Source organism: Nocardia crassostreae (assembly GCF_001613405.1).
Classification (GTDB): Bacteria; Actinomycetota; Actinomycetes; order Mycobacteriales; family Mycobacteriaceae; genus Nocardia; species Nocardia crassostreae.
Map to the genome: position 1 here is coordinate 1 of NZ_BDCH01000013.1, position 230,686 is coordinate 230,686.

Annotated in this window: 196 protein-coding genes and 15 pseudogenes (1 of these 211 cut by a window edge); 120 read left to right on the plus strand and 91 right to left on the minus strand. The window is 67.9% G+C overall.

Annotated features, from left to right (window positions below; translation table 11 throughout):
• Positions 1-641, minus strand: a 641-nt coding sequence (locus tag NC4_RS11160) for an AMP-binding protein (RefSeq protein WP_157554559.1), incomplete at its 3' end; no start/stop codon positions are given.
• Positions 642-699: 58 nt separating this feature from the next.
• Positions 700-1,593: a PAC2 family protein gene (locus NC4_RS11165; RefSeq protein WP_067536202.1), complete on the minus strand. Its 894-nt coding sequence runs from the start codon at positions 1,591-1,593 to the stop codon at positions 700-702.
• Between the two features lie 116 nt (positions 1,594-1,709).
• On the opposite strand from NC4_RS11165, the gene metH reads away from it, so the two are divergent.
• The 5 genes from metH (at position 1,710) to NC4_RS11190 (ending at position 9,268) form a co-directional block, all read left to right on the plus strand.
• Complete coding sequence (metH, locus tag NC4_RS11170; RefSeq protein WP_067536205.1) at positions 1,710-5,288, plus strand: methionine synthase; 3,579 nt, start codon at positions 1,710-1,712, stop codon at positions 5,286-5,288.
• 78 nt (positions 5,289-5,366) lie between these two features.
• Positions 5,367-7,034, plus strand: a complete 1,668-nt coding sequence (locus NC4_RS11175) for a serine/threonine-protein kinase (protein ID WP_067536208.1) — start codon at positions 5,367-5,369, stop codon at positions 7,032-7,034.
• Between the two features lie 130 nt (positions 7,035-7,164).
• On the plus strand, positions 7,165-7,839 hold the full coding sequence (locus NC4_RS11180) for an HAD family hydrolase (protein ID WP_281186273.1): 675 nt from the start codon (positions 7,165-7,167) through the stop codon (positions 7,837-7,839).
• Between the two features lie 194 nt (positions 7,840-8,033).
• A complete protein-coding gene (locus NC4_RS11185; protein ID WP_157554561.1) occupies positions 8,034-8,996 on the plus strand; it encodes an alpha/beta hydrolase in 963 nt (320 codons plus the stop codon).
• A gap of 80 nt (positions 8,997-9,076) precedes the next feature.
• A complete protein-coding gene (locus NC4_RS11190) occupies positions 9,077-9,268 on the plus strand; it encodes a hypothetical protein (RefSeq protein WP_067536213.1) in 192 nt (63 codons plus the stop codon).
• Here the strand turns inward: NC4_RS11190 and NC4_RS11195 are convergent.
• Positions 9,258-9,878 (minus strand): TetR/AcrR family transcriptional regulator, encoded by a 621-nt coding sequence (locus NC4_RS11195; protein WP_084528939.1) that lies wholly within the window; start codon positions 9,876-9,878, stop codon positions 9,258-9,260. The genes NC4_RS11190 and NC4_RS11195 overlap by 11 nt on opposite strands.
• Positions 9,879-9,952: 74 nt before the next feature.
• Here NC4_RS11195 and NC4_RS11200 point away from each other — a divergent pair, with 74 nt between their 5' ends.
• From NC4_RS11200 to NC4_RS11210, 3 genes are read left to right on the plus strand one after another with little or no spacing between them, the layout of a single operon-like run.
• Complete coding sequence (locus tag NC4_RS11200) at positions 9,953-11,065, plus strand: GlxA family transcriptional regulator (RefSeq protein WP_084528894.1); 1,113 nt, start codon at positions 9,953-9,955, stop codon at positions 11,063-11,065.
• A 1-nt stretch (position 11,066) separates the two neighbouring features.
• Complete coding sequence (locus tag NC4_RS11205; protein ID WP_067536215.1) at positions 11,067-12,032, plus strand: alpha/beta hydrolase; 966 nt, start codon at positions 11,067-11,069, stop codon at positions 12,030-12,032.
• 30 nt (positions 12,033-12,062) lie between these two features.
• A complete protein-coding gene (locus NC4_RS11210; protein WP_067536218.1) occupies positions 12,063-12,776 on the plus strand; it encodes an alpha/beta fold hydrolase in 714 nt (237 codons plus the stop codon).
• 63 nt (positions 12,777-12,839) lie between these two features.
• Here NC4_RS11210 and NC4_RS11215 read toward each other — a convergent pair whose 3' ends face one another.
• Positions 12,840-13,352 carry a mycothiol transferase gene (locus NC4_RS11215; RefSeq protein ID WP_067536221.1) on the minus strand — a complete coding sequence of 171 codons (513 nt, stop codon included), beginning with the start codon at positions 13,350-13,352 and terminating at the stop codon, positions 12,840-12,842.
• Positions 13,353-13,453: 101 nt separating this feature from the next.
• Between NC4_RS11215 and NC4_RS11220 the strand changes: the two genes are divergently transcribed.
• Positions 13,454-13,843, plus strand: a complete 390-nt coding sequence (locus NC4_RS11220) for an MmcQ/YjbR family DNA-binding protein (RefSeq protein ID WP_067536224.1) — start codon at positions 13,454-13,456, stop codon at positions 13,841-13,843.
• On the opposite strand, the gene NC4_RS42415 is transcribed toward NC4_RS11220, so the two are convergent.
• Positions 13,830-14,381 carry a hypothetical protein gene (locus NC4_RS42415; protein ID WP_245721650.1) on the minus strand — a complete coding sequence of 184 codons (552 nt, stop codon included), beginning with the start codon at positions 14,379-14,381 and terminating at the stop codon, positions 13,830-13,832. The genes NC4_RS11220 and NC4_RS42415 overlap by 14 nt on opposite strands.
• Positions 14,382-14,560: 179 nt before the next feature.
• Positions 14,561-14,980, minus strand: a pseudogene (locus NC4_RS42420) (TerD family protein); the annotation flags it as partial.
• A 214-nt stretch (positions 14,981-15,194) separates the two neighbouring features.
• Between NC4_RS42420 and NC4_RS45085 the strand changes: the two are divergent.
• Positions 15,195-15,764, plus strand: a complete 570-nt coding sequence (locus NC4_RS45085) for a hypothetical protein (protein WP_067536227.1) — start codon at positions 15,195-15,197, stop codon at positions 15,762-15,764.
• 453 nt (positions 15,765-16,217) lie between these two features.
• Here NC4_RS45085 and NC4_RS11240 read toward each other — a convergent pair whose 3' ends face one another.
• A complete protein-coding gene (locus NC4_RS11240) occupies positions 16,218-17,603 on the minus strand; it encodes an NAD(P)/FAD-dependent oxidoreductase (RefSeq protein ID WP_218021027.1) in 1,386 nt (461 codons plus the stop codon).
• Between the two features lie 202 nt (positions 17,604-17,805).
• Between NC4_RS11240 and NC4_RS11245 the strand changes: the two genes are divergently transcribed.
• The 8 genes and pseudogenes from NC4_RS11245 to NC4_RS11275 all read left to right on the plus strand — a co-directional run bounded on the left by NC4_RS11245 (position 17,806) and on the right by NC4_RS11275 (position 25,117).
• Positions 17,806-18,699, plus strand: coding sequence for a HalD/BesD family halogenase (locus NC4_RS11245; RefSeq protein WP_245721625.1), 894 nt, complete (start codon positions 17,806-17,808; stop codon positions 18,697-18,699).
• Between the two features lie 12 nt (positions 18,700-18,711).
• Positions 18,712-19,386, plus strand: coding sequence for a class I SAM-dependent methyltransferase (locus NC4_RS11250; RefSeq protein ID WP_245721626.1), 675 nt, complete (start codon positions 18,712-18,714; stop codon positions 19,384-19,386).
• Positions 19,387-19,557: 171 nt separating this feature from the next.
• Positions 19,558-20,220: pseudogene (locus tag NC4_RS43890) on the plus strand (choline/carnitine O-acyltransferase); the annotation flags it as partial.
• A gap of 110 nt (positions 20,221-20,330) precedes the next feature.
• Positions 20,331-21,317, plus strand: a complete 987-nt coding sequence (locus NC4_RS43895; RefSeq protein ID WP_281186278.1) for a choline/carnitine O-acyltransferase — start codon at positions 20,331-20,333, stop codon at positions 21,315-21,317.
• A 118-nt stretch (positions 21,318-21,435) separates the two neighbouring features.
• Positions 21,436-21,963: a TerD family protein gene (locus NC4_RS11260; RefSeq protein ID WP_245721627.1), complete on the plus strand. Its 528-nt coding sequence runs from the start codon at positions 21,436-21,438 to the stop codon at positions 21,961-21,963.
• Positions 21,964-22,170: 207 nt separating this feature from the next.
• On the plus strand, positions 22,171-22,434 hold the full coding sequence (locus NC4_RS11265) for a phosphoribosyl-ATP diphosphatase (RefSeq protein WP_029923562.1): 264 nt from the start codon (positions 22,171-22,173) through the stop codon (positions 22,432-22,434).
• A gap of 108 nt (positions 22,435-22,542) precedes the next feature.
• Positions 22,543-23,394 (plus strand): ATP phosphoribosyltransferase, encoded by an 852-nt coding sequence (hisG, locus tag NC4_RS11270; protein WP_067536240.1) that lies wholly within the window; start codon positions 22,543-22,545, stop codon positions 23,392-23,394.
• A 226-nt stretch (positions 23,395-23,620) separates the two neighbouring features.
• A complete protein-coding gene (locus NC4_RS11275; protein WP_067536243.1) occupies positions 23,621-25,117 on the plus strand; it encodes a helix-turn-helix domain-containing protein in 1,497 nt (498 codons plus the stop codon).
• A 3-nt stretch (positions 25,118-25,120) separates the two neighbouring features.
• Here the strand turns inward: NC4_RS11275 and NC4_RS11280 are convergent, their stop codons facing one another.
• Positions 25,121-25,999 (minus strand): RecB family exonuclease, encoded by an 879-nt coding sequence (locus NC4_RS11280; protein WP_084528898.1) that lies wholly within the window; start codon positions 25,997-25,999, stop codon positions 25,121-25,123.
• 84 nt (positions 26,000-26,083) lie between these two features.
• On the opposite strand from NC4_RS11280, the gene NC4_RS11285 reads away from it, so the two are divergent.
• Together NC4_RS11285 and NC4_RS11290 are read left to right on the plus strand one after the other, a co-directional pair.
• Entirely contained in the window at positions 26,084-26,917 is an 834-nt protein-coding gene (locus NC4_RS11285; protein WP_067536246.1) for a tRNA (adenine-N1)-methyltransferase, read from the plus strand.
• Between the two features lie 52 nt (positions 26,918-26,969).
• Positions 26,970-27,737: a Gfo/Idh/MocA family protein gene (locus tag NC4_RS11290; protein WP_218021033.1), complete on the plus strand. Its 768-nt coding sequence runs from the start codon at positions 26,970-26,972 to the stop codon at positions 27,735-27,737.
• 355 nt (positions 27,738-28,092) lie between these two features.
• On the opposite strand, the gene NC4_RS11295 is transcribed toward NC4_RS11290, so the two are convergent.
• The 6 genes from NC4_RS11295 to NC4_RS11320 all read right to left on the minus strand — a co-directional run bounded on the left by NC4_RS11295 (position 28,093) and on the right by NC4_RS11320 (position 31,548).
• A complete protein-coding gene (locus NC4_RS11295; protein WP_067536248.1) occupies positions 28,093-29,463 on the minus strand; it encodes a serine hydrolase domain-containing protein in 1,371 nt (456 codons plus the stop codon).
• A gap of 7 nt (positions 29,464-29,470) precedes the next feature.
• The gene (locus NC4_RS43900; protein ID WP_281186274.1) at positions 29,471-29,596 is read right to left on the minus strand and encodes a hypothetical protein; all 126 of its coding nucleotides are present in this window, start codon (positions 29,594-29,596) and stop codon (positions 29,471-29,473) included.
• Positions 29,597-29,766: 170 nt separating this feature from the next.
• On the minus strand, positions 29,767-30,255 hold the full coding sequence (locus NC4_RS11305; RefSeq protein ID WP_067536251.1) for a Clp protease N-terminal domain-containing protein: 489 nt from the start codon (positions 30,253-30,255) through the stop codon (positions 29,767-29,769).
• 1 nt (position 30,256) lies between these two features.
• The gene (locus NC4_RS11310; protein WP_067536253.1) at positions 30,257-30,487 is read right to left on the minus strand and encodes a hypothetical protein; all 231 of its coding nucleotides are present in this window, start codon (positions 30,485-30,487) and stop codon (positions 30,257-30,259) included.
• Positions 30,488-30,613: 126 nt separating this feature from the next.
• Positions 30,614-31,036: an MTB12 C-terminal domain-containing protein gene (locus NC4_RS11315; protein ID WP_245721628.1), complete on the minus strand. Its 423-nt coding sequence runs from the start codon at positions 31,034-31,036 to the stop codon at positions 30,614-30,616.
• A gap of 50 nt (positions 31,037-31,086) precedes the next feature.
• Complete coding sequence (locus NC4_RS11320; RefSeq protein WP_245721629.1) at positions 31,087-31,548, minus strand: WKL family lipoprotein; 462 nt, start codon at positions 31,546-31,548, stop codon at positions 31,087-31,089.
• Between the two features lie 243 nt (positions 31,549-31,791).
• On the opposite strand from NC4_RS11320, the gene arc reads away from it, so the two are divergent.
• From arc to NC4_RS11345, 5 genes are all read left to right on the plus strand, one after another.
• Positions 31,792-33,552: a proteasome ATPase gene (arc, locus tag NC4_RS11325; protein WP_067536262.1), complete on the plus strand. Its 1,761-nt coding sequence runs from the start codon at positions 31,792-31,794 to the stop codon at positions 33,550-33,552.
• A gap of 195 nt (positions 33,553-33,747) precedes the next feature.
• Positions 33,748-34,881, plus strand: coding sequence for an FAD-dependent oxidoreductase (locus NC4_RS11330; RefSeq protein WP_067536264.1), 1,134 nt, complete (start codon positions 33,748-33,750; stop codon positions 34,879-34,881).
• 159 nt (positions 34,882-35,040) lie between these two features.
• Positions 35,041-36,531, plus strand: a complete 1,491-nt coding sequence (locus tag NC4_RS11335; protein ID WP_067536267.1) for a serine/threonine-protein kinase — start codon at positions 35,041-35,043, stop codon at positions 36,529-36,531.
• Positions 36,532-36,547: 16 nt separating this feature from the next.
• The gene (locus NC4_RS11340) at positions 36,548-37,762 is read left to right on the plus strand and encodes a DUF7373 family lipoprotein (protein ID WP_067536270.1); all 1,215 of its coding nucleotides are present in this window, start codon (positions 36,548-36,550) and stop codon (positions 37,760-37,762) included.
• Between the two features lie 2 nt (positions 37,763-37,764).
• On the plus strand, positions 37,765-39,237 hold the full coding sequence (locus tag NC4_RS11345; protein WP_067536273.1) for a serine/threonine-protein kinase: 1,473 nt from the start codon (positions 37,765-37,767) through the stop codon (positions 39,235-39,237).
• On the opposite strand, the gene NC4_RS11350 is transcribed toward NC4_RS11345, so the two are convergent.
• Entirely contained in the window at positions 39,234-39,686 is a 453-nt protein-coding gene (locus tag NC4_RS11350) for a MarR family winged helix-turn-helix transcriptional regulator (protein ID WP_067536276.1), read from the minus strand. The two genes, NC4_RS11345 and NC4_RS11350, sit on opposite strands and share 4 nt — an antisense overlap.
• Positions 39,687-39,771: 85 nt before the next feature.
• Between NC4_RS11350 and NC4_RS11355 the strand changes: the two genes are divergently transcribed.
• Entirely contained in the window at positions 39,772-41,532 is a 1,761-nt protein-coding gene (locus tag NC4_RS11355; RefSeq protein ID WP_067536279.1) for an ABC transporter ATP-binding protein, read from the plus strand.
• Positions 41,533-41,724: 192 nt separating this feature from the next.
• Here the strand turns inward: NC4_RS11355 and NC4_RS11360 are convergent, their stop codons facing one another.
• The 3 genes and pseudogenes from NC4_RS11360 to NC4_RS43910 all read right to left on the minus strand — a co-directional run.
• Positions 41,725-41,904 carry a hypothetical protein gene (locus NC4_RS11360; protein WP_067536282.1) on the minus strand — a complete coding sequence of 60 codons (180 nt, stop codon included), beginning with the start codon at positions 41,902-41,904 and terminating at the stop codon, positions 41,725-41,727.
• Positions 41,901-42,305 (minus strand): aminotransferase class I/II-fold pyridoxal phosphate-dependent enzyme, encoded by a 405-nt coding sequence (locus NC4_RS43905; protein WP_369690726.1) that lies wholly within the window; start codon positions 42,303-42,305, stop codon positions 41,901-41,903. Before NC4_RS43905 ends, NC4_RS11360 begins: the two co-directional genes overlap by 4 nt.
• 119 nt (positions 42,306-42,424) lie before the next feature.
• Positions 42,425-43,375, minus strand: a pseudogene (locus tag NC4_RS43910) (aminotransferase class I/II-fold pyridoxal phosphate-dependent enzyme); the annotation flags it as partial.
• A 114-nt stretch (positions 43,376-43,489) separates the two neighbouring features.
• Here NC4_RS43910 and NC4_RS11370 point away from each other — a divergent pair.
• The 10 genes from NC4_RS11370 (at position 43,490) to NC4_RS11410 (ending at position 52,724) form a co-directional block, all read left to right on the plus strand.
• Positions 43,490-44,326, plus strand: coding sequence for a nitrilase-related carbon-nitrogen hydrolase (locus tag NC4_RS11370; protein WP_067536285.1), 837 nt, complete (start codon positions 43,490-43,492; stop codon positions 44,324-44,326).
• Positions 44,323-45,744 carry a dihydropyrimidinase gene (hydA, locus tag NC4_RS11375; RefSeq protein WP_067536288.1) on the plus strand — a complete coding sequence of 474 codons (1,422 nt, stop codon included), beginning with the start codon at positions 44,323-44,325 and terminating at the stop codon, positions 45,742-45,744. The genes NC4_RS11370 and hydA overlap by 4 nt, the downstream gene beginning before the upstream one ends.
• Before the next feature lie 31 nt (positions 45,745-45,775).
• Positions 45,776-46,813 carry a TIGR03842 family LLM class F420-dependent oxidoreductase gene (locus tag NC4_RS11380; RefSeq protein WP_067536291.1) on the plus strand — a complete coding sequence of 346 codons (1,038 nt, stop codon included), beginning with the start codon at positions 45,776-45,778 and terminating at the stop codon, positions 46,811-46,813.
• 53 nt (positions 46,814-46,866) lie between these two features.
• A complete protein-coding gene (locus tag NC4_RS11385) occupies positions 46,867-47,778 on the plus strand; it encodes an ABC transporter permease (protein ID WP_084528904.1) in 912 nt (303 codons plus the stop codon).
• The gene (locus NC4_RS11390; RefSeq protein ID WP_245721630.1) at positions 47,775-48,515 is read left to right on the plus strand and encodes an ABC transporter ATP-binding protein; all 741 of its coding nucleotides are present in this window, start codon (positions 47,775-47,777) and stop codon (positions 48,513-48,515) included. Before NC4_RS11385 ends, NC4_RS11390 begins: the two co-directional genes overlap by 4 nt.
• Before the next feature lie 116 nt (positions 48,516-48,631).
• Positions 48,632-49,414 carry an ABC transporter permease gene (locus NC4_RS11395; RefSeq protein ID WP_245721631.1) on the plus strand — a complete coding sequence of 261 codons (783 nt, stop codon included), beginning with the start codon at positions 48,632-48,634 and terminating at the stop codon, positions 49,412-49,414.
• A complete protein-coding gene (locus tag NC4_RS42425; RefSeq protein ID WP_245721632.1) occupies positions 49,411-50,112 on the plus strand; it encodes an ABC transporter substrate-binding protein in 702 nt (233 codons plus the stop codon). The genes NC4_RS11395 and NC4_RS42425 overlap by 4 nt, the downstream gene beginning before the upstream one ends.
• Positions 50,113-50,139: 27 nt before the next feature.
• A complete protein-coding gene (locus NC4_RS42430) occupies positions 50,140-50,553 on the plus strand; it encodes a hypothetical protein (RefSeq protein ID WP_245721633.1) in 414 nt (137 codons plus the stop codon).
• 33 nt (positions 50,554-50,586) lie between these two features.
• Complete coding sequence (locus tag NC4_RS11405; protein ID WP_067536746.1) at positions 50,587-51,213, plus strand: TetR/AcrR family transcriptional regulator; 627 nt, start codon at positions 50,587-50,589, stop codon at positions 51,211-51,213.
• On the plus strand, positions 51,213-52,724 hold the full coding sequence (locus NC4_RS11410; protein WP_067536293.1) for an ArnT family glycosyltransferase: 1,512 nt from the start codon (positions 51,213-51,215) through the stop codon (positions 52,722-52,724). Before NC4_RS11405 ends, NC4_RS11410 begins: the two co-directional genes overlap by 1 nt.
• On the opposite strand, the gene NC4_RS11415 is transcribed toward NC4_RS11410, so the two are convergent.
• Entirely contained in the window at positions 52,721-53,458 is a 738-nt protein-coding gene (locus tag NC4_RS11415; protein WP_067536296.1) for a peptidylprolyl isomerase, read from the minus strand. The genes NC4_RS11410 and NC4_RS11415 overlap by 4 nt on opposite strands.
• 261 nt (positions 53,459-53,719) lie before the next feature.
• Between NC4_RS11415 and NC4_RS43915 the strand changes: the two are divergent.
• Both NC4_RS43915 and NC4_RS11420 read left to right on the plus strand, forming a co-directional pair.
• Positions 53,720-53,827 (plus strand): annotated as a pseudogene (locus NC4_RS43915) (TIGR00266 family protein); the annotation flags it as partial.
• Positions 53,828-53,879: 52 nt separating this feature from the next.
• Complete coding sequence (locus tag NC4_RS11420) at positions 53,880-54,332, plus strand: AIM24 family protein (RefSeq protein WP_281186276.1); 453 nt, start codon at positions 53,880-53,882, stop codon at positions 54,330-54,332.
• A gap of 331 nt (positions 54,333-54,663) precedes the next feature.
• On the opposite strand, the gene NC4_RS11425 is transcribed toward NC4_RS11420, so the two are convergent.
• A complete protein-coding gene (locus NC4_RS11425; protein WP_067536748.1) occupies positions 54,664-55,182 on the minus strand; it encodes an NUDIX hydrolase in 519 nt (172 codons plus the stop codon).
• Between the two features lie 170 nt (positions 55,183-55,352).
• Here NC4_RS11425 and NC4_RS11430 point away from each other — a divergent pair, with 170 nt between their 5' ends.
• A complete protein-coding gene (locus tag NC4_RS11430; RefSeq protein WP_067536299.1) occupies positions 55,353-55,730 on the plus strand; it encodes a PNPOx family protein in 378 nt (125 codons plus the stop codon).
• A gap of 4 nt (positions 55,731-55,734) precedes the next feature.
• Here the strand turns inward: NC4_RS11430 and NC4_RS11435 are convergent, their stop codons facing one another.
• From NC4_RS11435 to NC4_RS11450, 4 genes are all read right to left on the minus strand, one after another.
• A complete protein-coding gene (locus NC4_RS11435) occupies positions 55,735-56,238 on the minus strand; it encodes a nitroreductase family deazaflavin-dependent oxidoreductase (RefSeq protein WP_169814775.1) in 504 nt (167 codons plus the stop codon).
• A 123-nt stretch (positions 56,239-56,361) separates the two neighbouring features.
• A complete protein-coding gene (locus NC4_RS11440) occupies positions 56,362-58,419 on the minus strand; it encodes a CocE/NonD family hydrolase (RefSeq protein ID WP_169814776.1) in 2,058 nt (685 codons plus the stop codon).
• 155 nt (positions 58,420-58,574) lie between these two features.
• Positions 58,575-59,759, minus strand: a complete 1,185-nt coding sequence (locus tag NC4_RS11445; protein ID WP_067536305.1) for a PucR family transcriptional regulator — start codon at positions 59,757-59,759, stop codon at positions 58,575-58,577.
• Positions 59,760-59,769: 10 nt separating this feature from the next.
• Positions 59,770-61,578 carry an AMP-dependent synthetase/ligase gene (locus tag NC4_RS11450; protein ID WP_067536307.1) on the minus strand — a complete coding sequence of 603 codons (1,809 nt, stop codon included), beginning with the start codon at positions 61,576-61,578 and terminating at the stop codon, positions 59,770-59,772.
• A 300-nt stretch (positions 61,579-61,878) separates the two neighbouring features.
• On the opposite strand from NC4_RS11450, the gene glnA reads away from it, so the two are divergent.
• Together glnA and NC4_RS11460 are read left to right on the plus strand one after the other, a co-directional pair.
• The gene (gene glnA / locus NC4_RS11455) at positions 61,879-63,315 is read left to right on the plus strand and encodes a type I glutamate--ammonia ligase (protein WP_067536310.1); all 1,437 of its coding nucleotides are present in this window, start codon (positions 61,879-61,881) and stop codon (positions 63,313-63,315) included.
• A gap of 197 nt (positions 63,316-63,512) precedes the next feature.
• Positions 63,513-64,370, plus strand: a complete 858-nt coding sequence (locus NC4_RS11460) for a hypothetical protein (protein ID WP_067536313.1) — start codon at positions 63,513-63,515, stop codon at positions 64,368-64,370.
• A 9-nt stretch (positions 64,371-64,379) separates the two neighbouring features.
• On the opposite strand, the gene NC4_RS11465 is transcribed toward NC4_RS11460, so the two are convergent.
• Both NC4_RS11465 and NC4_RS11470 read right to left on the minus strand, forming a co-directional pair.
• A complete protein-coding gene (locus tag NC4_RS11465) occupies positions 64,380-65,081 on the minus strand; it encodes a nucleotidyltransferase domain-containing protein (RefSeq protein WP_067536316.1) in 702 nt (233 codons plus the stop codon).
• A gap of 71 nt (positions 65,082-65,152) precedes the next feature.
• Positions 65,153-66,076, minus strand: a complete 924-nt coding sequence (locus NC4_RS11470; protein ID WP_067536319.1) for a cyclase family protein — start codon at positions 66,074-66,076, stop codon at positions 65,153-65,155.
• Between the two features lie 59 nt (positions 66,077-66,135).
• Between NC4_RS11470 and NC4_RS11475 the strand changes: the two genes are divergently transcribed.
• The 3 genes from NC4_RS11475 to NC4_RS11485 all read left to right on the plus strand — a co-directional run bounded on the left by NC4_RS11475 (position 66,136) and on the right by NC4_RS11485 (position 68,876).
• Positions 66,136-66,486, plus strand: a complete 351-nt coding sequence (locus NC4_RS11475; protein ID WP_067536322.1) for a nuclear transport factor 2 family protein — start codon at positions 66,136-66,138, stop codon at positions 66,484-66,486.
• Positions 66,487-66,819: 333 nt separating this feature from the next.
• Positions 66,820-68,499: a hypothetical protein gene (locus NC4_RS11480; protein ID WP_067536325.1), complete on the plus strand. Its 1,680-nt coding sequence runs from the start codon at positions 66,820-66,822 to the stop codon at positions 68,497-68,499.
• Between the two features lie 17 nt (positions 68,500-68,516).
• Complete coding sequence (locus NC4_RS11485) at positions 68,517-68,876, plus strand: arsenate reductase family protein (RefSeq protein ID WP_067536327.1); 360 nt, start codon at positions 68,517-68,519, stop codon at positions 68,874-68,876.
• A gap of 48 nt (positions 68,877-68,924) precedes the next feature.
• On the opposite strand, the gene NC4_RS11490 is transcribed toward NC4_RS11485, so the two are convergent.
• Positions 68,925-69,323, minus strand: a complete 399-nt coding sequence (locus NC4_RS11490; RefSeq protein WP_245721634.1) for a nitroreductase family deazaflavin-dependent oxidoreductase — start codon at positions 69,321-69,323, stop codon at positions 68,925-68,927.
• Between the two features lie 188 nt (positions 69,324-69,511).
• On the opposite strand from NC4_RS11490, the gene NC4_RS11495 reads away from it, so the two are divergent.
• The gene (locus NC4_RS11495; protein WP_067536333.1) at positions 69,512-70,201 is read left to right on the plus strand and encodes a TetR/AcrR family transcriptional regulator; all 690 of its coding nucleotides are present in this window, start codon (positions 69,512-69,514) and stop codon (positions 70,199-70,201) included.
• A 31-nt stretch (positions 70,202-70,232) separates the two neighbouring features.
• Here the strand turns inward: NC4_RS11495 and NC4_RS11500 are convergent, their stop codons facing one another.
• Both NC4_RS11500 and NC4_RS11505 read right to left on the minus strand, forming a co-directional pair.
• Positions 70,233-70,577, minus strand: a complete 345-nt coding sequence (locus tag NC4_RS11500; protein WP_084528910.1) for a DUF4873 domain-containing protein — start codon at positions 70,575-70,577, stop codon at positions 70,233-70,235.
• A pseudogene (locus tag NC4_RS11505) lies at positions 70,574-71,463 on the minus strand (AurF N-oxygenase family protein). The gene NC4_RS11500 and the pseudogene NC4_RS11505 overlap by 4 nt, the downstream one beginning before the upstream one ends.
• Positions 71,464-71,580: 117 nt before the next feature.
• Here NC4_RS11505 and NC4_RS11510 point away from each other — a divergent pair.
• The 4 genes from NC4_RS11510 to NC4_RS11525 all read left to right on the plus strand — a co-directional run bounded on the left by NC4_RS11510 (position 71,581) and on the right by NC4_RS11525 (position 75,002).
• The gene (locus NC4_RS11510; protein WP_067536755.1) at positions 71,581-72,288 is read left to right on the plus strand and encodes a TetR/AcrR family transcriptional regulator; all 708 of its coding nucleotides are present in this window, start codon (positions 71,581-71,583) and stop codon (positions 72,286-72,288) included.
• Positions 72,289-72,342: 54 nt separating this feature from the next.
• The gene (locus NC4_RS11515; protein ID WP_067536336.1) at positions 72,343-72,987 is read left to right on the plus strand and encodes a TetR/AcrR family transcriptional regulator; all 645 of its coding nucleotides are present in this window, start codon (positions 72,343-72,345) and stop codon (positions 72,985-72,987) included.
• Positions 72,984-74,573, plus strand: coding sequence for an FAD-dependent monooxygenase (locus NC4_RS11520; RefSeq protein ID WP_067536339.1), 1,590 nt, complete (start codon positions 72,984-72,986; stop codon positions 74,571-74,573). The genes NC4_RS11515 and NC4_RS11520 overlap by 4 nt, the downstream gene beginning before the upstream one ends.
• Positions 74,574-74,642: 69 nt before the next feature.
• Positions 74,643-75,002: a hypothetical protein gene (locus NC4_RS11525; RefSeq protein WP_067536341.1), complete on the plus strand. Its 360-nt coding sequence runs from the start codon at positions 74,643-74,645 to the stop codon at positions 75,000-75,002.
• A 58-nt stretch (positions 75,003-75,060) separates the two neighbouring features.
• On the opposite strand, the gene NC4_RS11530 is transcribed toward NC4_RS11525, so the two are convergent.
• Positions 75,061-76,290 (minus strand): DUF418 domain-containing protein, encoded by a 1,230-nt coding sequence (locus NC4_RS11530; RefSeq protein WP_084528947.1) that lies wholly within the window; start codon positions 76,288-76,290, stop codon positions 75,061-75,063.
• 143 nt (positions 76,291-76,433) lie between these two features.
• Between NC4_RS11530 and dop the strand changes: the two genes are divergently transcribed.
• The 13 genes from dop to NC4_RS11595 all read left to right on the plus strand — a co-directional run bounded on the left by dop (position 76,434) and on the right by NC4_RS11595 (position 90,501).
• Positions 76,434-77,936 (plus strand): depupylase/deamidase Dop, encoded by a 1,503-nt coding sequence (gene dop / locus NC4_RS11535; protein ID WP_067536344.1) that lies wholly within the window; start codon positions 76,434-76,436, stop codon positions 77,934-77,936.
• A 158-nt stretch (positions 77,937-78,094) separates the two neighbouring features.
• Positions 78,095-78,289, plus strand: a complete 195-nt coding sequence (locus NC4_RS11540; protein ID WP_067536347.1) for a ubiquitin-like protein Pup — start codon at positions 78,095-78,097, stop codon at positions 78,287-78,289.
• On the plus strand, positions 78,286-79,146 hold the full coding sequence (gene prcB, locus NC4_RS11545; RefSeq protein WP_067536350.1) for a proteasome subunit beta: 861 nt from the start codon (positions 78,286-78,288) through the stop codon (positions 79,144-79,146). The genes NC4_RS11540 and prcB overlap by 4 nt, the downstream gene beginning before the upstream one ends.
• Positions 79,143-79,913 carry a proteasome subunit alpha gene (gene prcA / locus NC4_RS11550; RefSeq protein ID WP_067536352.1) on the plus strand — a complete coding sequence of 257 codons (771 nt, stop codon included), beginning with the start codon at positions 79,143-79,145 and terminating at the stop codon, positions 79,911-79,913. Before prcB ends, prcA begins: the two co-directional genes overlap by 4 nt.
• Before the next feature lie 261 nt (positions 79,914-80,174).
• Positions 80,175-81,533, plus strand: coding sequence for a Pup--protein ligase (gene pafA / locus NC4_RS11555; RefSeq protein ID WP_218021039.1), 1,359 nt, complete (start codon positions 80,175-80,177; stop codon positions 81,531-81,533).
• A gap of 125 nt (positions 81,534-81,658) precedes the next feature.
• Complete coding sequence (locus tag NC4_RS11560; RefSeq protein ID WP_067536357.1) at positions 81,659-82,654, plus strand: helix-turn-helix transcriptional regulator; 996 nt, start codon at positions 81,659-81,661, stop codon at positions 82,652-82,654.
• A 172-nt stretch (positions 82,655-82,826) separates the two neighbouring features.
• Entirely contained in the window at positions 82,827-83,864 is a 1,038-nt protein-coding gene (locus NC4_RS11565) for a helix-turn-helix transcriptional regulator (RefSeq protein WP_281186279.1), read from the plus strand.
• 29 nt (positions 83,865-83,893) lie between these two features.
• Positions 83,894-84,904: a 2-dehydropantoate 2-reductase gene (locus tag NC4_RS11570; protein ID WP_067536359.1), complete on the plus strand. Its 1,011-nt coding sequence runs from the start codon at positions 83,894-83,896 to the stop codon at positions 84,902-84,904.
• Positions 84,905-85,050: 146 nt separating this feature from the next.
• Entirely contained in the window at positions 85,051-85,323 is a 273-nt protein-coding gene (tatA, locus tag NC4_RS11575) for a Sec-independent protein translocase subunit TatA (RefSeq protein WP_067536362.1), read from the plus strand.
• A gap of 89 nt (positions 85,324-85,412) precedes the next feature.
• Entirely contained in the window at positions 85,413-86,387 is a 975-nt protein-coding gene (gene tatC / locus NC4_RS11580; protein ID WP_067536365.1) for a twin-arginine translocase subunit TatC, read from the plus strand.
• A gap of 2 nt (positions 86,388-86,389) precedes the next feature.
• Entirely contained in the window at positions 86,390-89,083 is a 2,694-nt protein-coding gene (locus NC4_RS11585; RefSeq protein WP_067536368.1) for a DEAD/DEAH box helicase, read from the plus strand.
• Between the two features lie 114 nt (positions 89,084-89,197).
• Positions 89,198-89,971 (plus strand): DUF4333 domain-containing protein, encoded by a 774-nt coding sequence (locus NC4_RS11590; RefSeq protein WP_067536371.1) that lies wholly within the window; start codon positions 89,198-89,200, stop codon positions 89,969-89,971.
• A gap of 170 nt (positions 89,972-90,141) precedes the next feature.
• On the plus strand, positions 90,142-90,501 hold the full coding sequence (locus NC4_RS11595; RefSeq protein WP_157554565.1) for a hypothetical protein: 360 nt from the start codon (positions 90,142-90,144) through the stop codon (positions 90,499-90,501).
• 16 nt (positions 90,502-90,517) lie between these two features.
• Here the strand turns inward: NC4_RS11595 and NC4_RS11600 are convergent, their stop codons facing one another.
• Positions 90,518-91,489: a 5'-3' exonuclease gene (locus NC4_RS11600; RefSeq protein ID WP_067536377.1), complete on the minus strand. Its 972-nt coding sequence runs from the start codon at positions 91,487-91,489 to the stop codon at positions 90,518-90,520.
• A gap of 199 nt (positions 91,490-91,688) precedes the next feature.
• Between NC4_RS11600 and NC4_RS11605 the strand changes: the two genes are divergently transcribed.
• Positions 91,689-92,816 (plus strand): M24 family metallopeptidase, encoded by a 1,128-nt coding sequence (locus NC4_RS11605; RefSeq protein ID WP_067536380.1) that lies wholly within the window; start codon positions 91,689-91,691, stop codon positions 92,814-92,816.
• A 3-nt stretch (positions 92,817-92,819) separates the two neighbouring features.
• On the opposite strand, the gene NC4_RS11610 is transcribed toward NC4_RS11605, so the two are convergent.
• Positions 92,820-93,341: a hemerythrin domain-containing protein gene (locus NC4_RS11610; RefSeq protein ID WP_245721635.1), complete on the minus strand. Its 522-nt coding sequence runs from the start codon at positions 93,339-93,341 to the stop codon at positions 92,820-92,822.
• An 89-nt stretch (positions 93,342-93,430) separates the two neighbouring features.
• Positions 93,431-93,859 carry a PPOX class F420-dependent oxidoreductase gene (locus NC4_RS11615; RefSeq protein WP_067536385.1) on the minus strand — a complete coding sequence of 143 codons (429 nt, stop codon included), beginning with the start codon at positions 93,857-93,859 and terminating at the stop codon, positions 93,431-93,433.
• Between the two features lie 39 nt (positions 93,860-93,898).
• On the opposite strand from NC4_RS11615, the gene dprE2 reads away from it, so the two are divergent.
• Together dprE2 and NC4_RS11625 are read left to right on the plus strand one after the other, a co-directional pair.
• Complete coding sequence (gene dprE2 / locus NC4_RS11620; protein WP_067536388.1) at positions 93,899-94,660, plus strand: decaprenylphospho-beta-D-erythro-pentofuranosid-2-ulose 2-reductase; 762 nt, start codon at positions 93,899-93,901, stop codon at positions 94,658-94,660.
• Positions 94,657-95,886, plus strand: coding sequence for a bifunctional cobalt-precorrin-7 (C(5))-methyltransferase/cobalt-precorrin-6B (C(15))-methyltransferase (locus NC4_RS11625; RefSeq protein ID WP_067536390.1), 1,230 nt, complete (start codon positions 94,657-94,659; stop codon positions 95,884-95,886). The genes dprE2 and NC4_RS11625 overlap by 4 nt, the downstream gene beginning before the upstream one ends.
• Before the next feature lie 21 nt (positions 95,887-95,907).
• Here NC4_RS11625 and NC4_RS44495 read toward each other — a convergent pair whose 3' ends face one another.
• Positions 95,908-96,321, minus strand: a complete 414-nt coding sequence (locus NC4_RS44495; RefSeq protein ID WP_369690727.1) for a cytochrome P450 — start codon at positions 96,319-96,321, stop codon at positions 95,908-95,910.
• Positions 96,322-96,404: 83 nt separating this feature from the next.
• Between NC4_RS44495 and NC4_RS44500 the strand changes: the two genes are divergently transcribed.
• A complete protein-coding gene (locus NC4_RS44500) occupies positions 96,405-97,040 on the plus strand; it encodes a hypothetical protein (RefSeq protein ID WP_369690728.1) in 636 nt (211 codons plus the stop codon).
• Positions 97,041-97,147: 107 nt separating this feature from the next.
• Here NC4_RS44500 and NC4_RS44505 read toward each other — a convergent pair whose 3' ends face one another.
• Both NC4_RS44505 and NC4_RS44510 read right to left on the minus strand, forming a co-directional pair.
• Positions 97,148-97,681 (minus strand): cytochrome P450 family protein, encoded by a 534-nt coding sequence (locus NC4_RS44505; RefSeq protein WP_369690729.1) that lies wholly within the window; start codon positions 97,679-97,681, stop codon positions 97,148-97,150.
• Positions 97,656-98,372: a cytochrome P450 family protein gene (locus tag NC4_RS44510; RefSeq protein WP_369690730.1), complete on the minus strand. Its 717-nt coding sequence runs from the start codon at positions 98,370-98,372 to the stop codon at positions 97,656-97,658. Before NC4_RS44510 ends, NC4_RS44505 begins: the two co-directional genes overlap by 26 nt.
• 248 nt (positions 98,373-98,620) lie before the next feature.
• On the opposite strand from NC4_RS44510, the gene NC4_RS11640 reads away from it, so the two are divergent.
• Complete coding sequence (locus tag NC4_RS11640) at positions 98,621-99,244, plus strand: carbonic anhydrase (RefSeq protein WP_067536392.1); 624 nt, start codon at positions 98,621-98,623, stop codon at positions 99,242-99,244.
• 213 nt (positions 99,245-99,457) lie between these two features.
• Entirely contained in the window at positions 99,458-100,579 is a 1,122-nt protein-coding gene (srmL, locus tag NC4_RS11645) for a PheS-related mystery ligase SrmL (RefSeq protein ID WP_067536395.1), read from the plus strand.
• A gap of 5 nt (positions 100,580-100,584) precedes the next feature.
• On the opposite strand, the gene NC4_RS11650 is transcribed toward srmL, so the two are convergent.
• The 8 genes and pseudogenes from NC4_RS11650 to NC4_RS11685 form a co-directional block, all read right to left on the minus strand.
• The gene (locus NC4_RS11650; protein WP_067536763.1) at positions 100,585-101,484 is read right to left on the minus strand and encodes a ribokinase; all 900 of its coding nucleotides are present in this window, start codon (positions 101,482-101,484) and stop codon (positions 100,585-100,587) included.
• A 32-nt stretch (positions 101,485-101,516) separates the two neighbouring features.
• Positions 101,517-103,469, minus strand: coding sequence for an ABC transporter permease/substrate-binding protein (locus NC4_RS11655; protein ID WP_067536398.1), 1,953 nt, complete (start codon positions 103,467-103,469; stop codon positions 101,517-101,519).
• Positions 103,468-105,018, minus strand: a pseudogene (locus NC4_RS11660) (sugar ABC transporter ATP-binding protein); the annotation flags it as partial. The gene NC4_RS11655 and the pseudogene NC4_RS11660, both read right to left, overlap by 2 nt.
• Positions 105,015-106,031 (minus strand): LacI family DNA-binding transcriptional regulator, encoded by a 1,017-nt coding sequence (locus NC4_RS11665; protein ID WP_067536401.1) that lies wholly within the window; start codon positions 106,029-106,031, stop codon positions 105,015-105,017. The gene NC4_RS11665 and the pseudogene NC4_RS11660, both read right to left, overlap by 4 nt.
• Before the next feature lie 79 nt (positions 106,032-106,110).
• Entirely contained in the window at positions 106,111-106,797 is a 687-nt protein-coding gene (locus NC4_RS11670; protein WP_067536403.1) for a hypothetical protein, read from the minus strand.
• 54 nt (positions 106,798-106,851) lie between these two features.
• A pseudogene (locus tag NC4_RS44515) lies at positions 106,852-108,124 on the minus strand (cytochrome P450).
• 124 nt (positions 108,125-108,248) lie between these two features.
• Positions 108,249-110,396, minus strand: a complete 2,148-nt coding sequence (locus tag NC4_RS11680) for a hypothetical protein (protein WP_157554571.1) — start codon at positions 110,394-110,396, stop codon at positions 108,249-108,251.
• 96 nt (positions 110,397-110,492) lie between these two features.
• Positions 110,493-110,957, minus strand: coding sequence for a DUF6194 family protein (locus NC4_RS11685; protein WP_067536408.1), 465 nt, complete (start codon positions 110,955-110,957; stop codon positions 110,493-110,495).
• Between the two features lie 62 nt (positions 110,958-111,019).
• Here NC4_RS11685 and NC4_RS42435 point away from each other — a divergent pair.
• The 3 pseudogenes from NC4_RS42435 to NC4_RS11695 all read left to right on the plus strand — a co-directional run.
• A pseudogene (locus NC4_RS42435) lies at positions 111,020-111,658 on the plus strand (polyketide synthase dehydratase domain-containing protein); the annotation flags it as partial.
• 66 nt (positions 111,659-111,724) lie between these two features.
• A pseudogene (locus NC4_RS45090) lies at positions 111,725-112,699 on the plus strand (SpnB-like Rossmann fold domain-containing protein); the annotation flags it as partial.
• Positions 112,700-112,757: 58 nt separating this feature from the next.
• A pseudogene (locus NC4_RS11695) lies at positions 112,758-118,217 on the plus strand (type I polyketide synthase).
• A gap of 48 nt (positions 118,218-118,265) precedes the next feature.
• Here the strand turns inward: NC4_RS11695 and NC4_RS11705 are convergent.
• Positions 118,266-119,024, minus strand: coding sequence for a thioesterase II family protein (locus NC4_RS11705; protein ID WP_067536416.1), 759 nt, complete (start codon positions 119,022-119,024; stop codon positions 118,266-118,268).
• A 70-nt stretch (positions 119,025-119,094) separates the two neighbouring features.
• Complete coding sequence (locus NC4_RS11710) at positions 119,095-119,991, minus strand: LysR family transcriptional regulator (protein ID WP_067536765.1); 897 nt, start codon at positions 119,989-119,991, stop codon at positions 119,095-119,097.
• Positions 119,992-120,074: 83 nt separating this feature from the next.
• Here NC4_RS11710 and NC4_RS11715 point away from each other — a divergent pair, with 83 nt between their 5' ends.
• Entirely contained in the window at positions 120,075-121,310 is a 1,236-nt protein-coding gene (locus NC4_RS11715) for an MFS transporter (protein ID WP_067536418.1), read from the plus strand.
• 52 nt (positions 121,311-121,362) lie between these two features.
• On the opposite strand, the gene NC4_RS11720 is transcribed toward NC4_RS11715, so the two are convergent.
• Positions 121,363-121,797 carry a tautomerase family protein gene (locus NC4_RS11720; protein ID WP_067536420.1) on the minus strand — a complete coding sequence of 145 codons (435 nt, stop codon included), beginning with the start codon at positions 121,795-121,797 and terminating at the stop codon, positions 121,363-121,365.
• Between the two features lie 79 nt (positions 121,798-121,876).
• Between NC4_RS11720 and NC4_RS11725 the strand changes: the two genes are divergently transcribed.
• Both NC4_RS11725 and NC4_RS11730 read left to right on the plus strand, forming a co-directional pair.
• Positions 121,877-122,422, plus strand: a complete 546-nt coding sequence (locus NC4_RS11725) for a winged helix-turn-helix transcriptional regulator (protein ID WP_067536422.1) — start codon at positions 121,877-121,879, stop codon at positions 122,420-122,422.
• A 63-nt stretch (positions 122,423-122,485) separates the two neighbouring features.
• Positions 122,486-124,126, plus strand: coding sequence for an SEL1-like repeat protein (locus tag NC4_RS11730; RefSeq protein WP_218021043.1), 1,641 nt, complete (start codon positions 122,486-122,488; stop codon positions 124,124-124,126).
• 54 nt (positions 124,127-124,180) lie between these two features.
• Here NC4_RS11730 and NC4_RS11735 read toward each other — a convergent pair whose 3' ends face one another.
• Positions 124,181-125,725: a hypothetical protein gene (locus NC4_RS11735; RefSeq protein WP_067536425.1), complete on the minus strand. Its 1,545-nt coding sequence runs from the start codon at positions 125,723-125,725 to the stop codon at positions 124,181-124,183.
• Positions 125,726-125,912: 187 nt separating this feature from the next.
• On the opposite strand from NC4_RS11735, the gene NC4_RS11740 reads away from it, so the two are divergent.
• The gene (locus tag NC4_RS11740; protein ID WP_169814779.1) at positions 125,913-126,788 is read left to right on the plus strand and encodes an alpha/beta fold hydrolase; all 876 of its coding nucleotides are present in this window, start codon (positions 125,913-125,915) and stop codon (positions 126,786-126,788) included.
• A 15-nt stretch (positions 126,789-126,803) separates the two neighbouring features.
• Here the strand turns inward: NC4_RS11740 and NC4_RS11745 are convergent, their stop codons facing one another.
• The 3 genes from NC4_RS11745 to NC4_RS11755 form a co-directional block, all read right to left on the minus strand.
• A complete protein-coding gene (locus tag NC4_RS11745) occupies positions 126,804-128,882 on the minus strand; it encodes an AMP-binding protein (protein WP_067536430.1) in 2,079 nt (692 codons plus the stop codon).
• A 130-nt stretch (positions 128,883-129,012) separates the two neighbouring features.
• Positions 129,013-129,495 carry a pyridoxamine 5'-phosphate oxidase family protein gene (locus NC4_RS11750; protein WP_218021044.1) on the minus strand — a complete coding sequence of 161 codons (483 nt, stop codon included), beginning with the start codon at positions 129,493-129,495 and terminating at the stop codon, positions 129,013-129,015.
• A gap of 115 nt (positions 129,496-129,610) precedes the next feature.
• Complete coding sequence (locus tag NC4_RS11755; protein ID WP_157554577.1) at positions 129,611-130,582, minus strand: GlxA family transcriptional regulator; 972 nt, start codon at positions 130,580-130,582, stop codon at positions 129,611-129,613.
• Positions 130,583-130,713: 131 nt separating this feature from the next.
• On the opposite strand from NC4_RS11755, the gene NC4_RS11760 reads away from it, so the two are divergent.
• Genes NC4_RS11760 through NC4_RS11770 form a run of 3 tightly spaced genes read left to right on the plus strand, consistent with a single transcriptional unit; the run spans position 130,714 to position 134,774 of the window.
• Complete coding sequence (locus tag NC4_RS11760; protein ID WP_084528914.1) at positions 130,714-131,184, plus strand: cupin domain-containing protein; 471 nt, start codon at positions 130,714-130,716, stop codon at positions 131,182-131,184.
• 60 nt (positions 131,185-131,244) lie between these two features.
• Positions 131,245-133,065: an ABC transporter ATP-binding protein gene (locus NC4_RS11765; RefSeq protein ID WP_067536438.1), complete on the plus strand. Its 1,821-nt coding sequence runs from the start codon at positions 131,245-131,247 to the stop codon at positions 133,063-133,065.
• Positions 133,062-134,774 carry an ABC transporter ATP-binding protein gene (locus NC4_RS11770; protein WP_067536440.1) on the plus strand — a complete coding sequence of 571 codons (1,713 nt, stop codon included), beginning with the start codon at positions 133,062-133,064 and terminating at the stop codon, positions 134,772-134,774. Before NC4_RS11765 ends, NC4_RS11770 begins: the two co-directional genes overlap by 4 nt.
• On the opposite strand, the gene NC4_RS11775 is transcribed toward NC4_RS11770, so the two are convergent.
• Genes NC4_RS11775 through NC4_RS11790 form a run of 4 tightly spaced genes read right to left on the minus strand, consistent with a single transcriptional unit; the run spans position 134,771 to position 138,632 of the window.
• Positions 134,771-135,445, minus strand: a complete 675-nt coding sequence (locus tag NC4_RS11775; protein WP_067536442.1) for a TetR/AcrR family transcriptional regulator — start codon at positions 135,443-135,445, stop codon at positions 134,771-134,773. The genes NC4_RS11770 and NC4_RS11775 overlap by 4 nt on opposite strands.
• 36 nt (positions 135,446-135,481) lie before the next feature.
• Positions 135,482-136,084, minus strand: a complete 603-nt coding sequence (locus tag NC4_RS11780; RefSeq protein WP_067536445.1) for a TetR/AcrR family transcriptional regulator — start codon at positions 136,082-136,084, stop codon at positions 135,482-135,484.
• A 47-nt stretch (positions 136,085-136,131) separates the two neighbouring features.
• The gene (locus tag NC4_RS11785; RefSeq protein ID WP_067536448.1) at positions 136,132-137,754 is read right to left on the minus strand and encodes an AMP-binding protein; all 1,623 of its coding nucleotides are present in this window, start codon (positions 137,752-137,754) and stop codon (positions 136,132-136,134) included.
• The gene (locus NC4_RS11790) at positions 137,751-138,632 is read right to left on the minus strand and encodes an SDR family NAD(P)-dependent oxidoreductase (protein ID WP_067536450.1); all 882 of its coding nucleotides are present in this window, start codon (positions 138,630-138,632) and stop codon (positions 137,751-137,753) included. The genes NC4_RS11785 and NC4_RS11790 overlap by 4 nt, the downstream gene beginning before the upstream one ends.
• A gap of 289 nt (positions 138,633-138,921) precedes the next feature.
• On the opposite strand from NC4_RS11790, the gene NC4_RS11795 reads away from it, so the two are divergent.
• Together NC4_RS11795 and NC4_RS11800 are read left to right on the plus strand one after the other, a co-directional pair.
• Entirely contained in the window at positions 138,922-139,251 is a 330-nt protein-coding gene (locus NC4_RS11795) for a hypothetical protein (protein ID WP_067536772.1), read from the plus strand.
• On the plus strand, positions 139,248-139,688 hold the full coding sequence (locus NC4_RS11800; protein WP_067536453.1) for a MerR family transcriptional regulator: 441 nt from the start codon (positions 139,248-139,250) through the stop codon (positions 139,686-139,688). Before NC4_RS11795 ends, NC4_RS11800 begins: the two co-directional genes overlap by 4 nt.
• On the opposite strand, the gene NC4_RS11805 is transcribed toward NC4_RS11800, so the two are convergent.
• Positions 139,648-140,271, minus strand: a complete 624-nt coding sequence (locus tag NC4_RS11805; RefSeq protein ID WP_067536455.1) for a dienelactone hydrolase family protein — start codon at positions 140,269-140,271, stop codon at positions 139,648-139,650. The two genes, NC4_RS11800 and NC4_RS11805, sit on opposite strands and share 41 nt — an antisense overlap.
• A 54-nt stretch (positions 140,272-140,325) precedes the next feature.
• Here NC4_RS11805 and NC4_RS11810 point away from each other — a divergent pair, with 54 nt between their 5' ends.
• The 7 genes and pseudogenes from NC4_RS11810 to NC4_RS42450 all read left to right on the plus strand — a co-directional run bounded on the left by NC4_RS11810 (position 140,326) and on the right by NC4_RS42450 (position 165,221).
• A complete protein-coding gene (locus NC4_RS11810; protein ID WP_067536458.1) occupies positions 140,326-140,769 on the plus strand; it encodes an MFS transporter in 444 nt (147 codons plus the stop codon).
• A 115-nt stretch (positions 140,770-140,884) separates the two neighbouring features.
• Complete coding sequence (locus tag NC4_RS11815) at positions 140,885-142,564, plus strand: fatty acyl-AMP ligase (protein ID WP_157554579.1); 1,680 nt, start codon at positions 140,885-140,887, stop codon at positions 142,562-142,564.
• A gap of 11 nt (positions 142,565-142,575) precedes the next feature.
• Positions 142,576-142,758 carry an acyl carrier protein gene (locus NC4_RS41015; protein WP_067536464.1) on the plus strand — a complete coding sequence of 61 codons (183 nt, stop codon included), beginning with the start codon at positions 142,576-142,578 and terminating at the stop codon, positions 142,756-142,758.
• 63 nt (positions 142,759-142,821) lie between these two features.
• The gene (locus NC4_RS11825; protein ID WP_067536468.1) at positions 142,822-143,892 is read left to right on the plus strand and encodes a MupA/Atu3671 family FMN-dependent luciferase-like monooxygenase; all 1,071 of its coding nucleotides are present in this window, start codon (positions 142,822-142,824) and stop codon (positions 143,890-143,892) included.
• A gap of 33 nt (positions 143,893-143,925) precedes the next feature.
• On the plus strand, positions 143,926-151,230 hold the full coding sequence (locus NC4_RS11830) for a non-ribosomal peptide synthetase (protein WP_084528916.1): 7,305 nt from the start codon (positions 143,926-143,928) through the stop codon (positions 151,228-151,230).
• Between the two features lie 134 nt (positions 151,231-151,364).
• The gene (locus NC4_RS11835) at positions 151,365-158,291 is read left to right on the plus strand and encodes a non-ribosomal peptide synthetase (protein ID WP_067536473.1); all 6,927 of its coding nucleotides are present in this window, start codon (positions 151,365-151,367) and stop codon (positions 158,289-158,291) included.
• A 153-nt stretch (positions 158,292-158,444) separates the two neighbouring features.
• A pseudogene (locus NC4_RS42450) lies at positions 158,445-165,221 on the plus strand (amino acid adenylation domain-containing protein).
• Between the two features lie 425 nt (positions 165,222-165,646).
• On the opposite strand, the pseudogene NC4_RS44520 reads toward NC4_RS42450, so the two are convergent.
• A pseudogene (locus NC4_RS44520) lies at positions 165,647-166,021 on the minus strand (FAS1-like dehydratase domain-containing protein); the annotation flags it as partial.
• 243 nt (positions 166,022-166,264) lie between these two features.
• On the opposite strand from NC4_RS44520, the gene NC4_RS11855 reads away from it, so the two are divergent.
• Complete coding sequence (locus NC4_RS11855) at positions 166,265-167,452, plus strand: esterase/lipase family protein (RefSeq protein WP_067536483.1); 1,188 nt, start codon at positions 166,265-166,267, stop codon at positions 167,450-167,452.
• Here the strand turns inward: NC4_RS11855 and NC4_RS11860 are convergent.
• Positions 167,415-168,107: a TetR/AcrR family transcriptional regulator gene (locus NC4_RS11860; protein ID WP_067536486.1), complete on the minus strand. Its 693-nt coding sequence runs from the start codon at positions 168,105-168,107 to the stop codon at positions 167,415-167,417. The genes NC4_RS11855 and NC4_RS11860 overlap by 38 nt on opposite strands.
• A 101-nt stretch (positions 168,108-168,208) precedes the next feature.
• Between NC4_RS11860 and NC4_RS11865 the strand changes: the two genes are divergently transcribed.
• Positions 168,209-169,588 carry an ABC1 kinase family protein gene (locus NC4_RS11865; protein WP_067536775.1) on the plus strand — a complete coding sequence of 460 codons (1,380 nt, stop codon included), beginning with the start codon at positions 168,209-168,211 and terminating at the stop codon, positions 169,586-169,588.
• A gap of 609 nt (positions 169,589-170,197) precedes the next feature.
• Positions 170,198-171,055 carry an MFS transporter gene (locus tag NC4_RS11870; RefSeq protein ID WP_245721637.1) on the plus strand — a complete coding sequence of 286 codons (858 nt, stop codon included), beginning with the start codon at positions 170,198-170,200 and terminating at the stop codon, positions 171,053-171,055.
• Between the two features lie 64 nt (positions 171,056-171,119).
• Here NC4_RS11870 and NC4_RS11875 read toward each other — a convergent pair whose 3' ends face one another.
• On the minus strand, positions 171,120-172,259 hold the full coding sequence (locus NC4_RS11875; protein ID WP_067536488.1) for a S1 family peptidase: 1,140 nt from the start codon (positions 172,257-172,259) through the stop codon (positions 171,120-171,122).
• 127 nt (positions 172,260-172,386) lie between these two features.
• A complete protein-coding gene (locus tag NC4_RS11880; protein ID WP_067536491.1) occupies positions 172,387-173,406 on the minus strand; it encodes an aldo/keto reductase in 1,020 nt (339 codons plus the stop codon).
• Between the two features lie 149 nt (positions 173,407-173,555).
• Here NC4_RS11880 and NC4_RS11885 point away from each other — a divergent pair, with 149 nt between their 5' ends.
• Positions 173,556-174,167 (plus strand): TetR/AcrR family transcriptional regulator, encoded by a 612-nt coding sequence (locus tag NC4_RS11885; RefSeq protein WP_067536494.1) that lies wholly within the window; start codon positions 173,556-173,558, stop codon positions 174,165-174,167.
• Here NC4_RS11885 and NC4_RS11890 read toward each other — a convergent pair.
• Positions 174,162-175,151, minus strand: coding sequence for a glycoside hydrolase family 113 protein (locus tag NC4_RS11890; RefSeq protein ID WP_067536496.1), 990 nt, complete (start codon positions 175,149-175,151; stop codon positions 174,162-174,164). The genes NC4_RS11885 and NC4_RS11890 overlap by 6 nt on opposite strands.
• A gap of 200 nt (positions 175,152-175,351) precedes the next feature.
• Here NC4_RS11890 and NC4_RS41525 point away from each other — a divergent pair, with 200 nt between their 5' ends.
• Both NC4_RS41525 and NC4_RS11900 read left to right on the plus strand, forming a co-directional pair.
• Positions 175,352-175,789: a helix-turn-helix domain-containing protein gene (locus NC4_RS41525; protein ID WP_218021046.1), complete on the plus strand. Its 438-nt coding sequence runs from the start codon at positions 175,352-175,354 to the stop codon at positions 175,787-175,789.
• Between the two features lie 365 nt (positions 175,790-176,154).
• Positions 176,155-176,442 (plus strand): putative quinol monooxygenase, encoded by a 288-nt coding sequence (locus NC4_RS11900; RefSeq protein WP_067536501.1) that lies wholly within the window; start codon positions 176,155-176,157, stop codon positions 176,440-176,442.
• A 108-nt stretch (positions 176,443-176,550) separates the two neighbouring features.
• Here NC4_RS11900 and NC4_RS11905 read toward each other — a convergent pair whose 3' ends face one another.
• From NC4_RS11905 to NC4_RS44525, 3 genes are all read right to left on the minus strand, one after another.
• Complete coding sequence (locus NC4_RS11905; RefSeq protein ID WP_157554585.1) at positions 176,551-177,027, minus strand: hypothetical protein; 477 nt, start codon at positions 177,025-177,027, stop codon at positions 176,551-176,553.
• 305 nt (positions 177,028-177,332) lie between these two features.
• On the minus strand, positions 177,333-178,034 hold the full coding sequence (locus tag NC4_RS42460; protein ID WP_369690731.1) for a helix-turn-helix transcriptional regulator: 702 nt from the start codon (positions 178,032-178,034) through the stop codon (positions 177,333-177,335).
• Positions 178,035-178,181: a hypothetical protein gene (locus tag NC4_RS44525; RefSeq protein ID WP_369690732.1), complete on the minus strand. Its 147-nt coding sequence runs from the start codon at positions 178,179-178,181 to the stop codon at positions 178,035-178,037.
• A gap of 138 nt (positions 178,182-178,319) precedes the next feature.
• Here NC4_RS44525 and NC4_RS11915 point away from each other — a divergent pair, with 138 nt between their 5' ends.
• Both NC4_RS11915 and ligA read left to right on the plus strand, forming a co-directional pair.
• The gene (locus NC4_RS11915; protein ID WP_067536506.1) at positions 178,320-179,099 is read left to right on the plus strand and encodes an NAD(P)H-dependent oxidoreductase; all 780 of its coding nucleotides are present in this window, start codon (positions 178,320-178,322) and stop codon (positions 179,097-179,099) included.
• 88 nt (positions 179,100-179,187) lie between these two features.
• Complete coding sequence (gene ligA, locus NC4_RS11920; RefSeq protein ID WP_067536508.1) at positions 179,188-181,179, plus strand: NAD-dependent DNA ligase LigA; 1,992 nt, start codon at positions 179,188-179,190, stop codon at positions 181,177-181,179.
• A 60-nt stretch (positions 181,180-181,239) separates the two neighbouring features.
• On the opposite strand, the gene NC4_RS11925 is transcribed toward ligA, so the two are convergent.
• A complete protein-coding gene (locus NC4_RS11925) occupies positions 181,240-181,782 on the minus strand; it encodes a GNAT family N-acetyltransferase (RefSeq protein ID WP_067536511.1) in 543 nt (180 codons plus the stop codon).
• 106 nt (positions 181,783-181,888) lie between these two features.
• Complete coding sequence (locus NC4_RS11930) at positions 181,889-182,278, minus strand: nuclear transport factor 2 family protein (protein ID WP_067536513.1); 390 nt, start codon at positions 182,276-182,278, stop codon at positions 181,889-181,891.
• A gap of 126 nt (positions 182,279-182,404) precedes the next feature.
• On the opposite strand from NC4_RS11930, the gene NC4_RS11935 reads away from it, so the two are divergent.
• The 3 genes from NC4_RS11935 to NC4_RS38875 all read left to right on the plus strand — a co-directional run bounded on the left by NC4_RS11935 (position 182,405) and on the right by NC4_RS38875 (position 184,070).
• Complete coding sequence (locus NC4_RS11935) at positions 182,405-183,019, plus strand: TetR/AcrR family transcriptional regulator (RefSeq protein WP_067536515.1); 615 nt, start codon at positions 182,405-182,407, stop codon at positions 183,017-183,019.
• Between the two features lie 70 nt (positions 183,020-183,089).
• Positions 183,090-183,761 carry a CPBP family intramembrane glutamic endopeptidase gene (locus NC4_RS11940; protein ID WP_067536778.1) on the plus strand — a complete coding sequence of 224 codons (672 nt, stop codon included), beginning with the start codon at positions 183,090-183,092 and terminating at the stop codon, positions 183,759-183,761.
• Between the two features lie 117 nt (positions 183,762-183,878).
• Positions 183,879-184,070: a DUF1059 domain-containing protein gene (locus tag NC4_RS38875; RefSeq protein ID WP_084528918.1), complete on the plus strand. Its 192-nt coding sequence runs from the start codon at positions 183,879-183,881 to the stop codon at positions 184,068-184,070.
• 96 nt (positions 184,071-184,166) lie between these two features.
• Here NC4_RS38875 and NC4_RS11945 read toward each other — a convergent pair whose 3' ends face one another.
• A complete protein-coding gene (locus NC4_RS11945; RefSeq protein WP_067536781.1) occupies positions 184,167-184,793 on the minus strand; it encodes a VOC family protein in 627 nt (208 codons plus the stop codon).
• A 99-nt stretch (positions 184,794-184,892) separates the two neighbouring features.
• Positions 184,893-185,312 (minus strand): HIT domain-containing protein, encoded by a 420-nt coding sequence (locus NC4_RS11950; protein WP_067536518.1) that lies wholly within the window; start codon positions 185,310-185,312, stop codon positions 184,893-184,895.
• A 102-nt stretch (positions 185,313-185,414) separates the two neighbouring features.
• Here NC4_RS11950 and NC4_RS11955 point away from each other — a divergent pair, with 102 nt between their 5' ends.
• Positions 185,415-186,347 (plus strand): NAD(P)H-binding protein, encoded by a 933-nt coding sequence (locus NC4_RS11955; protein WP_218021048.1) that lies wholly within the window; start codon positions 185,415-185,417, stop codon positions 186,345-186,347.
• A 50-nt stretch (positions 186,348-186,397) separates the two neighbouring features.
• Here NC4_RS11955 and NC4_RS38880 read toward each other — a convergent pair whose 3' ends face one another.
• The gene (locus NC4_RS38880; protein ID WP_369690733.1) at positions 186,398-186,688 is read right to left on the minus strand and encodes a winged helix-turn-helix transcriptional regulator; all 291 of its coding nucleotides are present in this window, start codon (positions 186,686-186,688) and stop codon (positions 186,398-186,400) included.
• Positions 186,689-186,855: 167 nt separating this feature from the next.
• Between NC4_RS38880 and NC4_RS11965 the strand changes: the two genes are divergently transcribed.
• Entirely contained in the window at positions 186,856-187,509 is a 654-nt protein-coding gene (locus tag NC4_RS11965) for a DsbA family oxidoreductase (protein WP_067536525.1), read from the plus strand.
• A 28-nt stretch (positions 187,510-187,537) separates the two neighbouring features.
• Here the strand turns inward: NC4_RS11965 and xylA are convergent, their stop codons facing one another.
• From xylA to NC4_RS41530, 4 genes are all read right to left on the minus strand, one after another.
• Positions 187,538-188,719, minus strand: a complete 1,182-nt coding sequence (gene xylA, locus NC4_RS11970; protein ID WP_067536528.1) for a xylose isomerase — start codon at positions 188,717-188,719, stop codon at positions 187,538-187,540.
• Positions 188,720-188,734: 15 nt separating this feature from the next.
• Positions 188,735-189,640, minus strand: coding sequence for a CPBP family intramembrane glutamic endopeptidase (locus NC4_RS11975; protein ID WP_067536530.1), 906 nt, complete (start codon positions 189,638-189,640; stop codon positions 188,735-188,737).
• A gap of 81 nt (positions 189,641-189,721) precedes the next feature.
• Complete coding sequence (locus tag NC4_RS11980) at positions 189,722-190,348, minus strand: PadR family transcriptional regulator (protein WP_067536784.1); 627 nt, start codon at positions 190,346-190,348, stop codon at positions 189,722-189,724.
• Between the two features lie 21 nt (positions 190,349-190,369).
• The gene (locus NC4_RS41530; protein WP_218021050.1) at positions 190,370-192,160 is read right to left on the minus strand and encodes a PDR/VanB family oxidoreductase; all 1,791 of its coding nucleotides are present in this window, start codon (positions 192,158-192,160) and stop codon (positions 190,370-190,372) included.
• Positions 192,161-192,428: 268 nt separating this feature from the next.
• Here NC4_RS41530 and NC4_RS11990 point away from each other — a divergent pair, with 268 nt between their 5' ends.
• The 7 genes and pseudogenes from NC4_RS11990 to NC4_RS12020 all read left to right on the plus strand — a co-directional run bounded on the left by NC4_RS11990 (position 192,429) and on the right by NC4_RS12020 (position 199,906).
• A complete protein-coding gene (locus tag NC4_RS11990; RefSeq protein ID WP_157554587.1) occupies positions 192,429-193,574 on the plus strand; it encodes a sensor histidine kinase in 1,146 nt (381 codons plus the stop codon).
• Positions 193,574-194,236 (plus strand): response regulator, encoded by a 663-nt coding sequence (locus tag NC4_RS11995; protein ID WP_218021066.1) that lies wholly within the window; start codon positions 193,574-193,576, stop codon positions 194,234-194,236. The genes NC4_RS11990 and NC4_RS11995 overlap by 1 nt, the downstream gene beginning before the upstream one ends.
• Before the next feature lie 272 nt (positions 194,237-194,508).
• Positions 194,509-194,997: a cation:proton antiporter regulatory subunit gene (locus NC4_RS12000; protein WP_067536537.1), complete on the plus strand. Its 489-nt coding sequence runs from the start codon at positions 194,509-194,511 to the stop codon at positions 194,995-194,997.
• A complete protein-coding gene (locus NC4_RS12005) occupies positions 194,998-196,179 on the plus strand; it encodes a cation:proton antiporter (RefSeq protein ID WP_067536540.1) in 1,182 nt (393 codons plus the stop codon). It begins immediately after the preceding gene.
• A 93-nt stretch (positions 196,180-196,272) separates the two neighbouring features.
• Positions 196,273-197,187 (plus strand): ABC transporter ATP-binding protein, encoded by a 915-nt coding sequence (locus tag NC4_RS12010; RefSeq protein WP_067536543.1) that lies wholly within the window; start codon positions 196,273-196,275, stop codon positions 197,185-197,187.
• Between the two features lie 413 nt (positions 197,188-197,600).
• Positions 197,601-198,793: pseudogene (locus NC4_RS45285) on the plus strand (ABC transporter permease).
• Positions 198,794-198,796: 3 nt separating this feature from the next.
• Positions 198,797-199,906, plus strand: a complete 1,110-nt coding sequence (locus tag NC4_RS12020; RefSeq protein WP_157554589.1) for an FAD-dependent monooxygenase — start codon at positions 198,797-198,799, stop codon at positions 199,904-199,906.
• A 111-nt stretch (positions 199,907-200,017) separates the two neighbouring features.
• Here NC4_RS12020 and NC4_RS12025 read toward each other — a convergent pair whose 3' ends face one another.
• The 4 genes from NC4_RS12025 to NC4_RS12040 all read right to left on the minus strand — a co-directional run bounded on the left by NC4_RS12025 (position 200,018) and on the right by NC4_RS12040 (position 202,584).
• The gene (locus NC4_RS12025) at positions 200,018-200,743 is read right to left on the minus strand and encodes a 2OG-Fe(II) oxygenase family protein (RefSeq protein WP_218021052.1); all 726 of its coding nucleotides are present in this window, start codon (positions 200,741-200,743) and stop codon (positions 200,018-200,020) included.
• Complete coding sequence (locus tag NC4_RS12030; protein ID WP_218021053.1) at positions 200,727-201,398, minus strand: hypothetical protein; 672 nt, start codon at positions 201,396-201,398, stop codon at positions 200,727-200,729. Before NC4_RS12030 ends, NC4_RS12025 begins: the two co-directional genes overlap by 17 nt.
• Positions 201,399-201,737: 339 nt before the next feature.
• A complete protein-coding gene (locus NC4_RS12035; RefSeq protein ID WP_067536549.1) occupies positions 201,738-202,223 on the minus strand; it encodes a DUF488 domain-containing protein in 486 nt (161 codons plus the stop codon).
• A 7-nt stretch (positions 202,224-202,230) separates the two neighbouring features.
• The gene (locus NC4_RS12040) at positions 202,231-202,584 is read right to left on the minus strand and encodes a YybH family protein (RefSeq protein WP_067536550.1); all 354 of its coding nucleotides are present in this window, start codon (positions 202,582-202,584) and stop codon (positions 202,231-202,233) included.
• A gap of 60 nt (positions 202,585-202,644) precedes the next feature.
• On the opposite strand from NC4_RS12040, the gene NC4_RS12045 reads away from it, so the two are divergent.
• Entirely contained in the window at positions 202,645-203,640 is a 996-nt protein-coding gene (locus NC4_RS12045) for a helix-turn-helix transcriptional regulator (protein WP_067536553.1), read from the plus strand.
• 37 nt (positions 203,641-203,677) lie between these two features.
• Here the strand turns inward: NC4_RS12045 and NC4_RS12050 are convergent.
• The 6 genes and pseudogenes from NC4_RS12050 to NC4_RS12075 form a co-directional block, all read right to left on the minus strand.
• Positions 203,678-204,475, minus strand: a pseudogene (locus tag NC4_RS12050) (imine reductase family protein).
• A gap of 99 nt (positions 204,476-204,574) precedes the next feature.
• Positions 204,575-205,620: pseudogene (locus NC4_RS12055) on the minus strand (serine hydrolase domain-containing protein).
• A gap of 85 nt (positions 205,621-205,705) precedes the next feature.
• Positions 205,706-206,521, minus strand: a complete 816-nt coding sequence (locus tag NC4_RS12060; RefSeq protein WP_245721640.1) for an AraC family transcriptional regulator — start codon at positions 206,519-206,521, stop codon at positions 205,706-205,708.
• 44 nt (positions 206,522-206,565) lie between these two features.
• Positions 206,566-206,955 (minus strand): VOC family protein, encoded by a 390-nt coding sequence (locus NC4_RS12065; RefSeq protein ID WP_067536558.1) that lies wholly within the window; start codon positions 206,953-206,955, stop codon positions 206,566-206,568.
• Between the two features lie 20 nt (positions 206,956-206,975).
• Entirely contained in the window at positions 206,976-207,653 is a 678-nt protein-coding gene (locus NC4_RS12070) for a response regulator transcription factor (protein ID WP_067536561.1), read from the minus strand.
• On the minus strand, positions 207,650-208,897 hold the full coding sequence (locus tag NC4_RS12075; RefSeq protein ID WP_218021055.1) for a sensor histidine kinase: 1,248 nt from the start codon (positions 208,895-208,897) through the stop codon (positions 207,650-207,652). Before NC4_RS12075 ends, NC4_RS12070 begins: the two co-directional genes overlap by 4 nt.
• Before the next feature lie 466 nt (positions 208,898-209,363).
• Between NC4_RS12075 and NC4_RS12080 the strand changes: the two genes are divergently transcribed.
• Positions 209,364-211,664 carry an MMPL family transporter gene (locus NC4_RS12080; protein ID WP_067536564.1) on the plus strand — a complete coding sequence of 767 codons (2,301 nt, stop codon included), beginning with the start codon at positions 209,364-209,366 and terminating at the stop codon, positions 211,662-211,664.
• Here the strand turns inward: NC4_RS12080 and NC4_RS12085 are convergent.
• Positions 211,610-216,334, minus strand: coding sequence for a non-ribosomal peptide synthetase (locus tag NC4_RS12085; RefSeq protein WP_067536566.1), 4,725 nt, complete (start codon positions 216,332-216,334; stop codon positions 211,610-211,612). The genes NC4_RS12080 and NC4_RS12085 overlap by 55 nt on opposite strands.
• Positions 216,277-216,588: a hypothetical protein gene (locus tag NC4_RS12090; protein WP_157554595.1), complete on the minus strand. Its 312-nt coding sequence runs from the start codon at positions 216,586-216,588 to the stop codon at positions 216,277-216,279. Before NC4_RS12090 ends, NC4_RS12085 begins: the two co-directional genes overlap by 58 nt.
• A 191-nt stretch (positions 216,589-216,779) precedes the next feature.
• On the opposite strand from NC4_RS12090, the gene NC4_RS12095 reads away from it, so the two are divergent.
• Positions 216,780-217,295: an Lrp/AsnC family transcriptional regulator gene (locus NC4_RS12095; protein ID WP_067536571.1), complete on the plus strand. Its 516-nt coding sequence runs from the start codon at positions 216,780-216,782 to the stop codon at positions 217,293-217,295.
• Positions 217,296-217,313: 18 nt separating this feature from the next.
• Here NC4_RS12095 and ald read toward each other — a convergent pair whose 3' ends face one another.
• Positions 217,314-218,420 carry an alanine dehydrogenase gene (gene ald / locus NC4_RS12100; protein WP_067536573.1) on the minus strand — a complete coding sequence of 369 codons (1,107 nt, stop codon included), beginning with the start codon at positions 218,418-218,420 and terminating at the stop codon, positions 217,314-217,316.
• A 277-nt stretch (positions 218,421-218,697) separates the two neighbouring features.
• Between ald and NC4_RS12105 the strand changes: the two genes are divergently transcribed.
• Positions 218,698-219,231: a TerD family protein gene (locus NC4_RS12105; protein ID WP_245721641.1), complete on the plus strand. Its 534-nt coding sequence runs from the start codon at positions 218,698-218,700 to the stop codon at positions 219,229-219,231.
• Here the strand turns inward: NC4_RS12105 and NC4_RS12110 are convergent.
• Entirely contained in the window at positions 219,219-219,926 is a 708-nt protein-coding gene (locus NC4_RS12110; protein ID WP_067536576.1) for a hypothetical protein, read from the minus strand. The two genes, NC4_RS12105 and NC4_RS12110, sit on opposite strands and share 13 nt — an antisense overlap.
• 39 nt (positions 219,927-219,965) lie before the next feature.
• Here NC4_RS12110 and NC4_RS12115 point away from each other — a divergent pair, with 39 nt between their 5' ends.
• Complete coding sequence (locus tag NC4_RS12115) at positions 219,966-220,592, plus strand: TetR/AcrR family transcriptional regulator (RefSeq protein WP_067536579.1); 627 nt, start codon at positions 219,966-219,968, stop codon at positions 220,590-220,592.
• A 9-nt stretch (positions 220,593-220,601) separates the two neighbouring features.
• Here NC4_RS12115 and NC4_RS12120 read toward each other — a convergent pair whose 3' ends face one another.
• Together NC4_RS12120 and NC4_RS12125 are read right to left on the minus strand one after the other, a co-directional pair.
• Positions 220,602-221,612, minus strand: coding sequence for an LLM class flavin-dependent oxidoreductase (locus NC4_RS12120; protein ID WP_067536582.1), 1,011 nt, complete (start codon positions 221,610-221,612; stop codon positions 220,602-220,604).
• Between the two features lie 20 nt (positions 221,613-221,632).
• The gene (locus NC4_RS12125) at positions 221,633-221,926 is read right to left on the minus strand and encodes an ArsR/SmtB family transcription factor (RefSeq protein WP_067536583.1); all 294 of its coding nucleotides are present in this window, start codon (positions 221,924-221,926) and stop codon (positions 221,633-221,635) included.
• Positions 221,927-222,717: 791 nt separating this feature from the next.
• On the opposite strand from NC4_RS12125, the gene NC4_RS12130 reads away from it, so the two are divergent.
• From NC4_RS12130 to NC4_RS12165, 8 genes are all read left to right on the plus strand, one after another.
• On the plus strand, positions 222,718-223,488 hold the full coding sequence (locus NC4_RS12130; RefSeq protein WP_067536586.1) for a response regulator transcription factor: 771 nt from the start codon (positions 222,718-222,720) through the stop codon (positions 223,486-223,488).
• Between the two features lie 26 nt (positions 223,489-223,514).
• Positions 223,515-224,078, plus strand: coding sequence for a diaminobutyrate acetyltransferase (gene ectA / locus NC4_RS12135; protein ID WP_084528923.1), 564 nt, complete (start codon positions 223,515-223,517; stop codon positions 224,076-224,078).
• Positions 224,075-225,349, plus strand: a complete 1,275-nt coding sequence (gene ectB / locus NC4_RS12140) for a diaminobutyrate--2-oxoglutarate transaminase (protein ID WP_067536591.1) — start codon at positions 224,075-224,077, stop codon at positions 225,347-225,349. The genes ectA and ectB overlap by 4 nt, the downstream gene beginning before the upstream one ends.
• A gap of 1 nt (position 225,350) precedes the next feature.
• Positions 225,351-225,746: an ectoine synthase gene (locus tag NC4_RS12145; protein WP_067536593.1), complete on the plus strand. Its 396-nt coding sequence runs from the start codon at positions 225,351-225,353 to the stop codon at positions 225,744-225,746.
• Positions 225,747-225,769: 23 nt separating this feature from the next.
• Positions 225,770-226,651 (plus strand): ectoine hydroxylase, encoded by an 882-nt coding sequence (gene thpD / locus NC4_RS12150; protein ID WP_067536596.1) that lies wholly within the window; start codon positions 225,770-225,772, stop codon positions 226,649-226,651.
• 121 nt (positions 226,652-226,772) lie between these two features.
• Positions 226,773-227,363 (plus strand): DinB family protein, encoded by a 591-nt coding sequence (locus tag NC4_RS12155; protein ID WP_067536599.1) that lies wholly within the window; start codon positions 226,773-226,775, stop codon positions 227,361-227,363.
• Between the two features lie 246 nt (positions 227,364-227,609).
• Positions 227,610-229,154, plus strand: a complete 1,545-nt coding sequence (locus tag NC4_RS12160; RefSeq protein WP_067536602.1) for a DUF11 domain-containing protein — start codon at positions 227,610-227,612, stop codon at positions 229,152-229,154.
• A 63-nt stretch (positions 229,155-229,217) separates the two neighbouring features.
• On the plus strand, positions 229,218-229,928 hold the full coding sequence (locus tag NC4_RS12165; protein WP_067536605.1) for a helix-turn-helix domain-containing protein: 711 nt from the start codon (positions 229,218-229,220) through the stop codon (positions 229,926-229,928).
• Here the strand turns inward: NC4_RS12165 and NC4_RS12170 are convergent.
• Positions 229,910-230,485 carry a dihydrofolate reductase family protein gene (locus NC4_RS12170; RefSeq protein WP_084528925.1) on the minus strand — a complete coding sequence of 192 codons (576 nt, stop codon included), beginning with the start codon at positions 230,483-230,485 and terminating at the stop codon, positions 229,910-229,912. The two genes, NC4_RS12165 and NC4_RS12170, sit on opposite strands and share 19 nt — an antisense overlap.
• Before the next feature lie 105 nt (positions 230,486-230,590).
• Positions 230,591-230,686, minus strand: partial view of a 4-hydroxybenzoate 3-monooxygenase gene (locus tag NC4_RS12175; RefSeq protein WP_067536606.1) — the final stretch only. It continues 1,083 nt past the right edge of the window; 96 of the gene's 1,179 nt are visible here — the last part of the coding sequence; the start codon falls outside the window, past its right edge; the stop codon is at positions 230,591-230,593.

A 230,686-nucleotide genomic window follows, 5' to 3' on the forward strand; every position in this document is an offset into this window, starting at 1 on the left:
AACCCATAGCAGTAATAGAAGGGAAGCGTGGTGGCCGCGCACTCGTTTTCACCGAGTCGCAGATATTCGGCAATGGCCCGAGCATTGGCCAGCAAGTTCGCATACGACAGCCGCACCACCTTCGGCGACCCGGTCGAGCCCGAAGTGCTCAACAACAGAGCCAGTTCCGGATGCAGCGCATGCGCCGCACCAGCCCGCCGCCACATCCGGAGAAGTCCGCCGCCGGTTCCCGACTCGACGACATCGCTGGTTCCCAGCTCGAGTCCGCCGCGGCTCCCCGGTTCGACGGCGCTGCCGGTTTCCGGTTCGATGACGATATCCGGGTCGTAGGTGGCCACCAGTTCGGTCGTGACTGTGGCGGTGAGCAGCACGACGCATCCGGCTTCCAGCGCGTCGAGGTATGCCACCAGGGATCCGAGGTCGTTGCGGACCGCGAGGGCGACCAGTCGCCGTGCCGGGTTGGATGCCGCGGATTCGCTCGATGGGTCGGGCTCGGGAATCCGTTCGGGCCGAAGCTGTTCCGCGAAACGGGTGACTAGAGCCGCGAGCTGCGCGTAGGTGAGGGCGCCGGGCTCATCGCCGACGACCGCCGTCCGGTCGCCGAAGGTGTTCAGATGCGCGGCAATCCGGGGCGAAACCATTGAGGTAATGCTAACTTCTGCTGCTTTCGCGCCCGATCACAATGGGCGGACGGGTCGGCTACAACCCGAATCCGCCGCGACCGCGGCGGCGGAGGTACTTCTCGAATTCCGCGGCGATGGCATCGCCGTCGATCTTGGCCATGGCCTCGTTGAGATCCACCTCGGCATCGCCGCGCTCCTCGAGGGAGCGCACGTACTCGGCGATCTCCTCGTCGCCGGTGGTCATCTCATTGACCGCGGACTCCCACTCCTCGGCCTGCTCGGGCAGACCGCCGAGGGGCACCTCGACATCGAGGACGTCCTCGACGCGGTGCAGGAGCGCGATGACCGCCTTCGGGTTGGGCGGCTGCGAGACGTAGTGCGGGACCGCGGCCCAGAAAGAGATGGCGGGCACACCCGCGCGCACGCAGGCGTCCTGGAGGACGCCGGTGATACCGGTCGGTCCCTCGTAGCGGGTCTGCTCCAGGTTGAAGCGTTCGGCGGCTTCCTTGCTGTATGCGGTGCCGGTGACCGGAACGGGACGCGTATGCGGGGTATCGGCCAGCAGCGCGCCGAGGATGACCACCGTCGTCACATCCAGTTGCTCCAGGAACTCCAGCAGGTCATTGCAGAAGCTGCGCCACCGCATATTCGGTTCCACACCGCGCAGCAGCACCACATCGCGATCGCTGCCGGGCGGCGAGCACACCGACAGCATGGTCGAAGGCCAGTGGATCTCGCGCGTCACTCCGTCCACCTGACGGACGGTGGGCCGGTTCACCTGATAGTCGTAGTAGTCCTCGGAATCGAGTTCCGCCAGCGGCTGCGCGTCCCAGATCAGCTCCAGATGCTCGACCGCTCCACTGGCGGCATCGGCGGCGTCGTTCCAGCCTTCGAAGGCGGCAACGAGTATCGGATCCCGCAATGTGGGAAGGGCCGATTCGGGTGGCACCGGGGGTTCACTGGCGTTCACCCGGTAAGCCTACGGTGTGCTGTTCACCTATGTACCACCGACGCGCAATAGGGGTCGGTGGCCGCCGCGCGACACCGAAGCCGGGATTGTCCGCGCTTCCCTTTACTCTTGAGTACATGTCTGTGCCCTCCCACGCCGAGTTCGACACCACTCTTCTCGACACGCTCAAGCGGCGTGTCGTTATCGGCGATGGCGCGATGGGCACCATGCTCCAGGCCGCGGATCTGACGCTGGACGATTTCCTGGGGCTCGAGGGCTGTAATGAGATCCTCAATGAAACCCGTCCTGACGTGCTGCGGAGCATTCACCGCGCGTACTTCGAGGCGGGTGCGGACGCGGTCGAGACGAATACCTTCGGGTGCAATCTGCCCAACCTGGCCGACTACGACATCGCGGACCGGATTCGCGATCTCTCCGAGCGCGGCACCCGGCTGGCCCGCGAGGTCGCCGATGAGATGGGTCTCTCGGCAGATGGGACGCCCCGCTACGTCCTGGGCTCCATGGGACCCGGCACCAAACTGCCGACCCTGGGCCATGCGCCGTACGCCACACTGCGCGACGCCTACGCCGAGGCGGCGCTGGGCATGCTCGACGGCGGCGCGGACGCCATACTCATCGAGACCTGCCAGGATCTGCTGCAGGTGAAGGCCGCGGTCACCGGCAGCCACCGGGCCATGGCGCGCGCGGGCCGCCGGATTCCGATCATCACCCACGTGACCATGGAGACCACCGGCACCATGCTGGTCGGGTCCGAGATCGGCGCGGCGCTCACCGCCCTCGAAAAGCTCGGCATCGACATGATCGGCCTGAACTGCGCGACCGGTCCGGACGAGATGAGCGAGCATCTGCGCCATCTGTCCAAGCACGCGCAGCTGCCGGTCTCGGTCATGCCGAATGCCGGTCTGCCCATTCTCGGGGCCAAGGGCGCGGAATACCCGCTCACGCCCGAGGAATTGGCGATCGCCATGCGGCAGTTCGTCTCCGAGTTCGGGCTGGCCCTGGTCGGCGGTTGCTGCGGCACCACGCCCGAGCACATCCGGCAGGTCACCGAGGCGGTACGCGAGGTGGAACCGGCCAAGCGCGCGCCGGTGCACGAGCCGAGCGTCTCCTCCATCTACTCCGCCGTGCCGTTCGAGCAGGACGCCTCCATCCTCATGATCGGCGAGCGCACGAATGCCAATGGCTCCAAGGCTTTCCGTGACGCCATGCTGGCCGAGGATTGGCAGAAGTGCCTGGATATCGCCAAGGATCAGATCCGCGACGGTGCGCACATGCTCGATCTCTGCGTCGACTACGTCGGCCGCGACGGCGTGCGCGATATGGAGGCGCTGGCCTCGCGGCTGGCGACAGCGTCCACGCTGCCCATCATGCTCGACTCCACCGAAACCCCGGTGCTGCAAGCCGGTCTGGAGCATCTCGGCGGGCGCTGCGCCATCAACTCGGTGAACTTCGAGGACGGCGACGGGCCGGACTCGCGGTATCAGCAGACCATGCGCCTGGTGGCCGAACACGGTGCGGCCGTGGTGGCTTTGACCATCGACGAGGAGGGGCAGGCGCGCACGGCCGAGAAGAAGGTCGAGATCGCCGAGCGGCTGATCGCCGATATCACCGGCAATTTCGGGCTCGACGAGTCCGACATCATTGTCGACACGCTGACCTTCACCCTGGGCACCGGCCAGGAGGAGTCGCGCAAGGACGGCATCGAAACCATCGAGACCATCCGGGAACTCAAGCGCCGTCATCCGAATGTGCAGACGACACTGGGTCTTTCGAATATCTCCTTCGGCCTGAACGCCGCCGCGCGGCAGGTGCTGAACTCGGTGTTCATGAACGAGTGCGTGGAGGCCGGGCTTGATTCGGCCATCGTGCACGCCTCCAAGATCCTGCCCATGAGCCGGATTCCGGAGGAGCATCGCGACACCGCCCTGGATCTGGTCTACGACCGGCGCACCGAGGACTACGACCCGCTGCAGAAGCTCATGTCGCTGTTCGAAGGCGTGTCCGCGGCCTCGTCCAAGGCCTCGCGCGCCGAGGAGCTGGCCGCGCTGCCGATGTTCGAGCGCCTGGAGCGCCGCATTGTCGACGGTGACCGTAACGGCCTCGATGTGGACCTCGATGAAGCCATGAAAGAGGTTCCGCCCCTTCGGATCATCAATGAAACGCTGCTGTCCGGTATGAAGACTGTCGGTGAGCTGTTCGGCTCGGGTCAGATGCAGCTGCCCTTCGTGCTGCAGTCCGCGGAGGTCATGAAGACCGCCGTGGCGCATCTGGAACCGCATATGGAATCCACCGACGACTCCGGCAAGGGCCGCATCGTGCTGGCCACCGTCAAGGGCGACGTGCACGATATCGGCAAGAACCTGGTGGACATCATTCTGTCCAATAATGGCTACGAGGTCGTGAATCTCGGTATCAAGCAACCGATTTCGGCCATCCTGGATGCCGCGGTGGACAAGAAGGCCGATGTCATCGGCATGTCCGGGCTGCTGGTGAAGTCCACCGTGGTCATGAAGGAGAACCTCGAGGAGATGAACACGCGCGGCGTCGCCGAGCAGTTCCCCGTCCTCCTCGGCGGTGCGGCGCTGACCCGCGCCTATGTGGAGCAGGATCTCACCGAGGTCTACGAGGGCGATGTGCGCTATGCCCGCGACGCCTTCGAGGGTCTGCGGCTCATGGACGAGCTCATGACCGTCAAGCGCGGCGGCGGTATCGATCCGAATTCTCCCGAGGCCGTGGCCGAACGCGAGAAGGCCGCCGAACGTAAGGCCAGGCATGAGCGCTCCAAGCGGATCGCCGAGGAGCGGCGCGCCAAGGAGGTGCCCGTCGAGGTGCCCGCGCGCTCGGATGTGGCCGCGGAGCTGCCGGTGCCGGTGCCGCCGTTCTGGGGCACCCGCATCGTGAAGGGTCTGTCGGTCACCGAGTACTCCGGGCTGCTGGACGAGCGCGCCCTGTTCCTGGGTCAGTGGGGTCTGCGCGGCCAGCGCGGCGGCGAGGGGCCCAGCTATGAGGAGCTTGTCGAGACCGAAGGGCGTCCGCGCCTGCGATACTGGTTGGACCGGCTCATTGCCGAGGGTGTGCTCCAGCATGCCGCGGTGGTGTACGGCTACTTCCCGGCGGTCTCCGAGGGCGACGATGTGATTGTTCTCACCGAGCCGAAACCCGATGCGGCAGAGCGCTATCGGTTCACTTTCCCGCGCCAGCAGCGCGATCGGTTCCTGTGCATCGCCGATTTCATTCGCTCTCGCGAACGCGCAGTCGAAACCGGTCAGGTGGATGTGCTGCCATTCCAACTGGTCACCATGGGCCAGCCCATTGCCGATTTCGCCAATGTGCTGTTCGCGGAGAACAATTACCGCGACTACCTCGAGGTGCACGGCATCGGCGTCCAGCTCACCGAGGCGCTGGCCGAGTTCTGGCATCGCCGGATCCGCGAAGAGCTTGTGCTGGAAGGGCATTCGGTCGCCGACGACGATCCGGCCGATGTGCTGGATTACTTCAAACTGGGCTACCGTGGCGCTCGGTACTCCTTCGGTTACGGCGCCTGCCCCGACCTCGAGGATCGCGCGAAACTTGTTGACCTGCTGGAGGCGGGTCGGATCGGAGTCGTTCTGTCGGAGGAGCTGCAGCTGCATCCGGAGCAGTCCACGGATGCGTTCGTACTCTTGCATCCGGAAGTAAAGTACTTCAACGCTTAAGATTTTCACGAGGTTTCCGGGCTTTCGCGCAGAGCTGCAGGGTGGCTCGGCGTAAGCCAGCAGGAGGGGCACAACCACATGACTTCAGACCGGCTGATTGCGGGGCGGTACCGACTCACGGATCCGATCGGCACGGGGGCGATGGGGGTCGTGTGGCGCGCGACCGATGTTCGACTGCGGCGCACGGTCGCGGTGAAACAGTTGCTGCTCGCACCCGGGCTGTCGCGGTCGGCGGCCATCGCGGCCAAGCTGCGCGCGATGCGGGAGGGGCGCATCGCGGCCCGGCTGCATCATCCCAATGCCGTCACCGTCTTCGATGTGGCGGAGGAGGACGGCCAGCCGTGGCTGGTCATGGAATTCGTTGACGCCGTGAGCCTGGCGGCGCTCATGCGGGAGAAGGGGCATCTCGATCCCGCACAGGTGGCGCGGATCGGGGCCAAGGTGGCGGCGGCGCTGGCCGCGGCGCACAAGGCCGGGATCGTGCACCGGGATGTGAAGCCCGCCAATATCCTTGTGGCCGATGACGGGACGGTGAAGATCACCGATTTCGGCATTTCGCGGGCGGTGGGCGATGTGACCGTCACCTCGACCGGATTCCTGGCGGGCACACCGGCGTATCTGTCGCCGGAGGTGGCGCGCGGGGAGAACCCGGAATCGCCGTCGGACGTCTTCGCGCTGGGGTCCACGCTGTACGCGGCGGTGGAGGGCATGCCGCCGTTCGGTGAGGGCGACAATCCCTTGGCCGTACTGCATTCCGTGGCGCGGGCGCAGGTGCCCGAACCCCGGCACGCGGGGGCGCTGGGGCCGGTGCTGAAGGAGCTGCTGGCCGCCGAGGCGGGGGACCGGCCCACCATGGTGCAGGCGGCCGAGCGGCTCGAGGCGGTGGCGGACGGGCGGGTGCTCGCACCGCATCAGCCGACCAAGATCCTGCCGGTGAATGCCGAAGCGGCGGTGGACAGTTCGTCGGCCACCACGGTGCTGCCGAGCGGGCGCGGCGCGGGGCCGAACAATGCCACCGATCCGACGGTGCACATTCCGCCGAACAGCGGGCGGCCCGATGCGCGGGCGACCACGCCCGGGCGGCCCACGCCGATGGTGCCGTTCACCACGAATACCGTTGGGTTGGAACGCAATCCGCGTCAGCTGGCGCTGGTGGCGGTGGGCATCGTGGGTGCGCTGCTGCTGGCGGCCGTCATCGCCACGGCCGTGAACCGGGGCGGCGGGGGCGGGGACAACCCGCCGGTCGCCACGGGGACCAGCGCCGTCGCGCCGCCGGTGGACACCGGTGCCGATGGCACGTCGCCGCAGGCGATTCCGCCCATGGACGGCGGCCAGCCCACCAAGACCAACCCGCCCACCCAGGCGCCGACCACCACCACGAGCGCGGCGCCGTCGACCACGACCACCACCACGACGACCACCGCTCCGCCAACCACGACACCGCCGCCCGCCTCGGTGGCCTCGTTCATTCAGGGCTACTACGGCATGCTGCCGGGCAATGTGAACGGCGCGTGGAGCATGCTGTCGCCGTCGTATCAGGCGTCGACCGGCGGGTTCAATTCCTACTCGCAGTTCTGGAGCAGTATCTCCTCGGTGAGCGTCGGCAGCGTCACACAGACCGGTGACAACCGGGCGGTCGTGAACCTGACCTACACGCTGAAGAACGGCCAGGTCTCCAGCGAAAGCCGCTGGATCCAGGTGGATTCGTCCACCGGGCGGCTGCTCATCACCGCGTCCGGGCTGTAGCCGGAGGACATGGAAGGGCGCTCGGAGTCATCCGGGCGCCCTTCGCGCATGATCATCGCGTCCGCCGGACCGATACCCTGGATCGGTCGGCCGCGTGCGCGGCACGGATGTGGAAGGGAGCCGTGGCCCGGTGACGCGCTTGCAAGCGGTGTTGTGGGATATGGACGGGACACTGCTCGACTCGGAGAAGATCTGGGACATAGCGGTTCGCGAACTCGCCGTCGAACTCGGGCGGCCCATGAGCGATGCCATCCGGCACGCGCTGATCGGCGCGTCGGGGCCGAATGCGCTGCGGATCATGTTCGACGGGCTCGGGATCGATCCCACGGCGGAGGCGCTGGCCGAGGCGGGGGCGTGGCTCGAGAACCGGGTGACCGAGCTGTTCCACGGCCCGATTCCGTGGCGGCCGGGTGCGAAGGACGCGCTGGCGGCGGTGCGCGAGGCCGGAATTCCCATGGCGCTGGTCACTAATACGAAACGGTCCCTCACCGAATACGGGCTCGATACGCTGGGGCGCGAATTCTTCGACGCCTCGGTCTGCGGTGACGAGGTCGAGCACGGCAAACCCGATCCCGCCGTCTATCTGCGTGCCGCCGAACTGCTCGGCGTCCGACCGGAAAATGCTGTGGCCATTGAGGATTCGCCGACAGGTGCGGTGGCCGCGCAGGCCGCCGGGTGCGCGCTGCTGGTCGTCCCGTGCGAGATTCCGGTCCCGGCCGCGCCCGGTCGTGTGTTCCGGGAATCGCTGGTGGGGCTGACCCCTCGTGAACTGCACACGCTGCTGCGGGAACGCCACGCGTCCTGATCGGGAACATTCGGACCTCGGGCGGAGTTTCTCCCAAAGGATGACGCGTCCTCGGTGTTACGCTCGGCAGCCAATCGGGTGTGAACTCCGCAGGTGGAGAAGGGAAGTCAGCTGATGCTCGGCGGAGGCCGGTGGCGTATCCGAGGACGGGCGGCTGTGCTGGTCGCCAGCATGGCGCTGGTCGGCGTGTGGCGGTGACCAGCGCGGCGGTTCCGGCGCGGGCGCAGGCGCGCCCGATCGATGTGGTGATCGAGTCCGAGATGGGACCGGTCACCAGCCGGGTCTACCTGGCCGCGGACGGCAGCACCGGACGGGTGGTGTACGCGCTGCACGGTATGGAGTCCATCGACAATGGCCTGGGCTGGGATACCGACACCGATCTGGTGCGCATACTCACCAGCGCGAATGTGAATGTCGTTGTGCCGCAGAACGGCCGGACCAGTTTCTTCACCGATTGGAAGGCGCCGAGCAGTCCCGGCCTGGGCTGCTTCTCCCAGTTCCTGCCGGAGGCCGGTTCGGCCGAGGGCGCGCAATCGCTGTCCGCGGACACCCAGTCCGCCGTGCAGGAGCGGCCCTACCGATGGGAGACGGTCCTTACCCGTGACCTGCCCAACGCGCTGCAGCAGCGCTTCGGCCTGAGCCCGGTCGGCAATGCCGTCGTCGGAGTCTCCATGGGCGGCCTCGCGGCCTTGAACCTCGCCGCACACCATCCGCGCCAATTCTCCTACGCCGCATCGCTGTCCGGATTCCCGCACATCTCCAGTATTTTCCTGCCGGAGGCCATGCGCCTCGCCGTGGCGTGGAAGGGTTCGCTCAATATCGACTGCATGTGGGGCCCACCCTGGAATGCCCTGTGGCGGCGCAACGACCCCTACGAGATGGTGGACTCCTACGTCGCCGCCAATACGCGCCTGTACCTCGGCTCCTGCACCGGTGAACTCGGCCCCGCGGACCGACCGGCCACCGGCGACATCATCTTCGGCGGCGCGCTGGAGGCCACCGCCGACGCCAACACCAGGCTGTTCCAAGAGAAGCTGACCGCGATCGGCTACACCAATGTCGCCTACGACTTCTGGAGCCCCGGCATCCACTCCTGGCCGTACTGGCGAGACCACACCCAGGCCATGACCGACGACCTGCTCGCCCACTTCGGCTGACCCGGCGTGGCCGATTTCCTCCCGAATCCCCCCGTTGTCGTCCCCACCCCGTAGGGTGACGGCAACGGAAGGGCCATTTCATGACCGGCTTGATGCACGAGTACAGCGAATTCGAAGAGGCCCGCGCGGCGGAAAAAGCCGCCTGCGCCAGGCAGAACGCCCTGGCCGCCCGCACGGTCGCGGGTCACTCCCTCGATGCCGCCGACTGCGACTTCCTCCTGCGCATGCTCGGCCTCGACGCGGCCGCGGGCATGGACGCCATCACGGACTGACCGGTTCCACGACGCGATCGGCCCAGTCGGCCGGGAGTGCGGCGCAGGAAACCTCGGCGATGTCCCGGAGCCGTTGCGCCGGAATATCGAGACGGCTCAGCTGGATCAGGCCCTGGGCCACGACCACGATATTGGCGCTGAGCGCGGCGAGCGTGGATTCGTCGACGTCGGCGTCCCGCGCGGCGGGGCGCAGTCGTTCGGCCACACCGTATTCCATGGCCCCGGTGCAGCGATTGGCCAGGATGGCGACCTCGGGGATGCGGGCGCTCAGCTCGGCAATGCTATTGATCATGAGGCAGCCGCGGCGGCCGGGCTGGGCCGCGCAATCATCGATCACCGCCTGGAAGAGCGTGCGCACGGCCGAGCGCGCGGAGCCGGGCGCGGCCAGCGCCGTATCGCGCACGAAGCGTGCGCGGCGGTCGCAATAGCGCTCGAAGGCCGCCAGGAACAGTCCGCGCTTATTGCCGTAGGCGGCATAGATGCTGCCATTGCCGACGCCGCTGGCCTGCGAGACATCCTCGACCGAGGTGTTGTCGAAACCCTTGGACCAGAACATTTCCGTCGCGACATCGAGAAGTCCCGATTCGTCGAACCGCCGCGGCCGTGCCATGCGCATACCGTACCAACCTGCGAGTTCGGCCACAGCGCTTGTTCTGGAGGCGTGCCTCCAGAATACTGGTTGGCATGTCCCCCAATTCTTCGGCTGCGCCGCGACGGCGCGTGGGAATCCTCGTTTTCGACGGCGTCAAGGCGCTTGATTTCGTCGGTCCCGCGGAGGTGTTCGTGGAAGCCAATCAGCGGGTGTCGGACTACGAGGTGGTGCTGCTCTCCTGGGACGGCAAGAGTGTGCAGACCTCGATCGGCGCCCGGGTGGAGGTCGCGGGCCGGGCGGCGGATGCGGGCCGGTTCGACACCGTGCTGATTCCTGGCAGTGAATTGCCGCCCGCGCGGTTCGTGACACCGGAGTTGCTGGCAGCCGCACGGCACCTGTCCTGGAATACCCGGCGGCTGGCGGCGATCTGCAGCGGCGCTTTCGTACTGGCGCAGCTCGGCCTGTTGGACGGACGGCGGGTCACGACGCATTGGAAGGTCGCCGCCGACCTGGCGCGCGGATTTCCGGAGACCACGGTGGAATCGGATGCGATCTTCGTGCGGGACGGAAACCTCTACAGCTCGGCCGGGGTGGCGGCGGGCGTCGATCTGGCGCTGGCACTGGTGGAGGAGGACCACGGCGCGGATGTGGCGCGGCTGGTGGCGCAGTTGCTGGTGGTGTACATGCAGCGGTCGGGCGGGCAGTCGCAGTTCTCGGCCTCGCTGACCGGACCGGTGCCGCGCAGTCCGCTGCTGAAGCCGGTGGTGGATCTGATCTGCGCCGATCCGGCGTATCCGCATACGGTGCAGTCACTGGCGGCGCACGCGCGGGTCAGTGCGCGGCATCTGACGCGGCTGTTCCGGGCGGAATTGGAACGATCGCCTGCGGAGTATGTGGCATTCATTCGATTCGGCCGGGCGCGGGACATGTTGCACGCGGGCTGCGGCGTGACCGAGGCGGCCATGACGTCGGGTTACGGGAGCAGTGAGGCGCTGCGGCGGGCATTCGTTGCGCGGCTGGGGATTTCGCCGCGCAAGTATCAGCAGCGATTTCGGTCGACCGGATCGGTCGAGGAACCCGTGTGGCAGGCGGCCGTGTCCTGCACCGAGGTTTTCCCGGCCGCTGAGGCGGGGCGGGGCGGCGGGGCCGCGGTCGAGACTGGAGTCGGCCGGGAGGCCATTCGCAATGTCGCAGAAAGGGTATGACATGACCGGAAATCCGCTGGGAATCTCGCTCGAACCTGCCGCGCAGGCTTTCGTGGACGCGACATCGGAACCGCCGTTCCTGTATCAGCTCGCGCCGGAGGAGGGACGCAAGGCGGTCGACGGGGTGCAGGACGCACCGATCTTCAAGCCGGAGATCGACGAAACGTGGATCACCGTCGACGGCGGGCCGACCGGTTCGGTGCGCGTTCGTATCGTCAAGCCGCAGGGTGCGGTCGGCGCGCTGCCGGTGATCGTCTACACCCACGGCGCGGGTTGGGTTTTCGGTGACGCGCACACCCACGACCGGCTGGTGCGGGATCTGGCGGTCGGCGTACACGCGGCCGTCGTGTTTCCCGAGTACGACCGGTCGCCGGAGGTGCGCTACCCGGTCGCCAACGAGCAGTCCTACCGAGTCGCGCAGTGGGTGACCACCCACGGCGCGGAGCAGGGGCTCGACGCCACACGCATTGCGGTGGCGGGTGATTCGGTCGGCGGGAATATGGCGATCGCCTTGACGCTCATGGCCAAGGAGCGCGGCGATGTGTCCTTCGTGCAGCAGGTGCTGTTCTATCCGGTGACCGACGCGAACTTCTACACCGGCAGCTACCAGCAGTTCGCCGAGGGCTACTTCCTGAGCCGCGACGGCATGAAGTGGTTCTGGGATCAGTACACCACCAGCGCCGAAGAGCGTGCGCTGATCACGGTTTCACCGCTGCGCGCCACCACCGACGAGCTGACCGGACTGCCGCCCGCGCTGGTCATCACCGCCGAGGCCGATGTGCTGCGCGACGAGGGCGAGGCGTATGCGACCAAGCTGCGTGCGGCGGGCGTGCCCGTGGCGCAGGTGCGCTACCAGGGCATCGTGCACGACTTCGTGATGGTCAATGCCCTGCACGACAACAATTCCGCCAAAGCCGCTGTCGCCCATGCGGTCTCGACGCTGCCCTCGGCGCTGTACCCGGCCTGATCCGTTCCTTTCGACCACGAAGGATTCTTCATGACCTCCGCATCACCAACCATCGTCCTGGTCCACGGCGCCTTCGCCGACTCCTCCAGCTGGAACGGCGTCATCGGAAATCTGCGCGCCCGCGGCTATTCCGTCCTCGCCGCCGCGAACCCGCTGCGCGGCTTGGACTCCGACGCCGCGTATGTGGCCTCGGTCCTGGACAGCGTCGAAGGTCCCAGCGTGCTGGTCGGCCACTCCTATGGCGGTAGCGTCATCACCGTCGCCGCCGACGCTCGCACCGATGTCACCGCCCTGGTCTACATCGCCGCCTTCATCCCCGACATCGGGGAGAGCGCGCTCCAGTTGACCGACCAGTTCCCCGGTTCCACCCTGGGTCCCACCACCCGCCCCGCCGCCTACCCGGTCCCCGGAGCCGAGCCCGGCACGGAACTGTATATCCGCCAAGAACTCTTCCACCAGCAGTTCGCCGCCGACGTCCCCGCCGACACCGCCGCCGCCATGGCCGCGACGCAGCGCCCGGTAGCCCTGCCCGCTCTCCAAGAGGGCGCCGCTGCCACGGCCTGGCGCACCATCCCCGCCTACGCCCTGCTCACCACCGATGACAAGAACATCCCCGTCGAAGCGCAGCGCTTCATGGTGACCCGCGCCAATGCGCACACCGTCGAAATCACCGCCTCGCACGCCGTCTCGGTCTCCGAACCGGACGCGGTCGCCGACTTCATCGCCCTGGCGGCCTCGAAGTAGTTCGTCCCGATCGTGGCCGCGCGGTTCCGTCACCGAATCCGCGCGGCCCCCGGAAGGCGGGCCCTACCGTCGCCGCAGCAGGACTCCGCGGATGAACGCCGCCTGCCCAGAATGCTGAATACCGTCGTCGACCACGCTGATCAGCCGAACCCCGAGTGTGACAGGCGGATCCCACCGCGTATCCACGATCCGCGGCAGATCCGCGTCCACCAGACCCGCCACGTATTCAACGGTCTGTTCGTGCACGGCATCGAAGTACCCGAGCAGTAGCTCCACCGGGACTGCGGCCAAATGATCCACGTCCGAATCGCTCTGCGCATACCCGGTAGCCGACTCCTCGAACGGCAACTCGAACCGCTTGGCCCATCCCTGCGCCGTCCACACCTGCTCGACCCCGGCCACCTCCGCCACATGATCGTCCTGCACCCGACTCAAATGCCAGATCAACCAGGCAATCGAATTGGCCCCCGGCTCCACCCGCGTCCCCAACTCCACCGCACCGAGCCCCGCAACCGCCCCGTGAACGTTCTCCCGCACCCGCCCGAACGCATCGATCAACAACTCAGCACTGGTCATACCCCGATGCAATCACCTTTCCCCGCCCGCTATTCCACCAACACCCGCCCCCGTTCCCATTCCTCCAAGCCCCACCCACCCCGCCCGGCTACCCTCCGATCATGCCCACCCCCGTGGAGTCCGTCCGCACCCTCTGCACCGCACTCCCCGAGGTGACCGAACGCCTCAGCCACGGCGAACCCACCTGGTTCATCCGAGGCAAGAAGACCTTCGTCATGTACGCCGACCACCACCACGACACCCGAGTAGCCCTCTGGTGCGCCGCCCCACCCGGCGTCCAGGAAGAACTGGTCACCGAAGCCCCCGACCACTACTTCCGCCCACCCTACGTAGGCCACCGCGGCTGGCTCGGCATCTACCTCGACGTCCCCGTCGACTGGTCGGAGATCGCCGAAATCATCGAAGACGCCTACCGAACCGTCGCGCCCAAGACGCTGATCGCGGAATTGGACGCGAATCGCTCCGGATCCGACCGGATCACGCGCCGGTGACGAGTGCGGCGTCGTCGGCTGACGGTTCGGGTTGCTTCGGGGCGGCCGGGACCCAGCCGCGCAATGGCTGGACAACGGATCCGTAGAACGCGTCGGTCGCCTCCGTCACGCTGGTGATGAAGCTGGTGGCGGTGCCGGATCTGCGACTGCCCATGGGGAAGGCTTGCTCCAGGGTGAACGAGACGATCGATCCGGTTCGGCCCTCGGTCAGGACCTTCGAGTCCGCGCGCACCGCGGCGAGGAGTTCACACGTCTCATTTCCCTTCTCGGAGAACGCCACTCCGATCTGCAATTCGCCCGGCGCCTCGGGGAGCTGCTTGAGCAGCCAGGACAGTCGGCGCCCCGAAGTTCCCTCGTTCGGCGCTTCGAGCGTGATGCGGCAGCGGATCTCGTTCGTTCGCACATCGGCGACAACAATGAGATCGCCCGCGGTGTCGGGGATGTGCAGGGTGGCCTCGAATGCTCCGTCACCCGCGAGCTGCTCGGCAACAGCGGCATTGCGAGCCTCTCGGTCGGTGTGATGGCGACGAGGGAGCACGTGCTGACCTCCACGGCGGCGGGCGTCGGCGCATCGACGGGCTCGGCCGCGATCGCCGGGGTGACCGGTTCCGGCCGATCGGTCGATTCGGTATCGGCATCGCCGTCGACCTCGACGCCGAAATCCGTTGCCATTCCCGCCAATCCGGAATCCCAGACCTGCCCCACGGCCCGGATCTTCCACACGCCGTTGCGGCGGTACACCTCGCCGAACACGAATGCCGATTCGGTCGTGGCGTCGGCTGTCAGATATTCCGCCAGCGAGTGCCCGGCGCCGTCGACGACGCGCATCGCGATCTTGCCGAGCTGCCCGAACGTCCCGGTGAGCACGCTGCCCGCGAGCGCGATCATGTGGACGTCCGCTGGAACCGCGGCCAGCTCGATCGAGATCCGGGCCTGCGCCCCCTCTTCGATCGCGCTCGTGCCCAGGAATCGCACCGAACCATCGGAGGACTCCGGCTGGTTGTAGAAGACGAGATCGCCGTCGCTGCGAACCTTCCGATCGGCGCCCAGCAGGAGCGCCTCGGCGTCGACCTCGATCTCCGTTTCCGTCCAGCCGATCACCACATCGACACGGTCCAGATCGTCCGGCAGGGGCATGGTCTGGCCTTTGGACAGGATCGGAGATGTCACGGCATTCACCCTTCGACGGTTCGCGCATTCGCACGCGGACCGGGTGCAGCCCTCCGCATGCTGACCCCCACTGCATATGCACAGTGCTGCAGTGCGTTTCGGGTCGATGCGGACGCGCGTTACAGGCTGTCCGTTTCGATCGGCGTGGCGAGTTCGGATAGCTGCCGACGGGGGAGCGGTAGTGGGCGTCGAGGATCGGGACCGGGTCGAGGTCGGAGATGAGGTGGCCCGCGTTGCAGTGGTCGGTGAGGTCTTTGCCGTCGCGGGGTTGGAGGATGCGGAGGTCGGGGACGAGGGAGTGGAGGGAATCGGCTACTCGGGCGGCGTGGCGGTAGCCGGGGGCGTCTCGGTCGGCGATGACGATGACGCGGGGTGCGCCTTCGAGCCAGGTGGCGTGGTGGGGGTGCCAGGATTGGGCGCCGCCTGCGTTGCAGGTGGCGGGGAGACCGGCGTGGGTGGCGGTGTGGACGTCGGCTTCGCCTTCGCAGATGTAGATGGTGTGGCGGGAGTGGAGGGCGGACCGGAGTTGGGGGAGGCGGTAGGGGAGGTGGGGGAAGCCGCCGGGGCGCCAGCCGGAGGGGGTGGGGTGTTCTTGCCAGAAGGATTTCTTGCGGCCGTGGCGGTGGGGGGTATGGACGCGGATTACGCGGCCTGCGGGGCGGCCGTCGGGCCAGTGGTAGGTGTAGACGGCTACGCGGCGGGGGCGGCCCATGCGGTGGCCGAGGTCCGGTTTGTGCACCTCGAGGGATAGACCGGCGGCGAGGATCGCCTGGTCGGCCAGGGTCGGTTCCGGGGCGGGACGGGGATGCCGGGGGAGCGTCGGGACCTGAGGGTGGTCGAAGAGGTCGCGGATGGTCAGGCCGAGGCGGTGCAGGACCGCTTCGTCGGGGCAGCCCGCGAAGCATTTGACGACGGTGCGGTGGCGGTGGTGGTTGTAGACGACGCCCAGGGAGGGGTGGTGGCGGCGGCCGTCGGCTTCGTGGACGGGGCAGAAGTAGGTGGTCCAGGCGGCGCCGCGGCGGCCGGGGCCGGAGATGCGGTCGAGGGCGCCGGTAATGGTGTCGAAAGAGCGGTTCGAATCCATGGTGCTGTCCTCTCCATACCGGTGTACCCGGACCGACGAGGCTTGGAAACGGGATGAACCGCCCTGGGGGACAACGAAAGTGACACGGTTTTCGAGTGTGCTTGCAGGTGTGGCGGCGGGTCAGCGGCCGGAGACCGAATCGGCCAGGCGGGCGATCCGCGAAGTGCGGCCGAGGGTGGCGTCGCGGTGGTCGGCGGCGCGGTAGAGGGAGTACATGAGGCGGACGCCCAGCCAGCGCAGGGGTTCGGGCTCCCAGCGGCGGACGTGCCGGTCGACCCAGGGGAGGGCGGTGAGCTCGGTGTCGCGGCGCAACAGCAGATCGCGCAGGGTGCGACCGGCGAGATTGGCGGCGGCCACGCCGTGACCGGTGTAGCCGCCCGCGTAGCCGAGGCCGCCGGTGTGGTCGACCACGGCGGTCGAGCACCAGTCGCGCGGCACGGCCAGCACGCCGGACCAGGCGTGGGCCAGGGGGATTTCGGCGGTGGCGGGGAAGAAGTCGGCGAGCATGGACCGCAGGACGTCGACGGTCCACCGCGGGGTGCGGCCGTCGGAGTCGATGCGGCTGCCGAAGCGATACGGTTTGCCGCGCCCGCCGAAGGCGATGCGGCCGTCGGCGGTGCGCTGGGCGTACATGTAGTAGTGGGCGAAGTCGCCGAGGAGTTCGGCTCCGGCCCAGCCGATTTCGCGCCAGACGTGATCGGGGAGGGGCTCGGTGACCACCATGGAACTGTTCATGGGCAGCCAGTCGCGATGGTGGGCCGGGAAGGCGGCGGTGAAACCCTCGGTGGCGCGCAGCACGTAGTCGGCGGTGACGGTGCCGCGGGCGGTGACGGCGGCCGCGGAGTGGAAGGCCGTGCGCGGGCGGATGCTGTCCACGGTGGTGTTCTCGTAAATGGGCACGCCCAGTGCGCGCACCGTATCCGCCAGTCCGCGTACGAGTTTCGCGGGTTGCAAGCGTGCGCAGTGCGGTGTGAACAAGGCGCCGGTGGTCCCCGCGATGTGGATCCGCTCCTCGGGTTCGACCTCCCGCAGATCCGCCTCGCCCCAGCCCCACGCGCGCGCACGGTCGATCGCTTCGCCCAGCCGCCGCTGCTGTGCCGCATTGCGCGCGACGGTGAGTTGCCCGCTCTTCACCAGATCGGCGTCGATCCCCTCCGCGCCCGCGACACGCACGATCTCGTCGACGGTGTCGAACATGGCCCGCTGCAACCGCACCGCCGCATCCCGGCCGTGCGTGCGCGCATACGCCTGCGCCGAGCCCGCTATTTCCCCGACAACCCAGCCGCCATTGCGCCCGGACGCCCCGTACCCCGCGAATTCCTGCTCCAGGATCACGATCCGCAGATCCGGTTGCGCCCGCTTCAGGTAGTAGGCCGTCCACAGTCCGGTGTATCCGGCTCCGACAATGCACACATCGGCTTGGGCGTGCCCGGACAGCGGCGCACCGGGTTCGACCGTGCCCGTCTCCCGGAACCAATACGACACCGAACCATTGACGAACGACATGTAGAGCATCCTGAGCTATCGCGGAGCAGTCGGCATCTTGGGGTATATGCCCGGTTCAAGCCAAGCGGTTCGGCGCTCGCGACGCAAGACTGCGCGCGCCCATTGTGTCACATCAAATCTCTTGGCACACAGGAGAAGTGAGTATCCACAATCGCGCATCATCCCGGGCGTGTCGCCGGAATTTATGGCCAGAATGGTCGGCATGGTTACGACAGGGGGTCGGGCAAACGCGTGCGATACCGGGGGCGCGAGCACTCCGGTGCCCGGCGTGGACACCGCGCGCTATCCGCTGCACGCCCCCGGGAGCGAACCGTGGGCGGCGGCCGTCGCCGCGGCGCGCGCGGAACTGGCCGCCGACGGCTGTTGCGTCCTGCGCGGCTTCATTCGCGCCGACGACATCGCCACCCTGCGCACCGAAGGGGTGACCCTCGCGCCGCACGCCTATTACACGGTCGAACAGGTCAATGCCTATAACATCCCCCTCGACGCCGACCTGCCCGCCGACCATCCGGCCCGCATTGTCCTGAACCGCGGAAACGCCTTCGTGGCAAGGGATTTGATCCCCCGCGCGGCACTCATCCACCGCCTCTACACCGACCCGCGCTTCCAGCGTTTCGTCGCCGACTGCTTCGGCCTCGACGACCTGCACGAATACACCGACCCCCTGGCCGGGCTGTGCTTGAATGTGGTCGCCCCCGGCATGTCCCACCCCTGGCATTTCGATACCAACGAGTTCACCGTCAGCATGCTCACCCAGGAACCCGAATCCGGCGGGGTCTTCGAGTACTGCCCGAATATCCGCTCCCGCACCGCCGAGAATCTCGCGGATGTGCGCGCGGTCCTGACCGGCGCCGGTGAGCCGCTGATCCGCCGCCTCAAGCTACGCCCCGGCGATCTGCAACTGTTCCAGGGCCGTTTCTCCCTGCACCGCGTCGCCCCCGTCGACGGCGCGGTACAACGCCACTCGGCCATCTTCGCCTACAGCGATACCCCCGGCGTGGTCGGCACCGCCGAGCGCACCCGCCAACTGTTCGGCCGGGTCCTGCCCGACCACCTCGCCGCGAGCGGTGTGCGCGGCGACCGTCTGCTCGACTGAAAGAGGACCAGCGTGCCGGTTTCCTTGCACAGCGGCGGAAAAGCGTCATTCGACGACATCTACGATCGGCCCGACCCGCGCGAGTACTACGCGCGCATGTCCGAACTCGACTACCGGATTCCGGAGCTGGCCAAACCGCACTTCGAAAAGCTCATCGCCGACCACCGCGCCGCCAGCGGCATTGCCGCGCCCACCGTCCTGGACCTCGGCTGCTCCTACGGCGTGAACGCGGCCCTGCTGCGCCTGGACATGACCATGGCCGAACTCGCCGAGCACTACCGCGATTGCGGCACAGGCGATCTCGTCGATCACGACCGCACCCTGCTGGCGGGCCGCGACCGCCTGCCCGGCGTCCGCTTCATCGGCATGGACGCCCCCGCCCTGGACTACGCCCGCGGCGCGGGCTTCCTGCACGCCACCGTGCACGCCGATCTGGAGACCGCCGACCCCACCGAATCGCAGCGCCGGGTGCTGGCCACCGCCGATCTGGTCGTCTCCACCGGCTGCGTCGGCTACATCACCGACCGCACCCTGCTGCGAGTGGCGCGGGCGCACGGCGGAAAACTGCCGTGGATGGCGCATTTCGTGCTGCGCATGTTCCATTGCCGCGCGCCTGGCCGTTCTCGGCTACCGTACCGAACGCGCTCCCGGCGCATTCCGGCAGCGCCGCTTCGCCTCTCCCGATGAACAGGCCCAGGTCCTGCAAACCCTGGAAGCGGGCGGTATCGACCCCGCCGGACTCGAATCCGACGGCTGGCTCTACGCCCAGCTCTATCTGTCCCGGCCGAATCTATCCACTGACCACGAGGACCACCCTTGAGCGAACGGACCTTCGCCCACGACGAGCAGCTGCCGCGGGTGCCGCTGCCCACCCTGGAGGAGAGCTGCACGCGTTTCCTGCACTGGTGCGCACCGCTGTTGACCGACGCCGAGTACGCCGCGACCGCGGCGACCGTCGCGGATCTGCTGCGCCCCGACAGCCCGGCGCGCACCCTGCACGCCGATCTGCAGCGCTTCGACGCCGAGCCCGGCGTGGGCAGCTGGCTCGACGAGTTCTGGCCGTCGCGCTATCCGGGGCGGCGTGATCGAATCGCGTTGAACGCCAACTTCTTCTTCCTGTTCCGCGACGACACCGTGCTGGCGGCCTCCACGAGCGCCGACCAGGCCGAGCGCGCCGCGGCCATCGCGACCGCGGCGGTGAACTACAAGCTGCGGCTGGACAAGGAAGAGATTCCGCCGGTCATGCAGCGCGGTCAGCGACTGAACATGGCGCAGAACAAGTTCCTGTTCTCCGAGACCCGCATTCCGGGCGACCCGCAGGACAGCGTCCGCGTGCCCTACAGCGCCGAGTCGCCCGGGCCGTCGCAGGCGCGGCACATTGTCGTCTTCTACCGCGGCAATATGTTCCGCATGGACGCCATCGGGCCGAACGGCGTCCCGCACACCCACGAGGACCTCACCGACGGCTTGCGCGCGGTCATGAAGGCCGGTGCCAGACGCGCCGCCACCAACTCCGCGCCCGGGCACCTCACCACCCTGGCCCGCGTGGACTGGGCCCCGGTCTACGCCGACCTGCGCACCGCCAATGCGCCGCCCTCGACACCGTCGAGACCGCGCTGTTCTGTATCTGCCTGGAGGACTTCGCACCCCGCGACACCCTGCACGCCTGCGATCAACTCCTGCACGGCGACAGCGGCAACCGCTGGTTCGACAAGGCCGTCTCGTTCATCGTCTTCGCCGACGGCGGCGCGGGCATCAATGTCGAACACTGCGGACTGGACGGCGCCACCATCCTGTCCTTCGTGGACGCGCTGCTGGAATCCCCGGTCACCGAGCACGCGGCGCAATCCGGCGCGCAGCCGCAGGGTCTGCCCGCCACCGAGCCCATCGAATTCACCCTCGACGCCGAGCAGAAATCCGTGGTCGCCTCGGCCGCGGCGTCCTTCGCCCAGTACGCGGCCGAGAACGCCACCAGCTGTGTCTCTTTCGATTTCGGCACCGGCCGCATCAAGAAGCTGGGCATCTCACCGGATGCCTTCGCTCAGCTCAGCTATCAGCTCGCCCACAAGCGCAGCAAGGGGCTGACCGGCGCGACCTACGAATCCATCGCCACCCGCCAATTCCGCAACGGCCGCACCGAGGCCATGCGCGTGGTGACCCCGGAGATCCTGGACTTCGTCGCCACCATGGCCGATCCGGACGCCGACGACGACCGCAAACGCGCCGCGGTGCAGGCGGCCGCCGCCGCGCATGTGCAGCGCGCCCAGGAGTGCCAGCGCGGCGAAGCGCCCGAACAGCATTTGTGGGAACTGCAACTCATTCAGCGCCGCCGCGGCGCGCAACTGCATGCCGAGGGCCCGATGGCCTTCTACGACAGCCCCGGCTGGCAGATCGCCCGCGACGACTATCTGAGCACCAGTTCCGCCCCCTCGGTGAACATCTCCTACTTCGGTTTCGGCTCGACCAGTCAGCGATGCATCGGCGTCGCCTACGTCCTCCTGCCCGACCGGTGGAACCTCTACCTCGCCACCCCGAAATCGGTTGCCGAGCAAATGCACAGCTTCGCCGCGCAGCTGCGCGGCGCGGTGGCCGAACTGGCGGAACTGCTGGCAGTGTGATCGAAACCATTCGTTAAAGCTGTGCACCCCACCGCGATCCGCAAACGCCGGTAGTCTGGCAACCGTGATTACGCTTCGGAAAGAAGATGGCGCAGCGGATCTCGGTGGGATCACCAAGATGAGTGTGGGCGTCAGCTGGGACCCGTCCTCCGGTGCGAGCGGTGGGGTGCTCGGCCTCGCCCGCCGCAAGAAGGGCGTCGACCTGGATCTGGTCGCCATCCTCATGCAGGGCGCCGAACCCGTGCGCTTCGCCGGACTCGACTCGCTCGATCCCCTCGGCAATAGTTCGGTGGTGCACACCGGCGACGAGCAGACCGGCGCCGCCTCCGGCGATGACGAGACCGTGCACGTGACCTTCGCCAATGTGCCGCAGGCCATCGACGCGGTCATCTTCGTCGCCGCCGCCTTCAAGAAGGGCTCGAGCTTCGAGAAGGCCAACAACATCTCCTTCAAGATCTACGACGCCACCGGCGGCAGCACCCAGCAGGTCGCCGACATCTGGCCGTCCCTGCTCGGCGCCGACAATGCCAATGCCATCGCCCGCGCCTTCCGCTCCGGACCGAACTGGCAGCTCGAGGTCCTCGACCGCAAGGGCAAGATCAAACAGGGCGATATGCAGGCCCTTCTCCGCTTCGCCATGGCATAGCAGTCAGGCTGGAGTGTTCCAGCCATAGGGAACCCGGGGCAACCCGGGTGGATCAAACCGTTCAGGTTCGCGGCCCGCCCCGGTCTGGACTGACGGAGCGGGGGAGCGAAGCGGAGGAGCGGAGGAGGGAAGACCGGGGCTTCGAGGGCCGCGAACAGCCGGAGCGAAGCGGAGGCAAATAGGCACCGTGTGCGAGAATGTCTCACCGTGAAATCTTTCGAAGCCCTGTTCGCCGAGCTGCAGGATCGTGCCGTCAATCGTCCGGAAGGTTCCGGCACCGTCGCCGCCCTGGACGCCGGTGTGCATGCGCAGGGCAAGAAGGTGCTCGAGGAGGCCGGTGAGGTGTGGCTCGCCGCCGAGCACGAAAGCGACGAATCCCTCGCGGAGGAAATCTCCCAGCTCTTGTATTGGGTGCAGGTTCTGATGGTGGGCCGCGGACTGCGGCTCGAGGACGTTTACCGACATCTGTGACGCGCCGGTTCTTCGGCCACCGCGCCGACAGTGCGGCCAGCGTGGTGCGACCGAATCCCTCGCGACCACCGACCGATCGTCCTCCGACCCGTCCCGAAAGGACCCCCTATGCTTCGCGTCGCCGTCCCCAATAAGGGCGCGCTCTCCGAATCCGCCGTCGCCATCCTCTCCGAGGCGGGCTACCGCAAGCGCACCGACTCCCGCGAGCTGAGCGTGCTCGACCCGGCCAACCAGGTCGAGTTCTACTTCTTGCGCCCCAAGGACATTGCCATCTACGTCGGCTCCGGCGAACTGGATCTCGGCATTACCGGCCGCGATCTGGCCCTCGACTCCGGCGCGCCCGTGCAGGAGCGCCTGGCGCTGGGCTTCGGCCGCTCCTCCTTCCGCTACGCCGCCCCTGCGGGCCGCGACTGGAAGGTCGAGGATCTCTACGACAAGCGCATCGCCACCTCGTACCCGAATCTGGTCCTCGCCGATCTCCAGCAGCGCGGCATCCAGGCCGAGGTCATCCGCCTCGACGGTGCGGTGGAGATCTCCATCCAGCTCGGCGTGGCCGATGCCATCGCCGATGTGGTCGGCTCCGGCCGCACCCTGCGCCAGCACAATCTGGTGGCCTTCGGCGAGAGCCTCTGCGATTCCGAGGGCGTGCTCATCGAGGCCGCAGGCGCGGATCAGAAGGACAAGGCGCGCAATCAGCTGGTGGCCCGTATCCAGGGCGTGGTCTTCGCCCAGCAGTACCTGATGCTCGACTACGACTGCCCCAAGGAGCTCCTCGACGCCGCGGTCCGGATCACCCCGGGCCTGGAGTCGCCGACGGTCTCCCCGCTCACGGATCCGGATTGGGTCGCCGTGCGCGCCCTGGTCCCGCGCAAGAACGGCAACGAGCTCATGGATCAGCTCGCCGATATCGGCGCGAAGGCCATCCTGGCCACCGATATCCGGTCCTGCCGGGCCTTCTGAATCCGCTGACCATCCCATGATTCCGCCGAGAGCGGCCCGGTGTTCACACGCCGGGCCGCTCTTCGCGTTTCTATGGCGTCGCGCCCTAGGGGCATCGGTGTTTGCTCTGGAGAATCCTCCAGTCCCGCAAGGTTTCTCGGCTGATCACACAATGCCCTCGATCATTGCCCCGGCTTACGATGCGGAAAGGGCTGTCACTGGGGAACCGCAACGGGAGAGGTGCATCATGCAGGTGGACGACCTGGTTCGGCTGGAAACCCTCGGGCTCGATCTGGTGTGGGGTGAACCGGCGCTGCTGCGTCAGGAGATCGGCGGGGTGACCGCTACCGATCTGCTGGACCCGGCCGACTATGTGCAGCCGGGCGAAGTGGTGCTGAGCGGGCTGGTCTGGTGGACCCAGCGCGGCGGCAGGCAGCGCGCCGACCGGTTCACGGGGGCGCTGCGGCAGGCCGGGGCCGTGGCCCTGCTGGCCGGGACGGCGCGGCACCGCGGGCTGCCCGAGGAGATCGTGAATTCCTGCCGGGACCACGGGATCGTGCTGGCCGCCGTGCCCGCGGCAACGACCTTCCGCAGCATTACCGACGAGATCTACCTGCGACGCTGGGGAAAACTGACGGCATCGCCGCGCTCGTCCCTGCCCGATCATGTGCGGCGCGGGCTGGAACGGCTGATTCGCGACCGCGCCACCCCCGGCGCGGTGCTGGACCGTATCTCCGTGCATCTGGGCGGGCTGCCGTGCGCGCTGGTCACCGCGAGCGGCCGCACCATTGCCCGATCCGCGACGGCGCTGGTCCAGGATCCGGAGACCACTGTCCGCAGCCTGCTCCAGGGTGATCGCGCGAATCATCCGGTGGGATCCCCGGATTCGGCCTACGACGGGTGGTATCTGCGGCTGCCGGGACCGCAGGCGCCGCCGCGGCTCCTGCGCGAGGTCGCGGAAATGCTGCGGTACTACCGGGATTCGGCCGCAGAGGAGCACGACCGACAACAGCGCGCGGCCCTCGACCTGCTGCCGCACCTGGAAGCCGGTGATATCGAAAACCCCTCCTGCACAGCGGTATTGCGCTCGCTCGGGCCGGGACCGCATCGGGTGGTCACGGCCATGACCGCACCGCACCGTCCCGCCGCCGCGGTCGCCGCGCTGCGGGAGCTGCTCGCGCCCCTCACCGATGCGCCGGTGGTGGCCGGGACCTACGGCGGGCAGGCGGTCGCGGTCGTGCGCGAGCAGGCGAATCTGCTGGCGCGCTTGCAGGCCCGCCACGAACTCATCCGATCGGCGGATCCGGAACGGGAGCTGCACATCGGTGTCGGCACACCGGGCGCCAGCGCGTCCGAACTGAGCGAGAGCCTCGTGCGCGCCGGGCACGCCTGCCGGGCCGGTGCGCACCTGGCCCGCCCGGTCACCACCACCGCGGACCTCACCAACCTCACCGAACTCCTGGCCGGAGTGCCGCATCCGGTGCGCGCGGGTTTCGCCGAGCGGGTGCTGGGCGCACTACGCGAGCCCGAGGCCGCGCGCGCGGAACTGCGCACCACCCTGACGACCTTCCTGCGCCACAACGGCTCCTGGACGCTCACCGCGGAAGCCCTGCACCTGCACGTGAATACGGTCCGCTACCGGATCGAGCGCATCGAGAAACTCACCGGCCGCGACCTCACCCGCCTCGACGACCGCGCCGACCTGCACACGGCTCTGCGCATCCTGGACGACCCGGGCATCTAGCGGTCAGGGCTCGGTGGGGTCCAGAACGGGCAGCTGCTCGGGGAAAGGCGGTGGGGTGCCGCCGAATTCGGGGCACAGCGCCTTGTACTGGCAGTACTCGCACATCCAGCTGCGGCTCGGCGGGAAGTTCTTGGTCTCGACGGCGGTCGTGATGGCTTCCCACAGTGCGGTGACGATGCGCTCGAAGCGCAGCAGTTCGTCGGCGTCGGGCTCATAGGTGAGGATCTGGGCGTCGGCCAGGTACATGAGCCGCAGTTGGGCCGGGGCCGCGCCGAGGGTGCGCAGCAGGACCAGCGCGTAGAACTTCAGCTGGAACAGGGCGCGCGTCTCGTAGGCGGGGGTGGGCGCGCGGCCGGTCTTGTAGTCGACGATGCGCACTTCACCGCTGGGCGTGCGGTCGATGCGGTCGACGAAACCGCGCAGCGGCACGCCGTCGGGCGATTCGGTTTCGATGAGGGCTTCCAGGGACTCCGGCTCGAATCCGGTCGGATCCTCCAGACCGAAGTACACGCCGACGAACTCGCGCACCTCGCCGAGGAAGGTCTCCAGATCCGCGCCGGACACCAGGTCGGCGATCTCCGGCCGCTCCTCGAGCAGCCGCGCCCAGGCGGGCTCGATCAAGGTCGCCGCATGCTCGAGATCCCGCTCACCCGCGGGCAGCCCGAACAGGGCCTCCAGCACCGCATGCACCATCGTGCCGCGCACCGCCATGCGCGAGGGCGGTTCCGGGATCTTGTCGATGGCCCGCAGCCGATACTTCAACGGGCACTGCTTGAAATCGATTGCCCGCGAAGGAGACAACGCCAGCCGACGCCGCCGCTCGGGCTCGGGCGGGCCGACGGCGCCCGCGTCGTCCGGGGTAGTGATAGCGGGAACCGACATACCTGGCAGGCTAGACGCCGGCACCGACAAGGTGTGAAACACATCGAAGCAGCAATTTCGCAGCGACGTACGGAACGGAGATTCATGACGGCCAGACCGACCGGCCCCTTCCAGGTGGGTGACCGGGTACAGCTGACCGACGCCAAGGGACGCAAGTTCACGGTGATCCTCGAGGCGGGCGCGTTCTTCCACACGCACGCCGGACCCATCGCCCACGACGATCTCATCGGCGCGGACGAGGGCTGCGTGGTGACCTCGGCCAAGAACACCCCGTATCTGGCGCTGCGTCCGCTGCTCACCGACTACGTGCTGTCCATGCCGCGGGGCGCCGCGGTCATCTACCCCAAGGACGCCGCCCAGATCGTGCACGAGGGCGATATCTTCCCCGGCGCCAAGGTCCTGGAAGCGGGCGCGGGCTCCGGCGCCCTCACCTGCTCGCTGCTGCGCGCCGTCGGCCCCGAGGGCAAGGTCATCTCCTGGGAGATCCGCGAGGATCACGCCGAACACGCCGTCAAGAATGTCGAGCACTTCTTCGGCGAACGCCCCGACAACTGGGAACTCACCCTCGGCGACGTCGCCGAATACTCCGGCGAGCAGGTCGACCGCGTCATCCTCGACATGCTCAAGCCCTGGGACACCCTCGACGCCGTCTCCAAGGCCCTGATTCCCGGCGGCGTCCTCATGGTCTACGTCGCCACCACCACCCAGATGTCCGAAGTCGTCGAGCACCTCCGCCGCCAAGGCTGCTGGACCGAACCCCGTGCCTGGGAATCCATGGTCCGCGGCTGGCACGTCGTCGGCCTCGCCGTCCGCCCCGAACACCGCATGCAGGGCCACACCGCCTTCCTGGTCAGCGCCCGCCGCCTCGCCGACGGCGTCACCGCCCCGCGCCCGCAGCGACGACCCTCGAAGGGCTAGCGCAAGCGAAAATCGTTTGCCAGGGCAATGATTCGTGGGTCAGGGTGGCCGTATGCGAATCGGAGTCGTGGGGTTGATACGCGGGCTGTACATGGCCCGGCTGGCGCACCGGATCGGGATCGACGTGGCGATGATCTGCGATCGCGATCCGGAGCTGCTGGCGGCCGCGCGGGCGGAGTTCCCGGCGGCCCGGGCGACGGGGGAGTGGACGGCGTTGCTCGAGGCCGGACTGGACGGGGTGGTGCTGGCCAATGATTTCGACCAGCACGCACCCCTGGCCATCGCCTTCCTGGAGCGGGGCGTGCACGTGCTGTCGGAGACGGCGGCCTGCGTCAGCGAGGCGGAGGGGCGCGCGCTCATCGCGGCGGCGGAGTCATCCACGGCGACATACTCTTTCGCCGAGAACTATGTGTTCCATCCGCACGTCCGGGTGATCGCGGCCGCCGTCGCGGCCGGTGAGCTCGGGGACGTCGAGTACCTCGAGGCCGAGTACCTGCACAGTTCCTCGCCAGCGGAAACCGCCGCCATGATCGGCGATCCGGAGCACTGGCGCGGCCGGATCGCCGCCACGGCCTACTGCACCCACAGCGTGTCGCCGGTGCTGGCGCTCACCGGCGCCTGGCCCGTGGAGGTCACGGCCCTCCCGATCGGTCCCGACACCGCGCGCCCCGTGGCCGCGCTCATGACGATCCGCCTGTCCTCAGGCGCGCTCGCCGTCACCCGGCACGGTTTCCTGGCCGGTGAGACCGCCAGCCACTGGAGTTGGGTCTCCGTCCGAGGTGCGCACGGCACCGCCGAATCCATCCGCGCCACAGACTAATCCGCCTGGTCGGTCCGAGTCCGCCGGGAGGGCTGGGCCCAGCCCGACGGAAGCCCACACGAAATCGAGCGCACCCCGACGCCGCACCTCGTCGACGGTGAACCCGTCGACCGCATTGCCGAGGGAACCGTCGCGCTTCTGGAAGGCTTCCGCGCCACCGTTGAAGATGGCGCACCCCCGCTCATCCCGGTCCGCGCTGCCGTCGCAGCTTCCTTGGTCGGCGTGGCGGGCGCGGAATCACTGGCCAAAGGCTCCCAGCCGGTCCCCGTCCCGGACGTCGCGTCCCCGTAGCTGAACACAACGACGCTCAGCTGCGCCGGACACTATTCTCGACGTCGTGGCGGAGCGCTGGTGTTCAGGCGCGGGGGTGCACACGGGAATTCGTGTGCAGATAGCGCGCCCGCCCGTTCTGGAAGTCGTAGAGGGCGACGGTCTGGGGGTCGTCGCGTGGGTCGTCGGACTCGAGTAGGAAATGGGTTTCGCTCAGTGGAAGCAGCCGGTGGACGATTCGGTTCGGCTTGCCCAGGAATTGGGCGTGCATCGGATTCAGGAACAGGGTCAGCGAGAGGTTTCCGTCCGCCGCCGTCACCTCGAAGTGGGTGTCGGGGCGGGCGTAGGTGCCCACGTACCTGGCTGGGTCGAGCCGTAGCGCTGGATCCGGTCGCGGCGGTTCCGGCACATTCGGTGCGCCGAGATCGCTCAGGATGATCTCGAAGACCTTCTTGTAGAAGGGTTCTCGCGGGCTGCCGTTGGTCAGCAGGGTGACGGCCAGATTGCGATCCGGCAGGATTCGCAGCCGCGCGTTCTGGCCGATGGTGCTGCCGTCCGTGGCGTAGACGGTCTCTCCGTGCCAATCGCAGACGATGAGCCCGAGCGCCCACTCCGGGCCGAACATGTACGGATCTGGCAGGGGGACACGGGAGTTCATCATTTCCCGGACGGCCGCCTCGGAGACGATGCGCGTTCCGTCCGGCCCGCGTCCGCCGTCGAGGAAGATCTGGGCCAGTGCGAGCACATCGCGCACCGTCGAGTTCACCGCGCCGCCGGGGCCGAAGGCACGCGGCAGGTGATCCACCGGTGTGACGATCGGTCCCTCGTCGAGGGAGCGCAGCACATGCCCAGTGGCGGCCCGGGCTGTTTCGACATCCTCGGGACGGCAGCTGGTGTCGGCTTGGCCGAGCGGCCCGAACAAGCGAGTGCGCATGATCTCGTGCCAGGGCTCGCCGTCGGCGACCTCCAGGATGCGGCCGAGGATCGCATAACCCAGCGCCGCACTGTAGCCGTGCGTGTGGCCGAGCGGGAACACCTGTGGCGCATCGGCGATGGCGGCGACCATGCGCGCGTAGACATCCTCGTCCGCGCCGGGATCGCCGAACGCCTCCTCGATCCCGTTGGTGTGATTGAGCAGCTGACGAGGCGTGACCGCCGCGGCCACATTGGGATCGGCGACGGTGAACTCCGGCAGATGGGTGCGCACCGGGGCGCCGAGATCGACCACGCCCGCATCGACCAGCTGCATGACGGCCAGCGTGGTCCACGTCTTGGTCATGGAACCGCACTGATAGATGGTGTCGGTGGTCGCCGGTTCACGGGTCGTCACATCCTTGATGCCGACCGCCAGTTCGGTCACCCGGCCCTCATGTAGTACGCCGAGGGCGGCACTCGGAATCCGGTACTCCGCAAGGAGTTCGGCCAGTCGGCCGCGAACACTGTCGAGATCGAACATCGTCGGCCTACTTGGCCAATCCGACCGCATTGGCGGCATCGGCCTCGAAATACTCGGTGTCGGCGAAGCTTCCGGCGTGTTCCTCCAGGAAGGCCGATACCGACTCGACCGAGTCGTGTGCGATGACGTTCACCGCTCTGGTCCCATCGGTGCTGGAGACGGCGAGGGTCCACTTGGCGCCCTTGGGCAGCCGGGGGGTGGGCCTGCTTCAGGGCATTCCAGAACCCGTCGTTATCACTCACCGTCGACACGGCCATGACGTGGGTGCGCGGCGTCGAACTGAATCCCATGGTTTCCCTGCTTCTATGCGCCGAGCGTGGCCCGGACTCGGTCGATCAGTTCATTGCGGTCCACCCCGGCGGCCGCGAGTGCGCGCGGCACGGTTCCGACCTCCGCCCGCAGGATCGCCAGCAGCACGTGCGCCTGGCGCATATCGCTCTTGGCGTTCGAGGTCATCATGCGTTCGAAGACGAGCTTGCCGGTGGCGCCCAGGCTCGACGCGCGCCCCCGACGCGCTACGGGCTCGGGCAATTCGGCCGCGCCCAGCGCGACCCCCGCCACCGCGAGACTCTGTTCGAATTCCCGCTCCAGCGCCGCCTGGATGCCTGCGTGGTCGAGTCCGGCCGCGGCCAGGATGCCCTGCGGTTTGGTGCCGACCTGGGCGGCGATGCCGAGTAGTAGATGCTGGGCCTCGATGGCCGCCGACCCGTCCTGTTGCGCCGCCAGCCCGGCGTGTTCGACGACCGCGCCCAGATAGGTCTGGAATTCGTCGTGCTTGCCGAATATCGGCATATCAGCGCCTCCTCAGCGTGACGCCCGCGGTAATGAGCCGCTTGGCGTGTTTCTTGTGCACCGCCTGGCGGGTGACCCCGAGCGCCTCGGCGACCTGCGGCCAGATCCAGCCGGACCGCATGGCCTCTTCCACCGCGACGTCCTCGAGCCGATCCGCCAAGCGCCGCAAGGCGACAACGGCGGCCAGGCGTCCGGCGGGATCGGTCGAATCGGGGATTTCCAGAGCAGCCATGTAAGCAACCGTAGTTGACTAATCGAGGTTTAGTCAGCCGAAGTTGCTAAGCGGCGGAGGTGTGAGAAACACGAAACCCCGCCACCGGACGGTGGCGGGGTTTCGTCGTCGTACTGCCGTGCGGAATCAGCAGGGCGCTTTGCCCAGACTGAGGATCGTGCAGCCGGTGGCTTCCGAGAGCTTCCACTCGCCGTCCACGTATTGCCAGGTCATCGGCACGCCCGGCATGGTGCCGTGTGGCGAGGAGATAGCCACGGAGGCATTGGCGGTCTCGCCGTCGACCCGGATATCCGACACGCCCCAGCCGATGTGGCCGTAGCCGCCCAGTTTCTGGGTCATGGTGTCGATATTGCTCGAGCGCTGGTCACCGCCGACCATCAGTTGCGTCTTGTCCCCGGTCGGTACGCCCGGATCGGTGAAACGGTCGAGCGTCGACTGCAACTGCTCCGGGGACGGCGCGGGCGCGGCGGCGGCGAGCCCCGCGCCGGAGGTCAGCGCGGCGACCGCGCCCAGGGTGGCCAGGGACAGGCGAACAGAACGAGCGAGCATGAACAGCCGTGCCTTTCGTATCGATCCGGTATTACCGCAGAGCTATGGAACTACGGCTGGCAGGCCGCGCACGCCATGCCCAGGATGGTGCAGGCGCCCGCGTCGGAGAGCTTCCACGCGCCGTCGGCGTAGGCGAAGCTCATGGGGACGTCGGGCATGGTGCCGTGCGGTGAGGTGACTGACACCTTGGCGTCGGCCTTGGTTCCGTCGGCCTTGACCTCGCCCACCGCGAAGGTGACCTGATAGTTCGCCAGGCCCTTGTTCATGGTCTCGATCAGTGCCACCCGCTTATCGCCGTCCACGACGAGTTTTGCCTTGTCAGCGGCCGGTTTCGCGGGATCGGCGAAGGCGGTCAGCACACCCTGCAGTTCGGCCGCGGTGGGCGCGGGCGCGGCGGCCTGTTGTGCCGAAGTGCTGGCGGAAGTGGCCGACTCGGTGGAATTGTTCTTGTCGTCGCCACTGCAACCGGTCAAGGTTGCGGTAGCGGCGACCGCCGCTGCGGCGATAGCCACGGAAACACGAAGCGTCCGCGTGACGTTGCGCATACCAGGAGTCCGACTGGTGGGAAGGAGCATCAACGGCACCCTTTCGGCTCGGCCGGCGGTTAACTCGCCGGAAACAGGTTAGGGCAGGCTAACATGCTGGTTCGGCCCGTGAGCCGCAGCCTAGATGTGATCACGACGAAACCATGTCGGAAAGCGAGAACGGTTATCGCCCGGTAGCGTTGATAGACCGGGACTGGGAGGAGCAGCATCATGAGCCCCATCGAACATTCGGATTCGGCAGCCTGGACGGAACTCGAGGCCGTACGTGCCGAGGCGGCTGCACTCCGGAGGCAACTCGCCGACTCGCCGGATCGCACACGGGAATTGGAAGCGCGCATCGATTCGCTGACAATTCGCAACACCAAGTTGATGGACACCCTCAAGGAGGCGCGGCAGCAACTCGTCGCCCTGCGCGAGGAAGTCGACCGGCTCGGCCAGCCACCGAGCGGTTACGGCGTCCTGATCGGTGCGTATGACGATCAGACGGTCGATGTGTTCACTTCCGGGCGCAAGATGCGACTGACGTGCTCACCGAATATCGATACGTCCACCCTCACCTACGGGCAGACCGTTCGCCTGAACGAAGCGCTCACCGTGGTGGAGGCCGGACTTTTCGATCAGATCGGTGAAATCGGCACGCTGCGCGAGATTCTCGACGACGGGCACCGCGCGCTGGTCGTCGGGCATGCGGACGAGGAGAGGGTGGTCTGGCTCGCCGGTCCCCTGTCGGAGCTCGTCGACGCCGATGATCTGGAAGATCCGGACCGCCCGATTCGCAAACTGCGGCCGGGTGATTCGCTGCTGGTCGACACCAAAGCCGGATTCGCCTTCGAGCGGATTCCCAAGGCCGAGGTCGAGGACCTCGTGCTCGAGGAAGTGCCGGATGTCGACTACCACGACATCGGCGGCCTGTCGCGGCAGATCGAGCAGATCCGCGACGCGGTGGAACTGCCGTTCCTGCATAAGGATCTGTTCCGCGAATACGCGCTGCGGCCCCCCAAGGGCGTGCTGCTCTACGGTCCGCCCGGATGCGGTAAGACGCTCATCGCCAAGGCCGTCGCGAATTCCCTCGCCAAGAAGATCGCCGAGGCGCGCGGTGAGGATGCCAAGGAGGCCAAGTCCTTCTTCCTCAATATCAAGGGTCCCGAGCTGCTCAACAAGTTCGTGGGTGAGACCGAGCGCCATATTCGGATCATCTTCCAGCGGGCGCGTGAGAAGGCCAGCGAAGGCACCCCGGTGATCGTGTTTTTCGACGAGATGGACTCGATCTTCCGCACCCGCGGTTCGGGCGTGTCGTCGGATGTGGAGACCACCGTGGTCCCGCAGCTGCTCTCGGAGATCGACGGTGTCGAGGGGCTGGAGAATGTCATCGTCATCGGCGCCTCCAACCGCGAGGACATGATCGACCCGGCCATCCTGCGTCCCGGACGCCTCGATGTGAAGATCAAGATCGAGCGCCCCGACGCCGAGGCCGCCCAGGACATCTTCTCCAAGTACCTGACCGAAACCCTGCCCCTGCACGCCGAAGACCTGCAGGAATTCGATAACGACCGCGGCAAGTGCGTGCAGGCCACCATCGAACGCGTGGTGGACCGCATGTACGCCGAGAGCGAGGACAACCGCTTCCTGGAGGTCACCTACGCCAATGGTGACAAGGAAGTCCTGTACTTCAAGGACTTCAACTCCGGCGCCATGATCCAGAACATCGTGGACCGGGCCAAGAAGTACGCCATCAAGGCCGTCCTCGAGACCGGCAACCTGGGCCTGCGCATCCAGCATCTCTACGATTCCATCGTGGACGAGTTCTCCGAGAACGAGGACCTGCCCAACACCACGAATCCCGATGACTGGGCCCGCATCTCGGGCAAGAAGGGCGAGCGCATCGTCTACATCCGCACCCTGGTGACGGGTAAGAACGCCTCCGCCAGCCGCGCCATCGACACCGAGTCGAACACCGGCCAGTACCTGTAAGACACGAAAACCGAAGGGGCGCGCTTCCATCCGGAAGCGCGCCCCTTCTTCGTGGATGGGTGCACCCCATTCGGTCCAGCACGCCGCGCCAGCGAATGGCCTGAGCCACAGTGGATCTCGGCGTCACAGTGGGACGCATGCGGATGTAAGCCGGGCGCAAGGGTGGTGCAATCGGGGGTCGGCAGGGTCGGTGGCATGACCAATTCAGTGACGATTATCGGTGGCGGGCTCGGCGGACTCATGCTGGCTCGGGTGTTGTCTGTGCACGGGGTTCCTTGCACGGTGTACGAGGGGGAGTCGGGGCCTACCGCGCGAGGGCAGGGCGGGATGCTCGATATTCATGACTACAACGGGCAGCTCGCGGTCGAGGCGGCGGGGTTGATGGAGGAGTTCGGGGGGCTGGTGCTGGAGGGGCGGCAAGCCATGTGGATTCTGGAGCCGAACGGGAATGTCGTGTTCGAGAAGGCCGATGACGTGATGGGGGGACGGCCCGAGGTGCAGCGGGGGGATCTGCGGCAGCTGCTGCTCGATTCGCTGCCGGAGGGGATCGTGCGGTGGGGGTGCAAGGTCGGTGGGGTTCGTGCGCTCGGTGATGGGCGGCACGAGGTGAGTTTCGTCGGTGGCGGGACCGTGACCGCCAGCGTGCTGGTGGGGGCGGATGGGGCGTGGTCACGGGTGCGGCCGTTGTTGACCACTGCCACACCGGAATACAGTGGCTCGTCGCTGGTGGAGATGTACCTGTTCGAGGCCGATACTCGCCATCCGGCGGCCGCGCGGGTGGTCGGTGGGGGTTCGCTGATGGTGCCCGCCTCGGGCAACGAGATCCATGCGCATCGGGAGAAGGGCGATACCCTGCACACCTACGTGGTGCTCGACCGGCCGCTGGATTGGTTCGACGCCATCGATTTCACCGATGTCGCCGCGGCGACCGGGCGGCTCGCGCGGGAATTCGACGGCTGGGCACCGGAACTCACCGCGCTGATCACCGAGAGCGATACCGCGCCGGTGCTGCGCCCGCTCTATGCCCTGCCGGTCGGCCTCCGCTGGGATCGGGTGCCGGGCGTGACCCTGCTCGGCGATGCCGCCCACCACGCGATCGCGAACGGCGAAGGCGCCAATCTGGCCATGCTCGATGGCGCCGAACTTGGCAAGGCTCTCGCCGCGCACCCCGGCGATCTGGAGGCCGCCCTCGCCGAGTATGAGTCCGCCATGTTCACCCGCACCACCGAAACCCTCACGGGGACCGGCATTCTGATGGAGAGCCTGTTCGGCGGCGATGCTCCGGAGCAACTGGCCGATATGTTCACCGCACAGCAGCAACCTTCCTGAGCGCGGCCGGTCGCCTTCGGTGGCCAGGTGAGCAGTGGTCGCGGCGGTCGCATCGAGCCCGCCGCGGCCGCCGCGGATCCTTCGATGCTGAGCGAATCGGGCGTCCGGTTTCGTCTGTGCGGCGTAAGGTGAAATTCGGTCGAATCCGGGGAGGGTTGGGTGGAATTCGCCGAAGGTACGACATTCGCGGGGTACCAGATCGAGCGCAAACTGGGCGCCGGTGGGATGGGTGCGGTGTATCTGGCGCAGCATCCGCGATTGCCGCGCAAGGATGCGCTCAAGGTGCTGGGAGATGGCCGGGTCCGGGACGCGGAGTTCCGGGATCGGTTTCTGCGGGAGGCGGAAATCGCTGCGTGGCTGGATCATCCGAACCTGGTGACGGTGCGGGACCGGGGCGAAGAGGGCGATCTGCTGTGGATTGCCATGCGGTATGTGGACGGCGTCGACCTGGAGGAGTTGATCGCGCGGGGGCGCGAGGCGCTCCGACCCGAGCGGGTGGTGCACATTGTGTCCGAGGCGGCGCAGGGGCTCGACGAGATCCACCGGGCCGGACTGCTGCACCGGGATGTGAAGCCCGCCAATATTCTCGTGGACGAACGTGCCGACGGTCCGGATCGGGTGTTCGTCACCGACTTCGGAATCGCGCGCGCGGCAACGGATTCGACGGTCGACTCCCGCTCGGCGGGCGTGGCGGGCACGCTCGCGTATGCGGCGCCGGAGCAGCTGCGGGGCGGGCGGACCGATCGCCGGGCGGATGTGTACTCGCTCGGCTGCACGCTGTACCACCTGCTCACCGGGTCACCGCTGTTCCCCCGGGACACGGTCGGCGCGGTCATGTACGCGCATCTGAACGAGCCGCCACCACGTCCGACCGCCCGGAATCCGCGGCTGCCCGCGGGTTTCGACGCGGTGATCGCGCGCGCCCTGGCCAAGAATCCGGGGGACAGATTCGCCGAATGCGGTGAGCTGGCGGCGGCGGCACAGGTGGCATTGGCCGGTGGGGCGGTGGCCGGGCCGCCCGGGCGGCGGTCGCGCCGACGGGTGCTGAGCCTCGCGGCACTGGGAGCCGTACTCGTGCTCGCGGCCGGGACGGCGGCATTCCTCGGATTGCGGGAACCTGGCGGAGTCGCTGTCCCTTCGAATCCGCCGCGGACCGGAACCGTCGAACCCGCGGAATGGGGCGCGGCGGCCTTCATCGCGGAGGCGTTTCCGGATCTGTTGCCGCCCATACCGGCTTCGGCGGGCTATCAGCAGTTGAGTTCCTGCACGATCAATCCGGGCAGCCGATTCCCACAGCAGGTTCGCGAAGCCGATGACGTGGTGGAGCTGCTCTGCGTGAGAAATACGGATCCGGTGTGGTCGGTCACCTTCACCTGCAACAGCGACCGTTCGCGTGTCACGCCGGGGGACCAGCTGGCACAGCCGGAAGGCGATGAGAAATGGCAGCGCGCCTCGGGCAGCGGACATATGTTCTGGGGCAGCGTCGTCTTTCCGGAGGGCACGATCCCGGTGCTGGCGGGTCGGCGCGTCGCCATGCTCGAGGTGTATTTCGATAATCCCGACAAGAGTTTCTGCTGGCTCCGGGTCCTGGGAGAGACGGATTCCGGGGCCGCGCTGAAAGATGAATGGTGGCCGGATGCGCCCTTGTAGCGAGTCGGGTCGTCGGGTGCGCATCGTGGTAGCGGTGTTGTCCGTGGTGCTGGCCGCCGCGACCGGTTGTACGGTGCAGGGGAATTCGGTGCCGCAGTATCCGGATCCCGGGCAGCTCGATACCGGTCACTACGACACGGATCAGCTCGTCGCGCCCGGTGGAAACGAGGCGCGGGGTCGGGTGGTCGAGTCGGCGCGCATGGTCGAGGCGCTCATGGATCCCGGGGAAGTCGTGCCGCCCATGGTGTTTCCGGCCAAATCGTTCGCGGTGCACCTGCTGCCCACACCCGCGCTGGCGCGGGTGCTGCTGGCCGATGCGGTGCGTCCCGTGCTGGAGCGCGAAGGCATGATCGCGGGATGCTCGGTCGGTAAGACCGATACGCGGTCCGGGGTCGAGATCGGGAAATCGCGGGCGCTCACGGTGATCCTGCTCCGTTTTCCGGATTCCGCCGCGGCCGAGCGCGCGGCCCGCGATATCGATGCCGTCGATGCGTCGGTGAGTGCGGAGAACGTGGCGGTGCAGATCCCGGATCATCCGGGCGCGCACGCGCATTGGCGGCCCGACGTGCCCACGCTCGCGGCCACCATGGCGGTGGACGCCTACGTGGTCAGCGTGCTGGCCGCGCACACCTCGCCAGACCTCGGGGTGCTCACCGCCATGGCCCGGAACGTATTTCAGGGTCAGGCCCTGTGGCTGCGGGGTTTCTCGCCCACGCCCGCCGACAGGCTGGCGGCCCTACCGCTGGATGCCGCGGGCATGATCGGCCGTCTGGTGCCGGAGTCACCCGGTCGATGGTCGTATCCGGCCGTCGTGGTCGCCGGAACCGCGGGCACCGCCGGATGGGACGGCGGACGGCTCGCGGCCGTCGGTGTGGCGCTCGGCAGGCGCGGCGCGGCGTTCTTCCTGGGATACGGCTTGCAGCATCGGCAGGTCGAGGCGCTCGCGGTGAACCCGAGAAACGTTCTCGTACGCTATTCGAACGTCACGGCGGCCCGGGCGGCGTGGACGGAATTCAAGTCGTTCGTCGAGACCGATGAGTCCCTTCGATTCGTCGACGGTCCCGCCGGGGCGCCCGATATCTACTGCACCGAGAACACCGAGCGCACGGTCGAGCAGTACCTGTGCCGAGTCCTGTACGGGCGATACGTCGCCACGATCCAGATGAGCGATGCGGCGGCGATCCGGCAGCGCGCCGCGGCGCAGTACGGGCTGCTGCTGAACGGCGGCTGAGCATGTCGGAGAGATGGCCGCCCGGCACGATATTCGCGGGATTTCGCATCGAACGGCTGCTCGGCCGCGGCGGTATGGGCTCGGTCTATCTGGCCCGGCATCCGCGCTTGCCGCGCCTGGTCGCGTTGAAGGTGCTGCCGGGCTCCCTCGGCGCCGACTCGGAATACCGGCTCCGGTTCGAGCGCGAGGCGGAACTGGCGGCCCGGCTCGACCATCCGAATATCGTCCAGGTGTGGGACCGCGGTATCGAGAACGGATTGCCCTGGATAGCAATGCAATTCGTGGACGGCCCGGATGTCGCGGCAGTGCTGCGCCGGACGAACGGGGGACTGCCCCCGGCACTGGCGCTCGATATCCTTACGCAGGCGGCGAGCGGTCTCGACGAGGCGCACCGATCGGGCCTGCTGCACCGCGACGTCAAACCCGCGAACTTCTTGATCGAATCCGGTAGCGCTCGCACCCGGGTCTACGTCGCCGATTTCGGTATCGCGCGCACGTTCTCCCATCACGCCGCGCTGACCCGGCCGGGCGCGATCGTCGGCACGGCCGCCTACGCCGCGCCGGAGCAGATCGAGGCGGAGGAACTGGACCACCGCGTCGACGTCTATGCCCTCGCCTGCGCCCTCCACGAACTCCTGACCGGCCGGAAACCGTTCCCGCGCACATCCGATGTGGAAGTGCTCGTCGCCCATCTGCACGATCCGCCACCGCGCGCGACCGCGATCGATCCGCAGCTGCCGCCCGCCATCGACGAGGTGATCGCACGGGCAATGGCCAAAAGCCGGGCTGATCGTTTCGAGTCCTGCGGTGAGCTCGCCGCCGCGGCGGTGGCGGCGTTCACGTCGGAACAGGCGCCCCGCGCACCCCGTTCCGGACGCCCGAAATGGCGGGCGGCCGGAGTGGCGCTGGTGTCGATCGCCGTCGTGGCGGCGGTGAGTTTCTTTGTGGTGAACCGGAATCCGGACGTCGATACCATCGAGACGAGCCCAACGCCGTCGACCTCCGTTCCGGTCGAGGCCCCGACGTGGCGCAATTTCGACTTCGTGGTCCAGACTTTTCCCGGCCTGCTGCCACCGACCCAGCTGTCCAGCGGATTTCAGGGCGCCACCTGCGTCGCGAGCGGCACCGATCTGAAAGCTGTCGACCCGGGCTCGGCCGTCGGCATCGTCGCGGTCCTCAGCTGCCGAGGCAATGGCCAGCCCGCGGAATTCTTCTGGGTGGGCTGCAATTCCGATCGCAGCGTCGCCCCTGTCGAACTCGGCCCACGGACCCAAATCGTCGGCGAGGAATCGTGGGAGCGAGCCTCCGGGCGCGGTCGACTCGTCTGGTGGACCGAGACCGACGACGGGGGCTCCGTGGTTCCCGGATTGATGGTGTCCTTCGAGGATTCCCGCAACTTCTGCCGCATCGAGGTCATCGGCTCGGGCTCGGCCCGCGACCTGGTGGATCGCTGGTTCGCTCTTGCGCCGATCTAACAGCCGCTCGCGCGTTCCGCATCGGAATTCGCGGTATCGAGTTCGGCGAGGATGGCGCGCAAGGTTTCTCGGCGTTCCGGGGGAAGTCGGGCGAACAGGTCCTGGGCGGCGCGGCGGCGGGCGTCGGACATGCGGGTGAGTACGGCGCAACCCGGGTCGGTGAGGGTGACCAGGGTGGCGCGGCGGTTGGAGGGGTCGATGGTGCGGGTGACCAGTCCGGCGGCTTCGAGGGTGTCGACGACCGTCGTGGCGGAGCGGGGGACGATGCCGAGACGGTCGGCGAGGGCGGACATGCGCAGGGGCGCGTCGCTGCGGGAGGGGGTGCGCAGGGCGCGGGCCTGGCCGGGGGTCAGGCCCAGCGGTGCGAGATCGGCCGACTGGGTGCGGCGGATGCGGCGGGCCGTGCGCAGGAACAGCTCGAGGAGATCGCTCTCGGATGCGTCTGCCATGTTTCTGAGCATAGATCATTGTTCTTGGGAACAATTATAAGTCAGACTCAGTTACAGCTCGTGTTCGTGAAGGAAGGAGGCGCCTATGGCTGCCCGATCCGAACTGCGCCGGATCATCCGGCTGTTTCATCCCTATCGTGGTCGGCTCGCCGTGGTCGGCGCGCTGGTCGGCCTGTCTTCGATCGTGGGGCTGGCCTCGCCGTTCATGCTGCGCGGCATTCTCGACGACGCGCTGCCGCACGGCCGCACCGGGCTGCTTAGCCTGCTCGCGCTCGGCATGATCGCCGTCGCCGCGCTCACCGCCGTCTTCGGCGTCTGGCAGACGTATCTGTCCACGGCCGTCGGCCAGCGGGTCATGCACGATCTGCGCACCGCCGTCTACGAGCGGCTGCAATCCATGCCGCTGGCGTTCTTCACCGCCACCCGCACCGGCGAGGTGCAATCGCGCATCGCCAATGACATCGGCGGCATGCAGACCACCGTCACCTCGGTGGCCACCTCGGTGGTCGCCAACTTCACCTCCGTCCTGGCCGCGCTGATCGCCATGGTCGCGCTGGATTGGCGGTTGACGCTGGTCTCGCTGACCATGCTGCCGGTCTTCGTGTGGATCAGCCGCCGGGTCGGTTCCGAGCGGCGTCTGATCACCGGTGAGCGGCAGAAGCAGCTCGCGTCCATGTCCGCCATCGTCGAGGAATCGCTGTCGGTGAGCGGAATCCTCTTGGGCCGCACCATGGGTCGCTCCCCGGCCCTGGTCGGCGACTTCGCCCGCGAATCGCGCGAGCTGGTGGATCTGGAGATCCGCGCCAATATGGCCGGGCGCTGGCGGCAATCCACCATCTCCATCGTCATGGCGGCCATGCCCGCCATGGTCTACTGGGCGGCCGGTCTCACCTCCGCCGCCGGGACGCCGCTGGTCTCCATCGGCACGCTGGTCGCATTCACCACCCTGCAGGCCGGACTGCTGCGCCCCGCGGTCATGCTGCTGTCCACCGGTGTCGAGGTGCAGAGCTCCCTCGCATTGTTCGCCCGCATCTTCGAATACCTGGATCTGCGACCGGATATCGCCGAGCCGGAACGGCCCGCCGCGCTGCCCGACCGGGGCGTGACCGGCGCGGTGCGATTCGACCGGGTCGGCTTCACCTACGACAAGTCCGATCGAAACATACTGTCCGACATCGCCATCGACGTTCCCGCCGGAACCAGCCTGGCCATTGTCGGTGAAACCGGCTCCGGCAAAACCACTCTCGGCTACCTCGTCGCCCGCCTCTACGACGTCACCACCGGCGCCGTCACCATCGACGACATCGACGTGCGCGACCTGAGCTTCGCCGACCTGTCCGCCACCGTGGGCGTGGTCTCCCAGGAGACCTACCTCTTCCACGCCTCCGTGGCCGACAACCTCCGCTTCGCGAAACCCGATGCCACCGACGAGGAATTGCACGCCGCGGCCCGCGCCGCCCAAATCCACGACCATATCATCGGCCTGCCCCAGGGCTACGACACCCTCGTCGGCGAACGCGGCTACCGCTTCTCCGGCGGCGAGAAACAACGCCTCGCCGTGGCCCGCGCCATCCTGCGCAATCCCCCCGTCCTCGTCCTGGACGAGGCCACCAGCGCCCTGGACACCCGCACCGAACGCGAAGTGCAGGACGCCATCGACGACCTCGCCGCCGGACGCACCACCATCACCATCGCGCACCGCCTCTCCACCATCCGCGACGCCGACCAGATCGTGGTTCTCGACCACGGCCGCGTGGTCGAACGCGGCACGTACGCGGAGTTGGTGTCGAGTAACGGCGCCTATGCGGAACTGCTCTCACGTGACGAGTTCGTCGCAGTCGCGTAGAGGCGTTGGGCGGCTGCGGTATTGACCCAGCCGTGGTCGGGGATGCGGACGGTGAGTATGTCACCGTCATCGTCGTCGAGCAGGTCCAGACCCAGGGGCGCTCGGAATCGAGGACAGCTTGGTTGGAGGCGAGCAATACGATCTTGTGCATTGCCGCGCCCGGTTGTCCGTAGTAGTGGATGTCTCCTCGCCTCACGCAGCGCCCTGGTGGCGGCGCTTGCGCTCGGCGGCTTCGGTGGCGGCCTGTTCGGCTTCGTAGGCTTCGGCGGCGGCCTGGTCGGCGACGGGGGTCGCGCGGGGCCGTAAGTTGCGGATGGCGGTATCGCGACAGGCGCGGGAAATCCCGGGTGGTGTGCCGCATCCGCCGCTCACGAGCGGCGGATGCGGCGGTAAGCGGGGGAGGCGAGGGCGGCGGTGGCGAGATGTGCTGCGACATCCGGGATTTCTCCGTCGTGCAGGGCCGCCACGGTGAGGCGGAGATGGTCGTTGTGGGGGTGGTCGGTCACCTCGAAAGGCCCGCCGGGGGCGGCCTTGATCCCGGCGGCCGCCAGGGAGATCATGGCGGCGTTCTCGTCGGCGACGGGGAGCCAGAGGTTGATGCCGTCGCTGCGGGTGAGGTGGATGTCGCGGCGGGAGAGGGCTTTTCGGAGGGATTCGGCGCGGGTGCGGTAGGTGGCGCGGGCGCGGTCGACGGTGGCGCGGGCGGTGTCGTCGGTGAGCATGTGCAGGAGGACGCGCTGGAGGAGGCGGCTGGACCAGCCGGGGCCGAGCATGCGGCGTTCGATGACCGGATCCAGGAAGTCGGGGGGCCGCCCGCGACGGCGAGGCGGAGGTCGGCGCCATGGGATTTGGAGTAGGAGCGGATGTGGACGGTGCGGGCGGGCAGGCGGGCGCCCAGGGAGCGGGCGGGGGCGTGCGCGATTCCGGCCGAGTGATCGTCCTCGATGATCAGGGGGCCGATGGCGGCCGTGGCGGCGGCGTCGGCGAGGACGTCGGTGAGTTCGCGGACGCGCTGGGCGGTGAGGGAGGCGCCGGTGGGGTTGTGGGCGCGCGGTTGCAGGAGCAGGGCGGTGGGTGCGTGTGCCGCCAGCGCGGCGGCGAGTTCGCCCGGTAGCAGTCCGGATTCGTCCATGGCGACCGGGACGGGGCGGGCGCCGAGGCGGAAGAGCAGATCCAGGAACGTTGGGAAGCACGGGTTTTCGACGATCACCGCATCGCCCAGCCGGACGTGGGCGGACAGCAGCCGGTCCACGGCGTCGAGAGCGCCGTCGAGCACGGTGAAACGGGCGGCGCGGGTGGGCCAGTCGGCGCGCACCGCCGACTCCAGTTCGGGGACTACGGCATCGCCGAGATAGGTGGCGGACAGGTCGTCGATGGCGCCGTCGGCGCTGAGCACGCGCAGGGCGGCGGTGATATCGGGGAGCAGCGCCGGATCGGGCACGCCGCGCGAGAGGTCGATGCGGAAGTTGTTGTCGGAGTGGGAGTGCAGCCGCTGATAGCGGCCCGCGGGGGAAACCCGGGCCGGTGGGCGGGGCGTGCCGACGAAGGTTCCGGCCCGGCCGCGCGCGACAATGGCGCCCGCGGCGGCCAGCGCGCGCCAAGCCTGGTTGACGGTCGCGGGGGACACCTTCAGTTCGCGCGCCAGATCGCGGACGGTGGGCAGCCGCGCGCCGGGCGGCAGCGCGCCGGAGCGGATGCAGCGGCTCACGGCGGCCGCGATACCGGCCGCGGTGCGGTCGTGGACCTCGTCGATCAGGGTCCCGACGAGCACCGGCGGCCCTGCCGCGGCGGTTGCGGCCGCGGATGCGTCGGGTGGGTCGAGTTCCGTTGTCACAAGCGCCATTCTGCGATGGACGCGACGGGGTGAACGATGTCGCCCCGAGGATTTACGGTCACGAAACTGTTTCCGCGAAGTTGTAACACAACGGAAGTGGTTCAGGGTGGAGTATCACAAAGTATGGCAATCGTTCGAGCTGCACTGGTCCAGACGAACTGGACCGGCGGCAAAGAGTCCATGATCAAGGCGCACGAGGATTACGCGCGCCAGGCGGCCGCGGCGGGCGCGCAGGTGATCTGCTTCCAGGAGTTGTTCTACGGGCCGTATTTCTGCCAAGTGCAGGACGCCGCGTTCTACGAGTACGCGGAAACGGTGCCCGGGCCCACCGTGGAGCGGTTCCAGGCGCTGGCTCGCGAACTCGGCATGGTGATGGTGCTGCCGGTGTACGAGCAGGAGCAGCCCGGGGTGCTCTACAACACCGCCGCGGTGCTCGACGCCGACGGCAGTTACCTCGGCAAGTACCGCAAGCACCACATTCCGCAGGTCAAGGGGTTCTGGGAGAAGTTCTACTTCCGGCCCGGGAATCTGGGCTGGCCGGTGTTCGACACCGCCGTCGGCAAGGTCGGGGTGTACATCTGTTACGACCGGCACTTCCCGGAAGGCTGGCGGGCGCTGGGCCTGGCGGGCGCGCAGATCGTATTCAATCCCTCGGCCACCTCGCGCGGGCTGTCGAGCTATCTGTGGAAGCTGGAGCAACCGGCCTCCGCCGTGGCCAACGAGTACTACGTGGGCGCAATCAACCGGGTCGGCGTGGAAGACCTGGGCGACAACGACTTCTACGGCACCAGCTACTTCGTCGATCCCGAAGGCAAGTTCGTCGGCGAGGTCGCCTCCGACCAGAACCCGGAACTCGTGGTGCGGGACCTGGATATGGACCTCCTCAAGGTGGTGCGCGACCGCTGGGCCTTCTATCGTGATCGCCGTCCGGACGCCTACGGAGAGCTGGTGCAGCCGTGAGCCGCGTCTTCATCCACGGCGGAACGGTGGTGTCGGCCACCGGTTCCCAACTGCTCGATGTGCTCATCGACGGCGAAACCATTGCCGCGGTGATCCAACCGGGCTCCACCGTGCTCGGCGCGGACCTCGCGGCGAATGCCGATGTCGTCATCGACGCCACCGGCAAGTACGTGATTCCCGGTGGCGTGGACGCGCATACGCATATGCAGCTACCCTTCGGCGGCACCGAAGCCTCCGACACCTTCGAGATCGGCACCCGCGCCGCGGCGTGGGGCGGCACCACCACCATCGTGGACTTCGCCGTGCAGAAACTGGGGGAGCGGGTACAGGACAGCCTCGCGGCTTGGCACGGCAAGGCCGCCGGACAGTGCGCCATCGACTACGGCTTCCATCAGATCGTCGGTGACGTCAATGCCGAATCCCTCAAGGGCATGGCCGAATTGGTGTCGGAGGGCGTGAGCAGCTTCAAGCTGTTCATGGCCTATCCGGGCGTTTTCTACTCCGACGACGGGCAGATCCTGCGCGCCATGCAGACCGCCGGTGATCTGGGCGCGGTGCTCATGATGCACGCCGAGAACGGCATCGCCATCGACGTGCTCATCGAGCAGACCCTGCAGCGCGGCGACACCGCGCCGTACTTCCACGGCACCTCGCGCCCATGGCAATTGGAGGAGGAGGCCACCCACCGCGCCATCATGCTGGCGCAGGTGACCGGCGCGCCGCTGTACGTCGTGCACGTCTCGGCCAAACAAGCTCTCGAACAGATCGCGCAGGCACGCGGCAACGGCCAGAACGTCTTCGGCGAGACCTGCCCGCAATACCTGTATCTGTCACTGGAAGAGCAGCTCGGCGCGCCCGGATTCGAAGGCGCGAAATGGGTCTGCTCGACCCCGCTGCGCGCCCGCGCCGAGGGCCATCAGGACGAGCTGTGGCGCTACATCCGCACCGGAGACGTCACCAGCGTCGCCACCGACCACTGCCCGTTCTGCATGAAGGACCAGAAAGAGCTGGGCATAGGCGATTTCAGCAAGATCCCCAATGGCATCGGCGGCGTTGAGCACCGCATGGACCTCATGTTCCAGGGCGTGAAGGACGGCCGCATCTCGCTGGAGAAATGGGTGGAGGTGTGCTGCACCACGCCCGCGCGCATGTTCGGCATGTACCCGCGCAAGGGCGTCATCAGCCCGGGCGCGGACGGCGATGTGGTGATCTACGACCCCAACGGGCACACCAGCATCGGCGTGGGCAAGACCCATCGCATGAACATGGACCACTCCGCCTACGAGGGCTTCGACATCGACGGGCACGTCGACACCGTCCTCTCGCGTGGCCGCGTCATCATCGACGGCGGGCAGTACCTGGGCAGCACCGGGCACGGCCGCTTTGTGAAACGCGGACTGTCACAGAACCTCATCTGATTCGACCCGACCAACGATCGGAGCGTGCCGCATGGACATCGGTGTGGTGCTGCAATGCACGCCACCCGCCTCCCGCGTGGTGGAACTGGCGAGAATCGCCGAGACACACGGCTTCTCGCATGTGTGGACGTTCGACTCGCACCTGCTGTGGCAGGAGCCGTACGTCATCTACAGCCAAATCCTCGCCGCGACACGCAAGGTCGTGGTCGGGCCCATGGTCACCAACCCGTCCACCCGGGACTGGTCGGTGACCGCGTCGACCTTCGCCACGCTGAACGACATGTTCGGCAACCGCACCATCTGTGGTATCGGACGCGGCGATTCGGCGGTCCGGACCCTGGGCGGCAGACCCGCCAATCTGGCGACCCTGCGCGAATCCATCGAGGTGATCCGGGAACTCGGCAATGGCCGCAGCGCGCACATCGGCGACACCACCATCCGATTCCCGTGGGCGGGGGATTCGCGGCTGCCGGTGTGGGTGGCCGGATACGGGCCGCGCGCACTGGATCTCACCGGCGAGGTGGCCGACGGGTTCATTCTGCAGCTCGCCGATCCGGATATCACCGCCTGGACCATCGCGCGGGTGCGGGCCGCCGCCGAACGCGCCGGTCGCGATCCGCAGGCGGTGACCATCTGCGTCGCCGCACCCGCCTACATCACCGACGGCACCGTCGCGGGCCTGAAGCACGCGCGCGAACAGTGCCGGTGGTTTGGCGGCATGGTCGGCAACCACGTCGCCGATATCGTCGCCAAATACGGTGGCGACAGCGAAGTCCCGGCCGCGCTGACCGAATACATCGCGGGCCGCCGGGGCTACGACTATAACCAGCACGGCCGCGCGGGCAATACGCACGCCGACTTCGTGCCCGACGCCATCGTGGACCGCTTCTGCGTGATCGGCACGCCCGACGATCATCTGACGCGGCTGCGGGAACTCGAGGAGCTCGGCGTCGACCAGTTCGCCGTCTATCTCCAGCACGACGCCAAGACCTCCACCCTCGAGGCCTACGGCGAATCGGTGCTGCCCCGGCTGGCCCCTCCGGTAACCGCGACGGAGACCGGCACGTGACCACACCGCTCGTGAGTCCGGCCCCGGGTGGGGGGCCGGACTCGGATTCACCCGTGTACGAACCGGTTTCGGTCTGGCGATCGGCCGTGTCCTCCGGTTCGAAGGCCCGCGGGCTGCTGTATCCGATCGCCGCGTTCGTCCTGCTGGTGCTCGGGTGGGAATTGGTGAAGGCGCTGGTACCGGCCAATGGCGTGAGCATCGGCGAGCAACGCGTGCTGCCGCGCACCTCCGACGGGGCCATGCCGCACGCGTGGGCGGTGCTCACCGTGCTCGGCGAGGCCGACGGCAAGGCGACCGTCGGGGCGACACTGCTGCGCACCGGCGGCTTCACCCTCGGACTGTCCTTGCTGGCCCTGGCCCTGGGCACCCTCGTGGGGATCCTGCTGGCCATCGTCATGCAGCGCTTCGCCTGGGTGGAGCGCGGCCTGCTGCCGTATGTGATCGTCTCCCAGACCGTTCCGCTGATCGCGCTCGCACCCCTGGTCGCGGGGTGGGGCGGCAAGTTCGTGATCGCCGGGCAGCCCTGGAAGCCGTGGATGAGCATTGTCGTGATCGCCTCGTACCTGGTGTTCTTCCCCGTCGCCATCGGCACGCTGCGCGGGCTGCAAGCACCGGCCAAGGCGTCGGTGGAGCTGCTGCACAGCTGCGCCGCCGGATGGTGGGCGACACTGCGGCATCTGCGCCTGCCCGCCGCGGTGCCGCACATCCTGCCCGCGCTGCGCCTCGGCGCGGCCGCGGCGGTCATCGGCGCGGTGGTGGCCGAGATATCCACCGGCACCGCGGGCGGGATCGGCCGCCAGATCATCGTGTTCTCGCAACAATCCACCGGTAATGCCGCGCGGCTGTACGCGGCCGTCCTGGCCGCCGCCCTGCTCGGCGTCGCGCTCACCGCGCTGGTGGGCGTGGTCGAGCTGGTGCTGCGCCGCTACAGCCGTCCCGGTCATTCCTCAGGAGGTTCCCGTTGACCGTCGAGACATCCCCCGCGAAAGACGCGGCGGCGCCGCCGGATTCGGCGCCCGCCGTCGAATTGCGCGAGGTCGGCAAGATCTACTCCGCCGGTGCGGTCACCGCGCTCGAGAATGTGAAGCTGTCCGTCGGGGCCGGTGAGTTCGTCTCCCTCATCGGACCGTCGGGCTGCGGCAAATCCACCCTGCTGCGCATTATCGCCGATCTGGAGCAGACCACCTCGGGAACCGTTGTGGTGCACGGCAAGACCGCGCGGCAGGCGCGCCTGGACCAGGACTACGGCATCGCCTTCCAGCAGGCCGGGCTGCTCGACTGGCGCACCGTGCGCGAGAACGTGGAACTGCCTTTGCAACTGCACGGCGTCGGCAAACGCGAACGCCGCGAGCGCAGCGCGGAACTGCTCGAGATCACCGGCCTCGCCGACTTCGCGCAGCGGTATCCCGGAGAGCTCTCCGGCGGTATGCAGCAGCGCGTCGCCATTGCCCGCGCGCTGGCCCGCAAACCCCCGCTGCTGCTCATGGACGAACCCTTCGGCGCACTCGACGAGATGACCCGCGAACGCATGCAGGGCGAACTGCTGCGAGTGGCCGAGGAAACCGGCGCCGCAGTGGTTTTCGTGACGCACTCCATCCCCGAGGCGGTCTTCCTCTCCGATCGCGTGGTGGTCATGTCCCCGCGATCCGGGCGCATCACCGCCGTCCTCGACACCGGCGGCTGGGATCGGGCGGCCGAGTAGGACGTCCGATCCACCGAAGCCTTCTTCACCTCGGTCGCCGCCGTACGCGCCGCTCTGCACGAAGGCCACGGCACCGCGCCGGACACGGTCGCCGGACGGGACATGCGGTGACGACCATGCGCACAACCGGATCCAGCATGCTCAAAACCGTTGCGCCGCCGGTGCTCTTCGGCGTCACCATCTTGGCGTTGTGGCAGGTCCTCACCGTGGCCGCCGGGGTGCCCTCGTTCCTGCTGCCCGCGCCGACCGCCATTGCCGACGCCTTCAGCGCCAATGTCGACGCGATCCTGAAGGCCGCCAACGCAACCGGCGCCAATGCGTTCATCGGCCTGCTCGCCGGATCCGTCCTGGGCATTGCCGCCGCCATCGTGGCCGTGCGCTTCGCCGTCGTCGACGGCCTGCTGGGGGCCTTGGCGGCGGGCGCGGCGGCCGTCCCCATCGTCGCGCTCGCACCGCTGCTGAACTCCATGTACTCCACCACCACCGACCTACCGCGCCGGCTGGTCGCCGCCATCGTGGTGTTCTTCCCCGTATTCGTCAGCACCGCGAAGGGATTGCGTCAGGTCCCGCGCGTGCAATCCGACCTCATGACCGCCTACGCCGCCACCGGCTGGCAGATCACCCGCACCGTCCGCCTGCCCGCCGCGCTGCCGCACCTGTTCACCGGCTTGCGCATTGCCGCGCCCGGCGCGGTCATCGCGGCCATCATCGCCGAATATTTCGGCGGCCTGCAGCACGGCCTGGGCAGCCGGATCACCTCGGCGGCCGCCAATACCGCCTACCCCCGCGCGTGGGCCTACGTCGTCGCCATGGTCCTCGGCCTGGTCTTCCTGGCCGCCGTGCTGTTGCTCGAACAGCTCACCCGCAGACCCCGCACCACCCTCTGGAGATCGAAATGAGAAGTACCGCCCGCAGACAACGCATCCAGGCCTGGGCGCTCGCCGCCGCACTGGGCCTGGCCGCACTCACCGGTTGCAGCACCACCGAATCGAGCACCACCGCCGACGGCCTCACCAAGGTGAAGCTGCAATTGCAGTGGTTCAAACAAGGCCAGTTCGCCGGATATCTGGCCGCCGTGGACCAGGGCTTCTACAAGGAGCAGGGCCTCGATGTCGAAATCATCGACGGCGGAACCGATATCGTGCCGCAGACCGTCCTCGCCCAAGGGCAGGCGGATTACGCCATCGCCTGGGTGCCCAAGGCGCTGGCCTCCCGCGAAGCCGGTGCGGGCATCACCAATGTGGCGCAGATCTTCCAGCGGTCGGGCACCAAACATGGCTCGTTCAAGGCGGCGGGCATCAACGGCCCGGGCGATCTGCGCGGCAAGAAGGTCGGAAACTGGGGCTACGGCAATGAATTCGAGCTCTTCGCCGGAATGACCCGCGCCGGAATCGATCCCGCCAAGGACGTCACGCTGGTGCAGCAGCAGTTCGATATGAACGCCTTCCTGGCCCGCGATATCGATGCCGCCCAGGCCATGTCCTACAACGAGTACGCCCAGCTCCTCGAAACCAAGAACCCGGCGACCGGAAAGCTTTATACGCCGGAGGATTTCACCACCATCGACTGGAACGACCAGGGCGTCGCCATGCTGTAGGATGCCATCTGGGCCAATAGCGAGAAGTTGAACGACAGCGGCTACGCCGACCAGACCGTCAAGTTCATCGCGGCCTCGCTCAAGGGCTGGGCCTTCTGCCGCGACAATGTCGAGAAGTGCCGCGATATCACGGTGGCCGCCGGATCTACGCTCGGCAACAGTCATCAGCAATGGCAGATCACCGAGGTGAACAAGCTGATCTGGCCCTCGCCCAAGGGGATCGGGCTGATGGACGAGACCGCGTGGGATCGCACCGTGTCCATTGCGAAGAACACCAAGAACCAGGAGGGCGCGACCGTCCTCACCAAGGATCCGGATGCCGCCGCCTACACGGTGGAATACGCCACCAAGGCCATCGACCTGCTGAAGTCCCAGGGCGTCGATGTCACCGGCAGCTCCTACACGGCACAGCCCGTCACCCTCACCGAGGGCGGTAAATAGGAGTTGACTGACCGCATGGACTACAATTTGTCCATGCGGTCAGAAAATGAGCCGGGCGACAAGAAACGGTCGTTCATCGAAGAGGCCCGCCGCCGTCAGATCATCGCCTCGGCCGTGGAGGTGATCTCGGAGGCCGGATACGCCAATGCGTCGCTCGCACGCATTGCCGAGCACGCCGGTATCTCCAAGGGCGTCATCTCCTACCACTTCCAGGGCAAGGACGATTTGATGACGCAGCTGGTGATCCAGCTGTACGTCTCCGCGGCCGAGGTGGTGGCCCCGGCGGTCGTCGCCGCCGCGGGGGCGCACAACCGGGTGCTGGCCTATATCGAGTCGAACCTCGAATTCATCGACGCCAACCGCCGGTACGTGGCCGCCCTCACCGAGGTGGTCCGCAATCTGCGCGACGCCGACGGGCGGCTGCACTTCGCCTCGGCCGATGAGAGCGAGATCCTGGCGCCACTGGTGGAACTGCTGCGGGAAGGTCAGCGGGAAGGGAGTTTCGGCGAGTTCGACGCGGTGTTCATGGGCAAGTCGATTCGCGATGCCATCGACGGCGCCGCCGCGCGCGTGGTGCGGGAAACCGATTTCGATCTGCACGGCTATACCGCGCACACCTCGCGACTGTTCGATCAGGCCATCCGGAAGGACGAGCGGTGATGACGACCTCTCTGAAAACCGCTGCGGCCCGGCATGAATCGCCCGCGGCGCTGCCGCCCTTCGCGCTCGGGCCGGTGGCCGCCATCGCGGCCGCCGCGGTGGCGCTGGCGGCCTCGCTCGGCCTCTACGGGTACTACGGCGACGAGCTGTACTTCCTCTCGGCCGGACGACGGCTCGCCTTCGGCTATGCCGACCAGGGTCCACTGGTGCCCGCCATCGCGCGGCTCATGGATGTGCTCGCACCGGGATCGCTGGTGGCCCTGCGCATTCCGGCGCTGCTGGTCACCGTGGCGGCCATTGTGATCAGCGCCCAGATCGCCAGCGAATTCGGCGGCGCGCGCACCGCCCAGACCCTCAGCGCGGCAGCCTATGCCACCTCGACGTTCCTGCTGATTCAGGGAACGCAGTTGTCCACCAACACCATCGACACCGCGCTGTGGGTGCTGATCAGCTGGCTGCTGGTGCGCTGGGTGCGCACTCGCCGCGACGGCCTGCTGTTCTGGGCGGCCCTGGTGACCGCGCTCGATATGCAGGTGAAGTGGCTGATCCCGTTCTTCTGGATCGCGGTGGCCATCGCCGCGCTCATCTACGGTCCCCGTGAGCTGGTGCGCCGCCCGCTGCTGTGGGCCGGTGCGGCGGTGGTCGTCGCCGCCACGCTGCCGACGCTGCTGTGGCAGGCCGCGCATGACTGGCCGCAGCTGGGGATGGGCGCGCAGGTGTCGGCCGAACAGGACACCATGGGCGGGCGGCTCACCTTCCTGCCGCTGGCGCTGCTCATGGCCGGGATCCTGGGCGGAATGCTGCTGTTGTGCGGTATCGGGGCGCTGCTGTGGTCGGAAACCCTGCGGCCGTACCGTTTTCTCGGCCTGGTGCCGCTGCTGCTGACCGTGGTGTTCCTGGTCGAGAACGGCCGTCCGTACTATCTCGTCGGCTGCTTCCCGATGGTGATGGCCGCAGGGGCGGTGCACTGGGCGAATCGGCCGGGCAGGTGGCGGGGCTGGGTGGCGGGCGTGCTCGGCGTGTCCTCCGCGCTGCTGGTGGCCTACGTGCTGCCGTGGCAGCCGGAAAGCGGTATCCAGCCCGACTCCGAATCGGATTCGGCCATCAGCGTGTACGCCAAATTCGGCTGGACCGAACTGCGCGAGGCCACGGCGGCCGCGTACCGGGCGCTCCCGGAACCGGAACGGTCACGAGCCGTCGTCATCACCGATTCCTATTGGCAGGCAGGCGCTCTGGATGTGGAGCGGACCGAGTACGGCCTGCCCGCCGTCTACAGCCCCAACCGCGGCTTCGGATACTTCGGCACGCCGCCCGATACCGCCACCACGGTCCTCTGGGTCGGCGGCGACGGCAGCGAACCGCGCGCGCACTGCGCGACGGTCACCGAGGCGGGCCGCGTGGACGCCCGGCTGGGGCTGCCCGGGGTGACCCGCGATGTCACCATCTGGCGGTGCGACCACCCGCGCGACCCGTGGTCACGCGAGTGGCCGACCATGCTGCGCCTGGGCTAGACCCGCGCGGCGACAACGGAATCGAGCACCACGCCCGCGGCGGGCGTGCCGTCACCGGAGCCGTCCACGGTGCCGCCCGCCGCGATGTTCTGCAGCACGCTCATGCCCTTGGTGACCTTGCCGAACGGGGTGTAGTTCGGCGGCAGCTGCGAATCGCCGTACACCAGGAAGAACTGGCTGCCATTGCTGTTGGGGCCGGAATTGGCCATGGCCACCGTGCCCGCGGGATAGGTCGCGCCCTCGAGGTTCTCGTCATTGAACCGGTAGCCCGGGCCGCCGGTTCCGGTGCCGGTCGGGTCACCGCACTGCAGTACGCGAATGCCCTCGGTGGTCAGCCGGTGGCAGCGGGTCTGGTTGAAATACCGCTGCTCCGAGAGGAATACGAAGGAGTTGACGGTGTGCGGTGCGCGCGCCGCGTCCAGCTCGATGGTAATGGTGCCGCAGTTGGTGGCCAGGTCGGCGGTGTACCCGGCGGACTGGTCGATGGTCATGGCCGGTTCGAACAGCCAGGTCCCGCGGCTCGGCTGGGCCTCGGCGGCATCGGTGCAGCCGGGCACGTGATCGGTGCGCAGCGGCGCGGGGGCGGCGTCGGCCCGCCCGCTCACCACCAGCACCAGCGTGACCGCGGCGGCAATGATCCCGATACGTCGTAGCGTGCTGCGGCCGAACCGAATTCGGCGCGGACGCCGGGTCTGGACGCTGTCGGGGTGCCGCTGCTGCGGTTCGATGCTCACCGGATGGTCTCCTTCGAGTGGATTGGGTGCCGATCTGTGCGGACCGGACGCCGGACAATGCCGCGCGCGGAATCATTCCATCTCCGCCGCGGAAATGGGGCCGGATGGGCGGTTCCGGTCGAAGAGTCCGGATTGTTCGGCGCGCCGGGATCGCTCCCGCCACCTGGGAATTCACTGCTACCGTCGGCGGATATGAAGGTAGAACTGCGGCACAACCCGTCCTCGACAATCGCCCGCTGCTTTCTGGCCGGGGGTGAGCCCATGCGGGTGGAACACGGGGCCATGGTCGCGCATTCGGCGGGAGTCGCGTTGGCGGCCAAGGCCGAAGGCGGCATCATCGCCGGGCTGAAAAGGTCGGTGCTCGCGGGGGAGTCGTTCTTCGTCTCCACCTTCACCGCACCGCAGCAGGGCGGCTGGGTGGATGTCGCACCAGCGCTACCGGGGGGATATGCTCGCCCTCACCGTCACTCCCGACCGGCCCTACTTCATCAGCCGCGGGGGCTGGATCGCCAATTCGCACGGGGTCACCGTGGAAGCCAAGTGGGGCGGCTTCGCCAACCTCTTCGGCGGCGAGGGCGGCTTCGGCCTGCGGGCCGACGGCCAGGGCGAGGTGGTGCTGGGCGTCTTCGGCGCCATCGACGTCATCGATCTGCAGGCCGGTGAACCGGTCACCATCGACACCGGGCACGTGGTCGCCTACGACCTCGCCATGAACTTCACCATTCGCCGCGCGGTGTCCGGGCGGTCGCTGCAATCGCTGAAGTCCGGTGAGGGCTTCGTCTTCGACTTCGTCGGGCCCGGCCGCGTGCTCCTGCAAACCCGCAATCCCGGCGCCTTCTCGTCGTGGGTGGGGCGCGCCACCTCGTCGAGCTAGGCATCGATGTGATTCATAACTCAGTCCCACTGAGTGGGTATAACTGCAGCTGAAACGCGTTCTCGTGTGGAATCTTGGCCCGACCGGCAACTTTCCTCGCGAAAATCCGGAACTTGGACATGTGAATAGCTCATGCTTCACATGTCCGACATGTAGTCACACAGATGAGGAGTCAAACGTGTCCGGATCCGCAGCGGATTTCCTTGCCGAGGTACTGATCAAGCTGGTTCAGAATCTCTTGTTCGGAAGCTCCAAGTAGACGGCACCACCGCGAGCGGCCCATCGAATCGCGCGGGATTCGATGGGCCGCTCGGCATTTCGGGGCGCGCGCTCAGCGCAGGAGATCGGGGACGAGGACCCGGGTATCGGGGACGAAGGGCCAGGCCGGATCGTCGAGGTGGGCGCGGAGTTCCGCATCGGTCCACCACCAGCCGTCCACGATCTCCTCGGGCTGGTGCCGGATGGGGCCGTCGTAGCGGATTTCGTACGCGAAGAGGTGGCAGCGCATGGGGCGGCCCGCCCAGATGCCATCCCAGGAGGCGGTGACGAGGGGGCGGGGACGGTCGTCGCCGGGAGCCAGGTCGATGCCCAGCTCCTCCGAGAGTTCGCGGACGGCCGCCTCGGCCGGATCCTCGCCCGGGGCGAGGACGCCGCCCGCCAGACAGTCGTGCATACCCGCGAAGACGGCCTTGGTGTCGGTGCGCTGGTGGACGTAGACGCGGGCGCCGTCACCCGAGCGGACCAGCACGCCCGCACTGGCGTGCCAGATGCCCTCGGCGTAGACGACGGCGCGCTCCTCGGCGCCGATCTCCCGGCCCGCGGCGTCGTACACCGCGATCATCTCCGCCATGCGGCGCTCCTTCCCGTGGCACACCGCTACCCGGCGGTTCATCAGCACCCTAGCGATCACACGCGAGGCGGTGGGCGCGGGCGTAGCCTCTTCATGCACAACCGTTTTCGGCGGGCGCGGGAATCACCGCGGCGGCGGGCGCGGGAGAAGCCGTCGGAGAGGACGAAACCGTGCCGCTGCCGCAGACTCTGGCCAGGTTCAACCGGGTGGTCACCAATCCCGTCCTGGGGGTGATGGCGCGGGTGGCGCCCGGCTTCGGGATCGTGGTCCATCGCGGGCGCAGGACCGGGCGGGTGTATCGGTCGCCGGTGCTGGTGTTCGGGCGCGACGGCGGGTACCGGGTGCCGCTCACCTACGGGCCGAAGGTGGACTGGCTGAAGAATATTCGCGCGGCGGGGGCCTTCGAATTCGAGACGCGCGGGCGCACGCTGACACTGGTGGATCCGGTGGTGCGCCAGGATGCCCCGGCGTCGTGGGCGCCGCCGCTGGTGCGGCAGGCGCTGGTGGCCATCTCGGCGGAGTACTACCTGCAAGCCCGCCGGGAGTGACCGCTCAGCGCGGCGTCAGGCGGATGACGACGCCGCCCTGCTGCCAGGTCTGGTAGATATCGGCCTTGTTGGGGCTGCCGTCGGCATTGAAGCCGATGCCGTTGAACTTGGCATTGGTGGGATTGTCGTTGGCGATGATCTCGTAGAGGCGCATGACCGATTCGTTGTCGGTGGCGACCTCACCATCGGCGGTGCGGCGCGGACCGCCCATGGACACCTGCACCGGGGTGTCCTTGCGAATGTTCTTGACCCACGGCAGCAGCCGGGTGCCGATCAGGATCTCGCCGTCGTGGCGGGTATAGGCGACCGGAACGTCGTACACCTTGCCGGACTTGCGGCCGGTGACGTGCAGGATGAGCAGTCGTTTGCCGACGACGGAGGACAGGCCGGGCACGCGCAGCAGGGTGCGCATGAGGGCATTGACGTAGTTCTGATAGCTCGGGACCGGTTCGGGGCCGGTGGTGGACGGGGTGCCGTACGGGTTGGCGTCGGGGGTTTGCTCGGACATCCGGGTCACCTCGCGGAAATCGTTGTACGGCAGGGGCATACCGCACCGAGTATAGGCCCGTTACGAAAAAGAGAGTGGCACGGCGGCGGCGACCAGCCGTGCCACTCTTCCCGTTCCCCCGGGTCAGTGGATGAACGAACCAGCCGGCGCCAGTGGAACCACCAGGCTCGACGGCCACACAGAGTTTCGCTGAATCTGCTGCGACGTGGCCAGCAAACGCGGCAGATCGGTGGGAATCGGCATGGTGGACGGGAATGTCCCGCTGGTGATGCGCACGCGCAGCGCGTGTCCCGGCTGCAGGGTGTAGAAGGTCGGGCGCAGCTTGATATCCATCTGCACGACCTCGCCCGGGGCGAGGAGCCGTTCGTTCTCCTTCACGACGGTGTGCTCCGGGGCGTAGACGGTGCCGTCCGGTGCGCGCCAGGTCTTGTCCTCGTCGAGCGTGCGCTGACTCGCCAATTGCGAACCGCCCGTAATGTTCACGGCGCTGCCGTCGGGCGCCACATCGTCGAGCCATACCTGGAAGGCGGCATCGGTGCCGGTGGAGGAGGCGTACAGGCTGAGATTGGCCGGTCCGGCCAGCACGGTCGGCTCACTCACCGGGTCCATGGTGTAGCGCAGCCCGGCGGTCGGCTCCTGCACCCATTCCGTGCACGGGTTGTAGGCATTGAACACCCGGAAGACGAAATCCAGCAGGCCCGCGGTGTACTGGCCGAGACTCTGACGGTTGCACAGGTTGTCGATGCCGGTGTAGTCGAGGCGATCCGCGGCGTCGGTCACCACCGGCTTGTCCGCCACCAAGCGGTTGCCGTCGAACCAGCGCTGGGTGACGCTCGCCTGCTCGAACGGGTAGCGGGCGGTATCGGCGGCGATATTGTTGGCGTCGATGACATGCAGCGGGGTATCGGTCTCGTCGATGCCATTGGGAATGTCCTTGAGCCAGCGGTCGAACCAGGCCAGGATGATCTGATCGGTATCCAGGCGCGAACCCGGGCCGACGCCCAGGCCCGCGTGATACCAAGGGCCCATGAGCAATTGGTAACGACCATCGGCCTGCTGGTCCGCGGCCATGGGCGCGAACTGGTCGCGGCCCGCCGACAGGTTCTGCAACTGCGAGTAATTGCGCAGCGGCCCTTCCTGATACAGATCCCAGAAGCCGCCCACCTGGTACATGGCGATGCCCTTGTCGACCAGATTGCTCAGATCGGTTTCGAAGCGCCGCTCCTGCCACCAGTCGCCGTCGTAGGCCAGCGGACCGCCCGCATAGGCCTCCAGCAGCAGTTTGATGGTGCTGTCCTGGGAGACGATCGCCTTCAGATGATCGATCAAGGCGGTCAGGAACGTCTGCGGCGACACGATCGCCGTCATGAACGGCCCCATGAGGCTCAGATACGGCACCATGACCGAGATCGCCGTGAGCAGGATCGGGCTCATGAGCCCGTCGTGGCCGAGCACCTCGTTGAAGATATTGTTCGGCATCGCCATGGGCACAATGGCTTTCAGCGGCGAATCCGGGCCCACCGCCTGTGCGGTGCGGAAGGCGCTCAGGGCCGGGAACGAATAGCCGTACATGCCGACCTTGCCATTGGAGCCGGGCAGCCTGGCCGCCCAATCCACCAGCTGCACACCGTCGAGGCCGTCCTGGCGCGACGCCGGATTCCACGCGCCGGTGGAACCGCCGGTGCCGCGCACATCCGCGATCACCTCGATATAGCCGCGCCGCACCAGCATGTCCTGGGCGCTGGTGGCCTGATTGATCACGCGCCGCACATCGCGCAGCTGATCGGGCAGCGGAATGTGGAAGGTGTCGATGACGCTGGTGATCGCCGCCGTCAGCGCACTGGTGACCGCGCCGTAGGTGGTGAAGTTGACGACCACCGGGAACTCCCCGGCCGCCCGCTGTCCGGTCGCCGGATCGGTCGGATACCGCACCTCGGCCTGCAACTGGGTGCCGTCCGCGAGCGGAACCACATGCCCCAGTTCATATCCCACGCCGAACTGCTCGGGCGTGGGCTGATACCCGTCGGGCAGGCCGAAGTTCGCGGGCGCCGTCGGCACCGGTCCGGCCGTTGGGACCGCGGCCACCGGAGTGGTGCTCGAAACGGTCACCGCCAGCGCGGACAATCCGGCGACGGTCAAAGCGACGAGCCGGGAGCGGCGCGGCCTGGACTTGCTACTCAAGGAGATACCTCTACGGATGCTCGGGAGACCGCACGGGCGCACACCCGCCGACCTCATCGTCGAATTCAGCACACCGCACAACCGATATCCCGGGTACCGGCAGTCACCAAGACTGTGCGGTTTCGGGTTGTGCACTCGACCAAAAATCTGGCGGATTACGGGGCGAAGGCGGTCGATTCGAGGCGGCGGGCAATGCGGGCCGCGGACAGGGGCATGGCGTCGGTGGGGCGGTGTGGGTCCAGGCCGGTGAGTTCGTGGACGCGGGCCAGGCGGTAGGTGACCGTATTGCGGTGGATATTGAGCAGGCGGGCGCTGGCCAGCTGGTTGAAGCCGGTGTCGACGAAGACCTCCAGGGTCTCGGCCAGCAGGGGCTGCGGGTCCAGGGGTGCGAGGACCGCGGCCAGGCCCGCGCGGGCCGTGCCCCCGGCGGCGACGGTGTACTCGAACATGAGGTCGCCGCGGCGGCACACCACATGCGGGCGGTCCAGGCAGCGGCCCAGTTCGGCCAGGATGCGGGCCTCGGTGAAGACCGACGGGACCACCGCGCGCGTCGGCGCGATGGTCACACCCACCCAGAACGGGGCCGGTTGTGCACACTGCCCAGCGGGCGGCACGGGCAGGCGGGCGGCGAGGGCGGCCGCGGTGGCGGTGCCGTCATCGCCGGGTTGCAGGGGGAGCAGGGCCGTCCAGCCGCCGCTGTCCAGGCGCAGGAACACGCCCGGAATGGCCTCGATGCGGTGGCGCAGTTCGCTGGTCTCCGCGCCGCGCGCCGCGCCGAAGCGGAAGACCGCCACCAGGAAGGAATCGGGGACCGCGATGGCCGGTTCATCCGCCCATTCGATGGGGTCGCGGCCGGTGAGCAGGGCATCGGCAATGGCGCGGCGGCGTTCCAGGAGTTCCCAGCGCGGATCGTGCACGCGCCGCACCACCGCGGTGGCGATGCGCGTGGTGATCATGGTGATGTAGTGCAGCATCTGCAGCGCGGAATCGCTGAGCAGTTCGCGTTCCTCGCCGGTGGCGGCGGCGCGGATCTCGTTCCAGATGTAGTCCGCGCCCGCGCTGTAGCGGCCGATCACCTCTTCCAGGGGTTCGCCGTCGCGCACCCGGCCGAGCGCGATCTCCACCACCTCGCGGGTGTCCTCCTCGGCGGGCAGGACGCTGCTGCGCAGATAGTCGAAGAACAGGTCGACATTGAGCTTCACGCCCCGCTCGAAACCGCCCGCCACCAGCGTGTGCGGCAGATTGCGGTACGGCGGCATCGCGGCCGGGATCTCGTCCCGTACCGCGACCGCGCGCCGATACAGCTCCTCGAGCACTCGGTCCCGGATTCGCGCTTGCATGACTCTTCTACTACCCGTACAGCGAATCGATAGTAGCCGCGTACGCGGTAGCTATTGGTTTGCGCCTCAGTTTTCCGGTGGCCGTGAGGCAATCGCTGCCCGGGGTCCACACCTCCGGGAGCACCGCGAACTTCTTGATCTGTTCCACCCGGGAGAGCTTGGAATTCGCGGCATCAACGCCTTCTTGCAGGGCCTTCACGACAATCGGGTCCTGTGCGAGGGCGGCAATGCTCCGGTCCGATAGCTGGTGGCGCTCGGCGAAGGCGGCGACCAGATCGGGGTCGAGCAGGATGAGCGCGGTGTTGTACGGACGGTTGTCGCCGATGGCCACCACGGTGCCCGCCAGGGGCGTGTTCTCGGTGACGGTGTTCTCGATATTGGTGGGCGACATGTTCTTGCCCGCCGCATTGATGATGAGTTCCTTCTTGCGATCCACGATCTTCAGGAAGCCGTCGGTGTCGATCTCGCCGATATCGCCGGTGTGCAGCCAGCCGTCGGCGTCGATGGTCTCGGCGGTCTTCTCGGGGGCATTGCGGTAGCCGCGCATGACCATCTTGCCGCGCACCAGGACCTCGCCGTCGGGGGCGATGCTGATCTCGGAGCCGGGCAGCGGCTTGCCGACGGTGCCGATCTTGATGCGCGGATGGCGGGACAGGGTGGCCCCCGCGGTGCATTCGGTCATGCCGTAGCCCTCGCACAGCGGCAGGCCCAGGCCGAGGAAGAACTCGTGGGTGTCGTGCGGGATAGGGGCCGAACCGGTGACGGCCACGCGGACCTTGTCCAGGCCGAGGCGTTCGCGAATGGTGGCCAGCACCAGGCGGTCGGCCAGTTCGAACTGCGTCCGCTCGAGGAATCCTCGGGTGCGGCCGTCGGATTCGGCGCGGGCGCGGGCGCGGGCGCGGCCCGTGCGGATGGCCCAGTCCACCAGGCGGCGCTTGAACGGGCTGGGCTCGGCGGCGAAGCGGGCCTCCAGGGCGGCCTTGACCTTGACCCAGACGCGCGGGACGCCCAGGAAAACCGACGGGTGGACCTCGGTGAGCGCCTCGGCGACCTGCTTGAGATCGGGGACCGTGGTGATCTGGCCGCCGGTCAGCATGAACAGGTAGTGCGCGAACCAGCGGTTGGCGGCGTGCGCGTCCGGGAGATAGGAGACGACCTTGTCCTCGGGGCCGCCGCCACCGAATTCCTCGATGAACCGGGCGTTCTCGATGAAATTGGTGTGGGTGAGCTCCACGCCCTTGGGCGGGCCGGTGGTGCCGGAGGTGTAGACGATGGTGAGCAGGTTCTCGGGATCGACCGCGCGCCAAGTGGTCTCGAAATCGAAATCGCCGGGAGCGAGGGCCTCGATGTCGGCGAGGGCGCGGGCGCCCTCGGGGGCGTCGTCGACGCACAGGATGTGCTCGACCGTAATTCCTTGCGCAGCAGCCTTTTCCACGGCCGCGAGAATCTGCGGTGCGAATTGGCGTTCACAGATGACGGCCTTGTTTCCGGCATTGCCGAATTGGTAGGCGAGCAGATCCACCGGGTTGGTGTTGTACACCGAGAACGGGGTGGCGCCGGTGTGCAGGACGGCGGTGTCGCAGAGGTGGAATTCGGGGCGATTGGTCATCATGAGCGCGACGGTGTCGCCGTGGCCGATGCCGAGGGCCGCGAGCCCGGAGGCGATGGAGCGGACTCGCTCGCCGTATTCGCGCCAGGTGATCGCGACCGAGCCGCCGAGGGTGCGCAGGGCGACCTGGTCGGGATAGCGTGCGACATTCGCCTGGAATGCCTCGACCAGCGTGCGCGGGCCCGGCCCCGCGGAATTCGTTGAACTCACGACCTACCTCTGGATCAAACGTTCGAGGGCGTGTCGGCCCTCACAATGCCATCCAGCACACCGCACAAACGTGCGCCGGGTCCAGGGGCAATGGACAAGACCTGGGCTGATCGACTTGTGCACGCTGCACAATGCGCTCTGGTGACAACTGATTTCGTGAGGGCCGGGCAACTCCCGGGGTACGTCCAAAGTTCAGACACATCGCGAACCGGCGGCACGCGTGCGCGACTCGCGACGGCTCTCACCGGAGCCCGACCGGGCCGTCCGATTGGGTGGGCGCGGCTGTGTGAGGAGCCAGCGGTGATCACCCCTACTACCAACGGAGTTCTGGACTACATCAACGCCGAGGAAGTCGAATACGTCGACATCCGCTTCTGCGATGTCCCCGGCGTCCAGCAGCACTTCTCGATTCCCGCCAAGATGTTCGGCGAAGACCTGGTCGAGAACGGCATCGCGTTCGACGGTTCGTCGGTGCGCGGCTTCCAGGCCATCCACGAATCCGACATGCTGCTACTGCCGGATCTGACCACGGCCCAGCTGGATTCGTTCCGGCTCGCCAAAACCCTCAATATCAACTGTTTCGTCGCCGACCCGCACACCCGCGTCGCCTACAGCCGCGACCCCCGCAATGTGGCCCGCAAGGCCGAGGAATACCTGCGCTCCACCAGCATTGCCGACACCGCCTACTTCGGCCTCGAGGCCGAGTTCTACATCTTCGACAGCGTCCGCTACGACACCGCCATGAACGGCGCCTTCTACGAGGTCGACTCCTCCTCCGCCGACTGGAACACCGGCGCCAAGACCAATGCCGACGGCACCCCCAACCGCGGCTACAAGGTCCGCCCCAAAGGCGGCTACTTCCCCGTCGCCCCCTACGACCACGATGTCGACCTCCGCGACCACATGTGCACCAACCTCCAGCACGCCGGTTTCGAACTGGAGAAAGGCCATCACGAAGTAGGCACCGCGGGCCAAGCCGAAATCAACTACCGCTTCAACACCCTCCTGGCCGCCGCCGACGACCTCCAGCTCTACAAATACATCATCAAGAACACCGCCTGGGCCTACGGAAAAACCGTCACCTTCATGCCCAAACCCCTCTTCGGCGACAATGGCTCCGGCATGCACGTCCACCAATCCCTGTGGAAAGACGGCTCCCCCCTCTTCTACGACGAAGCAGGCTACGCGGGCCTGTCCGACCTGGCCCGCCACTACATAGGCGGCCTCCTCCACCACGCCCCCTCCCTCCTGGCCTTCACCAACCCGACGGTGAACTCCTACAAACGCCTCGTCCCCGGCTACGAGGCCCCCGTGAACCTCGTCTACTCCCAACGCAACCGCTCCGCCGCAGTCCGAATCCCGGTAACCGGCACCAGCGCCAGCGCCAAACGCCTCGAATTCCGCTGCCCCGACTCCTCCGGCAACCCCTACCTCTCCTTCGCCGCCATGATGATGGCAGGCCTGGACGGCATCACCAACAAAATCGAACCCGCCCTCCCCATAGACAAAGACCTCTACGAACTGACCCCCGAAGAATCCGCCGAAGTAATCCAAACCCCGGGCAGCCTCGACGCAGTAATCGACCGCCTCGAATCCGACCACGAATACCTCACAGCAGGCGGCGTCTTCACCGAAGACCTCATCGAAATCTGGATCCGCCTCAAACGAGACACCGAAATAGCCGAAATCAACGTCCGCCCCCACCCCTACGAATTCGACCTCTACTTCGACGTCTGATCACCTCACTCCACCGATCCGTGCGGCACGATCCACTTCTGCCGCAAGGCCGGAAAGGCGTCCGCGATGAGTTCGAAGTGTTTGTCGTAGTGCAGCACGGTGGCGTCGTGATGACGAGCGTCTTCGCAGGTCAGAACCCCTGGAGAGGGTGAGCTCCGGAAGATCGGATAAGGTGCGCTCGCTGAACGAGGGAGACCATGAAGAACTGGCGTGAACTGGACCATTCCACGCGGAAGGCGTTGCTGCGTGGCGAGCCCGCCGCCGACCCCGAGATCGATCGGATCGCGCGGGAGTATGCGGAACGGGGGCTGAAGAGCAATTCCTGGCGGCGGTGGTTGGGCATCGTGGTGGTCTCCGTCGCGGTCGGTGCGTTGATCGGCTATGTCGGCATCAGAGTCGAGGGATCCTTACCGGTGCTGCTGCCGGCGTTCGTCCTGCTGATATTGGGCCGGACGGTGGCCCGTGCGCGGCATCGGCTCGCGCTGATCCGCATGCTGAACGTCAGTGACGGCGAGCCGCAGCACGCGGTCCTGCCGGGTGCGGCCGAGAGCCTGGAGATCCGGATTACCACCGTGGGTGTGCTGCGGTTGACCGCGCCACTGCTGTCTTTGCCTGCGGTGGTGCTCGGTATGGGCTGGGCGTTCGGACAGCCCGTCCTGATCGGGGCGGGCGCGCTGCTGAGCGCGCCGATCGTCGCATACGCCTGCTACCTGCTGAGCTGGTCGGTGCCGGGACACCCGCAGATACTCGACAATGACGGAATCCACACGCCGAGGATGGGATTGCGGGTCGGGTGGGACGCCGTGCGCGAGATCCGGGTCGTGCCATTGCGTGCGACAGCGAGCGACTCGCGCAAGGTGATCGCGTTCATTCTCTTCGACGATGAGGTCTACTTGCGGCAACTGCCGAAATGGCAGGCGGTTCTCGCCAAGATGAACAAGCGGACCTATCTTTCGTCCCTGGTCCTCATGGACAGCCTGGTCGACAAGCCGATCGACGAGATCGCCGCAGCGGCCGCCGCGCTATCGGGATTGCCCGCGGCCGCGGTGGCTTGAGCGGGCGAATCACGGTAGATCGTCCAGGTGGGCGCGGCGTACCCGCTGGAGGAAATCCTCCAGCGGGGCCTCGTCGGCCTTCTCGGGGAGAGCCGTTGTGGCGATGTCGAATTTGTGCTCGTACTCGTCGATGAGGGCTTTGGCGGCGGCTTCACCGGCTTCCGTGGTCATTTGGCGGCCGAACTCGAAATACGGTTCCGGGTCGGGAAGCTGGACGGGGAGTGTGCCCGTCGTGTAGAGCTCGTAGCCCTGCCAGAGCAGGCGTTTGGTGTGGCGGGCGTGTTTGGCGAGGCGGGGGTCGGTCAGGCCTTGGGTGTCGCGGCGGGTGAGCATGCGGCGGAATTGGGCCATGGCGTAGCCGAAGTAGGCGTGGCGGACTCGTTGGGCGGAGAGGAAATTGGAGCGGAGGCTCACCAGTTCGGCGCCGAAATCGGTGGTGACGGTGTAGGTGTCGAGCCAGAGGATTTCGGTGACGGTGGGGTTGCAGGCCAGGATAAGGCCCATGGCTTTGCCTACCTCGTGGTAGGTGGCGTCGGCGCCGTCTCGGCCGTGGCGGGTGCCGCGGTCTCGGGTGGGTGGGTTGAGGCCGAGGAAGGTTCGGGTGGGCTCTACGTAGATGCCGAGGTAGTCGGTGTCGCTTTCGGGGGTGTTCAGGCTGTAGGCGTGGGAGCCGACTACGCCCTCGAGGATCACGTCGGTGGAGTCGGTCATCGGATATCCCTTCTGCGCCTTGCGAATGCACCGAGTATCGGGGGAGTGGGCGGGAAGGGATACCGAATATTTCAGAGAATGGCGACCGGGGCGACGGGGGATCCGGTCGCGCCGAGGAAGGGCTCGGGCATGGCGGAGAGGAGGAATTCGTAGCGGGATTCCTCGGCGCAGGCGGCGGAGAGGGCCTCCAGGTTCCAGTTCTGGCCTTGGAGCATGCCCATTTCGACCAGGTGCAGGGCGTGGACTGCCAGCCAGACGTCGATTTCGGGTGGGAAGATCTCGAAGGTGAGGGTGTCGGTGGCGACGGCGGCCACGTCGCGGGCGTGGAACCATTCGGGGGTGTGGACCGACAGGCCGGGGGCGGGCATGGCGTAGGCGGTGCGGTCGCCGGAGAGGTAGAGCTGCATCTGGCCGGTGCGGATCATGACGATGTCACCGGGGCGGACGCGGGTGGCCGCGAGTTCTTCGGCAGCCTCCAGATCGGCGGGCAGGATGGCGTGGTCGACGGGGAGGCGGTCGACGCCGCGGGCGCGGGCGATATCGAGGAGGACGCCACGCGATACGAGGTGGGGGATTGTCGAGATGCCGCTGAAGGTCGCGCCGTGATGGGCGGTGATGCTGTCGGCGGGACGGCCGTTGTAGATGACGCCGGAGTGCGATACGTGCGGCAGTCCATCCCAGTGCGTGGCGGCCTGCAAACCCATGGTCACCACATCATCGCTGGTGGCGACGGTGTCCGGTCCGAACATCTCCCAGTTGATCGCGACCATGCTGTGCAGAGGATTCACCCGCCCCGGAATCGCACCCGTCTGCACGCCGTTCTGGGTCAGCGGCAGGGCCAGCGGAATCCGCCGCCCGGTGCGCACGGTGCCCGCGGCCGCCCGCACCACCTCATCGGTGATCAGGTTGAGTGTTCCCAGCTCATCGTCGGAACCCCAACGCCCCCAGTTGTTCACACTCTTGGCGATTTCCAGGAATTCCGCGGGAAAACTCATGGCTTCTCTTTACCTGACGCGTAATCGACTCGCAGCACGACAGCGAAGATGCTTGATGCATGACGGATTACACGAACATCGCGCAGCGCTACATCGACAGCTGGAACGAGCAGGACGCCGACAAGCGCAAGGCTCTGATCGACGAGTTGTACACCGCGGATGTGTCATTCACCGATCCGCTGGTGGAGATTCGCGGCACCGAGGCCGTGGACGCCATGGTCGCCGGTGCGCAGCAGCAGTTCGCGGGCCTGGAATTCGGACTCGGACCGGTGGACGGCCACCACGACACCGCGCGCTTCACTTGGTATCTCGGCGCCCCCGAACCACTGGTGATCGGATTCGACGTGATCACCCTCACCGGCGGCCGGATCGCCCAGGTGCTCGGCTTCCTCGACAAGGTGCCCGCCTGACCGAGCCGCAACGGTGGCGCCGACGCGATCCGCGTCGGCGCCACTTCGCGTTCCCGCTCGGCGAATTCGCGCACCACACCCGGCGCTGGCGCATTCGCGCAATCCGCCACGCGGAGGCTGGTGGCGGATGCGCTCTCGCGCGTGTGATGGAATTCTGTTGCGGGGAGAGCTTATTGAGTAACGAGAGGATGAGTGGACGACGGTGGCTCGGTTCGGGGGGTCGAACGGTCATGCCGCGCCGCGCCAAACTATGACGTTGCCCTCACTACCCGCGCGTGAAACCCGGTGCGCCATACGATCCGGGCCTGAAATCTGCGGGAAGGCGAAGTAGCCATGGATCGAAACGCGTTCGTCGAAGTGATGAACGACGCGAGCGGCATGCTGGAAGCGGGGCTCGCCGGCGAGGCGCTGGCCCGGCTCACGGCCTTCGACAATGCGCTGCTCACCCCGCCGGATCCCAAAGACTACGGCTGGATCATCTCCTACCGCTTCCGATCCGCCTTCGCGGCAGGCGATTACGAACAGGCCCTGCACCTGGCCGAACACGGACCCGCCCGCTATCCGGCCGATATCCCGCCCGGCACCCTCGCCACCATGTACTCCATGGCCGTCGAGGCCGCCACCCAGCTCGGCCGCGCCGAGACCGCCGTCATCATGGCCGACCGCTGCATCGACCTGCGCCGCAGCCACGGCGAACCCGGCGAGGTGCTGATGGCCGCCATGACCGCCTGCACCCTGCTCGGCGATATCGACCGGCACGATCTGGCGAGCCGCTACGCGGAAATGCTGGTGGCCGAGGGAGCGGGATTCGACGAGTACCGCTCCTACGGTTACTACGCCGTCTGCGCGGCCATCGAACACGGCGTCGGTGGGCACCTGATCGACACCCTGCGCGCGGGCCGCGACTGGCTCGTCGGCCAGGAGAACGAATTCGCCCGCGAGGCACTCGATTACCTGCAGAAACTGCCCGCGGACCCGTTCGCGGCTCCCGGTGAGATCCCGGGCGCACATCCGCTCGCCGGGCCGGGTCTGGTTCCGGGGTCCGGTCCGGGTCCGCTGCCAGGATCGGGCCCACTACCGGGCTCAGGTCCGCTGCAAGGCCCAGGCCCGCTACCCGGGTCGGGCCCGCTCTCGGGCCCAGGTCCCGGTCCATTGCCGGGCTCGGGTTCCGGCCCGTTGCCCGGCTCGGGTCCACTACCCGGCTCAGGCCCGCTCCCGGGTCGCGATCCGCTGTCGGCCCCGCAGCCGTTCGGCGGACCGACTCCGCGTCCGGCGCCGGACCCGCTGCTCGCACCCGGCCCAGGGCGGGAACCACTATCGGGCTTGGGCCCCCTCACCGATCTCGGTCCGGGGGGAGCGGGCGCCGCTGCGACCCAGTATCTGCCGATTCCCGGCGCGGTCCCGAAAACCGCCTCCGAGAGCAAACAACCGCCGCCCGAACAGGCCGCCGGTGGTGAAGCCGCCGACGCCCTCCTGGAGGCCCAGCGCCCCGCCCTCGCCGCCTCCGCCTACCGCGCCCTCATTGCCGCGGCCATGGAAACCGGCAAGCCCGACCCGCTGATCATGGGCAAATCCGTTCTCGGCCTGCTCATGTCGCTCATCTTCGACAATCGCGTCGGTGAGGCGCACGCCGTCTGGGTGGACGAGCAGGCCCCGACCTACCTCGGCGTCTGGTCCCTGGGGAACGGTCAGACCTCCGTGCACGACGGCATCGCCTACAACCTGGTGGCCGCCTTCCTGCACTCGCTGTCCACCGACGACCGCAATGCCAGCAATCACGCCGTCGACACCCTCATGGGCCGCAGCGTCGACTGGGCCTTCACCAACAATCCCCAGGTCGTCCCCGCCATGCTCAATACCTGGCGCCGCCACCTGCACGAAATCCACGAGGGCGATCCGGCTCCCGAGTACCGCTGGCAGCTCGGCCAGGCCGAGGAGCGCTGGGGCTCACCCCTGCCCGAATCCGGTCTCTACTGGATGCGCCCGTACCGCTGGGTCGTCGACTGGGTCTGATCGCTAGGCTTCGGGTTATGGCAACGGAGATCTGGCATAATCCGAAGTGCTCCAAGAGTCGCAATGCCAAGGCGGTTCTCGACGAATCCGGCACGGACTATGTCGAGCGCCGCTACCTCGACAATCCGCCGAGCGCCGCCGAAATCCGCGATGTCCTGGCCAAACTCGGCCTGGAACCGTGGGATATCACCCGCACGGCCGAGGCCGAGGCCAAGGAACTGGGCGTATCGACCTGGGGTAGGACCCTCGCCGACCGCGACCGTTGGATCGACGCCCTCGCCACCCACCCGCGACTGATCCAGCGCCCCATTGTCATTACCGCCGACGGTCGCGCCCTGGTGGCCCGCGATGACGAGTCCCTCGACGCCCTGCGCTGATCCGAGAACCGCGCGGGTACGAAGTCCGGAGCGCCGCAGCGCATTCGCTCAGGCGATGCGGAAGACCGGGAATCCCGGTGCGATCTCGGTCAGTTCGGCGTCGGTCGCATTCTTGGTGACGCCCTCGAAGAACTTGCCCACCTCCCAGCCCCAGCGCTCCAGGTAGGCGCGCAGCACCGGAATCTTGTCGGCGTCGGAAACCTCGGCGGCGGTGAAGGATTCAGACTTACGGCCCAGCCGCAGTTCACCGGATCCGGCGACGCGCAGATTGCGGACCCACTGGGTGTGGCCGCGCGGGGCCACCAGGTAGCGCGCCCCGTCGTCGGTGGTGAGGACATTGACCATGGTGGTGCGCCATTCGCCGCTCTTGCGGCCGCGCACCGCCAGCAGGCGGGAACCGGCCACGCTGGTGCCGAGCTTGGGCAGCAGATTGGCAATGCGGTTCACGATCGGGTCCAGGCCCTAGAGGCCGATGTAGCGGTTGGCGGCGGAGTTGGCGTTCATGGTGGCGTCCTTTGCGAGCCTTTCGAGAGCGGTGCTCTCTGATGTGATCAGTGTGCATGATTCAACCGCTCGCTGTCAAGAGCGCTGCTCTCAAAAAGTTTCACCGCTCCGAAACGTGGCATACTGTCTCCATGAACGCCCCCCGCACCGCCCGCGAACGGGCTCGCGCCGAGATCACCCGCGAGATCACCGATGCGGCCCGCCGCCAGCTCGCCGAATCGGGCGCCCCCGCCCTCTCGCTGCGCGCCATCGCCCGCGAACTGGGCATGGTCTCCTCCGCGCTGTACCGCTATTTTCCCAGCCGGGACGATCTGCTCACCACGCTGATCATCGAGGCGTACAACGCGATCGGCGACGAGGTCGTCCTGGCCGTGGGCACGGCCGACACCCCGCGCGGGCAATGGCGCGCCGCCGCGGCGGCCGTGCGGCACTGGGCCATCGCCCACCCCCACGAATACGCGCTGCTCTACGGTTCGCCGGTGCCCGGCTACCAGGCCCCGCAAACGACCATCGAACCGGCGTCCAAGGTTCCGCTCGGCCTGCTCGGCATCGTCCACCGCGCCTGGGAAAGCGGGGCCCTCACTCCGGCCGGAGAGTCCCTCCACCCCGATCTCGCCGCCCAATCCGCCGATATCGCACGGCAATTCGCCCCCGGCCTACCGGATGCTACGGTGGCGCGCATGGTCGTCGCCTGGACGCAGTTGTTCGGCGCGGTGAGTTTCGAGATATTCGGTCAGCTCAACGGCACCATGGACCCGGCGGGCCCGTTCTTCGACTTCGCCGTCGACGCCACGGCCGACCTCATGGGCCTGCCCGCCTAGCCCACCGCGCATTGGGTCACGCCGCGCGGCTTCACAATTCGAACGGCGGCCGCCCGGTGCCGGTGATCCGCAGGTTCCCCCACGGATCGTGTTCCTGGAGCTGCCCGGGGGCGGGTGCGCCGCCGGGCAGGGTGAGGAAGACCTGTCCGCGACCCGGGCCGGGCAGGTCGACGCCGTCGGCGGCGGCCAGGCGGCCGTACCAGTGGAACTTGCCGTCGATGGGGTCGAGGTGGCCGTTCAAGGTCGCGGTCACCGGGACTTCCGCGCCGGGGGCGTCCAGCGTCGCCGGACCTGAATACTCGTGTGCCGGTTCGGGTTCCGGGAAATCGAACCATTCGTCGTAGGAGCGGCGGCGACGCCCGCGCTGCCACCTCACAGCAGGCCCCGGCGCTGCCAGATGCGCTTGCCGATCGGGCTCATGAGGCCCTGTTTGTCCAGGAAGGCGCCGAGATTCGCGGCGCCGAGGCCCAGGGCGCGCTTGGCGTGCGGATTGTCGCGGGCCATTCGGTGGGCGGCGCGGCCGTCGGCGATTCCGGCGCGGGCGTACATGTGCCAATTGGTGAGCAGATGCACGAAGAGGGGAGCGGCGACCGCGACACACAGCCGGGTGTAGGCGATTTCGGCCCTCGACATGGTCGGCACCCGGCGCGCCAGCGCATCTCGCGCGAAACCGATGTGGCGCGCCTCCTCGGTGACGTGCACCCGCATGGCGCGCGCCACGAGCGGTTGTAGCTCCGGATCGTCGTGGGTGCGCCGTTGCAGCGCGTCGAAGATCTCCTCGCCGACCAGTGCGCCGACCCACACCATGGCGCCGCGCAGGAACAGTTGCAAGGCGCTGATCGTCAGGCGCTCATAGCGATTCGGCCAGTACGGTTTGGCCTCGATGCGATCGACGAGCTTGCCGAACATCATCATGTGACGGCATTCGTCGCCCATTTCGGTGAGCGTGTATTGCGAGTATCCCGAGCGCGGATCGCTGGTCATGAGCTCGCGCAGCAACAGCCGGTTGAGCAGGTTCTCGAACCAGATGCCCACCGACAGCACATCCGCCAGCTCCTGCCGGGACAGCTCCCGCCGCTGCTCGTGCGTCATGGCCTCCCACAGCGGGGTGCCGTACAGCGAGACCACCTCCGGTGGCAGGAACAGTTTGTCCGGATCCAGCGGTGCGTTCAATCCAGATCGACCACCGGGTCGTAGGACTTCTTCGCCGATCCGATCAGCAAACGCTGCGCGAAGGCTTCCGAGGCGGCCTGGCGGCCCATGACAACACCCTTGTCGGTCATGGCGATTCCTGACTCGTATTACTGATACAAGCTGTTACACTCAGGTTAGTGGTACACACTGTATCGGTCAATGGGCAGGTGGGTATCGTGAAACGGGTGACCGGATCCAGCACACGCAAACCGACCGCGGTCGCCGACGGCCGCAGCACCCGCTGGAACGGCCACAAGGCCCGCCGCCGCGCCGATATGCTCGACGCCGCCCTCGCCGTCATCGAGGAGAACGGCGCCGAGATCTCGGTGCAGCAGATCGCCGACCGCCTGCGCGTCCCGCGCCCGGTGGTCTACCGCCACTTCGACGGCCGCGCCGATCTGGACCAGGCCATCCGCCGCCACATCCTGGATTCCCTACTGGCCGAACTGCTTCCGGCCCTGCGCCCCGACGGCACCGTCCGCGATGCGGTGCGCGGTGCGGTCGGCACCTATGTCGGCTGGGTGGAACGCCATCCCAATCTGCACCGCTTCCTCTCCGCCGGTGAACCCCGGGGCGAGTCCGCCGCGGTGCTGGCCGGGGCGCGCGACCGCATCGGCGGTCAGCTCGCCGATCTGTTCGCCGACACCCTCGCCCGCTTCGGCCTCGACCGGAATCGCGCCCGCCCCATGGCCTTCGGCATGGTCGGCTTCGTCGACGGCGTGGTGAACAGCTGGCGCGCCGAATCCGCGCTCACCAGTGAGCAAGTCGAAGGCATCCTTACCGAATCCGTGCTGGCCCTGCTGGAAGGCAAGGCCCGCAGCCTGGACGTGCCCCTGGATCGCGACGCCGTCGTCTCCGAGCTGCTCTCGCGCACCGAGGCGCTCCGCTCATAATTTTGCCGCCACGGAAATATTGCCCCGGCGGCAAGGTTCTGTATTCTGGACGGCATGGGTGATATCGGTCTGCGCGAGCGCAAGAAGCGCGAAACCCGCCTCGCGCTGAGCCTGGCGACCATCCGGCTCAGCGTCGAGCGCGGCTGGGACACTGTGACCGTCGAGGACATCGCGACGGCGGCCAATGTGTCCGTGCGAACCTTCCGCAACTATTTCTCCAGCAAGGCCGAGGCCGTCGCGTCGCGGCACCTCGAGCGCATGGAGCAGATGGCGGAGGAACTCCTGGCGCGCCCGGCCGCCGAACCGCTGTGGGATGCGGTGATCGCCGCCGTCCTGGATCGGTTCGCGCTCGGCCAGCAGAGCGACGATCGCCCCGAGGGGCGCGAGTGGGCCGACGGCATCCGGCTCATGCTCGGCCAACCGGCCGTGCAATCCGCTGTACTCGAGGCGAATGCCGCGGCCGAACGCACCCTCGCCGCGGCCGTGGCCACCCGCACCGGCACCGATGCCGGGCGGGATCTCTACCCGAATCTCGCGGCCGCCGCCATTGGAGCGGCCTGCTCGGCCGCCATCGACCACAGCCTGCGCGCGAACCCGCCGCAGCCGGTGCTGCCGCTGCTGCGCGCAGCACTCGAACAACTGGCCGCGGGCCTGCCGGTGCCGCCGCCGGAAAGCACTGTCCGTCAGGAGAAATCATGACCTTCGATGTGATCATTGCCGGAGCGGGCCCGGTGGGCCTGATGCTGGCCGGGGAACTGCGCCTCGCCGGGGTGGGCGCCCTGGTTCTGGAGCGACTGCCCGAACCCAGCGGGGAGGCCAAGGCCAACGGCCTCGTCGGCCAGGTGGTGCCGATGATGGACCGTCGCAGCCTCTACGAACGCCTGGGCGGTCCGCCCGGTGCGCCGCAACCCAACTCCGCCTACTTCATGTTCGCTTCGCTCCCATTGGATTTGAGCCTGCTGGACCATAGCCCCATCTACGCCTTGGCGGCGCCCCAGTCCCGTCAAGTGGAAGTGCTGCGTGATCGTGCCCTGGAATTGGGCGCCGAGATTCGCTGGAGCACCGAACTGCTCGGCTTCGAACAGGACGAAAACGGTGTGACCGTGGAGGTTTCGGATGCCGACGGCGTGCACCGGCTGCGCGCCGCCTACCTGGTGAGCGCCGGGGGCGCGCACAGCGTGATCCGCAAGATGTCCGGAATCGATTTCCCGGGAATGCATTACGACCGCACCCTCACCCGGATAGCGAACGCGAACCTGCCGTCGGAATGGATCGATCCCGCGACCGGAACCCTGCACGTCCCGGGTTACGGTGACATCCGCCCGTTCCTGCCCTTCCGAACCGAGCGCGGCGGTTTCGCCTACGCCCCGTTCCCCGGTCGGCCACCGCTGCTCAGCACCGTGGAATGGGATGAGGCCGAACCGGCGGATCCGATGGGTCTCGACGAGATGGCGGCGAGCATCGCCCGGGTGCTCGGCGTGCCGCTCCCCCTGGAACCGCCGACCGGCGATGGTCCATATGCGTTGTGGCGCATGGTCGGTGGTCACACCCGGGTCGCCGAACGCTTCCGCGACCGCCGGATCTTCCTCGCGGGCGATGCCGCCCACATCTTCGCCACCGGCGGCGGCCCCGGACTGAATCTGGGCTTGCAGGACGCCCTCAACCTCGGCTGGAAACTCGCCGCCGCGATCAAGGGCGAGGCTCCCGCCGGACTACTGGACAGCTACGACGCCGAACGCGGCCGCGCGGCCCGCCGCACCCTGCTCTCGGCGCAGGCCCAAGCGGCCTTGCAGGCCCCCGGCTCGGATGTCACCGCCCTGCGCGAGGTCTTCTCCGAACTGCTCGCCGACCATGCGGCGGTGCAACGCATCGCCGACCTGCTCGCGGGCTCCGACATCCGCTACGACATGGGCGATCCCGATCCGAACCCGCTCGTCGGTCGTATCGCACCCGATGTCGAGCTCCACATCGCGGACCGGACCGTTCGTCTCGCGGAATTGGCCAGAACCGCACGACCTTTGCTCATCGATCTGACCGAGGACGGCGAACTGTCGGACGCGTTGCCGCAGCAGCCGGGCCGAGTGGAGACGGTGCGTGCCCGCGTCGACCGCGCGACCCCGGCTCCGACCGCGCTGCTGCTGCGCCCCGACACCTATGTGGCCTGGGCGACGAGCATGCCCCACCCGGACGCCGCCGAACTCGAGGCGCTCCGGGCCGCGCTCACCCGCTGGTTCGGTGCGTCCGATAACGCGCGAGTCGACGAGATATTCAGCGGCGGAGTGTAATTCGCTTGCCGCGTGCCCGCCGCAGCGGGTAGGTTCGGAAGTGAAGGGATTTGCTCGGGGGAGGAAACCATGAAGTCTCGGCTGCTCGCCGGTCTGCCCGCAATCGCCGGAATATCCTGTGCTGCAACGATTGCGTTCGCGCCCACGGCCGCGGCGTCGTTCTATGTCGCGCCCGGCGTCTGGTGTGAAGGCACCACCTGCACCAATGACAACGACGAGGCCTATCTGATCTCCGCGCAGATCAGCTGCAACACCATGAACACCCAGACCGGCGTCTGGTCGACCGGTTATGTCACCGGCAGTGAGTGGGCCGAACCCCATACCAGCGTGAACCTGGCACTGTCGTGCGCACCCGGCGACCTGGAAGGGAGCTGGACCATCACCGGCGCGGCGCCGCGCTCCCAGGTCCCCACCGGATCCGTGGGCTGACAAAGCCCGCGCGCTGATCGGCCCGAAGCCGGAGTCCGGGCCGATCAGCGATCGAATCTCAGCCGCGCTCGGCGATGGCGCGATAACTCGCGTTCCACATCCACTCCACCGGCCCGCGCTCGAAGCGGCGCAGCCAGAAGTGGGCGAACACCATCATGAGCGCCGAGATCAGCACATAGATCCCGACGGTGAAGGGCACACGCGCCTGCGGGGACACCATGTCGGTGAGCCCGAGCCCCCAGCCGTAGCAGATGGCTCCCGCCACCAGGTTCTGCAGGATGTAGCAGCTCAACGCCATCCGCCCGACCTCGGAGAAACGCCGCGCCACCAGCCCCGGGGCCGAGCGGCGGGTGTAGAACTCCGCGACCAGCGCCAGAATGCCCAGGGCGACGAACGGTGCGGTGCCGTAACGGGTGAACAGGATCAGGTCACCGCCGCCCGCGACACCGGCGATCATATCGATCGGCGCGGCAATACCGAGCCCGATGATCATGAGCCACTTGCGGATTCGCGCACCCTCGGCCTCGAACACCCCCGCCCGGAACAGCCGTGCGCCGAGCAGGAACAGGGCAATGGACATGGGGAAGATGAACACCGCCTCCAGGCGGAACATCCCCGCGTGCTCCACGCGGAACACCACCAGATCCCAGAACGAGCCGTCCGCATAGGGATTCGGGTCCAGCGGCTCGGGCTGCGGTCGCTCGGAGGGCGCGCGATTGTCGAAGGCCATGCCGAGGGCGAGCAGGGTGAGCATGGCGGTGTGGATGCTCGCCGCCACGATCAGCCAGCGGCGCTGCGCCTTCGGACTGGTGGCCAGCACGAACGCCACCACCAGACCGGTGAGGGCGTAACCCATCAGCACATCGAATTCGGTGACGAGCAGGAAGTTCAGCAAGCCGTCGAGGAAGAGCAGCCCGGCCCGCCACGGATACTTGCCCGGCCACGGCCGCCCGCCGCGCACCGCCGAGCGCTGCTGAATCGCCAGCCCGATGCCGAACATAATGGTGAGCAGGCCCAGGAACTTGCCCTGCGCCAACTGCTGGAGCACGCGTTCGGCCCACAACCACGCACCGGTCGGTTCGTTCTCCTGCGAGATGTACCCGAGCAACCCCTCGACGTTGGTGAAGATCCAGATATTGGTGCCCAGCGTGCCCAGAATCGCGATGCCGCGCAGCACGTCCAGTGCGGGCAGCCGCCCCGAACGTGGCGCGGCGGGAACGGGATTCGGGTCGGCGGTGACTGTGGGGGCCTGGCGTGCGTGTCGCGGCGACGAGACCGGTTCGACCATGCGTGCAATTGTGCCGTCGGGCCAGGTCAGCGCGGATCGCCCGGGAGAACGATCACCCGTACGCCGCACGAATGACTCGGCGTCCACGCCACGGATGACCCGCTCGCGCCCGATTCGGAGCGTCGTCGCCTAGGCTCGGTCCTATGCAGCGCATCATCGGAATCGAGGTGGAGTACGGCATTTCGACGCCTTCGGAGCCGTCGGCCAACCCGATTCTCACGTCCACCCAGGCGGTGCTCGCCTACGCCGCGGCCGAAGGCGTGCCGCGCGCCAAGCGCACCCGCTGGGACTACGAGGTGGAGTCTCCGCTGCGCGACGCGCGCGGATTCGATCTGGGGCGGCTCAACGGCCCCGCACCGGTCATCGCTGCCGACGAGGTCGGCGCGGCGAACATGATCCTCACCAACGGGGCTCGCCTCTACGTCGATCACGCTCACCCGGAGTACTCCGCGCCCGAGGTCACCGACCCCCTGGATGCGGTCATCTGGGACAAAGCGGGCGAGCGCGTCATGGAGGCCGCCGCCCGCTACGCCTCCAGCGTGCCCGGCGCCCCGCGCATGCAGCTGTACAAGAACAACACCGACGGCAAGGGCGCCTCCTACGGCACCCACGAGAACTACCTCATGAGCCGCGAGACCCCGTTCAACCAGATCATCCTGGGCCTGACCCCGTTCTTCGTCTCCCGCCAGGTGGTGTGCGGCTCCGGCCGCGTGGGCCTGGGCCAGTCCGGCGATCAGCCCGGCTTCCAGCTGTCCCAGCGCGCCGACTACATCGAGGTCGAGGTCGGCCTGGAGACCACGCTCAAGCGCGGCATCATCAACACCCGCGACGAACCGCACGCCGACGCCGACAAATACCGCCGCCTGCACGTCATCATCGGCGACGCCAACCTCTCCGAATGGTCCACCTACCTCAAGGTCGGCACCACCGCCCTGGTCCTGGATCTGATCGAGGCGGGCGAGGATCTCTCGGATCTGCAACTGGCCCGCCCGGTTACGGCCGTGCACACCATCAGCCACGATCCCACCCTGCGCGCCACCGTCGCCCTGGCCGACGGCCGCGAGCTGACCGGCCTTGCCCTGCAACGCATCTATCTCGACCGCGTCGAGAAGTTCATGGACCGCACCGGCGGCAATAACGACGCCCGCGTCCAGGACATCATCGGAAAGTGGGCGCACGTGCTGGATCTGCTCGAGCGCGACCCCATGGAGACCGCCGACCTGCTCGACTGGACCGCGAAACTCTGTCTGCTGGAAGGCATGCGCAAGCGCGAGGGCCTGAACTGGGCGGCCCCCAAACTGCACCTCATGGACCTGCAGTACTCCGATGTGCGCCTCGACAAGGGCCTCTACAACCGCCTGGTGGCGCGCGGCTCCATGCAGCGCCTGGTCACCGAACAGCAGGTCGTGGACGCAATGACCAACCCGCCCACCGATACTCGCGCCTATTTCCGTGGCGAATGTCTCCGTCGCTTCGGCGCGGATATCGCCGCCGCCAGCTGGGACTCGGTCATCTTCGATCTGGGCGGCGACTCGCTGGTGCGCATTCCCACCCTGGAACCGCGTCGCGGCACCAAACAGCATGTCGGCAAGCTGCTGGACGGCGTCGACACCGCCGCCGAACTGGTACAGCAGCTGACTCGATAGGCCCGCGGGGGCATCCGCTCCCGGGGGCTTCCGAGAGGTAGCGGGCGAGGCACAATCAGGTTAATCCGGCATGTTGTCCCCGCTGCTGGGTAGTGTTGGGGGACGGGCATCGGATCTTCTCCGATGCTCGCCGATGATCACAGAGGAGGTCGGCTGCTATGGCACAAGAGCAGACCAAGCGCGCCGGTGGTGGCGACGAGGACGAGGGCCCCGTCGGGGACGGTGCTGCGGGGCAGGAGCGGCGCGAGAAACTGGCTGAGGAGACCGACGACCTGCTCGACGAGATCGACGACGTCCTGGAGGAGAACGCGGAGGACTTCGTGCGTGCGTATGTTCAGAAGGGCGGCCAGTGACCCAAGGTGATCCCCTGCGGCTCCAAACGGGGTTCGCCCTCTCCTCCTTCTCCGAGTACCTGCGGATGTACGCCCCGGAACTGTTGCCCGCCAACGGTTTCCGGGGCGACGGCGGTCAGCCGCTGAGCGCCGCCCCCGCGGACTTCGCCCCGCACGGCACCACCATCGTCGCGGTGTCCTACCGCGGCGGCGTGCTCATCGCGGGCGACCGCCGGGCGACGCAGGGCAATCTGCTGGCCAGTCGCGATATCGAGAAGGTGTACATCACCGACACCTTCTCTGCGGCCGGTATCGCGGGCACCGCGGGCATGGCGATCGAGATGATCCGCCTGTTCGCGGTGGAGCTGGAGTACTACGAGAAGATCGAGGGCGTTCCCCTCACCTTCGACGGCAAGGCCAACAAGCTGTCGAAAATGGTGCGTGACCACCTGCCCGCCGCGCTTCAGGGCCTGGCGGTGGTGCCGCTGCTGGTCGGTTTCGACCCGGCTCAGCAGGACCCGGACAAATCCGGCCGCATCATCTCCTACGACGTGGTGGGCGGGCGCAGCGAAGAGCGCTTCGGCTACACCGCGGTGGGTTCCGGTTCGCTGTTCGCCAAGTCTTCGCTGAAGAAGACCTACGCCCGCGGCATCGATCAGGACAAGGCATTGCGCATCGCCATCGAGTCGCTGTTCGACGCGGCCGATGACGACACGGCGACCGGTGGTCCCGACACCCTGCGCAATATCTATCCGACGGCGATCGTCATCGACTCCGAGGGTTCGGAGGAGGTCTCCGACGAGCGTCTGAAGGAGATCACGCGGGCCATGGTGGACGAGCGTGCCGCGGCGGCCGCGGAAGGGATCGGTGAAGCATGACACTGCCGTACTACGCGTCGGCCGAACAGATCATGCGCGACAAGACCGAACTTGCGCGCAAGGGCATCGCACGAGGCCGCAGTGTCATCGTTCTGGTGTACGACAAGGGTGTGGTGTTCGTGGCCGAGAACCCCTCGGCCACCCTCCACAAGGTGAGTGAGCTCTACGACCGGGTGGGTTTCGCCGCGGTCGGCAAGTACAACGAGTTCGAGAGCCTGCGCCGCGGCGGCATCCTGCAGGCGGATCTGCGCGGGTACCAGTTCGACCGCCGGGATGTGACCGGGCGGTTCCTGGCCAACCTGTACGCGCAGAGCCTCGGCTCCATCTTCACCGATCAGCTCAAGCCGTTCGAGGTGGAGATCTGCGTCGCCGAGGTCGGCTACCCGGAACAGGACGTCAACTCGGTCCTGTACCGGATCAACTTCGACGGATCCATTGTCGACGAACGCGAATTCGTGGTGATGGGCGGCAATACCGACCCCATCGTCACCGCGCTCAAGGGCTCCTACAAGTCCGGCATGGACCTGCACTCCGCCATCACGGTGGCGGTCGCGGCCCTGCAGAAGGCCACCCCCGAGGGCGCCGACAAGGACAAGCGCACCATCGGCGTCTCCTCCCTCGAGGTGGCCACCCTCGAGCAGGCCCGCCCCCGCCGAGCCTTCCGCCGCATCACCGGCTCGGCGTTGCAACAACTGATCACCGGCAAGACCCAGACCGCCAAAGCGGCCGCCGAGGCCGATAAGCCGGGCGCGGGAGATCCCTCCTAGCACTGGGAAATTCGGAAAATACCGGGCCGGAACCAAATGGTTCCCGGCCCGGTATTTTCTATGTCATCCGGCACCCTCGCGCATTGCACTCGGGGGCGGCGAGTGTTTGCACTCGGTGCAGCAGAGTGCAAAGGGGGCTTGGTTTTTGGCAGGTGACAGGGGCTGTGACGTTGCATCTCGTGCTAAATCGTTGTGAATACGTTTGCATCGGCTGTTCCACACTGCCCTTATGCGGGACTTCACGCCTGTAATGTCGATGGTGTGCAGCGACGAATCATGGGGATCGAAACCGAATTCGGGGTGACGTGCACCTTCCACGGTCACCGTCGGTTGAGTCCTGACGAGGTGGCCCGGTACTTGTTCCGCCGGGTGGTTTCCTGGGGCCGTAGTTCCAACGTGTTCCTCCGCAATGGCGCCCGGCTCTACCTCGATGTCGGTTCCCATCCGGAGTACGCGACGGCCGAGTGCGACAGCTTGGTGCAGCTGGTCACTCACGACCGCGCCGGTGAGAGGGTCCTCGAGGATCTGCTCATCGACGCCGAACAGCGTCTCGCCGAGGAAGGCATCGGCGGCGACATCTACCTGTTCAAGAACAACACCGACTCGGCGGGCAACTCCTACGGGTGCCACGAGAACTTCCTGGTCGTCCGGGCCGGGGAATTCTCCCGCATCTCCGATGTGCTGCTCCCGTTCCTGGTCACCCGCCAGCTCATCTGCGGTGCGGGCAAGGTGTTGCAGACCCCCAAGGCGGCCACCTTCTGCCTATCGCAGCGGGCCGAGCACATCTGGGAGGGCGTCTCCTCGGCGACCACCCGCTCGCGGCCGATCATCAATACCCGTGACGAGCCGCATGCCGATGCCGAGAAGTATCGCCGCCTGCACGTGATCGTCGGCGACTCCAATATGGCCGAGCCGACCACCATGCTCAAGGTGGGCACGGCCTCCCTGGTCCTGGAGATGATCGAAGCGGGCGTCGCGTTCCGAGACTTCGCTCTGGACAACCCGATTCGCGCCATTCGCGAGGTCTCGCACGATCTCACCGGGCGGCGTCCGGTGCGGCTGGCGGGCGGTCGGCAGGCCAGCGCCCTGGACATCCAGCGCGAGTACTACGCCCGCGCCGTCGAGCATCTGCGCAATCGCGATCGCGATCCGCAGGTGGACGCGGTGGTGGATCTGTGGGGCCGCACCCTCGATGCCGTCGAGGCGCAGGATTTCGCCAAGGTGGACACCGAGATCGACTGGGTGATCAAGCGCAAGCTGTTCCAGCGCTACCAGGACCGCTACAGCATGGAGCTGTCCGACCCGAAGATCGCCCAGCTGGATCTGGCCTATCACGACATCAAGCGCGGCCGCGGCGTGTTCGATCTGCTGCAGCGCAAGGGTCTGGCCAAGCGCGTCACCGAGGACGAGGCGGTCGACGCCGCCGTCACCACCCCGCCGCAGACCACGCGCGCCAAGCTGCGCGGCGATTTCATTACCGCCGCCCAGGAGGCGGGCCGCGACTTCACCGTCGACTGGGTCCACCTCAAGCTCAACGACCAGGCCCAGCGCACGGTGCTCTGCAAGGACCCGTTCCGCTCGGTCGACGAGCGCGTGGATCGGCTCATCGCCTCCATGTAGGTCAAGTGACAGTCGGCGGGCCGCGAACCTTCTGGTTCGCGGCCCGCCGACTTTCTGGGAGAGCGGTGGGCAATTCGGGGACCACCACGCGACGTTGGGTAGGTAGGCGCACTACTCTCTTACGGGTGGCGATATCCAAGGTCGAGCGGTTGATGAATCTGGTTATCGCGCTGCTGTCCACCCGGCAATTCCTGACCGCGGAGCGGATCCGGGACAGTGTGGCCGGATACGAGGAGTCCGCGAGCGACGAGGCGTTCAGCCGCATGTTCGAGCGGGACAAGAACGAGCTGCGCGATCTGGGCATTCCATTGGAGATCGGACCGGTCAGCCGGTACTCCGGGGCCGAGGGCTACCGCATCAACCGGGACGCCTACGAGCTACCCGATATCGATCTGACCAGTGCCGAAGCCGCCGCCGTGGCGGTGGCCGTGCAGCTGTGGGAGTCGCCCGAACTCGCGGCCGCCGCCGAGGGCGGTCTGCTCAAACTGCGCGCGGCGGGCATTCATGTGGAACCCGATGCGGGCGTCGCCTCGGTCCCCGCGGTCCCGGCGCGCACCCGCGGTTCGGAACCGGTGCTCGGCAAACTTCTCGCGGCCATCGACGCGGGCCGCGCGGTGACCTTCGAACACCGCCAGTCCCACGGTGATCCGATCGAGCGCGATGTGCAGCCCTGGGGTGTGGTCACCCATCACGGCCGCTGGTACCTGGTCGGCTACGACAATGCCCGCCAGGTGCAGCGCGTCTTCCGCATCTCCCGCATCGGCGAGAACATCACCGAATACGGCCCGGCCAATGCCGTGCACAAACCCGAGGACGTGGACGTGCGCGCCCTGGTCGCCAATGTGACCAGCCAGGCCCCGATCACCGGCTCGGCGACGGTGTGGGTGGCCGCGGGCCGCGGCCAGGAGATCCGCCGCATGGGTGCGCTCATGGAGGACCGCGTGCTGGGCGGGCGCGCCGGATCCATTGTCGAGGTGCCGATTCGCTCCCGCGACTGGCTGGCCCGCCTCATAACCGGACTGGGCGCGGACGCCCTGGTGCTCGCACCGGAAGACCTGCGCGACAACGTCATTGCCCGGCTGGAGTCGGTGCTGGAGCGGACGGAGGTGTCGGCGTCGTGAGCGAGCGCCAGCGAGTGGACCATCAACACAGCGTGCCGTCGCGCACGACGGAGCCGAGCGCCGGCGAGGTGGAGTCGTGAGTGACGGGGACGGAAACGGCGCACGTCGCGGTAATGACGCGGCCCCGCGTCGCGGCGGGCAGACCGGCGACGGTGCGCGGGTGTCGAGCGGACTGCGGGAGCGCAAGACCGGCGCGGCTACCACCAGCCGCTTGTCGACGCGCCTGTCGCGGCTGCTCAATATGGTGCCGTACTTCCAGGCCAATCCGGGGATCGGCGCCGCCGAGGCCGCCGCGGAACTGGGCGTGACCACCAAACAGCTCATGAGCGATCTGAATCAGCTGTGGATGTGCGGCCTGCCCGGCTACGGGCCCGGTGATCTGATCGATCTGTCGTTCTCCGAGGAGAGCATCGAGGTCACCTTCTCCGCCGGTATCGACCGGCCGCTGCGGCTGACCTCGCTGGAGGCGACCGCCCTGCTGGTGGCGCTAAGGTCCATCGCGGATCTGCCGGGCATGGTCGATCCCAGCGCCGCGCACTCGGCCATCGCGAAGATCGAATCCGCCATCTCCGGACGGAAGTTCGAGGGTCCGATCGCCCCGGCCCCGGTGGAGGCCCCGTCGGTGGCCACGGTGCGCTCCGCGCTGGAACACGATCACGCGCTGCGCCTGGTCTACTACTCGGCCAGCCGCGACGAGGTCTCCGAACGCGTGGTGGATCCGCTCCGAATCGTCTTGGTGGACAACAACAGCTACCTGCAGGCGTGGTGCCGTCAAGCCGAGGGCGTGCGCCTGTTCCGCCTCGACCGCATCGAAGAGGCCACCGAACTCGCCGAACCCGCCCGTCCGCCCGTGGATGTCGCGGCCGATGAGACCGCGGCCCTGGACCTGTTCGTCGACGATCCGGCGGTCCCGCTGGCCCGCTTGCTGATTCGCGCCGACTACGGCTGGGTGCTGGACCAGTACCCGATGCACAAGGTCACGGTGCATCCGGACGGGAGTATCGAGGCCACCATGCGCTTCGCCACCCTGGAATGGATGGCGCGGCTGCTGCTCGGCTTCGGCTCCGGCGTCACCGTGCTCGGCCCGCCGGAACTGGTGACCGCGGTCCGGGACCGCTCCAGCTCCGCCCTGGCCGCGTATTCCGCCCTGGCGCAGGACGGTTCGGCCGGTTTCGCCACGGCCGGTTTCGAGGAGGTCGGTCCGGCTTGACCGCTCGTTCCACATCGGCGCCGCGGGTGATGGTGCTCGGCGCCGGAAGTATCGGGGTGTACGTCGGGGGCAGGCTGGCGGCGGCGGGCGCGGAGGTCACCTTCGTCGGGCGGCCGCGCATGCTCGGCGAGATCACTGCTTCGGGCCTGCGCCTGACCGATCTCGACGGACAGGATGTGCGGGTCGAACCGGATGCCTTCCGCACGGTCACCTCGGTCGCCGAGGCGGGCGCGGCCGATCTGGTGCTCATCACCGTGAAGTCGGGCGACACCGAACAGGCCGCCCAGGAGTTGTCCGGTCTGGTGCAGCTCGGCACGGTCGTGATCAGCCTGCAGAACGGCATCGGCAATGATGCCGTCATCCGCGAGATCCTGCCCGCCTGTGTGGTTGTGGCGGGCATCGTCATGTTCAATGTCGTGCATCACGAGGGCGGCCGCTTCCACTGCGGCACCGCGGGCGGCGTCGCCGTGGCGGCCGATCCCGTGCTCAATCGTTTCGCGCCCGTCCTGGGCGCCTCCGGGCTCGGTTTCAAGCAGTACCCGGATCTGCTGTCGGTGCAGTGGGCCAAACTGCTGCTGAACCTGAACAACCCGATCAACGCCCTGTCCGGGCGCCCGCTGCGCGAGGAGCTCGGCAATCGCGACTACCGCCGCTGCCTGGCGCTGACCCAGCGCGAGGCCCTCGATGCCATGAGCCGCGCCCGCATCAGCCCGGCCCGCCTGACCGTGCTGCCGCCCGAGGCCATGGTGCGATTGCTCACGGTTCCCGACGGTGTCTTCCGCGGCGTCGCGGGCAAGGTGCTGGCCATCGATCCGGTGGCGCGGTCCTCCATGGCCGATGATCTGGCGGCCGGGCGGAAAACCGAAATCGCCTGGCTGTGTGGGGAAATCGTGAGCCTGGGCGCCATGGTCGGCATGCCGACCCCGGTCAATGCGCGGCTCGTCGAGCTCATCGGGGCCGCCGAGAACGGGGACCGGCGCACCTGGTCGGGCCCGGAGTTGCTGGCCGAACTGCGGGCCGCCGCCGGATCCACCGGATAGTCACGGTTTTCTCGCAGCGCGGCCCTCAGCTCGCCCGGGTAACATCCGGGCAAATCCGCATGACCACCGGTAGAACGACGGTTGACAAATGGTTTGCCATATTCCGGTCGGGTAGCATCGAAGCACCACAGTATTGGAGGAAGTCGATGGGTTCACTCAGCGCGACGCACTGGATCATCATTGCGCTGCTGTTCCTGGTGCTGTTCGGAGCCAAGCGGCTTCCGGACGCCGCCCGGGGTCTCGGTCGTTCGCTGCGCATCTTCAAGAGCGAGATGAACGAGATGCACGCTGACGGTGACAAGTCCTCGTCGGCGCAGGCCACGGCTCCCGCCGCGGAGCTCCCGGCCGCGCAGCCCGCCGCCACCCCGGTGGAGCAGGTCAAGGCCGAAGCGAACAAGGCCGATCTGAACAAGGCGTAGTCGCCCCACCTACCCCGGGATGAGGTCCTCGTCCCGGGGCGAGTCTTGTCCAGGTCCGGCGCCAGGCGATCAGCGAGGCAGACACATCCATGCGCATTCCGTTCGACCCGCGGCGCAGTAAGCGGAGAACGAATCCCGACGGCACCATGTCGTTGGTCGAGCACCTGTACGAATTGCGGTCGCGGCTGCTGAAGGCGATCTTCGCGGTGGCCTTGACCACCGTGCTCGGCTTCCTGTGGTACTCGCATTCGTTCTTCGGGCTGGAGAGCCTCGGCGAGATCCTGCGCGGACCCTACTGTTCGCTGCCGGAGAGCTCGCGCGCCGCGCTCTCGGCCGACGGCGAATGCCGCCTGCTGGCCACCGCGCCGTTCGAACAGTTCATGCTGCGCTTGAAGGTCGGTCTCACCGCGGGCATCGTCATGGCCTGCCCGGTGTGGCTGTACCAGCTGTGGGCGTTCATCACCCCAGGCCTGTACGCCAAGGAGCGCAAGTACGCCGTCTCCTTCGTGGCCTCGGGCGCGGCGCTGTTCATCGCGGGCGCGGTGCTGGCCTACTGGGTCGTCGCCCACGCCCTCAGCTTCCTCATGACCATCGGCGACAATGTGCAGATCACGGCGCTGAGCGGTTCGCAGTACTTCAGCTTCATCATTCAGCTGCTCATCATCTTCGGCGTGAGTTTCGAGACGCCGCTGATCATCGTGGGCCTGAACCTGGTCGGCGTGCTGTCCTACGAGAAGCTGGTGAAGTGGCGGCGCGGCCTGATCTTCGGCCTGTTCGTCTTCGCGGCCATCGTGACGCCGCAGGACCCGTTCTCCATGCTCGCGCTCGCGCTGGCGCTGACCGTGCTGTTCGAGCTGGCGGTGCAGATCGCCCGCATCAATGACAAGAGCAAGGCCCGCAATGCCGAGAACTGGGCCAACCTCTCCGATGAGGAAGCCTCGCCGCTGGGTGCGGGGCCGGGCGGCATCGATCGCGCCACGCCGGTCGACGCGCCGGAACCGGTGGCCGCCGCGCCTTCGGAAAAAACAACGAGAAGCGCGTCGGATTACTCCGATACGCTCTGACGGTGACGTCTCGGTCGCTTACTGGCGAACTGGCGGCATTCGCCGCCGAATTGAAATTCGAGCTGGATCCGTTCCAGCGGCAGTCGTGTGAAGCCCTCGAAGGCGGGCACAGTGTGCTCGTCTGCGCGCCCACCGGCGCGGGTAAAACCGTGGTGGGCGAATTCGCGGTACACCTGGCGCTGGCCTCGGGCGGCAAATGCTTCTACACCACGCCCATCAAGGCGTTGTCGAACCAGAAGTTCGCCGATCTCACCGCGCGCTACGGGCGCGAGACCGTCGGTTTGCTGACCGGCGATCAGTCCATCAATCCCGATGCCTCCGTCGTGGTCATGACCACCGAGGTGCTGCGCAATATGCTCTACGCGGGTTCGGATGCGCTGCACGGGCTTTCGTACGTGGTCATGGACGAGGTGCACTATCTGGCCGACCGCTTCCGCGGCGCGGTGTGGGAAGAGGTCATCCTGCACCTGCCGCCCGAGGTGCGCCTGGTCAGCCTGTCGGCCACGGTCAGCGATGCCGAGGAGTTCGGCGCCTGGATGGAGACGGTGCGCGGCGATACCGCCGTCATCGTGGACGAGACCAGGCCGGTGCCGCTGTGGCAGCACGTCATGGTGGGCAAGCGGCTGTTCGACCTGTTCGATCCCAAGTCCAGCGATGCCAAGGTGGTGGTCGACGAGGATATGGTGCGCTATATCAAGCACCGGGAAGCCGTTGACCGGATGGACAATTGGGGTGTGCCCGGCCGCCGGGGCGGCAGCGGGCCGCGCCGGTCGTTCCGGCCCATGCCGCGGCCGGAGGTGATCGCCCGGCTCGATCAGGAAGGGCTGCTGCCCGCCATCACCTTCATCTTCTCCCGCGCGGGATGCGATGGGGCCCTTGCCCAGTGCGTGCGCTCGCGGCTGGATCTCTCGCGCGAGGAGGATCGCGACGAGATCGACGCCATTATCGAGAAGCACACCGGGGATCTGCCCCGCAGCGATCTGGAAGTGCTCGGCTACTGGGAGTGGCGCGAGGCGCTGCACCGCGGTTTCGCCGCGCACCACGCTGGCATGCTGCCCGCCTTCCGGCACACCGTCGAGGAACTGTTCGTGCGCGGTATGGTGCGCGCGGTATTCGCCACGGAGACAATGGCATTGGGCATCAATATGCCCGCCCGCACGGTGGTGCTGGAACGCCTGGTGAAGTTCAACGGCGAGAGCCACGCCGAGCTCACGCCGGGGGAGTACACCCAGCTCACCGGGCGGGCGGGGCGGCGCGGCATCGATGTCGAGGGCCATGCGGTGGTCATGTGGCATCCCGAGGTCGACACCAGCGCGGTGGCCGGTCTGGCCTCCACCCGCACCTATCCGCTGCGCAGTTCCTTCCGGCCCGGCTACAACATGTCCATCAACCTCATCGACCGGATGGGCGCGGTGGAATCGCGGGCGCTGCTGGAACGCTCCTTCGCCCAGTTCCAGGCCGACCGCTCGGTCGTGGGCCTGGTGCGCGGCATCGAACGCAACGACGCCCAGCTGCGCAAGCTGCGCACCCAGCTCAGCGAGGATTTCCTGGAGTATTTCGAACTGCGCGAACGCATTCGGGAACGGGAACGGCACCTGGAACGGCAGGGCCGCACCGATCGCCGCCAGGCCGCCGTCGCCGCCCTGGGCGCGCTGCGGCGCGGCGATGTGGTGGCGATTCCGACGGGCCGCCGCCAGGGACTGGCCGTCATCCTGGAACCCGATCAGACGCCGGGGGATCCGCGTCCGCTGGTGCTCACCGAGGACAAATGGGCGGGCCGTATCCATTCCGCGGACTTCCCGACGCCCGCGGAATCGCTGGGACGGCTGCGCCTGCCGCGACACGTGGATCACCGCACCGCGCGGGTGCGCCGCGATCTGGCCTCCGCGCTGCGCAGCACCGGTATCGTCGCGCCCGGTCGCGGGCGTCGCGGATCCAAGTCCAAGGCCGCCGACGATCGCGAACTGCAGACGCTGCGCCGCGCGCTGCGCAACCATCCGGCGCATACCCGCCCGGATCGGGAACAGTTGGCGCGCATCGGCGAACGCTACAACCGCATCGCCCGCGAAACCGAGTCCATGCGCCAGCAGGTCGCCGCGACCACCAACTCCCTCGCCCGCACCTTCGACCGCATTCTCGCGCTGCTGGCCGAACGCGGCTATGTGGACGGCGGCGAGGTGACCGCCGACGGGCGGCGGCTCGCGCGCATCTACGCCGAGGCCGATCTGGTGGTGGCCGAGAGCTTGCGCCAGGGCCTGTGGCGCGGTCTGGGACCGGCCGAACTCGCGGCAGTGGTGTCCATCCTGGTGTACGAATCGCGCCAGGAGGGCGGATATCTCGGGGCTTCCGGACCGACCGCCCCGATTCGCCGCGCGGTGGATTCCACCATCGGGGTCTGGTCGCAATTGCGCGCCGACGAATCCCGGCATCGGCTCCAGCCCACCCGCGAACCCGACCTCGGATTCGTCACCGGTGTTTACACCTGGGCCCGCGACGACGATCTGGCAGATGCTCTGCTCGCCAGCGGCGACCGCGGAAACCCGCTGTCGGCGGGCGATTTCGTGCGCTGGTGCCGTCAGGTCATCGATCTGCTCGATCAGATCCACGGCACCGCCGACGATGTGGAAGTGGCCGCCACCGCGGCCAAGGCCGTGCGCGCCATCCGGCGGGGTGTCGTCGCGGTGGACGCCGCGTAGCGAAAGGGACTGTGATTTGATTCTTTGAGACGTACCGACCGAGGTGGGTTCACGAGCGTGTTCCCGCTCGGGGGGCTAGCGTGTGTACATCGGATTGCGAGTGGAGGCAAGCAAATGAGCGGCCCGTACGGACCGAACGACGCCCCAGGCACTGGGGAGGGACGCAACGATCCGACGCAGCAGTGGGGGAGCGGACAGCAGCCCGCGCCCGGCGGCGCCGGACCGACGCAGCAATGGGGAGGGCAGCAGCCGGCGCAGCCGACCACGCACTGGGGTGATCAGCAGCAGCCGCAGCAGCCTCCGGCCCAGCCGTGGGGGCAGAGCCAGCCACAGCAGCCGCAACAGCAGTGGGGCGGCAGCCAGCCGCAGTGGCCGCAGCAGCCGCAGCCGGGCCAGCCGGGTCAGCCCGGTCAGCCCGGTCAGCCCGGTCAGCCGGACTGGGGTCAGAGCCAGCCGCAGCAGCCGCAACAGCAGTGGGGTCAGAGTCAGCCGCAGTGGCCGCAGCAGCCCGGTCAGCAGGACTGGAGCCAGCAGCAGATGCCCGGCCAGCAGCCGTGGCAGCCGCAGCAGCCGCCCAAGAAGAAGACCGGTCTCTACATCGGCCTGGCCGTCGCCGCGGTGCTCATCGTGGCCGCCGTGGTCGGTGGCGTGCTGGCGTTGACCGCCAAGGATCAGCTGGACAACAAGGCCGTGGCCACCGGTGTGCAGAAGGTGCTCAAGGATTCCTACGGCATCGAGGATGTCCAGGATGTGAGCTGCCCGTCCGGCCAGAAGGTCGAGGTGGACAAGACCTTCGAATGCTCGCTCAAGGTCGGCGGCGAGGCCAAGAAGGTGACCATCAAGATCACCAAGGATGACGGCACCTACGAGGTCGGTCGTCCCAGCTAGTCTCGAACGACTCTCCGGAGGGCCCGGCGGTGATCATGCGATCACGGCCGGGCTCTTCCGCATTGGAGCGACCGTGTGCTTCGGTGCGGGAAGTAGAGTGGCCATACATCTGAAGTCGATCTAGTTGGGGGGTGGCGATGAATATCGCTGCGCGCACAACGGGATGGGGCGTGACCGCGGTCGCGGCACTGGCCGCGGCCTTTGCGCCCGCGACGGCCCACGCCGGTTCCGAGCCGGTGGTGGACGATTGCACGACCTATCCGGCCCAATCCGTGGTGCGGCCCGCGAATCTCATGCTGGCCTGCGGGGACGGCGGATTGTGGGTCAAGGACATCGCGTGGACCTCCTGGGGTCCCGAGACCGCCGAGGGCGAGGGCACCCAGTACCGGCGGATATGCGTGCCCAATTGCGCCAGCGGCGGTGTGAGCACCGCGCCGACGCACATCACGCTGCGGAATCCGGTGGCGGACAAGTTCACCCAGGCCGAGATATCCGATCTGAACGGTAAGCCCAAAACCTGGCCCATGTGAGCCGTTTCCGCGTCGGTCAGCGCTTGGCCATGGCGGTGATCAGGCGCTTGACCGGGCTCTCGGCATTGTAGGCGGCGGCCAGCTCCTGGAGGCCAGCCGGATCGGCCGGAGTGTGCGGCAGCAGGTCCGGGCCCGACATCTCGACCTCGGCGTCGCGGAGCACCCGGACCACGGGGGCGGCGGCCTTCAGATAGTCGTCGGCGGCGGTGAGTTTGGCGCGCACGCCCTTGGCCAGATCGGAATCCGGATCGGCGGCCGCGGCGCGCAGGGCCTCCACGGAGCCGAATTTGGAGATGAGCTGGGCGGCGGATTTGTCGCCGATGCCCGCGACGCCGGGCAGGCCGTCGGAGGCGTCGCCGCGCAGGGTGGCCATATCGGCATAGGCGGGGCCCGCGATATCTTGCGGCACACCGTATTTGGCGGACACCTCGGCGGGGCCCCAGAGTTCGGCCTTGGCCAGGCCGCGGCCGACGTAGAAGACGCGCACCGGCGGTACGGGGGTGTCGCGGACGAGCTGGAGCAGATCGCGGTCGCCGCTGACGACGATGACCTCGCTGTCGCGCTCGCGGGTGGCCAGGGTGCCGAGCACATCGTCGGCTTCGAGGCCCGCGGCCCCGGCGGTGGCGATGCCCGCGGCCTCGAGGACCTCCATGATCATGTCGACCTGCGGGGTGAGGGTGACGGGCACCTCCTCGGCCTCGGTATCGGAGGCGTCCCCGGCCGGTTGCTCCTCGGCGACCCGGTGCGCCTTGTAGGACGGAATGAGGTCCACGCGGAACTGTGGCCGCCAATCCAGGTCCAGGCAGACCACGAGCCGACCGGGGGCGTGCTGTTTGATCAGCGCCGCGACCATATCGGTGAAACCGCGCAGCGCGTTCACCGGCCGCCCGTCCGGGGCGGTGATCTTCTCCGGGATGGCGTAGAACGCGCGGAACCAGAGGCTGGCTCCGTCGAGCAGCAGCAGTGGTCCGGCGGTCGGGTTGCTCATGGTGTGTGACGCTACCGGTCCGCGGCGACAAGAGCAGCCATTGCCCCGCGGTCGATGCGGCGAACGCCACACGCCCGCCGGAACATCCTGGGGCGCACTCGGATCGGGGAGCTGGGCGATCGGGGCCGGTGCGCGGTTTACCGTCGCCCGGCCCGGTTCGCTGGAGCGTGCCGGGTGCGGGGGAGTAGCTTCGGGGACCATGAGCTCTCATGACGAGTCACGGTTCGCGGCGGAGGTCTACGGGGCACGGCTGGAGCGCGCGGCGGAACTCGCGCGCCAGGCCCACCTCGATGCCCTGCTCATTACTCCCGGTCCCGACCTGGTATTTCTGCTCGGATCCCGGGCGCAGTCCTTCGAACGGCTGACCTGCCTGGTGATTCCGGCCAGCGGCGAGACGCCGTCGGTGGTCATCCCCAAGATGGAACTGGCCGCGCTGAAGGATTCGGCGGCGGGCGAGCTGGGCTTGCAGATCGTGGACTGGGTGGACGGCGTGGACCCGTACCGGATCGTCAAGGGCATCCTCAATGCCGGTGCGCGCACCGCGGTCGACGACCACATGCCCGCCCTGCACCTGCTGCCGATCGCCGATCACTTGGGCACGGTGCCGGTTTCGGCCACGCCTGTGCTGCGGCAACTGCGAATGACCAAGGACCCCAGCGAAATCGACGCCCTGCGCCGCGCGGGTGCGGCCATCGACCGGGTGCACGCCCGCATGGGTGAATTCCTGCGCCCCGGCCGCACCGAGGCCGAGGTGGCCGCCGATATCACCGCCGCCATTGTCGAAGAGGGCCATACCGCCGCCGCTTTCGTCATCGTCGGCAGCGGCCCGCACGGGGCCGACCCGCACCACGAGGTCTCGAACCGCGTCGTCGAAGCCGGTGACGTCGTGGTCATCGACATCGGCGGCCCGGTCCAGCCCGGCTACTTCTCCGACTCCACCCGCACCTACGTGCTCGGCGAACCCGGCGAGGAGGTGGCCGCCCAATTCACCGAACTCGAACGCGCCCAAGCCGCTGCGGTCGCCGCGGTCCGACCCGGCGTCACGGCCGAATCCATCGACGCCGCCGCCCGCGAGGTCCTGAAAGCCGCCGGTCTAGCCGACTACTTCGTCCACCGCACTGGCCACGGCATCGGCATCTCCGTCCACGAGGAGCCCTACATCGTCGCGGGCAACACCCTCGTCCTCGAACCCGGCATGGCCTTCAGCATCGAGCCCGGCATCTACTTCCCCGGCGAGTGGGGCGCCCGCATCGAGGACATCGTCGTCGTCACCGAAGACGGCTGCGAATCCATGAACAACCGCCCACACGGGCTGACGAGGCTCTGACGCCTACCCGAAGTGCCAGTCCGTATCCATGCGGAGGAAGTACGGGAACAGCGACGCCTCTTCGTAATCCAGGTGGGCGAGGAGGCGGTCGCCCAGTTCGGTGAGCGGTTGCCGCAGGGCGGCCACGCTCGCCGGGTCGGCGGAGAGGTTGAGTCCGGCTCGGCGGGTGCGGGAGGCGAGGGCGGCGATCTGCTGGTGTTCGGTGTGCAGGCGGTCGACGACCTCGCCCAATTCGGCCGGGAAGCGGCGGCGCATGACCGGGAGCACGGCATCGCTCTCGACCAGGTGGTGGCGGTCCACGGCCAGGCAGTAGTAGTCGCAGTTGACGCGCATCTGCCAGGTGAAGTCGGCGACGGTGAGGCCGTCGATGAGTTCGGGGATGCGGGTGCGGTCGTCGACCTCCTGGGTGAGCAGGTCGAGGGCTTCCCGGATGGCGACCAGGTCCTGGCGCAGGCCGTGGTGCACGGCTCGGAGCTGCCGGATCATGTGCTGCCCGGCAGGGGTTCCGTTCTCGAACAGAGCCAACCTGCTGCCTCCCGCGCTCGGACGGTGCGCCAACGGCTGCCGTCCACGGTAGAGGCGAACCGGCCGGTTCCCGGCGGCGACGCGCGGAACTACGGTTTGAAGGCGCTACTGGAGAGCACGCGATCGACCTGGATGGCGATCACCACGCGGGTGGGGTTGGTGCGCGGCTGCCGGTAGCGACCGGAATACCGCTCGACCGCCGCCGCGACCGATTCCGGATCGTCGAGCACGGTGGACGGACCCTCGAGGGTGATCCAGCGCGCCCCGTCGACCTGGCTGACCGCGGCATAGCCGGAGCGGCGCACATTGCGCACCTTCACCGATCCGCCGTCGGCGATGACGCGCACCAGACCGGACTCGGAATCCCAGGTGAACCCGACCGCCACCACGTGCGGGGTGCCGTTGGCGCGCAGCGTGCTCAGCGTGGCGAGATGGCGCTCGGCGACGAATCCGGCGGCGGCGGGCGTGAGCTCGGTGCGCGGCGCGTCCTCGAGGGCGGGCACGGTAGTGCTGGTCATGGTGACGACGCTAGCAAGCGCGATGGCAGACTAGCGCGCATGGCATTCGGATCTCGGGACGTCGACGCGGGCGTCATCTTGCTATTGGGCGGACGCAGTGAAATCGGATTCGAGGTGGCGCGGCGACTCGAGCCCGGGCGTGTCGTGGTGCTGGCCGCGCGCCGCAGCGGCGAACTCGGGGAGCAGCGGTCCGCGCTGGAGGCCGCCGGTGCGAGCGCGGTGCACTGTGTGGAATTCGACGCCGACGATCTGCCCACCCATCAGCCGCTGCTGGAGAAGGTGAGCGTCGAGCACGGGCCGATCGGCGTCGCCGTGCTGGCCTTCGGCATCCTCGGCGATCAGGCCCGCGCCGAACGCGATCCGGCGCACGCGGTCGCGGTGGTGCACACCGACTATGTGGCCCAGGTGAACGTGCTCACCAGCCTCGCGAATCTGCTGCGCGCCCAGGGGTCCGGCCAGATCGTGGTCTTCAGCTCGATCGCCGGGGTGCGGGTGCGCCGCGCCAACTACGTCTACGGCTCGGCCAAGGCCGGACTCGACGGTTTCGCCACCGGCCTGCAGGATGCCCTGCACGGTACCGGGATTCACCTGCTGCTCATTCGCTCCGGCTTCGTCATCGGCCGCATGACCGAAGGCATGGATCCGGCTCCGCTGTCGAGTACGCCCGATCAGGTGGCCGATGCGGTCGTGGCCGGTCTGCACCGCCGCGCCGCGAATATCGCGGTGCCGCGCACCCTGCGCCTGATGTTTCTGGCCATGCGCTTCGTCCCGCAATCGATCTGGCGGCGGATGCCGCGATGACAGTCCCGGCGTGGGATCCGGACCGGTCGCTCGCGGTGATCGGCATCGGCGCCGACGGCTGGGACGGACTCGGCGGGCCGTCGCGCCGGGCGATCACGGACGCCGAGGTGCTCATGGGTTCGGCGCGCCAGCTGGCGCTGGTTCCGGACTCCGGCGCGCAACGGGTCACCTGGCCCTCGCCGCTGTTGCCAGCGCTCCCGGGACTGCTGGAACGGTATGCGGGACAGCGGATCTGCGTGCTCGCCAGTGGTGACCCCATGTTCTTCGGCATCGGGGTGACGCTGGCGAAACTGGTCGGGGCGCAGTCGCTGCGGGTGCTGCCGCAACCCTCGTCCGCCTCCCTGGCGTGCGCCCGGCTGGGCTGGGCGCTGGCGGATACGCCCGTGGTGAGCGCCGTCGGGCGGCGGCCGGAGACGGTTCTGCCCGAATTGGCCGACGGCCGAAGGGTTCTCCTGCTCTCGTCCGATGAGCACACACCCGCCCGGCTCGCGGAATTGCTGGTGCGCAACGGGTTGGGCGGTTCGACGCTGACCGTGCTGGAGGAGCTCGGCGGCCCGGGGGAGCGCATCGACAGCGGCGTGGCCCGGGAATGGCTGCGCCAGCCCGGGAATCCGCTCAATATCGTCGCGATCGACTGCGTAGCCGATCCGGGCGCGCCCCGTCTGACTCGTCTACCCGGGCTGCCCGACGCCGTCTACGGCGGCGACGGCCAGCTCACCAAGTACGAGATCCGCACGCTCACCGTGGCCGCTCTCGCCCCCGCACCCGGTGAACTGCTCTGGGATATCGGCGGCGGTTCCGGCACCATCGCCATCGAATGGTGCCGCACCGATCCGGCCTGCCGCGCAGTGACATTCGAACGCCTCGACGCCCGCCGCGAGCAAATCACCGCCAACGCCGCCACTTTGGGCGTCCCCGTTGTGGATGTCCGCGACGCGGCCCCCGAGGCGTTCGCCGACCTCCCCGCCCCCGACGCGCTGTTCATCGGCGGCGGTCTCACCCAGGACGGTTTGTTCGCCGCCTGCTGGGAGCGCCTGCGCCCCGGCGGCCGCCTGGTCGCCAATGACGTGACGGCCGAATCCGAGGCCCTGCTCACCACTCTCGCCGCGGCACACGGTGGTGCACTGCGCCGCTACCAGATCTACCGAGCCGAACCGCTCGGCGGCTTCACCACCTGGCGACCCCAGCTTCCGGTCACCCAATGGGTGACCCGAAAGCCGGAGTGACCAGGGCGGTCACGCGACCGGTCAGCTGCCGAGGTGTACCGGCAGCGCGCCGTGGCCGTTGGAGATGAACGACGGGACCGTTCCGAGGTCGGCCGGATCCTCGGCCAGGCGCATGTCCGGGAACCGGCGGAACAGCATCGACAGGGCGATTTCGGCTTCGATCCGCGCGAGCGGCGCGCCCAGGCACAGGTGTGCGCCGTATCCGAAGGCGAGGTGCTGCTTGACTTCCCGGGTGACGTCGAACTGTTCTGCGGTGTCGCCGTGCACCTTCGGGTCCCGGCCCGCGGCGGCGTAGGAGGCGAGAATGGGCTCGCCCGCGGCAATGTGGACGGTTCCGGTGTCGATGTCGAGATCCTCGACGGCGTAGCGCAGCGGCAGATGCGCGACCGGCGACTCGAACCGCAGCGATTCCTCCACCACCTCGGCCCACGACACCGTTCCGGCATCGACCTTCGCGCGCTGTTCGGGCTGGGTGAGCAGCAGGAAGATGGCCTGGTGAGCAGGTTGACGGTGGTCTCGTGACCGGCGCTGATGACCAGCAGCAGGGTGTCGATCAACTCCTGCTCGGTCAGGGTCGAGCCGTCGTCCTCGTCGCGGTGCGCGATGAGCACGCTGGTCATGTCGTCGCCGGGGGTCTCCCTGCGGTGCACCACCAGTTCGCGCAGGATGCGCTGCATCTCCAGATAATTGGCCTGAGCCTGCTCGGGCGCGAGGGTGGTGTCGAAAATGCCGTCGACACAGGTGCGCAGGCCCGCGTGCAGCGATTCGGGCACCCCCATCAATTCGGTGATGACCGCGATCGGCAGTGGGTAGCAGTACATTTCGCGCAGGTCGACCGGCTGGCCGGGCGGGGTCTGCGCGAGCCGGTCGAGCAGATCGGCGGCAATGGCCTCCACCTGCGGCCGCATGGCCTGGGCCCGGCGCGGGGTGAAGGCGGGCCGCACCAGCTTGCGCAGCCGGGTGTGGTCGCTGCCGTAGGCGGTGAACATATTGTTCACCGCCACCCAGGTGTAGAGGGGCCAATCCTGGCCCACCGCACCGGAAATGAAGGCGGGCCAGTGCTGGCGGGCGTCCTTGGACACGCGGGGATCACGCAGCAGGTCGTGCAGGATCTCCTGATCGGTGACCGCCCAGGCGCCGATTCCGGCGGGTAGCTCGACCCGGGTGACCGGACCGCGGGCGCGAATGCGCGCCGACTCGCCCTGAATATCTTTTCCGCTCGGGTCCAGGACCAGAGGCGTGGTGTGCTCCATCGTTTTCCTCACTCGGTGAACAACAACGGCAATGGCGGAGACTTGGGAAATGTGACGGGCAGCGATTGCAAGGCGCGGTGGAAGGGTCCGGGACGCCACACCAGATCCGTTGTGGGCACGGCCATCTGGAGCTGGGGGAGCGCGTCGAGCAGGTAGTCGATGGCGTCCTGGGCGACCTGATAGCCCAGCTGCCGGGCCGGGCACTGGTGCGGGCCCAGGCTCCAGGCCAGATGCGAGCGATTACCGGATCGTGCGCCGCGACCGGCCTGGATGGCGGGATCGGCATTGCACCCGGCCATGCTGATCACCACCGGCTGGTGGGCGGGCAGCCACACATCGTCGATCAGGGTGGGCTGGCGCGGATAGGTGACGCAGTAATTGGCCAGCGGCGGATTGCTGAACAGCACCTCGTCGAGCGCGTCGCGGGTGGACAGGCTGCCGCCGAGCAGATCACCGGCGAACCGCTCGTCGGTCATCATGAGCAGCAGCGTGTTCGAGATCAGGTGCACCTGGGGTTCACTGCCGCCACCGTGCAGCGTCACCAGCTGGTGGATGAGCTCCTCGGTGGTCAGATCGCTGGATCTGATCAGCTGGGGGGGTGACATCGGCGCCCGGATGCGCGCGCTTGCGCCGGACGTGTTCGTCCAGGGCCTCGGCCAGCATCTTGTTGCCGATCTCGGCGTCGCCGGAGGCGTCGAAGATGGCGGCCATGCCCGCGCCGACCTGCGTACTGGCGTCGGGATCGAAGCCGAGCACATAGTCGAGCACGCGGTAGACGAGCGGATAGATGTACTGCGAGAGCAGATCCGCGTGCGCCATCGGACGCCGGTCGCCGCCGCTCCCGCCGCAGAAGTCGTTGATGAGCGAGACGGCGATCCGCTCGACGACCGCGTGCATGCCGTGCAGGTCGACGGTCGCGAGCGCGTCGACATTGGCCTCGCGATAGCGGGTGTGCTTGTATCCGCTGCTGCGCAGGGCATTCGGCCGCCATTCCAGCATGGGCATGATGGGGCATCCGGTAGGCACCGAAGGCTGCCATACGCGCGGATCGGCGGGAAAGTGCTCGGGATCATTGAGGATCCGCACCGCGGTGGCATAGCCGAGGACCAGGGTGGCGGGGACGCCCGGTGCGAGTTCGACCGGCGCGAGCGCACCGTGCGTTCTGCGCAGCGCCGCATAGGCCCGATGCGGGTCTTCGGCGAACTCGGCGGTGTACATCGCGAAGGCAGTCACAAATCTCCCGGAACGTGCGTCTACAAGTGAAATGACAGGTCGGCGTCCGGGATTCGTTCGTTCTCGTCGGTGACCGAACCATACCCGTCGCCGCAGAGCGTTTTCGAGGAAAACACCCAATACCGTACCCACTCGGGACCCGGCCCGCAGAACTGCTCGGTGCGGGCGGTGCGCGATCACGCGCCCATTGCGCGCCGTTTGCCGACCCACCGTGGACGGGATTGCCTCCGGTGTGCAAGATGGGACGTATGCCCCGTTTGAACCCGATCAGTGCCTGGAAGTCTCTTCGCGAAGGAAACGAGCGCTTCGTCAATGGCGAACTGCTCCACCCCAGCCAGGGCGCCGCGGATCGTGCGAAGCTCGCGGGCGGGCAGCAGCCCTCGGCCATCCTGTTCGGCTGCGGTGATTCGCGGGTGGCCGCGGAGATCATTTTCGACCGCGGACTGGGCGATATGTTCGTGGTGCGGACCGCGGGCCAGGTGGTGGACAGCTCGGTACTGGGCTCCATCGAATACGGCGTCCAGGTGCTGGACGTCCCGCTCATCGTCGTCCTGGGCCACGACAGCTGCGGCGCCGTGCGCGCCACCATCGAGGCCCTGGACAATGGCGCGGTGCCCGGCGGATTCATCCGCAGCGTGGTCGAGCGCGTGACCCCGTCCATCCTGCTCGGCCGCCGCGAGGGCCTCACCACCGTCGACGAGCTGGAAGGCCGCCACGTCGAGGAAACCGCCCGCCAACTCCTCCAGCGCTCGACCGTCATCTCCCAGCGCGTCATGGCAGGCGAGTGCGCCATCGCCTGCGTCACCTACAACCTGGCCGACGGCAAGGCCAAACTGAACAGCGTCTTCGGCAATATCGGCGAACTGGTCTAGCGCCGCGGGCTTTTCGAGGAGGTCCGCTATAGTCGTGGTGTGGCCGTCGTTGCGCTTTCGCGCCGATTTCTCGGCCCCTCGCCCCCTGATGGGCGCCGCAGGGGTCGGACCTCGCCACGTCTGCTGAGCTGAGTCGCCGGATCCTGGTCGGCGATCGGACCCCGGGGCCGGGGGGGTGTTCATTCCCCTTTCGCTCTCGGCCAGGAGTCTCTCATGCCCGCACATCTTTCTGCCGATCAGCTTGCCCGCGATCTGTCCATTTGGGATCTGACCGATCCCGCCGGTGGTCCGCACGCCCTCCAGCTCGTGCTCGGCCGCGCCGTCAAGGCCTTGGCGCACCGGTGGGGTTGTGAAATCCGTTGGTGGCGTGGCGATCGCGTCGTCACGGTCGCCGATAATTACGACAATCTCGGCTATGCCGCCGATGATGTGACGCGCGACAGCCGGTACACCCGCTATGTCGATGACCATCGGATGCTGCGCAGCCACTCCAGTGCCATGGTTCCCGCCGCATTGCGGGACTTGGCGGCGGATCCGGACGAGGATGTGCTGCTGGTGTGCCCAGGGATCGTCTACCGGCGCGACAGCATCGATCGGCTGCACACCGGGACGCCGCATCAGCTCGACCTGTGGCGCGTCACGCGCCGCCCGGAGCGGATGGCGGGCGCCGATCTCGACGATATGGTGAGCGTGCTCGTCGACGCGCTGCTGCCCGGAGCGACGCATCGCCAGGAAAGTCGTGTCCACCCTTACACATTGGCGGGCCGCCAGGTCGATATCGCGCGCGCCGGGGAGTGGATCGAGATCGCCGAATGCGGGCTGGCGCATCCCCGGGTGCTGGCGCGGGCCGGGCTCGACGGCGCGTGGAGCGGTCTGGCCATGGGCATGGGCCTCGATCGGATGCTTATGCTGCTCAAGAATATTCCGGATATCCGGGTGCTGCGGTCGGCCGACCCCGCCGTGGCGGCCCAACTGACCGACCTCGCCCCGTACCGGCCCGTGTCCGCCATGCCCGCCATTCGCCGGGACCTCTCGGTCGCCGTGGACCGCGATGATCTCGCCGAGGATCTGGGCGATCGAGTCCGCGATGCGCTCGGCCTGGACGCCGACTGCGTGGAAGCGGTCGAGATCCTCGCGGAAACCCCGTACCCTGACCTCCCGCCGCAGGCCCGACGCCGCCTCGGCGCCCGCCCCGACCAGAAGAACGTCCTACTGAAAGTTGTTCTCCGCCATTTGAACCGGGCCCTCACCGATCACCACGCCAACCAACTGCGCGACCGCATCTACGCCGCCGTCCACCAAGGCGATGCCTACGAATGGGCCGCCGGAAGCTGAGGTTCTCAGCGCGCCTCGAGCTCTGTGGCGGTGGGGTAGGACTCCTGTGCGCCTGGCCTGGTGACGGCGACTGCGGCGACGCGGACCGCGTAGGCGGCGGCTGCGGCGAGGGATTCCGACTTGCCGAGTCGCCAGGACAGGGCGGCGGTGAAGGCGTCGCCCGCGCCGGTGGTGTCGACGGCCCGGACCTGTACTGCCGGAATGTGTTCCATGCCGTCGTCGGCGGCGACGAGGGCTCCCTGCGCGCCGAGGGTGATCACCACCGAGCGTGGGCCGAGAGCGAGTAGCGCTGTGGCCCAGGCTTCGGGGGTGGTTCCCGCGGACTCGCCCAGTAGGACGTGCGCCTCGTGTTCGTTGACGATGAGCGGGTCGGCGGCGTCGAGCAGTTCCTGCGGCAGGGCGCGCGGCGGGGAGGGGTTCAGAACGAATCTGTTGCCGGGCAAGAGGTTACGGACGACCGCGACCACCGTCTCCAGGGGAATCTCCAGCTGCGCCGAGACCACCCGTGCGCCGCGCAGCAGTGCGGCGGCCGAATCGACATCGGCGGGAGCGAGTTTGGCGTTCGCGCCCGGTGACACGACGATGCTGTTGTCCCCTGAAGGGTCCACGGTGATCACAGCGACGCCGGTGGGCGCACCGCCCACCAGCACGCCCGCGGTGTCGACTCCGGCCTTGCGCTGCGACTCCAGGAGCAGCCGCCCGTGCTCGTCGTCGCCGATACGGGCCAGCAGGGCGGTGTGCGCGCCGCGCCGGGCGGCGGCGACGGCTTGGTTGGCGCCCTTGCCGCCCGGGTGGACGACCAGGTCCGAGCCGAGCACGGTCTCACCGGCGGCGGGGCGGCGTTCCACCCCGATCACCAGGTCGGCATTGGCGGATCCGACGACCACCAGGTCGAAGTCGTACACGGTTGTCTCCTGTCCGGGGGTCGTCGGGGGCGTCACTGACCGAATCCGGCCACATTGTCCTTGGTGACGACCTGCACCGGCACCTTGATCGTCGGCTCGACCGGTTCGCCCTGGGCCGCCGCCAGCGCGGTGCGGACCGCGATCCGGCCGAGTTCCTTGGGCTGCTGCGCGACCGAGGCGTACAGCGTCCCCGCTTCGACCGCGCTCAGTCCGTCCGGGGTGCCGTCGAATCCGACCACCTGCACCGAGGTGCCCGCCTTCGCGCCGAGCGCCTTGATCGCGCCGAGCGCCATCTCGTCGTTCTCGGCGAAGACGCCCTGGATATCCGGATGGGCCTGCAGCAGGTTCGTCATGACGTCGAGCCCCTTGGTGCGATCGAAGTCCGCGGGCTGCTCGGCGACGACGGTGATACCGGGATAGGCCTGGATGCCCTCGGCGAAGCCCGCACCGCGTTCCCGGCTAGCGGAGGTGCCCGGCTGGCCGCGCAATACGACGATCTTGCCACGGCCGCCGAGCTTTTCGGCCAGCGCGCGGGCGCCGAGCCGCCCGCCCTCGACATTGTCGGAGGCGACCAGCGCCGCGGTCTCGGCATTGCTGACCCCGCGGTCGATGGCGATGACCGGTACGTGGGCCTTGTTGGCGGCGCGCGCGGACGGGCCCGCCGCATCGGAGTCCACCGGGTTGACGATGATCGTCCCGGAATTGGCGCTGGTGAAGTTCTGTAGCTGGTTGGCCTGCTGGGAGGCGTCGTTCTGGGCATCGGTGACCGTCAGGTCGACGCCCAGCTTGTCCGCCTCCTCCTGCGCGCCCTGCCGGATCTGCACGAAGAAGGGGTTGTTCAGGGTCGACAGCGACAGTCCGAGCTTCGTGGTGCTCGACGAGGAACCGCTGTGCAGCAACGACATTCCACCCAGCGCCGCAACGGTGACCACGGCGGCGAGCCCATAGGTCAAGGCCTGCCGCCCCTTTCCGCCCGACGTCCCGGCCGCGACCGGCGCGGGACTCGACGCGGTCTTGCGCCGCACCGTATCCAGCAGCACCGCCAGCGCGATGACCACGCCGATGACCACCTGCTGCCAGAACGCCGACACCGACAGCAGATTGAGGCCATTGCGCAGCACCGCCAGAATCAGCGCGCCGATCAGGGTGCCCGACGCCTTGCCCTTACCACCGGCCAGGCTCGCACCGCCGATCACGACCGCGGCCATGGCGTCCAGTTCGTAGCCGAGCGCGGCCTGCGGCTGCGCGGAGGACAGTCGCGCGGCGAGCACGATACCCGCGACCGCGGCGAAAACGCCCGCCAGCGCGTAGATCACGACCTTCTGCCGGGACACCCGCAGCCCGGACAGCCGCGCCGCTTTCTCATTGCCGCCGATGGCGTACATGGCGCGGCCGATATAGGTCCGGCCCAGGATCACCGCGGTGATCAGGCCCATCACGGCCATGACCAGTACCGGCACCGGCAGCCAGCCGCCGAGCGTATCGCCCAGGTGCGAAATGGAATCCGGGAAGGCGATCGGGCTGCCCTGCGAAATGACAAGAGACAGACCGCGAGCCACCGACAGCATGGCCAGCGTCGCGATGAACGGCGGCAGCTTCCCGTACGAGACGAGCGCGCCATTGGCCAGACAGCAGGCCAGACCCGTTGCGAGGGCGAGGGTTACCGCGATCCACACCGGTACGCCCGCCGAGGTGGCGCTCCAGGCCAGGACGGTGGCCGAGAGCGCCGCCACCGAACCGACCGAGAGATCGATGCCCGCTGCCACGATCACGAAGGTGACGCCGAAGGCGAGAATGGCCGTCACCGCCGCCTGCACACCGATATTGAGCAGATTGTCGGTGGTCAGGAAGTCGCCCGACAGCGCCGACATGACGATGACGAGCAGGATGAGCGCGGTGAGCGCGCCATTGTCGAGCAATAGGCGGCGCAGGCCGCCGGAGCCGCCCCGGCGGCCGGTGGTGCGGTCGAGGGTGGCAGTGGCCACGGGTGGACTCCAGTTCGGTCGAGCTCGGGTCGGAAGAATCTGTGGTGGGCGCGCCGACGGCGAGTGCCATGACGGCGTCCTGGGTGGCGTCGGCGGCCGCCAGCTCGCCCACGATCCGCCCCTGGGCCATCACCAGGACGCGGTCGCTCATGCCGAGCACCTCGGGCAGATCGCTGGAGATCATGAGTACCGCGGCCCCGGCGGCGGTCAGTTCGTTGATGAGCCGGTAGATCTCGACCTTGGCGCCGACATCGATACCGCGGGTGGGTTCGTCGAGGATCAGAACCCGCGATTCGGCGAGCAGCCATTTGCCGATGACGACCTTCTGCTGATTGCCGCCGGACAGGGTGCGCACGTGCTGATCCAGTCCGGCCATGCGCACGCCCAGCTGCCCGGCGACGCGGGCCGCGGCGGCGTGCTGCCCCGCGCGGTCGACGAGTCCCGCATGCGTGGCCGAGCGCAAGGTGACCAGCCCGAGGTTCTCCTCGATCGACGTATCGAGAATCAGCCCTTGGCCTTTGCGATCCTCGGGCACCAGCCCGATGCGGGCGGAAACGGCGGCGTTCACATCGTGGCGGCGCAGCGGCGCGCCCGCGACCCGCACGGTGCCCCGATCGTAGGGGTCGGCGCCGAAGACGGCCCGCGCGACCTCCGTGCGACCGGCGCCCACGAGACCGGCGATGCCGACGACCTCTCCGGCGCGCACCTGAAAGCTGATGTCCTCGAAGACGCCGTCTCGGCCGAGCCCGTCGACGGTCAGCAAAGCCGTTCCGGTATCGGGCCGTTCGCGCGGATACTGCTGCTCGATGGACCGCCCGACCATGAGGCGCACGAGCTCGTCGGCGGAGGTGTCCGCGGGCGCCTGCCCGACGCTGCGGCCGTCGCGAATGACCGTGACCCGATCGCCCAGGGCGGCGATCTCCTCGAGATGGTGGGTGATGAACACGATGCCGACGCCTTCGTCCCGCAGCGCCCGCACGATGGTGAACAGCCTGTCGACCTCGTCGGTGGTGAGCACCGCGGTCGGCTCGTCCATGATCAGCACCCGCGCCCGCAGGCTCAGCGCCTTCGCGATCTCGACCATCTGCAGCCGGGCTATCCCGAGATCGCGCACGCGGGCGCGCGGGGATATCGCCAGGCCCACCCGCTCGAGCAGTTCGGCGGCGTCGGCCTCCATGGTCCGGCGGTCGATCAGCCCGAAGCGCCGCGGCTGCCGCCCGAGAAAGATGTTCTCCGCGACGGTCAGATCCGGGACCAGATTGAACTCCTGATAGATCGTGGCGATCCCGAGGCGTTCGGAGTCCTGTGCCCCGGTGATGCGAACTTCCTTGCCGTCGACCAGGATTCGCCCGCTGTCGGGCCGGTGCGCGCCGGACAGCATCTTGATCAGGGTGCTCTTGCCCGCACCGTTCTCGCCCAGCAGCACGTGCACCTCGCCGCGGCGCAGATCGAAGTCCACGCCGTCGAGTGCGACCACGCCAGGGAACGATTTGCCGATCCCCTCGAGGCGCAGCAGTTCCGCCGATGGTTCGCTCGCGAGCTCGCTCACGAATCACTCCTTTGCTCGAGAACCGGCTCGCCGCACGAGCGGCGGACAATGAGCCGGGCGGGCAGGGCGACCGATTGCGCGGGCCTGCCCGCAATGCGGTCGACCAGGGCGCGCACGGCGGCGCGGCCCAGTTCCTCGGTGGGTTGGGCGATCGCCGTAATGGGCGGATCGGTGTGAATGAACCAGGCGATATCGTCGAAGGCGGCGAGTCCGATATCGTGCGGGACGCGCAGGCCGCGGGCGCGAATGGCGTCCAGGGCGCCCAGCGCCATGAGATTGTCGGCGGCGAAGACGATGTCGGGCGGCTCGGGCAGATCGAGGAACTGCTCGGTGGCCCGGCGGCCGCTGTCGGCCTGGAAATTGCCCTCGCCCACATAGGTTTCGGGCAGTGCGAGCCCGTATTCGCCGAGCGCCGCGCGGAAGGCTTCGACCCGTTCCCGGCCGGTCGTGGTGACGGCCGGACCGGCGATGATCGCGAGTTTGCGGTGGCCGAGCCCATGGAGGTGGCCGACCAGATCGCGTACGGCCGCGCGGCCGTCGGCCCGCACGACCGGTACGTCGATGCCCGGAATCCAGCGGTCCACGAACACCATCGGCACGCCGTCGCGGGCGGCGTCCAGCATGAGCGGCGACCCGCCGTCGGTGGGGGCCACCAGGAGCCCGTCGATGCGGCGGTCGAGCAGCGTGCGGATGTAGTGGTCCTGCAATTCGGGCCGCTCGTCGGCGTTTCCGATAATGACGCTGTAGCCCAGCGCCCGCGCCTGTTCCTCGACCGAGCGGGTGAGTTCGGTGAAATAGGGATTGAGCAGATCGCTGGTCACCAGGCCGAGCGTACGGGTCCGGTCGGTGCGCAGTGAGCGGGCGACGACATTGGGGTGGTAGCCGAGGGCGTCGACGGCGGCCAGTACCCGGGCGCGGGCCTCGTCGCTGACCGAGGGATTGCCGTTGAGGGCCCGCGAGACCGTGGCGACGGAGACGCCCGCCGCGGCCGCGACGTCCTTGATGCTCGCCATCGAGCTGCCCACCTCCTCGTGGAAACGATTACACGCAGTATTGGAAACGATTACACGGCGGTTGGTCAAGAGCCCGGACTCAGAACGGGCGATGTAGGGAGGCCTCGTCCCACACGGGCGTCATCCATTCGGCGCGGACGGGCCGGTAGCCGAAGCGCTCCCGCAGGCCCCGCACCACCGCGGGCATATGCGCCGCGCCGTAGACGACGGCCACGATTTCCGGGTGGTCGCGGCGTTGGTCGTACACGACCGACAACATGCGCAGCAGGGCCGCGTCCCGATCGTGGAGGTAGCGCTTGGTGAGGAAGCCGATCGAGACGTCGGTGTCGTCGCTGATCTCGAATCCGCTCTGTAGCAGCCAATCACGGCCACCGAGGGCCATGAGCACCACATAGATCGGCGTGAGCAGCAGGACCTCGAACCAGTACACCAGCCACGCCGGGACACTGCGGGGGAGGACGCTCTCCCACAGGGTCGGGACCTCCGTCGCCGTGTGGTCGATGTACTGGTGCATGAGCGTCGAGGCCGAGCGCTGGAAGGTGAGCCGCATGGCGAGGGTGACCGCATACCCGTGCGGGCTGGGTTCGTCCACGCCCTCGGCAATGACGAGATCGCAGACGCGCAGGCGGTGTTCGACCTCCCGATAGAACGCGCTCTTGGCGATATGCACCATCGGGAACAGCCGGAAGGTCAACCGGGCATCCGGCGAGCGCAGATCGATGACGGCCGAACGCACGCCGAACACGCTGACCTCGGTGATCTGCATGCGAACCCCCCACGGATTCCGAGGCGTGAAACCTCGTCTCCTCCAGGGTAATCCTCACAGGAGGGCAGTCACACGCAGCCGCAGTCCATGGGGCGAGACGGTGGTGCCGATGCGCGGGCGCTGCGGTCGGCCGGTCAGCGGGGTGATCCGCCACATCGAAGTGATGGCCTCGAGTGCCGCCGTGAGTTCCACCGCGGCGAATCGGACGCCGATACAGCCGCGCGGTCCGTCGCCGAACGGCAGATAGGTGCCCGGTCGCGGTTCGGGGCCGTTCCAGCGGCTCGGATCGAAGGTCGCGGGATCCGGATAGTAGGCGCTGTCGCGCTGGGTGAGGTAGGCGCTGTAGGCGACGACGGTTCCCGCGGGCAGCCGGTGGGCGCCCAGCACGGTGTCGGCGGTGACGCGCCGGGTGAGCAGCCACGGCGGGGGGATAGAGTCGCAAGGTTTCGTCGATGATGTTCCGGGACAACCGCGCACGGTCCGCGCCGGGGTCCGTCCGATGCAGCTGCTCCTGGATATGGGGATGGCGCGCAAGCAGATACAGCGCCCAGGCGAGGGTGGTCGAGCTGGTCTCGGTGCCGGTGGCCAGGAAGGTGGTGGCCTGGTCGGTGAGTTCGGTATCGCTCAGACGGCCGCTGTCGCTGTCGTGCGCCATGATCATGCTGGCCAGCAGATCCGGCTCGTCCGCGGTGATCGGCCGCCGCCGTCGTTCCGCGATGATGTCGTCGATCGTGGCGCGCAACCGTGTGATGGCCTGCTGATAGCGGCGATTACCCGGTAGCGGCAGGCGCGTCAGAGCGGCGGGCATGAGCATGCGGCGCGGCACACCGGCGACGAAATCATCGAGGTCGGTAATGGCTCCATCGAGCAGTTCGTCGGTGAGCGATGCGGAGAACAGTGTCCGCAGCGCGATCCGGCCGGTATAGGCCATGGTTTCCCGGGTGACATCGAGAATTCGCCCATCGGACCAGGATTCGCTCATGCGCCGCGCTTCTTCCCGCATCACCTCCGAATATCGGTGCAACTGACCGGTCCGGAAAGCGGGCTGCACAAGCCGCCGCAATCTCCTGTGCTCGTCATACGGACAAGTCCCCAGCCCATCGCCGAACATGTCTCGCAGTCGGTCGAAAAACGGACCGCCCTTATCGTAAATCCTGTCGTCCTTCAATACTTTCCGCGTGAGTTCCGGATCGCACACCACCGCGACCCGCACCGACCCGAGTCTGATCCACACCAGGTCGCCACGCGCTCGTAGCCCGGACAAGAATCCGATGGGATCACGAAGCAGCGGTACGGCATCACCGAGCAGAGGCAATGTGCGTGTCATGATAAATCACGCCTATCCACAAGTCTCGCTGTGAAATTCCAGTGTACTCCCATGAATCACGAATCGGCTGAACGAATAGTTGTGCAGCACATGAACATTCAGCCGAACATGCAATTGCGCTGAATCAGACGGGAGAGTCTTCTGTCGAGTCCGGACGTCCGGATCCATTGTGAGCCAGCCATCGCCGATAACTCTCGTGCCGGAACTGATAGGCGATGCCGGTCACGCGCAAGAGCCCGGCATCGCGTGCCCAGACGAGGAACGCGGCGGGCCGTCCCGGGAAGATCCCCGTGATCCGGAACACCAGTGCGGCCAGCAGATGCCGCTCGGCCGCCAGCCCGACGACGAGCCCGACCACGAGCCCGACGACAGACCCGTAGATGGCGCCGAATTGCGCGCCGACGGCGACTGCGAACCCGAGACCGACGGGCAGCCCGAACCCGAGCCCGAAAACGAGTGCCGCGATCAGCGCGTCGTGGATCACCCGGTGCTCGTCCTGGCCGAGGACGAGTTGGTCATCGCCGTCCGTGCGGAATCCGAAGACGAGCCCGAACGCCATCCCGTATCCGAGACCGGTCACGAGCCCGAACTGAATGCCTCGTGCGGGACCGTAGGCGAGCCAGCCCACCAGCCCGACCACGAACGCGGCCACGATGCCGAGCAGCAGCCCGAGCACAAGCCCTCTGCGCCACCTGGATCGGCCCGGTATATACCAGGCAAAGCGATCGGGCTTGCCCATTTCCACGCCGACCACGCCGAAAACGCCGCCCAATCCGAGCCCGAATACGATTCCGGCCGGAACCGCGAATCCCAGCCCTGCGATCAGCCCGGACACCAGCCCCGCCGCCAGGCCGACCACGGCTCCGCGATGCCACGTGGAGCGGCCCGGAGAACGCGTGGCGAAACGGTTCGACATGCCCGACTCCATAATCCCGAGCAGCCAGATCCCGAGCCCGAAGAGGAGTCCGTCCGCCGCTCCGCTTATCAGCCCGGCGATCGGCCCGTTCACCAAGGAGTTCGCCGGTCCGAACCTGCCCGCGAGACCGAATGCCAGTGCCAGGACGAGTCCGGCTGTGAGCGCGTGCAGTACTCGGATTCGCCGGATGCCCGCCAATTCCCATACCTGGTCGAGCGTTGTCTCGTTGGCGACCCGGCCACGCTGGGGATCCAGCTGGCGGGCGAGCGTGCGCAGCCAGATATGGACGTTCTCCTCGGTGTACGACCGGGTGCGGCGGGTCTTCTCGGTGCCCGCGACGGCGGCCGGAATGACCGAGGCATGCAGCAGCTCGCGGATTTCCGGTGTGCCGGGGCAGGCGGCGAGCCGATGAGCGATATCGCCGCCGCCGCGATGCAGAGCGGTAATCGTCAATCCGAGCAGCCACGGTGCGCCCAGGGCGGTGGCGAGCGGGCCGCCGGAGTCGCGCTCGAGCGTCGCGGCGATGGGCGCCCACGCGTGCTCGGCGATTCCGAGCTGAGTGCGGAAGTCTTCCAGGTGGCAGTAGACGCTGATTGTGGTCAATGGTTGCACGACAATCGTTTTCGCCCCGTGCATGCCGCCGTCGCCGCGCAGCTCGGTTATCCGGTCGTAGCTGTCGTCCCGGCAAGCCAGGACGATATCTCGCCTCCGCCAGGGGGTTTCATTGAGTCGATCCAGCACGGATCGGGCTCGGATCGGCTCCGACCCGGGTGGATCCATCTCGTCGAGACCGTCCAGGACCGGGAGGACGCGGCCGGTGTCGACCAGCTCTCGCGCCACCCGGGCGTGCAGGCCGAAATTGACGCTCAGCCGGTCGGCCAGCCACCGCGAGAACGATTCGCTGCCGTCCCAGCCTGCCGCATTGACCCGCAGGGGGACCGGGACGGAGGCGCGGGTCGTATCGAAATGCTGTGCACGGTCGCGTATCTGGTCGAGGATCAAGCCGATCGCCGCCACGGTCTTGCCCGCTCCGGGCGCGCCGAGGATCACCATCCGATGCGGCGAGTCACCTTGCCGATAGAACGAGCTCAACTCCGGTAGCACGCGGAGATCGGGCTGTTCGGAGCCGTTCCGGGAAGTCACCCGGAACGTCAGGTCGATCATTGTTCCCGGCCCGCAGAGCTGGTCGCGCAGCACGGTTTCCCGTCGCCGCACGGCATCGGCGAGGTTGTCGGCGTATCCGGCCAGGGCCGCGCGGGAGGTGTCCGGGCGGATCCAGCGCCACAGCCACCAACCGGTCGATTTGACGACGTCCACCCCGACTCGGGCGCCCGCGGTCTCCACACCACCTGTCACTACCCGAGCATGCCACCGGACCCGCGGCGCCGCACGAACTCGGCTTCCGATGTTTCTTACCAGAAACGTTGTGCCCGAGCGGCTTCGGTAAATGTGTCAGCTCCTGCGGCGCTCGTAGCGGGTGCGGGCGCGGTCGTGGGCCTCGCGGAGGAGGTCGCGGATCGGGTCGCGGGTGTTCGCGGCAGGGTTCACGACCGCCAGCCAGGCGGCGGTGCCGTAGACGGGGTGGGCGAGGACGGTGTCGGTCGTGCTCGGGTCCGCGTCGTGGGAACCGGTTTCGCGCGGCGGGTGGCCGACCCAGCGTACGAAGGTTTCCTTGCCGACGCTGATGTTCACCCGGAAGGCGTCGGGGCGGTTCAGGTGGGAGGTGTGGTCGTCGGGGTAGTCCTTGGTCACGATGGTCGCGAAGGGTTGGCCGGTGGTCGGGACCGTGCCGTCGGGGGAGTAGTAGAAGAAGGAGTCTCCCCAGGCGATCTCGGGCGAACCGTCGCCGGGGGCGGGGCTCAGGGTCAGGACGCCGCCCAGGGATTCGATGAAGGCGATAATCTGGTCGATGCTCATAGGCTTCAGCGTGGCATTGAAGTGCTTGTGTGGACTTTCTATGAGAAAGGCCAGGTAGTTGCGTGGTAAGTCGAAACTCGCCAGGTTTTCGCACCGTGGATGTCGCCCGCCGGGCGGGGTACTCGGTCCAGCAGGTGCGCAATCTCGAGCGGGATGGCGTTCTGCCACCGGCGCGGCGCACCGCCACCGGAATGCGGGTGTACGACGAAGCCCACGTGCTCGCCGCGCGCGCCTACCGCGGCCTCGCGGCGGGCGCGGGTCCGGTCGAGGCCAAGCGGATCATGCGTGCGGCGCATGCCTATCCGGCCTCGGACCTGTTCGCCCGGCTCGATTCCGCGCATGCGCGGCTCGATCGGGAGCGCCGCGACCTCGGCCTCGCCAAGGTCGCCGCCGCGGCGATCGCCGCCGCCCCCGAACCGGGCCGCCACCACCTGCACCCCGCCCTGCTGGACATGGTCATGCACGCGGCATTCGCCGAATTGGCCTGGGGCGATGGGGATTCCGCAACCGGCAAGCTGTTGTTCCGATGGGGCGGCGCCCGCTTCCACGACCCGGTCACCGACGGCGGGCAATGGCCCGCCGAGGTGACCTCGCTGCGGGTCATCGCGACCGAGACCGGGCCAGAAACGATCTTGGTCGCGACCATCGACCCGGACGGCAATCCGATCGTGTCGGTCGACGCCGTGGTGATGCGCCCGTACGACGTACAGGAATTCCGCAGCAGCCTCGCCGATGACCGGGCGCACCTGTACGAGGTGCGCTGGGAGCCCGTCGCGGACCCGGCCGCGGCAGTCGCCCGACCGGTACCGGATCTGGCGGTGCTCGGGGACGCGATCGTGGTGGGAATCGGCACGACATACGCATCGATAGCCGAACTGGCGACCGCCGAAGGCATTCCGGGTGCGCTGGTGTGGCGTGCCGCCGAACCTTCCGCGGCAGGTTCGGCCGCCGAGGGACCGGAGCTGATCCGGGCGAACGTGCACGCCGCCTTGGCGACCGTCCAGTCCTTGCTCGCCGCGCAGTCGCTGTCCGATGTACGACTGGTCGTGGTGACCTCCGGCGCCGCCGGACTGCCCGGCGAGAGTCCGGACCTGTCCGCCGCAGCGGTGCTGGGACTGCTGCGCACCGCCCAGTCCGAGCACCCGCAGCGCTTCGTCCTCATCGACGAGGATCCGGCCCACCCCCTCGACATCGACCGCATCGCCGCGGTCCTGCACTCGGACGAGCCCCAGACCGCAGTCCGCGGCTCGCACCTTCTGGTTCCCCGGATGGCGCGCGCGTCCGCAACCGAGAAGCCGGGCGTGCCTCCGACGGCCGAGACCGACAGCCAGCGACCCCCGTTCGATGGTGCGGGCAACCACCCGTCGTCCGCGGTCGTGGCCCAGCAGCCGTCGTCCGCGGGCGTGACCGAGCGGTCGCCGTCCGACAGCGTGGGTCACCAGCTGCCGTCTGACGATATGGGGGAGCGGCCGTCGTCCAAGGATGTGGGCGAGCGGTTGGTGTCCGAGGTCGCGGGTCAGCGGTCGCTGTCCGGGGGTTTGGGTGAGCGGCTGGCGTTCGGGTCGGGGACAGTGCTGGTCACGGGCGGAACGGGTGGGCTGGGGGCATTGTTCGCTCGGTACCTCGTTGCCGAGTACGGGGTGCGCAGTCTGGTTTTGACGTCGCGCCGTGGGTCCGATGCGCCCGGCGCGGCCGGGTTGATCGCGGAACTGGCGCGTGCCGGGGCTGAGGTTCGGGTCGTCGCGTGCGATGTCACCGACCGCGAGGCGGTGCGGAATCTGGTGGAGAGCATCGAATCCGGTGCGGGTTCGCCGCATGCGCGCCAACGAGCCGATCGCGATCGTCGGCATGGCCTGCCAGTTCCCCGGCGGCGTCCGATCACCGGACCAGCTCTGGGATCTCGTCGCCTCGGGAACCGACGCGACCGGCGATTTCCCGTCGGACCGCGGCTGGGATCTGGACCGGCTGTTCGATGCCGATCCGGACAAGCCCGGGACCATCTACACCCGTCGTGGCGGATTCCTCTACGACGCGGGTGATTTCGATGCGGGCTTCTTCGGGATCGGCCCGCGCGAGGCCTCCGCGATGGACCCGCAGCAGCGTCTGCTGCTGGAGGTGTCCTGGGAAGCCCTGGAGGACGCGGGCATCGACCCGACCACATTGTGCGGCAGCGACACCGGGGTCTATGTCGGCGCGGGCTACTCGGGCTATGTCGATCGGGTGGCCGGTGACCTGGAGGGCTATCGGCTCACCGGCACCACCAGCAGCGTGATGTCGGGCCGGGTGGCCTATGTCCTGGGGCTCGAAGGCCCGGCAGTCACCGTGGACACCGCGTGTTCGTCCTCGCTGGTCTCGCTGCATCTGGCCTGCCAGGCATTGCGTCAGGGTGAGAGTTCGCTGGCGCTGGCCAGCGGTGTCACCGTCGCGGCGAGCCCGTACCTGTACGTCGATTTCGCGAGGCAGCGCGGTCTTGCGCCCGATGGCCGGTGCAAGGCGTTCTCCGCCTCCGCCGATGGCGTCGCCTTCGCCGAGGGCGTGGGCGTGCTGGTGCTCGAACGGCTTTCCGACGCCCGGCGCCTGGGCCACAACATCCTTGCCCTCGTACGCGGCACGGCGGTGAACCAGGACGGCGCGAGCAATGGCCTCACCGCTCCGAACGGTCCATCCCAGGAGCGCGTCATCACCGCGGCATTGGCCAATGCCGGGCTCGAACCCTCGGATATCGACGCGGTGGAGGCGCACGGCACCGGCACGACCCTGGGTGATCCCATCGAGGCTCAGGCGCTGATCGCGGTGTACGGGCAGGATCGTGCGGAGCGGCCGCTGCGGATCGGATCGATCAAATCGAATATCGGCCACACCGTGGCCGCGGCGGGTGTCGGCGGCGTGATCAAGATGGTGCAGGCGCTGCGGCACGAAACCCTGCCCGCGACACTGCATGCCGACGAACCGAGCCCGCACGTGGACTGGTCCGCGGGCGATGTCCGGCTGCTGACCGAGTCGCGGCCGTGGCCCGCCGGTGGCCGGGTCCGCCGGGCGGGAGTGTCGTCGTTCGGTGTCAGCGGCACCAACGCGCACGCCATCCTCGAAGAAGCGCCGGTTCCGACACCGGTCGCCGCACCTCCGGCCGCCGCCGCACCGGCCGTGCGGATGCCGTGGCTGGTGTCGGCCAAGAGCGAGACCGCACTGCGAGCCCAGGCGTCGAAACTGCGCCGGTGGTTCGTCGAGCACTCCGACGCCGATCCGGCGGAGGTGGCGCACGCGCTCGCGACGACCCGTGCCCAGCACGAGACTCGGGCAGCGGTGCTCGGCGGTGATCGCGCGAAGCTGCTCGCGGGGCTGGCGCACCTGGCCGACGGATCCTCGTCTGCCGGGGTGGTTTCCGGAACCGTGGGCGCGGGGAAGACCGCGTTCCTGTTCACCGGTCAAGGTGCGCAGCGGGTCGGTATGGGACGCGAACTGTACGAGGCGTTCCCGGTGTTCGCCGACGCGTTGGATGAGATCTGCGCGCAGTTCGATCCGCTGGTGGGCGGTTCGCTGAAGGATTTGATGTTCACCGGCCAGCTGGCCGGTAGTGACCTTCGGGATACCGAGCCACTGGGCCGGACCGAGTTCACCCAGCCCGCGCTGTTCGCATTCGAAGTGGCGTCGTACCGGTTGCTCGAATCGTTCGGAGTCGTTCCGGATGTGGTGATCGGGCATTCGATCGGTGAGCTGGCCGCGGCGCATATCGCCGGAGTGTGGTCGCTCGAGGATGCCTGCGCGCTCGTCGCTGCGCGCGGACGGCTGATGGGAGCCCTGCCCGAGGGCGGCGCAATGCTCGCCATCGCGGCGCCCGAGACCGACGTGGCCTCGGCGATCGCCGGATTCGGTGATCGCGTGTCGGTGGCCGCGGTGAACGGCCCCGCGGCCGTGGTGGTCTCGGGTGACGAGGACGTCATCGCCGAGGTCGAGCGGCAGTTCACCGGGCAGGGGCGCAAGACGAACCGGTTGCGGGTATCGCATGCGTTCCATTCCGCTCGCATGCAGCCGATGCTGGCCGAGTTCGAGTCCGTGATCGCCGGAGTGACCTCCAGCGCGCCGCGGATTCCGTTGGTGTCCAATGTCTCCGGCGCGATCGCGGGCGAGGAGATCCTGGATCCGGCCTACTGGGCGGGGCAGGTCCGCGCCGCGGTGCGCTTCGCCCCCGGCGTCGAGACGCTGGCCGCCGCGGGTGTGCGCCGATTCCTCGAGATCGGGCCCGATGCGGTGCTGGCGGCCATGACGCGGCACACGCTGCCCGCCGAGATCGAGGCCAGATCGGTGGTCGCCGCGGCGGCCCGCCGCGATCACAACGAGGTCGAGCAGTTCGTCACCATGCTCGCCCACGCGCACACGGCCGGGGTGGCCGTGGACTGGACGCCGCTGTTCGGCGACCGCCGTACGGGACGAGTCGCCCTGCCCACCTACGCCTTCGAGCATCGGCGGTACTGGCTGGAACCGGCGGCGGAGCCCCGGAAGGCGGCGGAGCACGAACTGCTCACCGATGTGGTGCGCGTGGCCGACCGCGACGAGTGGCTGTTCACGGGGCGGCTGTCATTGCGCGCCCATCCCTGGATCGCCGACCACACCACCTACGGCGTGGTGCTCGTGCCGAGCGCCGCGCTCATGGAGATGCTGCTGGTCGCGGGCCGCCGCATCGGCTGCGACGCCATGGACGAGCTCACCCTCGAGACGCCGATCCTGCCGCCCGCGGACGGCGAGGTCGACCTGCAGGTCCTGGTGCGCGAACCGGATGCGGCGGGACGGCGAGCGTTCACCTTCCACTACCGGCGCGCGGGCGACGGCGAGTGGTCGCGCAATGCCAGCGGTGTACTGAGCGGTCGGCAGTTGACCGATATCGGGCTGATGGACATGCTGCGCGACGGCCGGTGGCCGCCGGTCGATGCCGAACCGATCGACGCCGACTGGATTCCCGCCCAGGTGGCGCGGGTGGCCGGGCTGGAATACGGTCCCTCGTTCCTGGGCATCGACGCCGCCTGGCGCAGCGGCGACACCATGTACTCCGAGGTCACCCTGAATCCGGACGTCGCGGCCGACGGATTCCAGCTGCATCCGGCATTGTTCGATATGGCGCTGCATGCCGGGCTGGTCGGGTTGATCTGGTCGGACCACCAGGGCAATCCGGCCGAGGGCAAGCTGCTGTTCCGCTGGGGTGCAACGCAATTCCACACCACCGCCAAGGTCACGAAGCTGCGCGTGATGGCCATCCTGCGCAGCAGCGAGGCCATTTCCGTCGTGGCCGTGGACCAGGACGGCAATCCGGTGCTGTCCTGCGACGAAGTGGTCATGCGCGCTTACGACGTGCAGCAGTTCCGTGCCGGACTCTCGGGTGGGCAGGCGGCGCGGTACGGGTTGCGGTGGACGGCGGTCGAGTCCTCCGCCGCACTCGCGTCGATCCCGAGTATGGCTGTATTCGGTGCCACGCCTGTGGCCGGAATCGACGAGCGCTATCCGGATCTGGCGGCGCTGGCCGCCGCTTCCACTGTCCCGGACGTCGTCGTGTGGCCTGAAGGCGTTGTGTCGCAGGTTGATTCGCTGCCGTACGCGAGCGAGCGGGTGAAGACCGCGCTGCACACGGTCAACGACTGGCTGGCTGACGAGCGTTTCGCGCGGTCGCAGCTGGTCGTGGTGACCGCCGGGGCGGCCGACTCGTCCGATACGGCGCCGGATACCGGGGCGGCGGCGGTCTGGGGGCTCATACGCAGCGCTCAGACCGAGTATCCGGACCGGATCGTGCTTCTCGACGCGAGCGAATCCGCTGGTGCGCAGCCTGTTTCGGCGGACCGGATCCGGGCCGCGCTCGCAACCGGCGAGCCCCAAGTAGCGGTGCGGGGCGACCGTGTCCTCACGCCACGGCTGGAGGCGGTGACCGACGGTGCGGCCAACCCGGTTTCGTTCGGATCGGGCACCGTTCTGATCACCGGCGGAACCGGGGGATTGGGTGCACTCCTGGCCCGCCACCTGGTCACCGCGCACGGTGTGCGACAGCTGCTGCTGGTCTCGCGCCGTGGCTAACGTGCCGACGGCGCACCGGAACTCGCGGCGGAGCTGACCGGACTCGGCGCCGCGGTGCGCATCACCGCCTGCGATGTCACCGACCGGGACGCGGTGCGAGAGGTGCTCGCGGGCCTGCCCGTAGCGCACCCGCTCACCGGTGTCGTGCACACCGCGGGCGTACTCGACGACGCCACCTTCCACACGCTCACCGATGAGCAGGTCGACCGCGTCTTCGCGCCCAAAGCCGAGGCCGCATGGCAGCTGCACGAGCTCACCCGCGAGATGAACCTGTCGGCGTTCGTCATGTTCTCCTCGATCGCCGGGCTGATCGGCTCGCCGGGCCAGGCGAATTACGCTGCCGCGAACAGCTTCCTGGACGCTCTCGCCCTGCGACGCCGCGCCGAAGGGCTCCCGGGGCTGGCCCTCGCCTGGGGCCCGTGGCAGCAGGACATCGGCATGACCGGCGCCCTGGATCGCTCCGCCATGAGCCGACTGGACCGCATGGGACTGGCTCCGCTGGACCGCGCCGAGGGTCTGCGGCTGTTCGACGAATCGCTGGCCGGGGCGGACTCGGCGATCGCCGCGCTACACCTCGACACCGATAAGCTGCGCCTGGAAGCGCATTCCGGTCCGGTCCCGGCGGTGCTGCGCGGATTTGTGCGCGCCCGCGGCCGGTCCGCCGCCGCGAGCGCCGAACCGACGCTCGGGGAGCGCCTGCACGGCGTGGCCGAGGCCAAGCGCCGCGGGGTCGTCCTGGATCTGGTGCGCGAACACGTGGCGGCCGTGCTGGGGCACGGGTCCCTCGACGATATCGGTCCCGAGCGCGGCTTCGACGAACTCGGCTTCGATTCCCTGGGCGGAGTGGAGTTCCGCAACCGGCTGTCGAAGGTGACGGGGCTGTCGCTGCCCTCCACCCTGGTCTTCGACTACCCGAATGCGGGCGAGGTCGCCGACTACCTGCTGGTGCAGGCCGTGGTGGCGGCGCCCGCGGCGCCGGAACCGGCCGCGCCCGGCGATATCGCGCGGCTCAAGGCCCTGCTCGAACGCATTATCGCCACCGGCGGCGACAACGACGAGACCGTTGCCGGGTTGCGGGGCGTCAACGAGCGCCTGCGCGCCTATCTGGGCGGCACATGGTCGGACAGTGGATACGACGATCTCGAATTCCAGTCCGACAGTGAGCTTCTGGATTTGATCGACGAGGAGTTCGGCCCGGCATGAGCATCCGGGGCGACCGGATGCGCGATGTGCGCACCCGGTCGCCCCGGCTCAGCTCGACAGCGCGCGAGCGCAATGATCGCGAATCAGCTGTGCCACCGCATCCCGATTCGCGTCGATGAAGAAATGACCGCCCGGAAATGTTGTGGCGGAAAAGCTTCCAGAGGTATGCGATCCCCACACCTCGATCTCGGCGAGACTCGCATCCGGGTCCCGGTCGCCGACCAGGGCCACGAGGGGACTGCCGACCACCGCCTCCGCACTGCCCTCATAGGTCTCGATGGCCCGATAGTCGTTCCTGACGATCGCCAGGATCAACTCGCGAAACTCGGGATCCTCCAGCAATGCCGCGTGCGTCCCGCCGAAGCGCACCAACAGCTCGATGAGTTCGGGATCGCTCAGCAGATGCACCCGCACCTCGGGCTGCGGCGCCGAAGGCGCGCGCCGCCCGGAAGCGAACAGCACCTTCGCGTGCGCCCCCGCCTCCCGCTCGAGCCGCCCACACGCCTCGAAAGCCACAACGGAGCCCATACTGTGCCCGAACAGCGAGAAATCGCGCCCGTCCCCAACCACTTCCATCAACTCGGGCAGCACCCCGTCGACGAGATCGGAGATATTGCCCACGAGCGGTTCCCGCCTCCGGTCCTGCCGCTCCGGATACTGCACAGCCAGCACCTCGTAATCCGCCCCGATGCGCGCGGCCAAGGGCCCGAACGAAATAGCCGACCCACCCGCATGCGGAAAACAGATCACGGTGTGCGCTCCCGCCCGCGGCGCGGAAGACAGACGACGTAGCCAGCTGTTACCCATAGGGGCACAGACCCTTTCGTTGACGACCCGGAACGAGCAGTCTGACACAGTGCCGGTGCGTTCGGCTCCGTCAAGGTCGCTGTCGGACCAGCTGTTCGGCGGCGTCGACGGCGATATCGATGGCTCGGGCCGCCAACGGTGAGTGGGTGTGTCCGGCGGGCCAGTACAGGTACCACGTGCAGGCGGGCGCGGGGTGTAGCGGATGGATGGTGAGGCGCTCGTCGGACCAGGCGGCGGATCCGTGCAGGCCCAGCCAGGGGAGCACCGCCGACCCGATGCCTGCCCGCACCATGGACAGGATGGTTTCGTGGCCCGCGGTGCGGAATACGATTCGTGGCCGTGCGCCGCTCGCGGCGAGCGTGCGCTCGAGCCATCGTTGGTGGAAGGTGTCGGGCCAGGCGACCATCGGGATCTTGTCGAGCGATGGCACCGGTACCGGACCTTCGGGGAATGCGCCCGTGGCGGCCACCAGGAGGTAGGGCTCGTCGAGCAGTTCGAGGTGCTCGACCTCGCCGTCGATCCGGCCGTAGTGGAACAGCAGGTCGAGATCGCCGATCTCGGGATCCTGCGGTTCCACCGCGGAGAGCCGGATATCGCAGCCGGGGTGTTCGTCCAGCAAGCGGCGCACGACATCGGGCAGGATCAGATTGGTCGCGCCCTGGAAGGTGCCGATATCGATCCGGCCGTTGCCCGCGCGGAAGCGATCGACGGCATCGGCCAGCGCCTCGGCCTTGGCGAGCAGGCCGCGCCCGTGGGCCAGGACCACCTCGCCCAGGGGCGTGATCCGAACCGGTCGAGGACCCCCGGGGCGATCGAAAACCGTTCCGCCGACGGCCTTCTCCAGCGCGGCGATCTGCTGGCTCACCGATGATTGCGTGTAGCCGAGCCGGTCCGCGGCGCGCCCGAACGTGCGCTCCTCGGCAATGGCGGCCATGGTCCTGAGGTGGCGTAGCTCGATGTCGGGCATGATTCGGAGCATAACGAAAAGCGATTGCTTCGATTAGAAGTAATCGTTTTTCGTTATGCGCAGACGATCCTAGCGTCGTAGACATGACGATCTTCTCCGGGACGACCACCGATGCAGCGGCGCCCGGCCGCAGCCCATCCAGTCTTCGGCTGAACCTGCCGGATCTCGTCTGGGCCTTGGCGGCAACGCATTTGGTGAGCAGAGCGGGCGGCGTCGTGCAGTCGTTCCTGGTGCTCTACCTGACGCAGGATCGCCACCTGACGCCGACAACCGCGGGTGCGGTGGTCGCGGCGGTGGGAGTCGGTGGCATCGGCTCCCAGCTGCTCGGCGGCTGGCTCGGCGACCGGATCGGCCGCCGCCACACCATGCTGGTGGGATTCCTGGGAACCGCCGTCGCGATCGGCGCGCTCGGCTCGGCGGGCACCGTCCCGGCAATCTGGGCGGCGGCGGTCGGAGTCGGCTTGATGGCGGATCTGTTCCGCCCGGCCGGGGCGGCCATGGTGGCCGATCTCCCACCCGAACAACGGATCCGGGCCTTCGGCCTGCTCTTCTGGGCGGCCAATCTCGGGTTCTCCGTCGCCACGGTCACCGCCAGAATCCTGGCCCGGCACGGCTACGGGCTCCTGTTCTGGATCAATGTCGTCGCCGCCCTCCTCGCGGCGCTCATCGTCTGGCATCGCGTCCCCGAAACCCGAACGGCCACAACGGAACAGTCCCATCGAGCACTGCTGCCGGTGCTGCGGCGCGACCACCTGATGATCGCCATGACGCTGCTCTACATCGCCTACTTCACACTGTTTCAGCAAACATTCGCGACCCTGCCCCTCGTCATGACCGCGGACGGCCACGGCCCCGAGGCTTACGGAGCCGTGCTCGCTCTGAACGGAATCCTCATCGTCGCGGGCCAGCCCCTGGCGGTCCGAGTGCTCGCGGGCCGGGACCCCGGCACGGTCCTGGCCGTATCCATCCTCCTGGTCGGCGCGGGCGTCGCCGCGAGCGCTACCGTCCACGGCGGAACCGCCTATGCGGCATCGATTCTGGTGTGGACCCTCGGCCAGATCGGCATCGCCGTCATGTTCGGCGGCACCTTCGCCGACCTCGCCCCGGAGGACCTGCGCGGCGGATACATGGGCCTGGCCTCCGCCACCTGGAACATCGGCGGCGTCCTCGGCCCACTGGTCGGCACCGTGGTGCTCAATCATGCGGGGCGAGGCGCCTTGGCCGTGATGTGCGTTCTTGCCGGAATCGCCCTGTTCGCCGCCCAGTACGCCCTCGGCCCGGCACTGAGCCGCCGCAGCGGAGCCCGGCGTCATGCCTGACGATCCGGACTCCGCTGCGGCGAGCGCCCGCTACGGCACCGTGCGATCCCGATCAGCCAGCCGCCACCAGGGCGATGACATCCTCGGTGCGGACGATCTGCCCGCGGGCGCCCCAGTTGCCCTCGGGCAGATCGTTGATGTGCACCCAGGCGGTGGCCGCCTCGGCGAAACGCGCCGGATCCTCGTCGGCGTCCGCGAGCACCCGGGTGACGCGCTCGACGATGTCCCGGCGCTTGTCATCGTCCATGGTCCCCGCCGGAACCCCTACTCGCACCACGTATTTCGGCTTCTCTCCAACGGGCAGCTGACGCCCGCCCACGAACCAGGCGTCGATCTCGTTCACCACCAGCCACGAGATGGACCGCGCCGCTTCGTTATCCGGCGCGCCTTCGGCCAGCATCACCTCCGAAACCAGTCGCCCGCCGATCTTCTCGCGACGCTCCTGGTCCAGCGAGCCCTTGGGAACGAACAACTCTACGAACGGCATCTGTCAGTCCTTTCATTGAACTCTGCGATTCGACGGTAGCTCGAGTGAGTTCAATCAATCAACCCTCTAGACTGGCGGCATGCAACGCACCAGCTTCGCGGAGATGCACTGCTCGATCGGGCAGTCCCTGGAACGCGTCGGGGAATGGTGGACTCCGCTGATCGTGCGGGACATCTACCTCGGCCTGCGCCGCTTCGACGACATAGCCGAGAACCTCGGCATCTCCCGCAACCTGCTCACCCGCCGCTTCGAGAATCTCATCGCCGACGGCATCATCGAGCGCCGCGCCTATCAGGAGCGCCCGCCCCGCTACGAATACCACCTCACCGAAGCGGGCCTCGAACTCGTACCGGTCCTCATGGCGCTCATGGCCTGGGGCGACAAATGGGCCACCCTGGCGGGCGGTCCCCCGGTCGATCTGGTGCACCACGACTGCGGCAAACACTTCACCCCGCAGGTCTGCTGCTCCGAATGCGGCAAACCGGCCCACGCGGCCAATGTGACCGCCCTCCCCGGCCCCGGCGCGGCCTCCGGCCCTGGAACCCGGGTACTCGCCCGCCGCAGCGGCCGGGCGGAGCCCGATGCCGGTCAGGGTGCGGCCGACCTGCGTGTGAGCGGAACCTGAAGGGCCGCAGCCACACACTTCGCGCGAGTTCGGCGTGTCGGTGGGGCGTGGCAGGATCTTGCCGTGCTCGATGATCTTGTGGATATGGGTGAACGGCTGGTCGCGGCGGCGGAGGCGGGCGACCGGGAGACGGTGCGCAGGCTGACGAATGCGTTGGTGCACCAAGGGCAGATCGATGAGGGGATTCCGTTCTGGGAGCGGGCCACCGGCGACCCATGGGTGGCCTACACCCTGGCGCGTTACCGGAAGGTCCGCGGGGATCGGGCGGCGGCCGCGACGCTGTATCGCAGTGGCGCGGACGGTGATGCGGGGTGTGCGTACGGGCTCGGGGTGCTGTTGCAGGAGGACGGGGATCCGCAGGCGGGAGACTGGTTTCGGCAGGGGTGGGAACTGGGTGACCTGAGGTGCAAGATCGAGGTGGGGAAACTGATTGCGGCCGAAGGGAAGCTGACCGAGGCCGCCGAGTTCTTGATGGAGGGAGCCGAATTGGGGGATTCGGCGGTCTTCCCGTCCGTGCGGTTGTTCGAAGGTCTGCGCAGGGCCTTGGATCACATTGCCGCGCACCTCGAATCCGCGACGGACGCCGACGATGCGAGCGACGCGGTGGACCTGATCAACGAACTGCGGCCGCACTACGTGGACTTTCCGGGGCTGTTGATCGAGGTCGAAGGGTATTACCGCCGGACGGCCGAGCTGGGTTACCTGCCGGGGCTGGTCGATCTCGCCGTCACGATGGACCAGTGCCGGCGTCCGTTCGACGAGGTGCGATCGGTCCTGCTGGAGGCCCGGGATCTCGGATCCGCGGGCGCCACGTTCGTGCTCGGTGTGCACGCCGAGAATCGTGGCGATCTCGCCGCGGCCGAACGGTGGTACACCGAAGCGGCCGAGGCGGGCAATGAATCGGCGCAATGGAATCTGGTCGTTCTCTGCAAGCGGCAGCGTCGTCTCGACGAGGCCGAGGTCTGGTTCCGGCGGGTCGGTCCGGACGACGTGGACGTGCCGGATCAGCTCGAAAGCATCGACCGGCTACGGTCCGAGGACCACACGGAGGTGCTCGAGAAGTTCTCGAGCCTGCCCGCATTGCGCACCCGTGCGGAGGGCGGTGACGTGGCGGCCGGGCTCGACTACGCCATGACGCTGTACAACTACGCGGGCGCCGCACCCCGTGACATGATCCCGTGGATTCTCCCCGCCGCCGAAGCGGGCGATGCGGACGCCGCCGACACCCTGGCCGTCGTCCACCGCACACTCGGTGAGCACACCCTGCACGACCGCTGGCGGCTGCGCGCCGCCAAATTGGGCCATCACGGGGCCTGTTTCACCATCGGCACCGTCTTCGACCAGCACCTGGACTGGCAGGAGGCCGAACGCTGGTTCGAGCGCGCGGCCGGGAACGGCCAGGGCGTCTCCGCCATGCTGGCGGGCAAATACAAGGCCCTGCGCGGCGCTTACGCCGAGGCCGAACCCCTGCTCCGGCACGCGACCGAGGTGGGCCCGGACGCGGATTACGCCCTCGAGGCCACGGCCTACTACGGCCTGACCCTGCACCGGCTCGGCCGCTCGGCCGAAGCCCTCCCGCTGTTGCGCACCGCGGCCGCCCGCTGGAGTGAGGTCGAACGCCTGTACGGCACAGACGATCTCATCCGCCGAGCCCGGACACCGGACTTCGCCGCGGAGGCCGCCGACGCCGAGAGCCGAGTGTGACCCTCCGCCCGACGTGCGCGCGGTGAACCCCCCTCACCGCGCGCGGCGCATGCGTCAGTACCGGAAGTGGCGCAGAATCGGCCCGCACACATGCCATTCGTCGCCACCGTCGTGCGCCTCGTGGGCGAGGTGGGCGACGTACCACATCACGGCGTCCTGCCCGTCGACGTTCTCGCCGTTGACGTGCTGCCAGAGTTGATCGTCGGTGGCGCTGCCGAGCGCGCCACGCAGATCCTCGGATCCTCGATAGGCGGTAATGGCCACGTCGAGGCCCGAGAACCAGTCGCTGACACCGTCGAACGGGCCCTTGTCGATGAGGAATCCGCGATTGGTGCCCTTGTTGAGCAGCGCCCAGCGATTGTTGCCGGTGTGGGTGGTGGAGACCTCCGAGGTCTTCGGATGCCAGCCCGGCCCGTATCCCCAGTCCTGACTGGTCGGCAGGTGTTGCAGGGCGAGATTGTTGGCGGCGCCGTCGATATCGAAGTCGAACCGCCAGTACACGTGGTGCCGATGGTTGTACGGGTGCTGTAGTCCGGCACTGTACATCTGCGGCAAGATAATGCCGTCGTCGCGGAAGATCCACCGGTTGAGCAGATGGTAGCGCCCGATGACGTGATAGCTCTCCACCACCAGGAACCGATACCCCTGCCCCGGGCTGCCCTCGTACACCGAGACCGGCTGCTGCATATTGCCGGTGCTCATCTGATCCTTGTACGGCCCGCCACCCTGGTCGTACTGCACGCGGATCATCGGCACACTCGCCTTGTGCAGCACCTTCTTTCCGCGGTAGTACACATCGCGGAAGGCGATGGCCTCGCTGTTGCCGTCGATGATCTCCCATGTGAACGTCCACACCGGCGCCTCCGGCGGCCAGGACACCGATCCGGACGAGCTCACCGCGGGCGTCACCTCCCGGCGCGGCTGCTCGGCATATCCGGTCGGCAGCTTGCCCTCCGGGATCACCCCGACGTCGACGACGTCGCGAGTGCTCAGGTCGACGACCGCGAAGGCCGTCGGCACCCGCCGATCCGCCGGACCGAATCGCAGATCGACCAGACGATGCCCGTGCCGCGGACTGTGGAAATCGGTCTCCTCGACGATCAACCCGCGTCCGGTGCCCACGTCGATGTCCTGCCCCGGCAATCGCCCGTCACGCCGCACCAGTTCGATCGCGTACTGCTGCTCCTTATCGCTGACCGCCGGTTGGGTACGCGAAGTGCTCACCTGGACAACAGCTTTCGCCGCGGTATCGACCAGCGCCTCCACCGTCAGGTCGTCGTCGTAGTTGTACAGCACGACCACCGGATATTCGGTCCCCCGATCGACGGCCCTGGTCCCCACGCTGATGAGGTCGTACCGTTTACCGGCGACCAGGTCACCGACTTCGCTTGCGCCCAGGGCGATCTCGTGCGCAAGCCCCGACGCCTCGGCCACGGCTTCGAGACTCCGCGTCTCGAACGCGACCGGCGTGGTCGCCACGCTCGCTACCAACTCCCCCCAATCCTTGGCGTCGCTGAACTTCGGCTCGATGACCGGCCCCAGGTTGAGAATCTCGGCCCGAAGCAGTCCAGGCGGAGGAAGGAACAATTTCTCAGTCATAACACTCTCCCCGTACGGCTGAGTTCCGCGCGCGGCTGCGCGCCCCTCGATCCTTCGCCCGCCACCTCGGCCCCGTCGCGAGTACTTCGCTACTTCACTCCCCGTCTCGGGAGGCGAATTCCGCAGGTAAACGGACATCATCGCCGGTTCCCCCGCGCCGATGAGGCGCCCAACCTATTCTGCTGGCGTGACGACCCCGACACCATGGACGACGAGCTGGCACGACGCGACGGTGGGCGGCATGGAATGCGGTGACCGGGAAGGCTTTCCGGTGCTGGCCTTCCACGGTGCGCCGGGCTCGCACATGGAGGCGGTGGTTTTCGCCCACGCCCCGGCCGCGGAGGTCGGCGTTCGCCTGATCGCGATCGACCGGCCCGGGATCGGCAGGTCGGAGATGTCGCTCCGCCGCCGGGTCGCGGATTTCGCCGACACCGTGGCGGCGGTGGCCGACCATTTCCACCTGGATCGCTTCGCGGTGCTCGGCGCCTCCGGCGGCGGCCCCTATGCGATGGCATGCGCGGCCGCATTGCCCGATCGGATCACCGAGGCGGTCCTGGTGAGTTCCCCGGCCGCGTTCGACGAGCAGTCGGTCACCGAGGGCTCCGGCGGAGTCAAGCGGGCCGGTGGGCTGATGGTGTTGCGGCGCTTCCCCTTTCTGGCCCGCCCCGTGGCGGCGCGACTGGGGGCGGTGGTCCGCACGCCGCGCGGTCTGGACGCGATGATCGAGCGCATGTCGCCGGCCGATCGCGACCGGATCGCCCGTGACGACCGGCTGAAGGACACTATCGCCGAGAACATCCGCGCCGCATTCGAATCCGGCAGTCACAGCGTGGCGGTCGACTTCCAGCTCCTGTTCGCCCGCCCCTGGGGGTTCGACCCCGCCGATATCACTGTGCCCGTGCACATCTGGCACGGCGCCGCCGACGGCAATGTCCCCGTCGAGGACGGCCGCCGCCTGGCCGCCACGATCCCGGACAGCAAATTCGACGAAGTGCAGGGCGCGGGCCATCTCCTGTTCGTCGACCATGCCGCCGAAATCCTGAGCGGGATCGGGTCCCGGTGAGTTCCGCCCCGGCGTTCACACGACCGGTTCGGTCGCCAGCAGCCGTTTGGCGATCTTGCCCCCGGCCCTGCGCGGCAGCTCGGTCAGGAACGAGACATCACGCGGAACGGCAATGCGGCCCAGCCGATTCCGGATGTAATTGCGTACCATCGCCGAATCCAGCCCGGCGCCCTGCCGGGTGACGACGAAGGCCGCCAGGCGCTGGCCGAACTCCGCGTCCGGGACGCCGACCACGGCGACATCGTCCACCTGCGGCAGAAACGCCAAGGCCTCCTCGACCGGCCGCGGGAAGATGTTCTCGCCACCGGAGATGATCATCTCGTCGCCGCGGCCCGCAATGAACAGCCGCCCCGCCACATCCATATAGCCGAGATCGCCGGTGTCGAGCATGCCGTCGGCCTCATCGGGCGGTGTGGAGTTGACGTAGCCGTCGAAGAGCATGTGATTGGACACGAATATCCGCCCCACCGCGCCGATCGGCACCGGTCGCGAATCCTGGTCGAGCACCGCGACCTTGGTGCCCAGTGGCGGACGGCCCGCGGTGGTGGGGGAGATGCGCAGATCCTCGGGCCCGGCGATGGTCGCCCACGACACCTCGGTGGAGCCGTACACGTTGTAGAGGACGTCACCGAACGCCTTCAGGAACAGCAGTACGGTCGACGCCGGAAGCGGTGCGCCGCAACTGGCTACGACCCGCAGGCTGCTGGTGTCGTAGTGGGCGCGCACCGCGGTCGGCAGCCCGAGGATCCGGTGCACCATGGTCGGCACGACAATGAGGGAGGTGACCTTGTGCTCGGCAATGAGCCGCAGGCAGTCCTCGGCGTCGAACTGTTCGGGCAGCACCACGGTGGCGCGCAGCGCGGTGCTGAGCTGTAGCGCGGCCAGCCCCCAGGTGTGGAACAGCGGGGCCGGAATGAGCATGATCTCGGTTATCCGCAAGGGGATTCGCGACAGCAGCGCCGCGATGGTGCCGAATCCCTTGGGGTGCGGGCGGCGCGCGCATTTCGGCGTGCCGCTGGTTCCGGAGGTCAGCACCAGCAACCGGCCGGGATGGGCCGGTCTGGGAATTCTGCTGCGTCCCAAGGCGATCAGGTCGTCGATCGTCGGCCGGTCGGTGAGCCCGCGCCGAGCGCCGGTGGTGTAGCGCGGGATTCCGGCATGCAGGTAGTTCACCAGCGGATCGAGATCGGCGTCGACGAACAGCGCGGCCAGTCGTTCCCGCTGGGCGATCTCCTCGAGTTGGCGACCGGAGAGCCCGGCATTCAGCAATACCAGATCCGCGCCGAGTTTCCCCGCGGCGACCATGGTTTCGACAATGGCGGCGTGATTGTGCGCCAGCACCCCGATGGCGTGGTGCGCATCGATGCCGAGATCGGCCATGGCCGAGGCCAGCGCACTGGTGCGCCGATGCAGTTCGGCGAAACTCCGGCTGCCGTGATCGTCGATGACGGCGGGCCGATCGGGCTCGAGCGCCGCGCCCGCCGCATAGCCGCCGGACAGGGTGAACCGCCATTTGGCCAATCCGGCCAACTGCCGTACTCCACGATCGGGGCGGCACGGCGCCACCACGCCGGTCCGGATCATCTGCCCGACCACATCGGCCCGCCGTCGAATCGGCACGTTCTCACCATTGACCAGAACGGATTTCGGCGCTCGCCGCCCGTATTCCAGCACCCGGCGCAGGCCCGCCCGGGTCCACGCGAGCACCCCGGCCTTGGATACGCGAGCGGCGACCGGATGCACGCGGGCGGCCGCGAAATACGTCACCCGGATGGTCGTCCGCTCCGTCAGATCGAAGCCCCGGAACTCGCGTTCGAGCCGGATCGCCGCAATACTGCCCACCGCGGGCGCGGACAGTTCCAGCCGCTCGTACCACCGCTGGACGGTCAGGCGCACCTCGACGGTTTCGATCCCGGTCGCGGGCGACCCGATGCGAAATGCCGCGCGCCAGTAGCTGTGATCCTGTTCCAGCAGTTCCATTCCGCCGACGCCGCCGAACAATCGCGCATAGTTCTCGGGCTGCGTGAGGATGTTCCAGATCACCTGTCTGGCCAGTGGCAATTCGTGAACCACCTCGACGATTTCGGCAACCATTGCGCACTCCTCTCCGCCCCGTACCCGGCGTGCGGCGGACGCTACCGGCGCGGCGACCAGCCCGGACGGGCTCGGCCGGAGTTTGGGCGATGCACATGGCGGATGGCGCCGAGCTAGGGCGCCGTCACGATCAGGGGCGGATCGCCCCGTCGTCGGGGGCCAGATATTCGACGCCGGTGATGACCTCGGGATGAATGCACAGGATCTTGTCCCGGCCGCCGGGTAGTTGCGGATCCAATAGCTCGTGGTAGCGGGCGAGCTCTGCTGGATCGGTGACCTGTTCGGCGGTGCCGGTGACGATGACGCACCAGCCCTGCTGGGTCTCCTGGTCGAGGCAGTCGGCTTCATACGCGACGACCTGCTGGTACGCCGGAATACCCACGCCGACGCCGGTGCCGACCACGATCATCTCGTCGTCCATGAAATGGTTGACCGGCCGGATGGCCGGTAATGCGTGCCGCGAGTACACGATTCGGCCGAATCGAGCCTGGCGGAGCAGTTGCAGGCATTCCGCGTCGGGCAGCGCCCGGGCTGCGAGCGCACCGGAATTCATCACTCCGATCCGCCGCATTACCGACTTACCGTTACGGGCGGCCTCGGGTCTGCCGATCATCGCGCGATCACCCTCCAAGGATGACGGATCATGATGTGCCACTGCTGGCATGTGGGGTTCCCGGCTCCCCGCCATGGCAAACCCGAACGCGCGGATCGGTCCGTTTCGTCCCCGTTCATCCTACCGGGTCGGCGGCGTGCGGGCCTTGGAAGGTGCGGCGGTAGGCGGACGGGGTGGTCGCCAGGGTCCGGGCGAATTGCTCGCGCAGGGTGACGGCGCTGCCGAAGCCGCACCGGGCGGCTATGCGTTCGACGGGCTGATCGGTGGTTTCGAGGAGACGCTGCGCGAGGGCGATGCGCTGGGTGGCTATCCAGAGGGTGGCGGTCGTGCCCACCGTATTGCGGAAGTGCCGGGTGAAGGTGCGGCGGCTCATGGCGGCATGGGCGGCCAGGCGATCCACGGTGAGGCCCTCGTGCAGATGCTCGATGGCCCAGCGCAGCGTCGCGGCGAGGGGGTGCTGGGATTCCGTTGCGGGCAAGGGATGTTCGATGAACTGCGCCTGGCCGCCGTCGCGGTGGGGCGGGGTGACCAGGCGGCGGGCCACGCGATTGGCCAGTTCGGTCCCGTGCTGGCGGCGCAGCAGGTGCAGGCAGGTATCGATGGCGGCGGTGGTGCCCGCGGAGGTGACGATATCGCCGTCGTCGACGTAGAGGGATTCCCGGTCCAGGCGCACCTCGGGGAAGCGGCGGGCGAAGACGTCGGCCCATTTCCAGTGGGTGGCGGCGGGACGGCCCGCGAGCAGACCGGTATCGGCCACCACGAACGCGCCCAGGCACAGGCCGATCACCCGGGCGCCCGCGGCATGCGCGGCGCGAATCGGGTCGAGGATCTCCGGCGGCGCGGGCAGGTCGGGATCGGGCCAGCTGGGGACGATCACCATGGACGCGCCCGCGACTTCGTCGAGTCCGTGGCCGGTGGCGACGGTGAAACCGGCGGTGGTGACGATGGGCGCGGCCCCCGGCGTGCAGACGCGGACCTCGCAGGGCGGCAGTTCGGGGGAGGGCTGTTCTTCGCCGAAAACCAGGCAGGGCACGGACAAATGGAACGGGTTGATCCCGTCGAACGCGACGACGGCGATCACATCCACGGCAATCCTCCTGCACCCTCATGGCCCGAATCCGTCGATTGTAGGCGCACGCGCCACTGTCGAGCCGGGCCCGTAGCGGAGATCGTGAATGCCGTCCCGTTGACCCGTACCGAGGAGCCCGCGTGCACCGCATGACCCGAACGATCCTGACCGCTCTCGCCGTGGCGGCCACGGCCACGGCCTGCCAGTCGGCGCCCGCCGATCCGGCCGCCGCCACGACGACGGCGAAACCGGCTCCGGGCCCGCTCGTTTCGGCCCCGGCCGCCGAACTGGCCTGGCGCGAACTGCCCGATACCGGCGGCATCAAGGTGGCCGACGTGGGCGGCGATATCACCAGCAGCGGCCCGTACGAGGCGTTCGTGAAATTCCCCGCCGGAAAAGACAATCCGTTCCACACCCACACCAGCGACCTGCCGACGGTCGTCCTGGCGGGCACGTTCTACGCCGTCATCGACGGCAGGCGCACCGAGTACCCGGCCGGTTCGTATTACAACCTCCCCGCCGATCTGCCGCATTTCAGCGGCTGCGCCCCGGGTGTCGACTGCCTGCTGTTCCAGTACCAGTCCGACCATTTCGATCTCGTGCCGACCGCGACGCCCTGACGTGGTTCACTCCGCCTGTTGTACGCTTGTTGTACGCATACGAAAATAGGATAGAGAGCGATGAACGCCATCGACCTTGCCGCGCCGGGGGAGCGGTCCGGGCCTGCACCGGATACCGAATCCTCGGCGGGGCCGAGCCTTGTGCCGCTGGTGCGCCCGTATCTCGGGGGTTTCGCGGCGGTTGTCGTCCTGCAGGTGATCGGCGCGGTGGCCGGACTCGCGCCCTTGCTGGCCGTGGTGGAGCTGGGCCGGACGCTGTTGTCGCCGGGGCCGATCGACCACGATCACGTATGGCTGGTGGTGCTCGTCGGCGCGGCCGGAATGCTGGTGCGGCTGGTGTTCACGGCGGCGTCCTCCGGGGTGGGGCATCTGCTCGACGGGCAGGTTCAGCTGTCGTTCCGGCGGCAGCTGGCGGCGCGGCTGGGGCGGGCGCCGATCGGCTGGTTCTCCCGGCGGCGCACCGGTGAGCTGGCCAAGGTGGTCGGCGATGACGTGAGCGCGGTGCACCCGTTCATCGCGCACGCGCCGGGTGAGCTGGTATCGGCGTTCGTGGTGCCGCTGGTGTCGGCGGTCTACCTGTTCACCGTCGATTGGCGGCTCACGCTCATCACGCTGATTCCAGTGGTGCTGGCAATCGCGCTGGTGCCCTTGATGATGACGGCCACGCGGGTGCGCGAGCAGGAGGAGTTCGATGCCGCCATGGGCCGCATCGCGGATTCGGCCGTGGAGTTCGTACAGGGCATCGCGGTGGTCAAGGCCTTCGGCGGATCCGGACGTGCGCACCGCACCTTCCTCACGGCCACCGAGGAATTCGCGAGCACGTTCTACCGATGGGTGCGCGGCATCTCCGGTATCGCGGCGGGCATGCAGCTGGCGCTGTCGCCGCCGTTCGTGCTGCTGGTCGTGCTCATCGGCGGTGCGGTCCTGATCACCGGCGGGGGTATGGCCCCCGCGGATCTGCTGCCCTTCCTGTTGCTCGGCCTGGGCTTGACCGCTCCCGTGGCGGCGCTGGGCCACGGGTTCGACGATCTGCAGACCGCCCAGCGCGCGGTCGTCCGCATCCGGGATGTGCTTGCGGTGCAATCACTTCCGGAGCCCGCGCGGCCGATCGCACCGCGCGGCCACACGGTCGAACTGCGTAATGTCCGCTTCGGCTACGACACCGGCGCCGAGGTGCTGCGCGGTATCGATCTGACGCTCGAGCCCGGGACGGTCACCGCGATCGTCGGCGCGTCGGGCAGCGGTAAGTCCACCCTGGTCCAGCTGTTGCCGCGCTTCTTCGACCCGACCCACGGCCAAGTCCTGCTCGGCGGGGCCGACCTGCGCGCAATCGACAGCCGCGAGCTCTACCGCGCGGTCTCGTTCGTCTTCCAGGACGTGCGCCTGCTGCGCGCTTCCATTGCGGACAATATCGCCCTGGCCCTCCCGCACGCCGACCTCGACGACATTGTGCGCGCCGCCCGGCTGGCGCACATCCACGACCGCATTCTCGAACTGCCGCGCGGCTACGAGTCGGTCATCGGCGAGGACGCCGCCTTGTCCGGTGGTGAGGCACAACGGATCTCGATCGCCCGCGCACTGCTCGCCGATTCGCCCGTGCTGGTCCTCGACGAAGCCACCTCCTTCGCCGATCCGCACACCGAATACGCGGTGCGCCAAGCTCTCACGGCCCCGCGGCCGGATCGGACCGTGCTCGTGATCGCGCATCGTCTGGAAACGGTCGCCGATGCTGACACCGTCGTACTGCTGGAGAACGGGGCGATCGCCGAGCGCGGCGCGCCCGCCGAATTGCTGGCCCGCGGCGGCAAATTCGCCGAGTTCTGGCAGTCCCGCGCCGCGCTCGACCACACCGATGAGCGACTGCAAGGAGAATTCCGATGATTCGCATGCTGCTGCGCGTACTCGGCGACGAGTACGCCCGGCCGGTGCGCCGCACCGTGGCCCTCATGACCGTCACCGCCATCGCCGAGGGCCTGTCCTACGCCCTGCTGGTCCCGGTACTGCGAGAACTGTTCGGGCCCAAACCTGCCGAGGTCAGGCCCGCGCTGATCGCCTTCGGAATCGCGGTCGCGGCGTATGCCGTGCTGCGCTATCTCAGCGATCTGTCCGGCTTCCGCGTCGGCACCACACTGCTGCGCGGTATGTACCACCGCCTGGGTGATCACCTGGCCCGCCTGCCCCTGGTCTGGTACAGCGCCGACCGCGTCGGGCAGGTGTCGGTGCTCGCGAGTCGCGGTGTGCTGCAGGCGATGAGCGTGATCGCCCACCTGCTCTCGCCGTTCATCTCCGCCTGCGTGACTCCGCTGACGATCGTGGCCGTCATGCTTGCCTACAACTGGCAGCTCGGACTGGCCGCGCTCATCGCCGCACCGCTGGTGGCCGTGATCCAGGCGTGGACGGGCCGGTCGATGGCCGCCACCGACGCCCAGCGTCACGAACGCGATCGGGACGCCGCGGGCCGGGTCATCGAATACCTACAGGCGCAACCGGTCCTGCGCGCCGGTGGCCGGACCACCGAACGCTTCGGCCTGCTCGACGACGCCCTGCGTGAGGTCCAGCGCGCCTCCCGCGCCCCGGCCCTGTCGGCCCTGCCCGGCATCGTGGGCCTGACGCTGGCGGTGCAGGTGGTGTTCACCGCGCTGCTGGCACTGGGCGCCTATCTGGCACTCGGCGGAACCATCGGCACCGCGGAGGTGCTGGCCATTCTGGTGCTGGCCGCACGCTGCGCCGAGCCGCTGCTGTCGCTGGCGGATATCGGCGGCAAACTGCGCAGCGCCCGCGCGGAGCTGGTCCGGCTCGACGCACTCCTGTGCACCGCACCGCTGCCCGAAGCCGACCGGCCGCTCGAACCGGCGGACCACAGCGTGGAATTCGAATCCGTCACCTTCAGGCAGAACGGACGCACGATCATCGACGATCTGACGCTGTCGGTCCCGGCGGGTCAGCGGCTCGCCGTGGTCGGCCCGTCCGGCGCGGGCAAGAGCACCCTGCTGCAACTGCTCGCCCGCTTCTACGATGTCGACTCCGGCGCGATCCGAATGGGCGGGGCCGATGTGCGATCCATCGGCGCCGAGGCATTGATGCGCGATATCGCCATCGTCTTCCAGAACGTCTATCTGTTCGACGGCACCATCGAGGAGAACGTCCGCCTGGGCCGCCCCGACGCCTCGGTGGCCGAGATCCGCGCGGCGGCGACCGCGGCCGGACTCGACGACGTGATCGAACGACTGCCCGGCGGCTGGGACGCGCACGTCGGCGAGGCCGGTGCGCTGCTGTCCGGCGGTGAGCGCCAACGCGTTTCGATTGCCCGCGCCCTGCTGAAGAATGCCCCCGTCGTACTCCTGGACGAGGTGACCTCCGCCCTGGATCCGGTGAACGAGGCGGCCGTGCACGCGGGTATCGAACGCCTCATGGCGGGCCGGACCGTGGTGCTGGTGGCGCATCGGATGCGCACCGTGCAGCGCGCCGACCAGGTCGTCTTCCTCGACGGCGGCCGCATCGCGGAACTCGGCACACACGAGGAACTGCTGGCCCAGGGCGGCCGCTACGCCGATTTCTGGAACATTTCCCTGGCGACCTCGACCAGTTAACGCCGCGCCGAGTTCGGCAGCATCCCATCGACAATGGCCGTCAGGCCCGCCCGATGCGATGCGCGCGTGCTGAGCTCGGCGCAGCGATCGGCGACCGCCGCAATGTGCGGATAAGCGCCGGGCGCCAGATCGGCAATGGCTCGATCACGATAGACAGCCTTGCCCGTCTGCGCCCGGCGTCGTTCGCTGTTCACCCGGATGATCAGATTGCCGACGATGTAGTACCAGAGCGTGCGATACACGTCGACGGCTTCCTCGGGCGTGCACCCGCATTCGACGGCCGCGCCGATCATGTTCTCGACGAACCAGAGCGCGGCGGGCGCGAACAGATCGTCGGCGGTCAGCACCTCGATGATCCACGCCCGCTCGGACAGCAATTCGTAGAGCAGCACCGCCGTGGCAATGAGCCGCTCCCGCGGATCCTCCGGCAATTCCGGCCGCGGAATGGTCTGCGCGTGCGCCTCCAGCACCCGCAGCAGCAACTCGTCCTTGTCGCGCACGTGGTAGTACAGCGCCATCGGCGCACTGCCCAGCTCGCTCGCCAGCCGCCGCATGGAAAGCTTCTCCGGCCCTTCGGCCGCCAGAATCCGATCCGCCGCGGCAATGATCGCCTCCAGCGACAAGCGCGGCGGTCGGCCTGCGCTCTTCACGCGCTCTCCGTCAACGGGCATCCGTCCATCCTCCCCGATGCGAACGGCCGTGGGCCGTCACCCCGGGAGGCCATGTCCGGGGAGGAATTTGCGCGCGGCGAATCGCACGGTCGCATCCCAGTCCTGTGGGTGCAGGTGCCCGCGGACGCTGGTGAAATGGTCGGCCAGGCCGGTGATGGTGGACCACAGCACGGTCACGATCATGGCCGGATCGTCGGCGGAGTCGGGCCGGATGCGCTCGACGGTGCGCAGGATGAGATCGTAGGCGCGGGCCGCGGCGCGGACCAGCTGGGATCCGGTCTCCTCGTCCATGTCGACCCCCGCGCCCAGCACCGACCAGACATTGAGTTCCCGGCCGTACACCTGGTACATCTCGAGGTACTCCGTGGCGATGGCGGCGAACAGATCCTCCGGGTCGGGGGTTCCGGCGCAGAGCGGTTCGATCTTCTCGACGAAGGCTTCGAGCCGCTCGGCGTACAGCGTCGCGTAGAGCGCTTCCTTGGTGGCGAAGTAGGTGTAGACCGTCCCGGGGCTGATGCCCGCGCCCTTGGCGACATCGCGCATTTGCAGTGCCGCATAGACTTTTTCGGTCAGCAGCCGCCGTCCGGCGGCCACGATATCGCGCCGCCTGGTTTCGCGGTCGGCCCATTTGGTGACCATTCACCGCCGTCCTGAACCGGGTTCCATTTCGCGTCCCGAGTGGTCTATCACGAGAGGTCGTGGGGTTGCAGCAGGGATCGCAGCGCGCCCCGGTCCAGTTTGCCGGTCGGGTTCCGCGGAATCTCGGTGACGACGCGGATCTCGCGTGGGCGCTGATATCGAGACACCTTGGGTCGCAGGTACTCCTGCAACTGTTCGGCATCGACTGCGCTACCCGCCGCAGGCACTGCGAATGCCGCCAGTCGCTGGCCGAACTCGGCGTCGTCGACCCCGATCACCGCGACATCACGCAATCGCGGGTGTGCGGCCAAGACCTCCTCCACCTGCTGCGGGTAGACGTTCTCGCCACCGGAGACGATCATGTCGTCCGCGCGGCCGACAATGAACAACCGCCCGTGCGGATCCAGGTACCCGAGGTCGCCGCTGTCGATCAGGCCGTCGACACGGTGCTTGTCGCCGCCGCCGGAGTACCCGGCGAATCCGAGCCCGCCCCCGACGAAGACGTGTCCGGTCGTCCCGGCCGGGACCCGGCGGTGCGCGTCGTCGAGAATGCGCACCTCGGTTCCCAGGACCGGGCGGCCGACCGTACCCGGTGCGTCGCGCAGATCCTCGGGCGTGGCCAGCGCGCCGATCCCGACCTCCGAGGATCCGTATCCGTTGTAGAGCAGGGCGCCGAACTCGCCCACGGATTCCGTGGCGAGCGTCGGGCTCAACGGCGCCGCTCCGGACAGCACGACCCGCAGTGACGACAGGTCGAACCCCGCGCGAAACTCGCTGGGAACAGCGAGAATTCGTTGCAGCATGACCGGCACCACCGCCAGCAGTCGCACGCGACGCCCGGCCACCGCGGCCAAGGTCTCGACCGCATCGAAACGGCGGCGCAGCACGAGCGTGCCGCCCAGCGCGATGCCCAGCAGCGTCATCCCGAGCCCGAAGCCGTGGAACATGGGAATACTCACCGCAACAACGCTTCCCGTCCGCAGCCCGGTGCGGCGCAGCAGGCTCGCGGCCGTCCCGGTGACGGATGTGACCTTCGGCGCGCGTGGCACGCCCTTCGGTGTCCCGGTGGTCCCCGAAGTCAGAATCACCAACCGCCCGGCCGGAACTCGCGCCGGGGCCCGCAGTCCGCGCCGCCGCCACGCCTCGGCGGATTCCCCGTCGTCCTCGCGCGCGTCCAGGCATCGCAGCACCGGACCGTCGTATCCGGCCGCGCGCAGCATCGGCTCGCACTCCGCGTCGCACACGACCGCGGCGACCCGGTGCCGTGCCATGGCGCGGGACAGCGCCTCGGTGTGGAATTCGGTATTCAACAGCACGGTGTCCGCGCCGGTCGTCAGCGCTCCGAACAGTCCCGCCACGAAATACCGGCTGTTGCGGCACATCACCGCCACCGCGGACCCCGGGCCGACGCCGTGCTCCGAGCGCAACCCACCGGCGACGCCCGCCGCGAGCGCCGATAGTCCCGCGTAGTCCAGCTGGCCCAGATCGTCCTCGATCGCGGTGCGATCGGGCCACCGTGCCGAGGAAATAGCCAGCAGCACAGCGGGATTAGCCCCATTGTCGAGAAGCGCCAGGCCCATGCGCAGCAGGGGCTTCGGCGCGACCGGCCAGAGCACGCGCGATCGGATCAGCGAAACGCCCAGTGCCAACTCGGTTTCGAGAGCCGTCATCGCGACTCACCCCCGAGCGCGGCATCGGTGTCCCGGGTGTGCCGCGCCCACAGCGTCATGAGGGCGGCCGTCGGCCCGGGCAGCGCCGTCGATCCCACCTCGGCGGGCCACACCCACCACGGGGCGATGGCTCGGGGACGCCGCACGATCGCCCGGGACACAATGCCCGCGGCCTCGCCGGGATACAGTCCGGGCAGCATGCGCATGATCGGCGTCGGCGCACTCATCCGGGTATAGATCAAGGCCATGTACACGGTGCTCACCGCGATCCCGTCGGCCGCTAATTCCGGTGCGACACTGCGCAACCAGACGTCGAACGCCCCCTTCGACGCCTGATACGCCCCCCATCGCGGCCCCGGCGCGATCCGCACCCCGATGGTCGAGATATTCACGATCTGCCCGCTCCCGCGCTCGCGCATCAACGGCAGCAGGCCCAGCAACAACCGAATCGGCCCCAGATAGTTCACACCGATGGTGCGCTCGAAATCATGAAATCGGTCGTACTGCAAATGCAATGACCGTCGCATCGACTTCCCGGCATTGCTCACGATCACATCCGGCGCCCCGTGCCGATCGGCAATGGTTTTCACCAACTCCTCGACCGCCGCCTCATCCGACAGATCCGCCGCATACGCGAACGCCACACCGCCCGCGGTCTCGATCTCGGCGGCGATCTCGTCCAACCGCTCGCCGGACCGCGCCACCAACAGCACGGTCGCCCCCGCCTCCGCAAGACTGCGCGCGGTCGCTTCCCCCAATCCGAACGACGCCCCGGTGACCAATACCGTCTTCCCCGATATCCGTTCCCGCAATCGTCCCGGGTCTGTCAGCCGGCCCGGGTTCACCAATCGATCCAGCGCCACCCGGGGCAACCGGATGCAACTCGCTCATCAGCGTACCCCCGGAGCCGGAGAACCCACCGATTAGTCAGGAAAATACCAGGTCAACATGCGTGTCATCATTGACTCACCGTTCTGAACGCCATTCGAATTGAACCGCGTTCAGAATGGAGGTAACAGATAACTTCTGTCAATCCTTCGGCGCGAACCGGTGCGTGTCGTGGGGCCTGGAGACCGCTGCGGGGTTGCATCCGGTACCGGGGTACAGGCTTAGCATCGAATGGCGGGGTTCCGAACGAGGTTCGCCGCCGTACAGGAGGTGCGGGTCATGGCCGATTCGTGGGTGGTACCGGAGGCGTGCACCCTGCCGACCGCGCAGCAGCCGCTGCGGGTGGCGGAGTTCGACGCGCTGTTCCGCAGTGCGGTGCGACGGGTGGAGCGGGTGTCGCCCACCTGCTTGCGGCTGGAACTCGACGCCGCCGTGGAGGCCGAGGCGCGGGAGCTGGCGGCCCGGGAATCGGCGTGCTGTTCGTTCTTCACCTTCGGATTCGCCACGGCGGGACCGGCATTGGTGTGGATGGATATCGAGGTACCGGCCGCCCGCGTGGATGTGCTTGATGGGCTGGCGGCGCGGGCGAGCGCGGGCGGGTCGCGGTGAGCGGCCTGCGGACCGGCCGGGTCGCCGCGGCCGCGGGGGTGAATATCCAGACCCTGCGGTACTACGAGCGGCGCGGACTGCTGGCCCGGCCCGAGCGTTCGCCGGGCGGGCACCGGCTCTATCCGGAACGGGCCGTCACTCTGCTGCGGGTGATCAAGGCCGCTCAGCGAGTGGGATTCACCCTCGACGAGATCGCGGATCTGCTCGCGGCCAGCGGGTTCGATGTCGGGGGCCGCCCCGGCGCGGGACTGCGGGCCCGCGCCGAGGCCAAGCTGACCGAGATCGACGCCAGGCTCGACGAGCTCACCGCTGTTCGGGACACGCTGCGCGCGGCCCTGGACGCGGGGTGTGAGGATCTGCTCGTGTGCAGTGAAATGCCCGCCTGCCCACTGCCTTTCAGCCGCGAGAGTTCAGGTTCCGCTGCAGCAGGGGGATGAGCCGGTCCCAATGTTTCCGGAGTCCGGCGGGATCGAAGGCCGCGGTGTCGGCCATGGTGAAGCCGTGCACCGTGCCGGGGTAGACCTCGGCGGTGTAGCGAGCCGCGGCGTGGTCGAGGGTGCGGCGGAGTTCGGCGACGGCCTCGGGAGGCATGGAGGCCGGATCGTTGTCGGCCAGACCGACATAGAGTTCCGCGCCGGTTCGTGCCGCGAGCAGGTGGGGGCTGTCGGGTGCGTCGGCCACGAGCGGACCGGGGTGGAAGCAGGCGACGGCAGCCACCTGGTCGGAATGGGCTGCGGCGGTGGTGATCGCGAGGGCCGAGCCCATGCAGTAGCCGATGATCGCGATGGGTCCGGGGCGGACTTCCGGTCGGGTGGTGAGGAATTCGAGGTAGGCGGTCGCATCGCGCGCGGAACGGTCGGGGGTGAGCTCGTCGAGCAGGGGCGCGATCTTGGCGAAGAAGGGTTCGCGTTGCTCGGCGCGGGTCAGGTCGGGGATCGGTAGCACCGGGGCCCGGCCGTGCCGGTAGAACAGATTGGGGACCAGCACGTAGTAACCCGCCGCGGCAATGGTGCGGGCCATATCGCCGCCGGATTCCTCGGCACGTCACTACCGGTCGGCTGGGCCCTGACCCAGATGGCAAGTTCGAGCATCGACAGCAAGGCGGTGATCGCCCGGCTGAGCTGGATCGGGCCGATCGTGCTGGCGGGCGGTCTCACGCTGGTCGCCGTTCTGCAGCACGAGAACCCCGGCGCGCCGGTCATTGCTGCCTGGGCCGCCGAATACGTGATCGCCGGAGCGGGCATCGGCATGGCCATGCCGCACCTCACGGCAGCGGTCATGGCCGCCACTCCCGATCCCGATCAGGCCGCGAAGGCCTCGGCCGCGCTCAATACCGTCGGCCTGTTCGCCTTCGCGTTCGGCTCCGCCCTCGGTGGCGCACTGCTCAACCTGGGACACGTCTCGCTCGCCCGCTCGGCGCACAACCTGCTGTTCACCCTTGCCGCCCTGGCCCTGGCGGCGACCCTCGCCGCCGTCATGGCACGACGCGCCGACGCCGATTACGCGGGTACTCGCTGATCCGTCATGCTGCGTCCGCGCAGGTCACGGCTCGGCGCTGCTCGGCGCGTCGCGGAATCAGATTTCGGGACCGGGCACTAGCTTGGCCCTGTCCTTTCCCTATGCGGAGGTGTCGATGACTGTCGAACGCTCGGGGCACGGCCATTCCACCTTGGTAGACATTCTGGCGGCGCGGGCGGTGGAAACCCCGCATCGAATCGCTTATTCGTTCTCGAGTTATCGCGAGGAACCGGAGGATGTCGACTACGCGCGCTTATGGGATCGGATAGGGGGACTGGCGGAGCGGGTGCGGGAGGTGTCCGCACCCGGTGATCGGGTGGTGCTGCTGTGCCCGCCGGGGCCCGGATTCGTGGATGCCTTCTATGCCTGCCTGGTGACCGGGCGCATCGCGGTATCGGTGCATCTGCCGTCCTCGGTCCATCACCTGGCGACGCTGGCGGCCATCTTGCGCGACAGCGGCGCGGTGGCGGCGATCGCGCCGCTCGCCACGGTGCCGGTGACCGGTAAGCTGCTCGGGGCGGATATCGCGATCATCGACAGCGGCACGGTGGGCGCGGTCGCCGGGTTCGACATCCACTCCGGGCCCGCACCGGACGATATCGCCTTCCTGCAATACACCTCCGGCTCGACGGGGATACCCAAAGGCGTTGCGGTGCTGCACCGTAACCTCCTGCACAATCTCGGGCTCATGATGAGGAGGTTCGCGCTCACACCGGACAGCGCGATCGTCTCGTGGCTGCCGCCGTACCACGATATGGGCTTGATCCAAGGCGTACTGCTGCCCATGTTCGGCGGCTTCTCCGGCACCCTCATCCCGCCCATGAGCTTCCTGCGTGATCCGCTGACCTGGTTGCGGGCGATATCCGGGCGCGAGTGCATGATGGCGGGCGGGCCCAATCTGGCCTACGGCCTCTGCGTGAAGCGGGTATCCCTCACGGAGGCAGCGGAATTGGACCTCTGCGGCTGGGACAACGCCTTCGTGGGCGCCGAACCCGTCGATCCGGATACCTTGCGGGCGTTCGCGGATACGTTCGCGGTCAGCGGGTTCCGCCCGAGCAGCTTCATGCACTGCTACAGCCTGGCCGAGTCCACCCTGTACGTCACCGGCGCCCCGCGCGGCGCCGGGCCGCGCGCGCGGCGCTTCGCGCCCGATGGCCTGGAGCGCGGTCTCGCCGTCGAGGAACCGGAAGGACGCGAGCTGCTGAGCGTGGGCGCCGCCGATCCCGAACACATCGCCGTCGTCGATCCGGACACCCGGCAGCGCTGCCCGGACAATCGAGTCGGTGAATTCTGGTTGCGCGGCCCGAGTATCGCGGCGGGCTACTGGAACAAACCGGCCGAAACCACCCGCGTCTTCGCGGCGGAGATCCTCGGCGAGGACGGCGCGACCTATCTGTGCACCGGTGACCTCGGATTCGTGAGCGACGGTGAACTCTATGTCTCCGGCCGCATCAAGGAACTGATGATCGTGCACGGCCGCAATATCTTCCCGCAGGACATCGAGCGAACCATCGTGTCCAATCATCCGACGCTGCGGCCCGGCGGCTGCGCGGTCTTCGCGGCGAGCATCGGCAATGAGGATCGCGTCATGGTCGTACAGGAGCTCAACGACATGCTCGAGCGCGACAGCGCCGCGGCATTGGAGGGCTCCATCCGCGGCATCGTCAGCCGGGTGCACGCCATCAGCGTGCACCGGGTGGTATTCGTCGGCAAAGGAGAGGTACCCAAGACGACCAGCGGAAAGATCCAAAGGCAGCGTCTGCGCGAAGACTACTCGACCGTATCCGTATCCTAGGAGAGCGCGAATTGAGTCAAGCACCGCATGACACGAGCGTTCTGGACTTCTTCGTGGGCTGGGTCGCCGCCCGCCTGGAACGCGATTCCGTCGATCCCGACGCACCGCTCACCTCGCTGGGTCTGGACTCGGTGAAGGCGGCGGAGTTGATAACCATCCTGGAGGACAGGTACCGGACGGAAATCACCGCCTAGCAGATATTCGACGGCCTCAGCCTGACCGATATCGCGAAACTGGCCACCGCGCAGGCGGATTCGATGCCCGTGCGTCTCGATGAGCCGATCACGGACAGCCTGCAGTTCAGTCTGTTGTTCTTCTCCAGCGACGCCCAGCAGCACGCCGACCGTCGCTACCACCTGTTGCTGGTGAGCGCCCGCTTCGCCGATGCCCATGGCTTCCAAGGCATCTGGATTCCGGAACGCCACTTCCACACCTTCAGCGGCCTCTACCCGAATCCCGCGGTGCTCGGCGCGGCCCTGGCCACCGCCACCGAGCGGGTACGCATCCGGGCGGGCAGTGTGGTTCTGCCACTGCACAATCCGGTCCGGGTCGCCGAGGACTGGTCGGTGGTCGACAACCTGTCGAACGGCCGCGTCGATCTGGCCTTCGCCACCGGCTGGAATGCCGACGACTTCGTGCTCGCCCCCGATGATTACGCCGATCGCGTGGACATCACGCGCGCGGGCCTGGAAACCGTGGGGCGGCTGTGGCAGGGCGAATCCGTCGCCCTGCGCAATGGTCTCGGCGAGGACCGCGCGGTGCGCATCTTCCCGGCCCCGGTGCAACCGGCGCTGCCGACCTGGCTCACCTGTAGCGGCGGCGTCGAACGTTTCGAGATGGCCGGTGCGCTCGGCGTGAATGTGCTTACCGCCCTGCTGTTTCAAGAGGTCGACGAGCTGGCGGAGAAGATCTCGGCCTACCGCAAGGCGCGGGCCCGCCACGGCCACGGCGTCGGCGAGGGCACCGTCACCGTCATGCTGCACACCTTCCTCGGCGAGAACGACGCCCTGGTGCGCAAGACCGTCGAGGGGCCGTTCAAGAGCTATCTGGAGGATTCCGTCGATCTGTGGCGGCGCGGTTCGGCCGCGCTCGAGAGCCTGGACGAGAAATCGCGGGCCAAGGTGCTGGACTTCGCCTTCGAGCGCTACTACCGCAACAACGGGCTGTACGGCACACCGGATTCCACACTGCCGATGGTCACCCGCCTGCGCGATATCGGCGTGAACGAGATCGCCTGCCTCATCGACTTCGGCATTCCGGACAGCACCGTGCTGACCGGGCTGGAATCGCTTGCCGCACTGCGGCAGCGGGCGTCGATCGTCCAGTAGTTCGTCCCGTAGCGTCGAGCCACAGGAGTCGATGTGACCGGCGCACGTTCATGCCCTTTTCCGCTATCGGCGGCGCAGCAGGGAATCTGGTTCGCACAGCAGTTGACCGGCGCCACGCCGGTGACCAATGCGCTGTGCGTCGAGCTGCCCGGCGATCTCGATGCCGCACTGCTGCTGGCCTCGTTCTGGCGGGTGGCAGGGGAGTTCGAGGCCGGGCGGCTGCGGCTGCTCGAAACCGACGGCGTGCTGCGGCAGGTCGTGGACCGGCCGCTGGACGAGCCGCATCGCATCCTGGATCTGCGCGGCGAGCCCGATCCGATTGCGGCGGCGGAGGATTGGATGCGCGCGGAATACAGCGCTCCGGTCGACCTGCACCGCGATCGCCTGATCGCGACCGCCGTGCTGCGGGTCGGGGAGCGGCGCTGGTTCTGGTATGTGCGCGCCCACCACATCGCCCTGGACGGTCTCGCCGCCATGACCATGCTGACCCGGATCGGCGAGGTGTACACCGCGGGCGTCGAGGGCCGGGAACCGGCGGCCGCGAAGGTGCAATCGCTGGCCGAGCTCGTCGCGGCCGACGAACAGTACCGGGCGTCGGAGCGTTTCGAGACCGACCGCGAGTTCTGGCGACAGCAGCTGGACGGTCTGCCCGCTCCGGCCAGCCTCGCGGGGAAGAGCGCGCAGGCCGACGCGCATCCGATCTCGGTCAGCGGCGTCCTCCCGGCCGAGACCGGCGCACTGCTGACCGCCGTCGTCAAGGCGACCTCGACGAATCCGGCGGCGCCGATTCTGGCGGCGTTCGGGGCGTTCCTGGCGCGGATGACCGGCAGTGACGACATTGTGCTCAGCCTGCCGGTCTCGGCCCGCGTCACGACCGCGGCGCTGCGATCCGGCGGCATGCTGGCCAATACGGTCCCCTTCCGGCTGGCGACGAATCCGTCGGGCGCGGTGGGGGATTCGATCCACGCGGCGCAGCGGCAGCTGATCGAGGTCTTGCGGCGGCAGCGCTACCGGCAGGAGGACATGTTCCGCGACACCGGTCGGCTCACGCCCCAGACCCAGGTCTTCGGGCCCTACGTGGACCTGATGATGTTCGATACCAAGATCGCTCTGGGTCCGATCGACGGACAGCTGCGGGTGCTGACTCCGGGACTGGTCTCGGATCTGTCGGTGAGCTTCTATTCCGGCGCGGGCTCGGGCGCGACCCGCGTGGACTTCGTGGCCAACCACAACCTCTACACCGCCGCGGAACTCGCGGGCCACCATGGGCGATTCCTCGCGTACTTCCACGAGTTCCTGGCGGCGATCGTCGCCGATCCCGCGACGCCCGTGCGCGATATCGACCTGCTCGCGCCCGGTGAGCGCGAGCAGGTGCTGCGGGAGTGGAACGACACGGGGCTCGAGATCGATTCCGCCGAAACGCTCGTCGACAGGTTCGGTCGCTGTGCCGCCGCGACCCCCGAGGCCGTCGCGATCGTCGCCGGTGACCGCCGCATCACCTACCGGGAGCTGGAGACGCGGGCCGCGCAGCTGGCGGCGACTCTCCTCGCGCGGGATGTCGGCCCGGAAAGCATTGTCGCCGTGGCGCTTCCCAAGGGCATCGAGCTCATTGCCGCGATGCTCGCGATCCTCGAAACCGGGGCGGCGTATCTGCCGCTGGACCCGGCCTCTCCGGCCGATCGAATCGACTACATCCTCGGCGACGCCGCCCCCGCTCTCGTCATCTTCGACGACTCGACCGCCGACCTGGTCGCCGCCTCGGAGGCGCCGCGGCTGCACATCGACCGCTTCCCGCACGACACCGGCATCGCCGGACGGCGGCCGTTGCGGCCAGGCAATATCGCCTATCTGATCTACACCTCGGGCACCACCGGAAAACCCAAGGGCGTGGTCATCACCCACGCGAACGCGGTGTCCTTGTTCGCGGGCACGCAGCCGTGGTGCGGATTCGGGGCCGACGATGTCTGGGCGTGGTGTCATTCGCAGGCGTTCGACTTCTCGGTGTGGGAGATCTGGGGGGCGCTGCTGCACGGCGGTCGCGTCGTCGTCGTACCGCGCGAGGTGGCGTACTCGCCCGCGGAACTGTGGGATCTGGTGGTCGAACAGGGCGTGACCATCCTCAACCAGACGCCCTCGGCCTTCTACGCGCTGCTAGAATCGCGTTCCGCCGACTCTGGTCACGCCGCCTTGCGCATGGTGATGTTCGGTGGTGAAGCGCTGGACCCCCAGCGATTACAGCGCTGGCGCGGTCTCGATCCCGCGGGCGGTCCGGCGCTGGTGAACATGTACGGCATTACCGAGACGACCGTGCACGTCACCAAACAGTCACTCGCCGAACAACACTCGAGCGACGATCTCGGCATCAGCCCCATCGGCGTGCCCCTGGCCAATCTGCGCGCGTACGTCCTGGATTCGTGGCTGCGCCCGGTCCCGTTCGGCGTGGCCGGTGAATTGTATGTGGCGGGCAACCAAGTCGGCCGCGGCTATCACGCCCGACCCGGATTGACGGCCTCGCGTTTCCTCGCCGACCCGTTCGACGCGACCGGCGGGCGGCTCTACCGCAGCGGCGATATCGTCCGCTGGACGGCGGCGGGCGTCCTGGAACACCTGGGCCGCGCCGACGACCAGGTGAAGATTCGCGGCTACCGCATCGAACTCGGCGAAGTCGAGGCCGTGCTCGCGGCCCAGGACGCGGTTGCCCGCGCCGTCGTCATTGCCCGCGCCGCTTCCGCCGCTCCGGATGCGCCCCCCTCCAGGCAGTTGGTCGCCTATCTGGTGCCCGATCCGGAAGCCGCCCCCACGGCCGCGACATGCCTGGAGTTGCAGCGCACCGGCGTGATTCGGGCCGAGGAGTTGCACGAGCTGCCCAATGGCATGCCGATCGTGGGCCGCAACCGGTCGAATATCGAATTCCTCTACGAGGAGATCTTCGAGCGCGCCGAATACTGCCATGGCGGCGTGACCATTCCGGCCACGGGCTGCATTGTCGATATCGGCGCGCATGTCGGCATGTTCTCCACCTACGCCAAGCGGAAATCGCCGGGCGTCAAGATATTCGCCGTCGAACCCATGCCGGAACTGCGGCGGATGTACGAGGCCAATGCCGCCATACACGGCCTGGGCGCGACGCTGGTGCCGTGCGCCATCGGCGCCGAGGTGACCACCGATGTCTTCACCTACTATCCGGAGATGTCGGTGCTGTCCGGGCGCGGCACCGACAGCAGCGAACAGCGCGACATTCTCGAATCCTTCCTGCACAACGAATTCAACGCGCAGACACGGGATGTCGGTGAGAGCTATGTCGATCAGCTGATCGAGGACCGCCTGGAGTTCGTCCAGGTCGAAGTGCCCGTCCGGACCCAGTCGCACATTATCGAGCAGTACGGCATCGGCCGGATAGACCTGCTCAAAATCGACGTGGAGGGCAGCGAACTCGATGCCCTGCGCGGCATCGAGCCGATGCACTGGCCGCTCATCGAGCAAATGGTCATCGAGGTCCACGATGTCGACGATCGGCTGGCCCACATCGAAGAACTCCTGCGGGCACACGGATTCACCGCCGAGGCGCGCGTCTCGCCCAATGTCATCGGGACCGATCTCTACATCGTCTACGCCGTGCGCGGCACGGTCCGCTTGATCGCCAACCCCGATATGGGCGACGCCAGCGCCTACCTGCTCACACCCGATGAAAAATGGAGCGCCCCGGCGACTCTCGGCAATCTGGTGCGCCAGCGACTCGGCGAGCACCTGCCCGGCTACATGGTGCCGGATGTGGTCGTGGTGCTCGACGGCCTGCCGTTGACGGTGAACGGCAAGGTGGACAAGGCCAAACTGCCGGATCCGATGGCGGCGGGCACGGGCTATCGACCGCCGTCCACGCCGACCGAGGAGATTGTCGCGGCGGTGTTCGCGGAGGTGCTCGGCCTCGCTCGGGTCGGCGCGGACGACGATTTCTTCGCGGTGGGCGGGAATTCCCTGTCCGCAGCGCGATTGTCGGCGCGTCTCGCCGACGGGATCGGCGTGGACGTGGGCGTACGCGATGTCTTCGAGGTGTCGACGGTCGTGGAACTGGCGGGACTGCTGGCCGAGCGGGCTGCTGCGTCGAGCGGCACCGCCGCGCCCCGGCTGCGCGTGTACGAGCGCCCGGAGCTGGTGCCGTTATCGTTTGCGCAACAGCGAATGTGGTTCGTGAACCGCTTCGCGCCCGCCTCGGCGGCGTACAACATTCCCGTGGTGCTCCGTCTCTCCGGGCTCGTGAACGTCCCGGCCCTGGCGGGAGCGGTGTGGGACGTGCTCGCCCGTCACGACGTTCTGCGCACGCGTTATCCGGATAGCGGCGGTGTGCCCCGCCAGGTTGTCGTTCCGGTGGCGGAACTGCTCGCGGTGTCCGACGTGGACCTCACGCCGGTGCCCGTGGACCCGGCCCGGCTCGAGGCCGAGATCTCCGGCATCGCGACATCGAGTTTCGATGTGGCGGAACAGCTTCCGCTACGCGTGCGATTGCTGAGGCTCGCGTCCACAAAGTTCGTGCTGATGATGGTGATGCATCACATCAACGCGGACGGCTTCTCGATGGCTCCACTGACCCGCGATCTGGCCGCGGCATACGCTGCCCGTTGCGCAGGGCGGGCGTCGGACTGGACACCGCTGCCGGTCCAATACGCCGACTACACACTGTGGCAACGGGAACTGCTCGGGACGATCGCCAAACCGGATTCGGTGCTTTCGCGGCAAGTCGCCTACTGGCGTGCTCAATTATCCGATCTGCCAGATGTTTTGGAGCTGCCATCGGATCGACCGCGGCCCGCGGTGGCCTCCCATCACGGCGCGACCCACCGTTTCACGGTGGACCCGTCGACCGTATCGGCCTTGCGGGATCTCGCCAAGGCCCGCGGAGTCACCGTCTTCATGCTGTTTCACGCGTGCTTGGCGATCGTCCTGTCCCGCCTGTCCGGCAGCAGCGATATTGCCGTGGGAACAACGGTTTCGGGCCGCGGGTCGGCCGCATTGGACGACCTGGTGGGCATGTTCGTCAATACCATTGTGCTGCGCACGCGCATCGACGAGTCCCTGCCGTTCGGTGACCTCCTCACCGCGGTGCGGACGGCGGACCTCGATGGTTTCGCGCACGCTGAGATTCCCTTCGAGCAGGTGGTGGATGCGCTGGATCCGCCTCGCAGCCAAGCGCACCACCCGCTGTTCCAGGTCATGCTGGCCTTCCACAACCTCGACGAAGTTCGCCTGAACTTCCCGGATCTGGTGGCCACCGCCGCAGGCGCCGCGACCGGAATCGAACGATTCGACCTCACCCTGACCCTCACCGACGCACCGGATGACACCGGTGCCGTGCCGGTCGAAATCGGCTACGCCACCGACCTTTTCGATGCGGCCACCATCGACCGATTCGCGGAATCCCTCCGCCTGGTCATGGGTTCCATCACCCACGACCCCGACGTGTTCGTGCGCGATATCGATATGCTGTCGAGCTCCGATCGCCAACTGCTCCAGGACTGGGGGCGCACGGAGCGCACACTCGAAACCGGCACCACGTTGCCGAGCCTGCTAGCGCACGCGGTCGCGAGCAATCCCGACGGCCTCGCGGTCGTGGACGGAGATCGGACCCTCAGCTACCGCGAGCTGGACGAGCAGTCGAATCGCCTGGCGCGCTGCCTGATCGGACGCGGGGCGGGCCCCGAGTCGGTGGTGGCGGTCGGCGTCCCGCGTTCGCTGGAGTGGGTGCTCGCGGTGTGGGCGGTGGCGAAGTCCGGTGCGGCGTTCCTGTCGCTGGATCCGGCGCATCCGCTCGATCGCAATCGGCAGACCTGCGCGGATTCTTCGGTGCGGGTCGGTATTACGAACGCTGCGCACGGTGCGGTAATGCCGCGCGATGAGGTGTCGTGGCTGATGCTGGACGATCCGGCGGTGGCCGACGAGATCGGCGGGTGCGCGCGGACGGCGGTGTCCGATGCGGACCGGTGCGGGATGGTGCGGTCGGGCAATGTCTCCTACATCGTCTACACGTCCGGGTCGACGGGCAGGCCGAAGGGCGTGGAGCTCACCCATGCCGGGTTGGGAGCGCTGGTCGCCGACCTGACGCGGCGCTGCGATATCGATACCGAATCGCGCGTGCTGGCCGTGGCGGCACGCACTTTCGACGCGGCGGTGCTGGAATTCCTGTCGGCGATCTCCGCGAGTGCGACCCTGGTGATCGCGCCCGCGGAGGTCTACTGTGGGCCGCCGCTGTGGGAGTTGCTGCGGGACAGGCACATCAGCCACGCCTTCCTCACGCCGTCGGTGGCCCTGTCGCTGGATTCGGACGGTCTCGACGAACTGCACGTGCTGCTCACCGGCGGCGATCGCTGCTCGTCGCAGCTGGTTTCGCGGTGGGCGGGCACCGATTGCGCAGGCACGCGCCGGGTCCACAATCTGTACGGTCCGGCCGAGGGCACGATCTGGGTCACCGGCGCCGAATTGCTGCCCGATCGAGCGGTGCGGATCGGTGGGCCGATCACCGGTATGGACGCGGTGGTGCTGGATGCCTGGTTGCGCCCGGTGCCCGCCGGAGTCGTCGGCGAGCTGTACGTCTGCGGGCCGGGTGTCGGACGCGGATACCGGGGCCGCCCGGGGCTGAGCGCGGCACGGTTCGTGCAGGACCCCTACGGCGCGCCGGGGGATCGGCTGTATCGCACCGGCGACCTCGTCCGATGGGTCACGGTTGAATCCGATTCGGGTGCGGGCGCTTTGGCGTTCGTCGGCCGCTCCGATTTCCAGGTGAAGGTGCGCGGCCAGCGACTCGAGTTGGGCGAGGTCGAAGCGGCGCTCGCCGCGACGGAAGGGATCGAGCAGGCGCTGGCGGTCATCCACACCCCCGATACCGCGGCCGCCGCGGTGCGGCTGGTCGCCTATCTCGTTCCCGGCTCGGGCCGTGTGGTCGACCCGGCCGCGATCCGGCAGTCGGTCGGTGAGCGGCTGCCGGGATACATGGTGCCGGATGTGGTCATGGTGCTCGATGACCTGCCATTGACGGTGAGCGGCAAGGTGGATCGGCAGGCCTTGCCCGCGCCGGTGCTCACCCCGGAGGTGTTCCGCGCGCCGTCGACACCGGTCGAAGAGATCGTCACGACCGTCATCGCCGACGTGCTCGGACTCGACCGGGTGGGCGTCGACGACGACTTCTTCGCGCTGGGCGGTGATTCGATCGTATCGATTCAGGTCGTGTCGCGGGCGCGGGGACGCGGAGTGATCTTCGCGCCACGCGATGTGTTCGAGCAGCGGACGGCGGCACGACTGGCGACCATCGCGCGAACGGGCACGGATGAGCTCGACCCCGAGGCGTGAGAACTTCCCGGCGGCGGCATCGGAGAAATGCCACTGCTGCCGGTGGCGCAATGGATGGTGGAGTGGGGCAAAGGATTCGAGCGGCTCGAGCAGCACATGGTGCTGCGCTTGCCGGGGGGCTGGAGGAATCGGCGGTGCGCGCGGCCGTGGCCGCGGTCCTGAATCGTCACGACGCCCTGCGATCTCGTCTGCGCCGCACCGACGCGACTGCCGCGCCGGGCGCTGGCACGATCCGCCCTACCGGCGAGTGGTCGTTGATCGCCGAACCCGAGGGCGGGATCGACACGGCCGGAACGATCCGCCGGTGCGTGCTCGATCCGGGTATGGATGTCGACTCCACGGCGGGCCGCGCGGCGGTGGCGGATATCGCGGCGGCGGAATTGAATTCGGCGGTGGCTCGACTGGATCCACTGGCGGGGACGATGGTCCAGTTCGTGTGGCTCGATGCCAGCGCCGCTCCGGGCTGGCTGATTGTCGCGGCACACCATCTGGCGGTCGACGGCGTGTCGTGGCGGGTGCTGGCGCCGGATCTGCTGTCGGCCCTGGAACAGGCGCGGGCGGGTGCGACACCGGTCCTGGCTCCGGTCGGCACCTCATTGCGACACTGGGCGCGCGGCCTGGCGGCCGCGGCGGCCGATCCGCGCCGTCGTGCCGAACTCGGGTTGTGGCAGTCGATGATCACGGGCCCGGATCCGGTGTGGGGCGGGCGGGAGCTGGACCCGGCCCGCGATACCGCCTCGACGCTCGAGCAGGTCCGCGTGGAATTGCCGGAGTCGGTGACCCGCGTGCTCCTCTCGCGGGTGCCATCGGTGTTCCACGGCGGCGTGGAGGACGGGCTGGTGGCGGGTCTGGTCGTGGCGGTCCGGATGTGGCGGGTGCGTCGCGGTATCGGTGAGCCGTCGGTACTGGTCCGGTTGGAAGGGCACGGCCGGGAGGAGCAGGTGCTGGCGGGCAGTGACCTGTCGCGGACGGTCGGCTGGTTCACGTCGATGTTCCCGGTGCGGTTCGACCTGGCTGGAATCGAGGACGGGGATATCGCCGCGGCGGTGTTGTCGGTGAAGGAGAGGTTGCGTTCGATCCCGGACAGGGGAATCGGCTACGGGCTGCTGCGTTACCTCGATGAGCGGACCGCACAAGCTCTTCCGGAGGATATGCCCGGGCGCATCGGGTTCAACTATCTGGGCCGGGTCGCGACCGGCGATCTGGGTACGGACGGGTTGTACGGCGGCCTGGGGGCATTGGACGTCGCACCGGACCCGGACATGCTGGTGACGCTGGCGCTGGACGTGACCGCGCTGGTGGTCGAGGACCGATTGCGGGCGGTGCTCCGGTTCCCGGGCGCTTTGCTCGATCGGGATGAAGTGGAAGAGTTCGCCCAGCTGTGGTCCGGGATGCTGGCCGCGATCGCAGAGCACGCCGACACGCCTGGGGCGGGCGGACATTCACCATCGGACTTCGGATTGGTGCGACTCGGTCAGCCCGGCGTGGCGGCGCTCGAACGCCGATACCCGTCGCTGACGGAGGTGTGGCCCCTGACGCCCTTGCAGTCCGGGTTGGTGTTCCACACCCAGCTGACCGGTGTGGGTGCCGATGCCTATGTGGCACAGGTGGTTCTGCACCTGGACGGTGGCCTCGATGCACCGCGTCTGCGCAGGGCGGCGGCCGAGCTGGTCGCGCGTCACGAGGTGCTGCGGACCGCGTTCATCACCATTGGCGGCGAGAGTGTGGCGGTGATCTGTGATGACATCGAATTGCCGTGGCAGGTAATCGATGTGACCGGCCCTGGCGATCAGGAAGTCGAACTCGCCCGCCTGGCCGCCGCCGAGAAGGCACGGCGGTTCGATCTCGCGACGGCGCCCCTGGTGCGGTTCACCGTGGCGCGGCTGCGCTCCGATGGCTGGGCCTTGATCGTCACCAATCACCATGCCGTCCTGGACGGCTGGTCCATGCCGCTGCTGATCACCGATCTGTTCGCGCGATACGCCGCTGCCCCGGCGGTGGCGACCGGGTCCTATCGGGACTTCCTGGCGTGGCTGGCCGCTCGTGACCGGGACGCCGCACGGGCAGCGTGGGCGGCGGCGCTCGACGGCGCCGAGCCCACCCTCATCGCATCCGGCGCGAGCTCCGGTTCGATCACGGTGGCGGAGGAGTGGATCACCGTCGACAGCGCCGGTGCGGTCGATCTGGCCGCCGCCGCCGCGACGGCCGGGGTGACGGTGAATACCGTGCTCCAGTCGGTCTGGGCGCTACTGGTCGCGGGGACGAGCGGCCGCACCGATGTCGTATTCGGCGCCGCCGTATCCGGTCGTCCGGGCGAATTGCCCGGCGTCGCGAGCACTCTCGGATTGTTCGTGAATACGATTCCGACTCGGGTCCGGCTGGATCCGGCGGAGACCGTCACCCGGTTGTGGGAGCGCATGCACGACGAGCAAGCCGTGCTGCTCGACCACCATCACCTCGGTCTGGCCGACATCCACACGCTCACCGGCAAGGGCGATCTGGAGATCACGCGAATCGCCGCCACCGATTCCACCCACTATCCGCTGACGTGCAGCATCACCGTGCAGGACGGGCTGCGAATCCGGTTGCAGTACCAGCCGGAGGTATTCGATCGGACCACCATCACGGCCCTCGGCGAACAAGTGCGGCGAATGCTGCTGGCGGTCATTGCCGATCCCGGTATCACGGTTCGAAATATTCAGGCGCTGAACGAATCCGAACGTGCACAGCTCCGGCGGTGGGGACGCGGCGGCTCGGTCGACGTGCCCACCGCCACGCTTCCGGACCTGCTGGCCGCCGCGGTGGCGCGCCATCCGGACGGCGCTGCCGTCGTGGACGGGGATCGGCGCATCTCGTACCGCGACCTGGACGAGCAGTCGAATCGTCTGGCGCGCCACCTGATCGAACAGGGCATGCGCCCCGAATCCGTGGTGGCGGTGGGTGTACCGCGATCGCTGGAGTGGGTGCTGGCGGTCTGGTCCACAGCCAAGGCCGGGGCGGCCTTCGTCTCGCTGGATCCCGAGCATCCGCTCGATCGCAATCAGTTCATGTGCGCCGATTCCGGTGTGCGGTGGGGGATTACGCAATCCCGATATGTGGCCGCGCTGCCGTGGGAGGGCGTGTCGTGGCTGGTGCTCGATGATCCGGGCGCCACGGCACAGGTCGAGCAGTGCCCGGCCGTGCCGGTGACCCATGCCGAGCGAGCCGGAACCTCCCGCACGGACGGTGCGGCCTATCTCGTCTACACCTCGGGTTCGACCGGGCGCCCGAAGGGTGTCGAGATCACGCACGCCGGGCTGGCCGGTCTCTGCGCCGCGCAGCGGCAGCGCTTCGGCATGAGCCCGGAGGCGCGGGTCCTGACCGTCGCGGCACGCACCTTCGACGCGGCCGTTTTCGAACTGCTGCTGGCCGTTTCCGGCGCCGGAACACTGATCGTGGCCCCGCCGCAGGTGTACGGCGGACAGCCCCTGGCGGAACTGATCCGCATCGAGCGCGTCACCCATGCCGTGCTCACCCCGACCGTGGCGCTCGCCCTGGACCCAGCCTGGCTCGACGACCTGCACGCGATGATCGCGGCGGGAGAGGCGTGTCCGCCCGCTCTGGTGTCGCGCTGGTCGCGCACCGATACCGCAGGCAAGCGGCGGGTGTTCAACCTCTACGGCCCGGCCGAGACCACCATTTGGGTGACGGGCAGCGCCGAACTCCGTGCGGATGACCCGGTCACCATGGGCTCTGTCATCGGCGGCCTGGATGTGCTGGTGCTCGACGACTGGCTGCGCCCGGTGCCCGCCGGGGTGGCGGGCGAATTGTATGTGGCGGGACCCGGTGTGGGACGCGGCTATCGGTGCCGTGCGGGACTGACCGCCTCTCGATTCGTGGCCAACCCCTTCGGCGCGGCCGGGGATCGGCTGTACCGGACGGGCGATCTGGTCCGCTGGGTTGACGACGAATCAGCTTCGGGCACGGGGACTTTGATGTTCGCGGGCCGTGCGGACCTCCAGGTGAAAGTGCGCGGCCAGCGTCTGGAGCTGGGCGAGGTCGAGGCCGGGCTGTGCGCGGTCGCGGGAGTCGATCAAGCGGTAGCCGTCCTGCACACACCCGACGATGCCGGTGCGCGGCTGGTGGGGTACGTCGTGGCCGCGGCGGGCCGCGTGCTGGAATCCCTTGCCGTGCGGCGGTCTTCCGCCGAACATCTGCCGCGGTTCATGGTGCCGGATGTTGTGCTCGTGCTGGATGAGCTGCCGCTGACGGTCAATGGAAAAGTCGACAAGGCGAAGCTGCCGGAGCCGGTCACCGCGGGCGCGGGTTATCGCTCGCCGTCGACTCCGGCCGAGGAAACCGTGGCGGCCGTCTTCGCCGAGGTTCTCGGCGTGGACCTGGTCGGCGCGGACGACGATTTCTTTGCGCTGGGCGGCAATTCGCTGTCGGCCACGCGGCTGGTGGCGCGATTGGGCGAGGCGAGCGGTGTCACCGTGGGTGTGCGCGAGGTGTTCGAGGCATCGGTCGTCGCCGAGCTGGCAGAACTGCTGACGGCCCGCACCGTAGGCGCGCGGGAAGCCGCTACCGGTCCGCGCCTGGATGTCACGGTTCGTCCGGAACGCATGCCATTGTCCTTCGGGCAGCAACGGATGTGGTTCGTCAACCGGTTCGCACCGGGAGCCGCGGCATACGGGATTCCCATGGTGCTCCGGCTGTCCGTCGACCTGGACACCGCGGCGTTGTCGGCCGCCGTGACCGATGTGCTCGCCCGGCACGAGGTATTGCGCACCAGGTACCCGGATGCCGATGGCGTGCCGTATCAGTCCGTGGTCGAGATCGAGGACCTGGCAGCCGTCTCGGACGTCGACCCGACGCCTCGACCGGTGCGTGCGGACGCCTGCGCGGATGCGATTTCGGACGTGGTGTCGCTGGGATTCGATGTAGCGGAACAGATTCCGCTGCGGCTCCGGCTGCTGTCGCCGGGACCGGACGAATTCGTGCTGGTGATCGTGGCGCATCACATCTGCGCCGATGGCTTCTCCATGGGTCCGCTGGCGCGAGACCTGGCCGCCGCCTATGCGGCCCGGCGCGCGGGCCGAACTCCGGAATGGACGCCCTTGCCGGTGCAGTACGCGGACTACACACTGTGGCAGCGGGAATTGCTGGGCTCGGCCGACGATCCGGATTCGGTGTTGTCACGGAAGCTGGCGTACTGGCGCACGCACTTGTCGGATCTGCCGGAGGTGCTGGAGTTGCCCGCCGACCGGCCTCGACCGCCGGTGGCATCGCATCGGGGTGCGACGTACGGGTTCGCCTTGGATACGACCGTTACCGAGGGGCTGCACCGCCTCGCCCGCGCGCAGGGTGCGACGGTGTTCATGGTGTTCCATGCGGCGCTGGCCATTGTGCTGTCGCGCCTGTCGGGCAGTGCCGACATAGTGATCGGCACACCGGTTTCGGGCCGTGGCTCGGCCCGGCTGGACGACTTGGTCGGCATGTTCGTCAATACGGTGGTACTGCGTACTCGCATCGACGAGTCCGTACAGTTCACCGAGCTGCTCGAGCTGGTGCGCGAGGTTGATCTGGATGGCTTCGCGCACGGCGAGGCGCCTTTCGAGCAGGTGGTCGAGGCGCTCTATCCGCCGCGCAGCCAGGCGCACCACCCGCTGTTCCAGGTATTGCTGGCATTCCACAATCTCGACCCGAGCGGCCTCGCGTTCCCGGATCTCGAGGTCACGCCCTCGGGCGCGGACACGGGTGTCGAGCGCTTCGACCTGACCCTCACCCTGCCGGACAGCCCGGACGGCAAGGGTGAGATCCCCGTCGATATCAGCTATGCCACAGACCTTTTCGACCGCTCGACGATCATCGCGGTGGTCGAACGCCTGCAACGGGTACTCCGCGCGATCACTGCCGACCCCGCCGTTCTCGTCCGCGATATCGACACCCTGTCCGCACCGGAACGACACCAGCTCCTGAACGAGTGGGGCCGCAATGCCGCCGACGCCGACATTGCCACCCTGCCGGAGCTACTGGCCGCCGCGGTGGCGAACAACCCACACGGCGACGCTGTCGTCGACGGCGAGCGGCGGATCTCCTACCGCGATCTTGACGAGCGATCGAATCAGCTGGCGCGCTTCCTGATCCAGCATGGCGTCGGCCCGGAGGCGGTGCTCGCGATCGCGCTGCCGCGATCCCTGGAGTGGATGGTCGCGGTCTGGGCGGTCACCAAGACCGGAGCCGGATTCCTGTCCCTGGACCCGTCCCATCCGTTCGAACGCAACCGGTTCCTGTGCGCGGACTCCGGTGTGCGGCTCGGTATTACGCTCGATCGGTACAGCGCCGCGCTGCCTCGGGACGATATCTCCTGGCTGAATCTCGACGACCCCGCCGTCGCGGCGGCCGTCCCGGCGCACGCGAAAACACCTGTGACCGACGCGGATCGGTGCGGTGTGCTGCGCACGAGCAATACCGCCTACGTCGTCTACACCTCGGGTTCGACCGGACGTCCGAAGGGCGTCGAGGTCACCCACGCCGGGCTGGCCGCCGTCGCCGCCGCGCACCATCGCCGGTACGCGATCGATCCCGGGGCGCGGATCCTGGGCGTCTCCGCGCGCACCTTCGACGCCGCCGTCCTCGAGATCCTGCTCGCCGTCCACACCGGCGCAGCCCTGATCCTCGCGCCGGGCGACGTCTACGCCGGGCCGCCCTTGACCGACCTCATGCGGGAGCTGCGCATCACGCACGCGTTCCTGACTCCCTCGGTGGTGGCCTCCCTCGATCCGAGCGGGCTCGACGATCTGAGCGTCGTCACGGTCGGCGGCGAACGGTACTCGAATCGGCTCGTCGCACGCTGGTCACGCACCGATGCGGCGGGTGCGCGCAGGTTCTTCAATACCTACGGTCCCACCGAGACCACGATCATCATGACGATCAGCGGTGAACTCGGCGCGAGCGATCCACTCGAGATGGGTTCGGGCATAGCCGGTATGGACGTGCTCGTGCTGGATGCGTGGCTGCGCCCGGTCCCCGCCGGGGTGGTGGGTGAGCTGTACATCTCCGGTGCCGGTGTGGCGCGGTGATATCGGGGCCGACCGGGTGCGACGGCGGCGCGGTTCGTCGTGAATCCCCATGGGAAACCCGGAGATCGGTTGTATCGGACGGGCGACCTGGTCCACTGGGTCACGGCCGGACCGGATTCCGCGACGGGTTCGAGCAGCGCGGCGCTGATGTTCATGGGCCGGGCCGATTTCCAGGTGAAGGTTCGCGGCCAGCGACTCGAACTCGGCGAGGTCGAGGCCGGGCTGTGCGAGGTCGAAGGCATTGCGCAAGCGGTCGTCATCGTGCACGCGCCCGGCGATGCCGGTGCGCGGCTAGTCGGGTACGTGGTGGCCATGCCCGGGTACACGCTGGACCCGGCGGCGGTCCGGCGGTCGGTGGCTGAGCGCCTGCCCGGGTACATGGTGCCCGATGTGGTGATGGTGCTCGACACTCTGCCCTTGACGGTGAACGGCAAGGTGGACAAGGCCGCGCTGCCCGAGCCGGTCGCCGTGGGCGCGGACTATCGCGCGCCGTCGACGCCCGCCGAGGAGATTGCGGCGGAGGTGTTCGCCGAGCTGCTCGGCCTGGACCGCGTCGGGGTCGACGACGACTTCTTCGCGCTGGGCGGAGATTCGATCGTGTCGATCCAGGTGGTCGCGCGGGCGCGGGCGCGGGGCGTGGCATTCGGTCCGCGCGATGTGTTCGAACAGCGGACCGCCGCCCGATTGGCCGACTGCGCGAGCCGCACCGATGGCGGGGGCGGGCTGGCGGAGCTGCCCGGTGGCGGCGTCGGGGAGTTGCCACTGCTGCCGGTGGCCCGGTGGATGGTGGACTGGGGCACGGGCTTCGGTCGTTTCGAGCAGCATGTGACGCTGCGGCTGCCCGCGGGAGTGGATGAGGCGAGCCTCGTGGTGGCCGTCGCGGCGGTGCTGGATCGGCACGATATGTTGCGGTCGCGGCTGACGTGCGAGTCCGGACAGTGGACGATGCTCGTCGCCCCCGCGGGCAGCGTGGATGCCGCCGAGGTGGTGTGCAGGCGTGCCGTCGATCCCGATATCGACCTGGACTCCCCGACCGGACTGTCAGGCGTGACGGAAATCGCTGGAGCGGAACTGAACTCGGCCGTGAAGCAGCTGGATCCGGTCCGGGGCGTGATGACCCGATTCGTGTGGCTCGATCCCGTCGGGCGGCCCGGCTGGCTGGTGCTCGTGGCCCATCACGCCGTGGTCGACGGCGTCTCCTGGCGGGTGCTGGCGCAGGATCTGATGTCGGCATTGGAACAGGCTGTGCGGGGCGATATTCCGGTCCTGGAACCGGTGGGCACGTCGATGCGCCGCTGGGCGCACGGGCTGGCGGAAGCGGCGGCCGACCCGCGGCGAGTCGCGGAACTGGGTTTGTGGCAGTCCATGCAGGCCGGGCCGGACCCGGTGTTCGGGCCGCGCGAGCTGGATCCCGCCATCGATACGGCGGCGGTGCTCGAGCAATCGAGTATCGAACTGCCGGAGTCGGTGACGCGGGCGCTGCTGTCGCGTGTGCCGATGGCCTGCCACGGCGGAGTCGACGACGGTTTGCTCGCGTGTCTCGTTGTGGCGGTCCGGCTCTGGCGGTCCCGGCGCGGGATCGACGAGCCCTCGGTGCTGCTTCGCTTGGAGGGGCACGGGCGTGCGGAACAAGTTGTCGCGGGCGCGGATCTGTCACGGACGGTGGGCTGGTTCACCTCGATGTTCCCGGTGCGTTTCGACCTGTCCGGCATCGATGCCGACGCTGTCGTCGCGGGCGGGGAGGCCGTAGCCGCCGCGGTGTGGTCGGTGAAGGAAACACTGCGTTCGATCCCGGACAAGGGCATGGGCTACGGTCTGTTGCGGTACCTGAATCCGGAAACCGCTGCGCTGCTGCCGGATCGGATGCCCGGGCGGATCTGCTTCAACTACCTGGGCCGGGTGGCGGGCGATGCGCTCGGCGCGGGCGGGGTCCACGGCGGCCTGGGGGAGTTGTGCGCGACGCCGGATCCGGATATGCCGGTGACCGTGGCGCTGGACGTATCGGCGATCGTGATCGAGGACCGCTTGCGGGCGGTGTTCCGGTACCCGCGCACGCTGCTCGAACGCGAGGATGTGGAGGAGTTCGCCGAGCTGTGGTCGCGGGTGCTGGCCGCGATGGCCGAGTACGCCGAAACTCCCGGTGCGGGTGGACATTCGCCGTCGGACTTCGGTCTGGTGGCCTTGCCGCAGGCGGATGTCATCGCACTCGACCGGCGGTGTTCGGCGCTGACCGATGTATGGCCGGTGACGCCCCTGCAGGCCGGACTGCTGTACCACGCCGAGCTGGCAGGCGCCGACGCCACGGCGGATGCCTATGTGGCGCAGGTTGTTCTGCATCTCGACGGTGATCTGGACCCGGACCGGTTGCGCGCGGCCGCGGCAGCGGTGGTGCGACGGAACGACGGCCTGTGGACCGGCTTCGTTTCCACCGACAGTGGGCAGAGCGTGTCGGTGGTCTGTAGGGATGTCGAATTGCCCTGGCAGCTCGCCGATCTCACCGGTCACCCGGATCCCGAGCCCGCGCTCGACGACCTCGCCGCCCGGGCGAAAGCGGACCCGTTTGACCTCACCTCGCCACCTCTGCTGCGCTGCACTGTCGTTGCCGTGGCCGCCGATCGGTGGGCGGTGATCCTCACCAATCACCATGTGATTCTCGACGGCTGGTCCATGCCGCTGCTCATCTCCGAGCTGTTCTCCGCCTACTCCGGCCGACCCGTGGACGCACCGGCCGGATCGTATCGAGACTTCCTGGCCTGGTTGGCGTCTCGTGACGGCGATGCGGCGCGATAAGCGTGGTCGGCGGCGCTGGACGGTGCTGAACCGACCCTTGTCGGCGGCTCCGCTGCGGGCGGCGATACCGCGTCGGCGAATCGCTCGATCGGCCTGGACGGCGCCGATACCCGCGATCTGATCGCCGCGGCGGCCGCCGCCGGGGTGACCGTGAATACCGTGCTGCAATCGGCGTGGGCGATTATGGTGGCGCAGTTGAGCGGCCGGACCGATGTGATCTTCGGCGCGACCGTCTCCGGACGACCCGGTGACCTCCCCGCCACCGCGCACACCATCGGGCTGTTCATCAACACCATTCCGACCAGGATCCGACTCGACCCCACCGAGACGATCGCCGGGCTGTGGACCCGCATCCACGACGAACAGGTGGCCCTGCTCGACCACCACCATCTCGGGCTGCGCGATATCCACGTGCTCACCGGCAGCGACAGCCTCTTCGACACCCTCATGGTGCTCGAGTCCTACCGGGTCGACCTGCATCGGATGGAGGACACCGCGGGCGGCGGCGACCTCGCCATCACCCGGATCGTGGCGGCCGACGCCACCCACTACCCCTTGACCTGCACCGCGGCGCTCCAGGACACCTTGCGAATCCGGCTGCAATACCAGCCGGGAGTCTTCGACACGGCTACGATCACGGCGTTCGGTGAACGGCTGCGAGCAGTGCTGCGCACGATCGCTCACGATCCCACCGTGCCGGTGCGGGATATCGAGGTGCTCTCGTGGCCGGAGCGCCATCGGCTCGTGCACGAGTGGGGCCGCAGCGGGATGCTGGATCCGGATCTCACCACGATCGACACCGGCTCGACCACGTTGCCGGGCCTCCTGGACGCCGCCGTGGCGAGCAACCCGGACGGGGACGCCGTGGTCGACGGCGACCGGCGCATCTCCTACCGCGATCTCGATGAGCAGTCGAATCGAAGGGTGCGCTCGCTGATCGGGCGCGGCGTGGGGCCGGAGTCCGTGGTGGCCGTGGGCGCGCCGCGATCGCTGGAATGGGTGCTGTCGGTCTGGGCGGTCGCCAAGTCCGCCGCGGCGTTCGTCTCACTGGACCCCGCACATCCGGTGGAGCGAAACCGGTTCGTGTGCGGCGATTCCGATGTCTGTTGTGTGCTGGCTCGGGGCGACTTCGAGCTCGGCGCGGACTCCGTGGAAATCATTCGCCTCGATCGGCTCGACCTGGCGAACCACAGCGCCGCCGCAGTGCTGGACACGGAGCGTCGTGCTGCGCTACGCGCGGGGAATCCGGCCTACGTCGTCTACACCTCGGGATCGACGGGCCGCCCCAAGGGCGTGGACGTCGCCCATACCGGATTGGCCGCGCTGACAGCGGATCTGGTGACCCGCTGCGGGGTCGGGCCCGAGTCGCGGGTGCTGGGTGTGGCGTCGTGGACCTTCGACGCGGCCATCTTGGAGCTGCTGCTGGTGATATCGGGTGCGGTAACCCTGGTCGTGGCGTCGGCGGATGTGTATGGCGGGCAACCACTGTGGGAGCTGCTGCGAGATCACCGCATTACCCACGCCTTTCTGACTCCGGCGGTGGCGTCGTCGCTCGAGCCCGAGGGACTTGATGCGCTGCGGATCATCCTGACCGGCGGCGATCGATGCTCGCCCCAGCTGGTATCGCGCTGGGCCGGAACCGATTCCGCGGGCATGCGCCGGATGCACAACCTGTACGGTCCCGCGGAAGCCAGCATCTGGGTGACGGGCGGCGAACTTACGTGCGGGGCAGCGCCGGGCATCGGTGCCCCGATCGCGGGTATGGCCGCGCTGGTGCTGGATTCGTGGCTGCGCCCGGTACCAGCCGGGATGGTGGGCGAGCTGTACGTCTCCGGCGCCGGTGTGGCACGGGGCTATCGAGGACGATCGGCATTGACCGCATCGCGCTTCGTCGCCAACCCGTTCACCGCGACGGGCGATCGGCTGTACCGGACCGGCGACCTGGTCCGCTGGGACGAGAACGGCTCGGGCATTGGGAATCTCGTATTCGTCGGCCGCGCCGACTTCCAGGTGAAGGTCCGCGGACAGCGCCTGGAACTCGGCGAGATCGAGACCGCCCTCACCGAGGTCGACGGCATCGAACAAGCCGTCGTGCTCCTGCACACGCCCCCGACCGACACCGGCGTCGGTCCGCGCCTGGTCGGCTATGTGGTACCCGAACCCGGATGCGACACAACCCCGGCCACCGTCCGAGAGCAGCTGAGCGAACGACTGCCGGGCTACATGGTGCCGGACCTCGTGACAGTACTCGCCGAACTCCCGCTCACCACCAGCGGTAAAGTGGATCGGCGCGCTCTCCCCGAGCCGGTGTTCGCCCCGCGCACCTTCCGAGCCCCCTCGAGCCCCGCCGAACAGATCATCGCCGGAGTCATCGCCGAAATCCTCGGTCTCGATCAGGTCGGATCCGACGACGACTTCTTCGTTCTGGGTGGCGATTCCATCGTCTCCATTCAGGTCGTGGCCCGGGCCCGCGCACTCGGCCTGGCATTCGGCCCTCGAGATGTGTTCGAACACCGCACTCCGGCCCGCCTGGCCCTCATCGCCCGCCCGGCCGACGGCGCGACCAGCAAAGAGCTGCCGGAGCTCGCCGGTGGTGGCATCGGAGATCTGCCCCTGCTCCCGGTGGCCCGCTGGATGGTGGAGTGGGGCACAGGCTTCGACCATTTCGAACAGCACATCGTACTGCAACTGCCGCTCGGCGCCACCGAGGCGAACCTCACCGCGGCCATCCGCGCACTACTGAACCGCCACGACATGCTGCGATCGCGCCTACAGTCCGGCACATCCGGCGACTGGTCGCTGACAGTAGATTCACCCGGCGGCGTGAACCCGGCCGCAGTGCTCCGGCATGTTCTCACCGATGCAGATGTCGATCGGGCAGTGATCGCAGAACATGCTGCGGCCGAATTGAATTCGTCGGTTTCGCGGCTGGATCCAGCCGCAGGGACAATCGTGCAGTTCGTGTGGCTCGACGCTCCCGGCACGGGTGGATGGCTGGCGGTCGTGGCGCACCATCTGGTGGTCGACGGGGTGTCGTGGCGGGTGCTGGCGCCGGATCTGCTGTCGGCGCTGGAGCAGGCGATACGAGGTGCGGAGCCGGTGCTGGAGCCGGTCGGGGCCTCGATGCGGCGCTGGGCGCACGCGCTGGTCGATGCGGGCGTGGCGGACCAGCGGGCGGGAGAGCTGGGGTTGTGGCAGTCGATGGCGACGGATGCGGATCCGTTGTGGGGCGGAAGGGAATTGGACCCGTCGGTCGATACGGCATCGGTGCTCGACCATGTGGACGTGCACCTCCCGGAGGCGGTGACGCATGCGCTGCTGTCGCGGGTTCCGGCGGTGTTCCACTGTGGGGTAAACGACGGCCTGCTGGCGGGTCCGGCTGCGGCGGTGCGGATCTGGCGCGCGAGGCGCGGTATCGACGAGCGGTCGGTGCTGATCCGGCTGGAAGGGCACGGTCGCGAGGAGCAGGTCGTCGCCGGTGCGGATCTGTCGCGGACGGTGGGCTGGTTCACCTCGATGTTCCCGGTGCGGTTCGACCTTTCCGATGTCGACGTCGATGACCTGCGGTCGAACGAGGCCGTGGCGAGTGTGGTGCTGTCGGTGAAGGAAACGCTGCGTGCGATCCCGGACAAGGGCATCGGTTACGGCCTGCTGCGGTATCTGAATCCGGAAACCGCCGCGCGGCTGCCGGATCGGATGCCGGGCCGGATCGGCTTCAACTATCTGGGTTGCGTATCGGCCGCGGACATCGGTGCGGACGGATTGTTCGGCGGGTTGGGCGACCTGGAGATCACGCCGGACCCGCGGACGCCGGTGACGGTGGCGGTCGACGTATCGGCCATGGTGGTCGACGACCGATTGCGGACCGTATTCCGATTCCCCTCCACCCTGCTGGATCGCGCCGACATCGAGGAACTGGCGAACCTGTGGTCGGAGTTGCTGACCGCCATCGCCGAGCATGCCGAAAACCCCGGCGCGGGTGGACATTCGCCCTCGGACTTCGAGCTGGTGACGGTCACCCAGTCCCAGGTGGCCTCGATCGAGCACAGGTATCCATCGCTGACCGATGTGCTGCCGCCGACGCCATTGCAAGCCGGATTGTTGTTCCATGCGCAGCTGTCCGGCGGCACGGACAGGTAGTGCACCTGGTCGGCGAATTCGGCGCGGTACTTCGTCACCGCCGCCGGGTCGCCGGTCCACGAGGTGAGGTAGCTGGTGGTCAGCCCGAGAACGAGCAGGCCGGATGCGAGCGGGCCCGCCACCCCGGTCGGATCACCCACTGTCCGAGCGTAGTTCAGCAGGTCGGCGGGCTTCAGTGTGGCGCTCGCGGTGGGCAGCACGGCATTCACGGCCAGGTGGGAGAACTCGACCTGATTGCGTGACCGCCGCCGCTGCGCCATCGCGGCGATCGCAGGATCTATCGTGTCGGTGAAATCTGTTGGCCCGGTATCGATATGCGGAGCCGTGCGCCGTGCGCCGGTGTGGGCGAGTAGCGCGGTGGAGCCGGTCTGGACCGGCGTCCCGTCTTGATCGGTCAGCACCCCCGTGACGGTGATGACGTCGAAAGAGTGGAACTGCCGGAAGGATTCGAAGTACACCTCGCAGGTCAGCACGTCACCGGCGAGTAGCGGGCGGCCGATATCGAGGGTCTGGTCGACGTGCACGATCCGGTCCAGGCGGTAGCCGGTGACCAGGGTCTCGAGAATCTCGCGCCGCGCCTGCTGCCAAATCAGGGCGGCGAATGTCGGCGGCGCCACCACCGCGTCGAAACCCAGTCGCGCCGCGGCGCGCTCGTCCCAATGCGCGGGGTGAAAGGCCTGGACGGCGCGCGCGAATTCGCGAATGCGACCGCGCTCGACCCGGAACGGTTCGGCGCAGCGGTGGCGGTGTCCGACCAGGGCGCGGGCCTGTGCGGCCGCCGAAGGCAATGTGCTCGTCATAGTCGTGTCCTTTCGAATCTGCGCTCCATGATTCAACGGAATGGTTCGGCGGGGGCGGATTCATCTCGGGATGGTTAGTTCTCACCGTGCGGCCGAACGGAATTGGTGACGTTCTCCAGAGTTCGACGGGACCTTTTATCCCATATCCGGCCATCGGCCTAGCGTGAGCCCGATTTCGGATGTCGGAATTGCGTGCCGGGCAGCCGAAATCGAATCCGTACCCGGGCCGCAGGAAGGCATGAAATGAGACGAACAATCCGCTGCGCGACAGTGAAAGCGGCAGTCCTGATCGGGGTTTCGGCGCTGGCCGTCGCATTCGGCGGTACGGTGACCGCCGCCCCCGAATCCACACCCACCGAACAGGAACTGGCCGCGTATATCGAGGCCGGGCTGAAGGCCGAACCGGTCGCCGGATCCGGATCGGCGTGCACCTCCGGCAGCGGCGCGGGATCGGGCAACGGCTCCGGCGACTGCTTCGGCGGGTCGGGTTCGAGCTCCGGGTCCGCGGGCGGCTACGCCTCCGACACCGCGGGCCACGGCCCGGCCATGACCTCCTGGTTGGCGGCCTTCGGCTACGGCCTGTTCCACCCCGATGTCGCGCCACCGGGCGCCAATGACTGGAATTGCAAACCGACCGCCGAGCATCCCCGCCCGGTCGTGCTGCTGCACGGCACTTGGATGAACGCGTACAACGGATTCGCCTTCCTCGGCCAGCCCATCAAGGACGCGGGGTTCTGCACCTTCGCCCTGAACTACGGCCGCGCCAACCTGATCGAAGGCGGCGGCGTGGGTTCGTTCCTGCCCGGCGTCATGGGCACCGGGTACATCCAGGACTCGGCCAAACAGGTCGCTGTTTTCGTCGATCGCGTCCTGGCCGCCACGGGAGCCAGCGAGGTCGATATCGTCGCCCACTCCCAGGGCGGATCGATGGCGAACTGGTACACCAAGTTCGAGGGCGGCGCGGCCAAGGTCGACAATCTGATCACCTACGGCGCCACCCACCACGGCACCTCGCTGGTCGGCATCGGTGCACTCGGCCGCGCCATCAACAATTTCGGGATCGACATTCTCGGCTTCATCGAGATCTTCGTCGGCCACGCGGGAATCCAGCAGACCATCGGCTCGGACTTCGTCAACCAGCTCAATGCCGCCGGTGACACCGTGCCCGGGGTCGACTACACCATCGTCGGCAGCCGCTACGACGAGATCACGAACCCGTACGACCTGACCTTCCTGAAGGCGGGCCCCGGCGCGACCGTCGACAATATCCTGCTGCAGGACGGCTGCGAACAGGATCTCTCCGACCACCTCACCATGCTGTATTCGCCGCGCGCGCTGTCGATCGCGCTGCGCGCACTGGATCCGGCCCGATTCCCCGCGCTGGACTGCACCTTCAATCCGTGGCTGCTGGGCGGTGGCGGATCGCTCTGACATAGTGATCGAAGTCGGCGGGTTGCGCGGCCCGCACCTCGGCCTCGATCCACGTCCCCATCATGCGCGCGGTCATGGCGATGGCCTGGCTGCCGACCTCCGGCACCGAGGCCCGCAGCACCGCCGCGAATCCGGTATTGATGAGCACGAAGGTCATGGCGTCGTACTTCTCGTCGTCGCCCGGGCCGAGCATCTGGATCAGCAGGACCTTCACCAGCAGTCGCAGGCGTGGTTCGAATTCCGGTATGCCGCTGCTGTAGAACTGCACGCCCGCCACCATGGCGCCCACCAGCTTGGCATTGGCCACCAATTCCTCGGTGAACACCTCCAGAATCTCGGTGACCAGCTGCGGAATCGAGGTGAGGAATACCTCGTTCGGCTGCTGCGGCCGACTCGACATCCAATGGATGAAACGCTGTTCGGCACTCACCAGCATGCGTTCGAGCAATTCGTCGACAATGACCGAACGATCGGGGAAATAGCGATAGACCGTGCCGATGCTCACCCCCGCCTCGGCCGCGATTCGATTGGTCGAGGAATCGGCGATGCCGCGCTCCCCGAATACCCGCGCGGCGGTATCGAGAATGTGTTCGCGGGTCGCCTGCGCGCGCTGCTGGGTCGGGCGACGGCGTTGCCGGACGGCCTTCGGCGCCATCACAGCCTCCCTGGATGCGATGAAAACTGAGCGTTGCTCATCTTACGAAGCCCGCCGTCTGGTTGTATGTTGTTGCGCCAGAAGAATCCACGGAGGTGCGCATGGTCGCCGGTCGAGTGCCCAGCGGTCGGCTGGCCCGCGGAACCCGGCTCGGACGGCTCGCCGCCGGGCAGGCCGCGCGCGGGGTCGGCACCCGGCTGTCGATGATCGGGCGCACCGAGCAGGCGCGGCAGCTGCTCGCCGAACGCTCCACGCTGCAAGCCGCGCAGCAGATCGTCACCGTGCTCGGCGGCATGAAGGGCGCCGCCATGAAACTGGGCCAGATGCTGTCGGTGCTCGATGTCGACCTGGTGCCGGAATCGCATCGAGAAGTGTTCCGGCTCAAGCTCGCCGAACTGCGCGACCGCGCACCGGAGGTGTCGTTCGCCGCCATGCGCCAGGTCATCGAGAACGACCTCGGTCCCCTGTCCCGCACCTTCGCCGACTTCGACGAGACCCCCATCGCGGCCGCGTCGATCGGCCAGGTGTACCGGGCGCGTCTGCGTGGCGGACGCACCGTCGCGGTGAAGGTGAAGTACCCCGGCGTCGACCAGGCCGTCCACGCCGATATGCGCAACCTCGAACTCTTCAGCAAACTCTGGAAGTCCGTGCTGCCCAGCGCCGCCGACGCCGCCGTCCTGGACGAGGTCACCCGCAATATCGGCGGCGAACTCGACTACCTGCGCGAGGCTCGCACCCAGCATCGAGTAGCGCACCGCTACCGCGACCATCCCTACATCTTGGTCCCCGACAGCATCGAAAAGCATTGCACCGACCACGTTCTCGTCACCGAGTTCGTCGAAGGCAAATCCTTCGAGCAGCTCCGCGCCCTACCCGCCCCAGACCGCAACCACATCGGCGAACTGATCTACCGCTTCTACATCAGCTCCCTGTTCGCCGACCATGAATTCTGCGGCGACCCCCACCCCGGCAATATCCTCCAAGCCGCCGACGGCCGAGTAGCCTTCGTCGACTTCGGCCTCTACCACCGCATGGACCCCGCCCACGCCGAATTCGAACGCACCGCCCTGCGCGCCGCAGGCGAATACCGCGCCGAAGACCTCTACCACCAATGGTCCACCCGCGGCATCATCGACCCCGACTCCGCCGTAACCCCTCGAGAATGCCTCGACTACGTCTGGGCCGCAGCCGGTTGGCACCTCCTCGACGAACAACTAACAATCACCCCCGACCTGGCCACCGGCGCCATCATCCTCGCCATAGACCCCCGAACCGCCGACTTCCGCGGCATCCGAAAACAACTCCTCCCACCCGAACACGTCTTCTCCCGCCGCGCCGACCTCTTCACCTTCGCCGCCCTAGGCCAACTCCACACAACAGCCAACTGGCACACCCTAGCCCGCGAATGGCTCTACAACACCCCACCCACCACCGAAATCGGCCGCACAATCGCGAAATGGCAAGCCGCCCTGCAGCCCTGAACCCCCCGCCCGCGAACCTGCCCGACGATGGTGGTGTGAAATCGGGTTGGTTCGATTGGGGTGGGTTGGTTAGGGTGGCGGGGTGAATTCTCCGGAGGCATCCAGACGGTAGCCGCCTGGCGGTTGTGCTGGGCGGCGTTGTGAGCTTGCGGTGCCGGGCGCGTGGCGGTCGGTGGGTTGGAGCGGCTTGCGGCGCTGGATGCTGTCTTCTTGCGGGTGGGCTGGGTGCCTGATTCGCAATCGTTGTGGGTGCCGCTGGGTTGAGCCGGGGCGCCCCTGTGTCCGGGAGTTTCACTATGCCCATTGTGGTTTTCGTGCTGGCTGTTGCGGTTTTCGCGCAGGGCACATCCGAGTTCATGGTGTCGGGGTTGTTGAAGCGGATTGCGGGTGATGTCGGGGTTTCGCTCGGGGGTGCGGGGTTGCTTACTTCGCTGTTCGCGGCGGGGATGGTGTTGGGGGCGCCGGTGATGGCCATGGCGGCGGGGCGGTTGCCGATGAGGTATTCGCTGGTGGGGTTCTTGGGGGTGTTCTTCTTGGCGCATGTGATCGGTGCTGTGGCAAGTGGATTCGCGGTGTTGTTGGCGACTCGCGTAGTTGCGGCGGTTGCGAATGCTGGTTTTCTGGCGATCGCGTTGGCTGGGTTGCCGCGATTGGTTGGGGCTGCGGGGGGTGGGGCGCGCGACTTCGGTCGTGGTGTCCGGGGTTACGGTGGCATGTATTGCCGGGGTGCCCGCGGGGACTGTGCTCGGGCAGGTTTGGGGATGGCGGTCGGCTTTCTGGGCTGTTGCCGTTCTCGGCGCTGCGGTGCTCGTTCCGCTCTGGGTGCTGGTCGGTCGTGCGGAGGGGGAGCGGTATGACGGTGCCGGGCAGTCGATTTCGCGTGAATGGTCGGTTGTCACGCGGCGTCCGGTTCTTGCCGCGGTTGTCACCGGGGTGCTGGTGAATGCCGGGACGTTCGCTGGGTTCACGTATCTGGGCACGATCACTGCCGATCTCTCGGGAACGGGTGATCGGTGGGTTCCGTTGGTGCTCGGGGCATTCGGTGTCGGGTCGTTCGGCGGCGTGCTGCTGAGTGGCCGCTTCAGCCATCACGGTCGGCGGATCATCACTATCGGGACGCTGAGCCTGATCGGAATCTGGCTGCTGGCCGCCGTGACCGCGCACACTGTGGCCGGGGTGCTGATCATGTCGGTAGTGGCCGGGGCGGCCGCCTTCGGTGTGGGCTCGACACTCATCGGCATGATCGTCGAGGCTGCCGCGCCTAGCGCACCGCATATCGCGGGAGCTCTCGCGACGACCGCATTCAACCTCGGCGCTGTGCTTGGCCCAGCCGTGGCCGGTCCGATCGTCGACAACACCGCGAACCCGACCTCCGCGTTCCTCTCGAGCGCGGCATTCACAGTCGCAGCCGCGAGCATCGTCCTACTGACCTCCCGCCCAACCCGCCATCCCACCCCCGTGGGCTGAGCCGAAGCAGGTACTGGTGCAGGCAAAGGTCGAGAAGACCCCTGCACCACTACCTGCTCCCGGGTCAGTGGGTGCGGATTTGGAGGCCTGGGTTCTCGGTTAGGACTGCGGAGATGGATTGGGCTACTACGCGGAAGAGGTTTCGGCGGGTTTGGTCGTGCCAGCGAGGGTCCAGGTAGGCGGCTGGGTCGGTGGGGAGGTCGAGGGTGCTTTCCAGGCGGCTGACTATGCCTACTGCGGAGGTGCCGGTGATGATCGGGCCGCCGCTGTCGCCGGAGAACTGGAAGGCGGTGTGGGTGAAGGATTGGGAGGGGCCACCGTCTTCGGGAGGGTCTACGTCGACGATTACGCCGCAGGTGTAGCCGGTGGTGTGGCCCAGTTTGCAGACGGGGGCGCCGATTACGGGGTCGGCTACTCCGGTGATGGGAAGAGGTTTCGTGCCGCGCGAGCGGACGAGGTTGTTGTCGAAGAGGGGGCGGGCCTCGTCGCTGATTCGAATTATCGCGTAGTCGCGGGCGGTGTTCTTGAACGTCAATGACTTGTGGAAGTGTCCGACCGGGGTGTCCACGCCATTCTTTGTCGAGGGGGCGTACACGTGCAGTGGGTTGGGGTTCTCTTTCTCCGCCTCCATATTGCAATGGCCTGCGGTGATATTGACGGTCGCGCCGTCGTGGTCGATGCCGTTGAAGCCCCATGAGCACATTCCGAAGCTGACCTTCTTTCCCTGTGGCGGCATGGCCACGAAGGGGTCGCCGCCCGCGACTTCGGTCGCCGCTGGGCGATCGCCGCTCCGGCGCTCCACCGGCGTCGGCACGGCGGGGGAGGCGGGGAGCCCGAGGACGAGCACGTCTCGAATGTCGAATCCCGCTGTGCCTGCGTCCATTCGGACGATATCGGCCCCGGGACCCGCGGCGAGCGCCAGCACGCCGCGCACCTCCGAATCCAGCCCCGCCTGCTCGATCGAATCCGGAAATTGCTCGCGCGCCGTCGCGGTGAAGACCGCCAATTGCTGCGCGACCCGGGATCGCCGCAGATACTCCTCCGCCGATATGTGCAGGTCCCGAGAAATCGCCGCGGTCAACTCCTCCGGCAGCAGCCGCGTCGACTGAATGGGCTCCGCCTGTGCCGGGCTCGGACCTCCGAGAAAGGCGATCGTCAGTCCGATGACGATCTGGCCCGCCGCGCATTGCCGCCGATTCAGCACGCTTTCAGCTCCTTCGTCCGTGGTAGACCAAGAGAATTACGCGGTACAAGATCGAAAACCGGCGTCAATAGTTCCATTGCACGGACGCGATTGCGCGCAGGCCACTATCGGCGCGGCGCGAGCCGAATCAGCGACGCCGCAGCGCCGGGTCGAGCAGGGCGGGCGGCGTGTCGACCTTCTCGTGTGGGGCGAGGTCGATGCCGGGGGCCGCGATCGAGTCGATCGCATCCAGCACGTCGGCGGGCAGTACGGTGTCCGCGGCCGCGAGCTGGGACCGCAGGTGATCCAGGGTGCGCGGCCCGATGAGCGCGCTGGTCACCGTCGGATGCGCCGTCACGAATCCGAGGGCGAGCTGGATCATGGTCAGCCCGGCCTTGTCGGCGACCTTCGCCAATGCCTCGACGGCTTCCAGTTTGGCGCGATTGGCCGGGACGGCCGTGTCGTAGCGATCCTTCATGAAACTCGAACGGTTCGTGGTGATTTCGCGCCCCTCGCGGATAGCGCCGGACAGCCAGCCCGACGCCAGCGGACTCCACACCAGCACCCCGAGCCCGTACTCCTGAGCCACCGGAAGCACATGCGCCTCGACGCCGCGCTGCAGTATCGAATAGCTCGGCTGCTCGGTCACATATCGGCTCAGCCGGTGCTCGCGCGCCGCCCACTGCGCCTGCACGATGCGATACGCCGGAAACGTCGACGAACTGAAGTAGCGGATCTTGCCCGCACGCTGGAGATCGGTCAGCGCGGAGAGCGTCTCCTCATCGCTGGTGTCCGGATCCCACCGATGCATCTGATAGAGATCGATATGGTCGACGCCGAGCCGTCGCAGACTGTCGTCCAGCGCCCGGACCAGCCAGCGTCGCGAACTCCCCCGATGATTGGGGTCCTCGCTCATGGGCATGTAGGCCTTGGTGGCCAGCACGATGTCCTCGCGCCGCCCGGCAATCGCCTTGCCGACCAGTTCCTCCGACTCGCCGCGCCCGTACCAGTCGGCAGTATCGATGAGGTTGATCCCGGCCGCGAGTGCGGCATCGACGATCGCCGTGGCCTCCTCCTGCGTGGTGCGCCCGATCTGCCCGAAATTCATGGCGCCCAGCGCGAGCGAACTGACCTTGACGCCGGTCCGGCCCAATGTGCGGTACTGCATGACTGATCCTCCATGCGAGGTGAAAGCGACCGCGGAGCTTGGTCCGGCCCGGCCGCTCTGGCATTCTGAACAAGCGGAGCATTGTTCCGTTAACCAACATACGGAACCTTGTTCCGTTTGCCAAGCGGATCGATGGAGGACCCTGCCCAGTGACCGAGAGCGGATCAACCCCCCGGAAGCGCGCCGACGCCCGCCGCAACGAGCAAACCCTGCTCGATGCCGCCGCGGCGGCCTTCGTGGCCTCCGGTGTCACTGTCCCCGTGCGCGATATCGCCGCCAAGGCGGGCGTCGGCGTGGGCACCATCTACCGCCACTTCCCGACCCGGGCCGATCTCGTCGTCGCCGTCTATCGCCATCAGGTCGAAGCCTGTGCCGCGGCCGGTCCCGCCCTGCTCGCCGACAGCGAGAGCCCGCATGCCGCGCTGACCGCGTGGATCGACCTCTTCGTCGACTTCCTGGTCACCAAGCACGGCCTGGCCGAAGCCCTGCGCTCCGATGCCGCCACCTTCGAAACCCTGCACGCGTACTTCCTCGACCGCCTGGTCCCGGTATGCGCCGAAATCCTCGAATCAGCCATTGCCACAGGCGAAATCAGGGCCGATATCGATCCGTACGAGCTCATGCGCGCCGTCGGCAACCTCTGCATCGGCGAGGCCAACGACCCTCGCTACAGTGCTCGCCGGATGGTCGCCCTACTCATTGCGGGACTGCGCGCGGATTCGATTCCGGGGTCTGAATCCCGCACTGCGGCAACATCATGACGGGGTCGCCGCCGGGCGTGCGCAGATTTCGGCCAGGGCGTGGAAGGCGCGCTTCGGAGCGAGGGCGCCGTCGGGCATGACCTTGCATACGCCGAACGACGCCAGATCGAGGTCGTAGTACGGGTCCGCGCTGTGCGGCAGGTGATACCCGGCGAAGGTGTACCAGAAGGCGGTGTCCACGGACTCTTCCTCGAAGAGTTGGAAGAGTCGGCGCATGTAGTGGACGGGCTCGTCTTCGTCGCGGAAGTGTTCACCGATGATGTGCTGCGGGTCGGCGTCGTAATCGACTATGGTCCAGCCTATTCCGTTGAGTTCGGCCGCGCCCCGATAGGTGCAGCAGCTGACTTCGGTCGCCGCGATCGGCTTGCCCAGCTGTTTCAGTGCCTGCGGGCCCTCACGATATGCCGGGTGCTCCGGATCGCCGTAGGCATCGATGCCGATGATGTCGAACGGCGTCCAGTCGATGGCCTCCCAGGTTCCGGCGGCATAGGTCACCTTGCCGCCGAAGCGCTTTCGTACCTCGGCGACGATGTCGGCCAGGGCGGCATTGATCCGGGCATTGGTGTCGAGCAGGCCCGCCGCTGCCGCCGGATCGCCGCTGGTGAATGACGCGATTCGGGAGAAGGTGTCGTCGCCGGGCAGGAAACCGGTTGCGAACAAGCTGAATTCGCAACCGGCGACGAAGACTTCGGCTCCGACGGCCGCGGCGCGCCCGGCGCAGTCGGCGAAGTAGGGGACCATCTCGGCGGCGGTCAGTTCGCACGGGAACGGTGAGAACCAGACCTCCAGACCGGCATCGACGGCATGGCGGGCCGCGATGGTCAGGCGCTCGGGATCGTCGCCGGTGATCCGGACGGCATCGCAGTGCAGGTCCTCGGCGATGATGCACAACTCGCGTCGCACCACCTCGGAGTCGAAGTCGGTCCGGCTGCTGCGCCCGCCCGGGGCGAATCCGGTGTCGTAGGTGATACCTCGTGCTCGCATGGTTCCGAACTTAGGTGGAATCCGAAAAGTGGATCAATGACGCGGGCCCGGTAGTTCATATCATTTGGCCTGGTAGTTGGTGCAATACACGATTGCAACGACAGTGTCGGTTAATGCCCGCTGAGGCGACCCGCGTTGCAATCATCCGAGACCGGCACCGATACTGGCGTCGAGGTGACCGAACCCGCGAAGGCGAGCGCATGCCAGGACGCAGACTGACCAGAACCGACCGGAGACATATTGCCTCCGGATTGACCGAGGGCCTCGACCACGCCGAGATCGCCCGCCGCCTGGGCCGCCCCACCTCGACCATCACCCGCGAAGTCGCCCGCAACGGCGGCCCCGGCCGCTACAGCGCCGACCTCGCCCACCTGGCCACCACCGCCCGCGCCCGCCGCAAACCCCGTCCGGACGCTCCACAGCCCGGCGCCGAATCCGCCACGCCCACAGCGGAATCCGTCGCAGCCGTCCGCGATCTGACCGCCGCCCTCATCGACACGGGTCTACCGCGTACCGCCGCAGGCATATTCGTCTGCCTGCTCACCTCCGAAACCGGCAGTCGCACCGCAGCCGACCTCGCACAACACCTCCAAGTCAGCCCCGCCACCATCTCCCATGCCGTCGGCCTCCTCGAATAACAAGGTCTCCTCCTGCGCCGCCGCGACGAAACCACCCGCCGCCAGCGCTATTTCATCGACGCGGACGCAGGCATCCGCACCGTCCTGACCAGCGCCCGCGCCAACCAGCACCTGGCCGCCACCGCCCTCCGCGCCGCCCATGCCTTCGGCCCCGACACGCAAACCCGCGCCCGATTGGCGACAACGGCCGCCTTCCTCGAACAAATCGGTACCGACATCATCCGTTCGGTAGAACATTGGCGGGCCACTGCCAGCGCCCGCGAGAACTGACGAACACGAGAGAGTCCCGGCGTCGTGTCAACGGCGGTGTCGAGCAGGACTGGCTGGAATCCGCCTTTAATGACTTCAGAACGAAAGGGTCGGCAATGATCATTGTGGCGGGGCATATCCGGGTCGAGGCGGGGGAGCGGGAATCTTATCTCGCGGGGTGCGTGAAGGTGGTCGAACAGGCGCGGCGCGCACCAGGCTGCCTCGAGTTCTCCATCACCGCGGACATCGTGAACCCCGAGCGGATCGTGATCTTCGAACGATGGGACAACCAGGCCTCGGTCGAGGCGTTCCGCGGCAGAGGCCCCTCCGACGAACAGTCCGCCGCAATCCTGTCCGCGTCGGTAACCGAGTACGACGTGACCGCCCGGCGCTCCTTGTCCTGAGTCGCACTGGACGGTTGATCACCGGGAATTGGTGGCGGCATTTCGCGAGTAGCGTCCGCCACCAGTTCCCGGTCGTCGATGCTTCAGATTTCTAGTGCCCCAGGGGAATCAGGTCTGGCGGGGAGGTCCGCCCGGTGGGGGCGAATGGGGGTCGTCGCGGCGGCCGGTGTTCTCGGGTCCCTCGCCGGAGTTGGAGCTGATTCTGCGTGGTCGGGCAATGCGCCGGATGCCGGGGGCCGGGGCGTCGTCACCGGTTCGCTTCCGCCGCGCGGCGCCGAAATCGACGACGTTGCCATCGTGTTCGGCTCGGCCCGTATCAGGCTCCGGGGCGGGATGCTGCGCCCGGCCGGGATCGACCGGCCACCACCCGGTCTCGCGCTGCAGTTCCGAGCGCTGCACGGGCCTGGTCGGCGCGGGATCATAGACGGCGGGGCCTTCCGAACGCCAAGTCTTGTGCGGACGCTCGCCGGGCTCCTCCGTCATGCGCCGCGGGCGCCGCGGCAGCCGGGTGACCTTCGAGGCGCCGTCGCCGGTCTCGGCGGCCTTCAAACCCTCCCAGCTTCTGGCGCAGCCGTTCCACCGCATCGAACCTGTTCCCGACGGGCTCCGGCCCTTCCCGATCCGACATGAGCTAACCGCCGACGGGCGCCGAGGCGCCCGCCGATGCCACGACGGCCGACGCCCCCGGCCGACCTCTGAAATGCTGCCTGACTGCGTCGCTCACGTCCGTATTCTCCCTCAGGACCGCCACACCCGTTTCCTGCCCGGACCCCACCGAGCATCGGAGCCGGGCCCGTGCGCCCTCGCCCATGTGACGAATCAACGATAACCGCCCGCCGCGTCGGTATGTGCGGACCATCGTCGGCGCGCCCCGGAACGGCGCCGGTGGGTCAGTCGTGGACTCGGGCGGTCCTCGAGGGCTGGGCGGGTTCGGTGTTCGTGTCCAGGGCTGCGAGGAGGCGGAGGCCGTCTTCGGTGGGGGTGCCGGGGGCGGCGGAGAGGATCAGGAGTTCCAGGCCGGATTGGTCTGGTAGGGCGAAGTTTTCCTGGTGGAGTTCCAGGAGGCCGACGAGGGGATGGTGGTAGGGCTTGCGGCCGTGGGTGCGGGCGCACACGTCGGCGCGGGCCCAGAGGCGGCGGAAACGCTCGCTGCCCATGGCGAGTTCGCCGATGAGGGAGGCCAGGCCGGGGTCGTCGGGGTATTTACCGGCGGCCAGGCGGAGGTGGCCGACCGCGTCGAGGGTGCATTTCTCCCAGTCGGCGTAGAGGCCGCGCTGATCCTCTTCGAGGAAGATGTGGCGGGCGGTGTTGAGGCCGGGCATGGGGCGGCCGAAGAGGAGTTCGGCGAGGCGATTTCCGGCGAGGACATCCAGGCGGTGGTCCATGATCAGGGCGGGTGCGCCGGTGACCAGGTCGAGGACGCGCAGCAACTCGGGGCGGATCCGGCCGCTCGGGGCCTTGGCGCGGCGGCGGCGCTGGCGGGCGAGCCGGTAGAGGTGACCGCGTTCGGTGTCGTCGAGACCGAGCACGCGGGCGAGGGCGTCGAGGACCTGTTCGGAGGGCTGGGTGGCGCGGCCCTGCTCCAGGCGCACCTAGTAGTCGACGCTGACGCCGGACAGGTGCGCGACCTCTTCGCGGCGGAGTCCTTCGACGCGGCGGTAGCGGTCGGCGGGGATGCCGACGGCCGCCGGGTCGACTCGGGCGCGCCGGGTTCGCAGAAAGCCCGCGAGATCATCCATGCCCCCAGTATCGCGTCGGCGACGGGCACGAAGGTGGTCCTGGCGTTACCAGGAAGTCCCGTCCGATGGTCGAAGCGCCCCTGAACGCCGGGCGCCGCGGAACCCAGGATCGAAGGCATCCGATTCGAAGGAGTTCCCATGAAGACGCTGATCGTCTACGCCCATCCGGAGCCGAAGTCGCTCAACGGCTCGCTGAAAGACCTTGCGGTGTCCACCTTGAAAGGCGCCGGGCACGAGGTGCGGGTGAGCGATCTGTATGCGATGAACTGGAAGGCGTCCGTCGACGCCGCGGACTACGGACCCGACGCCTCGAGCCCGCTGCAGGTCCCGCGGGATTCGGGGCGGGCTTTCGAGGCCGGGACGCTCACCCCCGATGTGCGCGCCGAACAGGAGAAACTGCTGTGGGCCGACACGATCGTCTTCCAGTTCCTGCTGTGGTGGTACACCATGCCCGCGATCCTCAAAGGCTGGGTGGATCGGGTGTTCACCTACCGATTCGCCTACGGCGTGGGCGAACACAGTGACGTCAAATACGGCGAGCGCTACGGTGAGGGCACCCTCGCGGGCAGGAAGGCGCTGCTGTCGGTCACCGCCGGTGGACCCGAGCGGCACTACGCCGCGCGCGGAATCAACGGACCGATCGAGGATCTGTTGTTCCCGATTCACCACGGCATCCTGTACTACCCGGGCATCGAGGTGCTGCCGCCGTTCGTGCTGTACGGCACCGACCGGATGACGGCCGAGGACTACGCGGATGCGGCCAAGGCGTGGGAGGAGCGGCTGCTGACACTGGAGTCGACCGATCCGATTGCGTTCCGGCAGCAGAACTTCGGCGATTACGAGATCCCATCGCTGCACTTGAAGGAAGGGCTGGAGCCCGCCGGGCGCACGGGGTTCGGGTTGCACGTGCGCGGCTGACGGTCGGCCTACCGTCGGGGAATTCCCATCCCGAACGTTCCATGCGTCGTTGCGCGCGGTGTCGGTGTGCATCGGTAGCGTCGGGTGCGTGGAAATTGGGGAACGTATCCAAGAGCTCGCCGACCGCATCGTGGCCTTGCGCGATGCCTACTATCAGGGCTCGCCGCTGGTTGCGGACGCCGAGTACGACGCGGTCGAGGACGAGTTGCGCGGCCTGATCGAGGCGAATCCCGATCTCGCGCCCGATCCGAATCCGCTCGAGCAGGTCGGCGCGCCCGCGGTGCTGCACGCGCCTATCCGACATTCGCGGCCCATGCTCTCGCTGGAGAAGGCGACTAAACCCGAGCAGGTCGTGGCGTTCTTCGATCGTTTTCCGGGGCAGTCGGTCGTGGTGATGCCGAAGCTCGACGGTTTGTCGCTGGCTGTGGTGTTCGAGGACGGGCGGCTGGTGCGCGCGGTGACCCGGGGCGACGGCACCACCGGTGACGATGTGACCATGCTGGTCCGCGCCCTGGTCGACGGCATTCCCGAGCGGATCGACGCGCCGGGACGGGTGGAGGTGCGGGACGAGGCGGTCATGCTGCGGTCCACCTTCGACGCCTACAACAAGGCGCATCCGGACAAGCCGCTGATCAATCCGCGCAATGCCGCCGCGGGCACGCTGCGCGCGAAGGATCCGGCTACGGTGGCCGAGCGCCGCCTGCGATTCTTCGGATTCGACCTGGATACCTCGGCGGGCGGCGCCGCGCTCGACCTGGAAGAAGGGCTGGCGGCGCTGGGAATCACGGGTGCGCGGATGCGGCATTGCGACAATGCCGAGCAGGCGCAGGCCGCGATCACCGCGATCGAGCAGGGGCGCAATGATCTCGACTACGACCTCGACGGCGCGGTGCTGCGGCTGGCCGATCGGGAGGCGTACGCGGCGGCCGGGACCCGCTCGAATTCGCCGCGCGGTGCGCTGGCGTTCAAGTTCGCCGCCGAGGAGAAGACCGCGCTGCTGCGCGAGGTGATCTGGGATGTCGGCAAGACGGGCAAGATCGTGCCGGTCGCCTGGCTGGAGCCGGTATTCGTGGGCGGCACGACGGTCACCAAGGCCACGCTGGCCAATCAGGAGGTGATTCGCGCCCGCGATATCAAGGTCGGTGACACGGTTCTGGTGCGCCGCGCCGGTGACGTGATTCCTTTCGTGGCAGGCGTTCTCGATGCCTCTAAGCGCACCGGCGACGAAAGCGAGATCGTGCCACCGACCGTCTGCCCCTCCTGCGAGCAGCCGGTCACAGAGCAGGGCAATAGCCGGGAACTGTTCTGCATCAACGTTTCCTGTCCCGCGCAGACGGTTCGGCGGCTCATCCATTGGGCCTCACGTGCGGCCGCCGATATCGATGCCATCGGTCAGGTGCGGATCGAACGCCTCGCGGAGGCGGGCATTCTGGAGAATCCGTCGGACTTCTACACCTTGACCAAGGAGCGTCTGCTCGAGTTCGACCGTATCGGTGAGATCTCCGCCCAGCGCATGATCGACTCGATCGACGCCAGCCGCCAGGTCGGCCTGCGTCGCGCGCTCATCGGACTGGCCATCCCCATGGCCTCCGATGGCACCGCCGCGCGCCTGGCCCGGGCCGGATTCGGCTCGTTGGAGGAAGTCGCCGACGCCGGTGAGGAAAAGCTCGTGGCAGTGGAGGACATCGGCCCGAAAGTCGCGGCCTCCCTGGTCACTCATCTGACCCGACTACGTCCCGAGTTGGAGCGGTTGCGCGAAACGGGCGTCTCGCTGGATGTGCGCGAGGAAGACCTTCCTCCGGTCGTCGCGGCCGGTGCACCGCTGGCGGGCAAGACAGTCGTGATCACGGGGGCCATCAGCGACCCGCGCTCCGGGGAGAAGGTCGCCCGCCCGACATTCCAACGCCTCTGCGAAAGGGCGGGCGCGACGGCCGCCTCTTCGGTGTCGGCCAACACCGACCTGCTGATTACCGGTGCGGGAGTCGGCGACAGCAAACTGACCAAGGCGGAGAAGCTCGGCGTGGAAGTGGTGGACCAGAACGAGATCTGGAATCTGCTGATCGCCGCCAACGTCGTCTGATCCGGAGTCGGCAGTCGGACGCGGGGGCGGTACGGAGCACCGGGAACAGAGCAACCGCATTTACGTCGTTGAGGACGCCTCCAGCGTTCGACCGAGAACTTGGCAGGGCCATCCCTCGACGTCGATGTGCTGGAGACGTTCATAACCGCACGATTCGTAGAAGCGGACGAGTGCCCCGGTGCCGCCGCCGTAACAGTCCACTCGCAGGCGGTCCAGCCCGGCGGCCCGGGATTCGTTGTCCGCGAAGGCGAGTAGTCGGCGGCCGATGCCGCGCGCGCCCGGGTCGCGGGACGAGATCAGTAGTCGGACATAGAGTTCCGGCTCGGTGGCGACCGGCACATAGGGCATTGCCTCGCCGAGTACGAGGGCACCGCACACGCCCAGCCGGGGATGTTCGGCGATCCACGCCCCGGGCAGGGAGCATGCCTCGGTGACGCGTTTGACGCGTGACTCCTGAGTGGACCACGGCTCGGTGCCCCACTGTTCCCGATTGCCGATGGCGACGAACCACGCGATCACCTCGTCGAAGAGGTGCAGCACCGCGGGTGCGTCGGCGGCCTCGGCTCGCCGAATCACCATGTCGTCCAGTCGATTCTCCGTCACGATCGTCAGTCCTCCGTTGGCGCGATGGCCGCAAGATCAGATGTCTGCGGCCACGACCACCGTAGCCACGGCAGCGGGTTCCGCGCCTATTGCGCAGACGCGGAGCCTATTGCGCAGCCGCGGACAGCGCCGCCTGCATTGCCACGCCGTCGACGTAGGAGTGCTTCTCCTTCACCGCGCCGTTCTCGATGAACACCACATCCGCGAGGTCGACCTCGACGATGCCGCCGGTGATGGCGGTTCCGGTGAGGGTCTGCTGGACGACCCAGAAGTCCTCGCCGACACGCAGGGTGACCACGTGGAAGGTGAGATCCGGGACCAGGGCGAAGTTCTCGGCGGCTGCCGCGCGGATCTCCTCGCGGCCGTGCGCGGGTTTGCGGCCGGAGTGGAGGTGGAAAATCGAGTCGGGAGTGTGCATTTCGGCAATGCGGTCGGGATCGCGGGCCTCCCAGCAGGCGTGGTAGCGCTCGAAGAGGTCTCGGGTGGAATCGGACATAAGGGGAATCCTTCTAAGATACAAACAGGATGACTGTATGTTCCAGGAAGGGCGTACGGCCGGTCAAGGGTCGGAACGCCTCGAATCGCACCGGAATCCGGCGCTGGCCTAGACTTCGACGTCGCTATGAACGCTGACCGCCGCACCCAAGCCGAACGCTCGGCCGCCACCCGCGCCGTGGTGATCCGCGTGGCACGAGAACTGTTCGGGCAGTACGGATACGGGGCGGTGAGCACGGTCGCGGTGGCCGAGGCGGCGGGGGTCAGCCGGGGTGCGATGTACCACCATTTCAGCGAGAAGCGCGATCTGTTCGAGGCGGTATTCGAAGACCTCGAGCGGGACCTGGTCAAGGTGATCGGGTCCGCGGTCGCCGAAGCGCGCGCCGAGGACCCGATCGCGAGTCTGATTGTCGGCTGTCTGGCCTGGCTGCAGGCTTCGACCGCGCCCGAGGTGCGGCGCATCGCCCTGCTGGACGGTTCCGCGGTGCTCGGCTGGAAACAGTGGCGCGAGATCGAGCTTCGCCACACCATCGGCCTGGTCGAGAACGCGCTCTCCGGCGCGATGGCCGCGGGCCGCGTGCGCCCCCAACCGGTCCGCCCGCTGGCCCTGATCGTGGTGGGCGCGTTGGACGAAGCCGCCCAATACCTCGCCAACTCCGACGACGAGCCCGGCGACACCACCGCCGTTCGAGCGGTGATCGAACAAATCGTCTCCGGTCTCGCCATCGACCCGGAACCCTAGCCGCGCAGGCCGTTACCGCCCCCGCCTGCGCTGGTCGGCGCTCCCGGCGGCTGGAACCTATGGTGTGACCATGCGGATTCGACCGTGGCGTCGGGTGTATCTGGGCGCCGAGTATGCGGCATTGTTCTTCGGCGGAACCACTCTCTACAACGCCGTACTGCGGGGAAAACCGCCGATTCCGGCACTCTTGGCGCTCGGCACCGGCGTCACGATCTATCTGCGCCGCTCACAAGACTTCGACCGTGCTTCCCTATGGCGCGCCAAGGCATTTCGCACCCAGGCCCGCTCCATGGCCGTCTCCGCAGGATCCAGTGCGGTCGCACTGACGGCCGCAACCGCACTCCTACGCCGAGACGACCTCTTCGACCTCCCACGCCGAAACCCCATGCTCTGGCTCGCCGTCATGCTGCTGTACCCCGCGCTGAGCGTCTACCCCCAAGAATTGATCTTCCGATCATTCCTCTTCCACCGCTACGCACCGCTATTCGGCGAGGGCCCACTGCTCATCGCCGCCAGCGCCGCCGCCTTCGGTTACGTCCACATCATCTTCGGCAGCTGGTTCTCGGTCGCAGCCAGCGGCGTCGGCGGCTGGATCTTCGCCACCCGATATCTCTCCACCCGCTCACTCTTCACCGCCTCCGTAGAACACTCCCTATACGGAATCCTCGTGTTCTCAATCGGCTTGGGCCGCTACTTCTACCACGGCGCCACCCCGACACGGACCATTCAGCTCGGCCCGTGACCGGGCACTGATGCAGATTCTGGCTCAATGTTGCTGGGTGATTTCTTCCTGACTGGTGGTGGGTGGGTTTACCGTAGAGGAGCACCACTTTTTGATCTCTGTCAGGAGGTTCGGCCGATGACTAGGAAAGTAGCTGACTGTCGTCGGTTCCCGAGTGAATCGAATTGCACGCTCACTATTTCTGGTGAGGAAGAGGAAGTTGTGCGGGCGGCTTGTGAGCATGCGGTGTCGGTGCACCAGCATGAGGATGGGCCGGAGTTGCGGGCGCAGGTTCGGGAGCTTCTTGAGGATGAGAAGGTTTCGACCTGAATCGGTAACGGTTCTGCTGGAGCGCATTCACCGACGCGTACCGCGCTGACTCGTTCGGTCAGCGCGGTAGGGAGTGGGAGTGTGTTTCGGTGGGGGTCAGGCGGTTGGTTCCCAGATGAAGCCGTCGGGGTCGGTGAAGGGGGCGTTGTCGGCGGTGACGACGATGCCGTGGGAGCCGGAGCCGGTGGGGGCGACGCCCGCGTCCTTGGCGGCGGCTATGCGGGGGTAGAGGGCCAGTTTGATGGGGGAATCGGGGAGGGCGAATTCTACGTATTTGCCGCCGAAGCTCTTCGAGACGGCGAGGCCTCGGTCCAGGTAGAACTGCTTGCTGGCTTTGACGTCTTCGACGCCGAGGAGGAGGACGACGATGTCGACATTGCGGCTGGAGGGGCCGGAATCCTTTTTCTGGGAGGTGGTGACCTTCCAGATGGTGGAGTCGGGGCCCTGGATGATGCCGCCGTAGCCCCAGAGGTTCTTCTTGGCGGGCTTGAGGACGGTGAAACCGTTCTGCAGGGTGGTGGCAATGAGGTTGTCGGCGGTGCCGGGCTGGTCGACGACCAGGGAGATCATGAAGCCGCGGAAGCCCTCGGACTCGGCCTGGGCGGCGCGGAAGGACAGCTTGTCGCCGAGGCTGAAGGCGGCCTCGTAGGCGGCGGCGATCCCGGCCGGATCGGAGACCTCGAGGGTGACGTTGATTTCGGTGGTGGCGGTGGTGTTCGTCATGCCCATAACGTTAAATTTCGCCTGGACCTGCGACATCCGTGCTGAACACGGAACCCGCCACGGAAAGACCACGGGCCGTGCCCCGCACCGGGCCCGGGCTCACTCGGGGGAGGCGAGTCGTTCGAGTTCTTCGGAGATCGCCTGCCGGAGGGCGCTGTGCTGGGGGCCGAGCGCGTATTGCGGATCGGTCCACCGCGCGCGTGGATACAGCCACACCGGCATGTGCACCACCTCCTCCGGTTCCCAGTCGTAGCGAGGCCAGATGTGTGCGTGCAGATATGGTTCGGTATTTCCGAGGATCTCCAGATTGATCCGGCGAAAGGTGGAATCGCGGCTCCTGCAGACGCGTTCGACTGCCTCGCCGAGGCGGTCCATATCGGTCAGAAAGGCGGATCGCTTGGCACGGGGCAGATCGGACAGCCGGTGCACGGCGGGGTCGTCGATGAGCAGTACGCAGTATCCGGGCAGAAACTGAACCTCCCCGATCATCGCGAACCCGCCGGTCAAACGGCGCAGCACTGTCGGATTCTCGCCACGAAGGGCACTGCCGATCCTGTCGCTTCGGAAATCGTTCACAGGTGTCACCTCGAAGCTGAATGCGTCACTCTCGCTGTACCTTTCATGGTGCAGGACGAGCGAACCTACCGTCGGTTCAGCGGCTTACCTCGGCGTACGTCCTTACGGTGGGCAAGGCTTCTTCCTACTGTGCGGGCCATGACAACTGTTGTATTCGGGGCCAGTGGAAATGTCGGCCGTCATGTTGTGGCGGGTTTGAGGGCGGTTGGTGCGCACGCTCGCCTGGCGAGTCGTGAACCCGGGAGGGCGGGATTCGAATCCGGAGCGGATGTTGTCGTGGCGGATTTGGATCGGCCCGAAACGCTTTCTGCGGCGCTCGAAGATGCGGACAGCGTGTTCCTCTATGCCCGGCCGGATGGTATCGATGGGTTCGTTGCGGCGGCGGAGTCGGCGGGCGTGAAGCGTGTGGTGTTGCTGTCGTCCGGAGCTGTTCTGGACGAGGATCCGGACAGCAATCCGATCGGCCGAATGCATGTGATCGTCGAATCGGCCATTGAGAGATCGAATCTGGAGTGGACGTTCATTCGTCCCGGGATGTTCGCCACCAATGCCCTGTGGTGGTGGCAGCGGTCGATTCGGGAGGAGGGCACCGTTCGGATGCCTTATCCGGAGGCCCGGACAGCACCGGTTCACGAGCAGGATCTGGCCGCGCTCGCTGTGACCGCCCTGATCGAACCGGGGCATCACGGCCACGCCTACGCCGTGACCGGCCCCGAATCGCTCACGCTCCGCCAGCAGGTCCGGCATATCGGCGTGGCGATCGACCGTGACATTGCCGTCGAGTCGATCTCCGTGGAGGAGGCCCGGACGGAACTGGGCCGGACGTTGCCGCCGCCTGCCGTGGACGCCATCATGGCTGGTTGGGAGGCCGGGACGATGGCGGTTGCCGAACCGACACCGATAACCCGCGTAGTCGCCGGTCACCGTGCGCGGACATTCGCCCGGTGGGCTGCGGACCACGTCGACGACTTTCGTTGAACGGCGTTGGCCTGCGAGGCGACTCGCCGGTCGACCCGAACGCCCCCTTGCTATTCCTCGGCGTCGTAGCGCTGCTGGGCTTCGAGGATGGCGGGGGTGTTCGTGCCTATCCAGTGGATGAGATCGCAGAGGTAGCTCGCGCCTTGGCGGCCGAGTGGGGTGAGGGCGTAGGTGACTTGCGGAGGTTTGGTGGGTTCGACTGTGCGGGTGACCAATCCGTCGCGGTCGAGGGTGCGGAGGGTTTGGGAGAGCATCTTCTCGCTGATGCCGTCGACGGCGTCGCGGAGTTGGTGGAAGCGGAGGGGACCGGCGCGGAGGGCGGCCAGGACGAATAGGGCCAGCGGCTGGTGATGTGGTCGAGGATTTCGCGGGTGGGGGCACCGCGGCGGAGCGGCTCGACGAGGTTGTCCGGGGGCGGGGGCTCGACCTGGGAGGCTACGCTCATATCAGGAGCTTACCTGAGGGTACGTCCTTACATTTCGAAAGCTCATGTCCTAGCGTCGAATTCATGGCTACTGTGCAGGTCGATATCTGGTCCGACATTCTCTGCCCGTTCTGCTACATCGGGAAACGCAACTTCGAAACGGCGCTGGCGGACTTCGACCAGCGCGAGCAGGTCGAAGTGCATTGGCACGCCTTCGAACTCGATCCGGGGCTGGGGCGCGCACCGGACCTCTCGCTGCCCGAACGCTCCAGGCAGGATCTCGGCGGAACGGAGCAGCAGACCCGGGAGCGGATGGACATGGTCGAGGCGATGGCGGCTCGCGCCGGGCTGCGGTACGACCTGTACCGGGCCCGGGCCGTCAACAGCCTGGACGCTCATCGCCTCATCAAACTCGCCGAATCCGCCGGACTCGGTGACGCGATGCGAGAACGGCTGATGCGCGCCTACACCGGCGAGGGCGCCGTACTCACCGATGTCGAAACGCTGGTGTCGCTGGCGGGGGAGGTCGGCCTGGACGCGGCGACCACCCGAAACCTCCTGTCAGGCAATGATTTCACCGATGCCGTGCACGCCGATCGAGCCGCCGCCCTCGCTCTCGGCATCAGCGGCGTCCCCACCTTCGTCTTCGACAATCGCTTCGCGATCTCCGGCGCGCGGCAGCCAGGCGACTTCCGGCAGCTGCTCGAGCGGTCGCTGCGCTCACGGGTGAGCGGTTAGCTCTGGACGCCGACGATTCCGCCGAAGGTCAGCGTGCGCCGAGCAGGTGTTCGAGTGCCAGTTGGTTCAGGCGCACGAAGGCGTGGCCGCGTTCGCTGGCCTTGTCGATGTCGAAGTGGGCTGTCCGGGGGTCGCCGAGCAGATCGTCGGGGGTTTCGCCGGGATCTAGTGTGGGGGTGCGTAATTCGGAAACCGCAGCGGCTTCGAGTGCTTCCTGGACTTCCGGATCGGCGCGGAAGGCCGCAGCTCGGTGTTTGAGGAGGAGGTAGTTGCGCATATTGGCGGCGGCGGAATGCCATACGCCGTCGATGTTTTCGGTGCGGCTGGGTTTGTAGTCGAAGTGGCGGGGGCCCTCGTAGGCGGGGGAGCCGAGGGTCCCGCTGTATTCGAGGAGATCTACAAGGGTGAAGGCGCTCATCAGGTCGCCGTGGGCGAAGACGAGGTCTTGGTCGTATTTGATGCCGCGCTGGCCATTGAGGTCGATGTGGAAGAGCTTGTGGTGCCACAGCGCCTGGGCGATGCCGTGCGTGACATTGAGACCCGCCATTTGCTCGTGCCCCACTTCGGGATTCACGCCGACCAGGTGCTCGTGTTCGAGAGTGGCGATGAAGGCCAGCGCGTGGCCGACCGTGGGCAGGAGGATATCGCCGCGGGGCTCATTGGGTTTGGGCTCGAGGGCGAAGCGGATATCGTAGCGGCGGTCGACGACGAACCGGGTGAGCAGGTCCAGGCTTTCGCGGTAGCGGTCCAGCGCGGCGGGGACGTCCTTGGCGCTGTCGTATTCGGAGCCCTCGCGGCCGCCCCACATGACGAACGTGTGCGCGCCCAGTTCGGCGGCGAGTTCGATAGTGCGAAGGACCTTACACAGGGCGTAGCGGCGGGTGCCGCGGTCGTTGGCGGTCAGGCCGCCCTCTTTGAAGACCGGGTGGGTGAACAGGTTCGTGGTCACCATGGGCACGACCAGGCCGGTCGCCCGCAGCGCAGCGGTGAATCGGTCGATGCGCGTGCGGCGCTGGTCCTCGGTGGCGTCGATCGGGAAGAGATCGTTGTCGTGGAAGGTAATGCCGTAGGCCCCGAGCTCGGCCAGCCGGTGCACCGCCTCGACCGGATCCAGGGCGGGCCGAGTGGCGTCACCGAACGGGTCCACGCCCCGCCAGCCGACCGTCCAGAGTCCGAACGAGAACTTGTCCGCGCGGGTTGGTTCCACCATGGTCCACCTCGACCTTCAGTTGCCGACTCCGCTTCGGACGTTACGCCGCGAACCGCGCGCCGACATCGAATCCAGCTGAGTCATCGCATTTCTCAGCCGTCCGCTCAGCACGATCCAGCCCGCGGTGACACCGAGCGGCACGGCCAGCAGCACGGTCACCATGGTGTTGCCCAGCGGCGCGGCCAGCAGGTCCCCGACCAGCAGCGACAGCACCAGATTGTTCCCGGCGTGCGCCAGGCTCGGCACCCAGATGCTGCGGCTGCGCACGTAGAGCCAGGTCAGGATGATCTCCTGGAACAGGAAGGACGCCGTCCACACCGCCAGCCCGGCGAACACATTGCCGAAATGCACGTACCCGACGAAGGCCAGCGGGTAATGGCAGGACGCCCAGACGAGCCCCGTCGCGGTCACCGATGCGAGCGGCCGCCCAGGGAACATCCGCGGTCGCAGATAGCCGGTCCAGCCGAACTCCTCCCCGAAGTACACCGGTGTCAGCACGATGACCGCGATCATGAGAATCGGCGTCAGCGCGGTGATGGGAATATCGAAATCCGGATCGAGCCAACCTGTTTCCGGCCACCACAGCCGGATGGCCACGGCCGCCACAATGCTGGCCACCGCCAATCCGAGCGGCCCGATCCAGGCGATCACATACCAGCGCCGAGCAGTGCGGAACCGCGGCGCCAGACCGGCATCGGCGAACCCTTCGCGCGTGACCCAGCGCCGGACGACGAATGCCGCGACGGCGGGAGCCACACCCATCGGCAGCTGCACTATCGGATTGACAACCGAAAACCCGAGCAGCACAACAGCACCCAGCAACCACAGCCAGGGAACTCCGAAGGCGATCAGCAGAAAGACCGCCACCCCAGAAGGATTCGCGATCACGGACCGTCGCTGCCCCACACGTTCATCGACCATGATTCGATCCCACCGCGCCGCGCGGCGGAGATCATCAGTGCGAACCCCCGAATCCCCGGTGTAGCGAGCCACACCCCGCGCTCACCCGGTCGGATCACCGCCCGGCCGGGCGCCGCGGGCGGCATGAAACTGCTGCCAGAATTCACCCAGCGCCGCCGGTTCGTGGTCGATCAGATCGCGGAACCGCGCAATGAATCGCTGCTCGGCGTCGAGCAATTCGAGCCGATAGTGATATTCGATGAGAAACAGCGCATCCACCTCGCGCGCCCGGTCGAGCACCGCGTGCTGCTGCGCGATCTGCTCCGCCAGCGCCCGCTGCCGCTGTTCCAGCAGCGCCGGAACCTCCTCCGGCGACAGCACGACGATCAGCGACAGCGCGGCGTCGAACCGGCGATATTCCTTCCCGGGCACCGCGATCATGTTCCGCATGTACTCCCGCAGCCGCGCCTCGCTCGCACCGGTCGGGGTGTAGACGGTGCGCTCGGGTCGCTGGCCCTCGCGTTCGGTGTGCACCGGCGTGATGTATCCGGCCCGGGTGAGCTGGTCGACGACCATGTACAGCGAGGCGTGCTTGTAGCCGATATTGCGATCGGCATTTCGCTGCTTCAGCAGCTTCCCGATCTCGTAGGGATGCAGCGGCCGCTCGAGCAGATAGGCGAGCACCGTGAGCGTCAGCGGATTCTGCACAGGGTCCCGTCGAGTCGCCACGGAACCCTCCTCGATCACCGGCTACACATCGAGCTCGATCCGCTCGCCGCGAGCACGAGACACGCAGGGGTAGATGATATCGGCCCGCTGCCGCTCACCGGCCTGCAGCACATCGTCGCGGTGCTCCGGCGTCCCCGCCAGCACGCGCGTGGCGCAGCTGCCGCAGACGCCGTCCTCGCAGGACAGATCGACGGTCGGATCCACATCCCGAATGGCCGACAGCAGCGTGCGCTCCGCGGGCACGTGGATGACGACACCGGAGCGCCGCAGCACGGCCTGGAAGGGCGCGTTGGAGACCTCACCGGCACGGTTGCTCGGTGCGAAGCGTTCGGCATGCATGCTCGCGTCCGGCTGTTGCGCCGCAGCGGTTTCCGTGGCGCGCAAGAGCCCTTCGGGACCGCAGCAGTACACCGCCACTCCACGCGGAGCCGCCTGCACCAGGGCGTCCAGATCGGGTCGGGCATGGGTGTCGGCTGGCAGCAGCGTCACCCGATCCGGGTACTGCGCGCGCAGCGCGGCCGCGAATGCCATGGCGGCCAAGGACCTTCCGCGATAGATCAACCGCCATTCCGCTCCGGAGCGAGACAGCCGGTGCACCATGGGCAGGAACGGCGTGATTCCGATACCGCCCGCGACCAACACGTAAGCGGGCGCATCGAAGAGCGGAAAGGTGTTGCGCGGCCCTCGAATACCGATACTCATCCCGGCCCGGAGCCCATGGATCTCGGTCGAGCCGCCACGCCCGCCGGGTTCGTTCAACACCGTGATCCGATAGCACCCGCGATCGGCCGGATCCCCGTAGAGCGAATACTGACGCACCCGCCCCGACGGCAAAACCAGATCGATGTGCGCGCCCGGCTCCCACTCCGGCAACGGCTCGTCACCGGCCGCTCGCAGGGTCAATGCGATTGTCCCCGTGGCAAGTTCGCGCCTGTCCGCCACCGTCACCGGGATATCGCGCGCGACCGCGCGCACCGGCAGCAGCCGCCGTCCCCGCCGCGTCTTCCCGCCCGGCTTGTACACCGACAGCAGCACGGCGATCACCAGTCCGAGCATCGAGGACCCGAAGCCCCAGAACGCCACCTCGGCCGCGCCGGTGAGCTGTGCGGTGGTGCCGCCGGTGGCGGCCAGCCGCTCGGCCTTGCGATGGGCCCGCTCCAGGGTGTCGTGCAGAAATCCGAACGCCATCACCAGAACTCCCATGGCAATGGTCAGCTTGATCGTCACCCAGTAATACCTGATCAGCCCCCACCCGGTCGCGAAGTTCGCCCAGGGCAGCAGCGTGATATCGAAGACCGTCATGAGCTCGTAGGCGGTCACGCTGGTTTCGATGCTGCCGGTCGTCATGGCGACCACCGCCATGGCCGTCATGGTCACCGCGATCCCCACCCAGCACGCCGCCGCGACCGCGTGCGCCGCGACCAGCGCCTTGCGCGGTCCCGGCCGCAATTGTCCCGCGAGCCGTGAAACAGCCGGAACCACAAGCCATGTCGCGAACATGGCCGCGCCGTCGCCGATGGCGAACGCTTGCAGCACCGTCGCCACGATCAGAATCGAGCCCAGGATCGTCACCACCGCACGCGCGGTACCCGGCCGCACCGTCACCAGTGCCGCCAGCCCACCGCTGAGCGCGGTCAGGAAATACCACATCGGCGCAACGGCTCCCGGCAGGTACGGCGGGAACAGGGGCGGCAGCTGCGCCGCGACGACAGCCAGAATCGCGAAGCCCGCCAGCATATTTTGCGCGCGGGCAGGCATCCGTGCGACTTGCGCGGGCTTGGTGTTCGGGCGAACGGCGGTCTGGGTCTGCATGGCGCGTCTCCGCATACTCGATTAGTCGATATCGACTACTGAAGTATGTGAGCCGCGCCTTCCGGCTGTCCTCGGGAATCACCCTGATACCCCGGAAAATGGCGCCACGGAGCCAGTGGCGCGCGCCCGCCGTAGTACTTGAGAGTGATACGCGAAGACCCCTCCGCAGCGGGATGCGCCCGCCCGCCGCCGTTTCTAGCGTCCAAGAGGTGGTCCAAGCTCCTCGATCGTGTCGACGCGCGCGCCCGGCGTGGCCGATAGTGAACTCATGACCCGGCTGATCCGCGCCGATGTGCGCCCGCACTGGTGGCCACTGGTTTTCGCCGCCACCGTGGTGCTGGGCGCGGCGCTCTTCGGCATTGTCATGCACACCCTCATGTCCGACACCGGCCTATCCGATCGGCGATCCCTCGGCCTGGCCCTGGCCCAGGCGCTCGCCGTGGTGCTGGCCCCGCGTCTTCCGGTGCTCGCGTGGGCCTGCTCGATGGCCGCGGTCGTGCTGGCCTCGGCCTGGGTCGATACCGGGCTGTGGGTAGATGCCATGGTCAACAGCTACTTGATCGTGCTCGGCGTGATCGCGCTGACCGTGCCCGCCCGGCACGCCGCGGCGTACTGGGTGGCGACCATGACCGCCGCGCTCGGCTGGGCGGTCGTCCTGCGGCCACCGTCCTGGCCGCCGGACCTCCTCGATTTCGCGGCCCTGACCGCTCTCGTGCTGATCGCCGGGGCCGCGGTGCGCGGTCTGGCGGTCGCCCGGCGCGGACTGCGCGAGCAACAGCGGCTGGTCACCCGCCAGCGCGAGCGAAACGCGCTGTTGGAGGAGCGAACCCGGATAGCCCGTGAACTCCACGATGTGGTCGCGCACCATATGTCGGTGATCGACCTGCAAGCCGAGGCCGCGCCTTTCCGCGACCCGGACTCCGCCCCGCAGACCTTCGCCGCCATCCGCGAGAGCGCGGTGACGGCGCTGACCGAAATGCGGCGCATTCTCGGAGTCCTGCGCTCGGCCGACACCGGCACCGCCCCGCCGCCCACGCTCGCCGATCTCGGTGAGATGGTGGAACTGGTGCGCCGCACCGGAACCCGCATCGATCTGGAAGCCACCGGTGACCTCGCTGCGGCCCCGCCCGCAATCGGCCTGTCCGCCTACCGAATCGTCCAGGAGGCGCTGAGCAATGCCGTCCGGCACGCCCCGGGCGACCCCATCCGCGCCCGGATTGCCTTGGACGACACCGAGATTCGCATCGACATCGACAACCCGCTCACCGCCGCGACCCGTGCCGCGACCCAGGGCCACGGGCTCACCGGAATGCGCGAGCGCGCCGCGGCTTTCGGTGGCAGCTTTGCCGCCGGGCCGACGGCGGACGGACGCTTCACGGTTGCGGTCACCTTGCCGCTGCGGGAGGCGCGATGATGCCCATCCGCGTTGTCATCGCCGATGATCAGCAACTGGTTCGTGAGAGCCTGGCGGTGCTGCTCGGCGCTCAGTCCGGTATCGAGGTGGTCGGTCAGGCCGTCGACGGCGCGGAAGCCGTTGCCGAGGTCACGCGTTCGCGGCCGGATATCGTGCTCATGGACGTCCGTATGCCGGTGCTGGACGGGCTGGAGGCCACCGCGCGCCTGACCGCCGCGGAATGGGCTCCGAAGATCATTATGCTCACCACTTTCGATCTCGACGAGTATGTCTATGCGGCGCTGCGTGCGGGTGCGAGCGGGTTCCTGCTCAAGGACGTCTCGGCGCTCGCGCTGGGGGATGTGGTACGGGCGGTGGCCCGCGGCGATGCCATGCTCGCTCCGTCGGTGACGCGGCGGTTGCTCGAACGCTTCACGCGATCGGATCGGCTCACGCTGACGGTCGATCGCTCCGAGGCGCTCACCGCCCGCGAGAACGACGTCCTGATCCTCATCGCCCGCGGGTTGTCCAATGCCGAAATCGCCAGTGAACTGGTCATTTCCGAGCAAACCGTCAAAACCCATGTAGGCCGCATCCTGGACAAACTCGGACTGCGGGATCGCACCCAGGCGGCGATCTACGCCTACGAATCGCGGCTGATCCATCCCGATAGGCCCGTGTAAGCGGCTGGAAGCCAGCGGGATTCATCACATTTCGCCCGTTCAGCAGGGTGACCAGTTTGCCAGACCAGCGTCTTTACGGAATCATTACGCTCAGGTGAGCCGGGAAGTCTCGACGGCTAGGGACTCCACGAGTCCGTTCATCGTGGATCGACCCGAAAGGAGCCGCCCGTGGCATTCACGCACTCCGCGTATACGACAATGCTGTACCTCTCTCCCCGGACGGCGCGCCGGTAGCCGAACCGCCTGGCGTGGCGTCGGTTAGGGTGGAATGTGTGAACGTCGAGGTTACACAGCTGCCCGGTATCGGGGTGCGCAAGGACTTTCCGCTGTCGGGCGCCCGTCGCCGGATCGGGATCATCGATCACAAGGACGGCACGATCGATCTGATCGTGAGCAAACCCGGAAATCCCGATGCCACGGATCAGATCCCCTTGTCCGCGCAGGAGGCCACGGTGCTGGCGAATCTGCTGGGCGCACCGCAATTAGTGGCGCAGCTGCGCGAGGAGCACCGGGACTACGGGGAGCTCGAGACTCGGCAGGTCACGGTGCGCGCCCGGTCGCCGTACGACGGGCGGCCGCTGGGGGACACCCAGATGCGTTCGCGCACCACGGTTTCCATTGTGGCCGTCATGCGCGCGGGCCATGCGATCCCCTCACCGGGCCCGGATTTCGTCTTCCTCGCCGGAGATGTGTTGGTTGTTGTCGGTACGGCGGAGAGCCTGACGGCTGCCGCCAGAATTTTGACGGATGGCGGAAAGTAGATGGTGGCACACGAAACCGCGCTCTCGCTGATTCAGCTGGGCGCGGTATTTTTTGGTCTGGGTTTGCTGGGGAAGCTCGCCGCGCGGATCGGAATGTCGCCGATCCCTTTGTATCTGATCGGCGGATTGGTGTTCGGCACGGGCGGACTGGTCGAGCTGGGGCATGTCGACGAGTTCATTCACCTGGCCAGTGAGATCGGTGTGGTGTTGCTGCTGCTGTTGCTCGGATTGGATTACAGCGCAAGCGAACTGGTGACGGGGCTGCGCGGATCCTGGCAGGCGGGCGTGCTCGACCTCGTCCTGAACGCCACGCCGGGCGTGGTGGTGGCGCTGTGGCTGGGCTGGGGGGTGACCGGCGCGGTCGCCATGGCGGGCGTCACCTATATCTCGTCCTCGGGCATCGTGGCCAAGGTGCTCGGTGATCTCGGGCGGCTGGGCAACCGGGAGACGCCGACCATTCTGTCGATCCTGGTGTTCGAGGATCTGGTGATGGCGGCGTACCTGCCGGTGCTGACGGCCATTCTGGCCGCGGTCGGATTCGCGGCGGGGTTGAAGACGCTCGGTATCGCGCTGGCGGCGGTCACGGTGGTGCTCGTGGTGGCCTTGCGCTACGGCAAGTACGTCTCGATGGTCGTCGACAGCGACGATCGGGAGATCTTCCTGCTCAAGCTGCTCGGTGCGGCGCTGCTGGTGGCGGGTGTGGCCTCGGCGTTGCAGGTGTCGGCGGCGGTGGGTGCGTTCCTGCTGGGCATCGCCATCTCGGATTCGACGGCCCACAATGCGACCAAACTGCTCGAGCCGTTGCGCGATCTGTTCGCGGCGCTGTTCTTCGTGCTGTTCGGGCTGACCACCGATCCGCGCAGTATTCCGCCGGTGCTCGGCTGGGCGATCGTGCTGGCCGTGGTGACCACCGCCGCGAAGCTGTTCACCGGCTGGTGGGCGGCACGCCGGGCGGGGGCCTCGCGCTACGGTCGCGCCCGCGCCGGGGCGGCGCTGGTCGCGCACGGCGAATTCTCGATCGTCATTGCCGGGTTGGCCGTCGCCGCGGGTGCGGTGCCGAGTGAGTTCGCGGCGCTGGCCACCACCTATGTGCTGTTGATGGCGGTGCTCGGCCCGATCGCCGCGCGCGTGGCGGAACCGCTGATGCGGCGGGTCGCACGGCCCGCGCGGGTTCCCGGCTAGTCGGGGTGCGAGGTTTGCCGCCGCCTTGACGCGGGCGGAGCGCGGCACCAGCATGGATGGCGGGGAGGAACAGGTCACCACGGAGGGCCCGCCATGGGCAGCGATGCCGTCGTCGAAATCGCCGGGCTGAGGAAGACCTTCGGCCGCACAACGGCACTGGGGGGATTGGATCTCACCGTAGCGCCGGGGGAGGTGCACGGCTTTCTCAGGCCGAACGGGTCGGGGAAGACCACCACCATCCGGATTCTGCTGGGGTTGCTGCGCGCCGATTCCGGGACGGTGCGGGTGTTCGGCGCCGATCCCTGGGCCGATGCGGTCGCCCTGCACGAGCGTCTGGCGTATGTGCTGGGGGAGGTGGTGCTGTGGCCGGGGATCACCGGCGGCGAGGTGATCGATCTGATGGGCCGGTTGCGCGGTGGGGTGGATCGGCGGCGCCGGGACGAGTTGCTGGAGCGATTCGAGCTCGATCCGCGGCAGAAGGCGCGCGCGTACTCCAAGGGCAATCGGCAGAAGGTGGCCTTGGTCGCGGCGCTGGCGGGGGCCGCCGAGCTGCTCTTGCTGGACGAGCCGACGGCGGGTCTGGACCCGATCATGGACGCCCGGTTCCGGAGTTGCGTCCGGGAATTGACCGCGCAGGGGTGCATGGTGCTGCTGTCGAGTCACATTCTGGCGGAGGTGGAGGCGCTGTGCGACCGGGTGAGCATCATTCGGCACGGCCGCACCGTGGAGACGGGGACGCTCGCCGAACTGCGGCATCTGACGCGCACCACCGTCAGCGTCGATACCGTGCGGTCGCCCGCCGAGCTCGACCAGGTGCCCGGCCTGCACGGTCTGGTCGTGGACGGTTCGCGGGCCCGATTCGATGTGGATCCGGCGCATTTGGACGAGGCGCTGCGTGCGGTGGCCGCGCTGGGTGTACGTGATCTGGTGAGTACGCCGCCGACGCTCGAGGATATTTTCCTGCGTCATTATCGAGACGATGCCGAGCCGGTGGGTGAGCGCGCATGACGATCTCGACGACAGGACTGCGCGAGGACACCGCCGGGGCCGGGGTGCTCCTGCGATTCGCCCTGCGGCATGAACGACTTCCGCTGGTGGCCTGGGTGTGCGGGGCGGCCGGGATGCTGGCCCTGCAATCGCTGAGCAGCCAGCGCTTCTACGACACGCCCGAGAAGCTCGCGCAATTGCGCCGCACCATGGGCGGCAATGCGGCGGCGGTGGCCATGGGCGGCCCGGAGCGGCTGCTGGACACCATCGGCGGGGAGGTGCTGTTCGAGGTCCTGGGGTATGTGGCGATCGTGGTCGCGCTCATGAGCATGTTCATGGTCGGGCGGCACACCCGCACCGATGAGGAGACCGGGCGCATGGAGCTGATCCGCTCCGCGCGGGTCGGGCGGCGGGCACCGGCCATTGCCGCGCTCATGCTGGCGGGGCTCGCGGATGTCATTGCGGGACTGGCGGTTTTCGCCGCCGCCGTCGGCACCGGGCTACCGGTATCCGGCTCGCTGCTGGTCGGGGCCGCGATCACCTGGGTGGGGTTGACCTTCGCGGCGCTCACCGCGGTCGCGGCGCAGGTGTTCGAGAATCCGCGCAGCGTCTACGGTTCGGTCGCGCTGCTCCTCGCCGTGGCGTATGTGCTGCGGGCGGTCGGCGATGTCGGGAACGGCGCGCTGTCCTGGGGATCGCCGCTGGGCTGGGCGCAGCGCACCTATCCGTATGTCGAGAACCGATGGTGGCCGCTGCTGTTGTTCCTGGCCGCGGCGGCGATCTCGACCGCGGTCGCGTTCGCCCTGCTGACCCGTCGTGATTTCGGTGCGGGTCTGCTGCCGTACGCGACCGGGCGGGCACACGCCTCCGCGGCGCTGCGCTCACCGGCCGCGCTGGCGTGGCGGCTGCAGCGGGGGACATTGCTGGGTTGGGTGGTCGGCGTCTTCGGCCTCGGCGCGGCCTACGGTTCGTTCGCCGACAGTATCGAGCAGTATCTCGCCGACAATCCGGAATTCGTCGCCTATCTGCCCGGCGGTGCGGCCGATGCGGTGAACTCGTATCTGGCGCTGTCGCTGTCGATGCTGGCATTGCTGTGTTCCGCCTACTCGATCACTGCGGTGCTGCGGGCGCGCTCCGAGGAGGCCGATGGGCGGGCCGAGCCCATTATCGCGGCCCCGGTGAGCCGATATGCCTGGCTCGGTGGGCATTTGAGCGTGGCGCTGGTCGGCAGCACGGTGGTGCTGGCGGCCGGGGTCTCGGGGAGGGGCTGACCCACGGTCTCATGATCAGTGATTCGGGCGAGCTGCCCCGGCTCACCGCCGCGGCTCTCGTCTATCTGCCCGGCGTGTGGATCATTGCCGCGGTCGCCACCGTCGCCTTCGGCTGGTTGCCGAAGATCGCGATTGCGCTGGCCTGGTCGCTCTTCGCCTACTGCGCGGTCGCTACGCTGTTCACCGAGTCCTTCGACCTACCCGATTGGTTCGACGAGGCATCGCTGTTCGCGCACACGCCCCTCGCGCCGCTCGAAGGCGTCACCGCGGCGCCGATGCTCATACTCCTCGCTCTCGGCGCGGCGGGTATCGCGTTGGGAATCAACGGTTTACGCCGACGCGACCTAGGAGCATGACCCTTGACCGATGGGATGGGACGAGCGGGCGTCGTCGGCGGCGGTATCGCGGGGCTCGGGGCCGCGATCGCCTTGCGGAGCGCGGTCTGGGAGGTCACCCTCTACGAGCAGGCGCCGGAGTTCGGTGAGGTGGGGGCGGGTATCACCCTGGCCGCCAACGCCTTGACGGTGCTCGACGCCATGGGCGTGGGGGAGATCGTGCGATCCGCGGCCATCACCAATCGGCGCGGTTGCGCTCGCAATCACCGCGGCCGCGTCCTGGTCGACGCCCGCATCAGCGACTTCGCCGGTGGCCTGGTCGCGCTGCATCGCGCCGATCTGATCGCGATCCTCTCCGCCGCACTGCCGCGCGAATGTGTCCGCACCGGCACCCGGGTGCTGGCCGCCGACCCTGCCGGGCGTATCGAAACCGACACCGGCACAGCCGAATACGACCTGGTGGTGGGAGCCGACGGCGTCAACAGCGTGGTCCGCCGCACCGTGTGGCGGGAACCGGACCCGCTGCGCCGCAACGGAATGCGCGCCTGGCGCTGGGTCCTGGACGAGCCGCCACCCGATCCGGTCGGCGTGATCTGGGGCAGCCACGCGGAATTCGGCATCGTCCCGATAGCGGGCGACCGCACCTACGCCTTCGCCGCGGCCCGCCCCGGCATCACCACCCTGGACTACTTCACCGACTGGCCCGATCCCATCCCCAAACTGATCGCCGCCGCCGACCCCGCCCGTATAGTCATCGACGAACTACTCGAAACACGCATCGCCCGACACCTGGGCACCGGCCGAGTAGCCCTCATCGGCGATGCCGCCCACGTCATGCTCCCCACCCTCGGCCAAGGCGCGGGCATGGCCATCGAAGACGCCCTCACCCTCGCCGCCCACGCCCCCGACCTCTCCGCCTATTCCGCCGCCCGCCGCCGCCGAGTAGCCACCACCGCCTTCCTCTCCCGCCACGGCATGCGCATCCCCGTCCCCAACTCCAAAGCCCTTGCCGCCCTCCGCGACATCGCCGCCCTCCTCACCCCGAACCCCCTCGCCACCCGCCTGTTCCGCCGCGCCAACAGCCGAGCCCTCCGCGGCTGGCGCCCGCCCACCCGACCGGCATCGGCCACCTAGGTCTGCGTCCCCGACCCGCCGCGCGAAGTCCCCCGCGCGCCGGTTCAGCGATATCCGAACGAGTGGCCGATCAGATGGGTGGCAGCAAGTCGCTTGTGCTGACGGTGTAGGTCAGTGGTGGGTAGCGGAAGTCCGACTCGTGGTTCTCGCGGCGGCGGAGTTGGTAGAACTCGCGCTGTTGATCGTCGTCGGCCGGGGTGAGGGGGTGCCTTGGGGGAGGTGTGGGTGTCCGGTGTGGAATTGGAGGAGGGTCTTGGAGGTTCGGAAGGTTACGCCCAGCCAGTGGTTTTCCGTTGCGTGGGCGGATGTGTCCAGGACGATTTTGTGTTTGAGTCGTCGATTCGTGGCGAGGGAGAAGGCGACGAAACTGTTGTGGGCTAGGGGGATTTCGAACTTCTCGCCGGGGCCCTTCGGTTCGAAGACAAGTCTTCTGGGCGGGGCCGCTTCGGGGTGCTGGTAGCAGGAGAAGACGGCGATGAACGAGTCGGCGGCCAGATCGAGGGCTTGGTCGGAATGGCTGCCCATGGTGGCGTAGGCGTTCGTGTACACCTCGAGGAGAGCGTTGTTGAAGGCGTTCGAGAGTCCAGCGCGGGCCTGGATCCGCTGTGCCAGGCGGTCGTGAATCGGGCGGAAACGTTGTGTTGGGCTGCCGTATCGGGTGGTGGTGCGGACGAGCGGCACGTGGCCCGCCGCATCGGGTTTGGTGAGGGTGGCGCCTCGCCGACCCTTTCCGACGTCTTCCAGGAGGGCCGACGCGGAGAGTTGTGCGAAGAGGTCCTCGTCGGTCGGCACGGCGTGCGAGATGATCTCGTCCGAGATCCTAGGCTCGGGGGGCAAGGTAGTCTCCCGTGTTCATGCTGAAGTTGAATCGGTCGCCGTAGTCGACGAAAGACGAGGTCCTGTTCTCTTCGGCGTACAGCTTGCGTAGTTCGTCCATGCCTTCCGGGGTGGGCGGCGCCAGCTGCACCAGGTTTCCGGCCCTTTTCAGGTACGTTTGGCCGTTCTTGTGCACGGCTTCGGTGTTCGAGCAGCGCACCACGTATCCGAGGCGGGTCGGCAGCAGTTCGACGTCCAGCATCGAGGGCCGGATTTCATGGGTGTACAGGCGGTTGGTGGACAGCGGCATGAAGAAGACGGAGCCGGGATAGAGGGTCAGGGTGAACTGTGCGGGGAGCGTGGACCGCTTGGGCTCCTGGACCGAATCCTTGAGGCGGAAGCGGAGTTTCGTCAGGCCGCTGATGTTCTTCACGCCGTAGTCGAAAGCGTCTTCGGTCAGGGGCTGGAGCTTGTCGAGCCCGTCGTAGAAGGTGCAGAAGGCCATGATGCCGTTGACGGGCATGTCCTTGGTTTTGTCGGCGTGGGCGGAGATCTTGGCCTTGGATTGCTTCCATCCGGGTGTGGCATGGGTGTTGTGGTAGATCTGCGCGAGGACGTGATTGAGGGGCGCGTGGTCTTTGAAGATACTGGCGGCCTTGTGATTCAGAGCCGCCACGATGCTCGTGTCGGTCGTGCCGAAGTTTCTCGGTGGGCCCCGAGAGATTCGTGGAGCAGCGGAGCAGGCGGAAGTGCAGTTCGTCACCGCTGCGCGTGACAGGCGTCAAGTAGATGCCGCTGCGATGGGCTGCCCCGGGCTTGGTGGACTCGGTGAGGGACTGGAACTCGTGCTCCGCGCGGATTCGCTCGAAATGGTTGTTGCCGAGGTCGAAGAAGCGGCGGTAGAACACGCCGACACCGTGCACATCTTCGGCCTCGGTCACGTGCGAAATCATCCACGGAGGCTAGCAATTCAGACAAACGTCAACGAACGCGCCGTAATGCCGCTCGTGGTGGCTCATTTCGGGCGGAGGTGGGTGATCGGGAGGTTGTGGTTGGCGTGGATGCGGGCGGCTACGAGTGAGCGGTGGCAGGCCTCCGGATCGCGCTCGACACAGAAGAGGGCGATCGCGGAGTCGGGCGGGAGGGTGTGGACGAGGGTGCCGAGGTCGTAGGGCTCGAGGATTTCGTGGGTGTAGCGGTCGGTGTAGGCGGGGGCCAGAGTGATGCGGTTGCGCTTGCCTACGCCCTGGCGGTCGTCTTCGCGGTATTGGAGGTGGCGTAGTTCGGTGGTGGGTGCCAGATCCTTGATGTGGCGGTAGTCGATCCGCGCCGCGGCGAGCGCACGCTGGAGTCGGGCCGAGTTCGCCCAGGAGTAGTCGGGGCCTCGGACGCCGCGGCGTTGGCGCAGGTCCAGGAGGAGGGCCACGCGCTCGGTGGTGAGTTGTTCGAGGAAGGTCGCGGCCGTGAAGCCGTAGACGCCGATTGTCGTGATGCGTGTCATCTCAGTGTCAGGGCACCAGTACCGGCTGGTCGACGGCCCACAGCCAGGAGCCGTCGGGCTGGCGGCGGGCGATCTCGACGGTCATGTCACCGGTGGTCAGGGTGGTCGCCGTGAGGGCCAGGTCGCCGCTGACCAGCGCCGGATGCGGTCTACCGGGCAGGAGTTCGGGAGCGGCGGCGAGGAACTGTTCGTAGACCTTGCGGATCTCGGCATGTCCGGTGGCGAGATTGCCGGGCGGGAAGGCCAGGACGGCGTCCGGCTCGTACAACGCCACCAGTCCGTCGACATCGCCCGCATTGGCGCGTTCGATGAAGTACTTGCCCAGGTCGTTCGGCTCGGTGGCCACTCTCTTGTCGGTCATGCATATAAGGTTGCCAACGAAACATGACACCTCCTGTCATGTATTTACGAGAGGTTTCCAATGCGCGCCGACCGGTTGGTCTCGCTGGTCTTGCTGCTGCGCCAGCACGGTCGGATGTCCGCGCCCGCATTGGCGCGCGAACTGGAGGTGTCCACCCGTACCGTGCTGCGCGATATCGAGGCGCTGTCGGCGGCCGGGGTTCCGGTGTACGCGGACCGCGGCCGCCACGGCGGATTCACCTTGCTGCCCGGTTTCCAGACCGAGCTCACCGGGCTCAATCACGACGAGGCCCTCGCCCTGCTGGTTGCCGGATCACGCCGCGGCGCACAGGCATTCGGGCTCGGCGGCGCGGTCGCGTCGGCCATGCGCAAAGTGGTCGACGCGCTGCCCGAGAGTTCTCGGACCACCGCGGCCGGTGCGGCGGAGCGCCTGCTCATCGATCCGGAGATCGATCTCTTCTCGCGCCCGCTGCAGGCCGAGGAAGTGCCCGCCGCGGTGGTGACCGAGGTCCGGCGCGCGGTATTCGCCGGACACAAGCTGCGCATTCATTACGCGGCCGTGGACCAGACCCCGCAGTGGCGCACGGTGGACCCGATCGGCCTGGTCACCGTGCGCGGGCAGGGCTATCTGCTGGCCACGAGGTCCGGCGCGGACCGCACCTATCGGATGTCCCGGATTCTGGCGGCCGAGGAGCTCGCCGAACCCGCACAGCGACCGGAACGGGTGGACCTGGACCAGGCCTGGCGGGAACGCGGCACCCGCTTCCGGACCGGCGGCGACCTCGTCACCGTGCTCGTACGGGTGGACCCGGCGAGCCGGGGCGAGCTGGTGGGCACTTCCCTGGCCGTCCTGACCGAGGACACCGACCCGGACGGCTGGCTGCGCCTGGAGGTCACCTTCCAAGACTCCAGACACGCCATATGGGCGCTGTGGCAACTCGCCTCACACGCGGAAGCCCTTGCCCCGCAATGGTTACGCACGGCACTGCGCGACCGGTCCGCCGCGCTCGCCGCCCGCTACGCGGCGCCGTCCGGGGAATTGCCCGCGGCGGACTGACGGGCATATGCGCCGGACGTCTCCTGGCCGCGTCGAATCACCACCCCTTGGGTGAGCCAAGGGTTTCGATGAGACTTGCGAAGCTCTGCATACCGAACCCGGCGTCGATCCCCGTGCGGGTAAGGGAGCTGATCAGCCGAGGAAGCCGGGAATCGACGCCCTGCCCCTCGGCGGTGCGAATCAGCTGGTCCATCAAGGGCGCGTCGAGCTCGAGTCATTCCTCGTCGCCCGGATACCTGCGATCGTCGATCTGCCGGGCGTAGTCGATGATCACCGGGCCGATCGTCGTCGACATCCAGTGAGTCAGCAGCGGGGCCGTCGTCGTGGCCGGGATGTCGGCCGTGACCAAGAGCGCGGCGCTGTAGAGGTATCCGGTGAGAGTCGTCCACGCGAAGTTGAGCATGGCCGTCTCGTAGAGGGTGGTCGTACCTGGATCGGATCCCAGAAAGGTTGCGCTGCCCAGTGTTTCGAGCATCGCCCGGTGGGCGTGGAACAGGTCCGGCGAGCCGCTGTACACGAGCACGGTCTCGGATCGTCCGACGTGTTCCGGATGCCCCATGAGCGCTCCGTCGAGAAATCGCCCGCCTCGCTCGGTGATTCGAGCGGCCAACCCGCGAATGTGCGCGTCGGTGCCCGAGGTGAGGTTCATGACGTCGTGAGCGGCGAGATACGGTTCGGCGCGGTCGAAAACGCGGGCGGTGGTGTCGAAGTCGTCCGTGAACAGCAGGACCACGGACGCGGCGGCAACCGCCGCTTGCGCGCTGTCCGCCAGTGTCGCTCGCTCCGGCCACGATGGTCCGAGAACGGCGACCGACGATGTTGTTGGCGTTGACATTCGAGCTCTCCCTGCGCTGCGGCGTCACCGTGCGTGTACGCGGATGCCGCCACGCTAGAACCTCACATCGATGTGAGAGTCAAGGAGAAAGCCGAGATATCAAGCGCCCAGCGCCAGTTGGGTGAACGCCCCGAGTGCGTGGTCGATGGGATGTGGCTGTGGCGTTCCGGTCGAGTCGAGTCGGTTCCATCGCTGGAGGTTGACCGCGAACGACATTTGCCGACTGCCGTCGGCGCTGGTCATGGACATGGCGCCGCCGCCCCATACCGAACCGTCGTGGCCCCAATGGATTCCGCGGCCGGGCACGGTCAGCTTGTGCAGGCCCAGTCCGTAGTCGATCGTCTTGCCGTCGAACGAAATGACCGGAACGGTGCGTTGCATCTGTGCCAGGGCTGCCGGGCTGATGATTTCACCGGCGAGCAGGAGGGCGAAGAAGCGGTTCAGGTCCGTGACGGTCGATATGAGCGAGGCACCCACGACATGTCGAAGACGCTGTAATCGCGGGGCGGGGTGATCATGCCGAACCATTCCTCGTAGTGCAGTGAATGCGGTCCGGCGATATGCGGTCCGGTCGGAAGTTCGGTGTCGCGCAGCCCGGCGCGTTCGATGATGTCGGCGGTGATGTATTTGTCCGCCGACATGCCGGTCACCGACTCCAGGAGCTCGCACATGAGCAGGTAGTTGGTGTTCGAGTACACCCCCGGTGTGCCGCCCGGGGTCCCGGTGGCGGGCGCCGATACCCCCAGCTCGATCAACTCGGTCGGGTGGAATCGGGTGAGCCGGTTGTCATCCAGGCTCTCCGGCGTCGTTTCGGTCAGAGCGGGAAAGGCGGCGAGGGACGGGTACGCGTGCGGAAAATACTCGGCGAGGCCGCTGGTGTGATTGATCAACATGCGGACCGTGATCGCCTGCCCGCGTGCACCGGGCACCAGCCGCGGCAGATAGTGGCCGATGGGCCTGTCGAGTTCTATTGCGCCGCTGTCGACCTGACGCAGTACCGCGGCGGCGGTGAACGACTTGGTGATGCTGCCGACGCGATGTCGCATATCGGCCGTGACGGGGCGGCCGGTCGTCACATCGGCGACTCCGGCCGCGCCACGCCAGACCTGATCGCCGTCGCGCACTTCGGCGAACACTCCGGGCATGCCCGCGTGATGAACGGCCGCCAAGGCGGTTTGCAGCTTCTCGGGATCGAATGTAGTGGTCACGCCACCACTCTCGACCGAGTGGTCACGCGCCGTATTGGAAAATTCTTCCCCATGCCGCGTACCGGTGCCGGGCGATCGCGGGCAGATAGTTCACCGCCAGCGATCCGGGCGTGCGGTCGGCGAAGATCGAGACGTCTCGGCACAAATGCGCTTGATCGGTATACCCGCAGTCCGCGGCGACCTCGGCAGCGGGCGTGCCCGCCAGCAAACCGTCGACGGCGCTGCGGAACCGGACCAGCATCGCCGCCCGTTTGGGCGTCAGCCCGATCTGCGACTCGAACCGCGCCCACAGTCGCTTATGGCTCCAGCCGAGGGATTCCGCGAGGTCCCCGATCCGCACCTGCCCCCGCGAGGCCAGGATCCGATGCCACCCCCCGATTACTTCCGGATCGGGCGCCCGCACCGACTCGTCACAGTGCGCCAGAAACGATTTCGTCACCGCGAACCGCTCGTCCCACGTCCCCGCGGCCCCGAGCTGCTCCCGCAACCGCCGCGCCCGCGCACCCCACAAATCCCCCAGCTCCGCCACGCTCCCACCCAACTCCGTCGGTGAGATCCCGAGCGCCGAATAGGCCCGTTCGGCCGACAACCGAACCTCGATGCATTCGGCCCGCTCGCTCCGCACCCGCATAGCCTCCAGCGGCAGCCCCGCGACGAACCCGCCGAGCGCCCGCCGCCCCACCGCATCCTCGACGACCACCTCTCGCCCGCCGAACTCGATCGCCACCGTGACCGCCGCCGCCCCCGCAACCCGCAGATCCACCCCCGCCCCACCCACATCCCGATACCCGATGATCGCCACCCCGCGCGGCACACCCCCGACCGCGCGAACTCCCACCCACCCGACTTCCGCCCGAAATCCACACCGCCCACCAGTCCAGGCTACGGGCCGAGCAGGTCCCACTTGTTGCCGGAGATGTCGAGGAAGACGGCTACCTGCCCGTAGGGTTCGGTGCGGGGGGTGGTGGTGAACTCGACTCCGGCGGTGCGCATTCGGTGGTAGGCGGCGGTGAAGTCGGGGACGCGGAGGAAGAAGCCTACGCGGCCGGAGAATTGGTTGCCGATGGCGGCATGCTGGGTGGGGCCGTCGGCTCGGGCGAGGAGGATGCCGGTGGCCGTGTGGGGCGGGCGGACCACGACCCAGCGTTTGTGGCGGCCGTCGTTGGTGCGGGAGGGGGAGTCCTCGATCAGATCGAAACCCAGGGTTTGCACGAAGAATTCGATGGCGCGGTCGTAGTCCTCGACGATGATCGTGATCAACTCCAGGTGCACACCGTGAGCGTACCGGGCCGTCAATGGCCGATGTCGTGCTCGCCAGGGGTGATCAGGCCGCTTTCGTAGGCGAAGACGACCATCTGGGTGCGGTCGCGCAGGCCCAGTTTGGTGAGAATGCTGGAGACGTGGGATTTGACGGTGGCGGGGCCGATGAACAGGCGGGCGGCGATTTCGGAATTGGTGTGACCGCGGGCTATGGCGGCGAGCACATCGCGTTCGCGATCGGTGAGGCGGTGCAGGCGCTGGGCGACCGCGGAGTCGGCGGCGCGGTGAGTGGTGAACTGGCCGATGAGGCGGCGGGTGATGGTGGGGGACAGGAGGGCGCCGCCATCGGCCACCGTGCGGACGGCGTCGGCGAGGTGGTCGGCCGGAATATCCTTGAGGACGAAGCCGCTGGCGCCCGCGCGCAGGGCCGGGTAGACGTACTCGTCCGGGTCGAAAGTGGTCAGGATGAGGACGCGGACGGGCCAATCCGCCTCGGCGAGCAGGCGTTCGGTGGCTTCTAGACCGTCCATGCCGGGCATGCGGATATCCATGAGGACGACATCGGGGCGGTGGGCGTGCGCCGACTTGATCGCCTCCGCGCCGGTACCGGCCTGGCCGACCACCTCGATATCGCGGTGAATGCCCAGGATCATGGCGAAACCGCCTCGGACGAGGGCTTGGTCATCGACTATGAGAACGCGGACGGTCACGGGCGTCCGCCCTCGAGCGGTAGATGGGCGACCACCCGGAATCCTCCTCCCGCCCGGGGCCCCGCATCCAGGCTGCCGCCCAACAGTAGTGCGCGCTCACGCATTCCGACGATGCCGTGCCCGCCCGCGGGCACGCGGGTCTCGGATGCGGCGCCGTCGTCGAGTATCTCCAGGGTCAGCCCGGTGCGGTCGCGGCTCAGCCCGACCTCGGCGCGCGTCCCCGGGCCCGCATGCTTGAGAACATTGGTGAGCGCCTCCTGCACAATGCGATACGCGAACAGGTCCACGCGGTCGGGCAGACCTTCCGGCAGATCCCGTGCCGCGAAGGCGACCGGAACGCCCGCGGCGCTGATCTGCTCGACCAATCGGGGCAGATCCGCGAGCCCCGGTTGCGGTCCCAGCCAGGCGGAGTCACTGTCCGGGCGCAGGACGCCGAGTAGATGCCGCAGTTCGTCCAGCGCCTCGCGCCCCGCCTCCTCCACCGCGCCCATGGCCTGCACCGCGGCAGTGAGATCCTGGGCCGCAACGGCTTTGGCGGCACCGGCCTGCACCGTCATGAGGCTCACCCGGTGCGCGACCACATCGTGGAGTTCACGAGCGATGCGCGTGCGCTCCTCCGCCATGATGCGTCGCGCCTCGGCGGCACGCTCGCGCAGCACCTGTGCGGCGCGTTCCTCTCGCAGTTGTAGCCTGCGCCCGACATACCAAGCCCCCGTCAGCGCCACGGTGCCGAAAATCGCTTCCTCCCAACACCTTCCGGGATGGTCGAGCCCGTCGATATTGACCGCGGCGATCGCGGCGGCCACTCCCGCCGGACCCCAATAGCTGTCGGGCGCGTACCGGCCGACGCTGTAGAGCGCCACCAAGGTCGCCGCACCGACATAGGCATCGTCGACGACCACGAGCGGAATCCAAGCGACCAGCAGCAACCCCAGCACCGGCAACGGGGCACGGCGTCGCCAATACAGCGCGGCATTCGCCGCCACGAAAACCACCAGCACGAGCGGTGATACCGCACCGAGCGCGCGCCAGTGCAGCGAATCCCCGGGCCCCTCCACGAGAAACACCGTCGCCAGCAAGGCCACGACCGCGAGCACCGCATCCGCGACCCGCGGCCACCGGGCGAACGGACCCCGAAAACCGCGAGCTCCGGCCACAACAGGCGCATCCGGGGACAGCGAACCGTTCGTGGCGGCCCGCCGATGGCCGACCGGCAGCCCGGTCGGTGAGACGTCAGCAGGCACGGCCTCACCGTACGCGCAGTCACACGCACGATCACCCGCCATGAGACGGATTCCATGATCGCCGCACGGCGGATCAGCCCGCCGGATCCCCATGTCGGAACCCGTCTCGCGGCGGAGGCCGGAGCCACCTTCCGGCTGGCGACCGCCCGCTCGACCGCGAGGGCCATTGACCACCGGAGCCGAACCCGCACTTCTGCTCCGCCGCACTGCTGTTCCACAGCGTTGGTGTGTCGCGCCGGTGTGCTCCGACACCGCCGCGTCATGCAACGGCGCTGCGAGGTGCGGGCCGGGGCGTCGCACCGCAGAGCTGCGGTGCAGTGATGTTGGCGCGCTACCGCGCTGCTGCGGTGTCGAACAGCGGATCTGCCGCGGGCTGCCGGGGCGTCGCGGGGTGGTGCTGCGGGTCAGGTTGTGCGCCTTGGGGCTGGACGCCGGGTTGCCGGGAGATTAGAGGGAGAACACGATCATGAACCGATTCACTCGTCGCATCGGTGATGCGGCCGCGCGCCGGCCGTGGCGCACGCTGGGGAGCTGGGCGGCAATGCTTGCGCTGCTGCTGGCCTTGGCCGGGACTGTCGGGGGCTCGTTTGCCGACGACTTCATCGCGCCCGGGAGTCAGAGTGAGACGGCGCTGGGGTTGCTGGAGGAGCGGGTTCCCGAGGCGGCGCGGGGGAGCACCATGGCTGTATTCGCGGCTGCGCCCGGGGAGCGGTTGGATCAGGACCGGGATGCTGTCGTTGCTGCGGTGGAGCGCCTGTCGGAAGTGGACCACGTTGCGGGGGTGATGGATCCGTTTGCGGCGGGCACGGTTTCGGCCGATGGACGGATCGGGTATTCCGAGATCGTTTTCGATGTGGCCGTGACGGAGTTGGGCGCGGCTGTGCTGTCTGTGCTCGCCGAAGCCATGGATCCGGCGCGCGAGGCGGGGCTGGTCGCCGAGTTGGGCGGGGATGCCGCGTTCGTGAATGCCGAGGCTGAGACGTCGGGAATCGAGGCGGTGGGTTTGTTGGCGGCCGTGGTGGTGCTGCTCGTCGTGCTCGGTACCGTTGTGGCCGCCCTGGTTCCGATCGTGATCGCCGTGGCGGCGGTCGCGGTGGGGCTCGGCGGCGTTGTGCTGCTGGCCAATGCGATGGATGTGTCGACGTCGGCGCCGACGATTGCCGCGATGATCGGGCTGGGGGTCGGCATCGATTACGCCCTGTTCATCGTGACCAGGTATCGCGAGCATCGGATGGCGGGCCAGGGCAATGCGGTCGCGCTGTCGCTGGCCATGAGCTCCTCCGGTGCGGTCGTGGTGTTCTCGGGTGGCACCGTGGTGCTGGCCATGGCGGCCCTGGGCTTGACCGGAGTCGGGCTGCTCACCTCGATCGGGTTCGCCACCGCACTGGTGGTGCTGATCGCCATCGCCGCCGCCCTCACTCTGCTCCCCGCACTGCTGGCGCTGCTCGGCGATCGAATCGATGCGGGCCGGGTGGGTTGGCGTCAGCGGCGGGCGGTAGCTCGGTCGGCGCGGGCCACGACTCCGATGTCGAGGGCAGGGATTTCGGCATCCAGGGCAGTGCCACCGGCGTCGAATGGCGGGACCCCGGAGACGCAGGTGAGCGGTCCGGTGATGCGGACGGGATGGTGGCGGTTCGCGCATCGGGTGGCGGGGCGGCCGTGGCCCTATCTGCTGGTTGCCGGGGCGGTATTGGTGGGGTTGGCTACGCCGACGCTGTGGATGGAAACCGGGTTTCCGGATGCGGGGGATGATACGACCCGGGCCAGTCATCGGCGGGCATACGACTTGCTGGTGGAAGGGTTCGGGCCGGGGGTGAACGGGCCGTTGCTGGTTGTCGTGGATCTGCGGCGGGCAGGGGTGGATGGCATGGGTTTGGCGGAGTTGGGGGCGCGGATCGCGGCCGATCCGGGGATCGAACAGGTGGGTGCGGTGCAGTCGGCGCCCGGTGGGGATGCCGTGGTTATCCCTGTTCGGCCCACCACCGGGCCTTCGGATCCTGCTACCGGCGAAACACTCACGCGCATACGCGATCTCGTACCGGACAATGTCGCGGTGGCGGGGATGACCGCGATGACCGACGATCTCACGCGGCAGCTCGATGACACGCTGCCGGTTTTCGTGGCTGCGATCCTCGTGACGTCGTTTCTGTTGCTGCTCATCGTTTTCCGCTCGCTGTTGGTGCCGCTGAAGGCGGTGGTCATGAACCTGTTGTCCATCGGCGGCGCCTACGGCGTTTTGGTCGCCGTCTTCCAATGGGGCTGGTGCGCCGGGCTGTTCGGGCTCGAGGACACCTATCGGATCGCTTCGCCGATACCGGTGATCGCCTTCGCTGCGCTGTTCGGGCTGTCGATGGACTACGAGGTGTTCCTGCTCTCGCGCATCCGGGAGGAGTACGACGCCACCGGGGACAATGCCGAATCGGTGGCGCGGGGCATCTCGGGCACCGGGCGGGTCATCACGGCCGCCGCCCTGATCATGACCGCGGTGTTCATGGGCCTCGTCGTCAACCCGTCACCGATGGTGGCCATGATGGGCCTCGGCTTGGCGACGGCGATCCTGCTCGACGCGACCATCGTGCGGATGGTGCTGGTGCCCGCGACCATGGCGTTGCTAGGGCGGGCGAACTGGTGGCTTCCGGACTGGCTGGAGCGGCGGCTGCTGCGCTTGACTCATCCGGAAACGCTGGAGCCCGAAGCGATCTCCGGTGCGGATTACGGGCTCGGGGCGGTCGGGAAGAATCCGGTCTCGATGAAGAAATCGAAATAGCGGGTCAGTACCGCGGTGTCGACGCCGGGGACGTGCGTGACCGACTGGTCGGGGACCATATCGGAAGTCGTGTCCTCGGCCTCGCCGGTCGTGGCGTAGTTGGTGCTCAAAGCCGCGGCCCGGGACAGTGATTCGTCACCGGTGGCGATGCGCTGCTCGGCAGCAGTGGTCAGCGCCTCCGGGAACTGTTCGGGCGCAATCAGATCCAATGGGTAGCCACGACGACGGACCTCGTCCACGATGGCTCGCAGCGGAAGCGCCCTGCGCGGCGCGAGGTCCACGGCCACCCCGAGCGCAGGCGCGCGGTGTGCCGCCGCCACGATGGCCGCGGCGACGTGATCGACCGGCAGCATGGCGATCTCCGCACCGGTGAGATCCGGCGCGGAGCCGATGACGAGCATGGAGCGCAGCATCGTCCACCAGGCGTCGTCGGTTCCGGCCGCGCCGGTGCGGGAATCGCCGGTGATCAGGCCGGGACGGTAGATCGTGGTCGGAATGCCGCGTTCCGCACCGGAGCGGACGAGTCGCTCGGCCACCCACTTGGTCAGGACGTAACCGGGCAGGCCGGACGGCACGTCGATGGTCTGCGGGGATGAGCTGGTCGACACGTAGCGCACCGGTTTCACCCGGGTAGTGGTGGCCAACCGGAGTACCTCCGTGGTGCCCGCGACATTCGCGGCGCGCATCCGGTCGTACGGTTCGAGATGGTTGACCAGCGCGCCATTGTGGTAGATCACGTCGATCCGCTCGGCAAGCCGGTCGAACTGCTGCGGGCCGAGGCCGAGCCGAGGTTTCGCGAGATCGCCTGGGATGGCGATGATTCGGTCGTCGCTCCCGGACAGGTCGATCCGATACCGCGCCGCGGCGGCAAGTATCCGGGCATGGGCTGCCGCACTGTCGGCGGCCCGAACCAGGCAGTAGATCGTGGCCGATGTCTGCCGGAGCAGCTCGCGCAGCAGGAATGCACCGAGGAATCCGGTTGCGCCGGTGAGCAAGACGGCCTCGGGCGCATCGGAGCGCGGGGGAAGGCATCCTGCCACAGTGATGGCCTCCTCGAGCACCGTATCGGCGCGCGGATCGGGCCCGCTGGTCTCCGCTGTATCGCGCCGCAACGCGAGGGCGAGCTGCGAGACCGTCGAGTGAGCGAACAAGTGCCGCAACGGCACCGGAATCCCGAGACGTTCGGCGAGCGCTGCGCGCACCCGCACCGCCGACAGCGAATTGCCGCCGAGCCTGAAGAAGTCGTCGTCGAGTCCGACCTGATCGACGCCGAGCGCGGTGGCGAAGACCTCGGCCACGGCCCGCTCATCGGCGGTGACCGGTGCCCGGTACTCGCGGTCCGGCATCTGCGGATCGGGCAGCGCGGCGCGATCGAGCTTGCCGGTCGCACCGAGCGGGAATTCGTCCACGACCATCAGGTGCGCTGGAATCATGTAGCCGGGCAACCGGTTTTGCAGCGAATCCAGCACTTCAGCGGTATCGACCGCGCCGGTGGCGCGGACGTAGCCGATGAGCTGTTCGCGGCGCACCGTGACGGCCGCACAGGTGACCGCCGGATGCGCACGCAGGGCGGCTTTGATTTCTCCGGGCTCGATACGCTGCCCGCGCAGCTTCAATTGGACGTCGGTGCGGCCGAGATACTCCAGCGCACCGGTTCGGTTGCGGCGCACCAGATCACCGGTGCGATACATCCGCGCACCCGCAGGCCCGAACGGGTCCGCAGCGAAACGCACCGCAGTGCGCTCGGTTTGGCGCAGATAGCCGCGCGCCAGCTGCGCCCCAGCCAGATACAGCTCGCCAGGCGTACCCGGCGGCACCGGATGCAGGCGTCCGTCGAGCACATAGGCCCGGCTGTTCCAATGCGGGAGGCCGATCGGCACCGATCCGCCACCGGTCGTTTCGACATCGCCGTTCGTCTCCGAGTCGGCTTCGGTTGGTGCGGTGCCCAGGTCGGTGACGTCAGCGCCCGTAATGGAGACCGTTGCCTCCGTCGGCCCGTACAGGTTGTGCAAGCGTGCCGGGGAGGCGGCGGTGAACCGGGCGATTGTTGCGGCGGGGAGTGGCTCGCCGCCTACCCAGACTGCGCGGAGTGAGGAGAGGGACTCGGGTGCGGCGGAATCCAGCAGGACGTCGAGTAGTGACGGGACGGACACCGTCGTCGTCACCTGTCGGTGGGCGATCAGTCGGGCCAGGAGGCCGGGATCCGTGCGCTCCTCGGGGGCGGCGATGACCAGGTGTGCGCCGACGCTCAGTGGGGCGGCGTAGCCGATCAGGGACGCGTCGAAGGTGAACGGGACCGACTGGAGGAAGGTATCGGCCTCGGTGAGTTGGTATTCCGAGGTGAGGAAGGAGAGGTGGTTGACGATGGCGGTGTGTGGAATGCCGACGCCCTTGGGGCGGCCGGTGGAGCCGGATGTGAAGATCACGTAGGCCAGGTCCTGCTCGCGCAGTGGGCGGAGCCGATCGGCGTCGGTCAGGGGAGCATCCGAGAACGCGGATAGGGCAGTGGGATTCGCGACATCATCGAAATGGGTGGTCGGCCGGTCAGCGAGTTCGAGTGCGTGATCGTCGGTCAGGACGCAGATCGGGTCGGCGGTGGCCAGGATGTCGAGGGTGCGGGCGGCGGGTTGGGCGGGATCGATCGGCACGTAGGCCGCACCGGCCTGGACGATCGCGTACATGCCGGTGACCAGGTCCGGTCCGGGGCGCATGGCGAGGCCGACGGTGGCGCCGGGGCCCGCGCCCAGAGCGATGAGCTTGCGGGCCAGACGGTTCACGCGTTCGGCCAGTTGGCCGTACGTGAGGGACTCGTCGCCGCAGGTCACCGCAGGTGATGCGGGGGAGCGCCGTGCCTGCGCGGTGAAACCGTCGAGTAGTAAGCGGTGCGCTGGGGTGCGATGCTGCCCGGTCGACGAGGCCAGCTGGGCGGCCTGCTCCGGCTGGTCCAGCAGGGGCAGATCGCCGATGGGGCGCTGCGGTTCGGACACGGCGGCGCGCAGCAGCGTGAGCAGTCGGCGGCTCATCTCGTCGACCGTCGCGGCGTCGAACAGGTCCGTCGCGTACCGCCAGGAACAGAACAGGCCCGCCGCGCAGTCAGAGTCCGCGGGCGGGACCACGGTCAATTGCAGGTCGACCGGCGAGATGGCCTCGCCCAGTTCGAGCGGAGTGACGATCAGGTCCGGGAGCCGTAGTTCCTGGCTCTGGAAGTTCTGGAAGGACAACGCCACCTGGAACAGCGGATGATGCGCCTGGCTGCGTGGCGGGTCGAGCTCGGCGACCAGGCGTTCGAAGGGAATGTCGGCATGTGCGAAGGCGCTCAGATCGCTGTCGCGGACGCGATCGACGAGGTGCGCGAAACTCTCCGAAACGTCTGTGCGTGTGCGGAGGACGACGGTGTTGACGAACATGCCGACGAGATCGTCGAGTTCTTGTTCGGCGCGCCCGGCGACCGGTGTGCCGATCGCAATGTCGCTCGTGCCGGACACTCGGGCCAGCAGTACGGCCAGCGCCGCGTGCACCACCATGAACAGGGTGGCGTCGCGATCGGCCGCGAACTGTTTCAGCATGCGATGCAATTCCGCGTCGATGTGAAATTCCTGTGCCGCACCGCGATTGCTCACGACCGGCGGGCGCGCCCGGTCGGCGGGCAGTTCGAGCAGCGGCGGCAATCCCGCGAGGTGTTCCCGCCAGTACCGCAGCTGTTCGGTCAGCAGTGACTCCGGATCCGCTGCCGCACCGAGCACTTCGCGCTGCCAGATGGCGAAATCCGCGTATTGCACCGGCAATGGCGTCCACTCCGGTGCAATGCCCTGCGTGCGGGCTCGATAGGCGACCATGAGATCGCGGGTCAGCGGCGCCAGCGAAGTGCCGTCCGCCGCGATGTGGTGGATCACCAGCGCCAGCACGAATTCGGCGTCGGCAAGCTGGAACAGCCGGAGACGCAGCGGCACCTCTTCGGTCACATCGAATCCCGCGCCCATGAACTCGATCAGGTCCTCGCGCAGCGCGGATTCGGTTGTGGGGACGGGCGTCATATCGAGCGCCACCTGCGCGGCGGGCAGGATGCGCTGATATCCGCTGCCCTCGTACTCGGGATATACGGTGCGCAGCACTTCGTGCCGTTCCAGCACGTCCCGCATGGCCGCATCGAGTGCATCGATGCACACGCCACCCGAAAGGCGCAGTGCTACGGGGATATTGTGCGCGTCCGATTCCGGATCCAGCCGGGCCAGGAACCACATCCGCTGCTGCGCCAGCGGCAACGGCACGTGCTCGCCCCGCTCGCGTGGCGTCAACGGCACATATCGCGCGGGCGCGGTGGCGAGCTCGTCCACCGCGGCCGCCAAGGCCGTCACGGTGGGATACTCGAAGACGGTCCGCGCCGCCACCCGCGTGCCCAGCGCCGCCCGCAATCGCGCCGCCACCCGTGTGGCGAGCAGCGAATTGCCGCCCAGCTCGAAGAAGTCGTCGTCCGCACTCACCCGCGGCGAGCCGAGCAGGTCCGCGAAGACCGATGCCACGGTCCGCTCGGTAGGCGTCACCGGATCCCGATACTCGCGAGCCGTCAGCACCGGCGCGGGCAAGGCCGTGTGATCCAGCTTGCCCACCGGTGTCAGCGGAATGCCGTCGATGGCCATGACCGCCGCGGGCACCGCATGCCGGGGCAGCACTTGCCGCGCGCGCTCCAGCAGCGCCGCGACATCGACATTCGATTCCGCGCGGGCACCACATAGGAGACGAGCCCATCGACGCCGCTGGGCAGCCGCCGCACCACCGTGGTGGCGAAGGCGACCGAATCCGCACCCGCGAGCATTGCATCGACCTCACCGAGCTCCACCCGGAACCCGCGAATCTTGACCTGCGCATCGGTCCGGCCGAGATACTGCAACTGCGCGCAGCCGTCGCTGCCGGTGACCCAGCGCACCACATCGCCTGTGCGACATCGCCGAGCACATGACGACCGCGGTGGCGGGCTTTCCGGACGCCTGGGAATACGTGGAATCCCGATTCCGCGGCGATCCGGTGCCGACCAGCTGCTGACACGACCGTCGGCCGGACTGAAGATCAATCCGGCCGACGGCCTGTTCGCGGAATATTCTTCGATACAGTCGAAGTGTGACGAAACCGCCTTCGACCACCGCGCGACCGGTCGAACCGCCTCGGCCACCCGCCCCGATCGACGATATCGACCGGGTGCTGGTGGCCGAGCTGTCGCGCGACGGCCGCATCACCAACAATGCGCTCGCCGCCGTGGCCGGAATCGCGCCGTCGACCTGTCTGGGGCGAGTGCGCGGCCTGATCGAGCGCGGCGTGATCCGGGGCTTCCACGCCGATATCGATCCGGCCGCCCTGGGCCGCGCGCTACAGGCCATGATCGCCATCCGGGTGACCGCGGAGGCGCGCAACAACCTCGCCGCCTTCGGTGAGCAGATGGCGGCGCTGCCCGTGGTCGAGAATGTGTATTTCATTGCGGGAGCGGACGATTACCTGATCCACGTCGCCACCGCCGACTCCACGCAACTGCGCGGATTCGTCCTGGAGAACCTCAGCGCGCACCCGGCGGTGGCCTCGACCGAGACCATCCTCATCTTCGAGCACGTGCGACCCGGCGGGCGGCAGTCCATCTCCTGACGCCGCCCGCCCGGAGGCTCAGACGACCAGGTGCTGCGCGGTGTAACCGTGTGCGACGGCGACGGATTCGTTCAGCAGCACGCCATTGTGGGTGCTCAGACCGGCGGCCAGACCCGGGTCCGCTGCGGTCGCGGCCTGCCAGCCCTGTTCGGCCAGGGCGATGGCGTAGGGGAGCGTGGCATTGGTGAGCGCCACCGTCGAGGTGTGCGGCACCGCGCCGGGCATGTTCGCCACGCAGTAGAAGATCGAATCGTGTACCCGGTAGGTCGGGTCCTCGTGCGTGGTCGGCCGCGAGTCGGCGAAGCAGCCGCCCTGATCGATGGCGATATCCACCAGCACCGAGCCCGGCTTCATCTGGGCGACAAGGTCATTGGACACCAGGGTGGGAGCCTTCGCGCCCGGCACCAGCACCGCGCCGATCACCAGATCGGCCTCGCGGACCAGGGTCTCCACCTCGTGGCGGTTGGACATGACGGTGCGCACCTGGCCGTGGTACAGATCGTCGATCTCGCGCAGCCGGGCGATATTGAGATCCAGCACCGTGACCGAGGCGTGCATACCGTGCGCCGCCGCGATCGCATTGCGCCCGGACACGCCCGCGCCGAGGACCACCACATTCGCCGGGCGCACACCCGGCACGCCGCCCATGAGCACGCCGCGGCCGCCGCCGCTGCGCATGAGATGGTACGAACCCGCCTGCGGCGCAAGCCGTCCGGCGACCTCGCTCATGGGCGCGAGCAGCGGCAGCGAGCCGTCGCGGCCGGTGACCGTCTCGTAGGCGATGGAGGTGATGCCGGAGGCCAGCAGCGCGTCGGTGCATTCCTTCGACGCCGCCAGGTGCAGGTAGGTGAACAGGGTCTGGCCCGCGCGCATGCGCGAATACTCTTCGGCGACGGGTTCTTTCACCTTGAGCACCAGATCCGCGATGCCCCACACCTCGTCGGCGGTATCCAGCACCCGCGCACCGGCGTAGCGGTAGGCGTCGTCCTCGAAGGTGGACCCGGCGCCCGCGCCGGTTTCGATGTACACCTCGTGCCCGCGCGAGACCAGTTCGCGCACACCGGCGGGGGTGCAGGCAACCCGGTACTCGTGGTTTTTGACCTCGCGGGGGATTCCGACCTTCATTTCACGCTCCTCGGAGTCATGTCGACTGAAACCGGCAGGTCCTGCCGGTGCTGGTGAGAAGTATGAAGATTATGCGGAATGAGCGCTATAGTGCTGAAGAATATTCTTTGAACTGGACGTTCATCATTCATTCCAGCGGATTGCTGTCCGATCCGGGTAGATCAACCGAAGCATCTTCGGCAATCACACAAACCTGCCGGTCGCTGCGCGAGGCGGTTTGCATGTGCCGGATCCATACGGCATCTTTACGGGTACAGCCCTGGCGGAAGGAAATCACGTGGTGTCCAACGCGTTCCGCGACGATCGCGACGCGAGCCCCGAATATCTCACGGTGGGACTGGGCTGGGATCCCGCGCGGGGCCGCTGGGCGCCGGATATCGATCTGAATGTCGCAGCCTTCCTGTTCAGCGCCGACAGCCTCGTCGATGTCGTCTATCACGAGCAGTTGAACTCCGCCGACGGCGCGGTGCGCCATCACGGCGACAGCATCACCGGCGAAGGCCGGGGCGACAACGAGATCATCTCCGTGGACCTCACCCGGCTCTCACCGGCCGTCACGACGGTGCTGTTCCTCGTCACCTGCTACACCGGCCAGTCCTTCGCCGAGATCCGCAATGCCTACTGCCGGGTCGTCGACCAGGTGTCGAGCACCGAGATCGCGCGCAGCGAACTGAGCGGCCTGCCGAGCAGCGGTCTGGTGCTGGGTGCGCTGGACCGCGTGAGCGGATGGCGATTCCGGCCGATCAATCAGGGCATCGACGCCCGGCATCCGGTCGAGGCGGCCCCGCTCCTGACCTATTACCTGGTCTGAGCCGCCGCGGCCGCGGTCGGCAGCCGGAACAGGGTGAGGCCGTAGGCGATCAGCCACACGACCCACATCAACCAGCTGATCAGCCCGATCAGGGTGAGCGGCCCGCCCCGGTCGATCAGTACGGGCGTGAGCAGGGCCGACGTGAACTGTCCTGCGGCCGCGATCAGTCCGAGCGTGGCGTGCCAGGGCTGCAGCAGGCCCGCGCCGCGCCCGGCGAGGGAGAGGCCGAGCAGGGCCAGTGCGAGGAAGGTGCTGTTCAGACCGAAGATCGCATCGTGCAGGGTCCACAGGCCCGCGATGGCCTGCATTGTGTGGTCGGGAGTCGCGGTGAGCGCCATGCGGAGGGCGACGACGAGGGCGAACGCGCCGTTCTGCAACAGCAATCCGGCGAAACCCACCAGGGCCCAGGCGGATCCGGTTCGGTACTCGACGGACCGGCAGGCCGCGACGGCACTCGCGCCGAACACCGTGGCCAGCGCCCACGCCAGCGGGACGATCGCCATTGTCGCACTGGAGAAATCGCCGTGGTCGGTGAAGTATGCGGCGACGGTGTCGATCTCCGCGCCGGTTCGAGGCGGATCGCTGGGCAGCAGAAGCAGATTGGCGCCGAGGATGATCAGGGCGAAGCCGATGGCGGCCAGACCGCCGATGCGGGTGAAGGGCCAACCGCCCGCCCCGGCAGTTTTCTCTATCATGTATTCAATATAAGCATCGTAAAACAAAAAGAGGAAGAGATGGATCCGGAGCCGGAGCGGCGCCGCTACGACTCGTTGCGCCGGGCGGCGCAGGCCAAGCAGACGAGTGCGGAGATCGCCGGGGCGGCGCGAAAACTGTTCGTGGCCAATGGCTGGACGGCCACGACGGTGCGCGATGTGGCGCGCGCGGCGGGGGTCTCGGTGCCCACGGTGTACACCGCCTACGGGAACAAATCCGGATTGACCAGGGCCCTGGTGGATGCGGCGGATCTATCGGCGGATCTGCCGCAGATGATCGCCGAGCTCGAGGCGGAGGCGGACAGTCCGCGGCGGCAGCTGGCCGCCGTCGCCGGATACGACCGCCGCCTGTTCGAGCGCGCGGGTGCGGTGATCGTGCTGGTGCGCGAGGCCGGTCGCACCGAACCCGAACTGGCCCAAGCGTATCGGGACGGGCGCGCGGCCGGAGACCGGACGCGCGTACAGGTGTTCTCGGCGTGGCCTGCGGGCACCTTGCGCGACGGCCTGGATGTGCCGTCGGCGGTGGATATCTATGCCGCCCTGTGCAATATCGATGTGTACACGACCCTGACCGTCGAGCGCGGCTGGTCCGCGGACCAGGTCGAACAGTGGTGGTGCGGCGTCCTGGTCCGCGAACTGCTGGCCTGAGCGCCGGAGTTATCCGGCGACCGGCTCGTGGGTCGCGCCCAGGGTGCGGCCGGTGAGTTCCACCGAGCGGATGCGGTCCGCGATCTCGGTGGCGTAGTGCGCGGTGATGAGTTCGTCCGCCTGGATGGAGGCGGCGAAATCGGCCAGGTAGGCGTCGACCTCGTCCGGGGTGCCGACGGCGGTGTACTTGGTCATGGCCATGAGGTGACTGCCATTGGGCGAAGCCAGGAAGGCGTCGATCTCGGCATCGGTGTAGCGGGGCGTCGCGGGGCCGCGGGCGATCATGGCGCGGGCGCGGGAGCGGTAGGCGATCGTCTTCTGGGCCTCGGCCTCGTCGCGGTCGGTCGCGGCGAAGACATTGACCCCGGCCATGACGTAGGGCTCGGTCAATTGCTCGGAGGGCTGGAAGGTTTCGCGGTAGACGTCGACGGCCCGGTGCAGGGCGTCGGGGGCGAAGTGGGAGGCGAAGGCATAGGGGAGGCCCAGGTGCGCGGCGAGCTGCGCGCCGAACAGCGACGATCCCAGGATGTAGAGGGGGACGATATTGTCCGCGCGCGGAACGGCATTCACGCCCGGCACCCGGGTGTTGCCGCTGAGGTAGCCCTGGAGTTCGAGGACGTCCTGCGGGAACGAGTCGGCCGAGGCTGGATCGCGGCGCAGCGCGTACATGGTCTTCTGGTCACTGCCCGGCGCGCGGCCCAGACCGAGGTCGATGCGGCCGGGGTGCAGGGTCTCCAGGGTGCCGAACTGCTCGGCGATGACCAGGGGCGAATGATTGGGCAGCATGATGCCGCCCGCGCCCAGCCGGATGGTCTCGGTGTGGTTGGCGATATGGGCGATGAGGACGCTGGTGGCGCTGGAGGCGATGGAGCCCATGTTGTGGTGCTCGGCGTACCAGACGCGGCGGTATCCGCTGCGTTCGGCGGCCAGCGCCAATCGCACGCTGTTGCCGAAACTTTCGTGCGCGCTCTGGCCGGGCGCGATGGTCGCCAGGTCGAGGATGGACAGCGTCGGGGGCATGGGGAGGACTGCCTTTCGATTCAGAGCCGGTCGTGCAGGAGTGCGGTGAACTCGCGAATGCGGGCCTCGTCGCGGCGGTAGTACATCCACTGGCCGCGGCGGGTCGCGCTCAGGAACCCGGCGCGCTGCAGGATCGCCAGATGCGCCGAGACGGTGGAGGCGGAGGCGCCCGCCTTCTGCTGAATGAGCCCCGCGCACACGCCGAGCTCGGCCGTATCCGCCGCACGCTGGGGAAAGTGCGTCTGCGGCTCCTTGAGCCACTCCAGGATGCGCAAGCGGGTCTCGTTCGCCAGCGCTTTGCACTCGTCGAGCACGCCACCATCCTTCGTTATTTCGCTAATTCCCGAAATTAGTCCGCCCGCGCTCGTTCGGCACCGTGACACCGGTCATGCCGAAACTTCGCGCACCTCGAGCGTCCCAAAAAGTTGCGACCGGTTCGCTACCTGTCGGAAGGTTGGCACGATTCGTCATCTCATCAGGCGCTGCATGTCGGCCCGGCGCGGTTACTGTGGGCGGCGGTCCGGACAGATGGTGTGCTGCCGGTACCGATCGAGGGGTGAAGGTCTCGCCCTGCGCTCCCGGTGGCTGTCTTATCGCGGGGTGAGACCTTCACGCTGTGAACCGAGGTGAGGTGGTTCCCGATGACGGCGACGAGCGCGCAGCGCCTGCTGGCCGAAGTGCTGCCGCGGTACGGATCGGTGGAGGCGTTCATTGCCGAACTGCGGCGCGCCGTGGATTACCCGACCATCGAACTCCCGGCGGCCGCCACCGGCTACCCGAGTCCGAGTGAATCCGCCCGGCGTCGGCGACGCTGGGAAATTGCTGTCTTGTCATCGATGTGCAGCGCTGGCCCGGATGAGCCACCACCGAGGTCGGACGGAACATGTTCGCAATGCCGCCGTAAGGAATCCGTCAACAAAGCTCACGTAGCTGATGGATATAACCGCAGGTAGGGCGTGATTGCATGGGTCTCGCTGTCATGCGGAGGCCCACATTCCGGTTTGACGGTTAGCTGACAGGGTACTCGCTATCTTCGTGTGCGGCGTGCAGCCGATGTCGCACGCCGAGGACGCGAACGCGTCCGGCTGTCGATGAGGGATGGACTATGGGTGCGAACCTGATGATCGTGGAAGACGACGACCGGGTCCGCGGGGCGCTCCGGGTCGCCATGGAGGGCGAGGGGTACGACGTCGCGGAGGCCTGGGAGGTCGAGGCGGCGCTCGAGCATCTGCGCAATCACGGGGAACCGGACGTCATGATCGTCAATCTCATGCTCGGCGATATGGACGGTTTCACCTGTATCCGGGAGGTGCGGCGTGATTCCGATGTGCCGATCATCGTGATCAGCGCGCGCGACGACACCCACGATGTGGTGGCCGCGCTGGAAGCGGGGGCCGACGATTTCGTGAGCAAGCCCTTCGTCATCAAGGAGATCTCCGCGCGCATGCGGGCGCTGCGCCGCCGGGCGCGGCTGGCGGAGCGTGACAATGGGGCCGACGATGCGCCCGAACCGCTGACAGAGATTGTGCTGGAAGACCATTCGGAGCATCCGCTGGTGCTCTCGCCCGACGGCGGGCTGGTGCGGCGCGGTGACGATCCACTGCATCTGACCGTCACCGAGTTCCGGCTGCTGTGCGAGCTGGCCACCAATGCCGGGCGCGTGCTCAGTCGCGGCGTGCTGCTCGAACGAGTATGGGACGGCGAGTTTTTCGGCGACGAACGCATTGTGGACGTGCACGTGCGACGGCTGCGGACCAAGATCGAGCGCGATCCGGGGGCTCCGCGCCTGGTCGTCACCGTGCGCGGACTGGGTTATCGCTGCGATGTGCAGAGCGATCGTCATGAGATCGCAAAGATCTCGCACGGGAGTTCGTAAAGTTCCTTTGAAAATCTGAATCGGTCATGCAGACACAATTCAGAAACTCTCACGCTATAACTCAGCAAACCCTGCTTCCCGCGCCTACCAAACCATCGATCCTGGTACGCAATCCGTTACTGGACGACGGCGCACGGATGTGGCGCATTGCCAAGGACTCCCGGGTCCTGGACGCGAATTCGAGCTATGCGTATCTGCTTTGGTGCCGTGACTTCGCCACCACCTCGGTCGTCGCAGAAATCGGAGGTGAGGTCGCCGGATTCGTCATCGGATACGTGCGCCCGCAGGAGCCCGGCACGCTGTTCGTCTGGCAGGTCGCCGTCGATCACGCCTTCCGCGGTCGCGGGGTCGGCGTCGCCATGCTCGACGTCCTGCTGGAAAGCCTTGCCGATCAGGGCGTTTCGCTGCTCGAGACCACCATCTCGCCGGACAACACCGCGTCCATCGCCATGTTCGGCGCGCTGGCGCGCCGTCGCCGGTCCGCGATGACCAGGACCCCGCTCTTCACACCCGGCCACTTCCCCGACAACCACGAAGCCGAGCTGCTGTACCGCATAGCGCCGGCAAACGATCAGGAGATTCGCCGATGACCACCACCGAGATGACGATCTTCGACGCCCTCGAATCGAATGTGCGCGGCTACTGCCGCTCCTGGCCGACCGTGTTCGAGACCGCCTCCGGCGCCTGGATCCACGACGAGAACGGCCGGGACTACCTGGACTTCTTCGCGGGCGCGGGTGCGCTCAACTACGGGCACAACAATCCGGTGCTCAAGGACGCGCTGCTGGAGTACATCGCCGGGGACGGCATCACCCATGCCCTGGACATGTCGACCGTCGCCAAGCGGCGGCTGCTCGAGACGGTGCGCAGCGTGCTGCTCGAGCCGCGCGGACTGGACTACAAGGTGCAGTTCCCGGGGCCGACCGGGGCGAATGCGGTGGAGGCGGCACTCAAGCTGGCGCGCAAGGTGACCGGGCGGACCGAGATCCTCAACTTCACCAATGCTTTTCACGGTATGACCCTCGGTGCGCTGGCGGTCACGGGCAATGCCGCCAAGCGGGCCGGGGCGGGTGTGCCGTTGCAGCACGCCACCTCGCTGCCCTACGACGGATACCTCTCGGATATGGACCCGGATCCGTTCCAGTGGATGGCGCGGGCGCTAGACGACCGTTCCTCCGGTCTGGACAAGCCCGCGGCTGTCATTGTCGAGACCGTGCAGGGCGAGGGCGGGGTGAATGTCGCCCGCGCGGAATGGCTACGCGGACTGGCGGATCTGTGCGCGGCCCGGGAGATTCTGCTCATTGTCGACGATGTGCAGATGGGCTGCGGCCGCACCGGGCCGTTCTTCTCCTTCGAGACCGCCGGTATCACCCCCGATATCGTGACACTGTCCAAATCCATTGGCGGCTACGGGCTTCCGATGGCGCTGGTGCTGTTCAAGCCGGAGCTGGACCAGTGGAAGCCGGGTGAGCACAATGGCACCTTCCGCGGCAACAATCCGGCCTTCGTCACCGCGCAGGTGGCGCTCGAGCACTACTGGAGCAGCGATGCGCTGGAATCGGCGACGCTGGTCAAGGGCGAACGGGTGCATCGCGCGCTGAGCGGCGTGGTCGCCGCCTTCGACGGGCTGTCGGTGCGCGGGCGCGGGCTGGTGCACGGCATCGCCTTCGACGACGCCTCCCGCGCGGGCAAGGTGGCGCAGGCCGCTTTCGAGAACGGGCTGCTGGTGGAGACCTCCGGCTCCGATGACGAGGTGGTGAAACTGCTGCCGCCGCTGACCATTACCGAGGCCGAGCTCGATCACGGCCTCGAAATCCTGGCCGCCTCGGTGGATGTGGTCTTCGGCGGGCGGGGGCACTGACATGATCGTGCGCAGCACAGCGGAAATCACCGGCACCGAACGCGATGTGGCGGGTGCGGGCTGGCGCAGCAAGCGCATCGTCCTCGGTGGCGACGGCGTCGGATTCTCCTTCCACGAGACCACCATCGACGCGGACAGCGTGCACGAGTTCCACTATCGGAACCATGTCGAGGCGGTGTGGCTCATCGAAGGCGAAGGCACGCTCACCGATCTCGACAACGGCGTCACCTACCAACTCGGCCCCGGCTCCATGTACCTGCTCAACGGCCATGAACGCCACCGCCTCGACGTGCGGACCCGCATGCGCATGCTGTGCGTGTTCAATCCGCCGGTGACCGGCCAGGAAGTCCATGACGAGAACGGCGTCTACCCCCTCGTAGCGGTACCCACCCAGTAACGAAGCACAGGAGTCCCCGACGAATGTCGTTGCCCGACACCACCCGCATCGATCGTTACCCGACCCGCACCGCGGAATCGCTCCCGCAGCTGGAGCGCACCGATCGCACCGTCTGGGGCGAGATCGGCACCCCGGCTCTGTCCAATTTCGACACCGACGGCTTCGCGGTCGTGAACAGACTGCTCGACGCCGACGAGGTCACCGACTTCGCGATCGCCATCGACCGGCTCGGCCGGGAGCCGGAGCTGCGGCTCGACGAACGCGTGATCATCGAAAAGTCCTCGAACACAGTGCGTTCCATCTTCGAGGTGCACAAGCTCAGCCCGATGATCGCCGAGCTCGTGCGTGAGAGCCGCGTCGCCGGACTGGCCCGCCAGATCCTGGGCTCCGAGGTCTACCTCCACCAGACCCGCATCAACTACATGCCGGGCATGAAAGGAACCGGCTTCTACTGGCATTCGGACTTCGAGACCTGGCACGCCGAAGACGGTATGCCCGCCCCGCGCGCGGTCAGCCTGTCCATCGCCCTGACCGACAACTACCCCTACAACGGCAGTCTCTTGGTCATGCCCGGCTCCCACCGCACCTTCGTCCCCTGTCGGGGCGAAACCCCGGCGGACCACTACCAGGATTCCTTGCGCGAGCAGCAATTCGGCGTCCCCACCCCCGCCGATATCGCCGATCTGGCCGGTAAACACGGCATCACCCAGTTCACCGGCCCCGCGGGCTCGGCCCTGCTCTTCGACTCGAACCTCATGCACGGCTCGTCCAACAACATCACCCCCTTCCCGCGCTCGAACATCTTCCTGGTGTTCAACAGCGTCGAGAACACGCTCGTGGACCCCTACGCCGCCGCATCCCCGCGCCCGAGTTACATTGCCAGCCGGGATTTCACGCCCATCTGACCACGGCGGCTCCTCCAATCCGAGCACGCCGTGACCGAGCAGGTCCTCGCCAGTCCCTCCGCGAGGACCTGCTCACTTCTCCGCGCTGCCGGTGTCGGCGCAAGCTGGCAGAGTGCTCGATATGACTGGCTCTGACCCGAAATCGGACCTGCATCGCTATCTGCGCATTGCTCGCGAGGCCATGCTGTGGAAGCTGGATGGCTTGTCCGAGTACGACATTCGCCGTCCCATGACCCCCACCGGCACCAATCTGCTCGGATTGGTCAAGCATCTGGGCACCGTCGAGTTCGGCTATTTCGGTGACACCTTCGGTCGCCCGAACGACGAACCGTTCACCAAACACGATTTCGTGGCCGATCCCACCGCCGATATGTGGGCCACCGCCGACGAATCGCGGGCCGACGTCATCGCGTTCTATCGCCGGGCCTGGGCCCACTCCGACGCGACGATCGACAGCCTCGATCTCACCGGCGAAGGCGCGGTGCCCTGGTGGCCGGAGGACCGCCGCACCGTCACCCTGCATCAGATCCTCGTGCACATGAACGCCGAAACGAACCGGCATGCCGGACACGCCGACATCATCCGCGAACTCATCGACGGCGCCGCGGGACTGCGCGCCGGGAACGACAATATGCCCACCGGAGACCACGACTGGGAGCGTTACAGCGCCGAACTGGAATCCGTCGCGCAACGAGCCGCGGGTCTGGACTGACCCAACTGTCCGGCGCGTCGATTGATCCGAAAAACCCTGTGCGACAGGGTGTATCGCGAACCGGTTGGTGCGTTTGGAAGTTATGCGATCCTGGCGGATATGGCCACGGAGTGCGGGGTGTCGCGTTACGGTTGATGGGCTCTTGGATCACGAAAAGTAGTGTGGGGCTTTGTGATTCGATCATCGTTGACCACGCTCGGGCCCTGCGCTGTCACTCCGAGTCGTATCAGGCCGAAGGATTCGATCATGACGATGCACGCGCAAAAGACGGTCCAGCAAGCGCAATTCCCGATCGTTGAATCGTTCACGAAGCAGACGCCGGACAACCCGAACTGGAGGGTGATCCCCAGTGCGCGGTTGAACGGTGGCAGTTTGGAGCTGACGCCCAACACCGTGTCGCAGGCGGGGACGGCCTTCCTCGATGAGCCGTTCTCGTCGAGGCTCGGTGTGGCCATCGACTTCGACTATTCCTGTCAAGGGGGCACCAATCTGGGTGACGGGTTCAGCGTGTACCTGATCGACGGGGCGCGGACGACAGAGCCCGGCGGGATCGGCGGCGCACTCGGCTACTCCTTCACGAAGGACGGCTCGGGCAACATCGTGTCGTCGGGGGTCACCGCCGGGTACGTGGGTATCGGGTTCGACAATCACGGGAACTTCGCCACGCCCCTCGCCGGTACCGGAGGCCCCGGGCATCGGCCCAATACCGTCGGCGTCCGCGGAGCCGGGAGCAGGAACGAGGGCTTCCGATGGCTGACCGGCGTCGCGGTGCCGGGCGGATTCCGCGCGGCGTGGGAGGAGGGCGCGCATATTCAGATCACCCTCGTCGGCGGTCGGCTCAGTGTCCGCCATTCCGATACGGCCAATCCGAACGGCACGCTGCTGATCGACGGATTCGATCTCGCGGGGGCCCCCGGACAGCCGCCACTGCCCGAGACATTCAAGCTCGGCTTCGCCGCGGGCACCGGTAGCGCAACCGCGTCCCACCGCGTCAAGAACCTCACCGTGACCCTGCCCGCGAACATGCCCCTCGAGATGAGCGGCCCGCAGACGGCCCAGGCGGGAGACCGGATCGCCTACACCATCGAGGTACAGAACCACGGCCCCAACGACACCCCCGACGCGATCGTGGAGATGAGCGTTCCGCCGGAGCTGACCGATCTGGAGACGACCTGCCGGGGTGAGAACGGGGCCGTGTGCGGCCAGGGCTTCCTGGTCCGGCCGGGTGAGCCCTGGGTGCCGCTCGATCTGCCCGTCGGCAGCAAGGCGACGATCACCCTGACCAGGACCATCGACCCGCAATACGAGGGCTCGCTCATCTGCACCAGTCAGATCAAGTCACCGTCGCGTGCGAATACCGCCGAGCGGCATTCGGGCTCGGTCACCACCGAAGTCGCCCTGCCGCCGATCAGCGTCAGCCCCATCATCGTCGGGGGGTGGTACCAGTCGTGGCCGGAGGACGCGAAGGGCTGGGTCTTCAGCTACGACCTGGTGCTGGCCGCCAATGAAGAGCGAGTGGTGTACTGGGAGATAGGTTTCGACGTCCGGCCGTTCGACGCACCCAGGCAGACCCGAATCAACCCGGTGGGCAGGGATTACCTCTGGTACACGGTCATCAAGGACGGCTCCGACGGATCGGTCCTTATCGCCACCCCCGACGACCAGCACACCATCGAGCCGGGCGCGGGACTCACCGTGAACGTCCAGATCCTGTACCGATCCCAGCACGACGCCGGTGACGGCACCTTGCGCAACCTGCGCGCCACCGAGATAACGCAGCCTCGGCCCTAGCGTCGAGTATCCGGGCCGCCGAGCCGTCGTCGCGGTTCGGTTGCCCGGATTAGACTTTCGGCGGTGGGATTGCTGTGGGAGACGCGTGCGTCGGATTCGCCCTTGATCGCCTCGGTCTGGACCTGCCGCAGTGAACAGGTTTCGGAGATGACCTCGGTCGCGTCCGGATCGTGGGGGTTGGTGTTCTGGGAACAGGCGGGTCGGGCGCATGCGGCCATTACCGGGCCCGAAAGCGGGACGGCGACGGCGCCGGTGCCAGAGGATGCGAGTTTCGTCGGTATCGAATTCGCGGTGGGGACCGCATTGCGAGCTGTGCCCACGCCGACGCTGGTCGACAGTGGGATCATGTTGCCGGATGTGACCGATCGGCGCTTCTGGCTCGACGGGTCGCAGTGGGAGACACCGCATCCCGATGATGCCGAGGCGCTGGTTAACCGGCTCTTCCACGCCGGGGTCATCGCCCACGATCGGTTGATCAGCGAGGCGTTGCGCGGTGAGCGCCCGGTGACCACCGAGCGCACGCTCGAGCGGCGTTTCCGGGCCACGACGGGCCTCACCCAGGGCGCGGTGCGGCAGATCGAGCGGGTGCGCACCGCGGCGCTGCTGCTGACCTCGGGTGAGACGCCGGGCGATGTCATCGACAAGCTGGGCTATTACGACGAGCCCCATCTCGCCGACGCGCTGCGGCGATACGTCGGCCGTACCGCACGGCAGCTGCGCGAGGGCGAGGCCGGGGTCATCGCGCTCGATCCGGGTCAGCGCACCACGTCGTAGATCAGCTTGGCGACGCCGTTGGAGTACGTGGCGGACTCACGCAGGCGCAGATTCTGCTTATCGCGGTCGGCCCGGCTGAACAGGCTCTTGCCCGCGCCCAGCAGCACCGGGAAGACGAGCAGGTTGTAGCGGTCGATCAGATCGGCATCGCCCAGACGACGCGCCAGTTCGGCGCTGCCGTGAATGAAGATGCCGCCGCCCTCGGTCTCCTTCAGCGCCGCGACCTCCTCGGCCGACCGCAGAATGGTGATCGGGCCCCAGCCCTCGATCAGATCGTCCTCGGTGAGGCTGGCCGAGACGACGTACTTGGGCAGTTCGTTGTACGCGGCGTGATCCTCCGAATCACGCCAGAACGGGGCGAATGCCTCATAGCTGGCGCGGCCGAACATGAGCGCCGTCGTATCCGCGAGTTCCTCGCCCTTGAGCGAGTACGCCTCGGGCACGAATTCGGTTTCCATCACCCAGCCGCCGCTGCGATGACCCTCCGCCTTGCCACCCGGGGAGTCCAAGACTCCGTCCAGCGACATGAAGCCCGTGTAGACCAGTTCCCGTGTCACAACATCCTCCTGAGAAAAGCGCGGCTCTTGCTTGCCGGTGGTTAGCGTACGGGCGGGGTCACCGCGCTGTCTTGGACAGAACCGACACGGGTCCACGGGGGCCGGTCAGCGCCGAGACCATCCGGTATAGCCCTCGGCGAAAAACGCCGCACCGTGGCGGGATCCGGTGACGAGGGCCAGCTCGGCGCGCTGGCGCTCGAT

Excerpts from the sequence above, each read along its gene's own strand:
- metH (WP_067536205.1), top strand. The coding sequence starts at position 1,710 with ATGTCTGTGCCCTCCCACGCCGAGTTCGACACCACTCTTCTCGACACG.
- NC4_RS11175 (WP_067536208.1), top strand. The coding sequence starts at position 5,367 with ATGACTTCAGACCGGCTGATTGCGGGGCGGTACCGACTCACGGATCCG.
- NC4_RS11190 (WP_067536213.1), top strand. The coding sequence starts at position 9,077 with ATGACCGGCTTGATGCACGAGTACAGCGAATTCGAAGAGGCCCGCGCG.
- NC4_RS11195 (WP_084528939.1), bottom strand. The coding sequence starts at position 9,878 with ATGGCACGGCCGCGGCGGTTCGACGAATCGGGACTTCTCGATGTCGCG.
- NC4_RS11200 (WP_084528894.1), top strand. The coding sequence starts at position 9,953 with ATGTCCCCCAATTCTTCGGCTGCGCCGCGACGGCGCGTGGGAATCCTC.
- NC4_RS11205 (WP_067536215.1), top strand. The coding sequence starts at position 11,067 with ATGACCGGAAATCCGCTGGGAATCTCGCTCGAACCTGCCGCGCAGGCT.
- NC4_RS11210 (WP_067536218.1), top strand. The coding sequence starts at position 12,063 with ATGACCTCCGCATCACCAACCATCGTCCTGGTCCACGGCGCCTTCGCC.
- NC4_RS11215 (WP_067536221.1), bottom strand. The coding sequence starts at position 13,352 with ATGACCAGTGCTGAGTTGTTGATCGATGCGTTCGGGCGGGTGCGGGAG.
- NC4_RS11220 (WP_067536224.1), top strand. The coding sequence starts at position 13,454 with ATGCCCACCCCCGTGGAGTCCGTCCGCACCCTCTGCACCGCACTCCCC.
- NC4_RS11240 (WP_218021027.1), bottom strand. The coding sequence starts at position 17,603 with ATGTCGTTCGTCAATGGTTCGGTGTCGTATTGGTTCCGGGAGACGGGC.
- NC4_RS11245 (WP_245721625.1), top strand. The coding sequence starts at position 17,806 with ATGGTTACGACAGGGGGTCGGGCAAACGCGTGCGATACCGGGGGCGCG.
- NC4_RS11260 (WP_245721627.1), top strand. The coding sequence starts at position 21,436 with ATGAGTGTGGGCGTCAGCTGGGACCCGTCCTCCGGTGCGAGCGGTGGG.
- hisG (WP_067536240.1), top strand. The coding sequence starts at position 22,543 with ATGCTTCGCGTCGCCGTCCCCAATAAGGGCGCGCTCTCCGAATCCGCC.
- NC4_RS11275 (WP_067536243.1), top strand. The coding sequence starts at position 23,621 with ATGCAGGTGGACGACCTGGTTCGGCTGGAAACCCTCGGGCTCGATCTG.
- NC4_RS11280 (WP_084528898.1), bottom strand. The coding sequence starts at position 25,999 with ATGTCGGTTCCCGCTATCACTACCCCGGACGACGCGGGCGCCGTCGGC.
- NC4_RS11285 (WP_067536246.1), top strand. The coding sequence starts at position 26,084 with ATGACGGCCAGACCGACCGGCCCCTTCCAGGTGGGTGACCGGGTACAG.
- NC4_RS11290 (WP_218021033.1), top strand. The coding sequence starts at position 26,970 with ATGCGAATCGGAGTCGTGGGGTTGATACGCGGGCTGTACATGGCCCGG.
- NC4_RS11295 (WP_067536248.1), bottom strand. The coding sequence starts at position 29,463 with ATGTTCGATCTCGACAGTGTTCGCGGCCGACTGGCCGAACTCCTTGCG.
- NC4_RS11305 (WP_067536251.1), bottom strand. The coding sequence starts at position 30,255 with ATGCCGATATTCGGCAAGCACGACGAATTCCAGACCTATCTGGGCGCG.
- NC4_RS11310 (WP_067536253.1), bottom strand. The coding sequence starts at position 30,487 with ATGGCTGCTCTGGAAATCCCCGATTCGACCGATCCCGCCGGACGCCTG.
- NC4_RS11315 (WP_245721628.1), bottom strand. The coding sequence starts at position 31,036 with ATGCTCGCTCGTTCTGTTCGCCTGTCCCTGGCCACCCTGGGCGCGGTC.
- arc (WP_067536262.1), top strand. The coding sequence starts at position 31,792 with ATGAGCCCCATCGAACATTCGGATTCGGCAGCCTGGACGGAACTCGAG.
- NC4_RS11330 (WP_067536264.1), top strand. The coding sequence starts at position 33,748 with ATGACCAATTCAGTGACGATTATCGGTGGCGGGCTCGGCGGACTCATG.
- NC4_RS11345 (WP_067536273.1), top strand. The coding sequence starts at position 37,765 with ATGTCGGAGAGATGGCCGCCCGGCACGATATTCGCGGGATTTCGCATC.
- NC4_RS11350 (WP_067536276.1), bottom strand. The coding sequence starts at position 39,686 with ATGGCAGACGCATCCGAGAGCGATCTCCTCGAGCTGTTCCTGCGCACG.
- NC4_RS11355 (WP_067536279.1), top strand. The coding sequence starts at position 39,772 with ATGGCTGCCCGATCCGAACTGCGCCGGATCATCCGGCTGTTTCATCCC.
- NC4_RS43905 (WP_369690726.1), bottom strand. The coding sequence starts at position 42,305 with ATGCTCGGCCCCGGCTGGTCCAGCCGCCTCCTCCAGCGCGTCCTCCTG.
- NC4_RS11370 (WP_067536285.1), top strand. The coding sequence starts at position 43,490 with ATGGCAATCGTTCGAGCTGCACTGGTCCAGACGAACTGGACCGGCGGC.
- NC4_RS11380 (WP_067536291.1), top strand. The coding sequence starts at position 45,776 with ATGGACATCGGTGTGGTGCTGCAATGCACGCCACCCGCCTCCCGCGTG.
- NC4_RS11395 (WP_245721631.1), top strand. The coding sequence starts at position 48,632 with ATGCGCACAACCGGATCCAGCATGCTCAAAACCGTTGCGCCGCCGGTG.
- NC4_RS42425 (WP_245721632.1), top strand. The coding sequence starts at position 49,411 with ATGAGAAGTACCGCCCGCAGACAACGCATCCAGGCCTGGGCGCTCGCC.
- NC4_RS11405 (WP_067536746.1), top strand. The coding sequence starts at position 50,587 with ATGCGGTCAGAAAATGAGCCGGGCGACAAGAAACGGTCGTTCATCGAA.
- NC4_RS11410 (WP_067536293.1), top strand. The coding sequence starts at position 51,213 with ATGACGACCTCTCTGAAAACCGCTGCGGCCCGGCATGAATCGCCCGCG.
- NC4_RS11420 (WP_281186276.1), top strand. The coding sequence starts at position 53,880 with ATGTCGCACCAGCGCTACCGGGGGGATATGCTCGCCCTCACCGTCACT.
- NC4_RS11425 (WP_067536748.1), bottom strand. The coding sequence starts at position 55,182 with ATGGCGGAGATGATCGCGGTGTACGACGCCGCGGGCCGGGAGATCGGC.
- NC4_RS11435 (WP_169814775.1), bottom strand. The coding sequence starts at position 56,238 with ATGTCCGAGCAAACCCCCGACGCCAACCCGTACGGCACCCCGTCCACC.
- NC4_RS11445 (WP_067536305.1), bottom strand. The coding sequence starts at position 59,759 with ATGCAAGCGCGAATCCGGGACCGAGTGCTCGAGGAGCTGTATCGGCGC.
- NC4_RS11460 (WP_067536313.1), top strand. The coding sequence starts at position 63,513 with ATGAAGAACTGGCGTGAACTGGACCATTCCACGCGGAAGGCGTTGCTG.
- NC4_RS11465 (WP_067536316.1), bottom strand. The coding sequence starts at position 65,081 with ATGACCGACTCCACCGACGTGATCCTCGAGGGCGTAGTCGGCTCCCAC.
- NC4_RS11470 (WP_067536319.1), bottom strand. The coding sequence starts at position 66,076 with ATGAGTTTTCCCGCGGAATTCCTGGAAATCGCCAAGAGTGTGAACAAC.
- NC4_RS11475 (WP_067536322.1), top strand. The coding sequence starts at position 66,136 with ATGACGGATTACACGAACATCGCGCAGCGCTACATCGACAGCTGGAAC.
- NC4_RS11480 (WP_067536325.1), top strand. The coding sequence starts at position 66,820 with ATGGATCGAAACGCGTTCGTCGAAGTGATGAACGACGCGAGCGGCATG.
- NC4_RS11485 (WP_067536327.1), top strand. The coding sequence starts at position 68,517 with ATGGCAACGGAGATCTGGCATAATCCGAAGTGCTCCAAGAGTCGCAAT.
- NC4_RS11495 (WP_067536333.1), top strand. The coding sequence starts at position 69,512 with ATGAACGCCCCCCGCACCGCCCGCGAACGGGCTCGCGCCGAGATCACC.
- NC4_RS11515 (WP_067536336.1), top strand. The coding sequence starts at position 72,343 with ATGGGTGATATCGGTCTGCGCGAGCGCAAGAAGCGCGAAACCCGCCTC.
- NC4_RS11520 (WP_067536339.1), top strand. The coding sequence starts at position 72,984 with ATGACCTTCGATGTGATCATTGCCGGAGCGGGCCCGGTGGGCCTGATG.
- NC4_RS11525 (WP_067536341.1), top strand. The coding sequence starts at position 74,643 with ATGAAGTCTCGGCTGCTCGCCGGTCTGCCCGCAATCGCCGGAATATCC.
- NC4_RS11530 (WP_084528947.1), bottom strand. The coding sequence starts at position 76,290 with ATGGTCGAACCGGTCTCGTCGCCGCGACACGCACGCCAGGCCCCCACA.
- dop (WP_067536344.1), top strand. The coding sequence starts at position 76,434 with ATGCAGCGCATCATCGGAATCGAGGTGGAGTACGGCATTTCGACGCCT.
- NC4_RS11540 (WP_067536347.1), top strand. The coding sequence starts at position 78,095 with ATGGCACAAGAGCAGACCAAGCGCGCCGGTGGTGGCGACGAGGACGAG.
- prcA (WP_067536352.1), top strand. The coding sequence starts at position 79,143 with ATGACACTGCCGTACTACGCGTCGGCCGAACAGATCATGCGCGACAAG.
- NC4_RS11570 (WP_067536359.1), top strand. The coding sequence starts at position 83,894 with ATGGTGCTCGGCGCCGGAAGTATCGGGGTGTACGTCGGGGGCAGGCTG.
- tatA (WP_067536362.1), top strand. The coding sequence starts at position 85,051 with ATGGGTTCACTCAGCGCGACGCACTGGATCATCATTGCGCTGCTGTTC.
- tatC (WP_067536365.1), top strand. The coding sequence starts at position 85,413 with ATGCGCATTCCGTTCGACCCGCGGCGCAGTAAGCGGAGAACGAATCCC.
- NC4_RS11590 (WP_067536371.1), top strand. The coding sequence starts at position 89,198 with ATGAGCGGCCCGTACGGACCGAACGACGCCCCAGGCACTGGGGAGGGA.
- NC4_RS11600 (WP_067536377.1), bottom strand. The coding sequence starts at position 91,489 with ATGAGCAACCCGACCGCCGGACCACTGCTGCTGCTCGACGGAGCCAGC.
- NC4_RS11605 (WP_067536380.1), top strand. The coding sequence starts at position 91,689 with ATGAGCTCTCATGACGAGTCACGGTTCGCGGCGGAGGTCTACGGGGCA.
- NC4_RS11615 (WP_067536385.1), bottom strand. The coding sequence starts at position 93,859 with ATGACCAGCACTACCGTGCCCGCCCTCGAGGACGCGCCGCGCACCGAG.
- dprE2 (WP_067536388.1), top strand. The coding sequence starts at position 93,899 with ATGGCATTCGGATCTCGGGACGTCGACGCGGGCGTCATCTTGCTATTG.
- NC4_RS11625 (WP_067536390.1), top strand. The coding sequence starts at position 94,657 with ATGACAGTCCCGGCGTGGGATCCGGACCGGTCGCTCGCGGTGATCGGC.
- NC4_RS11640 (WP_067536392.1), top strand. The coding sequence starts at position 98,621 with ATGCCCCGTTTGAACCCGATCAGTGCCTGGAAGTCTCTTCGCGAAGGA.
- srmL (WP_067536395.1), top strand. The coding sequence starts at position 99,458 with ATGCCCGCACATCTTTCTGCCGATCAGCTTGCCCGCGATCTGTCCATT.
- NC4_RS11665 (WP_067536401.1), bottom strand. The coding sequence starts at position 106,031 with ATGGCGAGCATCAAGGACGTCGCGGCCGCGGCGGGCGTCTCCGTCGCC.
- NC4_RS11670 (WP_067536403.1), bottom strand. The coding sequence starts at position 106,797 with ATGCAGATCACCGAGGTCAGCGTGTTCGGCGTGCGTTCGGCCGTCATC.
- NC4_RS11685 (WP_067536408.1), bottom strand. The coding sequence starts at position 110,957 with ATGAGCATCGACCAGATTATCGCCTTCATCGAATCCCTGGGCGGCGTC.
- NC4_RS11705 (WP_067536416.1), bottom strand. The coding sequence starts at position 119,024 with ATGGGTAACAGCTGGCTACGTCGTCTGTCTTCCGCGCCGCGGGCGGGA.
- NC4_RS11710 (WP_067536765.1), bottom strand. The coding sequence starts at position 119,991 with ATGCCCGACATCGAGCTACGCCACCTCAGGACCATGGCCGCCATTGCC.
- NC4_RS11715 (WP_067536418.1), top strand. The coding sequence starts at position 120,075 with ATGACGATCTTCTCCGGGACGACCACCGATGCAGCGGCGCCCGGCCGC.
- NC4_RS11720 (WP_067536420.1), bottom strand. The coding sequence starts at position 121,797 with ATGCCGTTCGTAGAGTTGTTCGTTCCCAAGGGCTCGCTGGACCAGGAG.
- NC4_RS11725 (WP_067536422.1), top strand. The coding sequence starts at position 121,877 with ATGCAACGCACCAGCTTCGCGGAGATGCACTGCTCGATCGGGCAGTCC.
- NC4_RS11735 (WP_067536425.1), bottom strand. The coding sequence starts at position 125,725 with ATGACTGAGAAATTGTTCCTTCCTCCGCCTGGACTGCTTCGGGCCGAG.
- NC4_RS11745 (WP_067536430.1), bottom strand. The coding sequence starts at position 128,882 with ATGGTTGCCGAAATCGTCGAGGTGGTTCACGAATTGCCACTGGCCAGA.
- NC4_RS11750 (WP_218021044.1), bottom strand. The coding sequence starts at position 129,495 with ATGATCGGCAGACCCGAGGCCGCCCGTAACGGTAAGTCGGTAATGCGG.
- NC4_RS11760 (WP_084528914.1), top strand. The coding sequence starts at position 130,714 with ATGACCCGAACGATCCTGACCGCTCTCGCCGTGGCGGCCACGGCCACG.
- NC4_RS11765 (WP_067536438.1), top strand. The coding sequence starts at position 131,245 with ATGAACGCCATCGACCTTGCCGCGCCGGGGGAGCGGTCCGGGCCTGCA.
- NC4_RS11770 (WP_067536440.1), top strand. The coding sequence starts at position 133,062 with ATGATTCGCATGCTGCTGCGCGTACTCGGCGACGAGTACGCCCGGCCG.
- NC4_RS11775 (WP_067536442.1), bottom strand. The coding sequence starts at position 135,445 with ATGCCCGTTGACGGAGAGCGCGTGAAGAGCGCAGGCCGACCGCCGCGC.
- NC4_RS11780 (WP_067536445.1), bottom strand. The coding sequence starts at position 136,084 with ATGGTCACCAAATGGGCCGACCGCGAAACCAGGCGGCGCGATATCGTG.
- NC4_RS11785 (WP_067536448.1), bottom strand. The coding sequence starts at position 137,754 with ATGACGGCTCTCGAAACCGAGTTGGCACTGGGCGTTTCGCTGATCCGA.
- NC4_RS11795 (WP_067536772.1), top strand. The coding sequence starts at position 138,922 with ATGGCCGATTCGTGGGTGGTACCGGAGGCGTGCACCCTGCCGACCGCG.
- NC4_RS11805 (WP_067536455.1), bottom strand. The coding sequence starts at position 140,271 with ATGGCCCGCACCATTGCCGCGGCGGGTTACTACGTGCTGGTCCCCAAT.
- NC4_RS11810 (WP_067536458.1), top strand. The coding sequence starts at position 140,326 with ATGGCAAGTTCGAGCATCGACAGCAAGGCGGTGATCGCCCGGCTGAGC.
- NC4_RS11815 (WP_157554579.1), top strand. The coding sequence starts at position 140,885 with ATGACTGTCGAACGCTCGGGGCACGGCCATTCCACCTTGGTAGACATT.
- NC4_RS11825 (WP_067536468.1), top strand. The coding sequence starts at position 142,822 with ATGCCCGTGCGTCTCGATGAGCCGATCACGGACAGCCTGCAGTTCAGT.
- NC4_RS11855 (WP_067536483.1), top strand. The coding sequence starts at position 166,265 with ATGAGACGAACAATCCGCTGCGCGACAGTGAAAGCGGCAGTCCTGATC.
- NC4_RS11860 (WP_067536486.1), bottom strand. The coding sequence starts at position 168,107 with ATGGCGCCGAAGGCCGTCCGGCAACGCCGTCGCCCGACCCAGCAGCGC.
- NC4_RS11865 (WP_067536775.1), top strand. The coding sequence starts at position 168,209 with ATGGTCGCCGGTCGAGTGCCCAGCGGTCGGCTGGCCCGCGGAACCCGG.
- NC4_RS11870 (WP_245721637.1), top strand. The coding sequence starts at position 170,198 with ATGCTGGTTTTCTGGCGATCGCGTTGGCTGGGTTGCCGCGATTGGTTG.
- NC4_RS11880 (WP_067536491.1), bottom strand. The coding sequence starts at position 173,406 with ATGCAGTACCGCACATTGGGCCGGACCGGCGTCAAGGTCAGTTCGCTC.
- NC4_RS11890 (WP_067536496.1), bottom strand. The coding sequence starts at position 175,151 with ATGCGAGCACGAGGTATCACCTACGACACCGGATTCGCCCCGGGCGGG.
- NC4_RS41525 (WP_218021046.1), top strand. The coding sequence starts at position 175,352 with ATGCCAGGACGCAGACTGACCAGAACCGACCGGAGACATATTGCCTCC.
- NC4_RS11900 (WP_067536501.1), top strand. The coding sequence starts at position 176,155 with ATGATCATTGTGGCGGGGCATATCCGGGTCGAGGCGGGGGAGCGGGAA.
- NC4_RS11905 (WP_157554585.1), bottom strand. The coding sequence starts at position 177,027 with ATGCGGTGGAACGGCTGCGCCAGAAGCTGGGAGGGTTTGAAGGCCGCC.
- NC4_RS44525 (WP_369690732.1), bottom strand. The coding sequence starts at position 178,181 with ATGGATGATCTCGCGGGCTTTCTGCGAACCCGGCGCGCCCGAGTCGAC.
- NC4_RS11915 (WP_067536506.1), top strand. The coding sequence starts at position 178,320 with ATGAAGACGCTGATCGTCTACGCCCATCCGGAGCCGAAGTCGCTCAAC.
- NC4_RS11930 (WP_067536513.1), bottom strand. The coding sequence starts at position 182,278 with ATGTCCGATTCCACCCGAGACCTCTTCGAGCGCTACCACGCCTGCTGG.
- NC4_RS11935 (WP_067536515.1), top strand. The coding sequence starts at position 182,405 with ATGAACGCTGACCGCCGCACCCAAGCCGAACGCTCGGCCGCCACCCGC.
- NC4_RS11940 (WP_067536778.1), top strand. The coding sequence starts at position 183,090 with ATGCGGATTCGACCGTGGCGTCGGGTGTATCTGGGCGCCGAGTATGCG.
- NC4_RS38875 (WP_084528918.1), top strand. The coding sequence starts at position 183,879 with ATGACTAGGAAAGTAGCTGACTGTCGTCGGTTCCCGAGTGAATCGAAT.
- NC4_RS11945 (WP_067536781.1), bottom strand. The coding sequence starts at position 184,793 with ATGACGAACACCACCGCCACCACCGAAATCAACGTCACCCTCGAGGTC.
- NC4_RS11955 (WP_218021048.1), top strand. The coding sequence starts at position 185,415 with ATGGTGCAGGACGAGCGAACCTACCGTCGGTTCAGCGGCTTACCTCGG.
- NC4_RS11965 (WP_067536525.1), top strand. The coding sequence starts at position 186,856 with ATGGCTACTGTGCAGGTCGATATCTGGTCCGACATTCTCTGCCCGTTC.
- xylA (WP_067536528.1), bottom strand. The coding sequence starts at position 188,719 with ATGGTGGAACCAACCCGCGCGGACAAGTTCTCGTTCGGACTCTGGACG.
- NC4_RS11975 (WP_067536530.1), bottom strand. The coding sequence starts at position 189,640 with ATGGTCGATGAACGTGTGGGGCAGCGACGGTCCGTGATCGCGAATCCT.
- NC4_RS41530 (WP_218021050.1), bottom strand. The coding sequence starts at position 192,160 with ATGCAGACCCAGACCGCCGTTCGCCCGAACACCAAGCCCGCGCAAGTC.
- NC4_RS11990 (WP_157554587.1), top strand. The coding sequence starts at position 192,429 with ATGACCCGGCTGATCCGCGCCGATGTGCGCCCGCACTGGTGGCCACTG.
- NC4_RS11995 (WP_218021066.1), top strand. The coding sequence starts at position 193,574 with ATGCCCATCCGCGTTGTCATCGCCGATGATCAGCAACTGGTTCGTGAG.
- NC4_RS12005 (WP_067536540.1), top strand. The coding sequence starts at position 194,998 with ATGGTGGCACACGAAACCGCGCTCTCGCTGATTCAGCTGGGCGCGGTA.
- NC4_RS12010 (WP_067536543.1), top strand. The coding sequence starts at position 196,273 with ATGGGCAGCGATGCCGTCGTCGAAATCGCCGGGCTGAGGAAGACCTTC.
- NC4_RS12035 (WP_067536549.1), bottom strand. The coding sequence starts at position 202,223 with ATGACACGCATCACGACAATCGGCGTCTACGGCTTCACGGCCGCGACC.
- NC4_RS12040 (WP_067536550.1), bottom strand. The coding sequence starts at position 202,584 with ATGACCGACAAGAGAGTGGCCACCGAGCCGAACGACCTGGGCAAGTAC.
- NC4_RS12045 (WP_067536553.1), top strand. The coding sequence starts at position 202,645 with ATGCGCGCCGACCGGTTGGTCTCGCTGGTCTTGCTGCTGCGCCAGCAC.
- NC4_RS12080 (WP_067536564.1), top strand. The coding sequence starts at position 209,364 with ATGAACCGATTCACTCGTCGCATCGGTGATGCGGCCGCGCGCCGGCCG.
- ald (WP_067536573.1), bottom strand. The coding sequence starts at position 218,420 with ATGAAGGTCGGAATCCCCCGCGAGGTCAAAAACCACGAGTACCGGGTT.
- NC4_RS12110 (WP_067536576.1), bottom strand. The coding sequence starts at position 219,926 with ATGATAGAGAAAACTGCCGGGGCGGGCGGTTGGCCCTTCACCCGCATC.
- NC4_RS12115 (WP_067536579.1), top strand. The coding sequence starts at position 219,966 with ATGGATCCGGAGCCGGAGCGGCGCCGCTACGACTCGTTGCGCCGGGCG.
- NC4_RS12120 (WP_067536582.1), bottom strand. The coding sequence starts at position 221,612 with ATGCCCCCGACGCTGTCCATCCTCGACCTGGCGACCATCGCGCCCGGC.
- NC4_RS12130 (WP_067536586.1), top strand. The coding sequence starts at position 222,718 with ATGGGTGCGAACCTGATGATCGTGGAAGACGACGACCGGGTCCGCGGG.
- ectA (WP_084528923.1), top strand. The coding sequence starts at position 223,515 with ATGCAGACACAATTCAGAAACTCTCACGCTATAACTCAGCAAACCCTG.
- ectB (WP_067536591.1), top strand. The coding sequence starts at position 224,075 with ATGACCACCACCGAGATGACGATCTTCGACGCCCTCGAATCGAATGTG.
- NC4_RS12145 (WP_067536593.1), top strand. The coding sequence starts at position 225,351 with ATGATCGTGCGCAGCACAGCGGAAATCACCGGCACCGAACGCGATGTG.
- thpD (WP_067536596.1), top strand. The coding sequence starts at position 225,770 with ATGTCGTTGCCCGACACCACCCGCATCGATCGTTACCCGACCCGCACC.
- NC4_RS12155 (WP_067536599.1), top strand. The coding sequence starts at position 226,773 with ATGACTGGCTCTGACCCGAAATCGGACCTGCATCGCTATCTGCGCATT.
- NC4_RS12160 (WP_067536602.1), top strand. The coding sequence starts at position 227,610 with ATGACGATGCACGCGCAAAAGACGGTCCAGCAAGCGCAATTCCCGATC.